Annotated in this window: 211 protein-coding genes and 7 tRNA genes (2 of these 218 only partly in view); 85 read left to right on the top strand and 133 right to left on the bottom strand. The window is 59.3% G+C overall.

Translation table 11 applies throughout. From position 1 onward, the window contains the following. The 8 genes in view from ISF27_RS03920 to ISF27_RS03885 are tightly spaced (at most 13 nt apart) and all read left to right on the top strand, a layout consistent with a single transcriptional unit that may run on beyond the window. Nucleotides 1–949, top strand: the 3' portion of a protein-coding gene (locus ISF27_RS03920) for a cobyrinate a,c-diamide synthase (protein ID WP_194609270.1). 470 nt of this gene lie to the left of the window's left edge; 949 of the gene's 1419 nt are visible here — the last part of the coding sequence; the start codon falls outside the window, past its left edge; it ends in the stop codon at nucleotides 947–949. A gap of 13 nt (nucleotides 950–962) precedes the next feature. After that, nucleotides 963–1577, top strand: a complete 615-nt coding sequence (gene cbiT / locus ISF27_RS03915; RefSeq protein ID WP_194609268.1) for a precorrin-6Y C5,15-methyltransferase (decarboxylating) subunit CbiT — start codon at nucleotides 963–965, stop codon at nucleotides 1575–1577. Next, on the top strand, nucleotides 1567–2796 hold the full coding sequence (gene cobT / locus ISF27_RS03910) for a nicotinate-nucleotide--dimethylbenzimidazole phosphoribosyltransferase (protein WP_235986005.1): 1230 nt from the start codon (nucleotides 1567–1569) through the stop codon (nucleotides 2794–2796). Before cbiT ends, cobT begins: the two co-directional genes overlap by 11 nt. A 13-nt stretch (nucleotides 2797–2809) precedes the next feature. Beyond that, entirely contained in the window at nucleotides 2810–3370 is a 561-nt protein-coding gene (locus tag ISF27_RS03905; protein WP_194609265.1) for a bifunctional adenosylcobinamide kinase/adenosylcobinamide-phosphate guanylyltransferase, read from the top strand. Beyond that, on the top strand, nucleotides 3367–4167 hold the full coding sequence (locus ISF27_RS03900) for an adenosylcobinamide-GDP ribazoletransferase (RefSeq protein WP_407926043.1): 801 nt from the start codon (nucleotides 3367–3369) through the stop codon (nucleotides 4165–4167). The genes ISF27_RS03905 and ISF27_RS03900 overlap by 4 nt, the downstream gene beginning before the upstream one ends. A gap of 11 nt (nucleotides 4168–4178) precedes the next feature. Then, nucleotides 4179–4973 (top strand): pseudouridine synthase, encoded by a 795-nt coding sequence (locus tag ISF27_RS03895; RefSeq protein WP_407926042.1) that lies wholly within the window; start codon nucleotides 4179–4181, stop codon nucleotides 4971–4973. A 4-nt stretch (nucleotides 4974–4977) separates the two neighbouring features. Next, entirely contained in the window at nucleotides 4978–6021 is a 1044-nt protein-coding gene (locus ISF27_RS03890) for an MBL fold metallo-hydrolase (protein ID WP_194609261.1), read from the top strand. Continuing rightward, nucleotides 6008–6271 carry a hypothetical protein gene (locus tag ISF27_RS03885; protein ID WP_194609259.1) on the top strand — a complete coding sequence of 88 codons (264 nt, stop codon included), beginning with the start codon at nucleotides 6008–6010 and terminating at the stop codon, nucleotides 6269–6271. The genes ISF27_RS03890 and ISF27_RS03885 overlap by 14 nt, the downstream gene beginning before the upstream one ends. On the opposite strand, the gene ISF27_RS03880 is transcribed toward ISF27_RS03885, so the two are convergent. Next, a complete protein-coding gene (locus ISF27_RS03880) occupies nucleotides 6241–6870 on the bottom strand; it encodes a hypothetical protein (RefSeq protein WP_194609257.1) in 630 nt (209 codons plus the stop codon). The two genes, ISF27_RS03885 and ISF27_RS03880, sit on opposite strands and share 31 nt — an antisense overlap. Nucleotides 6871–7054: 184 nt before the next feature. On the opposite strand from ISF27_RS03880, the gene ISF27_RS03875 reads away from it, so the two are divergent. The 57 genes from ISF27_RS03875 (at nucleotide 7055) to ISF27_RS03595 (ending at nucleotide 62859) form a co-directional block, all read left to right on the top strand. Further along, a complete protein-coding gene (locus ISF27_RS03875; protein WP_194609255.1) occupies nucleotides 7055–7696 on the top strand; it encodes a GTP pyrophosphokinase in 642 nt (213 codons plus the stop codon). Nucleotides 7697–7705: 9 nt separating this feature from the next. Then, complete coding sequence (locus ISF27_RS03870; RefSeq protein WP_194609253.1) at nucleotides 7706–8377, top strand: response regulator transcription factor; 672 nt, start codon at nucleotides 7706–7708, stop codon at nucleotides 8375–8377. Between the two features lie 121 nt (nucleotides 8378–8498). Next, on the top strand, nucleotides 8499–9860 hold the full coding sequence (locus ISF27_RS03865) for a sensor histidine kinase (RefSeq protein WP_194609251.1): 1362 nt from the start codon (nucleotides 8499–8501) through the stop codon (nucleotides 9858–9860). After that, nucleotides 9853–10926, top strand: coding sequence for a 16S rRNA (cytosine(1402)-N(4))-methyltransferase RsmH (gene rsmH / locus ISF27_RS03860; protein WP_194609248.1), 1074 nt, complete (start codon nucleotides 9853–9855; stop codon nucleotides 10924–10926). Before ISF27_RS03865 ends, rsmH begins: the two co-directional genes overlap by 8 nt. Before the next feature lie 172 nt (nucleotides 10927–11098). Further along, nucleotides 11099–12166, top strand: coding sequence for an ROK family transcriptional regulator (locus tag ISF27_RS03855; protein ID WP_194609246.1), 1068 nt, complete (start codon nucleotides 11099–11101; stop codon nucleotides 12164–12166). 135 nt (nucleotides 12167–12301) lie between these two features. Continuing rightward, on the top strand, nucleotides 12302–14149 hold the full coding sequence (locus ISF27_RS03850; protein ID WP_194609244.1) for a tetratricopeptide repeat protein: 1848 nt from the start codon (nucleotides 12302–12304) through the stop codon (nucleotides 14147–14149). Between the two features lie 3 nt (nucleotides 14150–14152). After that, nucleotides 14153–14380 (top strand): hypothetical protein, encoded by a 228-nt coding sequence (locus ISF27_RS03845; RefSeq protein ID WP_194609242.1) that lies wholly within the window; start codon nucleotides 14153–14155, stop codon nucleotides 14378–14380. A 77-nt stretch (nucleotides 14381–14457) separates the two neighbouring features. Next, nucleotides 14458–16326 (top strand): ABC-F family ATP-binding cassette domain-containing protein, encoded by a 1869-nt coding sequence (locus ISF27_RS03840; RefSeq protein WP_194609240.1) that lies wholly within the window; start codon nucleotides 14458–14460, stop codon nucleotides 16324–16326. Beyond that, entirely contained in the window at nucleotides 16323–17561 is a 1239-nt protein-coding gene (locus ISF27_RS03835) for a bifunctional adenosylcobinamide kinase/adenosylcobinamide-phosphate guanylyltransferase (protein WP_194609238.1), read from the top strand. Before ISF27_RS03840 ends, ISF27_RS03835 begins: the two co-directional genes overlap by 4 nt. Then, nucleotides 17558–18562: an adenosylcobinamide-phosphate synthase CbiB gene (gene cbiB, locus ISF27_RS03830; RefSeq protein WP_194609236.1), complete on the top strand. Its 1005-nt coding sequence runs from the start codon at nucleotides 17558–17560 to the stop codon at nucleotides 18560–18562. The genes ISF27_RS03835 and cbiB overlap by 4 nt, the downstream gene beginning before the upstream one ends. Before the next feature lie 70 nt (nucleotides 18563–18632). Further along, entirely contained in the window at nucleotides 18633–19781 is a 1149-nt protein-coding gene (locus ISF27_RS03825; RefSeq protein WP_194609234.1) for a pyridoxal phosphate-dependent aminotransferase, read from the top strand. An 80-nt stretch (nucleotides 19782–19861) separates the two neighbouring features. After that, a complete protein-coding gene (locus ISF27_RS03820; protein WP_194609232.1) occupies nucleotides 19862–21394 on the top strand; it encodes a cobyric acid synthase in 1533 nt (510 codons plus the stop codon). Continuing rightward, entirely contained in the window at nucleotides 21391–22047 is a 657-nt protein-coding gene (locus ISF27_RS03815; RefSeq protein ID WP_194609230.1) for a precorrin-8X methylmutase, read from the top strand. Before ISF27_RS03820 ends, ISF27_RS03815 begins: the two co-directional genes overlap by 4 nt. A gap of 23 nt (nucleotides 22048–22070) precedes the next feature. Then, the gene (locus tag ISF27_RS03810) at nucleotides 22071–23261 is read left to right on the top strand and encodes an alanyl-tRNA editing protein (RefSeq protein ID WP_194609228.1); all 1191 of its coding nucleotides are present in this window, start codon (nucleotides 22071–22073) and stop codon (nucleotides 23259–23261) included. Nucleotides 23262–23458: 197 nt separating this feature from the next. Next, nucleotides 23459–26998, top strand: a complete 3540-nt coding sequence (nifJ, locus tag ISF27_RS03805; RefSeq protein ID WP_194609226.1) for a pyruvate:ferredoxin (flavodoxin) oxidoreductase — start codon at nucleotides 23459–23461, stop codon at nucleotides 26996–26998. Between the two features lie 332 nt (nucleotides 26999–27330). Beyond that, complete coding sequence (locus tag ISF27_RS03800) at nucleotides 27331–28866, top strand: YifB family Mg chelatase-like AAA ATPase (protein ID WP_194609224.1); 1536 nt, start codon at nucleotides 27331–27333, stop codon at nucleotides 28864–28866. An 8-nt stretch (nucleotides 28867–28874) separates the two neighbouring features. After that, complete coding sequence (gene dprA / locus ISF27_RS03795) at nucleotides 28875–30047, top strand: DNA-processing protein DprA (RefSeq protein WP_194609222.1); 1173 nt, start codon at nucleotides 28875–28877, stop codon at nucleotides 30045–30047. 3 nt (nucleotides 30048–30050) lie between these two features. Beyond that, nucleotides 30051–32150 (top strand): type I DNA topoisomerase, encoded by a 2100-nt coding sequence (gene topA / locus ISF27_RS03790; protein ID WP_194609220.1) that lies wholly within the window; start codon nucleotides 30051–30053, stop codon nucleotides 32148–32150. 211 nt (nucleotides 32151–32361) lie between these two features. Further along, on the top strand, nucleotides 32362–33141 hold the full coding sequence (gene codY, locus ISF27_RS03785; protein WP_194609218.1) for a GTP-sensing pleiotropic transcriptional regulator CodY: 780 nt from the start codon (nucleotides 32362–32364) through the stop codon (nucleotides 33139–33141). 312 nt (nucleotides 33142–33453) lie between these two features. Continuing rightward, nucleotides 33454–33804, top strand: a complete 351-nt coding sequence (gene ylxM, locus ISF27_RS03780) for a YlxM family DNA-binding protein (protein WP_407926051.1) — start codon at nucleotides 33454–33456, stop codon at nucleotides 33802–33804. A 12-nt stretch (nucleotides 33805–33816) separates the two neighbouring features. Next, a complete protein-coding gene (ffh, locus tag ISF27_RS03775; RefSeq protein ID WP_194609216.1) occupies nucleotides 33817–35205 on the top strand; it encodes a signal recognition particle protein in 1389 nt (462 codons plus the stop codon). A gap of 137 nt (nucleotides 35206–35342) precedes the next feature. Further along, complete coding sequence (gene rpsP / locus ISF27_RS03770; protein WP_194609214.1) at nucleotides 35343–35582, top strand: 30S ribosomal protein S16; 240 nt, start codon at nucleotides 35343–35345, stop codon at nucleotides 35580–35582. A gap of 26 nt (nucleotides 35583–35608) precedes the next feature. Then, nucleotides 35609–35839, top strand: coding sequence for a KH domain-containing protein (locus ISF27_RS03765; RefSeq protein ID WP_194609212.1), 231 nt, complete (start codon nucleotides 35609–35611; stop codon nucleotides 35837–35839). Between the two features lie 52 nt (nucleotides 35840–35891). After that, the gene (rimM, locus tag ISF27_RS03760) at nucleotides 35892–36422 is read left to right on the top strand and encodes a ribosome maturation factor RimM (RefSeq protein ID WP_328701495.1); all 531 of its coding nucleotides are present in this window, start codon (nucleotides 35892–35894) and stop codon (nucleotides 36420–36422) included. Between the two features lie 11 nt (nucleotides 36423–36433). Continuing rightward, nucleotides 36434–37204, top strand: a complete 771-nt coding sequence (trmD, locus tag ISF27_RS03755) for a tRNA (guanosine(37)-N1)-methyltransferase TrmD (RefSeq protein ID WP_194609211.1) — start codon at nucleotides 36434–36436, stop codon at nucleotides 37202–37204. A 203-nt stretch (nucleotides 37205–37407) separates the two neighbouring features. Next, nucleotides 37408–37755, top strand: a complete 348-nt coding sequence (gene rplS / locus ISF27_RS03750) for a 50S ribosomal protein L19 (protein WP_194609210.1) — start codon at nucleotides 37408–37410, stop codon at nucleotides 37753–37755. Nucleotides 37756–37959: 204 nt separating this feature from the next. Beyond that, nucleotides 37960–38859, top strand: coding sequence for a ribosome biogenesis GTPase YlqF (gene ylqF, locus ISF27_RS03745; protein ID WP_194609209.1), 900 nt, complete (start codon nucleotides 37960–37962; stop codon nucleotides 38857–38859). Between the two features lie 57 nt (nucleotides 38860–38916). After that, nucleotides 38917–39591, top strand: coding sequence for a ribonuclease HII (locus ISF27_RS03740; RefSeq protein WP_194609208.1), 675 nt, complete (start codon nucleotides 38917–38919; stop codon nucleotides 39589–39591). Next, nucleotides 39581–39949, top strand: a complete 369-nt coding sequence (locus ISF27_RS03735; protein WP_194609701.1) for a YraN family protein — start codon at nucleotides 39581–39583, stop codon at nucleotides 39947–39949. The genes ISF27_RS03740 and ISF27_RS03735 overlap by 11 nt, the downstream gene beginning before the upstream one ends. 186 nt (nucleotides 39950–40135) lie before the next feature. Beyond that, complete coding sequence (rsmD, locus tag ISF27_RS03730; RefSeq protein ID WP_194609207.1) at nucleotides 40136–40699, top strand: 16S rRNA (guanine(966)-N(2))-methyltransferase RsmD; 564 nt, start codon at nucleotides 40136–40138, stop codon at nucleotides 40697–40699. A 2-nt stretch (nucleotides 40700–40701) separates the two neighbouring features. After that, the gene (coaD, locus tag ISF27_RS03725; protein WP_194609206.1) at nucleotides 40702–41187 is read left to right on the top strand and encodes a pantetheine-phosphate adenylyltransferase; all 486 of its coding nucleotides are present in this window, start codon (nucleotides 40702–40704) and stop codon (nucleotides 41185–41187) included. A 58-nt stretch (nucleotides 41188–41245) separates the two neighbouring features. Next, nucleotides 41246–41878 carry a vacuolar family H+-ATPase subunit H gene (locus tag ISF27_RS03720; protein ID WP_194609204.1) on the top strand — a complete coding sequence of 211 codons (633 nt, stop codon included), beginning with the start codon at nucleotides 41246–41248 and terminating at the stop codon, nucleotides 41876–41878. A gap of 108 nt (nucleotides 41879–41986) precedes the next feature. After that, nucleotides 41987–42682 (top strand): HAD family hydrolase, encoded by a 696-nt coding sequence (locus tag ISF27_RS03715; RefSeq protein ID WP_235986004.1) that lies wholly within the window; start codon nucleotides 41987–41989, stop codon nucleotides 42680–42682. Then, nucleotides 42679–43479 carry an SDR family NAD(P)-dependent oxidoreductase gene (locus tag ISF27_RS03710; protein ID WP_194609202.1) on the top strand — a complete coding sequence of 267 codons (801 nt, stop codon included), beginning with the start codon at nucleotides 42679–42681 and terminating at the stop codon, nucleotides 43477–43479. Before ISF27_RS03715 ends, ISF27_RS03710 begins: the two co-directional genes overlap by 4 nt. Further along, entirely contained in the window at nucleotides 43466–44032 is a 567-nt protein-coding gene (locus ISF27_RS03705; RefSeq protein WP_194609200.1) for an O-linked GlcNAc transferase-like protein, read from the top strand. The genes ISF27_RS03710 and ISF27_RS03705 overlap by 14 nt, the downstream gene beginning before the upstream one ends. Before the next feature lie 9 nt (nucleotides 44033–44041). Next, nucleotides 44042–45121 carry an RluA family pseudouridine synthase gene (locus ISF27_RS03700; RefSeq protein WP_194609199.1) on the top strand — a complete coding sequence of 360 codons (1080 nt, stop codon included), beginning with the start codon at nucleotides 44042–44044 and terminating at the stop codon, nucleotides 45119–45121. A gap of 28 nt (nucleotides 45122–45149) precedes the next feature. Further along, complete coding sequence (locus ISF27_RS03695; RefSeq protein ID WP_194609198.1) at nucleotides 45150–45686, top strand: Holliday junction resolvase RecU; 537 nt, start codon at nucleotides 45150–45152, stop codon at nucleotides 45684–45686. A 4-nt stretch (nucleotides 45687–45690) separates the two neighbouring features. Further along, nucleotides 45691–47562 (top strand): TIGR03960 family B12-binding radical SAM protein, encoded by a 1872-nt coding sequence (locus ISF27_RS03690; protein WP_194609197.1) that lies wholly within the window; start codon nucleotides 45691–45693, stop codon nucleotides 47560–47562. Continuing rightward, nucleotides 47546–48403 carry a TIGR03936 family radical SAM-associated protein gene (locus tag ISF27_RS03685; RefSeq protein ID WP_194609196.1) on the top strand — a complete coding sequence of 286 codons (858 nt, stop codon included), beginning with the start codon at nucleotides 47546–47548 and terminating at the stop codon, nucleotides 48401–48403. The genes ISF27_RS03690 and ISF27_RS03685 overlap by 17 nt, the downstream gene beginning before the upstream one ends. Further along, nucleotides 48396–49643 carry a ribonuclease E/G gene (locus ISF27_RS03680; RefSeq protein ID WP_194609195.1) on the top strand — a complete coding sequence of 416 codons (1248 nt, stop codon included), beginning with the start codon at nucleotides 48396–48398 and terminating at the stop codon, nucleotides 49641–49643. Before ISF27_RS03685 ends, ISF27_RS03680 begins: the two co-directional genes overlap by 8 nt. A 212-nt stretch (nucleotides 49644–49855) precedes the next feature. Beyond that, nucleotides 49856–50167, top strand: a complete 312-nt coding sequence (rplU, locus tag ISF27_RS03675) for a 50S ribosomal protein L21 (protein WP_194609194.1) — start codon at nucleotides 49856–49858, stop codon at nucleotides 50165–50167. A gap of 22 nt (nucleotides 50168–50189) precedes the next feature. Continuing rightward, a complete protein-coding gene (locus ISF27_RS03670) occupies nucleotides 50190–50510 on the top strand; it encodes a ribosomal-processing cysteine protease Prp (RefSeq protein WP_194609193.1) in 321 nt (106 codons plus the stop codon). A 3-nt stretch (nucleotides 50511–50513) separates the two neighbouring features. Next, complete coding sequence (rpmA, locus tag ISF27_RS03665; RefSeq protein WP_194609192.1) at nucleotides 50514–50804, top strand: 50S ribosomal protein L27; 291 nt, start codon at nucleotides 50514–50516, stop codon at nucleotides 50802–50804. Nucleotides 50805–50908: 104 nt separating this feature from the next. Continuing rightward, nucleotides 50909–52198 carry a GTPase ObgE gene (obgE, locus tag ISF27_RS03660; RefSeq protein ID WP_194609189.1) on the top strand — a complete coding sequence of 430 codons (1290 nt, stop codon included), beginning with the start codon at nucleotides 50909–50911 and terminating at the stop codon, nucleotides 52196–52198. A gap of 6 nt (nucleotides 52199–52204) precedes the next feature. After that, nucleotides 52205–52507, top strand: a complete 303-nt coding sequence (gene yhbY, locus ISF27_RS03655; RefSeq protein WP_194609696.1) for a ribosome assembly RNA-binding protein YhbY — start codon at nucleotides 52205–52207, stop codon at nucleotides 52505–52507. 4 nt (nucleotides 52508–52511) lie between these two features. Then, entirely contained in the window at nucleotides 52512–53192 is a 681-nt protein-coding gene (gene nadD, locus ISF27_RS03650; RefSeq protein WP_194609187.1) for a nicotinate-nucleotide adenylyltransferase, read from the top strand. After that, on the top strand, nucleotides 53189–53782 hold the full coding sequence (gene yqeK / locus ISF27_RS03645) for a bis(5'-nucleosyl)-tetraphosphatase (symmetrical) YqeK (protein WP_194609185.1): 594 nt from the start codon (nucleotides 53189–53191) through the stop codon (nucleotides 53780–53782). Before nadD ends, yqeK begins: the two co-directional genes overlap by 4 nt. After that, on the top strand, nucleotides 53775–54134 hold the full coding sequence (rsfS, locus tag ISF27_RS03640; RefSeq protein WP_194609183.1) for a ribosome silencing factor: 360 nt from the start codon (nucleotides 53775–53777) through the stop codon (nucleotides 54132–54134). Before yqeK ends, rsfS begins: the two co-directional genes overlap by 8 nt. A 191-nt stretch (nucleotides 54135–54325) precedes the next feature. Continuing rightward, nucleotides 54326–54646: a hypothetical protein gene (locus ISF27_RS03635; protein ID WP_194609181.1), complete on the top strand. Its 321-nt coding sequence runs from the start codon at nucleotides 54326–54328 to the stop codon at nucleotides 54644–54646. A gap of 21 nt (nucleotides 54647–54667) precedes the next feature. Beyond that, complete coding sequence (locus ISF27_RS03630) at nucleotides 54668–55684, top strand: V0D/AC39 family V-type ATPase subunit (RefSeq protein ID WP_194609179.1); 1017 nt, start codon at nucleotides 54668–54670, stop codon at nucleotides 55682–55684. Continuing rightward, a complete protein-coding gene (locus tag ISF27_RS03625) occupies nucleotides 55681–57630 on the top strand; it encodes a V-type ATP synthase subunit I (RefSeq protein WP_194609177.1) in 1950 nt (649 codons plus the stop codon). Before ISF27_RS03630 ends, ISF27_RS03625 begins: the two co-directional genes overlap by 4 nt. A 39-nt stretch (nucleotides 57631–57669) precedes the next feature. Then, nucleotides 57670–58107 (top strand): ATP synthase subunit C, encoded by a 438-nt coding sequence (locus tag ISF27_RS03620; RefSeq protein ID WP_194609175.1) that lies wholly within the window; start codon nucleotides 57670–57672, stop codon nucleotides 58105–58107. A 1-nt stretch (nucleotide 58108) separates the two neighbouring features. After that, nucleotides 58109–58414: a V-type ATP synthase subunit F gene (locus ISF27_RS03615; RefSeq protein ID WP_194609173.1), complete on the top strand. Its 306-nt coding sequence runs from the start codon at nucleotides 58109–58111 to the stop codon at nucleotides 58412–58414. 21 nt (nucleotides 58415–58435) lie between these two features. After that, entirely contained in the window at nucleotides 58436–59017 is a 582-nt protein-coding gene (locus ISF27_RS03610) for a V-type ATP synthase subunit E (RefSeq protein ID WP_194609171.1), read from the top strand. Beyond that, the gene (locus ISF27_RS03605) at nucleotides 59017–60798 is read left to right on the top strand and encodes a V-type ATP synthase subunit A (protein ID WP_194609169.1); all 1782 of its coding nucleotides are present in this window, start codon (nucleotides 59017–59019) and stop codon (nucleotides 60796–60798) included. Before ISF27_RS03610 ends, ISF27_RS03605 begins: the two co-directional genes overlap by 1 nt. Nucleotides 60799–60810: 12 nt before the next feature. Then, entirely contained in the window at nucleotides 60811–62241 is a 1431-nt protein-coding gene (locus ISF27_RS03600; RefSeq protein WP_194609167.1) for a V-type ATP synthase subunit B, read from the top strand. A 3-nt stretch (nucleotides 62242–62244) separates the two neighbouring features. After that, on the top strand, nucleotides 62245–62859 hold the full coding sequence (locus ISF27_RS03595; protein WP_194609165.1) for a V-type ATP synthase subunit D: 615 nt from the start codon (nucleotides 62245–62247) through the stop codon (nucleotides 62857–62859). 200 nt (nucleotides 62860–63059) lie between these two features. On the opposite strand, the gene purF is transcribed toward ISF27_RS03595, so the two are convergent. Together purF and lexA are read right to left on the bottom strand one after the other, a co-directional pair. Beyond that, complete coding sequence (gene purF, locus ISF27_RS03590; RefSeq protein WP_194609163.1) at nucleotides 63060–64493, bottom strand: amidophosphoribosyltransferase; 1434 nt, start codon at nucleotides 64491–64493, stop codon at nucleotides 63060–63062. Between the two features lie 274 nt (nucleotides 64494–64767). Continuing rightward, on the bottom strand, nucleotides 64768–65388 hold the full coding sequence (lexA, locus tag ISF27_RS03585) for a transcriptional repressor LexA (RefSeq protein WP_194609161.1): 621 nt from the start codon (nucleotides 65386–65388) through the stop codon (nucleotides 64768–64770). Between the two features lie 254 nt (nucleotides 65389–65642). On the opposite strand from lexA, the gene ISF27_RS13250 reads away from it, so the two are divergent. From ISF27_RS13250 to ISF27_RS03565, 4 genes are all read left to right on the top strand, one after another. Continuing rightward, on the top strand, nucleotides 65643–66164 hold the full coding sequence (locus tag ISF27_RS13250; protein ID WP_235986003.1) for a LysM peptidoglycan-binding domain-containing protein: 522 nt from the start codon (nucleotides 65643–65645) through the stop codon (nucleotides 66162–66164). A gap of 127 nt (nucleotides 66165–66291) precedes the next feature. Further along, a complete protein-coding gene (locus ISF27_RS03575) occupies nucleotides 66292–67125 on the top strand; it encodes a tetratricopeptide repeat protein (RefSeq protein WP_194609159.1) in 834 nt (277 codons plus the stop codon). A gap of 29 nt (nucleotides 67126–67154) precedes the next feature. After that, on the top strand, nucleotides 67155–68168 hold the full coding sequence (locus tag ISF27_RS03570) for a DUF4037 domain-containing protein (RefSeq protein ID WP_194609157.1): 1014 nt from the start codon (nucleotides 67155–67157) through the stop codon (nucleotides 68166–68168). Nucleotides 68169–68224: 56 nt separating this feature from the next. After that, on the top strand, nucleotides 68225–68866 hold the full coding sequence (locus tag ISF27_RS03565) for a DUF4125 family protein (RefSeq protein WP_194609155.1): 642 nt from the start codon (nucleotides 68225–68227) through the stop codon (nucleotides 68864–68866). 12 nt (nucleotides 68867–68878) lie between these two features. Here the strand turns inward: ISF27_RS03565 and ISF27_RS03560 are convergent, their stop codons facing one another. Then, complete coding sequence (locus tag ISF27_RS03560) at nucleotides 68879–69934, bottom strand: tyrosine-type recombinase/integrase (protein ID WP_194609152.1); 1056 nt, start codon at nucleotides 69932–69934, stop codon at nucleotides 68879–68881. Between the two features lie 192 nt (nucleotides 69935–70126). On the opposite strand from ISF27_RS03560, the gene ISF27_RS03555 reads away from it, so the two are divergent. The 8 genes from ISF27_RS03555 to ISF27_RS03520 all read left to right on the top strand — a co-directional run bounded on the left by ISF27_RS03555 (nucleotide 70127) and on the right by ISF27_RS03520 (nucleotide 78644). Then, nucleotides 70127–70942 (top strand): Cof-type HAD-IIB family hydrolase, encoded by an 816-nt coding sequence (locus ISF27_RS03555; RefSeq protein ID WP_194609150.1) that lies wholly within the window; start codon nucleotides 70127–70129, stop codon nucleotides 70940–70942. A gap of 319 nt (nucleotides 70943–71261) precedes the next feature. Continuing rightward, nucleotides 71262–72854 (top strand): ABC transporter substrate-binding protein, encoded by a 1593-nt coding sequence (locus ISF27_RS03550; protein ID WP_194609147.1) that lies wholly within the window; start codon nucleotides 71262–71264, stop codon nucleotides 72852–72854. A gap of 43 nt (nucleotides 72855–72897) precedes the next feature. Beyond that, on the top strand, nucleotides 72898–73911 hold the full coding sequence (locus tag ISF27_RS03545; protein ID WP_207727371.1) for an ABC transporter permease: 1014 nt from the start codon (nucleotides 72898–72900) through the stop codon (nucleotides 73909–73911). A 30-nt stretch (nucleotides 73912–73941) separates the two neighbouring features. Next, nucleotides 73942–74796 (top strand): ABC transporter permease, encoded by an 855-nt coding sequence (locus tag ISF27_RS13245; RefSeq protein ID WP_207727370.1) that lies wholly within the window; start codon nucleotides 73942–73944, stop codon nucleotides 74794–74796. A gap of 38 nt (nucleotides 74797–74834) precedes the next feature. Continuing rightward, entirely contained in the window at nucleotides 74835–75677 is an 843-nt protein-coding gene (locus tag ISF27_RS03535; protein WP_207727369.1) for an ATP-binding cassette domain-containing protein, read from the top strand. Next, the gene (locus ISF27_RS03530; RefSeq protein ID WP_194609145.1) at nucleotides 75655–76506 is read left to right on the top strand and encodes an ABC transporter ATP-binding protein; all 852 of its coding nucleotides are present in this window, start codon (nucleotides 75655–75657) and stop codon (nucleotides 76504–76506) included. Before ISF27_RS03535 ends, ISF27_RS03530 begins: the two co-directional genes overlap by 23 nt. Before the next feature lie 39 nt (nucleotides 76507–76545). Next, the gene (locus tag ISF27_RS03525) at nucleotides 76546–77439 is read left to right on the top strand and encodes an amidohydrolase family protein (protein ID WP_194609143.1); all 894 of its coding nucleotides are present in this window, start codon (nucleotides 76546–76548) and stop codon (nucleotides 77437–77439) included. A gap of 131 nt (nucleotides 77440–77570) precedes the next feature. Then, nucleotides 77571–78644, top strand: a complete 1074-nt coding sequence (locus ISF27_RS03520) for a hypothetical protein (RefSeq protein WP_194609141.1) — start codon at nucleotides 77571–77573, stop codon at nucleotides 78642–78644. A 141-nt stretch (nucleotides 78645–78785) separates the two neighbouring features. Here ISF27_RS03520 and ISF27_RS03515 read toward each other — a convergent pair whose 3' ends face one another. From ISF27_RS03515 to ISF27_RS03305, 43 genes are all read right to left on the bottom strand, one after another. After that, the gene (locus tag ISF27_RS03515; protein ID WP_194609140.1) at nucleotides 78786–79388 is read right to left on the bottom strand and encodes a CpXC domain-containing protein; all 603 of its coding nucleotides are present in this window, start codon (nucleotides 79386–79388) and stop codon (nucleotides 78786–78788) included. Nucleotides 79389–79507: 119 nt separating this feature from the next. Continuing rightward, complete coding sequence (locus ISF27_RS03510; RefSeq protein ID WP_194609139.1) at nucleotides 79508–79834, bottom strand: GNAT family N-acetyltransferase; 327 nt, start codon at nucleotides 79832–79834, stop codon at nucleotides 79508–79510. Next, a complete protein-coding gene (locus ISF27_RS03505; RefSeq protein WP_194609137.1) occupies nucleotides 79831–80523 on the bottom strand; it encodes a cytidylate kinase-like family protein in 693 nt (230 codons plus the stop codon). The genes ISF27_RS03510 and ISF27_RS03505 overlap by 4 nt, the downstream gene beginning before the upstream one ends. A 164-nt stretch (nucleotides 80524–80687) precedes the next feature. Further along, entirely contained in the window at nucleotides 80688–81560 is an 873-nt protein-coding gene (locus ISF27_RS03500; RefSeq protein WP_194609686.1) for an RluA family pseudouridine synthase, read from the bottom strand. A gap of 35 nt (nucleotides 81561–81595) precedes the next feature. Next, nucleotides 81596–82120, bottom strand: a complete 525-nt coding sequence (lspA, locus tag ISF27_RS03495) for a signal peptidase II (RefSeq protein ID WP_194609135.1) — start codon at nucleotides 82118–82120, stop codon at nucleotides 81596–81598. 12 nt (nucleotides 82121–82132) lie between these two features. Continuing rightward, on the bottom strand, nucleotides 82133–82894 hold the full coding sequence (locus tag ISF27_RS03490; RefSeq protein ID WP_194609133.1) for a YlmH/Sll1252 family protein: 762 nt from the start codon (nucleotides 82892–82894) through the stop codon (nucleotides 82133–82135). A gap of 5 nt (nucleotides 82895–82899) precedes the next feature. Beyond that, a complete protein-coding gene (locus ISF27_RS03485; protein WP_407926041.1) occupies nucleotides 82900–83385 on the bottom strand; it encodes a cell division protein SepF in 486 nt (161 codons plus the stop codon). Nucleotides 83386–83583: 198 nt separating this feature from the next. Continuing rightward, nucleotides 83584–84987 carry an HlyD family efflux transporter periplasmic adaptor subunit gene (locus ISF27_RS03480; protein ID WP_194609129.1) on the bottom strand — a complete coding sequence of 468 codons (1404 nt, stop codon included), beginning with the start codon at nucleotides 84985–84987 and terminating at the stop codon, nucleotides 83584–83586. A 157-nt stretch (nucleotides 84988–85144) separates the two neighbouring features. Beyond that, the gene (locus ISF27_RS03475) at nucleotides 85145–85564 is read right to left on the bottom strand and encodes a twitching motility protein PilT (protein WP_194609127.1); all 420 of its coding nucleotides are present in this window, start codon (nucleotides 85562–85564) and stop codon (nucleotides 85145–85147) included. Nucleotides 85565–85679: 115 nt separating this feature from the next. Next, nucleotides 85680–86777: a D-alanyl-D-alanine carboxypeptidase family protein gene (locus ISF27_RS03470; RefSeq protein ID WP_235986002.1), complete on the bottom strand. Its 1098-nt coding sequence runs from the start codon at nucleotides 86775–86777 to the stop codon at nucleotides 85680–85682. Then, nucleotides 86774–87169 (bottom strand): methylglyoxal synthase, encoded by a 396-nt coding sequence (locus tag ISF27_RS03465; RefSeq protein WP_194609125.1) that lies wholly within the window; start codon nucleotides 87167–87169, stop codon nucleotides 86774–86776. The genes ISF27_RS03470 and ISF27_RS03465 overlap by 4 nt, the downstream gene beginning before the upstream one ends. 13 nt (nucleotides 87170–87182) lie before the next feature. Then, nucleotides 87183–88307, bottom strand: coding sequence for an FtsW/RodA/SpoVE family cell cycle protein (locus ISF27_RS03460; protein WP_194609123.1), 1125 nt, complete (start codon nucleotides 88305–88307; stop codon nucleotides 87183–87185). Nucleotides 88308–88481: 174 nt separating this feature from the next. Continuing rightward, complete coding sequence (locus ISF27_RS03455) at nucleotides 88482–91355, bottom strand: penicillin-binding transpeptidase domain-containing protein (RefSeq protein ID WP_328701491.1); 2874 nt, start codon at nucleotides 91353–91355, stop codon at nucleotides 88482–88484. Between the two features lie 18 nt (nucleotides 91356–91373). Continuing rightward, a complete protein-coding gene (mreD, locus tag ISF27_RS03450) occupies nucleotides 91374–91877 on the bottom strand; it encodes a rod shape-determining protein MreD (protein WP_194609121.1) in 504 nt (167 codons plus the stop codon). Next, on the bottom strand, nucleotides 91874–92845 hold the full coding sequence (mreC, locus tag ISF27_RS03445; protein WP_194609119.1) for a rod shape-determining protein MreC: 972 nt from the start codon (nucleotides 92843–92845) through the stop codon (nucleotides 91874–91876). The genes mreD and mreC overlap by 4 nt, the downstream gene beginning before the upstream one ends. Beyond that, complete coding sequence (gene radC / locus ISF27_RS03440) at nucleotides 92842–93561, bottom strand: RadC family protein (RefSeq protein ID WP_194609117.1); 720 nt, start codon at nucleotides 93559–93561, stop codon at nucleotides 92842–92844. The genes mreC and radC overlap by 4 nt, the downstream gene beginning before the upstream one ends. Before the next feature lie 52 nt (nucleotides 93562–93613). Further along, nucleotides 93614–93868, bottom strand: coding sequence for a DUF4321 domain-containing protein (locus tag ISF27_RS03435; protein WP_194609114.1), 255 nt, complete (start codon nucleotides 93866–93868; stop codon nucleotides 93614–93616). A 211-nt stretch (nucleotides 93869–94079) separates the two neighbouring features. Next, complete coding sequence (locus ISF27_RS03430) at nucleotides 94080–95363, bottom strand: methionine gamma-lyase family protein (RefSeq protein WP_194609112.1); 1284 nt, start codon at nucleotides 95361–95363, stop codon at nucleotides 94080–94082. 7 nt (nucleotides 95364–95370) lie between these two features. Further along, the gene (miaA, locus tag ISF27_RS03425; RefSeq protein WP_194609110.1) at nucleotides 95371–96351 is read right to left on the bottom strand and encodes a tRNA (adenosine(37)-N6)-dimethylallyltransferase MiaA; all 981 of its coding nucleotides are present in this window, start codon (nucleotides 96349–96351) and stop codon (nucleotides 95371–95373) included. Between the two features lie 28 nt (nucleotides 96352–96379). Beyond that, nucleotides 96380–98518 carry a DNA mismatch repair endonuclease MutL gene (gene mutL / locus ISF27_RS03420; protein ID WP_194609108.1) on the bottom strand — a complete coding sequence of 713 codons (2139 nt, stop codon included), beginning with the start codon at nucleotides 98516–98518 and terminating at the stop codon, nucleotides 96380–96382. Nucleotides 98519–98654: 136 nt separating this feature from the next. Further along, nucleotides 98655–101294, bottom strand: coding sequence for a DNA mismatch repair protein MutS (mutS, locus tag ISF27_RS03415; RefSeq protein ID WP_194609106.1), 2640 nt, complete (start codon nucleotides 101292–101294; stop codon nucleotides 98655–98657). A gap of 22 nt (nucleotides 101295–101316) precedes the next feature. Beyond that, on the bottom strand, nucleotides 101317–102777 hold the full coding sequence (gene miaB / locus ISF27_RS03410; RefSeq protein WP_194609104.1) for a tRNA (N6-isopentenyl adenosine(37)-C2)-methylthiotransferase MiaB: 1461 nt from the start codon (nucleotides 102775–102777) through the stop codon (nucleotides 101317–101319). A 229-nt stretch (nucleotides 102778–103006) separates the two neighbouring features. Beyond that, a complete protein-coding gene (locus ISF27_RS03405; RefSeq protein ID WP_194609102.1) occupies nucleotides 103007–103591 on the bottom strand; it encodes a 5-formyltetrahydrofolate cyclo-ligase in 585 nt (194 codons plus the stop codon). Between the two features lie 41 nt (nucleotides 103592–103632). After that, a complete protein-coding gene (locus tag ISF27_RS03400; protein WP_194609100.1) occupies nucleotides 103633–105318 on the bottom strand; it encodes an NAD(P)/FAD-dependent oxidoreductase in 1686 nt (561 codons plus the stop codon). A gap of 18 nt (nucleotides 105319–105336) precedes the next feature. Beyond that, complete coding sequence (locus tag ISF27_RS03395) at nucleotides 105337–106098, bottom strand: TIGR01906 family membrane protein (RefSeq protein ID WP_194609098.1); 762 nt, start codon at nucleotides 106096–106098, stop codon at nucleotides 105337–105339. Nucleotides 106099–106319: 221 nt separating this feature from the next. Next, nucleotides 106320–107780 carry a S1C family serine protease gene (locus tag ISF27_RS03390; protein ID WP_235986001.1) on the bottom strand — a complete coding sequence of 487 codons (1461 nt, stop codon included), beginning with the start codon at nucleotides 107778–107780 and terminating at the stop codon, nucleotides 106320–106322. 191 nt (nucleotides 107781–107971) lie between these two features. After that, on the bottom strand, nucleotides 107972–109372 hold the full coding sequence (locus tag ISF27_RS03385; RefSeq protein WP_194609097.1) for an aminoacetone oxidase family FAD-binding enzyme: 1401 nt from the start codon (nucleotides 109370–109372) through the stop codon (nucleotides 107972–107974). 95 nt (nucleotides 109373–109467) lie between these two features. Next, complete coding sequence (locus ISF27_RS03380) at nucleotides 109468–111114, bottom strand: putative polysaccharide biosynthesis protein (protein WP_235986000.1); 1647 nt, start codon at nucleotides 111112–111114, stop codon at nucleotides 109468–109470. A 51-nt stretch (nucleotides 111115–111165) separates the two neighbouring features. Then, the gene (gene ybeY / locus ISF27_RS03375) at nucleotides 111166–111663 is read right to left on the bottom strand and encodes an rRNA maturation RNase YbeY (RefSeq protein ID WP_194609093.1); all 498 of its coding nucleotides are present in this window, start codon (nucleotides 111661–111663) and stop codon (nucleotides 111166–111168) included. Then, complete coding sequence (locus ISF27_RS03370) at nucleotides 111660–112733, bottom strand: PhoH family protein (RefSeq protein WP_194609091.1); 1074 nt, start codon at nucleotides 112731–112733, stop codon at nucleotides 111660–111662. Before ISF27_RS03370 ends, ybeY begins: the two co-directional genes overlap by 4 nt. A 131-nt stretch (nucleotides 112734–112864) precedes the next feature. Beyond that, a complete protein-coding gene (gene rpsU / locus ISF27_RS03365) occupies nucleotides 112865–113041 on the bottom strand; it encodes a 30S ribosomal protein S21 (protein WP_026835878.1) in 177 nt (58 codons plus the stop codon). A 285-nt stretch (nucleotides 113042–113326) separates the two neighbouring features. After that, nucleotides 113327–115996, bottom strand: coding sequence for an alanine--tRNA ligase (gene alaS, locus ISF27_RS03360; RefSeq protein WP_194609089.1), 2670 nt, complete (start codon nucleotides 115994–115996; stop codon nucleotides 113327–113329). A gap of 81 nt (nucleotides 115997–116077) precedes the next feature. Beyond that, entirely contained in the window at nucleotides 116078–116563 is a 486-nt protein-coding gene (rnhA, locus tag ISF27_RS03355) for a ribonuclease HI (RefSeq protein WP_194609087.1), read from the bottom strand. A gap of 173 nt (nucleotides 116564–116736) precedes the next feature. Further along, nucleotides 116737–118341 (bottom strand): MBL fold metallo-hydrolase RNA specificity domain-containing protein, encoded by a 1605-nt coding sequence (locus ISF27_RS03350; RefSeq protein WP_194609085.1) that lies wholly within the window; start codon nucleotides 118339–118341, stop codon nucleotides 116737–116739. Nucleotides 118342–118561: 220 nt separating this feature from the next. Continuing rightward, nucleotides 118562–119272, bottom strand: a complete 711-nt coding sequence (locus ISF27_RS03345) for an ABC transporter ATP-binding protein (RefSeq protein ID WP_194609083.1) — start codon at nucleotides 119270–119272, stop codon at nucleotides 118562–118564. Nucleotides 119273–119286: 14 nt separating this feature from the next. After that, on the bottom strand, nucleotides 119287–120045 hold the full coding sequence (locus tag ISF27_RS03340; protein ID WP_194609081.1) for an ABC transporter ATP-binding protein: 759 nt from the start codon (nucleotides 120043–120045) through the stop codon (nucleotides 119287–119289). A gap of 1 nt (nucleotide 120046) precedes the next feature. Next, nucleotides 120047–121129 carry a branched-chain amino acid ABC transporter permease gene (locus ISF27_RS03335; protein WP_194609079.1) on the bottom strand — a complete coding sequence of 361 codons (1083 nt, stop codon included), beginning with the start codon at nucleotides 121127–121129 and terminating at the stop codon, nucleotides 120047–120049. A gap of 9 nt (nucleotides 121130–121138) precedes the next feature. Continuing rightward, on the bottom strand, nucleotides 121139–122020 hold the full coding sequence (locus ISF27_RS03330; protein ID WP_194609678.1) for a branched-chain amino acid ABC transporter permease: 882 nt from the start codon (nucleotides 122018–122020) through the stop codon (nucleotides 121139–121141). A gap of 87 nt (nucleotides 122021–122107) precedes the next feature. Then, entirely contained in the window at nucleotides 122108–123310 is a 1203-nt protein-coding gene (locus tag ISF27_RS03325; protein ID WP_194609077.1) for an ABC transporter substrate-binding protein, read from the bottom strand. 134 nt (nucleotides 123311–123444) lie between these two features. Further along, nucleotides 123445–124452, bottom strand: a complete 1008-nt coding sequence (locus ISF27_RS03320) for an NAD(P)H-dependent glycerol-3-phosphate dehydrogenase (RefSeq protein ID WP_194609075.1) — start codon at nucleotides 124450–124452, stop codon at nucleotides 123445–123447. Nucleotides 124453–124470: 18 nt separating this feature from the next. Further along, nucleotides 124471–125106: a glycerol-3-phosphate 1-O-acyltransferase PlsY gene (gene plsY / locus ISF27_RS03315; RefSeq protein ID WP_194609073.1), complete on the bottom strand. Its 636-nt coding sequence runs from the start codon at nucleotides 125104–125106 to the stop codon at nucleotides 124471–124473. 31 nt (nucleotides 125107–125137) lie between these two features. Next, nucleotides 125138–126475 (bottom strand): ribosome biogenesis GTPase Der, encoded by a 1338-nt coding sequence (gene der, locus ISF27_RS03310; protein ID WP_194609070.1) that lies wholly within the window; start codon nucleotides 126473–126475, stop codon nucleotides 125138–125140. Between the two features lie 27 nt (nucleotides 126476–126502). Then, nucleotides 126503–127912, bottom strand: a complete 1410-nt coding sequence (locus tag ISF27_RS03305; protein WP_194609068.1) for a DUF512 domain-containing protein — start codon at nucleotides 127910–127912, stop codon at nucleotides 126503–126505. A gap of 132 nt (nucleotides 127913–128044) precedes the next feature. Between ISF27_RS03305 and ISF27_RS03300 the strand changes: the two genes are divergently transcribed. After that, entirely contained in the window at nucleotides 128045–129259 is a 1215-nt protein-coding gene (locus ISF27_RS03300) for a ribose-phosphate pyrophosphokinase (RefSeq protein ID WP_194609066.1), read from the top strand. 233 nt (nucleotides 129260–129492) lie between these two features. On the opposite strand, the gene recG is transcribed toward ISF27_RS03300, so the two are convergent. From recG to ISF27_RS03285, 3 genes are read right to left on the bottom strand one after another with little or no spacing between them, the layout of a single operon-like run. Further along, a complete protein-coding gene (gene recG, locus ISF27_RS03295; protein WP_194609064.1) occupies nucleotides 129493–131550 on the bottom strand; it encodes an ATP-dependent DNA helicase RecG in 2058 nt (685 codons plus the stop codon). 13 nt (nucleotides 131551–131563) lie between these two features. After that, a complete protein-coding gene (locus ISF27_RS03290) occupies nucleotides 131564–133318 on the bottom strand; it encodes a DAK2 domain-containing protein (protein WP_194609062.1) in 1755 nt (584 codons plus the stop codon). A 13-nt stretch (nucleotides 133319–133331) separates the two neighbouring features. Continuing rightward, nucleotides 133332–133688 carry an Asp23/Gls24 family envelope stress response protein gene (locus ISF27_RS03285; RefSeq protein WP_194609060.1) on the bottom strand — a complete coding sequence of 119 codons (357 nt, stop codon included), beginning with the start codon at nucleotides 133686–133688 and terminating at the stop codon, nucleotides 133332–133334. A 194-nt stretch (nucleotides 133689–133882) separates the two neighbouring features. Here ISF27_RS03285 and rpmB point away from each other — a divergent pair, with 194 nt between their 5' ends. After that, nucleotides 133883–134068, top strand: coding sequence for a 50S ribosomal protein L28 (gene rpmB / locus ISF27_RS03280; protein ID WP_194609059.1), 186 nt, complete (start codon nucleotides 133883–133885; stop codon nucleotides 134066–134068). A gap of 131 nt (nucleotides 134069–134199) precedes the next feature. On the opposite strand, the gene ISF27_RS03275 is transcribed toward rpmB, so the two are convergent. The 9 genes from ISF27_RS03275 to ISF27_RS03235 form a co-directional block, all read right to left on the bottom strand. Continuing rightward, nucleotides 134200–134634: a GerW family sporulation protein gene (locus ISF27_RS03275; protein WP_194609057.1), complete on the bottom strand. Its 435-nt coding sequence runs from the start codon at nucleotides 134632–134634 to the stop codon at nucleotides 134200–134202. Between the two features lie 3 nt (nucleotides 134635–134637). Continuing rightward, the gene (locus ISF27_RS03270; RefSeq protein ID WP_194609055.1) at nucleotides 134638–135549 is read right to left on the bottom strand and encodes a hypothetical protein; all 912 of its coding nucleotides are present in this window, start codon (nucleotides 135547–135549) and stop codon (nucleotides 134638–134640) included. After that, on the bottom strand, nucleotides 135546–135872 hold the full coding sequence (locus ISF27_RS03265) for a hypothetical protein (RefSeq protein WP_194609053.1): 327 nt from the start codon (nucleotides 135870–135872) through the stop codon (nucleotides 135546–135548). Before ISF27_RS03265 ends, ISF27_RS03270 begins: the two co-directional genes overlap by 4 nt. A gap of 39 nt (nucleotides 135873–135911) precedes the next feature. Beyond that, on the bottom strand, nucleotides 135912–136475 hold the full coding sequence (locus tag ISF27_RS03260) for a CinA family protein (RefSeq protein WP_194609051.1): 564 nt from the start codon (nucleotides 136473–136475) through the stop codon (nucleotides 135912–135914). A gap of 1 nt (nucleotide 136476) precedes the next feature. Then, nucleotides 136477–137019 (bottom strand): CDP-diacylglycerol--glycerol-3-phosphate 3-phosphatidyltransferase, encoded by a 543-nt coding sequence (gene pgsA, locus ISF27_RS03255; protein ID WP_194609049.1) that lies wholly within the window; start codon nucleotides 137017–137019, stop codon nucleotides 136477–136479. Beyond that, a complete protein-coding gene (gene rimO, locus ISF27_RS03250; protein WP_194609047.1) occupies nucleotides 137003–138367 on the bottom strand; it encodes a 30S ribosomal protein S12 methylthiotransferase RimO in 1365 nt (454 codons plus the stop codon). The genes pgsA and rimO overlap by 17 nt, the downstream gene beginning before the upstream one ends. 117 nt (nucleotides 138368–138484) lie before the next feature. Next, entirely contained in the window at nucleotides 138485–138742 is a 258-nt protein-coding gene (gene rpoZ / locus ISF27_RS03245; RefSeq protein WP_407926040.1) for a DNA-directed RNA polymerase subunit omega, read from the bottom strand. A gap of 36 nt (nucleotides 138743–138778) precedes the next feature. Continuing rightward, nucleotides 138779–139408: a guanylate kinase gene (gene gmk, locus ISF27_RS03240; protein WP_194609045.1), complete on the bottom strand. Its 630-nt coding sequence runs from the start codon at nucleotides 139406–139408 to the stop codon at nucleotides 138779–138781. 20 nt (nucleotides 139409–139428) lie between these two features. Beyond that, a complete protein-coding gene (locus ISF27_RS03235) occupies nucleotides 139429–140307 on the bottom strand; it encodes a YicC/YloC family endoribonuclease (protein ID WP_194609043.1) in 879 nt (292 codons plus the stop codon). A 224-nt stretch (nucleotides 140308–140531) separates the two neighbouring features. Here ISF27_RS03235 and ISF27_RS03230 point away from each other — a divergent pair, with 224 nt between their 5' ends. Further along, the gene (locus ISF27_RS03230) at nucleotides 140532–142277 is read left to right on the top strand and encodes an Rqc2 family fibronectin-binding protein (RefSeq protein WP_194609041.1); all 1746 of its coding nucleotides are present in this window, start codon (nucleotides 140532–140534) and stop codon (nucleotides 142275–142277) included. Between the two features lie 56 nt (nucleotides 142278–142333). Here ISF27_RS03230 and serS read toward each other — a convergent pair whose 3' ends face one another. The 30 genes from serS to ISF27_RS03080 form a co-directional block, all read right to left on the bottom strand. After that, nucleotides 142334–143656: a serine--tRNA ligase gene (gene serS / locus ISF27_RS03225; protein WP_194609038.1), complete on the bottom strand. Its 1323-nt coding sequence runs from the start codon at nucleotides 143654–143656 to the stop codon at nucleotides 142334–142336. Nucleotides 143657–144059: 403 nt separating this feature from the next. Next, a complete protein-coding gene (locus ISF27_RS03220) occupies nucleotides 144060–144707 on the bottom strand; it encodes a thiamine diphosphokinase (RefSeq protein WP_235985999.1) in 648 nt (215 codons plus the stop codon). After that, on the bottom strand, nucleotides 144707–145369 hold the full coding sequence (rpe, locus tag ISF27_RS03215) for a ribulose-phosphate 3-epimerase (protein WP_194609036.1): 663 nt from the start codon (nucleotides 145367–145369) through the stop codon (nucleotides 144707–144709). The genes ISF27_RS03220 and rpe overlap by 1 nt, the downstream gene beginning before the upstream one ends. A gap of 80 nt (nucleotides 145370–145449) precedes the next feature. Continuing rightward, entirely contained in the window at nucleotides 145450–146334 is an 885-nt protein-coding gene (gene rsgA, locus ISF27_RS03210) for a ribosome small subunit-dependent GTPase A (protein ID WP_194609034.1), read from the bottom strand. A gap of 19 nt (nucleotides 146335–146353) precedes the next feature. After that, entirely contained in the window at nucleotides 146354–148315 is a 1962-nt protein-coding gene (locus ISF27_RS03205) for a protein kinase domain-containing protein (protein WP_194609032.1), read from the bottom strand. Then, entirely contained in the window at nucleotides 148305–149057 is a 753-nt protein-coding gene (locus tag ISF27_RS03200; protein WP_194609030.1) for a Stp1/IreP family PP2C-type Ser/Thr phosphatase, read from the bottom strand. Before ISF27_RS03200 ends, ISF27_RS03205 begins: the two co-directional genes overlap by 11 nt. Beyond that, on the bottom strand, nucleotides 149054–150154 hold the full coding sequence (rlmN, locus tag ISF27_RS03195; protein ID WP_235985998.1) for a 23S rRNA (adenine(2503)-C(2))-methyltransferase RlmN: 1101 nt from the start codon (nucleotides 150152–150154) through the stop codon (nucleotides 149054–149056). Before rlmN ends, ISF27_RS03200 begins: the two co-directional genes overlap by 4 nt. Then, nucleotides 150147–151475 (bottom strand): 16S rRNA (cytosine(967)-C(5))-methyltransferase RsmB, encoded by a 1329-nt coding sequence (gene rsmB / locus ISF27_RS03190; RefSeq protein ID WP_194609028.1) that lies wholly within the window; start codon nucleotides 151473–151475, stop codon nucleotides 150147–150149. The genes rlmN and rsmB overlap by 8 nt, the downstream gene beginning before the upstream one ends. Before the next feature lie 61 nt (nucleotides 151476–151536). Further along, nucleotides 151537–152247 (bottom strand): zinc metallopeptidase, encoded by a 711-nt coding sequence (locus ISF27_RS03185; RefSeq protein WP_194609026.1) that lies wholly within the window; start codon nucleotides 152245–152247, stop codon nucleotides 151537–151539. A 6-nt stretch (nucleotides 152248–152253) separates the two neighbouring features. Further along, nucleotides 152254–153252, bottom strand: a complete 999-nt coding sequence (gene fmt / locus ISF27_RS03180) for a methionyl-tRNA formyltransferase (RefSeq protein WP_194609024.1) — start codon at nucleotides 153250–153252, stop codon at nucleotides 152254–152256. Continuing rightward, nucleotides 153249–153746: a peptide deformylase gene (gene def / locus ISF27_RS03175; RefSeq protein ID WP_194609022.1), complete on the bottom strand. Its 498-nt coding sequence runs from the start codon at nucleotides 153744–153746 to the stop codon at nucleotides 153249–153251. The genes fmt and def overlap by 4 nt, the downstream gene beginning before the upstream one ends. Before the next feature lie 22 nt (nucleotides 153747–153768). Further along, nucleotides 153769–156003 (bottom strand): replication restart helicase PriA, encoded by a 2235-nt coding sequence (priA, locus tag ISF27_RS03170; RefSeq protein WP_328701486.1) that lies wholly within the window; start codon nucleotides 156001–156003, stop codon nucleotides 153769–153771. A 163-nt stretch (nucleotides 156004–156166) separates the two neighbouring features. Then, nucleotides 156167–157582 (bottom strand): UDP-N-acetylmuramoyl-tripeptide--D-alanyl-D-alanine ligase, encoded by a 1416-nt coding sequence (locus tag ISF27_RS03165; RefSeq protein WP_194609020.1) that lies wholly within the window; start codon nucleotides 157580–157582, stop codon nucleotides 156167–156169. A gap of 12 nt (nucleotides 157583–157594) precedes the next feature. Further along, nucleotides 157595–159088: a UDP-N-acetylmuramoyl-L-alanyl-D-glutamate--2,6-diaminopimelate ligase gene (locus tag ISF27_RS03160; protein ID WP_194609018.1), complete on the bottom strand. Its 1494-nt coding sequence runs from the start codon at nucleotides 159086–159088 to the stop codon at nucleotides 157595–157597. A 3-nt stretch (nucleotides 159089–159091) separates the two neighbouring features. Then, complete coding sequence (locus tag ISF27_RS03155; protein WP_194609016.1) at nucleotides 159092–162463, bottom strand: DNA translocase FtsK; 3372 nt, start codon at nucleotides 162461–162463, stop codon at nucleotides 159092–159094. An 84-nt stretch (nucleotides 162464–162547) separates the two neighbouring features. Next, complete coding sequence (gene truA / locus ISF27_RS03150; RefSeq protein WP_194609014.1) at nucleotides 162548–163300, bottom strand: tRNA pseudouridine(38-40) synthase TruA; 753 nt, start codon at nucleotides 163298–163300, stop codon at nucleotides 162548–162550. A 22-nt stretch (nucleotides 163301–163322) separates the two neighbouring features. After that, the gene (gene pap / locus ISF27_RS03145; protein WP_194609012.1) at nucleotides 163323–164825 is read right to left on the bottom strand and encodes a polyphosphate:AMP phosphotransferase; all 1503 of its coding nucleotides are present in this window, start codon (nucleotides 164823–164825) and stop codon (nucleotides 163323–163325) included. Between the two features lie 12 nt (nucleotides 164826–164837). Then, the gene (locus ISF27_RS03140; RefSeq protein WP_194609010.1) at nucleotides 164838–165557 is read right to left on the bottom strand and encodes a hypothetical protein; all 720 of its coding nucleotides are present in this window, start codon (nucleotides 165555–165557) and stop codon (nucleotides 164838–164840) included. Nucleotides 165558–165982: 425 nt separating this feature from the next. Further along, a tRNA-Thr gene (locus ISF27_RS03135) sits at nucleotides 165983–166055 on the bottom strand. 37 nt (nucleotides 166056–166092) lie between these two features. After that, nucleotides 166093–166164 (bottom strand) — tRNA-Glu (locus ISF27_RS03130). A 95-nt stretch (nucleotides 166165–166259) separates the two neighbouring features. Then, nucleotides 166260–166333, bottom strand: a tRNA-Pro gene (locus tag ISF27_RS03125). A gap of 32 nt (nucleotides 166334–166365) precedes the next feature. Then, nucleotides 166366–166437, bottom strand: a tRNA-Glu gene (locus tag ISF27_RS03120). A 34-nt stretch (nucleotides 166438–166471) separates the two neighbouring features. Beyond that, nucleotides 166472–166545: transfer RNA gene (locus ISF27_RS03115), tRNA-Pro, on the bottom strand. Nucleotides 166546–166763: 218 nt separating this feature from the next. Next, nucleotides 166764–167117: a hypothetical protein gene (locus ISF27_RS03110; RefSeq protein ID WP_194609008.1), complete on the bottom strand. Its 354-nt coding sequence runs from the start codon at nucleotides 167115–167117 to the stop codon at nucleotides 166764–166766. Between the two features lie 109 nt (nucleotides 167118–167226). Then, a tRNA-Glu gene (locus tag ISF27_RS03105) sits at nucleotides 167227–167298 on the bottom strand. 32 nt (nucleotides 167299–167330) lie between these two features. Next, nucleotides 167331–167404 (bottom strand) — tRNA-Pro (locus tag ISF27_RS03100). 170 nt (nucleotides 167405–167574) lie between these two features. Then, nucleotides 167575–168081, bottom strand: a complete 507-nt coding sequence (locus ISF27_RS03095) for a COG2426 family protein (RefSeq protein WP_194609006.1) — start codon at nucleotides 168079–168081, stop codon at nucleotides 167575–167577. Continuing rightward, on the bottom strand, nucleotides 168078–168701 hold the full coding sequence (locus ISF27_RS03090; RefSeq protein WP_194609004.1) for a zinc ribbon domain-containing protein: 624 nt from the start codon (nucleotides 168699–168701) through the stop codon (nucleotides 168078–168080). The genes ISF27_RS03095 and ISF27_RS03090 overlap by 4 nt, the downstream gene beginning before the upstream one ends. Before the next feature lie 144 nt (nucleotides 168702–168845). After that, nucleotides 168846–169877 carry a UDP-glucose 4-epimerase GalE gene (gene galE, locus ISF27_RS03085; protein ID WP_194609002.1) on the bottom strand — a complete coding sequence of 344 codons (1032 nt, stop codon included), beginning with the start codon at nucleotides 169875–169877 and terminating at the stop codon, nucleotides 168846–168848. A gap of 132 nt (nucleotides 169878–170009) precedes the next feature. Beyond that, nucleotides 170010–171386, bottom strand: a complete 1377-nt coding sequence (locus tag ISF27_RS03080; RefSeq protein WP_194609000.1) for an MATE family efflux transporter — start codon at nucleotides 171384–171386, stop codon at nucleotides 170010–170012. A 265-nt stretch (nucleotides 171387–171651) separates the two neighbouring features. Between ISF27_RS03080 and abc-f the strand changes: the two genes are divergently transcribed. Further along, nucleotides 171652–173706, top strand: coding sequence for a ribosomal protection-like ABC-F family protein (abc-f, locus tag ISF27_RS03075; protein WP_194608998.1), 2055 nt, complete (start codon nucleotides 171652–171654; stop codon nucleotides 173704–173706). 210 nt (nucleotides 173707–173916) lie between these two features. Here the strand turns inward: abc-f and ISF27_RS03070 are convergent, their stop codons facing one another. From ISF27_RS03070 to ISF27_RS02985, 18 genes are all read right to left on the bottom strand, one after another. After that, the gene (locus ISF27_RS03070) at nucleotides 173917–174960 is read right to left on the bottom strand and encodes an ABC transporter permease (RefSeq protein WP_194608996.1); all 1044 of its coding nucleotides are present in this window, start codon (nucleotides 174958–174960) and stop codon (nucleotides 173917–173919) included. Then, nucleotides 174911–175969, bottom strand: coding sequence for an ABC transporter ATP-binding protein (locus tag ISF27_RS03065; RefSeq protein WP_194608994.1), 1059 nt, complete (start codon nucleotides 175967–175969; stop codon nucleotides 174911–174913). Before ISF27_RS03065 ends, ISF27_RS03070 begins: the two co-directional genes overlap by 50 nt. A gap of 2 nt (nucleotides 175970–175971) precedes the next feature. After that, nucleotides 175972–177171 (bottom strand): NEW3 domain-containing protein, encoded by a 1200-nt coding sequence (locus ISF27_RS03060; RefSeq protein WP_194608992.1) that lies wholly within the window; start codon nucleotides 177169–177171, stop codon nucleotides 175972–175974. A 213-nt stretch (nucleotides 177172–177384) separates the two neighbouring features. After that, nucleotides 177385–179805 carry a TRAP transporter large permease subunit gene (locus ISF27_RS03055; RefSeq protein WP_194608990.1) on the bottom strand — a complete coding sequence of 807 codons (2421 nt, stop codon included), beginning with the start codon at nucleotides 179803–179805 and terminating at the stop codon, nucleotides 177385–177387. Beyond that, nucleotides 179802–180317, bottom strand: coding sequence for a TRAP transporter small permease (locus tag ISF27_RS03050; RefSeq protein WP_194608988.1), 516 nt, complete (start codon nucleotides 180315–180317; stop codon nucleotides 179802–179804). Before ISF27_RS03050 ends, ISF27_RS03055 begins: the two co-directional genes overlap by 4 nt. 403 nt (nucleotides 180318–180720) lie before the next feature. Then, on the bottom strand, nucleotides 180721–181146 hold the full coding sequence (fabZ, locus tag ISF27_RS03045; protein WP_194608986.1) for a 3-hydroxyacyl-ACP dehydratase FabZ: 426 nt from the start codon (nucleotides 181144–181146) through the stop codon (nucleotides 180721–180723). A 10-nt stretch (nucleotides 181147–181156) separates the two neighbouring features. Continuing rightward, nucleotides 181157–182440, bottom strand: a complete 1284-nt coding sequence (fabF, locus tag ISF27_RS03040) for a beta-ketoacyl-ACP synthase II (RefSeq protein ID WP_194608984.1) — start codon at nucleotides 182438–182440, stop codon at nucleotides 181157–181159. Nucleotides 182441–182457: 17 nt separating this feature from the next. Continuing rightward, nucleotides 182458–183210, bottom strand: coding sequence for a 3-oxoacyl-[acyl-carrier-protein] reductase (gene fabG, locus ISF27_RS03035; RefSeq protein WP_194608982.1), 753 nt, complete (start codon nucleotides 183208–183210; stop codon nucleotides 182458–182460). A gap of 11 nt (nucleotides 183211–183221) precedes the next feature. Beyond that, nucleotides 183222–184187 (bottom strand): ACP S-malonyltransferase, encoded by a 966-nt coding sequence (locus ISF27_RS03030; protein WP_194608980.1) that lies wholly within the window; start codon nucleotides 184185–184187, stop codon nucleotides 183222–183224. 4 nt (nucleotides 184188–184191) lie between these two features. Then, nucleotides 184192–185139 carry a nitronate monooxygenase gene (locus ISF27_RS03025; RefSeq protein ID WP_194608978.1) on the bottom strand — a complete coding sequence of 316 codons (948 nt, stop codon included), beginning with the start codon at nucleotides 185137–185139 and terminating at the stop codon, nucleotides 184192–184194. Nucleotides 185140–185166: 27 nt separating this feature from the next. Next, on the bottom strand, nucleotides 185167–186108 hold the full coding sequence (locus tag ISF27_RS03020) for a beta-ketoacyl-ACP synthase III (RefSeq protein ID WP_194608976.1): 942 nt from the start codon (nucleotides 186106–186108) through the stop codon (nucleotides 185167–185169). Next, nucleotides 186105–187043 (bottom strand): acetyl-CoA carboxylase carboxyltransferase subunit alpha, encoded by a 939-nt coding sequence (locus ISF27_RS03015; protein ID WP_194608974.1) that lies wholly within the window; start codon nucleotides 187041–187043, stop codon nucleotides 186105–186107. Before ISF27_RS03015 ends, ISF27_RS03020 begins: the two co-directional genes overlap by 4 nt. After that, complete coding sequence (locus tag ISF27_RS03010) at nucleotides 187040–187795, bottom strand: acetyl-CoA carboxylase carboxyltransferase subunit beta (RefSeq protein ID WP_407926039.1); 756 nt, start codon at nucleotides 187793–187795, stop codon at nucleotides 187040–187042. Before ISF27_RS03010 ends, ISF27_RS03015 begins: the two co-directional genes overlap by 4 nt. Nucleotides 187796–187811: 16 nt before the next feature. After that, a complete protein-coding gene (accC, locus tag ISF27_RS03005) occupies nucleotides 187812–189188 on the bottom strand; it encodes an acetyl-CoA carboxylase biotin carboxylase subunit (RefSeq protein WP_194608972.1) in 1377 nt (458 codons plus the stop codon). A gap of 3 nt (nucleotides 189189–189191) precedes the next feature. Beyond that, nucleotides 189192–189737 (bottom strand): acetyl-CoA carboxylase biotin carboxyl carrier protein, encoded by a 546-nt coding sequence (locus tag ISF27_RS03000; protein WP_194608970.1) that lies wholly within the window; start codon nucleotides 189735–189737, stop codon nucleotides 189192–189194. Further along, nucleotides 189737–189979 carry an acyl carrier protein gene (acpP, locus tag ISF27_RS02995; RefSeq protein ID WP_194608968.1) on the bottom strand — a complete coding sequence of 81 codons (243 nt, stop codon included), beginning with the start codon at nucleotides 189977–189979 and terminating at the stop codon, nucleotides 189737–189739. Before acpP ends, ISF27_RS03000 begins: the two co-directional genes overlap by 1 nt. 135 nt (nucleotides 189980–190114) lie before the next feature. Then, entirely contained in the window at nucleotides 190115–191002 is an 888-nt protein-coding gene (locus tag ISF27_RS02990) for a radical SAM protein (protein WP_194608966.1), read from the bottom strand. Between the two features lies 1 nt (nucleotide 191003). Further along, nucleotides 191004–191516: a MarR family winged helix-turn-helix transcriptional regulator gene (locus ISF27_RS02985; RefSeq protein ID WP_194608964.1), complete on the bottom strand. Its 513-nt coding sequence runs from the start codon at nucleotides 191514–191516 to the stop codon at nucleotides 191004–191006. A 256-nt stretch (nucleotides 191517–191772) separates the two neighbouring features. On the opposite strand from ISF27_RS02985, the gene ISF27_RS02980 reads away from it, so the two are divergent. After that, nucleotides 191773–192921, top strand: coding sequence for a DNA/RNA non-specific endonuclease (locus ISF27_RS02980; protein WP_235985996.1), 1149 nt, complete (start codon nucleotides 191773–191775; stop codon nucleotides 192919–192921). Between the two features lie 131 nt (nucleotides 192922–193052). On the opposite strand, the gene ISF27_RS02975 is transcribed toward ISF27_RS02980, so the two are convergent. The 7 genes from ISF27_RS02975 to ISF27_RS02945 all read right to left on the bottom strand — a co-directional run bounded on the left by ISF27_RS02975 (nucleotide 193053) and on the right by ISF27_RS02945 (nucleotide 200820). Then, complete coding sequence (locus ISF27_RS02975; RefSeq protein ID WP_194608962.1) at nucleotides 193053–193613, bottom strand: NUDIX hydrolase; 561 nt, start codon at nucleotides 193611–193613, stop codon at nucleotides 193053–193055. A gap of 11 nt (nucleotides 193614–193624) precedes the next feature. Further along, the gene (gene thrS / locus ISF27_RS02970) at nucleotides 193625–195403 is read right to left on the bottom strand and encodes a threonine--tRNA ligase (RefSeq protein WP_194608960.1); all 1779 of its coding nucleotides are present in this window, start codon (nucleotides 195401–195403) and stop codon (nucleotides 193625–193627) included. Nucleotides 195404–195875: 472 nt separating this feature from the next. Then, nucleotides 195876–196610, bottom strand: coding sequence for a YebC/PmpR family DNA-binding transcriptional regulator (locus ISF27_RS02965; protein WP_194608958.1), 735 nt, complete (start codon nucleotides 196608–196610; stop codon nucleotides 195876–195878). 220 nt (nucleotides 196611–196830) lie between these two features. Beyond that, the gene (locus ISF27_RS02960) at nucleotides 196831–198213 is read right to left on the bottom strand and encodes a hemolysin family protein (protein WP_194608955.1); all 1383 of its coding nucleotides are present in this window, start codon (nucleotides 198211–198213) and stop codon (nucleotides 196831–196833) included. 17 nt (nucleotides 198214–198230) lie between these two features. After that, nucleotides 198231–199766, bottom strand: coding sequence for an NAD(P)H-hydrate dehydratase (locus ISF27_RS02955; protein WP_194608953.1), 1536 nt, complete (start codon nucleotides 199764–199766; stop codon nucleotides 198231–198233). Further along, nucleotides 199763–200149, bottom strand: coding sequence for a holo-ACP synthase (acpS, locus tag ISF27_RS02950; protein ID WP_194608950.1), 387 nt, complete (start codon nucleotides 200147–200149; stop codon nucleotides 199763–199765). The genes ISF27_RS02955 and acpS overlap by 4 nt, the downstream gene beginning before the upstream one ends. Nucleotides 200150–200154: 5 nt before the next feature. Beyond that, a complete protein-coding gene (locus ISF27_RS02945) occupies nucleotides 200155–200820 on the bottom strand; it encodes a redox-sensing transcriptional repressor Rex (RefSeq protein ID WP_194608948.1) in 666 nt (221 codons plus the stop codon). Between the two features lie 220 nt (nucleotides 200821–201040). Between ISF27_RS02945 and ISF27_RS02940 the strand changes: the two genes are divergently transcribed. After that, nucleotides 201041–202141, top strand: coding sequence for a carboxylesterase family protein (locus ISF27_RS02940; protein WP_194608945.1), 1101 nt, complete (start codon nucleotides 201041–201043; stop codon nucleotides 202139–202141). Nucleotides 202142–202400: 259 nt separating this feature from the next. Here ISF27_RS02940 and ISF27_RS02935 read toward each other — a convergent pair whose 3' ends face one another. The 6 genes from ISF27_RS02935 to ISF27_RS02910 form a co-directional block, all read right to left on the bottom strand. Continuing rightward, complete coding sequence (locus ISF27_RS02935; protein ID WP_194608943.1) at nucleotides 202401–203603, bottom strand: fibronectin type III domain-containing protein; 1203 nt, start codon at nucleotides 203601–203603, stop codon at nucleotides 202401–202403. Between the two features lie 126 nt (nucleotides 203604–203729). After that, on the bottom strand, nucleotides 203730–207494 hold the full coding sequence (locus ISF27_RS02930; RefSeq protein ID WP_194608941.1) for a phosphoribosylformylglycinamidine synthase: 3765 nt from the start codon (nucleotides 207492–207494) through the stop codon (nucleotides 203730–203732). Nucleotides 207495–207721: 227 nt separating this feature from the next. Continuing rightward, nucleotides 207722–208369 carry a histidine phosphatase family protein gene (locus ISF27_RS02925; RefSeq protein WP_194608939.1) on the bottom strand — a complete coding sequence of 216 codons (648 nt, stop codon included), beginning with the start codon at nucleotides 208367–208369 and terminating at the stop codon, nucleotides 207722–207724. 1 nt (nucleotide 208370) lies between these two features. Beyond that, nucleotides 208371–209075 carry a sigma-70 domain-containing protein gene (locus ISF27_RS02920; protein ID WP_194608937.1) on the bottom strand — a complete coding sequence of 235 codons (705 nt, stop codon included), beginning with the start codon at nucleotides 209073–209075 and terminating at the stop codon, nucleotides 208371–208373. A 44-nt stretch (nucleotides 209076–209119) separates the two neighbouring features. Then, nucleotides 209120–211606: an ATP-dependent DNA helicase gene (locus ISF27_RS02915; protein WP_194608935.1), complete on the bottom strand. Its 2487-nt coding sequence runs from the start codon at nucleotides 211604–211606 to the stop codon at nucleotides 209120–209122. Between the two features lie 60 nt (nucleotides 211607–211666). Next, the gene (locus ISF27_RS02910; protein WP_194608933.1) at nucleotides 211667–213061 is read right to left on the bottom strand and encodes an N-acetylmuramoyl-L-alanine amidase family protein; all 1395 of its coding nucleotides are present in this window, start codon (nucleotides 213059–213061) and stop codon (nucleotides 211667–211669) included. A gap of 114 nt (nucleotides 213062–213175) precedes the next feature. On the opposite strand from ISF27_RS02910, the gene ISF27_RS02905 reads away from it, so the two are divergent. Beyond that, nucleotides 213176–213427, top strand: a complete 252-nt coding sequence (locus tag ISF27_RS02905; protein WP_194608931.1) for a hypothetical protein — start codon at nucleotides 213176–213178, stop codon at nucleotides 213425–213427. A 56-nt stretch (nucleotides 213428–213483) separates the two neighbouring features. Here the strand turns inward: ISF27_RS02905 and ISF27_RS02900 are convergent, their stop codons facing one another. The 8 genes from ISF27_RS02900 to ISF27_RS02865 form a co-directional block, all read right to left on the bottom strand. Further along, a complete protein-coding gene (locus ISF27_RS02900) occupies nucleotides 213484–214764 on the bottom strand; it encodes an adenylosuccinate synthase (protein ID WP_194608929.1) in 1281 nt (426 codons plus the stop codon). A gap of 134 nt (nucleotides 214765–214898) precedes the next feature. Continuing rightward, nucleotides 214899–216341, bottom strand: coding sequence for an adenylosuccinate lyase (purB, locus tag ISF27_RS02895; protein ID WP_328701485.1), 1443 nt, complete (start codon nucleotides 216339–216341; stop codon nucleotides 214899–214901). A 21-nt stretch (nucleotides 216342–216362) separates the two neighbouring features. Next, entirely contained in the window at nucleotides 216363–216680 is a 318-nt protein-coding gene (locus tag ISF27_RS02890; RefSeq protein ID WP_194608927.1) for a hypothetical protein, read from the bottom strand. Further along, nucleotides 216673–217428 (bottom strand): 4-hydroxy-tetrahydrodipicolinate reductase, encoded by a 756-nt coding sequence (gene dapB / locus ISF27_RS02885; RefSeq protein ID WP_194608924.1) that lies wholly within the window; start codon nucleotides 217426–217428, stop codon nucleotides 216673–216675. The genes ISF27_RS02890 and dapB overlap by 8 nt, the downstream gene beginning before the upstream one ends. A gap of 38 nt (nucleotides 217429–217466) precedes the next feature. Beyond that, on the bottom strand, nucleotides 217467–218354 hold the full coding sequence (dapA, locus tag ISF27_RS02880; protein ID WP_194608922.1) for a 4-hydroxy-tetrahydrodipicolinate synthase: 888 nt from the start codon (nucleotides 218352–218354) through the stop codon (nucleotides 217467–217469). A gap of 43 nt (nucleotides 218355–218397) precedes the next feature. Continuing rightward, on the bottom strand, nucleotides 218398–218886 hold the full coding sequence (locus ISF27_RS02875) for a cob(I)yrinic acid a,c-diamide adenosyltransferase (protein WP_194608920.1): 489 nt from the start codon (nucleotides 218884–218886) through the stop codon (nucleotides 218398–218400). 52 nt (nucleotides 218887–218938) lie between these two features. Beyond that, nucleotides 218939–220792, bottom strand: a complete 1854-nt coding sequence (gene typA, locus ISF27_RS02870) for a translational GTPase TypA (RefSeq protein WP_194608917.1) — start codon at nucleotides 220790–220792, stop codon at nucleotides 218939–218941. A 152-nt stretch (nucleotides 220793–220944) separates the two neighbouring features. Beyond that, nucleotides 220945–221601 carry a YigZ family protein gene (locus tag ISF27_RS02865; RefSeq protein ID WP_194608915.1) on the bottom strand — a complete coding sequence of 219 codons (657 nt, stop codon included), beginning with the start codon at nucleotides 221599–221601 and terminating at the stop codon, nucleotides 220945–220947. A gap of 168 nt (nucleotides 221602–221769) precedes the next feature. On the opposite strand from ISF27_RS02865, the gene ISF27_RS02860 reads away from it, so the two are divergent. Then, a complete protein-coding gene (locus ISF27_RS02860) occupies nucleotides 221770–224541 on the top strand; it encodes a transglycosylase domain-containing protein (RefSeq protein WP_194608913.1) in 2772 nt (923 codons plus the stop codon). 62 nt (nucleotides 224542–224603) lie between these two features. On the opposite strand, the gene ISF27_RS02855 is transcribed toward ISF27_RS02860, so the two are convergent. The 5 genes from ISF27_RS02855 to ISF27_RS02835 form a co-directional block, all read right to left on the bottom strand. After that, nucleotides 224604–226007 carry a tetratricopeptide repeat protein gene (locus ISF27_RS02855; RefSeq protein WP_194608911.1) on the bottom strand — a complete coding sequence of 468 codons (1404 nt, stop codon included), beginning with the start codon at nucleotides 226005–226007 and terminating at the stop codon, nucleotides 224604–224606. 19 nt (nucleotides 226008–226026) lie between these two features. Then, nucleotides 226027–226185: a hypothetical protein gene (locus ISF27_RS02850; protein WP_194608909.1), complete on the bottom strand. Its 159-nt coding sequence runs from the start codon at nucleotides 226183–226185 to the stop codon at nucleotides 226027–226029. Then, nucleotides 226160–227533, bottom strand: coding sequence for a bifunctional folylpolyglutamate synthase/dihydrofolate synthase (locus ISF27_RS02845; protein WP_194608907.1), 1374 nt, complete (start codon nucleotides 227531–227533; stop codon nucleotides 226160–226162). Before ISF27_RS02845 ends, ISF27_RS02850 begins: the two co-directional genes overlap by 26 nt. Nucleotides 227534–227663: 130 nt before the next feature. Beyond that, nucleotides 227664–229928: an efflux RND transporter permease subunit gene (locus tag ISF27_RS02840; protein WP_194608905.1), complete on the bottom strand. Its 2265-nt coding sequence runs from the start codon at nucleotides 229926–229928 to the stop codon at nucleotides 227664–227666. Between the two features lie 19 nt (nucleotides 229929–229947). Beyond that, on the bottom strand, nucleotides 229948–230148 hold the 3' portion of the coding sequence (locus ISF27_RS02835; RefSeq protein WP_235985995.1) for a coiled-coil domain-containing protein. Its footprint extends 1989 nt past the window's final position; only the last 201 of its 2190 coding nucleotides appear in the window; its start codon lies off the right edge, out of view — the gene reads right to left on this strand; its stop codon occupies nucleotides 229948–229950.

Below are 230148 nucleotides of genomic sequence, written 5' to 3'. Positions count from 1 at the left end.
AAAGCCTGCGGCCGGGAAGGCGGCAGGCACGGAGATCGAGAGGCTGTGCGGGATTCCTGTCGTCGGCTGTGTCCCGGAGGATCCGGCGTTTGTGCTTGAGAGCCGGCATCTCGGGCTGGTGCTCCCCGGGGAAGTTCCGGGGCTTCTGCGGCAGGTAGATCTTTTGGCGGACCGGCTGGAAACCTGCATAGATTTCCCAAAGCTCCTCGCGGTTGCCGGGGAGGAGGATATTGAAAAAGCCGGAATCGGCAGCCGGACACCGGGCATGCAGGATCAGGAACCCGTCGGCCGGAAGGCCGGGCGGGGAAAAGCTGCCGTCCGCATTGCCGTCGCCATGGATGAGGCATTTTCCTTCTATTATCCGGAAAATCTCGGGCTGCTTCGGGAGATGGGGGCGGAGATTTTCCCATTCAGCCCGCTGCGGGATCAGGCGCTCCCTGACGGCTGCTCGGGGATCCTCTTGGGCGGCGGCTACCCGGAGCTTTACACGGAGGAAATCGCGGGGAACCTTCCGATGCGGCGGGCACTTCGCCGGGCGGCGGACAGGGGAATGCCCTGGATTGCGGAGTGCGGCGGCTTCCTCGCGCTGCACCGCGAGCTTGAGGGTGCGGACGGTGTTCTGCGGGAGGGCTTCGGCATTTACCCGGAGAACGCACGCCGGACGGACCATCTCAGCCGCTTCGGCTATGCGGAATACACGGCAAGGGGCGGGCTTCGCATCCGGGGGCACGAGTTCCATTACTGGGAGAGCAGCAATCCGGGCAGCTGCTGGACTGCGGAAAAACCGTCCGGACGGACATGGCCGTGCATGCACGACAGCGGACGCGGGCAGATCGCCGGATTTCCGCATCTTTACTGGCTGTCCTGCCCGGAATTTCTGGAGAATTGGCTGTCTTTCTGTGAAAGCTGTCAGAGGGCTTGGACAAACGGGGAAACTGGCTTAAAATGAAAGGACAGGACAGATGAGAGACGACTGGTTTATCCGGGGAAATGTCCCCATGACGAAGGAGGAGGTTCGCGCGGTGTCGATCGCGAAGCTTTGCCTGACCTCCGGCTCTGTTCTCTGGGATCTCGGGGCGGGAACCGGTTCTGTGTCCGTGGAGGCGGCGCTGACGTATCCGGGCCTTCGCACAGCGGCATTTGAGCGGAATCCCGAGGCGCTCGGGCTCGTCCGCAGGAATGCGGAGAAGGCCGGGCTCTCCCCCGCAAGGCTCAGGATCATCGGCGGTGACCTTCCGGGTTCGCTCGTCGGTGAGCTAAAGAGAACCAGGGACGGTTTGTCGCCGCTTCCGGATGCCGTGTTTGTGGGCGGCGGCGGAGCACACCTCGGGGAAATGCTGGATCTGCTGCTTCCCGCCTGCCCGGAGCTCCGCGTGGTGGTGAACCTGATCGCCGTGGAGTCGTTCGCCGCGGTCATGGAGGCACTCACCAGGAGAAAAATCGAGCCGGAGATCGTAAATCTCATGGTTTCCCGGGCAAAAAAGGCCGGAAGATTCCACCTGATGGAAGGGATGAATCCGGTGACGGTCCTGTCCTTTGGCGGGAAGCGGGAGATGGGAGATCGCAATGAGAGATAGAGAAACATTCCCGGGCAGTCCCGCCGGGGAGGCTATAGCTTCCGGCAGTCCTGCCGGGGAAATCGGAGATTTCGGCAGGCCGGCGGAGGAGGCCATGGATTTCGGCCGCGAACTCGCGGATTTCCGCGGCATGGGCGGCGTGCAGCTGCGGGATGAGCTGGAGAGGCGGCTTGGGCAGGCAGAGCCTGCGGACGAGGATTTCCGTCGGAAGGCAGAACTTCGCTGGGCGGACATTGCCAAGCCGCTCGGCAGCCTTGGCATCCTGGAAGCCCAGATTTCCGCGGTCGCGGCTATGCGGAGAGCTCTCCTGCCCTCACTTGGGCGGCGCGCCCTGGTGATCTTCTGCGCGGACAACGGCGTTGTCGAGGAGGGCGTGTCCCAGACCGGGCAGGGCGTGACATCCGTGGTCGCGGGCAATATTTCCCGGGGAACCAGCTGTTCCTCGCTGATGGCAGCGAGGTGCGACGCTCGGGTATATCCGGTGGATCTCGGGATCGCGGAGGACATCAAGGATCCCGGAATGGTTCATCCGCTGGTGGACCGGGCGGTCCGCCGGGGAACCCGGAATTTTCTCCGGGAGGACGCGATGACGGAGGAGGAATGCCTCCGCGCTGTCCTCACCGGCATTGACGCGGCCCGCGTCCTCGCGGAAAGCGGCGTGGAGATCATCGCCGGCGGGGAGATGGGGATCGGCAATACCACCACGGCGAGTGCCATGACGAGCGTCCTTCTCGGCGCGGCGCCGGAGGATGTGACGGGCCGGGGGGCAGGGCTCTCCGACCGGGGGCTTTCGGCAAAAATCCGGGCTGTCCGGGAGGGGATTGCCGCGAGAAAGCCGGACCCCTCGAGGCCGATGGAGGTTCTCCAAAAGCTCGGCGGCTATGACATTGCCGGGATGGCCGGGCTTTTTCTCGGCGGCGCGATTTCCCGGATCCCGGTCGTCATGGACGGGTTTATCTCCCAGTGCGCGGCACTTTGCGCGGTTCGGATCCTGCCCGCGGCGGGCGGATATCTTTTGGCTTCCCATGCCAGCGGCGAGCCGGGGAGCCGGAGCATCCTCAGGGAGCTCCGCAAGGAGGCTCCGATCCATGCCGGGCTTCACCTTGGTGAGGGTACCGGGGCGCTTCTCCTCCTTCCGGCGCTCGACATGGCGCTTGCGGTTTACCGGGATATGCTGTCTTTTGAGGAGATAGGTGTTACGGCTTATCAGCCGTACTGATGCGGAGGCGGAAATGTTTTATCTGGTCACCGGCGGCGCCGGGAGCGGAAAGTCCGAATGGGCGGAACGGTTAGCCGGAACCCTGGGAAACGGGCCGAGGCTCTATGTCGCCACCATGCGTGTTTTTGATGATGAGGGGAGAAAACGGGTAGAGAGGCACCGCGCCATGCGCGCCGGGCGCGGCTTCCGGACGCTGGAGATGGGAAGCCGCCTGAAAGTCCGGGAAGATTACGAGACGATCCTTCTCGAGGATGTGACCAACCTGGTCATGAATGAGTATTATGATCTGTATTTTGCCCGGCGCGGGGAGGCGATTCCGGAAAATGCCCTCCTAAACCTGTCCGGCCAGTCTTTTCAGGAGATTCACGCGCTCCGGGGCAGGTGCCGCAACCTCATCGCGGTGATGAATGAGATCCGGTCGGACGGCAGGAGCTATCCCGGGGAGACGGAACAGATTCTCCGCGTGCTCTCCCGCGTGGAAATGCGGCTGGCCGCGGAGGCGGACCGGCTGATTGAGGTGGTTTACGGCATACCGGTGGCTGTCGGGGACGGCGCCGGCAGGCGGAGAGGATGAATATGGATTTCCTGGGAAGCCTCCTTCTGGCTTTTTCGATGTACTCGGCACTGCCTGTCCCGAATGTGAGCTGGAATGACCGCAGGATGCGCTATGCGATGTGCTTTTTCCCCCTGGTCGGCGTGGCTGAGGGGGCACTTCTCGTGCTGTTTCTCCGGCTTTTTGCCGGGGCAGGGGCAGGGCGGCTGTTCCTCACGCTGGGCGGCACAGCGCTGCCATTTCTCGTGACCGGTGGGATCCACATGGATGGGTATCTCGATGTGGCGGATGCCCGCCATTCCTTCGGAAGCCGTGAGGAGAAGCTCCGGATTATGAAGGATCCCCATCTCGGCGCTTTCGCGGTGATCGGGGCGGCGGTTTACCTCCTTCTCTATGCCGCGGGATTATCCGAGATCGCGGATCCGGAGCGGCTTCTCGCGGAGGGCGGCTTTCGCGGGGCATACGCCATGGCGGGTTTATTCGCCGCCGAGCGTGCCCTGAGCGGGCTTTCGCTCATGATTTTCCCGATGGCGAAGAAGGACGGGCTGGCGGCAGCCTTCTCCTCCGGCGCCGACCGGGGGAAGACCGGGCTTGTGCTCGTCCTCTGGCTGGCCCTCTCGGGGATGTGGATGGCCGGGATGGGCGGCATGTCCGGCGTCCTCAGCTTTCTCGCGGCTGCGGGTTCTTTTCTTCTCTACCGGCGGACCGCGGTCAGGGATTTCGGGGGAATCACCGGCGACCTGGCCGGCTGGTTTCTGGAGCGGACCGAGCTCAGCGGAGTGCTCCTCTGCGCTGTCTGTGCGATTTTCGGATTGTGAGGTGGATGGGTATGAGGCTTGACAAATATCTTGCCGACATGAGTGTCGGGACAAGGCTGGTGATTCGGAGCGGGATCCGGAAGGGGTGCGTGACCGTCGAGGGAAAAACTGTCCGCGACCCGGGGACAAAGGTTGTGCCGGAGAGCCGGGTGACCTGGGAGGGGGAGCCGGTGCTCTACCACGAGGTCGAATATTTCATGCTGAACAAGCCTGCCGGCGTGGTGACGGCGACCGAGGACAGGTATCAGCCGACAGTTCTCGACCTGATTTCCGGGAGAACCCGCCGGGACCTCTTCCCGGTCGGGCGTCTCGACAAGGACACCGAGGGGCTCCTGCTCATCACGAACGACGGGCTTCTCGCCCACCGGCTGCTCTCCCCGAAATCCCATGTGGATAAGACCTATTTCGCCCGCATCCGGGGGAAGGTCACTGAGGAGGATGTGGCGCGCTTCGCGGAGGGGCTCACGGTCGACGAGGAGTTTACGGCGATGCCCGCGAAGCTCGTCATTCTTCGGAGTGACGGGGAGACCTCCGAGGTGCGGGTGACGATCCAGGAAGGGAAATTCCACGAGATCAAGCGGATGTTCCATGCCGTCGGCAAGGAAGTTCTCAGCCTGAAACGGCTTACGATGGGGCCGCTGTCCCTGGATCCGGCCCTCCCGGCGGGCGGATACCGGCCGCTCACCGCGGGCGAGATTGCGCTTCTTACGGCGGAGGGAAATCAGGACGCCGGAGATTATGACGAACCGGGGGCAGGCTCTTCCGCCGGAGAGGGAAGTGTACCGGGGACATGGGGCGAGGAGTAGGAGAATGAGCATAACCGAACAGATCAATAGCCGGATCACGAGGATCGGCGTCCCCCTCGCGGGAAACCCGCTCAGGGAGCTGAATGCCTATTTTGTCCGGGGGCGGGACAGGGACTTTCTGGTTGACACCGGCTTCCGGACGGAAGACTGCCTGGAGGCGCTGATGGAAGGGCTTCGGGACATCGGGTGGAACCAGGCCCGGACAGATATCCTTCTCACCCACCTCCACTCAGACCACAGCGGGCTCGCCGCCGATGCTGCCGGAAAACACAGCCGGGTGTATCTGAGCCGCCGGGATCTGGACTATATGCGGATGGTCAATGCCGGGAAAACCACGCGGACGGTGGCGGAGCGGTTTCTCGAGGAAGGCTTTCCGGAAAACCTGGTGGAGGAAAATCTCCGGAACAATCCGGTGATGAAGGCAAGGTGCCGGGTGATCGACGACCGCTTTATCCCGATTGACGACGGCGCGGTTCTTGACGCCGGGGATGTGAAGCTCCGGATGGTCCTCACGCCGGGCCATACGCCGGGCAACAGCATGTTCTGGCTCGAGGAGGACGGCATCATGTTCACCGGCGACCATGTGCTCTTCACCATCACACCGAACATCACGTCCTGGACGGTGATGAAGGATGCCCTGGGAGACTATCTGGACAGCCTCGTCCGGGTGCGGAATTATCCGGTCCGGCTGGCGCTTCCGGGCCACCGGGAGCGCGGCGATTACGGCGGGCGGATCGACAGCCTCATCCACCATCACCTGCGCCGCCTCGAGGAGACCGAGGGGATCGTGCGCAAAAATCCCGGATTCAGCGGTTATGATATCGCGGGCCATATGACCTGGCGGATCCGGGCGAAAAACTGGGATGAGTTCCCGGTCGTCCAGAAATGGTTCGCGATGGGGGAGGCTCTCGCGCACCTCGATTACCTTGTCCTCCGGGGGAAAATTCTCCGCGATGAAAACTTTGGCCTGCACCGCTATTATCTGGTGGAGGAAAATGAGAAAGGAGCGGCAGACACCGATGCGTTTTCACACGATGTTTTGGATTGAGGGCGGATGGAAGCCCGGGGATCCCGAGGAGATCCTGAAAAAAATTTACACGGATGTCAATCAGGCAAAAATCACAACCGTGTATGTCCAGCCCTGCGGGGAGAACGGGCTCGACGCGGAGCGGATGCCAGATCCCTATGCGCTCTTCGAGAGCGGCCGGGATTACAAGAAGGTCCTCCGCATGGTTCGGGAGCGGCTTGCGGAGGACGGCTATACGATTCAGAATGAGGAAGACGATTCAATGGAGTGATCGCCCAGGCAGCCGTCCATGCGGCTCTCCACACGGTCGATCACATCGTAGATCTCACCGCCGCGGTCCTTTGCCGTCGGCAGATAGAGCAGGGTGATGGAGCCGTCAGCCTCGATTGCCGGCGAAGGCAGCATCGGCGAGGGCATGTTCCGGATGACATCCTGGACAGCCTGCGGCCTCTCGTAACGGATGCGCAGAATAGCCATATCGTCGCGGGCAGGCTCATAAAAGCAGTCCGATTCGAGGACATTTCCCAGGTTTTCCGTGAAAATCCGGAGAAGCGACCGGCAGACTGCCCCGGCGTCCTCCGGGACGGATGTCCTGCCCTGCGGGAGACCGGCGCCTTCCGCCTTCTCCTCCCGGATTGCCCCCGAAGCGCCGGCGAGCGCATCCAGCGGATCGGCGGCGCTCTCCGCGAGCAGCATGGCCGGGTGGTCCACAATGATCTCATAGCTGCCGCTCCTGTCGAGATGGAAGGCTGCGTAGCGGATCAGGTTCGCCATGGTTGTGGCATAGCCCTCGGGCATGGTATTCTGTACATAATCGTCGAGCTCCCCGATGACGTCCTCGGAGAGATTAAAACGGATGTTGGTCATCATAACCTCCAGCTGTTCAGATTTGCCGGCATCATACGGATCGCCGGCATTTCCCTTTTGCGTGATCTTTCGTCCTTTCCGGGGTAGGGAATCCGGTCGGACATGGTAATGATAACATATTTTTCACATCTTTGTGTTAGGATGATGACAACATCAAACGATCAGGGACATTTGCCGGAGATTATTCATGGAAAACAGCATTTATGGGAAATACCGGGACGCGCTGCCAAGGGTCATGCGGGCCTTTACCGGGCAGGTGGCGGCATACAGCGAAAAAGCAAGGGAGGAGGCCGGGGAAGGCCTCTACGAGCACCTGCTCTCCCGGGTCAAGTCGGAGGACAGCATGCGGGAAAAATGCCGCCGCAGGGGGCTCCCGGAGACACCGGAATCCGCGCTCGGAGAACTTCACGATGCGATCGGGGTGCGGATTGTCTGCGGGTTCATCGAGGATATCTATGAGAATATCCGCAGAATCCGGGAGCTTCCCGGAGTCAGGGTCCTGGAGGAGAAGGATTATATCGCAAAGGCGAAGCCCAACGGCTACCGCAGCTATCACATGATCCTTCTGGCGGAGGCGCCGTTTGAGGATATCCGGGGAGACAATCCCGGACATTTTTTCATCGAGGTACAGCTTCGGACGATCGCCATGGATTCCTGGGCGAGCCTTGAGCATCAGATGAAGTACAAGAAAGAGCTTGGCGGAAATCAGGCCCTCATCACGTCAGAACTCAAGCGGTGCGCGGATGAGCTGGCTTCCTGCGATTTGTCCATGCAGACGATCCGGAACCTGATCCGGGAAGAAAACCAGGGGTTAAACCGGAAGGAGTGACAGGCAGTCATGAGAATCTTGATTGCGGAAGACGAGAAGGATATGGCGAGGGCGCTGACCGCGGTCCTCGGACATTCCGGCTATGAAACCGACACGGTGGAGGACGGGGAGGCCGCTGTCCGGAAGGCAGCCTCGGGAACCTACGGCTGCATGGTCTTTGACATCATGATGCCGAAGAAGGACGGGATCGCGGCACTAAAGGAAATCCGGGCCTCCGGGGACCGAACGCCGGTAATCATGCTCACGGCGAAGGCGGAAATCGACGACCGCATCACCGGGCTCGACGCCGGCGCGGACGACTACCTGACGAAGCCATTTGCCATGCAGGAGCTCCTCGCGAGAATCCGCTCGATGACCCGGAGGGCGGGCGAGTTCACCCCGACGAAGCTTACCTTCGGCAGCGTGACCCTGGACACCGGGGAGCAGGAGCTCTGCCAGGAGAATTCCATCCGCCTCGGCGGCAAGGAGACAAGGCTCATGGAATTCCTGATGCTGAATACGAACAAGGAGGTCAGCACGGAGGACATTTTCCAGCGCGTCTGGAGCGATGAGCCGGACCAGGACCGGAGGATTGTCTGGATCTATGTGTCCTATCTCCGGCAGAAGCTGGGCGCCATCGCCGCGGATATCGAGATCGACGGCGAGGAGGGCGGAAGCTATATCCTGCGGAAGCGCGGCTGAGGCGGAGAGTTCTCCGGCAGGGAGCGGGAACCGTTTTCTTCGGGGCCTGACGCAGGCAAATCGGGTCCTCCGGGCAGGGAGCGGGAACCTGCAGGGGCGGCGCATGCGGGAGGAAAGAGACATGATCAAAAAACTGCAGAGAAAATTCATTCTGCTTGCCACCGCGGCAGTGGTCCTGCTCCTTGTGGCAGCGCTCGGAACTGTCAACCTGGTCAATTTCTGGAAAGCCAGGGATGAGGCGATGGAGGTTCTTGATTCGATCGCGGACAACGGCGGGGTGCTTCCCGACATCGCCGGGAACCATGAGCTCCGGCGGTTTTATGACGCGGAGCCGGAGATCGCCTTTCAGACCAGATATTTCAGTGTGACGCTGGACAGCGATCTTGACGTGGTGTCGGTGGACACAGACCACATCGCGGCGATCTCGGAGAGCGAGGCCAGGGAGTATGCTTTGAACATCCTTGCGGGGAAAAAGACATCAGGGTATCTGAACGGCCCCGACAATGCCGCCTACTGCTATACGTCCGCAAAGACCGAAGACGGCGGGTATCTCGTGGTGACGCTGGACTGCACCAGGTATCTGCGCCCCGCCCGGCTTTTCGCGCGGTATTCGCTGGTTCTCGGGATTGCCTGTATCCTGCTCTATATGGGCATTCTGACGCTGCTCTCCCGGAGGCTTTTACAGCCGATCATCCGGAATATGCAGAACCAGAAACAGTTTATCACGAACGCCGGCCATGAGCTCAAGACCCCGATCGCGGTGATCTCCGCGAACACCGAGGTTCTCGAGATGATCAACGGGAAAAATGAGTGGACCGAGAGCATCATGAACCAGGTGAAGCGTCTGACGGGGCTTGTGAACGAGCTGATCTCCCTGGCGAAGGTGGGCGAGCGGGTGGACATCCCGCTCGGGCCGGCCAGCATCTCCGCCGAAGCTGAGGCAGCCGCGTCGGAGTTCCGGGTGGTGGCGGAACAGCAGCAGAAAAAGCTCACGGCGCAGATTGCGCCCGGCCTTGTGGTCAGAGCGGAGAGCGGCGGCCTGCGGGAGCTGGTCAGCATCCTGATGGATAACGCAGTCAAGTACTGCGACGACGGCGGGACGATCAGCATCCTGCTGGAGAAGGCCGGCAGGAACCGGAATATCCGGCTTATGATCGCCAATGATTTCGCGGAAGGCCAGGGGGTGGACTGCAGCCGCTTTTTTGAGCGGTTTTACCGGCAGGACGAATCGCACAGCGCAAGCCGGAAGGCCGGCTACGGCATCGGGCTCTCCATGGCGGAGGGGCTGGTGAAAATGTTTAACGGGAAGATCAGTGCCGCCTGGAAAGATGGGATGATCCGGTTTACGGTGGTTCTGCCGCTTCTCCGGGAGGAGGCGGAAGAGCCGGAGGGATCTGTACCGGCGGTTTCCGGAAAAGCGGGTGCTGTTCAAGTACCGGAGAGCTCAGCAGGGAACAGGAAAGAGGAGAAGAGCAATGGATGAAAAGAAGACGAACCCGGAAGCTCCGGCCCATCACCGGCGTGCCCACTACAGCGGGAAGTATCCGCGCCATTTTGCGGAAAAGTATAAGGAGCTGAATCCGGAAAAGTACGCGGATGAGCAGGGGAAGGTGGCGGAGAAGGGGCGTACCCCGGCCGGCACGCATATTCCCATCATGGTGGACGAGATCCTGGATGTGCTCAGGATCAGGCCGGGGGAGACCGGCCTTGACGCGACGCTCGGGTATGGCGGGCACACGCAGAAAATGCTGGAAAGGCTCGCGGGCAGGGGGCATCTCTACGCCACAGACCTGGATCCCATTGAGTCTGCGAAAACCAGGGCGCGCCTCGCCTCCCTCGGCTACGGGCCGGAGATCCTGACGGTGCTCCACCAGAACTACGCCGACCTTGACCGGATCACACCGGGACACCCGTTCGATTTTATTCTCGCGGATCTCGGGGTCTCGTCGATGCAGATCGATAATCCCGCCCGCGGTTTCACCTGGAAGGCGGAAGGGCCGCTTGACCTCCGCCTCGACCCGACCGCCGGGGAGACAGCGGCGGAGCGGCTCCGCGCGCTCGACCGGGAGGAGCTTCAGGGGCTCCTCCGGGAAAATGCGGATGAGCCCTTTGCGGCGGAAATCGCGGAGGAGGTACACAGCATTTTCCGGAAGGGCGGGGAGATCCGGACGACGACGGATCTCAGGAAGGCGATTGAGACAGCCCTTCCGCCCATGCCGGCGGAGGAGCGCAAGGAGGCGGTGAAGAAATCCTGCCAGCGGGTATTCCAGGCGCTCCGCATCGATGTCAACAGCGAATTTGAGTCGCTCTACGCGTTTCTGGAGAAACTTCCCCTGGTGCTGGCACCGGGCGGCCGGGTGGCGGTCCTGACCTTCCATTCGGGGGAAGACCGGCTGGTGAAAAAGGCTTTCCGCCAGGGTGAGCGGGACGGCATCTACTGTGCGGCCGCGAAGGAGCCGGTCCGCCCGGGGCGGGAGGAGTGCTGGCGGAATCCGCGGGCACACTCCACAAAGCTCCGCTGGGCTGTCCGTTCGGAGAAAACCTTGTGATCAGAGCCCCGCGGGACGTGGGGGGGCCGTCAGGAACCGGAAACGAAGTGCCACATCAACGATTTGTGATTAAACTTGACAGGCTATCAGCTCTGATTTAAGATTATCCCGATAATGAACGGTGCCGGCCACTAGCCGAAGGCATTCCGGCAGGGCAAGGCAGGGGGAGAATATGAAATATCAAGGGCTGAATCTGACCAATTTGAAGAATATCAACCGGGCGAAGATCGTGCGTCTTCTGAACGACCGCGGGAACCTCTCGCGGAAGGACATCGCCGCGGCGCTGAACCTGACACCGGCGGCGGTCACCCAGATCTGTTCGGAGCTGCTCAGCGAGGGGGTCCTCGTCGAGAAAGGGGAGGTCCGCGAGGAGAGGCGCGCCGGGCGGAGGAAGATCAACATCGGGATCAATGAGAACTATGGCATGATCCTTGCTGTGGATTTTCTTCCCGGTACGGTCACGCTGACTCTCTGCTCAGTGAGCGGGGAAGTGGTTCGGTCGGAAGCCTTAAGCGGCGCCGTACCTTTTGACGATCCGGATAAGGCCGTGCAGGGGGCAGCATCCCATGCCCGGAAGCTCTTTGAAAACTATGCGGGAAAAAGCCGGCTGATCGGCGTCGGAGTCACGGTGCCAGGTACGGTCGACAGGGAGACCGGCGTGTGTGAACCGCTGGACGGCCTCTGGAACCGGGAAGTCGATCTCGGCCGCATTTTCTCCAGGGAATTTTCCGTCCCCCTGATTTTCCGGGAGCGGAATGTCGCGCTCACTGATGCCGAGGTTCTCTTCGGCGCCGGGAAGAACAGTGAGATCCTGTTGATCCTCTATGTGGGCACCTACGTTTCGTCGGCCCTCGTTGTGCAGCAGAAGGTTTCGTCGAACGGGCTTTTCCAGTTCGGGGATATCGGGCGCCTTTCGGTCGACACCGGGGCGGGGACAAGGGAGCTTTTGACGGATTATGCCGCCAGGGTGTTCGGGCAGGAGGATCTCTGCCGCGGGGAGTTCAGGGACATTCTCGTGGAGAAAGTCGGCAATTATCTCTGTGTGTGCCGTCCTGATCGGATTGTCCTTACCGGGCCGGCGTTCGCCGCCGCGGAACATGTTGCGGCCTTCGAGCAGGCGCTCAAGGAGAAGAACCCCTCCCTGTGCGAGGTTGAGGTTGCGCATTCAGAGATTGAGGACAAGGAGAAGTATATCGGCGCGTTCGCCGCGGCTTTCCGGCGCACGCTTCTTGCGGAATGAAAAACCGGGTGCTGAGGCACCCGGTTTTTCCATACCGCCCGCCGGTTGTGGCTGCCGCCCGCCTGTGGTATAATCGGTTATCGGCTGGGCAGATTGGGGAGCCTGGAAATCAAGTCCGATAACGGGAGAATACTTATGATGAACACAATCCTTTTGTATGTCGTGGATCCGGTGAAAAACAAGCCGAAGGATGTCGAGCAGGTTCACCGGTTTGCCGAACAGATGAACGGCATTTACCATATGTTCCACTTTGATTTTGCCGTGGAGGAGTATCCCGGGACGCTGAGCACCGGGAAGGACGGGCGGTACAGCGTGAAAAAGATGCAGAACGCGATCCTCCAGTCCATGCCTAAGGGCTGGCTCTTTTTTCTCATTTTCACCTGCCCGGTGGGCCAGATCAATTCCGAGGAGTTCAGCGAGATCCTCGGCAATTTGCGCAGGCTGAAGAAGGCAGGCGTCCGCGTCTGGTTTGAGAACCAGGGCGGGATCCAGCCGCTGCTCACGGATGTCGCGCGGATGTTTGCCCGGATTAACGACAGCATCCCGGCGCCGGAGGTTGACCTGGAGAAGCTTTCTGCCGCGGCCCAGGGCATTTTCCAGCAGGGAAATGAGGCCGCGGCGAAGGGAAATCTCCCGCTTGCGGAAGCGCTCTACAACCGCGCGCTGACCATCCAGCGGAAGCTTGTGCTCGCAAGGCATGACCAGTACGTAGAAGGGCTCGCGCCGATCTGCCAGGAGCTCGGCACGGTCCTTCTGAGAACCCGCCGCTTTAAGCCCGCCGAGAACCTCTACCAGCAGGCGCTCAAGGTCAACGAGGAGGTGACGGCCAGGAAGGGAGGAAAGCCGACCGCCGATATGGCGGGAACCCACAATAATCTCGGTATTCTCTACCTCTCCACCGACCGGTTTGATGAAGCCCTCGCCCAATTCAGGGCTGCTGTCGGCATCTATGAGCCGGTTCTCGCGGATCCTGCCTTCACCGGCGATCCGGAGAGGCTGGCTGCCCTCCGCTGTGCTTATGTGGACACCAGGGGCAATGAGGCAAACCTCCTGAACAGGCAGAAGAAGGCTGACGAGGCGAAGCAGGTGTATGAGAGCGCTCTCAAGGCTCTCAAGGGGTATATGGAAGAGTCCCCGGACCGGGTGCCCTACAAAACCCGCTTCACCGCCCTCTCGACATCCCTCGCCGCGGTTTATATGCAGAACCGCGAGGTGAAGCCGGCACTCGGGCTGTTCACGGAGAACGAAAAAATCTTCGAGGAGCTTGTCAGCGCGGACAAGGCGGCAGCCGAACCGCTGCAGGCGCAGAATTTTTATAACGAATTCCAGGCATGCCGCATGGACAAGCAGCCGGAGAAGGCGAAGGAATACTGGAAGCGGACGAAGGAAATCTGCGACCGCTATCCGGACAATGCCGTGTGCCGGCATCTGATCGAGGTGATGAATGTCGAGCGGGACGCCGCGGCGAAGCGGCAGACCGCGGCTGCAGAGGACGCCGCGAAGAAGGCGGAGGAGATGCTGTCTTCCGGCAACCTGCAGGGAGCCGCCAACGCGCTCCGGGCGGCGGCCACGCTCTACCACGGCCTGCCCGGCAGCGAGAGCCAGCTGAAATCTGCGGACTACTATGACCAGCTGGGCAATCTTCTCTGGGATGCGGGCAATATCACCCAGGCCGAGGTCTGCTTCGCGAACGAGGCGGCGATCAGCCGCATAGTCGCGGAGAACGATCCGGAGCACAGGCCTGAGCTTGCGCGTGCCCTGTTCCGCCTCGGCCGTTTCCAGGACGAGGCGAAGGACCAGCCGGACAATGACGCGCTGAAGGAAGCCCTCACGGTTGCGGAAGGCTGCCGGGAGAAGAGCGAGATTGCGCAGGAGGTCTGGGAGAACTTGAGCGACGGTGCCTTCGAGCTCGGCGGAGGAGCCGGCGGGAAAGCAGAGCCCGCACCCGGGGAGAAGGATCCGGGGAGCTCTACGGAGGCATAAATCATGATCAATCCGATCAAGGCGGCAAAGGCCGTCTCCCTTATCCAGAAGTTTCAGAAAAATCATCCGAAGGTCAGCGCGTTTCTCTCTTATGAGTTTCAGGGAGGCCTTCCGGAGGGGACGGTGCTGGAACTTACGGTGACGAAGCCTGGGGAGAAATCCCAGGTCACCAATATGCGCGTGACTGCCGATGACCTGGAACTCATCCGGGAGATCCGGGAGATGAAGTAAGACGCGGGAAAAACCAGACAGGGAATTCGTTGAGGAAACCACCGGGCAAGTCCCAGTGGTTTTCCATTCTTAAAGGCATGAATATTCTTACATTTGAAAACATTTCAAAATCTTTTGAAAACCGTGTGCTGCTCGACGCGGTGTCCTTCGGCCTTGACGATACGGACAAGGTGGGCGTCATCGGCGTGAACGGCACCGGAAAATCCACGCTGCTCCGGATTGCCGCCGGGGCGCTTGAGCCGGATGACGGGCGGGTGACGTCGATGAGCGGCCTGAGAACCGCGTACCTCCCGCAGAATCCGGAATTCGATCCCTCCCTCACCGTCCTTGACAATGTGATGGCGATGATCTACGGTCCCGGCCACACCGGAGGTGGGGACGGGGAGGCGCTCGCCATGCTCGCGAGGTTCGGCATCACCGATCCGGAGGCGATGCCGGGAATCCTCTCCGGCGGCCAGAGAAAACGCGCGGCGCTCGTCGCGGCGCTGCTCTGTCCGGCAGATCTCCTGATCCTGGATGAGCCGACGAACCATCTCGACAGCGAAATGATCGAATATCTCGAGGAGAGGCTCACCCGCTTCCGCGGCGCCCTGCTCATGGTCACGCACGACCGGTATTTCCTCGACGCGGTGACCAGCCGCATCTTCGAGATCGACCAGGGGAAGCTCTACCGGTATGACGCGAACTACGCCGGCTACCTTGAGCTCCGGGAGGAGAGGCTGGACGCGAGGCTCGCGGCCGAGCGGAAGATGGCGGCGCTCTATAAAAAGGATCTCGCCTGGATCATGCGCGGCGCGAGAGCCCGCTCAACGAAGCAGAAGGCGCATATCCAGCGCTTTGAGGAGCTCCGGGACAGGGATAAGATTGTGGAGGAGCGGCAGGTGGAGATCCAGTCGGCGAAAAGCCGGCTGGGGAACAAGACCATCGAGCTCTCCCATGTCACCAAGAGCTATGGCGGGAGGACGCTTTTCCGGGATTTCAGCTATATTTTCCTAAAAAATGACCGCGTCGGGATCATCGGCCCGAACGGCTGCGGGAAATCCACATTGCTCCGTGTCCTGACGGGGCAGGTGCCGCCCGACGAGGGGGAGGTGGAGATCGGGCAGACCGTGAAGATCGGCTATTTCGGTCAGGAAAATGAGCAGCCGGAGGGTGGCCAGAGGGTCATCGACTATGTCCGGGATATCGCGGAATATCTCCCGACAGCGGACGGGATGGTCACCGCCTCCGCGATGTGCGAGCGCTTTCTTTTTGACAGCCGTATGCAGTACGCCCCGGTGGCGAAGCTCTCCGGCGGGGAGAAGCGGCGCCTCTATCTTCTCCGCGTCCTCATGTCCGCACCCAATGTGCTGATTCTCGACGAGCCGACCAACGACCTCGATATCCGGACGCTGCAGATCCTGGAAGACTATCTGGATCATTTCCCCGGCATCGTGATCACGGTTTCCCACGACCGGTATTTCCTGGACCGGGTCGTGACGAGAATCTTTGCGTTCTCCGGGAATGGGACGCTGGTGCAGAGCGAGGGGGGATACACGGAATTTCACAGCCGCCATCCCGAGGGCTACGCGGCTTTTGCGGCCGCCGGACAGGCGGAGGCGGAATCCGGGCCGAAGGAGAGCCGGCGGGGCATCTCCGGCACGGCCGGGGAGGAAGCCGGGGAGAATTCCGGGAAGCCTTCCTGGAAAAAGCACCAGCCGAAGAAAAAGCTGAGCTACAAGGAGCAGCAGGAGTACGACGGGATCGAGGAGGAGATCAGTGCGCTGGAGGAGAAATCCCGGGCGCTTGAGGCGGAAATCCCGTCGGTGTCCAGCGACTATGTGAAGCTGGATGCGCTGATGAAGGAGAAGGCGGAGACCGACCGGAAGCTTGAGGAGCGGATGGAGCGGTATCTCGAACTGCAGGATCTTGTCGACCGGCTGAAAGCGGAGGAATCACCCCAATGATCTGGATCGGGAATCACGTGTCCGTGGCGAAGGGCTACGCGGCCATGGCAGATAAGGAACAGGAGCTCGGCGGAACGACCTTTGCCTTTTTTACCCGGAATCCGCGGAGCGGCAGGGAGAAGCTTCCGGAACCCGGGGAGATGGCGCTTCTCCGGGATAAGCTCCGCGCGGGGAATTTCGGCCCCCTGGTTGCCCACGGCTCCTACACGATGAACGTCTGCTCGGCGAAGCCGGAGGTCCGGGAATTCTCCCGCCGGATGCTGGCGGATGACCTGGCGTTCATGGAGGAGCTTCCCGGTTCCTTCTATAATTTTCATCCGGGCAGCCACACGGGACAGGGAGCGGAAACCGGCATCCGCCTGGTTGCCGACGCCCTGAACGCGTCCCTGAAGGTGGGGATGAAGACCACGGTTCTCCTGGAAACCATGGCCGGAAAAGGGTCCGAGGTGGGGAAAACATTTGAAGAGCTCCGGAAAATCATCGACCAGGTGGAAATGAAGGAGAAAATCGGCGTCTGCCTGGACACCTGCCATGTCTGGGACGGCGGGTATGACCTCGTGAATGACCTCGACGGGGTTCTCGGCGAGTTTGACCGCGTGATCGGACTGGAGAAGCTCTGTGCGGTGCATTTTAACGACAGCAAAAATGACCTCGGCGCGGCGAAGGATCGGCACGAGAAACTCGGGCAGGGGAAGATCGGCCTTGCCGCCATGCACAGGATCGCGGTTCATCCGCTCCTCCAGGGAAAGCCGTTTATCCTCGAGACGCCGAATGAGGATGAGGGCTATGCCCGGGAGATCGCACTCGTCCGGAGCTGGTTTTCGACGCGGTTCATTGTGGGCGGGCAGGGGCAGGGAAAGACGGCATTTGCCCGCAGCCTTCTCACAAAGGAGCTGGGAAATGCGGACTTCCCGGTGGCGGACGGCCGGGACGACCCGCCGGAAAGGGCACTTTCCGCGCCCCTGGTCCTTCATCTGGAAGCCTATGTGGCGCGTATCCTCCGGGAAGGCGGCGACCCCATGGCCTTCGCCGCGTCGCTTCTGGAGAAAAATCCCGGCGCCGTGGTGACTGCCGATGAGATCGGCTGCGGCGTCGTGCCGGCGGACGCCTGGGAGCGCAGGTACCGGGATGTCTCCGGCACGGTGTGCCAGAAGATCGCCGCCGCTTCCCCGGAGGTCTGGCGCGTCCTCTGCGGGGTCCCCATGAAGATCAAGGGCGGGGAGGAACAGCCATGACCCCTGCCCTTCATGCCGCCGCCTTCCTTCTTGGCGGCCTGCTCGACCTTCTCATCGGTGACCCGCACGGCTTTTACCACCCGGTCCGGGCAATCGGCGCCCTGATCTCCTGGCTGGAGGGGCTGCTGCGGAGGCATTTTCCCGCGACACCGCGGGGGGAGCTGGCGGCGGGGATCCTGCTCGATCTTCTGACCGTCGGCGTGACGGGCGCCCTGGCGGAGGCTTTTCTCCGGGTTCCCGCCGCCCTCCTCGGTGCGGCTATCGGCACCGCGGCAGGCATCGTATGGCGGTTCTTTTCGGAAACCTTTCTCATCACCTGCCTTCTCGCCGCCAGGTCGCTCCGGGATGAGAGCATGAAGGTGTACGATGCGCTCGAGGCCGGGGATCTGCCGGGCGCGCGGCACGCGGTTTCCATGATTGTCGGGCGGGATACCGAAAGCCTCGATGAGCAGGGGGTCATCCGCGCCTGCGTGGAGACCGTCGCCGAGGGCACGTCGGACGGCGTCATCGCCCCGCTCTTTTTTCTCGCCCTCGGCGGACCCGTCGCCGGGTGGATGTACAAGGCGGTCAACACGATGGATTCCATGGTCGGCTACCGGAATGAGCGGTATCTCTGGTTCGGAAAGGCGGCGGCGCGAACGGACGATGTGGTGAATTTTCTCCCGTCCCGAATTGCCGGCCTTCTCCTGATCGCCTCCGCGGGGCTGTGCCGGCTTGACGCGGGGAATGCGTGGAAGGTCTGGCGCCGTGACCGGAGGAAGCACCTGAGCCCCAATTCCGCACAGACGGAGGCGGCGTGCGCCGGGGCGCTCGGCCTTGCCCTCGGCGGGGACAGCCGCTATTCCGGGAAAATCGTGCACAAGCCTGTCCTGGGCGACCCGCTCCGGGAACCGGAGAATACCGATATCCGCCGGGCAGACCGGCTGATGCTTACGGCGTCGGTGCTCGGATTTTTCTCTGCGGTTGTCATCCGGGCAGTGATCCTTTTTCATCTTTCCTGAGAAAACATGAAAATATCGGTTTCTTCCCGGGAGGGGAGAAGAAGCCTGGTTCATCTGAGGAGGCGTGGTGATGGCTTATGAGCATGGCGGGGATATCTATACGAACCCGGTGCAGATGGATTTTTCCGTCAACCTGAGCCCTCTCGGGATCCCGGATGAGGTCAGGAGCGCGTATCTTACGGCGATCGATGATCTTGGCCGCTATCCCGACGAGGAGGGGAGGAGCCTCCGGAAGGCGGCTTCCGCATTTTTTGCGCGGGCGGGGATTCCTGTGCCGCCGGAGTGCTTCCTTTTCGGCAGCGGGGCGGCGGAGCTGATCTATGACATTTTCCGGGCGGTCAGGCCGGAGCGCGTGATTCTTCCCGCCCCCACCTTCTCTGAGTACGGGAAGGCGGCCAGGGCGGCCGGAGCCGAGGTTTTGGAAATCTCTATGGCGGAGCCGGGCACTTCGGAAAACGGATCGGGGGAAGCCCCGGGAGGATCAGGAAAGGCCGCGGCGGAAACCGGGCCTTCGGGCTTCTCCCACCGGGCATTCCTGAACCGGCTGAGAGGGCAGCGGATTCCCGGAGGGAGGACCGTTCTTGTCTTCTGCCATCCGTCGAACCCCACCGGCCTCGCGATGACCCGGGAGGAGATCCGGGAGGCGGCAGCCCTCGCCCGGGAGAGAAACTGGCTCCTCCTCGCGGATGAGTGCTTCCTCTGGTTTGTGGAGAGAGAACGTCGGGCGGGTTTCCTCGGCGCCGCCGGTGAATTTCCCGGGCTCATTGCGGTGAACGCGGTGACCAAGGCCTGTGCTGTGCCGGGGCTTCGCGCGGGCTTTGCCGTGGCGGCGGATCCCGGGATCCGGGAAAGCATCCGGAGCTGCCGGCAGCCATGGAGCCTTTCCATCCCGGCGGAGAGGGCAATGGCGGCGGCATTTGCCCTGGAAGGATTATCCGACCGGATTGCGGACGCCTGTGCGGGGGAACGGGAAGTCCTCCGGGCCGGCCTCACCGCCTGCGGTTTCACGGTATTCCCGTCGGATGCGAATTTCCTGCTTTTCCGCAAGGCGGCCGGGGATCCGCGGGATTATCGGGAGCTGCTTCTTGGGCGCGGGATCCTCATCCGGTCCTGCGCGAATTTTTCCGGCCTTGGGGAGCGCTACTACCGGATTGCGGTGAAGACCGGGGAGGAAAACCTCCGGCTTCTTGCGGCTTTCCGTGAGGCCGTGGAGAGCTGAGGGCGCGGGGAAGGAAGAAAATCAGCGGCCGGACGCGGGCGGCGGATGATGGAAGCCGGGCGCCCCGGGAAAGGAAGGTTATGGCCAGATCGATCATGATACAGGGGACAATGTCGAATGCGGGGAAAAGCTTCCTCGTGACCGGGCTCTGCCGCATTTTCCGTCAGGACGGCCTGAGGACTGCCCCCTTCAAGTCCCAGAACATGGCGCTCAATTCCTACATCACGGCGGATGGCAGGGAGATCGGGCGCGCCCAGGCGGTGCAGGCGGAGGCGGCGGGCATTCCATGCAGCTCCGACATGAACCCGATCCTGCTGAAGCCGGCCAGTGAGACCGGATCGCAGGTGATCGTCAATGGAATCCCGCGCGGCGATATGTCCGCCAGGGACTACTTTGCGTACAAGAGGAAGCTGGTTCCCGACATTCTCGCAGCATGGAACCGCCTGTCCCGGGAATATGACGTGATCGTGATCGAGGGGGCAGGGAGCCCCGCGGAGATCAATCTCCGGAAAAATGACATTGTGAATATGGGTCTCGCGGAGATGACGGATTCCCCCGTCCTCCTCGCCGGCGATATCGACCGGGGCGGCGTCTTCGCCCAGCTCTACGGCACGGTGATGCTCCTTGAGGAGAGGGAGAAGGCCAGGATCCGGGGGCTTATCATCAATAAGTTCCGCGGGGATTCCCGCCTTCTCGATTCCGGCATCCGGATGATCGAGGAAAAGTGCGGCATCCCGGTTGTGGGGACGATCCCCTGGACCTCTGCCGATATTGACGATGAGGACAGCCTGAGCCGCCGGCTCGGGAAGCGGGGCGGAAACGGGGGCGGCGCCGCGGTCATCCGCTTCCCGCACATCTCCAATTTTACGGATTTTCACGCGCTGGAGGTTTCCGGCATCCCCGTGCGCTATGTCTCGCGGGCGGAGGAGCTCGCGGATCCGGATGAGTGGAAAACCCCGGATCTCCTGATCCTGCCGGGAACCAAAAATACGGTCGGGGATCTCCTGTGGCTTCGCGAAACAGGGCTTGCGGCGGAGGTTCTCCGCTTTGCGTCCTCCGGACGGCCGGTGATCGGCATCTGCGGAGGCTACCAGATGATGGGGGAAATCCTCGACGACCGCGGCGGCACTGAGGGCGGGGAGCCCGGGAGGATGCTCGGCGGCCTTGGCCTTCTCCCGGTCAGGACGCGCTTCACGGCTGAAAAGTGCCGGAAAGAGAGCCGTGGAAGATTTGCCGCGCTTCACGGGACCTTTGCCCCGCTCTCCGGCCTTCCGGCAGAGGGATACCAGGTTCACATGGGGATGACGGAGAGGTGCGGGAGGGAAGATTCCCCGCTGGTTCTCCTCGAGGAAGGCGGGCGGGAGGTTCCGGACGGCTGTGTCCGGGGAAACTGCGCCGGCACCTACCTCCACGGGGTCTTCGACGCGCCGGGGATCGCCGCGGCGCTTCGGGGAATGATCGGGACGCCGGGACAACTGCTCCCGGAGGAGGAAGACTATCGCGCCTACCGGGAGCGGCAGTATGACCTGCTCGCCGACACGGTGCGGGCAAATCTCAACATGGATGCGGTTTACCGGATGATGGGCCTTGAACGGCCGGGAGGCAGAAAATGAACAAGCCGTATGCTTTTGAGGCTGTTAAGCCCGGGGAGATCGAGGCGAGGAGCTTCGAGATCATCACCCGGGAGCTTGGCGGGCGGACATTTCCGCCGGAGGAGGATCCGATTGTCAAGCGGGTGATCCACGCGACCGCGGACTTTACTTTTGCCGACAGCCTGGTCTTTTCCCCGGGAGCGGTGGCGCAGGGCCTTTGGGCGCTCAAAGACGGCTGCCTCATCATTACGGATACGAATATGGCGCGGGCGGGCATCAGCGCCCGCGCGGCGGGAAAGCTCGGTGATGAGGTCCGCTGCTTCATGGCGGAGCCGGAGACCGCCCGCATGGCGGAGGAGGCGGGCACGACCAGGGCGGCAGCCTCGATGGAGCGGGCGGCGGAGCTGGAAAAAATGACCGGGCGGCGGGCAATTTTCGCTATCGGCAACGCCCCGACGGCGCTGATCCGCCTCTGCGAGCTTGCTGATGCGGGCAGGCTTCACCCGCTGCTTGTCGTCGGCGTCCCTGTCGGCTTTGTGAATGTCGTTCCCGCGAAGGAGATGCTCCTGGAACGGGCGGAAATCCCCTCGATCACCGCGAGGGGGCGGAAGGGCGGGAGCACGGTCGCCGCGGCGGTCATGAACGCCCTGCTCTACATGGCGGGGGGACGGTGACGCCCCTTGAAGGAAAGGACATCATGGAAAAACAGCTTTACTATGATTACCCCTATGTGAAGGAATTTGACGCGAGGGTGCTCTCTTCTGAGAAGCGGGGGAAATTCTATGAGACGGTGCTTGACCGCACAGCCTTCTACCCCGAGGGCGGCGGGCAGCCGGCGGACGGCGGGATCCTGGACGGGAAGACGGTTCTCGACGTGCAGGAGAGGGACGGGCGCATTTTCCACAGGACGGCGGAACCCCTCACGGCAGGAAGTCTTGTCCATGGCGCCATTGACTGGGAAAAGCGGTTCTCGCTCACGCAGGAGCACAGCGGCGAGCACATCGTCTCCGGCCTCATCCACCGGGCCTACGGGTACAATAACGTCGGTTATCACATGGGGGAGGAGATCCAGCTCGACCTGGACGGCGTCCTCACCTGGGAGCAGCTTCTAGAGATCGAGCATCAGGCCAATGAGATCATCTGGAAAAATGTCCCCCTGCATATCTGGTATCCCTCGCCGGAGGAGCTTCGTTCGATCGACTACCGGAGCAAGAAGGAGCTTACCGGGACGGTGCGCCTGGTCGAGATTCCCGGGGCGGATGTCTGCGCCTGCTGCGGGACCCATGTGGAGCGGACTGGTGAGATCGGCCTTGTGAAATTCATGTCCATGATCCACTACAAGGGCGGCGTCCGCATCATGATGCTCTGCGGGCGAAAGGCGGTCCGCGCCTTTGACGAAAAGCTGGATTCCACGAGGGAGATCTGCACCCTGCTCTCGGCAAAGCCGGGGGAGAGCGCGGAGGCTGTCCGCAGGCTCTGGGAGGAGGGTAAGGAGAAGGATCTCGCGATCGGGGAGTTAACCCGCGAGCTTTTCCGCCTGAAGGCCATGGCGATCCCCGGCGGGCAGAAGGTGCTGGTGGATACCGAGAGCGGATTTTCCGCAGTGGAGATCCGGAAGTTCTGCGATTATCTGATGCAGGAGAAAAAGGCGGAGGTTGTCTGTATCCTCCGGAAGAACGGTGAGGGGAAAAATGCCTCCCTCGGCTACTGTATCGGCAGCCTCTCCCGGAATCTTCGCAACGCCGCGGGGGAGCTCAACAGGGAGCTTCATGGCCGCGGCGGCGGAAGCCCGCAGATGATCCAGGGAAGCTTCTCGGCGGATGAGGATAAGGTGAGGGAGGTCCTCAGCGCGCGATTTGCCGGCGGGGAGGCGGATCAGGGAGATTGACCACCGGACAATGCGGCGGTTCGGGAGAAGGAAATGAAGTGCACGAATTCCCCCATTGCACCGAAAAAAATACCTCATATCCGGGGTGATATATTTGCAATATCGATCAATTTATTATAATATGGGATAGGTGCTGGGCATGTCCTGTGGCGTGCCCCGCAAAATATCAATTTCTCAGTTGATAGGAGGATTTATTCATGGCAAGGAAATGGAAGACAATGGACGGCAACGAAGCCGCTGCATACGCTTCTTATGCGTATACAGATGTTGCCGCGATGTATCCGATCACTCCTTCATCTGTCATGCCTGAGCATGTCGATGAGTGGGCGACCGAGGGCCGTAAGAACATCTTCGGCAACGTGGTTCAGATTACAGAGATGCAGTCTGAGGCCGGTGCCGCCGGTGCGGTTCACGGCTCACTGGCTGCCGGTGCGCTGACCGCGACTTACACTGCATCCCAGGGACTTCTTCTGATGATCCCGAATCTGTATAAGATCGCCGGCGAGCTGCTTCCGGGCGTGATCAATGTATCCGCCCGTGCCGTAGCTACACACGCACTGAACATCTTCGGCGACCACTCCGACGTTTACGCATGCCGCCAGACCGGCTGCGCGATGCTCTGCGAGTCCAGCGTCCAGGAAGTTATGGACCTGACACCGGTTGCCCATCTGGCTGCAATCAAGGGCAGAGTTCCTTTTATCAATTTCTTTGATGGTTTCCGTACATCCCACGAGATCCAGAAGATCCAGACCTGGGATTACGAGGAGCTGAAGGAGATGGCTGATTTCGACGCCATCGAGGCCTTCCGCAAGAGAGCCCTCAATCCGGAGCACCCGGAGCAGAGAGGTTCCGCGCAGAACCCGGATGTCTTCTTCCAGTACACCGAGGCTGCGAATAAGTACTACGAGGCTCTTCCGGCTATCGTTCAGGGCTACATGGACGAGGTCAACAAGAGAATCGGTACCGACTATAAGCTGTTCAACTACTACGGCGCTCCGGATGCCGAGCAGGTGATCGTGGCGATGGGTTCTGTCAACGAGACCATCGAGGAGACCATCGACTACCTGGCTAAGCAGGGAATGAAGGTCGGCCTTGTCAAGGTTCGTCTCTACAGGCCGTTCGACGCTGCCGCATTTGCTGCCGCTATCCCGGATACCGTAAAGAAGATTTCCGTTCTTGACAGAACGAAGGAGCCGGGTTCCCTCGGCGAGCCGCTGTATCTCGACGTTGTTGCTGCTCTCAAGGGCACAAAGTTCGAGAAGTGCGAGATCTTCACCGGCCGTTACGGCCTTGGTTCCAAGGATACAACCCCGGCACAGATCGTTGCTGTTTACAACAACGAAAAGAAACCGAGATTCACGATCGGTATCAAGGATGATGTGACCAACCTCTCCCTTGATCTCGGACCGGCTCTGGTTACAACTCCGGAGGGAACCGTTTCCTGCAAGTTCTGGGGCCTTGGCGCAGACGGCACCGTAGGCGCGAACAAGAACTCCATCAAGATCATCGGCGACAACACCGATATGTATGCCCAGGCATATTTCGACTACGACTCCAAGAAGTCCGGCGGTACAACCATGTCCCACCTGCGCTTCGGCAAGAAGCCGATCAAGTCGACCTACCTGATCCACAAGGCAAACTTCGTTGCCTGCCACAAGCCGGAATATGTCACCAAGTTCAACATGGTGCAGGAGCTTGTTGACGGCGGCACCTTCCTGCTGAACTGTCCGTGGGAGGGCGAGGAGCTGGAAAAGAGGCTTCCTGGCCAGGTAAAGAAGTTCATCTATGACCACAAGATCAAGTTCTACACGATCGATGCGGTTAAGCTCGGCATCATGACCGGCATGGGCCCGACCCGTGTCAACACCATCCTTCAGTCCGCGTTCTTCAAGCTGACCAAGATCATTCCGGAAGAGGATGCTATCCAGCTGATGAAGGACGCTGCCCAGAAGACCTACGGCCGCAAGGGCGAGGATGTGGTTAAGAAGAACTGGGCTGCCATCGATGCCGGTGCGCAGAACGTCGTTGAGGTAAAGGTTCCGGAGAGCTGGGGCCAGTGTCAGGATGAGGGCCTTGACTCTGTTCACGCCGAGGGCGGAAGAGCAGATGCCGATGCTTTCGTCAATAACGTCCAGGGCGCGGTCAATGCCCAGGAGGGTTACGGGCTTCCGGTTTCCACCTTCATGCCGTATGTTGACGGTACGACACCGTCCGGTACAGCGGCTTACGAGAAGCGCGGCATCGCGGTAAATGTTCCGACCTGGAATCCGGACAACTGCATCCAGTGCGAGTTCTGCTCCCTGGTTTGCCCGCACGCGGCTATCCGTCCGATCGCCCTGACCGATGAGGAAGCTGCCCAGATGCCGGAAGGCACGAAGACCCTGCCGCTTACCGGCATGCAGGATAAGTATAAGTTCACGATCGTTGTCTCCGCTATGGACTGCACCGGCTGCGGATCCTGCGCGAATGTTTGCCCGGGCAAGAAGGGTGAGAAGGCGCTCACCATGGTTCCGCTCGATGATGGCAAGTATCAGCAGGCTGCCTTCGACCAGAGCCAGAAGTATCCGGAGAAGAAGGATGTCATCGAGAAGTTCAAGATCGACTCCGTAAAGGGCAGCCAGTTCAAGAAGCCGCTCCTCGAGTTCTCCGGCGCATGCGCAGGCTGCGGCGAGACGCCGTACGCAAAGCTGATCACGCAGCTCTTCGGCGACAGGATGTATGTGGCAAATGCAACCGGATGCTCCTCCATCTGGGGCAACTCCTCACCGTCCACCCCGTACACCGTCAACCTTGACGGCAAGGGCCCGGTTTGGGACAACTCCCTGTTCGAGGATGCCGCTGAGTTCGGTTTCGGTATGCTGCTCGCGCAGAATGCCCTTCGTGACAATCTGAGAAAGAAGGTTGACGAGCTCGCTGCTTCTGACAAGGCAACCGCTGAGTATAAGGCTGCTGTCCAGGAGTGGGAGGACACCTTCACGGTTGGCGCTACCAACGGCGTTGCAACCGAGGCTCTGGTTGATGCTCTGGAGAAGATCGATGATCCGCTGGCCAAGGAGATCCTTCAGGATAAGGAATTCCTTTCCAAGAAGTCTCAGTGGGCATTCGGCGGCGACGGCTGGGCTTATGATATCGGCTTCGGCGGCGTAGACCACGTTCTTGCTTCCGGCAAGGATATCAATATCATGGTATTTGATACCGAGGTATATTCCAATACCGGCGGCCAGTCCTCCAAGTCCACCCCGGTCGGCGCTGTTGCCCAGTTTGCTGCCGGCGGCAAGGAGACCAAGAAGAAGGATCTCGCGGGCATTGCCATGAGCTATGGCTATGTCTATGTCGCGCAGATCGATATGGGCGCAAATTACGCTCAGGCAGTCAAGGCAATCGCCGAGGCTGAGGCTTATCCGGGGCCGTCCCTGATCCTGGCTTATGCACCGTGCATCAACCACGGAATCAAGAAGGGCATGGCGAAGGCTCAGACCGAGGAGAAGCTTGCTGAGGCCTGCGGTTACTGGAACAACTTCCGTTACAACCCGGCTGGCGGCGACAAGAAGTTCACTCTGGACTCCAAGGAGCCGACCGGTGATTATCAGGAGTTCCTGAAGGGCGAAGTTCGTTACGCATCCCTTGCTCTGAAGAACAAAGAGAGAGCGGCTAAGCTTGACGCGCAGAACGAGCAGGATGCCCGTGATCGTTACGCTCACCTGCTTAAGCTGGTTGAGATGTACAACAAGCAGTAAGCCATGAAATAAATCCATACGTTAAGAAGCAGGCAGCCCCGCGGACTCAGGTCCGCGGGGCTGTCCGCCATTTTGCGCCCTGTTCAACGGAAAAAACGCAAGCCGTGATTCCTGTGCAGATCCCGCAAAGTCCTCTTGCAGGGCGGCGCGGGATGTTCTAAAATAAAAACAAAGCCGGATGTACGGCATTCTTATCTGATCCCGCTTCGCGGGATCTTTTTTCTTCGGCTCGATCCGGGCCGGTGTCAGCAGTATTCTCTGCGAATTCTCACTTTCTGCCGCAAAGGCTGTGCTGCCGCGCCCTGCGTCTGCAGGACGGGAAAGGAGGCTATTTGGTTACACACATGGAGAGCTATGGCATCCGCGGGGCGGATGCCTACCGGGTGACGGTGGAGACAGATATCTCCGGCGGCCTTCCGGGGTTTATCCTCGTCGGCTATCTTGCGGAGTCCGTGCGCGAGGCGCAGGAGCGCGTCAGGACAGCACTGCGCAACTCCGGCATTTCCCTGCCGCCGAAGAAGATCACGGTCAACCTGTCTCCGGCGGGCATCCGGAAGTCCGGAACCGCCTTTGACCTCGCGATCACCGCGGGAATTCTGGCCTGTCTCGCGCTCGTTCCCGAGCGGGAAGCGGGGCGCTATACCTATATCGGGGAACTCGGACTGGACGGGCAGGTGAAACCGGTGCCGGGTGTGCTCCCCCGTGTCGCGGCAGCGGTTGAGCAGGGGAGGCCCCGCGTCTTTGTCCCGCGGGAAATGCTCCCGGAAGCGTCGCTCGTCCGCGGCGCCGAGGCGGTCGGCGTCGGCAGCATCCTCGAGCTTATGGAATTCCTCCGCCATCCGGAGAAGGCCGTCCCGGCCGAATTTGACCCTGCGGCCTTTCTCCCGCCCGAGGATGAGGGCGGCCCGGACTTCGCGGATCTCTTTGGCCTCCCGATGGTCAGGCTGGCTTCCGAGGCAGCCGCCGCCGGGAAGCACCACATCCTCTATATCGGGCCGGCGGGAACGGGAAAGACCATGGCAGCAAGCCGGCTGCCCTCTATCCTCCCGCCGCTGGACCCGGAGGAGAGCCTGGCGGTCACCAGGATTTACAGCATCTGCGGCCTCCTGGATCCGGGAAATCCGCTGATCCGGCGAAGGCCTTTCCGGTCACCGCACCATTCGGTCACTGCGCCCGCCCTGATCGGCGGCGGCATGCGCGCGCTGCCCGGGGAACTGTCCCTGGCGTCCGGCGGCGTTCTCTTTCTCGACGAACTCCCGGAATTCCGCCCGGGCATCCTGGATATGCTCCGGCAGGCGCTGGAGAGCCGGAAACTCACCATTTCCCGGCTTTCCTACCAGGAAGATTATCCGGCGGATGTCCTCCTTGCCTGCGCGATGAACCCGTGCCGGTGCGGGTATTATCCGGATCTCGTCCGGTGTCGCTGCACGCCTGTCCAGCGGAGAAGCTATCTTGGGCGGATTTCCGGCCCGTTTCTTGACCGGATCGACATCGGCGTGGAGGTCCCCCGCCAGGAGATCCCGGCGCCGGGAAGGCGGACGCCCGGGGAGAGCTCGAGGGCGATGCGGGAGCGGGTCCTCGCGGCCTGCCAGATCGAGCGGGAGCGGTTCCGCGGGGAGAATATTCATTTTAATGGGGAAATGCGCGCGCGGGATCTTGACCGCTTCTGCCGGCTGGATCCCGCGTCGGAAGCGCTCTACCGGGAGATGATCCGGAAGGATGAGCTGAGCGGCCGCGGGGCGGAGAAGCTCCTGAAAGTCGCTCGGACGCTCGCGGATCTCCGGGAGAAGAAGGACATTGGGGCGGAGGAGCTGCTGACGGCAAGGGCTTTCCGCAGTTTTCTCAAGACGTACTGGGGAAAGGGGTGAGCACGGTTATGAGAACATGGACGGACGAGGAGAGGGCAGCGGTGTGGCTTTCCATGATGCCGCTTGTCGGCCCGGCAGCCGCGTGGAAGCTCCGGGAGTATGCCGGAAGCCTTGCCGGGGTGAAAAAGCTCGGGGAGGGGGATCTTGAGGCATCGGGTGCCTTCCGGAACGCGCCGGTGACCCTCGCCAGATGGCGGGAGAGGCGCGTCACGGACGAAGAGGAGGCCGGGGTTCTCCGGCGGATGGAGAACCAGGACATCCGGGTGATCCTGCCCGGAAGCGCGGAGTACCCGGATAAGCTCGCTCGCCTCCCGGATCCCCCGGCGTGGCTGTTCGTCCGCGGAAGCCTCCCGGATCCGGCGCGTCCCTGTGCCGCGGTCATCGGGGCGAGGGCGGCGAGCGCTTACGGGCGCCAGGAGGCCGGTGCGGTAGGCAGCTTTCTCGCGGAGAACGGGATCCAGGTCGTCAGCGGCATGGCTTTCGGGATTGACGGCTGCTGCCAGGAGGCGGTGCTCAGGAGCGGGGGGAGGACCTTCGCGGTGCTCGGGTGCGGGCTCAATATCTGTTACCCGCGGGAGAACCGGGAGCTCTACAGCCGGATCCCTGCCCGCGGAGGGCTGATTTCCGAGTATCCGCTGGACGAGGAGCCTCTCCGTTGGCATTTTCCTGTGAGAAACCGGCTGATCAGCGGCCTTGCCGACCTCGTCCTTGTCGTTGAGGCGAGAAAGCGCTCCGGCTCGCTGATCACCGCCGACCTTGCGCTGGATCAGGGAAAGGAGGTCATGGCGTTTCCTGGCTACCGGACGAGCCCGCTCAGCGAGGGGACGAACCGGCTGATTCGGGTCGGTGCGGGTATCGTCACGTCATTTCAGGATATTCTGGATGTTTTCGGCATTGCCCGCGCAAAAGGCCCGGATTCCGTAAGTCTTAAGGAAAAGGCGGCATCCGGTCTTGCCAAGCCTGAAAAAATGGTGTATAGTGCAATCGATTTGCGCCCGAAAAGTGTGGATGAGCTTATCCATACAACCGGGCTATCCCAGGGCGAGTGCCTGAAAGCCGTCTTCCGGCTGGAACAGCTCGGCCTGGTCTGCCAGTCCTCGAACCAGTACTATGTCCGGGCGATTGCGCTTACGGGAGACAATTCTGTCCTCCCGCTTCATTATCATCAAAAAGGAAGTTGACGAATGGCAAATAATCTGGTTATCGTCGAGTCTCCGGCAAAAGTCAAAACTATCAAAAAATTTCTCGGATCCAGCTATACGGTGGACGCTTCCGGCGGCCACGTCCGCGACCTGCCCAAAAGCCAGCTCGGTGTTGATCTCGAGAATGACTACGAGCCGAAGTACATCACCATCCGGGGGAAGGGAGAGACCCTGGCAAGGCTTCGCAAGGAAGTCAGGAAGGCCAGCAACATTTACCTGGCAACCGACCCCGACCGCGAGGGGGAGGCGATCTCCTGGCATCTGTCCAAAGCGCTCCGCCTGGACGAGCTGTCAGACAAGAAGGTGATGCGGATCACCTTCAATGAGATCACGAAGAACGCGGTCAAGGCTTCTCTCAAGAATCCGCGGCAGATCGATATGAACCTGGTGGACGCCCAGCAGGCAAGGCGCGTGCTGGACCGCCTGGTAGGCTACCTGATCAGCCCGCTTCTCTGGGCTAAGGTGAAGCGCGGCCTTTCGGCCGGGCGCGTGCAGTCGGTTGCCCTGCGGATGATCTGCGACAGGGAGAACGAGATCAATTCCTTCATTCCGGAGGAATACTGGAGCCTTGATGCCCTGCTTATGCCGCCGGGGTCCCGGAGGACCTGCGCCGCGCATTATTACGGGGCGGATGGGAAGAAGGCGGTTCTTCAGAGCGCCGGTGAAGTGGAGGCGGTGAAGGCGGAGCTTCGCGGCGCTTCCTTCACCGTCACCGAGGTCAAGAACGGCGAGCGGATCAAAAAACAGCCGCTCCCGTTCACGACGAGCACGCTGCAGCAGGTGGCCGCCTCAAGCCTCAATTTCTCCACCTCAAAGACGATGCGTCTTGCCCAGCAGCTCTACGAGGGCGTCGAGGTTGCCGGACACGGTACCATCGCCCTCATCACCTACCTCCGGACGGATTCCACGAGAATCTCTGCCGAGGCGGATGCCGCGGCGCACAGCTATATCACGGAGAATTTCGGTGAAGGCTATATCGGCGATCATGTGGCGGCAAAGAAAAATGATGTAAAAATCCAGGATGCCCACGAGGCAATCCGGCCTGTGGATATCACGCTGACCCCCGCGATGGTGAAGGCCTCGCTCCAGCGCGACCAGTACCGTCTCTACCAGCTGATCTGGAACCGGTTCACGGCGAGCCGGATGAAGCCCGCGAAATATGAGACGACCCAGGTTAAGATCAGCGCGGGGCGGCATATCTTTTCCCTGTCCGCCTCCCGGCTGGCTTTTGACGGCTTTCTCTCGGTCTACACCATCGACAGCGAGAAGGAAGAGAAAAATGAGCTCACCCAGAAGCTGGAAAAAGGGATGAGCCTCACCGTGAAATCTCTCGAGGGGGAACAGCATTTTACCCAGCCGCCGGCACACTTTACCGAGGCCAGCCTGGTCCGGGCTCTTGAGGAGGAGGGCATCGGCCGTCCGAGCACATACGCGCCGACCATCACGACGATCCTCAACCGGCGCTACGTGGTGAAGGAAAAGAAAAATCTCTTTGTCACCGAGCTCGGCGATGTGGTCAATAAGATCATGGTCAGGGAATTTCCGACCATTGTCGATACAAAATTCACGGCAAACGTCGAATACCTGCTCGACCGGATCGGCGAGGGGGAAGTCCGCTGGAAGACGGTCATCGAGAATTTCTATCCTGACCTGAACGCCGCGGTCCAGCGGGCGGAGAAGGAACTGGAATCGGTGAAGATCGCCGACGAGGAGACCGATGTGGTCTGCGAACTCTGCGGCAGGAAAATGGTGATCAAATACGGGCCGCATGGGAAGTTCCTCGCGTGCCCGGGCTTCCCGGAGTGCAGAAACACCAAGCCATATCTCGAGAAGATCGGCGTCCCGTGCCCGAAGTGCGGGAAGGATCTTGTGATCCGGAAATCCAAGAAGGGCAGGATATATTACGGCTGCTCCGGCTATCCGGACTGTGATTTCATGAGCTGGGCAAAGCCGTCCGTGGAGAAATGCCCGAAATGCGGAAGCTATATGGTCGAAAAGGGCAATAAGCTCCTCTGCTCCAACAAAGAATGCGGTTTTGTCAAAATGAACACAATTCGCTCCGACGTCAATGAAAGTGATTAAGTTTATACATTCACAAAACTTTAACTGTTTGTCATCATAGTGTTGATTTGTCGAAGATTATGGCAAACAGTTTAATTATTTTGTGCTTTCAAAGAAGACAGAAATCTGTTGAACTTAATGATAAAGTGTGATACAATTCAAATGAAGAAGGACAAACTCTAGTTATGCCTTTCGGGACTAATCATTTGGCAATTTCAAGGAGGTAAAGGCAGTGGGCGTAGAACTTCTGGACAAGACACGTCAGATTAACAAGTTGCTGCACAATAATCATTCTCATAAGGTTGTGTTTAACGACATCTGCGAGGTGCTCAGCGGCATCCTGGAATCGAATATCCTGGTGATCAGCCGCAAGGGCAAGGTGCTGGGTGTCGCTGGCCATCCCGGAATTGAGGAGATCCATGAACTCATTGATGACCAGGTGGGCGGATTCATCGACCATAAGCTGAACGAGAGGCTTTTAAGCGTTCTGTCCACGAAGGAGAATGTCAACCTGGAGACACTCGGCTTCGATGAGGAGGATGTTGAGCGCTATCAGGCGATCATCACGCCCATCGATATCTCCAGTGAGCGGCTTGGTACCCTGTTTATCTATAAGTCGGGCGCCCAGTATGACATCGACGATATTATCCTGAGTGAGTATGGGACAACGGTTGTCGGCCTGGAGATGATGAGGTCCGTCAATGAGGAGAATGCGGAGGAGACCAGGAAGATCCAGATTGTCAAATCCGCGATCAGCACGCTCTCCTTCTCCGAGCTGGAGGCGATCCAGCACATCTTTGAGGAGCTCAACGGCTCCGAGGGCATCCTCGTGGCGAGCAAAATTGCCGACCGCGTCGGCATCACCCGCTCCGTGATCGTGAACGCGCTCAGAAAGTTTGAGAGCGCCGGGGTCATTGAGTCGCGGTCTTCCGGCATGAAGGGCACATACATCAAGGTTCTGAATGATGCGGTGTTCGACGAGCTGAAGGCCATGAACACGGAGAAGAAGTGAGCAGAGAGAAAGCGATCAGGGCCGGAGGGGAAACCTCCGCCAGATCCCTGCGGTGAAGAGCCGCGGGGATTTTTTTGTTACTGGTCAGTGCATGCTGGGGGATAACCCGCAAAACGACTGCTTGCAGGCAGTTTTGCGGGTTATCCCCCAGCATGCAGCCAAGCGCCGCAGGCGCTCGGCCCCCCCACATCGAGCGAAGCAAAGCTTCGCGAGATGCGGGGGCTGAACAGTGATATTTTTTTGAGCGCCGGGTGAGGTGTAAAGAAAAAATGCTTGACAGCTTCCTCCGGCTGTTGTACCATAGCCAGGGTGATGAACTTGGAGAAGATTGTGAAGCAGGGAATCCTCTATGATTTCTACGGACAGCTCCTGACCGCGCATCAGCGGGCGGTCTACGAGGATGTCGTCTTGAATGATATGTCCCTCGCGGAGATTGCGGAGGAACAGGGGGTGACCCGGCAGGCAGTGCATGATCTCATCCGGCGCTGCGACCGCATCCTTCAGGACTATGAGGATAAGCTCGGGCTTGTCGCGAAATTCCGGCGGACCCGGGAACTCACGGAAGAGATCGGAAATCTCGCCCGGCAGATCAGCGAGACCGGCGATGCCTCTCTCGCGGAGGAGATCGGCCGCCTGGCCGGCCGAATTCTTGACGAAGGATAACGGAGGATTTGCATGGCATTTGAGAGTCTTGCGGAAAAGCTGCAGAATGTTTTCCGGAATCTGACCGGGAAGGGACGCCTCAGCGAGGCGGACGTCAAGGCGGCACTCCGGGAAGTGAAGATGGCGCTCCTTGAGGCAGACGTCAACTTCAAGGTTGTCCGCGATTTTAATAAGAAGGTACAGGAGCGCGCGATCGGGCAGGATGTGCTGAACGGCCTGAATCCCGGACAGATGGTCATCAAGATCGTCAACGAGGAGCTGGTCTCGATGATGGGCTCCGAGACGACGGAGATTGCGCTGAAGCCCGCGAATGAGATCACGGTCATCATGATGATCGGCCTCCAGGGCGCCGGCAAGACCACAACCGCGGCGAAGCTCGCTGGAAAGTTCAAGGCGAAGGGAAGGCGGCCGCTCCTGGTTGCCGGAGACATTTACCGGCCGGCGGCCATCGAGCAGCTGCAGCGGAACGGGGAAAAGGTCGGCGTTCCCGTCTTTTCGGTCGGAACGTCGATGAGCCCTGTGGATATCGCGAAGGCAGCCATGGAGCACGCGGAGAAGAACGCGAACAACCTGGTGATCCTGGATACCGCGGGCCGTCTCCAGATCGATGAGGCGATGATGGCGGAACTCCAGGAGATCAAGAAGGCCGTCCACGTCGACCAGACGATCCTGGTCGTCGATTCCATGACCGGCCAGGAGGCGGTCAATGTCGCCAGCACCTTCGATGAGAAGATCGGTGTGGACGGCGTGATCCTGACCAAGCTGGACAGTGATACGAGAGGCGGCGCGGCGCTTTCCATCCGGGCTGTCACCGGAAAGCCGATCCTCTATGTCGGCATGGGCGAGAAGCTTGATGACCTCCAGCAGTTCTATCCGGACCGCATGGCGTCGCGGATTCTCGGCATGGGCGATGTGCTCACCCTGATCGACAAAGCCACCGCGGTGGTCGATGAGGAGAAGGCCAGGGAGATGGCGGGCAAGCTCCGCAAGGCGGAGTTCGACTATAACGACTTCCTCGACCAGATGCACCAGATCAAGAAGATGGGCGGGATGTCCAGCCTCCTGGGGATGCTGCCCGGCATGGGCCAGCTGAAAAATCTGGATCTGGAGGAAAATGAGAAGAATCTCGCGAAAGTTGAGGCGATCATCCTCTCGATGACAAAGGAGGAGAGAAGCCGCCCGGACCTGATCAACCTGTCCCGGAAGCAGCGCATCGCGAAGGGGGCAGGTGTTGACATGGCCGAAGTGAACCGCCTGGTCAAGCAGTTCGGCGAGATGCGGAAGATGATGAAGCAGTTCCCCGCGATGATGGGGAAAGGCGGACGCCGCGGCGGCATGCCCGGATTTGGCGGCATGGGCGGCCTCGGCGGGCTTTTCGGAAAGAAAGGCATGAAATTCTGACAGATGGTGTCACCATTTCCCAGGAAATCGGTGTTCTATCATAGATAACTGTCCGGTGCGGCACAAGATGACCGGCAAAACCCGGTATAGTTACCAAAACATTCATAATTTTCAATTGTTCAGGAGGAAATTGAACCATGGTTAAGATGAGACTGAAGAGAATCGGTATGAAGAAGGCTCCGTATTACCGCATCGTTGTTGCGGATTCCCGTTATCCGAGAAACGGAAGATTTATCGAGGAAGTCGGCAGCTACGATCCGAACACCGATCCGGGAACAGTGAAGTTCAACGAGGAGGCCGCGAAGAAGTGGCTTGCGAACGGCGCACAGCCGACCGAGACCGTTGCCAAGCTCTTAAAACAGGCGGGAATCCAGTAACAGGACGTCAGTTTAAGGAGGGCTATATGAAGGAGCTTGTCGAGGTTATTGCCAAAGCTCTTGTTGACAGCCCGGATGATGTCGTGGTTACGGAGACGGAGAAAGAGCAGGAGATTGTTGTTTCTCTCCGTGTGGCGCCTTCCGATATGGGCAAGGTCATCGGCAGGCAGGGAAGGATTGCCAGGGCGATTCGCACGGTGGTCAAGGCTGCGTCATCGGGCAGTGACAAAAAAGTCACGGTCGATATTGAGGACTGAGAAATGGTAAGCCGGCGGATTCTTCCGTCGGTTTTTTGTACAGGCGACAGCTGTGAAGGGAGAGATTATGCTGGATTATCTGCGCGTCGGCGTTGTGGCCTCCGCCCACGGCCTGAAGGGGGAACTCAACGTTTATCCCACCACGGACGAGCCGGCTCGATTTGAGGATCTCGATGAGGTGATCCTCGTCCACAAGGGCAGCCGCCGGACACTTCCGGTGGAGAATGTCCGGTACTTTAAAAACATGGTGATTCTGAAGCTCGGCGGCATCGATTCCCGCAATGATTCCGAGGTCCTTCACGGGGCGGAGCTCATGATCCCGAGGGAGAAAGCCATTCCCCTTGCGGACGGCGAGTACTTTATCGGCGACCTGGCCGGCCTGGAGGTCTGGACCGATGAGGGGGAGAAGTTCGGCGTGCTCTCGGATGTCCTGCAGACCGGGGCCAACGACGTCTACGTCGTGAAATCGGACACTGACCATCGGGACCATCTCTTTCCGGTGACGGAGGAGTGCGTGAAGGAGGTTGATCCGGAAGCCGGGAGGATCACGGTGCACATCCTCCCCGGGCTGTTGGATCTGTAAAAGGGGACGCGATGAGATTTCATGTACTTACCCTGTTTCCGGAGATGGTGCTCGGCGGCTTAAACAGCAGCATCACCGGCAGGGCGATCAGCCGGGGCACGATCAGCGTGGAGGCCGTGAACATCCGCGATTATTCCAATGATCTGCGGCACCACCACGTGGACGATTACCCCTACGGCGGGGGGGCCGGCATGGTCATGGAGGCAGGGCCGGTGGTCCGCTGTGTGCGGGACGTTTCCTCCCGCGTGGCGGCCCTCTCTGGAAAATGCCCCCGCGTGATTTACACCACCCCGCAGGGCCGTGTGTTCAGCCAGAAAATTGCGGAGGAGCTCGCGAAGGAGGAGGATCTGGTCTTCCTCTGCGGCCATTACGAGGGGATCGACGAGCGCGCGCTTGAGATGACGGTGACTGATTCTCTATCCATCGGCGACTATGTCCTGACCGGTGGGGAAATGCCCGCCATGGTCATGATTGACTGTATTGCAAGGCTGGTTCCGGGCGTCCTGAATAATGATGTCTCCGCGGAGTTTGAGACATTTCACGACAGCCTCCTGGAATATCCCCAGTACACCCGCCCCGAGGTTTTTGAGGGGCACCGGGTGCCCGAGGTGCTGCTTTCCGGAGATCACAAAAAGGTTGATGAGTGGCGGCGGGACCGTTCGATTGAGCGCACGCTGGAGCACCGACCTGATCTGCTGGAGCATGCGGTTCTTGACCGGCGGGAGAAACAATATCTCGAGCAGCTACTCCGGGAGAAAAACGCGGAAGGCCATCCGGACTGAACGGATATTGCTGCAACTGTTCGGTATACGCGGGCAGTCCTCGATTGTTCAGTCTGCCCGGGCCTGTGCTGAGCAGCTGCGAAAATTCCACTTGCGGGGCAGAAAAACTTGTGATATGATTAAACATCGTAAAATAAAGAGATGGTCCGCTGATACACAGCGTTGTATTAAGAACATCAAATGTTTTTAGGAGGTTTACCCCAATGAACGAGATTATCAAGAAGATTGAAGACGCACAGCTCAAGAAGGACGTTGCGGAGTTCCGTGTCGGCGACACCGTGAGAGTTCACGCGAAGATCAGAGAGGGCAACCGCGAAAGAATCCAGATTTTCGAGGGTACTGTTCTCAAGAGACAGGGCGGCGGTGCCAGAGAGACCTTCACCGTGAGAAAGACTTCCAACGGCGTCGGCGTCGAGAGAACATGGCCGGTTCACTCTCCGTCCGTGGATTCTATCGAGGTTGTCAGAAGCGGTAAGGTTCGCCGTGCGAAGCTGAACTACCTCAGACAGAGAGTTGGTAAGGCTGCGAAGATTAAGGAGACCATCCGCTGATCTTGCGTCTTTGACAGGGAGAGGGACAATGAAGATTGTCCCTCTTTTCTTATGCAGAGCACGGAACGAGCACGAGCCCGTCAGGCGAAGTGCGAGTTTGGCGGGCGAAGCGCGAGTTTAGCGCGATTGATGCAGATTTGCTGAACACTGCCCGGCAAAGGCAGGAAGAGCACAAAAAATGCCGCTTGCGGATGGAGGTGCACCGTGAATATTCAGTGGTATCCCGGACACATGACAAAGGCGAGGCGCCAGATGGAGGCGGATCTCAAGCAGGTCAGCCTGGTGATCGAGCTCGCTGATGCGAGAATTCCCCTGGGGAGCCGGAATCCGGATATTGACCGGATGGCGGCAGGGAAGGATCGGCTGATTCTCCTCAACAAGGCGGATATGGCGGATCCCGCGGAGAACGATGCCTGGGTGAAATGGTACGCGGCCAGGAACATCCGGGCCGTGCTCTGCGATGCGAGAAATCCCCGGGATGTCAAGGCGATCCGCAGGGCGGTCACCGAAGTCTCGGCGGAGCGGATGGAGAGAAACCGCCGGAAGGGCATACTGAACCGTCCGGTCCGCGCGATGGTCTGCGGCATCCCCAATGTCGGGAAATCGACCCTGATCAATTCCGTCGCCGGGAGGAGCGCGGCAAAGACGGGAAATAAGCCCGGGGTCACCCGCTCGAACCAGTGGATCCGCCTTGACCGCACGCTGGAGCTTCTTGACACCCCCGGCATCCTCTGGCCGAAATTTGAGGATCCGGAGGTCTCCGTGCGCCTTGCACTTCTCGGATCGATCAGCGACCAGGTGGTGGATTCCGGCGAGCTCGCCCTTGAACTTCTGAAATTCATGACCAGGGAATATCCTGCGCTTCTCGCCGGATGGCGGAAAAGCACGGATGAGGAGGACGGAGGGGATGAGATGCCGGAACTGATGGCCGGCGACTACGCGGAGAATGCGCCGTATCTCCGGATCATGGAGCGAGAGGCTCGCGCCCGGGGCTGTCTTCGGGGCGGCGGAAATGTGGATTATGACCGGATTGCCGCGGTCATGCTGAATGATTTTCGAGCAGCAAAGATGGGGCGGATCACCCTGGAGAAGGCGACCGTCTGAGCAGAAAGACATCGGGAACGGGTTGCGGCATGATCCCTGCCGCGGGAAGGAGAAGCCATGCGGAAAATGACAGGGGAGAGGCTCGAGAAGGAGCTCGCGCGCCTTGCCGCCATGCGGGAATTCGAGAACCGGTATCCGGATTCCTTTCTCATCTGCGGGATTGACGAGGCGGGGCGCGGCCCGCTCGCCGGGCCGGTGTGCGCGGGCGCGGTGATCCTCCCGCGGGATCTCACGATCCTCCGGCTGAATGATTCCAAGAAGCTTTCGCCGAAATGCCGGGATGCGCTTTATGAGGAAATCCGGGAAAAAGCCAGCGCCTGGGCGGTTGGCCTTGCGGACAGCCGGGAGATCGATGAGATCAATATCCTGCAGGCCGATTACGCGGCCATGCGCCGGGCTGTGGAAAAGCTCGGGCTTACGCCGGACATTTTCCTCAATGACGCGGTCATCATTCCCGGACTTCCGGAGGAAAAGCAGGTAAAGATCATTCACGGCGACGCGCTGAGTGTCTCGATCGCCGCCGCGAGCATCATGGCGAAGGTGACGAGAGACCGGCTGATGGAGGAGTACGATAAGCTGTGGCCGCAGTACGGCTTCGCGAAGCATAAGGGCTATGGGACGAGGGAACACCGGGAGGCCATTGAGTCGTACGGCCCCTGCCCGATCCACCGGCTGACCTTCCTGAAAAATCTCCATTGGCCGGGGAAGGATCCTGATTTTGATGGCGAATGAGCACAGGGGCGGAAGGCGCGGCGTGGGGACGCTCTGGGAGGAGCGGGCAGCGCTGTGGCTTACGGAAAAGGGTTTCCGTATCCTTGACCGGAATTACTATACCAGGCGGGGAGAGATCGACATCGTTGCCACCGAAGGGAGGGTGCTCTGTTTTGTTGAAGTCAAGTACCGGAGATCCTCAGGGAGCGGTGATCCCGCAGAGGCAGTGACCTTGAAGAAGCAGAGGCGGATTCTCGAAACGGCAAAAATCTGGATGCTCGTGCACGGCTTCCCGGAGGAGACCCCGCTCAGGTTCGATGTCGTTGCCATCCTCGGAGGGAATTACCGGCTGATCCGGGATGCCTTCCGGGCAGAGTAAGGCGGGCCTCAGGATACCTTCCGCGCGGAGTAAGGCCAGCCGGGCGGGCCGCAGGGGTGCCTTTCCGGCAAGTAAACCGTGCTGGCGGAGGGATCGTTTGGTTCTTCCGGAAGAAATCTTGTGCGCGGGCAGAGAACAGGGTATAATCGCTATGAATTATCATGCGAAGAATAAAAGGAGAGCTTTATGAGAGTGATTGCCGGAAGCGCGAGACGCCTTCAGCTGGTTGCCCCGGAGGGCCTGGAGACCAGGCCGACCGGGGATAAAATCCGGGAGACCCTGTTCAACATGCTGCAGTGGGACATCCCCGGGAGTACCTTTCTCGACCTGTTTTCCGGCAGCGGGGCGATTGCGATCGAGGCCCTGAGCCGTGGCGCGGAGAGCGCCGTTCTCGTGGATGCCAGCCGGAAGGCCTGTGCCTGCATCCGGAAAAATCTGGAGACGACAAAGTTTACGGAGAGCGGCAGGCTGATTTTCGGGGATGTGATGTCCGCCATCCGGAAGCTGGAGAGCGAGGGGCGCACCTTTGACTTCATCTACATGGATCCGCCATTCCGGCACGAGACGGAAAAGGATGTGCTGGAGAGGCTGCGGGGCAGTTCCCTGGTCAAAGAAAACACCATGATCATCGTCGAGGCCGCCAGGGAGACCGATTTCAGCTATCTTGAGGAGATGGGCTACCACCTGGTCCGGGAGAAGATCTATAAAACCAGCCGCCACGAGTTCCTGAAGCGCGGCGGGGAGGAGTAAACATGTCGACAGCAATCTATCCGGGAAGCTTTGACCCGGTCACGCTCGGGCACTACGATATCATTGAGCGGTCGTCACGGATTTTTGACCGCGTGATCGTCGGCGTTCTGCGCAACAGCGCAAAATCTCCGTTGTTTTCCGAGGAAGAACGTGTTAATATGATTAGGCATGTAGCCAGGAATCTGCCCAATGTCGAGGTGAAGGCTTTTGACGGCCTTCTGGTGGAATTTGCCCGGGAGGAGAAGGCGAGCGTCATTGTCCGCGGCCTTCGCGCGGTGACCGACTTTGAGTACGAGCTGCAGATGGCCCAGATGAACCGGGTCATCGCCCCGGAAATTGACACCCTGTTCCTGACCACAAATCTCAAATATGCCTACCTGAGCTCCAGCATGGCGAAGGAAGTTGCCATGTACGGGGGAAAGCTTTCGGCGTTTCTTGACCCGGAGATTGCGAGCCTGGTGAGAGCCAAGTTTGCACCGGAGAAATGACCCCAGGGTCACAAGGCCGGGAGAAGATTTTGAGGGAGATAGTGAGGAGACGAACGTCATGAGCAAGATTGAGCAGGTGATCAACGAAATCGAAGATTATGTCGAGAGCTGCAAGCCCCAGGCATTTTCCAATACGAAGATCGTTGTCAATAAGGAAGAAATTGAGGAACTTCTCGCTGAGCTTCGCGCGAGGCTTCCGGAGGAGATCAAGCAGTATCAGAAGATCATCAGCAACCAGGACAATATCCTGAACCAGGCCAAGGATGAGGCGGAGCGCACGGTGAATGAGGCCAAGTCCAAGGCGGACGATGTGATCGCGAAGGCGACGGACCAGGCGAACCAGATGGTCAGCGAACATGAGATCATGCGGAAGGCCTACGACCAGGCGAACCAGCTGCTCGCGGACGCGCAGGGCCAGGCTCAGCAGATCGTGGACAATGCGGTGAAGGATGCCAACAATGTCCGCCAGAGCTCCATAAAGTATGCCGACGATATGCTGGCGAGCCTCCAGACCATCATCGGAAATACCATGGACAACGCCAGAGACCGCTTTGACGCATTTTCCAATTCGCTGGAGTCGAGCATGCAGATTGTGAATTCCAACCGCAACGAGCTTGCCGGCAGCATCGTCACTGACCAGACGGCAGGGGCAGAGCCCGCCGCGGATGGCGCGAACGGACAGGCGCAGTGAGCAGGAAGTATGGGTTTTGCCCGGAGTCCTGCTGAGTTGAACTGAAGTTTTAGAAAAAGCCGGATAGCCATCTATCCGGCTTTCTTCGGGTAGTGCGGGGAGAAAGTGATGAAGAAGGGAAATGCGCCGGCAGCCATGCTCTCCGGCATCCGCGGGGTGCTCTTCGACCTCGACGGCACGCTGATTGATTCCATGTGGATGTGGGAAGCCATCGACGTGGAGTATCTGGGAAAGAAGGGATACACCGTGCCGGGGGATCTCCGGCGGGCCATTGAGGGGATGAGCTTCGACGAGACCGCCGCTTATTTTAAGGACCGTTTTCATCTCCCGGATTCCCTCGAGGAGATCGGGCGGGACTGGATTGCGATGTCTGAGGAAAAGTACGCGCATGAGGTGCCGCTGAAACCGGGAGCAGGCGAGTTTCTCGCGTATCTCCGGGCAAATCATATCCGCACGGCCATCGCGACCAGCAACGGTCGACGCCTGGTCAGGGCGGTGATGCGCTCGCTCTCCCTGGACACCCGGATCGACACGGTGATTACCGGGGATGATGTCGCGAACGGGAAGCCGGCGCCGGACATTTACCTCGCCGCTGCCGGAGACCTCGGCATCTCCCCCGGGAAATGCCTTGTTTTCGAGGATGTCGCTTCCGGGATTCTCGCCGGGAAGTCGGCCGGTGCCCGGGTCTGCAGCGTGGATGATCCGGCGAGCCAGGCGGACCGGGAGGAAATCCGGCGTCTGGCGGATTACAGCATTACGGGATTTCCGGAGCTGTTGGATTCCCTGGAAAAGGAGGGCTTATGAAGAAGAGAATTGCCGTGGTGACCGGCGCGTCCTCCGGGATGGGTCGCGAGACCGCGCTGGAACTTTCTGACCGGTTTTCCGGACTGGATGAGATCTGGCTGATTGCTCGACGGGAGGACCGCCTCTGGCAGCTGGCGGGGAAGCTCACCTGCCGGGCAAAGGTCCTCCCGATGGATCTCGCGAAGGACAGGGAGCTTTCCCTGCTCGCGGGGAAGCTCCGGGAGGAGAAGCCGGAGGTGAAAATCCTGGTCAACGCGGCGGGCTTCGGCAAGATCGGGAAGATCGGAGACCTTCCGGCGGAGGATGAGCGGGGGATGATTGATCTCAATATCGGCGCCCTCACGGCGGTGACGCGGATTGTCCTTCCCTACATGGATGACGGGGGAAGAATCCTCAATTATGCCTCCTCCGCGGCCTTTCTTCCACAGCCGGGATTCGGGATCTATGCGGCGACCAAGGCATTTGTCCTCTCCTACAGCCGTGCCCTCGGGGTGGAGCTCAGGAGCCGCCGCATCGGCGTGACTGCGGTCTGCCCCGGGCCGGTGAAGACGGAATTCTTTGATATCGCCGAGACGTACGGGAAAGTGCCGATCTACAAGAAACTCATCATGGCGAAGCCGGAGAGGGTGGTCCGCCTTGCGATCCGCGATATGACCGCCGGGCAGGCGGTGTCCACCTACGGCCTTCCGATGAAGGCTTTCCGGGTGTTCTGCAAGCTTGTCCCGCACAGTGTGATTCTTCGCCTATGGAACCGGGTATCCCCGGAGACTGTGGAGGTGTCTCGTGAAGAAGGTTGAAAAGGGAGAAATGGGCTACCGGAAATATTTCCGGACAAAACGACTGGCCGGCGTCGGGGCTATGCTTGCCGTGATCGCCGTGCTGGTGATCATCCGGGCCAGGACCGAGGGAACCGCCGCCATGCTGTCCACCCTGTCGGCGGTGTTCATGGCGATCCCGATGGCCAATTACGCGACGCCGCTCATCGCGTCATGGAAATGGCGCGGCACGCCGGAATCCACACACGCGATGTACCAGAAATATGAAAAGCGGTTTCCCGTCCTCTATGACCTGATCCTTACGACCAGGGAAGCGGTGATGCCGGTTGACGTTGCGGTCGTCCATCCAACCGGCGTTTACTGCTACTGCACGAACCCGAAGGCGAAGACCGCGCAGGCGGAGAAATCCCTGAATGCCTATTTCCAGTCGGTGAAGCTTGACCCGAATCTTCATATCTTTGTGGAGAAGAAGCTGTTTGACCGGAGGATCAATACCCTCAAGCCGGCTTCCGCCTATGAGGACGACGGCAGCCTGGATTATGCGGCAAAGACGCTGAAAAGCCTCTGCATGTGAGGAGAGGGTATGAGACGATTCACGGTGAGGGAGCAGGAGGCGGGGCAGCGGTCCGCGCGCTATCTTGAGAAGGTCCTTCCTGCTGCCGGGAGAGGATTCCTCTACCGGATGTTCCGCAAGAAGAATATCACGCTGAACGGCAGGAAGATGACCGGGACGGAGATCCTGGAGCCTGGCGATGAGATCCGCGTCTTTTTCGCGGAGGATACGCTGGAAAAATTCATGGGAGGCTCGAAGGATGTGGCTTCCGCGCCCGCGCCGTCCGGAAAGGCGGCCGCCTGCGTCCGGGTACCGGCGGGCGGCGGAGGAGCGCGCCGGCAGCCCTGGCCTGCCCGCGGGGAAGGAAAGCCCGGCTTACCCGTGCCGGACATTCTCTATGAGGACGCCCATGTCCTCATCGTGAATAAGCCCCAGGGCATGCTGACGCAGAAGGCGAGCGAGGGGGATATCTCCCTGAATGAGGTGATCCTGAACTATCTCAAGGAGACCGGGAGCTATGACCCCGCGGGCTCCGCGGCGTTCCGCCCGGCGGCGGTGAACCGTCTCGACCGGAATACCAGCGGCATCGTCCTGGCGGGAAAAAGTATCCGCGGCCTGCAGGTTCTCTCGGAGCTCCTCCGAGGGCGTGAGCTGGAGAAATATTATCTCGCTGTCGTCAGGGGCACGCTCATGAGGCCGTTCCGCCTGGACGGGTGGCTCAAAAAAGATGATGCCGAAAACCGGGTGCACATCCGGCGGGAATATTTTGCCGGAGCAGGACGAATTCTCACCGGGGTAAAGCCCCTTGGGGCGGGACGGGGGATGACGCTCGCGGAGATCGAGCTCATCACGGGGAAGACGCACCAGATCCGGGCGCATCTCGCCTCCATCGGCCATCCGGTGGGCGGGGACGCGAAGTACGGGGATCCGGCGTTTAACCGGAAACTCCGTGACGAATTCGGCGTCCGCTTCCAGCTGCTCCACGCGGCAAGGCTCGTGATGCCGGAGAATCTGCCGGAGCCGCTTCAGGCGCTCTCCGGCAGGGAGTTCGGGGCACCGGCTCCGGAACCGCTCGCGCGCGTCATCCGGGCGCTGGAGCGGGTGCAGTGAGCGAAAACCGGGAAACGGGGGATGAGGAATGGGAACATGGAACGGGCGTGGGCTCCGCGGGTCGACGCTGGAGGATCTGATCAACCATACGAACACCTGTTACCGGGAGAAGAAGCTGGCGCTCATCCAGAAGATTCCGACACCGATCACCCCCGTCAGTATCGACAAGGCGAGCCGCCATATCACGCTCGCCTACTTTGACCAGAAGAGCACGGTGGATTACATCGGCGTCGTCCAGGGCGTCCCGGTCTGCTTTGACGCCAAGGAATGCGCGGCGGACACCTTTCCCCTCCAGAACGTGCACGAGCACCAGGTGGCCTTCATGCGGGAGTTCGAGGAACAGGGCGGCATCGCCTTCATCATCCTCTACTACACCGCCCGGGAGGAAATGTACTATCTGCCCTTTGCCGGCCTCCTCCGCTTCTGGGAACGGATGAAGGAGGGCGGGCGCAAGAGCTTCACCTATGCGGAGATCGACCGCAGCTGGCGGATCCGCAGTGTCCGCGAGATTCTGGTCCACTATCTGGAACCGCTTTCGCGGGACCTGGAAAATAGAAAGGAATGACTTTATGAGTGGTAAGCTTGCGCTTTCCGACGAGATCCTGCTCTCGGTTTCCGAGCCGGCGCGCTATATCGGCGGGGAGATCAACAGCGTGGTGAAGGACAAATCCAAGGTGGATATCCGCTTTGCCATGTGTTTCCCGGACGTCTATGAGATCGGCATGTCCCATCTGGGCATCCAGATCCTCTACGATATGTTCAACCGCCAGGAGGGGATCTGGTGCGAGAGGGTCTATTCGCCGTGGCCGGATCTCGACAAAATCATGCGTGAGCGGCATATCCCCCTTTTTGCCCTGGAGAGCCAGGATCCTGTGCGGGACTTCGATTTTCTCGGCATCACGCTCCAGTATGAGATGTGCTACCCCAATATCCTCCAGATTCTCGATCTGTCCGGGATCCCGCTCCACGCCGGGGAGCGCACCTGGCAGGATCCCATTGTGATCGGCGGCGGCCCGTGCAGCTATAACCCGGAGCCCATCGCCCCGTTCTTCGACCTGTTTTACATCGGCGAGGGCGAGGTGGTCTACGGGCAGCTGATGGAGCTCTACCGGAAGTGCCGGCGGGAAAATTCCTCCCGCGAAGATTTTCTCCGCCAGGCAGCGAAGATCCCGGGGATCTATGTGCCCTCGCTCTACCGCGTGAGCTACGCGGCGGACGGAACGATCGCGGAGATGACCCCGGCCAGCGCGGATGTCCCGGCCTCGGTCTCCCGCCAGCTGGTCATGGACATGGATCACGCGGTCTATCCGGAAAAGCCGCTGGTTCCCTTCATCCGGGCGACCCAGGACAAGGCGACGCTCGAGGTTATGCGCGGCTGCATCCGCGGCTGCCGCTTCTGCCAGGCGGGGATGATCTACCGCCCGGTCCGGGAGAAATCCCCGGAACGTCTGGAGGAGCTGGCGGACCGGATTCTCCGCTCGACAGGCTACGAGGAGATCACGCTGAGTTCGCTGAGTACCAGCGATTGCCGGTGTCTTCCGGAGATCCTGGATTATCTGATCGAAAATGATGAGAAGAAGGGGGTCAATGTCTCCCTTCCGTCCCTCCGGATCGACGCCTTCTCCCTCGATGTGATGAAGAAGGTCCAGGATGTGCGGAAGAGCAGCCTGACCTTCGCACCGGAGGCGGGAACCCAGCGGATGCGGGACGTCATCAATAAGGGGCTCACCGAGGAGGACATCCTCCACGGTTCCGCGATGGCCTTCCGGCTGGGGTGGACGAAGGTTAAGCTCTACTTCATGCTGGGGCTCCCGGGGGAGACCCGGGAAGATCTCCAGGGGATCGCGGAGCTCGCGGAGAAGGTCGCGGAGACCTACTATGACACCATTCCCAAGGAGGAACGGAAGGGGAAGGTGCAGGTAGGCTTCAGCACCTCCTTCTTCGTGCCGAAGCCATTTACCCCCTTCCAGTGGGCGAGAATGGACACGGCGGACGAGTTCCTGGAGAAGGCCGCGGTGGTCAACGCGAGGAAGAAGGAGATGCTGAATAACCGGGCGCTGCGCTACAGCTGGCATGACGCGGCGACCTCTGAGCTCGAGGGCGTCTTTGCGCGCGGCGACCGTCGGATTGCCCCGGTGATCGAGAGGGCTTACCGGGACGGCGCCCTGTTCGATGCCTGGACGGAGTATTTCGACGCGGACCGCTGGAAGCGGGCATTTGCTGAAGAGGGTGTGGATCCCGGCTTTTATATCAACCGGGAGCGGCCTGTCGGGGAGAAGCTCCCCTGGGATTTTATCAACTGCGGGGTGACCAAAGATTTCCTCGCGAGGGAATGGCAGCGGGCGAAGGAAGGCGTGGTCACGCCAAACTGCAGGCAGCAGTGCATGGGCTGCGGGGCGAGAAGGTTCGGAGGAGGTGTCTGCTTTGAAAATCAGGGTTAAATTCGTGAAGCAGGGGAACCTCCGCTTTATCGGCCATCTGGATATCCTCCGGTATTTCCAGAAGGTGATGCGCAGGGCGGACATCCCGGTCCGCTACAGCGAGGGCTTTAATCCCCACCAGATCATGTCCTTTGCCTCCCCGCTCTCGGTGGGGATGATGAGCCGGAGCGAATACATGGATATTGACGCGGACTTCACGGGAAGCGGTGAGGAGCTTGTGCGGGCAATCAACCGGGCGGGCGTTCCGGAGCTTCGGGCGCTTACCGCGGGAAAACTCCGGGACGGCGCGAAGAACGCGATGTCGGCCACCGCGGCGGCCGCCTTCACCGTCTGGCTCAAGGAGGGGAGCGCGGCGGCGCTCGGCATCTCTGATGAGGCGGCGTTCTGGGATAAGGTCCGGGAATTCGGCTCCGCGCCTTCGATTCCCTTCACGAAAGAGACAAGGAAGGGAAAGAAGGAGACGGATCTCGCCCCCCTGGTTCATGAGATCCGTATCGTTACGGGGGGATTCGGGGAGGAGAATCCTTACCCGCGCCTGTACCTGCTCTGTTCCTCCGGGAATCAGGAAAATGTCAAGCCGGACCAGCTTCTCACGGCGTATTTCCGGGCGCGGGGAGAAGAATACCCGAGGTTTCTGTTCCAGACCGAGCGGGAGGAGCTCTACGCGGATGAGGGAGACGGGGAAATGCATGATTTCCGGCCGCTGTATTCCTACACGGAGCCGCTTTTCGGAAACCGTGCCGGAGCTCCGGCAATAGAAGGAACAGCCGAAGCAGAGGCGCCGGAACCGGCTGATGATCCGGCGGTGGTCCATTCCGGCGGGGAGAAAGTTTATGAGTAAGTGCGGCGCGCCCTCCCCGGCGGAAAATGAACCGGGAGAGGCTTCCCGGGCGGTGGGCGTGCGCACCGGGAAGCCGATCCGGACCTTTGTGATCACAGAATATGGCGGCCAGCTGCTGACCGCCCTCTTTGAGGACAGGCATATCCGCCTGCTCATCCCCGAGGAGCCGGAGGAGAGCCGCGTCGGCAATATCTACATCGGCAAGGTGCTGAATGTCGTGAAGAACCTCGGCGCCGCCTTCATCGAGTTTGAGCCCGGAAAAAACGGATATTTTGCCCTCGAAAAGAACGGGATGACGAAACTCGCTACGGGAACCATGCTCCCGGTCCAGGTCGAGAAGGATGCCGTGAAGACCAAATTTCCGGTGCTGACCCGGTATCTGGCATTTCCGGGCCGGTATGCCGTGCTCACACCGGGAAAGCCGGGGATCGGCATTTCCCACCGGGTAAAAGACGAAAAAACACGGGAACGGCTGAAAAACGCGCTGACCGGTTTCCTCAGGGAGGATGAGGGCGTCATACTCCGGACGTCGGCAAAAGACGCGGCGCCGGAGCTTCTTCTGGACGAGATCCTGAGGCTTCGCGGGACGGCAGACCGGGTAGCCCAGGCGGCGAAGACGCGGACGTGCTACTCCCTTCTCTATGGTGCGGATCCGGGCTATCTTCGGGCGGTCAGGGACGCTGGCGGCAATTTTGACCGGGTGGTCACCGATCTTCCGGAGTGCCGGGAGAAGCTTCTGCAGTATTTCCGCGGGGAGGAGCCGGAGCACGAGGCCAGTCTTTCCTTCTATGACGATCCGCTCCAGCCGCTCGCGAAAGCCTGGCCGCTGGACAAAGCGGTCCGGGAGGCGCTTGCAAAGAAGGTCTGGCTGAAGTCCGGGGGGAATCTCATCATCGAGGCGACCGAGGCGCTGACGGTCATCGATGTCAATTCCGCGAAGGCAGCCGGGCCGGGAAAATCGAGGCAGGCTGTGCTCAGGCTGAATCTCGAGGCCGCGGACATGGCAGCCAGGCAGATGATCCTGAGGAACCTCTCGGGGATGATCCTGATCGATTTCGTCAATATGGAGGACGAGGCGGATGTGGACATCCTGCTCCGGCACCTCCGGGATGTCCTTTCCATGGATCCGGTCCGGACGGTTCTCGTGGACATGACCGGGCTCGGTCTTGTCGAGATCACGAGGCAGAAGGTCCGGCGGCCGGTCGCGGAGGTTCTCCGGCCCGCCGGGGCGGAACCGTAGGAACTGTTCAGCCCCCGCATCTCGCGAAGCTTTGCTTCGTTCGATGTGGGAGCCCAGGCGCTTGCGGCGGATACTTTTTGCAAATTAGGATTGACAGCCCGTTTTATCCCTGATAGAATATTTCAGTGTGCCGCACAGCGAGGCTTGAAGTGTGCCCAACAGCTGGGCAACGCCGAAACTGGCGAGTTTATTTTAGAGGAGGTGCCATCAGGATGTATGCGATTATTGCTACCGGTGGTAAACAGTACAAGGTTTCCGAAGGCGATGTGATCCGTGTGGAGAAGCTCGGACTTGAGGCTGAGTCGCCCGTCACCTTTGATCAGGTTCTTGCGGTCAACAACGACAGCGAGCTCAAGATCGGTACGCCGACCGTTGAGGGTGCTACGGTTACCGGTTCTGTTGTCCGCGAGGCGAAGGCAAAGAAAGTCATCGTCTACAAGTTTAAGCCGAAGACAGGCTATCACAAGAAGAACGGTCACAGACAGCTCTTCACCGAAGTGAAGATCGAGAAGATCAACGCCTGATCCGGGCGGAGTTAATCAGATCATGATTCAGGCTGATATCTATACCGATCAGGGAGAGAAGCGGAAGATCGTCATCGACGGCCACGCAGGCTTTGATGACGACGGCAGGGATATTGTCTGTGCCGCGGTTTCCGTCCTTGCCCTGAATACGGCAAATTCCGTGGAAAAGTTCACGGAAGACCGTTTCCGTGCCTCGGAGGATGACGGCTATTTTGTCCTCGAGTTCACGGATAAGATCAGCGAAAAATCGAAGCTTCTTCTGGATTCCCTTGTGCTCGGGCTGACCAGCATCAGGGATAGTTATGGGGAAGAGTACATCAAAGTGAATTTCAGGGAGGTGTAAGTTATGTTCAGTATGAACCTTCAGCTGTTCGCTCACAAGAAAGGTGTCGGCTCCACAAAGAACGGCCGTGATTCCGAGTCCAAGAGACTTGGTGCCAAGCGTGCGGACGGCCAGACTGTTCTTGCCGGCAACATTCTTTACAGACAGCGCGGAACCAAGATTCACCCCGGAACCAACGTAGGCCGCGGCAGTGATGATACGCTTTTCGCACTGACAGATGGTGTCGTGAGATTCGAGAGACTTGGCAGAGATAAGACCCAGGTTTCCGTTTATCCGAAGACAGTGAACGCGTAAGAAACCGAGGCTCCGCACGGAAGTGCGGAGCTTTTTTGCTATGACCAGGCCTTGAAAAGCCGGAGGCGCCTGGCGACGGGTTTACACAGAGAAGGAGTATTGTAATGTTTGCCGACAGTGCCAGAATATTTATTAAGTCAGGGAAGGGCGGCGACGGCCATGTGAGCTTCCGCCGGGAAAAATTCGTCGCGGCCGGAGGCCCGGACGGCGGTGACGGGGGAAAGGGCGGCGACGTCATCTTCGAGGTGGATCAGGGCCAGAACACCTTAAATGATTTCCGGCATAACCGGAAATACATTGCCGGCAACGGCGGAGACGGAGAGAAGCGCCGCTGCCACGGCGCTGACGGCGCCGACGTCGTCCTCAAGGTTCCGGAGGGAACGGTGGTGAAGGACGCACAGAGCGGGAAGATCATCGTCGACATGTCCGGGGAGAACCGGCGGGTGGTCGTCCTCCGGGGCGGCAAGGGTGGCTTGGGCAATATGCATTTTGCCACGTCCACGATGCAGGTGCCGCAGTATGCGCAGCCGGGCAAGCCCGCGCAGGAGCTTGAGGTCATCCTGGAACTCAAGGTCATCGCGGATGTCGGCCTGGTAGGCTTCCCCAATGTCGGGAAATCGACTCTGCTCTCCCGGGTATCCAACGCCCGCCCGGAGATCGCGAACTATCACTTCACAACCCTTTCCCCCCATCTCGGCGTGGTCGATCTCGGGGAGAGCCAGGGCTTTGTCATGGCGGATATCCCCGGCATTATCGAGGGCGCCGCGGAGGGCGCAGGCCTCGGGCTGGATTTTCTCCGCCATATCGAGCGGACCCGCGTCCTGATCCATGTGGTTGACGCGGCGGGAACCGAGGGCAGGGATCCGGTGGAGGATGTGGAAGCGATCCTCCATGAGCTGGAGAAGTACAGCGCGAACCTCCTCGAGAAGCCGCAGCTGATTGCCGCTAACAAGATCGATGCCATTTCCCCTGAGGAAGGGGCGGAGGATCCCATCGAGCGCCTTCGGAATACCTTCGGCCCGCGCGGCATGGAAGTCTATCCGATCTCCGCGGTTACCGGCAAGGGCGTCCGGGAGCTGCTCTGGCGGGCAAATGCCATCCTGAAGACGATGCCCCGGGAGCCGGTGGTCTACGAATCCGATTATGAGTTTATGCCGCAGGTGGAGGATCTTCCCTACACGGTCGTCCGGGACGACAAGGGCGTCTATGTGGTGGAGGGGCCGAAGATTGAGAAGATGCTCGGCTATACTAACCTGGATTCCGAGAAAGGGTTCCGCTTCTTCCAGAAGTTCCTGAAGACCGCGGGGATCCTCGACAAGCTGGAGGAGATGGGCGTCCGCGAGGGCGATACCGTCCGGATGTACGGCCATGAATTTGACTATTACAAGGAGTAAATCATGATGAACCTTACAAGCAGGCAGCGCGCCTATCTCAAGGGGCTGGCCATGAACATCGATCCCATTTTCCAGATCGGGAAATCCAGCCTCACGCCGGAACTCACCCAGGCGGTGTCCGAAGCCCTGGAGGCACGGGAAATCATCAAAATCTCGATCCTGAAGAACTGTGCCGATGAGGGGAATACGCTCGCGCAGATGCTCGCGGAGCGGACGCATTCGACGGTTGTCCAGGTCATCGGGCGCAAGATCGTCCTCTATAAGCCGGCCAAGGAGGAGAGGAAGAGAAAGATCGTCCTTCCGAACTAGAGCGATGAAAAAAATCGGTCTGATGGGCGGAACGTTTGACCCGATCCATCTGGGACACCTGAATCTCGCGCGGCAGGCGTACACGGAGTACGGGATGGAGGAAATCTGGTTTCTCCTCTCCAAGATCCCGCCGCACAAGCGTGGACAGCGCGTCACCCCGGAGAAAGACCGCGAGGCCATGGTCAGGCTGGCGATCCGGGACTGCCCGGGATTTGTCTTTTCCGACTATGAACTCCGCCGGGAAGGCAGCTGCACCTACACGTCCGACACGCTCCGGGGCCTGGCCAGGGATTTTCCCGGCAGCGAGTTCTGGTTTATCGCCGGGGAGGACTCGATCCGCCACATTGAGAGCTGGCATGAGCCGGAGTATATCCTGACCCACATCCCTTTTCTTGCGGCCAGGCGTGAGGATGAGGAGACCCTGGGGCCGGAGGTTGATGAGCTGTCGCCGGAGATGGAATATCTCCGGAAAAAGTATGGGGCACGGATCCGGATGCTGCACTGCCGGGAGATGGAGATTTCCTCCTCGGAGATCCGGCGGCGGGCGGCAGCCGGCCTTTCCATCCGGGAATTTGTTCCGGGCCGCGTCGCGGATTATATAGAGGAAAATGGCCTCTACCGGGGCGGGGATTCCGGCATCGGCAAAGATGCGCGGGCAGGACGGGATAAAGGAGATTTTTCATGAACGCGGAGAATATTGCCATTCGGGAAAAACTGAAAAAGAAGCTTCCGCCGGCGCGGTTTGAGCACACGCTGGGGGTCTGCTACATGTCCGTTGCCCTCGCGATGCGCTGGGGGGCGGATATCCATAAGGCGGAGCTGGCCGGGCTCCTCCATGACTGCGCAAAGCAGTGGAAGAGCTCTGAGATCGTCGCGGTCTGCGATGAGAAGGGCGTCCGCCTCCGCGAGGAGGAACGGAGGACCCCCTCCGTCGTGCACCAGACGCTGGGTGCGTGGATGGCGGAGCACACCTATGGGGTGAAGGATCAGGAGGTTCTCTCCGCCATCGCCTGCCACACGACCGGAAGGCCGGGCATGTCCACATTGGATAAGATTGTCTATCTGGCGGACTTTATCGAGCCGGACCGGAAGATGCTGGACTGCATGGATGCCATCCGCAGGGAGGCGTTCGTTGACCTCGACGGGGCGGTGCTGATGGAACTGGAAAATGTGCTGGGGTATCTCCGGTCCACCGGAGCCCCGGTCGACTCGAAAACCCGGGAGACCTACGAGGATTTCCTGCGTCTCCGGGAGGAAAGGAGAAACCATGGATGAAGCGCAGAAGCTCAGGGATTATGTCAAGACGGCTGTCCATGCCCTCGGGGAGAAGAAGGGGGAGGATATCCGGGTCATTGACATCAGCGGCGTGTCTGTTGTCGCCGATTATTTCGTTATCGCGAGCGGGGACAGTGTGAACCAGGTCCACGCGCTCTCCGACAGCGTCGAGGAGGAGCTGGCGAAGGCCGGGCTCACCGAACACCGCACAGAAGGATATCAGGCGGCCGGCTGGATCCTCCTCGATTACGGCAGCATCGTCATTCATATCTTCTCCCGGGAAGACCGGCTGTTCTACGATCTGGAGCGGATCTGGCGGGACGGAAAGCAGATTGCCCCGGACAGCCTGTGACGGCTGCCTGAGAAAAATATCTGTGAAAAGCAAAAATTTGGAAAAAACGGCGAAAAAGGCGGCAGCGGATGCCGCCTTTTTTGTCAATATTCATCTGGCACAGGACTGACATTTTTCTGCATAGAGGAGTACAATAAGAGATTAGATAAAATAATAACAAAGCACTTTACACATGGAAAGGACTGCGTTTCATGCTGAGCAACAACAGTATTGTGGACCGCCTCTCAGAGATCGAGGGAAAAGCTGCTTCCGTTCTCGGAGAAATCGACGGGGACAAGGCGGCGGTCGACCAGGAGATGAAGGACAGGCGAGCCGCATTTGATGAGCAGATCGAAAAAGAGACAGAGGAACGTATCGCCGGAATCCGGAAGGAGCGCGAGGCTCAGGCGAAGGCCGTGATCGAGCAGGAAAACCGGGATACGGCGGCGCGCATTGACAAGATGAAACGGTTTTACCAGGATCATCACCAGGAGGCTGTTGACCGGCTTTTTGAACAGGTCCTGAAGAGCTGATAGAGGCGGAATATGGGAAAAATGCAGGAATTTGGTGCCGTCTCCGCCAAAATCCGGGCGATGCAGAGTCATCTGCTTGGTGAGGACGACTACCGGAAAATTGCGGGGGAGAAGACCTTCGCGGAGGCGCTGGCTGTCCTTGCGGAATATCCCGCCTACCGGAACCTGATCAGCGAGATTCCGCCGGACAGGGCAGACCGGATGAGCATTGAGGAGGCGGTCAGGAAGAGCGAGTACGCGGATTTCCTGAAGCTGTACCGCTTCTCCGGAATCCGGGAGAAGGCCTTTCTCCGTCTCTATGCTTCCCGGTATGAGGCGCAGGTCCTCAAACACTGTCTCCGCCATGCGGCGAGCGGCGAGGAGATCCTCGCCAGGGTCTCCTGCCCGGAGAGTATATTCTCGATCGCCTCGAAGGCGGACCTCGGCCGGCTGATCGCGGCGGGAACCCCGGAAGAGTTCTTTGCGGCGGCGGAGAAGAGCCAGTATGGCGCGGCGTTCCGGAAGCTTCACGCGGAGGGAAATGCGAAGCTCGCTGATTACGAGGCCGCGGTTGACCTCACCCGCTACCGCCTTCTCTGGGACGCGGAAAAAAATGGCCTGAAAAAGGAAGACGGGGCTATCCTCAGGGAGATCATCGGATCGGAGATCGATATTCAGAACATCATCTGGATCGTCAGGATGCGGGAATATTACAGCATGAGCCCCGAAGAGATCAGGAAGCGGCTGATCCCGATCCACTGGAAGCTCCGCCCCGTTCTCCGGGACCGGCTGATCGCGGCGCCGGATAGGGGAGCTTTCTGCGAGGTGCTTTCCCATTCGCCGTACGCACGGCTTCTTCCGGCGGGCGGGAAGCGGGAGATCTCGCTGGAGGAAATGAAAACCCGCGCGTTTGAGGCCGTCTACGGCGGCAGCGTCCGGAAGAATTATTATTCGATCGCCTGCATCGCCGCGTATCTCTTCCGCAAGGAGAGAGAATTGGAAAAAATAATCACCGCGCTGGAGAAAATCCGGTACGGAAAAGGAGGAACCGGTTCATGATCGAAAAAATGCGATTTATCAGCCTGACCGGTCCGCGGGACGATATTGACCGGGTTGTGGAGAAATATCTCCTCCGGTATGACATTCAGCTGGAAAATGCCATCACCGAGCTCGGGTCCACAACAGGGCTGACCCCGTTCCGCGCCGCGAACCCTTACGACAGCGAGAGGAAAACCGTCCACCACATCATCGAGACGTACAGCGATATCTTTACCGAGGTTTCCGACCGCTCCTATGAGCGGGAAAACACCGCGGAGAATGTCGGCCGCTGCGCGCGGAGCGTCGATGATCTTGCGAAGAAGCTGGCGGAACTTGAGGCCGTCGGGGACAAATTTGAAAAGGAAGCGGAGGCTGTAAGGAGCTCGCTGGATACGATCCGGCCGTTCACCGGCCTGGATTATGATATCCGCCGGATTCTCCAGTTTAAGTCCGTCCTGTTCAGGTTCGGGCGGATGCCGAAGGAATATTTTGACCGCTTTACGAGCCTCGCCTACGACCAGGTCTCCAGCATCCAGATCAAGTGCCGCGAGAACGGGGATTATGTGTGGCTGGTCTATTTCACACCGAGCGGGCAGAAAGACCGCACAGACGCGATCTATTCCTCCATGCACTTTGAGCGTCTCTTTATCCCGGACGAATTTATCGGCACGCCGAAGGCGATGTCGGAAAAGCTGGAAAGCCAGCTCGCGGCCGTGGAAAAGCAGGTGGAGGTGCATAAGGCAAGGGTCAGGGAATTTCTCTCGGCCAACGCCGGAGAGCTGATCGAGGACAGGGATTGCCTCGACTCCTACGAAAAAATCTTTGAGGTGCGGCGGTACGCCGCCTACACCAAGCATGATGAGCACATGTTCTACATCATCTGCGGCTGGATGACCGAGAAGGAGGCCAGGCGGCTGGATCCGGAAATCGAAAGCGACAAGAAGATCTTCGCGCTCGTCGATGACAAGAGCCATACCGCGAAATCCAAGCCGCCGACGCTCCTGAAGAACCCGAAGATCCTGAAGCCCTTTGAGATGTACACGAAGATGTACGGGGTTCCGGATTACAACGAGATGGATCCCACATGGCTGATCGCGGTCACCTACTCGTTCATGTTCGGTTTCATGTTCGGGGATCTCGGCCAGGGCCTCTGCCTGCTGGTTGGCGGCCTTCTCCTCTACCTGCGGACCGGGAACAGCCTGACGGGGATTATCTCCTGCTGCGGTATTTTCTCCTCCCTGTTCGGCGTCATGTTCGGCTCGGTCTTCGGCTTTGAGAATATCGTTCCCGCCCGCTGGCTCCGTCCGACGGAGGCCATGATGCAGCTGCCCGGCGTGGGAAAACTCAACGTCGTTTTTGTGGTGGCGATCGCCATCGGCATGGGGCTCATCCTGTTCTGCATGCTGCTCAACATCATCAACAGCTTCCGCGCGGGGACCCTCGGGGAAATGCTTTTTTCGGCAAACGGCGTCGCGGGGATGATTTTCTATGGGGCGATTGTCCTCATGATCGCGCTGTTCCTTGCCGGAAAAACGCTTCCGGCAGGAGGGCTGCTGGCAGTGCTTGTGATCATCCCGCTGCTCCTGCAGTTTTTCAAGGAACCGCTGACCGCGCTGATCGAGAAGAGGAAGGCGGAGCAGGACAGCGAAAAAGCCGGCCCGGTGATGTTCTTTGTCCAGGGCTTTTTCGAGCTGTTTGAGGTTCTCTTGAGCTATTTTTCCAATACGCTGTCGTTCGTCCGTGTGGGCGCCTTCGCGATCAGCCACGCGGCGATGATGAACGTGGTTCTCATGCTTGCCGGTGCCGAGTCGGGAAATCCGAATCCGGCGGTGATCATTCTCGGCAATCTCTTTGTCTGCGGCATGGAAGGTCTTGTCGTCGGCATCCAGGTGCTGAGGCTGGAATATTATGAGCTTTTCTCCCGCTTCTACCGGGGAACCGGCAGGGAGTTCAAGGCGAATATCTGACAAAGAAAACCAATCTGTTATCCTGGAAGGAGATTTATCATGAGCACACTTGTGAAAATAACTGTCGCTGCCGCACTGATTCTTTCGATTGCCGTTCCCTTCGGCGCTTTTCTTGCCGGGGAGAGGAGCCGCGGGCGCTATAAGAGGGCGCTGGCAGGCAATATCCTGATGTTCTTCGGAACGCTTGCTGTCACCGCCATCGGTTTCATGACCGCGCCGGCATATGCGGCAGGAACCGGGAGCGCCGCAGCCGCATCCGGCCTTTCTACCGGACTCGGCTACATTGCGGCGGCGCTCGCTGTCGGCCTCAGCTGTGTCGGCGGCGGTGTCGCCGTATCGGCTGCTGCATCCGCAGCGCTCGGCGCAATCTCCGAGGATTCGTCGCTTCTCGGTAAGTCTCTGATTTTCGTCGGCCTGGCCGAAGGTGTCTGCCTGTACGGACTGATTATTTCCTTCATGATCCTGGGAAATCTGTGAGATGAAAATGTTCCTGATCAGCGACAACATGGATACCCTGACTGGCATGCGCCTGGCCGGCGTAGAAGGCACAATCGCCAAGGATCCGAAGACACTGGCAGCGGCTCTTGAGAAGGTCACTGCGGATCCGGAGGTCGGCCTTGTCCTTCTCACGGAGCGCTACCAGCGGGAGTACCCTGAGGTCGTCACCAGATATAAGCAGAAAAAGACGCCGCTGTTCATCGATATCCCGGACCGGCACGGTACAGGCCGCAGGCCGGATTTTATCACCGCCTACATTGCTGAGGCGATCGGGGTAAAGCTCTGAGCGGAAAGGAAATTCGGATTCATGACAACAGAGGAAAAACTTCAAAAATTTGAGGAGACCTGCCTGGATGAGGCGAAGGACAAGGCGGGCCGCGTCCTCGCGGATTACCGGAGGGGCCTGGAGACGACATTGGCCAAACACCAGGAAGATGCCGCAAGGCGCGCCGATCTTCGGGTGGCAAAAGAGAGCGAACAGATCGACCGGGAGGTCCGGAAGGAGACTGCCGAGCATGAGATTGAAGCCAGAAGGAAGATTTCCCATGTCCAGGAGGAGTTAAAGGATATGCTCTTCACGGAGCTCAGGAACCGCCTCGCGGACTTTATGTCGACGAAGGATTATATTGACTATCTGGACGACTGTGTACGCAAGTGCATGGCATTTGCCGGCGGAGAGCCTGTCCGGATCTATTTCGATCCCTCGGACACCGATAAAATCCAGCGGATTTCCCTGCAAAATTCGGCGGATATCATCGTCAGCCGCTATTCCTTCGGCGGCGGCATGCGGGCGGTCATTCCGTCCAAAAATATCCTGATTGACCATTCCTTCGACACGATGGTCGAGGAAATCCGGGGCAAATACCATATCGAGGGAGGCGTCAGCTGATGGAAACTGCGGAAAAGCCGAAGTCCGGCGTCATCTACGGGATCAACGGGCCGGTCATCACCGTGCCGGGGGATGTCGGCTTCAAGATGAATGAGATGGTCCATGTCGGCAGGGACAACCTGGTCGGCGAGGTGATCGCCCTGGACAGCGAGAAGACGACCATCCAGTGCTACGAGGAGACTTCCGGCATTGAGCCCGGGGAAATGGTGACCGGAACCGGGGAGGCTGTCTCGGTGACGCTTGCGCCGGGCATCCTGAACATGATTTTCGACGGTATTGAACGACCTCTCGGCAAGATCGCGCTCCGGGACGGGATCTACATCAGCCGCGGTGTCTCTGTGGAGAGTCTGGATACCGCAAAAAAATGGAAGACGCACATGATTGCCAGGAAAGGGGATTATCTCCGGGCAGGAAGCATCATCGCCGAGGTCCCGGAGACCTCCTCGATCATGCACAAGGTCATGCTTCCGCCCAACATGGAAGGCTATGTGCTGGACATCGTTCCGGACGGCATGTATGCGATTACGGAACCTCTGCTCACCCTGCAGAGGAAGAGCGGGGATGAGGTCAAGATCTCGATGATGCAGCGATGGCCGATCCGTGAGGCCAGGCCCAGCGCGATGCGCTATACGCCGTCCCGTCCGCTGGTCACCGGCCAGAGGATTATCGATACCCTGTTTCCGATTGCCCGCGGCGGCGCCGCCTGCATCCCCGGGGGATTCGGAACCGGCAAGACCATGATGCAGCATCAGATTGCCAAATGGTCTGATGCGGACATCATTATCTACATCGGCTGCGGTGAGCGCGGCAACGAGATGACGCAGGTTCTCGAGGAATTCAGCCAGCTGACCGATCCGAGGACCGGCCACTCGCTGATGGACCGGACCGTGCTGATTGCCAACACGTCGAACATGCCGGTGGCTGCCCGGGAGGCAAGCCTCTATTCCGGCCTCACCCTGGCAGAGTATTACCGCGATATGGGTTACAGTGTGGCCATCATGGCGGATTCCACCAGCCGCTGGGCGGAGGCTCTGCGCGAGCTCTCCGGGCGCCTCGAGGAGATGCCCGCCGAGGAGGGCTATCCGTCCTATCTTGCGTCCCGTCTGGCCGGCTTCTATGAGCGGGCAGGGGATGTCCGCACCCTCTGCGGGGAGGAGGGCTCTGTCACGATCATCGGCGCCGTGTCCCCGCAGGGCGGTGATTTCTCCGAGCCGGTCACCCAGAATACCAAGCGGTTTGTCCGCTGTTTCTGGGGGCTGGACAAGGCGCTCGCCTACGCCAGGCATTTCCCGGCGATCAACTGGAACACATCCTATTCCGAGTACATCGGGGACATGGAGCCCTGGTACGCGAAGAATGTCAATCCGCGCTTCTACGATGATCGGAACAGGCTTATGGTGATCCTGAACCGTGAGGCGGCCCTCCAGGATATCGTGAAGCTTCTGGGGTCGGACGTGCTGCCGGACGACCAGCGGCTGACGCTGCAGATCGCGAAGGTTATCCGGACAGGATTTCTCCAGCAGAACGCCTTCCACAAGGTGGACACCTATGTCCCGCTCAAGAAGCAGTATGAGATGATGGAAATCATCCTCTACCTGGACGAGAAGGCGGAAGCCCTCGTGAAAATGGGCATGCCGCTCAGCGTGATGCTGGATGAGCCGGTATGGGATCATGTGATCAACATCAAGTACACGATCGGCAACGACGAACCGGAAAAGTTTGACGGGCTCCGCGCTGAGATCGACCAGTTCTACAACCATGTTATCGAGAAAAACGCATAAGGAGGCCGGACTATGTCAGTGGAATATTTGGGATTAAGTCAGATCAACGGGCCTCTGGCCGTGCTCGAGGGCCTTCAGGGCGCAAAGTACGATGAGGTCGTGGAAATGAACGTCGGCGGCAGTGACCGGCGGCTCGGGCGCATCATCCGCATCGACGGTGACCGGGCGGTCATCCAGGTCTTCCAGGGGACTTCCGGGATGGCTCTCCGCAATACACACACGAGGCTGACCGGGAGGCCGATGATGCTCCCGGTTTCCCAGGATATGCTGGGGAGGACATTCGACGGGATCGGCAATCCCATCGACGGCCTCGGGGAGATCACCGCGGAGGAGGAGAGGGACATCAACGGCATGCCGCTCAACCCGGTGGAGCGTGTCTATCCGCGCAACTACATCAGGACCGGAATCTCCGCGATTGACGGCCTGACAACCCTGATCCGGGGACAGAAGTTGCCGATCTTCTCCGGCAACGGCCTTCCCCACGACCGCCTTGCGGCGCAGATTGTCACGCAGTCCTCGCTGGGCGATGACGCGTCCGACGAGTCCTTTGCCGTTGTCTTTGCGGCGATGGGGGTAAAATACGATGTCGCCCAGTATTTCCGGAAGACCTTCGAGGAAGCCGGTGTCCTGGATCATGTCGCGATGTTTATCAACCTGGCGGACGACCCTGTGGTCGAGCGGCTGATCACGCCGCGCGCGGCGCTCACCCTTGCCGAGTACCTGGCCTTTGAGAAACAGATGAATATCCTGGTTGTCCTGACCGATATGACCAGCTTCTGCGAGGCGCTGCGTGAGGTTTCCTCCTCAAAGGGGGAGATCCCGTCCAGAAAGGGCTATCCCGGCTATCTGTACTCGGAGCTTGCGACGATCTATGAGCGCGCCGGCATTGTCAAGGGCGGGAAGGGGTCGGTAACCCAGATCCCGATCCTGACGATGCCGAACGATGACATCACCCACCCGATCCCCGACCTGACCGGATATATCACCGAGGGGCAGATCGTTCTCGACCGCGAGCTGAACGGCCAGGCCATCTACCCGCCGATCAGCGTTCTCCCGTCCCTGTCCCGCCTGATGAAGGACGGTATCGGCGACGGCTATACGAGGAAGGATCACCAGGATGTGGCGAACCAGCTGTTCGCCTGTTATGCCCACGTGGGAGATGTGCGGGCGCTGGCGTCCGTCATCGGAGAGGATGAGCTGACCGACCTTGACCGGAGCTATCTGGAGTTTGGCCGCGACTTCGAGCACAGGTTCATCAATCAGGATCCCCACGACAACAGGACGATCGGCCGTACGCTCGATATCGGCTGGGAGCTTCTCCGAAAGCTGCCGAGGACCGAACTGGATCGGATCGATACCAAGATTCTGGATGAGTTCTATGAGAAAAAAGGCAGCGGAGACCCGGACGCCTCCGAGAAAAATTCCGAGAACGGGAAGGGATAACGTATGGATCTCAATTCATTTCCGACGAAGGGAAATCTGATTCTGGCTAAAAATTCCCTGGCACTCGCCAGGCAGGGCTATTCCCTGATGGACCGGAAGCGGAATATCCTGATCCGGGAGCTGACGACGCTGATCGACCAGGCCAAGGATATCCAGAAGGAGATTGACGTCACGTTCCGCGAGGCTTATGAGGCTCTTGAGCAGGCCAATATCGACCTTGGCATCAATTCTGTCCGTGAGGCCGCATCCACGGTTCCCGAGGAGACCAGCCTGTCGGTGAAATACCGGTCGATCATGGGGACGGATATCCCCTTGGTCCGCTATGAGAAAAAGCCGGTTACGTTGACGTACTCCCTCGCCGGAACCAGCGAGGCACTGGACAATGCGAGAATCAAGTTTGCGCGGGTGAAAGACCTGACGATCCGCCTCTCCTCCGTGGAGAATTCCTGCTACCGTCTTGCGACGAACATCCGGAAGACGCAGAAGAGGGCAAATGCCCTGAAGAACATCACGATACCGTCCTATGAGCACCTGTCCAAGACGATCTCGGATGCCTTGGAGGAGAAGGACCGGGAGGAGTTTACGAGGCTCAAGGTCATTAAGAGGCAGCATGCGTGAAATGTGATGTCCCGGGCGCCTGCGGCGTTTGGAACACCACACGCAGGGAAAAAAAGGCCGCGAAGCCGTCCGTAAGCAATCATTTTGCGGGTTTTCCCCCGCATGTTCGGAAACAGCACACAGGCCGGGAAGAAACGTGAAAGCGTTTCTTCCCGGCCTGTGTGCTGTTCATCTGCCGGAGAATTCAGGCGGCTGCTGTCTCAGCAATGCCGGCATCCTGATTCCAGGGCATCGCGGATCTCGTGATCCGGAACCTCCATCGGATACTTTCCGGTGAAGCAGGCATTGCAGATCGGAAGGCCTCCGGCAATCTCGCGCAAACCGTCAACCGTCATGTAGCCCAGGCTGTCTGCGCCGATCTCCTTCTGGATCTCCTCGACAGAATGCTGGTGCGCGATCAGTGAGTTCGTTCCCGGGACATCGGTCCCGAAGTAGCAGGGATAGAGGAATGGCGGGGAGGAGATGCGGACATGCACTTCCAGTGCCCCGGCTTTTTTCAGATCCCGGATCAGGTTCTTCATCGTGGTTCCCCGGACGATGGAATCGTCAACGAGGACGAGGCGTTTTCCCCTGACCGCCGGTTCGATTACGTTCAGCTTAATCTTGACGCTGTCCTCACGTTCCTCCTGTGTCGGCTTGATAAACGTCCGACCGACATAACTGTTCTTGTGAAATACCATGCCGAAGGGGATGCCGGAAGCCTCGGCGAAGCCGTAGGCTGCCGTCAGGCCGGAATCCGGAACCCCGGCAACGAGATCCGCTTCGGCCGGAAATTCTCTCGCGAGGATTTTCCCGCCGAGACGGCGCGCCTCATAGACACTGATCTGATCAATTTTTGAGTCGAGACGGGCAAAATAGATATACTCAAAGACACAGTGGGCGCGGGCCGGCTTGGCCTCAAGATGGTAGGACTGGATTCCTTCCGGTGTGATGGAGACAATCTCTCCGGGCTCAACGTCCCGGATGAAGGTCCCGCCCACGGAACTGATGGCACAGCTCTCGGAGGCGATGATCCAGGCGTCATCCCGGCGGCCGATGCAGAGCGGCCGCAGTCCGTAAGGATCGCGGATTCCCATCAGCTTTCTCGGGCTGGAGACGACGAGGGCATACGCGCCGCGCAGCCTCCCGCACGCCTTCACCACAGCCTCCTCGGCGGTCGGGGCATTGATGCGCTCCTTCGCGATCAGATAGGCGATGACCTCGGAATCGATCGTGGTCGTAAAGAGGGCACCGGTCTGTTCCAGCTCCTGCCTGAGCTCCGCGGCATTGACGAGGTTGCCGTTATGGGCGAGGCAGAGCGTCCCCTTGATGTAATTGAGCACGAGCGGCTGTGTATTTTCGATGGTCGTCGCGCCGGTTGTCGAATAGCGTACATGGCCGACACCGAGATTGCCGTGAAGCTTTTCGATGTCATGGCTGTGAAATACCTCGTTGACCAGGCCGAGACCCCGATGGCAGTCTACCTTCCCGAACGGGCCGTTTGTGTCGGTCACCGCAATGCCGCAGGATTCCTGCCCGCGGTGCTGAAGCGCGCTCAGTCCGTAATAAACGCTGTGGGCGACATCGCCGCCATGGATGTCATAGATGCCGAAGACACCGCATTCCTCGTGTACACCAGTTACAGATGGATTCATGTTTGTCCCTCCGTTTACCCGATACACCGCGATCCCAATGAAAAGGCCGGGATCGTATTCTGTATAAGAGAAGCTAAGAACAGGCAAGTGGCCATGCAGGGAGACGCCGTGACGGACGGCGGAAGACTGCACGATCGATGCAAAAAGCAGAGGCAACCTGACTGTGAACAGAAGTGTCCCTGCTTCTCCTAGACAGTATATCTGCCGATTCTCCGCGGGTCAAGTCAAAAATATGCGGCAAAAAGCCCTGTCAGCTGACGGAAAAGTGCAGGAATCAGTGCATCATCCGGATCAGCCCGATCACTTTTCCGAGAATCTTGACATGATCCACAATGATGGGAGGCATCGTGGTATTCTCCGGTTGAAGCCGGTAGAAATTCTTCTCCTTATAAAAACGCTTGACGGTGGCGGAGTCGTCGACCAGGGCGACGACAATCTCGCCGTTTGTGGCGGTGTCCTCCTGCTCCACGATGACGCTGTCCCCGCTGTAGATACCTACATCGACCATGCTGTCCCCCTTGACTTTCAGCATGAAAACCTGCTTGTTGGGGAGCATCTCTGCGGGCATGGGAAAATATCCCTCGATATTCTGCTCGGCAAGAATCGGGAGGCCTGCGGCAACAGTGCCGATCAGGGGAATGCTGACGATATCCCGGTGGGGAAGAGAGAAGTCCTCATCCACGATCTCAATTGCCCTCGGCTTTGACGGATCCCGCCGGATGTATCCCTTCTTTTCCAGGGCGCCGAGATGGGCGTGTACCGAGGAAGTCGATTTCAGGTGGACTTTTTCACAGATTTCGCGCACGGTAGGCGGATAGCCGCGGTTCAGCAATGCTTCCTTGATATATTCGAGAATTTCCTTCTGCTTGTCGGACAGTTCGGTTGATTTTGCCATATTCGATTCCTCCGGGGCAGCCGGAACACTGCCGGAACTTAATCATTTACCTGATGTCATGATACCACAGCGGGGGAGAAAAAGCAAACTATTGTTCGAATTTATGATTTGTTCGATTGACAAACGGATGTTCGCATTTTATAATCAGCTCAGGAATTAAAGAACGAATGTTCTTACGAATACATGTTTGCCGAACATCCGGTTGCCGAGCAGGGCTTGACGGACGGTTTCAGAAAAAAGGGGGCATCAGCTTTATGGCATCAGTGCATTCTTCATCAGCCGCAGCGAAGACATCGTTTTTTCCCGGTCCGGAGATCATCACGCTCTATCCGCAGTCCGGTGAGGCCGCAGCGGGATCCGGGAAGAGAAACTTCCGTGAGAGATGCAGCCTGCCCTTTGGCAGGCTGCGCCCGGAACCCGTCGTCAGGGCATGCCGGATGCTGCTCACCTTCTTTCTTGCCAGCACAGCTATTCTTCTCATATCCGGCCTGCTTTCCCTCTCTGAGGGTATAGGCCCGGCTGCCGCGGATGTCGGGAAAAATGATGCTCATGACGAATATTTATCTATGATCCGTGCAGATCGGGACGGATACCGGAAGTATTATACCAGCGTCCCTGTCCGCAGCGGCGACACGCTCTGGTCGATTGCCAGGGAATATAACCGGCATTCCGGGATGACTGATGAGGAGTATGTCGACGAGCTCCGCCACATGAACAGTATTTCCGGGCTGGATATTCATGCCGGGCATTATCTCACCGTGTGCTATTTCCGTTGAACAATTCTGATCAGTCCCGGCAATCCGGATGATTTTCTGATATACTATACTGTGCTTGGATATCATTCTGCTTTTGCCGCAGCCTGCCGATGAGGAAACTGAGAACAGGCGGAAAGGAATAGTGACTATGGAATTGAAAGATCAACTGGAAAAACTGGACAGCCTCTACGCGGACGGGAATCTTCCGGAAGCGGAAAAGATGCTGAATAACTGGCTTGAGGACGCCAGGCTTATGGCGGATGACGCCTCGCGCCTTACCCTTCTGAACGAACTTATGGGTCTCTACCGGACGACCGGCCGCGCAGGTCAGGCGGCGGAGTGCGCCGGGGAGGCTCTCGGGCTTGTTGACCGGTTAAACCTCACCGGAACCGCTCAGCATGGGACAACCCTGCTCAATGCCGCAACGGCATACAGCAGGGCAGGAGATTATGACCGGGCTCTCGAGCTTTATGCGGCAGCCGGAAACCTGTTCCGGCAGAACGGCCTGGACGGCAGCTACCAGATGGCCAGCCTCTTCAACAATATCAGCAGCGTCTATGAGGCGAAGGGGGATGCCGGGAAGGCGCTGGAATACCTCGAGAGCGCGCTGGAGATCGTCTCCGGGCTCGATGACTGTGCCGGCGAGGCGGCGGTAACAAGGATCAGCATCGCCTACGCCCTTATGCGGCTTGAGCGCCTCAAGGAGGCAGCGGATACCCTGCAGGAGGTGTATCTCTATTTTGCCTCCGAGGAGGGATCACGGGATCCGCATTTTGCAGCACTCCTGGCCGCGTCCGGCGAGCTTGCCGTCCGCAATCACGACTATGCTGAAGCCATCGACGATTATCAGAAGGCGCTCAAGGAGACAAAAGACCGGTACGGGGAGAATGACTACTGCCGGATGCTGGAGAAGAATATCGCGTTTGTCCGGGAACTTATGGCAAAATCGCAGGAATCCCCTTCCCGGAAAGAAAACTCCTGAGGTCATGGGAGGAAAGCTAAGGCTGCGTGATGAAAGGACTTGAACTTTGCAGGCGCTATTTTGAGGAATGCGCAGGCACGATTCTTCGCCGGGAGTTTCCGGAGATGATGGAGCGGGCGGCCGTCGGCCTTGTCGGCGAGGGCTCGGAGTGCCTCGGATTTGATGATGAATTTTCACAGGATCACGATTTCGGACCCGGCTTCTGCATCTGGCTTTCCCCGGAAGACGCAGAGCGTTATGGGCGCAGGCTGCAGGCAGCATACGAGCAGCTGCCTGGGGAATTTCTGGGTGTCCGCCGGCTGGAAACCAGGCGCGGGGCCGGGCGCGTCGGCGTCATGGAACTTCACAGCTTTTTTGCCCGCTTTATGGGCGCCGAACAGCCGCCGCGGAACCTGCGCCGCTGGCTGAACCTTCCTGAGCATTTTCTCTGCCTGCTTTCCGGCGGCGAGGTGTATCAGGATCCGGCAGGAGAGTTTTCCCGGATCCGGGATGCCGTGCGGGCGTATTACCCGGAGGATGTGCGGGTCAAGAAGATCGCTGCCAGAGCCGCGGAGATGTCGCGCTCCGGCCAGTACAATTACGCGCGGGCGATGCGGCGCGGGGATGTGGTTTCGGCCTGCCTTGCACTCGCGGACTTTATGCGGAGCGCCATGCGGATGATCTATCTCTGCAATTCCGTCTATGCCCCGTATGACAAATGGCTATATCGGGGGCTGACCGACCTTCGGGATGGAAAGCATCTCATCTTTGGGCCGCGTTTTTCGGGACCGATGCGGCTTGCCGGGGCAGTGCCCCTGATTGGCGAAATTTCCCGGCTTCGGCCGGATGTATCCCTCTGGGAACATCCGGAAACGCTGCCGGAAGTCAACCAGAATGACCCATGTGTACAGAAAATCGAGGAGATCTGCCGGCTTACGCTATCCGAGCTCCGCAGGGAAGGACTGACTGAGGGCACGGACAATTTTCTGGAGCGCCATACGTGGGATATCATGGCTAAGATTCAGGATCCTGAGCTTGCCCGATGCCATGTCCTGGAAGGTTAACGAGAGGACACCGACTTACGAGTGTAGCTCCCGGGTTCGCGGGAGGTAATGATCCAATGAAAAAAAATGAGGCGCGGACGAGTGCGCCGGAATCGGTTAAAGAAAAAATCATCGCGATAGAGTGGGAGATGTTTCAGCGCGTCCACAATGAAGGCGGCCGGGCAGACTGCCAGGACAGACCGGACACATTTGCTATCATGAGACGGGCTCAATTTTCTGCCTGGCCGCAGGAACTGGCGGAGAGCTATCTTAAGGATCTCAGGGACGCCCTTCGGACGGGGCGGAACCTTCCCATGGAAAAATATGCGCGGATGATGGCGTCCACGGCACCGGAAGAATACCGGAGATTCAGCTCTGCCCTGCCCGAGATTCCGGAACAATCCCGGGAAATCATTGAGGAATGTGTAGCCCAGGAGATCTCCTGGATGGAGGAATATTGCCGGGAGTATCCGCGCCTATCGTCTGGGAATCGTGTCCTGTATACCCGGGAGGATACGTCGTATGAGACTTCCTTTGAGACGTATGAACGTGGGGAGCTGTCGACCTATTCCGCGCATACACTCGAGTTATACCGGAAGTTTCTTCTCGAACTCAAGGCGCGCGGTGAGAATCTGGCACTGCTGATCATGACCTCAATGGTCCGGCAATATGGATACCGGAGCCTCACGGATGCGGAGAACCGGCAGCCGGAAGGCTGATCACGCCCCCTCTCAGGGTTCCCTGAGCTTGACCTTATCCCGCGCGCTTCTCCGGCGCTGATCCTCGATCGCGGCGTAGTGCTTTTTGGTTGTATTGACATCCGCGTGGCCGAGGACATCCGCCACCAGGTAGATGTCCCCGGTTTCCCGGTAGAGATTTGTGCCATAAGTACTGCGCAGTTTGTGCGGCGTGATTTTTTTCAGCGGAGTCACAATCTGCGCATATTTTTTGACCATTTTCTCGACAGAGCGGACATTGATCCGTTTATTTTGAAGGGACAGGAAGAGGGCATCCTCGCTTCCGGGTTCCGCGGTGATCTTTTCCCGTTCGTTCATATAGTCGCGGAGGGCAGCCTCCACCTCATCACCGAAGTAGATGATCACTTCCTTTCCGCCTTTCCTGTGAATCCGTATGCCATCCACATGAAAGTCTACATCGCTGATATTGATGCCGACGCACTCGGAAACACGGATTCCCGTGCCGAGCATAAGAGTCATCATCGCCAGGTCGCGGACGCGGGTTCTCTCGTGAAATTTTTTCTGGCGGTCGGTCAGATCCTTGCCGTCATCAACCTCGTCGAGAAACTGGGCAACCTCGTCAACCTCAAAGCGGATGATCTCCTTATCATGAATCTTGGGGAGCTCGACGAGCGCAGCAGGATTGTTCTTAATCATTTCCCTGCGGAAGTAATAGTTGTAAAAGCTTTTGAGTGAGGAAATTTTCCGCATGATTCCGCGCTCCGCGTTGGTCACATCGCTCCGCGAATCGGTGTCATAGCATTTGAGGTAGTCCATATATTCCTCAATGTCCTGCAGGGTGATTTCCTCGAGCACATCGATCGTGAGACTGCGGATCGGCGTCTTTGACAGAACCGGATTTTCCCGATGAAGGTATTCGAAAAATGTCTTCAGGTCGTAGGCGTAGGCAAGCCGCGTGCGTGCGGAAGTCCTGGTTTCAATACCGGTAAAAAAATCCCGGCAGAACAGCGGGAGTTCCCGGAGTATGGCGCGCATGCGCTTGGTATTCTCGATATTTTCCTGATCATGATAGGTAAGTTCCCCTGCCATGGATTAACCTTCCTTTCCGCGCTGTACAGATGCTGTCTGACTTGCTGATTGGTTCGTAAAAACACAGGATTATCCGAATAATTTTATCCTAATTCTAGCATAAGGGGGAAAAATGGTAAAGCCTTCGCATTTTTCTTGAGCTATTCCGCCCGATATCTTAAAATAAAGATATCTGTTCAGGAGGATAGGGTGATGATTTATATTTTTGCGGATATTGACGGGACAATCCGCCAGTTTGACGGGAGTATCGCGGAATCTACCGTGACGGCGATCCATAAGCTTCGGGAAAATGGCTGCAAGGTTCTGATCTGCAGCGGAAGGCCGGAAGCGGAGATCGAGCAGAATGTCCTGGATATTGGTTTTGACGGGATCGTGTCATCCGCGGGTGCGCGGGTTACCTATGAGGGAAAATGTGTTGTCCAGCGGACGGTGGAGGACAGCGTCATGCAGAGGTTTGTGCGCTACGCCTCGGGACATGAATACCTCGTGGTGTGCCAGAACCACAGGGGAAGCTATATTCTTCGGAGGCAGCTGGCAACATATACGATGATCTCCAATGAGACACAGAAGCGGCTGGGTGAGACGAATAAACGGCTGCTCCTGCTTCCCGCACCGGTCGATACGGTCGAAGACCTGAAGGATACGGAAAAGTTCATGTTTTTCGGCAGTGTTGTCCCGACCGACGCGCTGACCTGGATGTGGACGGATCAATTTGATTTTCTCCCGTTCAGCTTTCCGTGCCCCGTTCCCTATGGCGGCGAGGGGAGCATCGCCGGTGTTGACAAGGGTTATGGGATTCGTGAGCTCTGCCGGGCGGTTGGCGCTGACCTCCGGGATACCATCGCCATCGGTGACAGCGGCAATGACATCCCCATGCTGAAAACGGCGGGTCGCGCGATCGCGATGGGAAACGGAACACCGGATGCGCTGAACGCGGCAGATATGGTTACCGACAACATCGGAGATGACGGATTTGCCAATGCGTTCCGAAAACTGGGATTTATCTGATGAGCCATTGGGAAGGGCTGCCGGAGACGGCAGCTCCTTTTTTACACAGGGGACTTAACGCGCGGGAGCCCGGCGGGCGAAGCGTGAGTTTAGTGCAGGCTATGCAAATTTGCTTCTGCCCTTCAACTGGATATGAAAAGATCAGAAAAACTGTACTTGTAAATTGCAAAAATAATTCAATAAAATACAGGACAGTTATTGACAGAAGTCTTCCTCGCAATATAATGGGAGTAAATGCAGCGGTTCTGTACATGCCGATCTTAAGCTGCCCCGGCATGTGCTGAACGGTTACGAACGATCTTGAGAGGGAGGGTTAACCATGAAAAAGATTTTCACGCTTCTGCTCATTTCGGGGCTTGCCGCGGGGATTTTCGCCGGCTGCAGTTCCGGAAAGGCTCAGGAGGCAGCGGGAAGTACAGACAGCATTGGAAGCGCCGGGGTTTCCGGAGAGACATCTTCCGGTGCCTCCTCAGGCGGGAAGGTATTTACCTATGCGAGGGATTCCTCGACCACTTCCTTCGATCTCCACCGCGAGATCACCATGAACAATGCCTTCGCCATCGACAAGGTTTTTGAGCCGCTGGTTATCTTTGACCAGGATGGCAATATTACAGACTGGCTGGCAAAGGACCACTCGATCAGCAGCGATGGCCTGACCTACACCTTTACCCTGAGGGACGGCGTCCAGTTTTCTGACGGGACACCGATGACCGCGAAGGATGTCGTGTATTCGATCAACCGTCATCTGAGCACAGACGGCCCGCTTCCGCTGCAGGGGGAGATCTCCAATGTTTCTGCCCCGGATGACCATACGGTGGTGATCACGCTGGGCTCCGCGTACACACCATTCCTCGCTGAGCTCGCGAATTTCTCCAACGGGATCCTTCCGGAGAATCTGGAGGGGAAGAGCGAGGAAGACTTTTTCAAGAATCCGGTCGGCACAGGCCCGTTTGCCGTCTCCTCCTGGGATCCCAGCGGAGATCTCACGTTCGTGAAAAACGAACACTATTGGAGAGAAGGGGAACCGAAGATCGACAAGCTGGTCTATAAGACAGTAAGCGACGGCAATCAGGCGCTCAATCAGCTGAAGGCCGGCGAGGTAGATGCCGTGGAATCACTCAGCTACGCGAATGCGGAGGCGGTCAATTCCGCCGCGGATACCCGTGTCCTGACCAGCGGGAGCTGGAATGTCGAGGAGCTGTTTTTCAACACGCTGGATGAACATTTTTCTGACGTTCATGTCCGCCAAGCGCTGGCGCAAGCGATCGACCGTGAGAATCTGACGAAGGCACTCACATTCGGCTATGGGGAAACGGCAAATACCATCCTCCCGAATGCGATCCGCTACAATACCTCGGATACGGTGAATGCCCTCGCCTTTCATACGGATGCGGCAAAGCAGGAGCTCTCAGAGAGCGCATACCCGGACGGGTTCAGTACATCGATCCTGATTCCCTCCGGCAATAACACGAGGCTCCAGGAGGCGCAGATTATCCAGGCGGCAGGCCAGTCGATCGGGATTACGATCCAGATTGACCAGCAGGAGACGGCGGCATTCCGGGACAGCTTCATGAACCTCAATTATTCGATGATGATCAACAGCGCGACTGCGGATTATCCGGATGCGGATTCCATTTTCTCCTTCCAGGTAGATCCGGACGGGTTCAGCAAGTGCTACTGGACGAGCTATCATTCGGATGACGCGGCTGCGCTGTGGAAAGAAGGGCAGACGGAGCCCGACGGGGACAGCCGTGCCAAGACCTATGCGGATCTTCAGCAGCTCCTCGCGGAGGATGTCCCCTATCTTCCGCTGTACTACCCGAATGTCTGCATCGGCGTGCGGAGCAATGTCAGCGGGTTGGAAGTGCTTCCCAACGGCTCGGCACGATTTAACGATGTCACCCTGAATTGATGGGGAAAATGAAAATGGCAGAGAACAACAGCAGGGGACAGCGATGAACAATTCCTTATTTCCGGCCGGGCGGGGCGCCCGGCCATCTGCCGCCTCGGGGAGAAATCTTCCCGGGCGGTGGTTTTTCTTTCTCCTTCTCCGGTCACTTGCCGTGATCCTGATGGTCATGGCCGCGGTTTTTTTTCTGATGCGTCTTGTTCCGGGTGACCCGGCAGTCATGGTGCTCGGTGAGCATGCCTCACCGGACGCCGTGCAGGCCCTCCGAGAGAAAATGGGACTTGATCTTCCGGTAAGCAGCCAGTTTTTCCGGTTCCTCCGGAATATGGTTTTTCACCTGGACACCGGGACATCCCTGAAATTCGGGGTTTCCTGCCGGCAGCTTGTGTATGAGTACGCTCCGGTGACGCTGCTGCTCACGTTTTTTGCCATGGCTGTCACAGCGGTCATTTCCATTCTTCTCGCCTTTCTTGCGGCGACGCATCAAAATGGCTTTCTGGACCATCTGGTCCGGATTTTCCCGGCGTTCACCCAGGGCATGCCGGTCTTCTGGACCGGGCTTCTTCTGATCCTGCTGTTTGCCGTGCACTGGAAAATTTTCCCGGTCGGCGGCCTTGGTACCGGGAGTGCGGCCGCGGCTTTCCGGGGGATGGTGCTTCCTGCCGTGACGATCGCCTTCGGCCAGATTCCGCCGCTCGTCCGGTCACTCAGGGAGAGCATCCTCGAGGTGCTGCATGCGGACTTTGTGACTACACTCCGCGCCGCACGGCTTCCGCGGCGCCGGATTCTCTACGGCCACGTTCTGCGCAATGCGTTTGTGCCGGCGCTCATGCTGTTTTCGGTGAATTTTTCCTATCTGATCGGCGGTACACTCATTGTGGAACAGGTTTTCGCGATCCGCGGTGTTGGGACACTGCTGTTTCAGGCGATCAGCAGCCGGGATTTCCCGCTCGTCCAGGCGATCGCTTTTTACTGCGCCCTTCTGGTCGTCCTGATCAGCGCCCTTGCCGACCTGACGGCGTATCTGGCGGATCCGAGGATCGGCCGGTGGCAGCGGTGACCGGGAGAATCGCAGCGGAGGAGAGCAGTTGTGAAAACAGATTGGAAAAATAATGCAGAGAGAAGAAAAAAAATGCGCCACCGGAGGGGGAAAACCCTGGCTGCCGGCTGCCTGATGATGGGAATCCTGATCCTGCTGGCGGTGTTTGCCCCGCTGATCTGTCGCATTGATCCGATGCAGCAGGATCTTTCCGCATACCTACTGCCTCCGGGAAGCGGGCATCCCTTCGGTACAGACCAGCTCGGGCGCGACATCCTCAGCCGGGTATTCTATGCCGGCCGCACAGACCTTACCCTCATGGTGCTGGCGGAGATCGTCCCGTTCTGCCTGGGCACGGTTCTCGGCATGCTGGCCGGCTATTACGGAGGCGTGGTGAACGGCCTCATTTCCCTGGTGACAGACACCCTGATCGCATTTCCCTATTACCTGCTGGTGATCCTGGTTGCATTTTTCAACGGTTCCGGGATCGGCGGCATATTCCTCACTTTTAGTATCGTCGGCTGGATCGTTTACGCCAGGGTGGCGAAGGGGGTGACCGGCTCCCTTGCCGGCAGTGAATGGGTTGAAGCCGCAAAACTAACCGGCTACAGTGATTTCCGGATCCTTTTCCGGGAAATCTTCCCGAATGTCTTCCCGCAGGTTCTGGTCGTCCTCATGACCGATATGGCAAGCCTCCTGGTCATGATTGTGACCCTGGGCTATCTCGGCATCGGCATCACGGCGCCGACTCCGGACTGGGGAAGCATGATCGCCGAAGGGCAGAGCTTTATCACTTCGGCCTGGTGGCTGTCGGTGATCCCCGGCCTTTTTGTCGTCTATACCGGGATCGGGCTCTCCCTGATCGGCGACGGGCTGGCAGATCGGATGAGAGGAGGCATGGGGTGAGGAAACTGGATGAAAAAAAGACCGCGAGGACGGCTGGGATGAGTGGATCGGATGAGAGAATGGCTGCGGGGGCAGCCGGGGTGAGGAGCGATGAATCGCTGGAGCAAGATCTTCGGGAACATGGCGCTGTCCTTGAGGTCAGCCATTCCCGGATATCCGATTCTGCGGGAAATGTGCTGGTTCATGATTTCTCTCTCGCTGTCCATGCCGGCGAGACGGTCGGCCTGGTCGGGGAATCCGGGTCCGGGAAGACCCTGACGCTCAGGAATCTGATCGGCCTTCTTCCGGAAGGGCTCACGGAGACACACGAAGTACTTCGGCGGAATGCCGATACCGCGATGATATTCCAGGATCCCGTGCGCGCGCTTGACCCGCTCTGTCCGGTTGTCCGGCAGATCTGTGAGGTGATCCGGGTCAGGCAGAAGAAGGACAGGGCAGAGGCAAGAAAGCTGGCCGCGGTTATGCTCCGCCGGCTGGATCTCCCGGCGGAGTGGCTGCGAAGGGATCCGCTTCCGGGAGAAATTTCCGGCGGCCAGTGCCAGAGGGTAGATATCGCGATCGCACTGGCGTGCCGCCCCCGGGTTCTCCTCTGTGACGAGCCGACGACAGCACTTGATGTCACCGTGCAGAAACAGACGCTGGCGCTCATCCGGGATCTGCAGCAGAGCCTGTCCTTCGCGATGGTCTTTGTGACGCATAACCTCGCGGTGGCAGCCCAGGTGTGTGAAAAACTGGTCGTCCTCAGGGAGGGGAGAATCGTGGAGCAAGGAACGGCAGCGGAGATTTTTTCCGCCCCGAAAGAGGACTATACCCGGCAGCTCATCGCGGCGATTCTTCCGGTTCCAGAAAGGGAAAAAGATGGACAGCATTCTCCGTTGTGAACAGATCACCGCTTCTTATGGGGCAAAAACGGTTCTCCGGGATGTCACCCTGCGCGTACCCAGGGGCCGTATCCTCGGGCTTGTCGGCAGCTCCGGCTCTGGCAAATCCACGCTTGCCCGCGTCATCACAGGTCTTCTTGCACCTGCCGCCGGAAAGTTATATTATGACGGGAGGGAACTTTCCCCGCGGCGCACGCCGGACGAACGCCGAAATATCCAGATGGTCTTTCAGAATCCGGACGGCTCGTTTAACCCGCGGAAGAAGGTCGGGACGATTCTCGGCGACGTTTTGCTGTTTCATCACCGGACAGACCGTGCCCACCTCCGGCAGGAATGCGGAAGACTGCTGGAGCGGGTGGGACTTGCCGAGGGCGACCTGGAAAGGTATCCGTTGTCATTTTCCGGCGGCCAGCGGCAGCGGATTGCCCTGGCACGGGCGATGGCAGCCGGCCCGAAGCTGCTGATCCTTGACGAGCCGACGTCTGCCCTGGATGTCTCGGTACAGAGGAAAATTCTGGATTTGATCCGCAGCCTGCAGCAGGAACAGAAGTTGACGCTGCTGTTTATCACCCATGATCTCGGCATTGTCTATGATATTTGCGATGATGTCGCCGTCCTGGACGAAGGCCGGATCTGCGAGGTGACACCGTCGGAAGAGTTTTTCCGTTCCCCGCGGAGTGCACGCGGCGCCCTTCTCCTGGACAGCGTTCCGAGAATCCCGGAAATTGCGGGGGACGGGGCTTTGTCCATACGCCCGGAACAGATGGGGCAGGAGGAACGGCATGAGGACCAAATGCCTGAGCAGAAATGGGCAGGAGGAACGGCATGAGGACCAAATGCCTGAGCAGAAATGGGCGGGAGGAAAATGATGAATAACGAAAACGGGGAAGCTGTTTTCGAAGATTCACAGGCGATGATTGACCTTCACCTGCATCCGGGCTGGACAGATTTCCTGCCGGAGGACCAGGCGCGGAGGACAGCGGAAGAGCAGAAGACGCGGATCCGCGAATTTCTCCGCAGGTACCGGAAACATGGATTTGTCCTTGCCCGCGATGCCGGCGGCTTTGCGGATTTTTCGGAGGATGCCCGGAAAGAGATTTCCGGGCATCCGGACTGCACCGCAATTCTCCCGAACGGCGGGATGCTGGGAAATGCGGATCCGGACGGCAGACTTGCGGCCGCCGCGGCAGCAGGGCCATTTTCCTGGGTCAAAATTTTCGCGACCGGAGGTGTCGGCGCCGAACCTGAGCACGCAGTCGATCCGTCAGTTACCCGGGAATATTTTTTCCGGTCGGTGCAAAAGCTCCATGCCGCGGGGAAAAAAGTGATGGTGCACACCTGGGGCGGTGTCACGCTGGACTGGTGTATTGAGGCCGGAGTGGATTCTGTGGAGCATGGCGTCTACATGACCCATGACCAGGCGCAGAAGCTCGCTGAACGGCAGATTCCGCTGATCCCGACCTGCGGCATTTACCGCCTGCTCGCTGAAAGGCCGGAGCTCTTTGCACTCGGCGCTGCGTTCAGGGAGCACGCAAAGCGCGCTGCTGAGGCACAGCGGTTCTCCGTTCCCGAGGCAATTCGCGCCGGAGTGCTTCTCGGCTTTGGGACAGATTTTTATGCCGATCCGGCGCTGGCTGATGAGGCCAATGCAGAGCTGGCCACCCTTGTGGATCTCGGGCTGTCCCGCGAGGCGGCAATGCAGACAGCGGTGGAGAATGCGCGGAAGATTCTCGGGCTTAGCTCGGAGGAAAAGGCCAGGTAATTCTTGGGCTTAGCCCGGAGGAAAAGGCCAGGTAATTCTCGGGCTTAGCCCGGAGGAAAAGGCAGGTAATTCTCGGGCTTTACCCGGAGGAGAAAATCAGGTAATTCGCGGCCTAGACCCGGAGGAGAAGATTGGACAGACGAAAATTGATCAATACGGCTGTCCCGGTGGCGTTTGCGGCACTTGGGGCAGCGTTGGCGCTGGGATTTCATCCCGGGAGAACAGGTACCGCGGAGGCGGGGGAAGTCCCCAGGGAGGCGACAGCGGCAGAGCTTTCCGGGACGCTTCCGGAGGAAAGCCTGTCGGAGGAGAACTCCTCAGAACCGGAAACGGCACTGGAAGCGTCCGCCGAGGAAGCGTCCGCCGAGGAATCGACGGCCGCCGCGGAAATCCATCCGATCCCGGTAACCAGCATCCTGCACGGTGTACATCTCTGGACCGGATTTGCGGCCTGTGAATCAGACGGTGAGAACGGCAGGAGTGCCGGGAGCGACGGAGGCCATGCCTACGGCATTTTCCAGTTCGACGACCGCTGTGACCTCGACTGGTTTCTCCGCCAGTGTTTGGCGGCGAATCCGGTAAAGTATGCCGCTTTCCGCCCGTTCACGGAAAAGATGCCCGAGGCGGGTGGGGATGATGCCGCCGTTGCTTTGGCGCAGTCGGAAAATGCAGCTGTCTCGGCTCCGGCCGCCGGAACGGATACGGACAGTGCGGCGGATGCCCCGGAAGAATCCCTCGAGGTAAAAATCGCGGAAAAGGCCGCGACGGAGGCGGAATTATCCCGCCGGGATGAGGCCTCGCTGATCGATGCCTGGCATAAGGTCTATGACGCGGATCCGGAGGGATTTACGGACATGCAGCTCAGATGTTTTGCCAAGCTGTATTATCCGGCCTGTGTCCGGCAGTGCGCCGCGAGAGGCATCGATCTCAACAGCAGCGCTTATTCCCCGGTGCTTCGCGGAACTTTATGGAGCATCAGCATCTGGGCCGGAACCGGCGGACTGCAGAATGTTGTGGACAAGCTTTCCCCGGCAATGACCGAATCCGAAATGCTTGATGTATGTTACAGTGAAGAGACCGCGTCCCTCAAGACCGGAACGCCGAAGTACCGCACCCGGTGGACCAGCAGGCAGCCGGCGCTCGCGGGAAAAGCCCTGGAGAGATGGTCAGCGGGAAAATCCATTCCGGAATACGTCGGGTCATGATTTGTTCGGAATTTTGGCATATTTATTCGATAAAGCAGACTTTAACGAACCAATTTAAGTATCCGCGGAACCCCCCTCTTTCGGGCGGTCCGGCGGATATTTCTTATGCTGCCTGATGCATGACGGCTGGTGGCTGGCAAATTACTGGTGTGCCTGATCCAGCATCCGGTCAACCCAGCCGCTGTCGACAACCCAGCCGGTGACCGGCGTGCTGTCCGCCATCGCACCGAAATCCTTCTCGACAGACCGGTAGAGTTCACGGTCAAAGGGAACCGTTCCCTGGATGGTGCCGGCTAGGTAGAAATCCAGCTGGAATTCGTCATCTGACTTTGGCGAAAACAGCGGGACCGCCTTGGCGATCCCCGGATTTTTTTTTGCCGACTGGGAAATCGCCAGAATTTTGATGATCTCGATAAAACGGTCGTCCAGTCCCGCTTCCCGGATCAGGATTTTCTCCACCAGGCGGTTGAAGGTATCCGTGATCCGGAAAACGCCGCCCTGCGCAGTAAGTTCCTTGAGAAAATTGTCAGATAATTTCTCCGCCGCCTCATCAACAGGGGCGTATGGACAATAATAGACGGCCAGCTGTATTTTCTGATCGCGGTAGACAAAGGGAAAATCTTTCATGACCATCAGCCCATTCTCATCCTTCGTTTTGGGGAAAATTGCCCCGGTCAGGACATTTTCCCGCTCCTTCGGATTGCCCGTGACGTCAATCACGCGGATTTCTTCCTCACTGTTCAAATCGAAGCTCCTTTCCTCTTCTGCCTGAAAACAGATAAGCCGGGATGTTTCATCCCGGCTCGGTGATGTCCTGCAAAACCGCGCAGGTTATCGATGATGGCCTGCCGGCTTACGGATGGTCAGATGCTGTGTCTTGCCTCCTCGGCTTCCTCAGGGGAAACCAGGAGGAACAGGTATTCCGTATGGCTGGAGAACCAGCTCTGGGCGTAGGAACAGGTAACGAGCGCCCTGCGGTCGGATTTCCGGATGGTCTCAACGGTCTCCCGCATGAGGCGGGAGGCGATGCCCTGGCCGCGCAGGGAGTCGTCGACGAAGGTGTGGGTGATGTTGACCAGCCGCCCGCCCTCGGACGGGAAATCACAGCTGGCGATCACGCGCCCGCTCTCATCCTCAAGCCAGATCCGGTTGTCTTCGTGTTGAAACGGCAGTTCACGGTCAAAATTCATGATTTCTTGTCCTCCGGCTGAAATCCGCTTCCTGCACCATATTTTACCGCCTGGTCCCTGGCAAATTTCTGCTTCATCTCGGCGAATTTCAGAATGATCTCCACGGCGCCGTCGTAGCCCACCACACTGCTGTTGATGCAGAGGTCGTAGCTCTTGGAGCTTCCCCAGCGCTTGTTGGAATAATAGTTGTAATAGCTGGAACGGCGCTTGTCCGTCTTGGACATGACGTCCCTCGCCTTGTCCTCGGAAATGTTGTACTTGGCGGCCAGATGGCGTACCTTGTCCGCGGTATCGCCCCGGATAAATACCGAGACAACGTTCGGATAGTCAGCCAGCGCGTAATCCGCGCAGCGGCCGACGATCACGCAGGATTCCTCGTCGGCCAGCTTTTTGATCGTGTCGAACTGGGCGAGGAAGATCTTGTGATTTAACGGCATGTCCATGTAGGCGCTGGCCGTGTATCCGCCCATCGAGTAGGTATCCATGACAAGGGAATAGAGAAAACTGTTGGTCGGCTTCTCATCGTGGTTCTTGAATAGTTCCTCGCAGAGCCCGCTGTTTTTCGCCGCCAGCGTGAGCAGTTCCTTGTCGTAGCACTTGACGCCGAGCTTTGCGGCGGTCTTCTGCCCGATCAGCCGCCCCGCGCTTCCGCATTCACGCCCGATGGTGATAATCAGATGATTATTCATAAAATCCCTCCTTCTCTGTCCGAGTACGGGAAATTTTCAACCTCTAAGAAAAATATACCATAATTTTTCAAAAAAGTCATCAGGCATTCGGCATATTGAACAAATGATGTCAGCTGTCTGCGAGCTGCCGGGTTCCAGCATCCCCCTCAGGGGATGCCGAACGGTTACTGCTTCCTGAGCTTTTCCAGCAGGTCTGAGAAGTATTCCGGGAGTGGCGCCCGGAATTCGACATACTTGCCGGTGCCCGGATGGATAAAGCCGAGAACGCCGGCATGCAGGGTCTGTCCCTCCAGAGAAAATGGCTGCTTTGCCGGTCCGTAGACCATGTCCCCGACGAGCGGATGACCGATCGAGGCCATGTGCACACGGATCTGGTGCGTGCGCCCGGTTTCCAGGCGGCACTCGATCAGCGTATATTTCCCGAAGCGCTCAAGCACATGGTAGTGGGTGACCGCATTCCGCCCGTGCCTCGTGTTCACGCTCATCTTCTTCCGGTCGGTGGGATGGCGGCCGACCGGCTTGTCTACCGTTCCGTCATCCTCGCGGATATTGCCGAAAACCAAGGCGTAATAGATCCGGGTGATGGAATGAACCTTCAGCTGCGCGGCGAGGCTCCGGTGCGCCTCATCGTTCTTGCAGGCAACAAGGACGCCGGTGGTGTCCCGGTCGATGCGGTGCACGATGCCCGGCCTGAGGACGCCGTTGATTCCCGACAGGCTGTCCCCGCAATGATAGAGCAGCGCGTTGACCAGGGTGCCGGTGCTGTGGCCGGGCGCCGGGTGGACGACCATGCCCTTCGGCTTATTGACGACGATCAAGTCGCTGTCCTCATAGAGAATATCCAGGGGGATATTTTCCGGAAGGACATCCGCCGGTTCCGGATCCGGCACCTCAAACTCGATCCGGTCTTCCGGGCTGACGCGATAGCTGCTCTTCACGGCGGCGTCATTCACCAGCACCATCCCGGTCTTGAGGAGCTTTTGAAGAAATGAGCGTGTGTAGGCGGTATTCTCCGCGAGATACCGGTCGATCCGCATTCCGGCAAGTTCCTCAGGAACCGTATATTCCTCGGTCAATGCCCCTCTCCTTTCCTTTTTCCCCAGTGGAAAATGTAATCGTATTCGCTCTCGTCATAATAAAAGAAGGCGAGCAGGACGAGCAAAACCGCAGAGACCGTGACATAGCAGTCCGCGACGTTGAAAACCGGGAAATCGATCAGCTGAAAATAAAAGAAATCCACCACGTAGCCGCGGAAAACCCGGTCGATCAGGTTGCCGAGGGCTCCGCAGAACAGGAGGAACAGGCCGAAGCGGAGCGGCAGGTACCTGCGCGCTGCCGGGGTCCTCCGCAGGATCAGGAGAATGCCGGTGAGGACGACTGTGGTCAGGAGGTAGAAAAAGAGGAAGCCGCCCTGCATCATTCCGAATGCCGCGCCCCTGTTCTCGATATAGCGGAGGACAAAGACATTTTTCCAGAGGACAAGGTCGGTGTGACGCTCCAGATGAGCCTTTGCCAGGAATTTCGTGTACTGGTCCAGGGAGACCAGAAGGATAACGCCGAGGATAAATGCGGCGGTGTGCGTTCGATGTTTCGCCATGATGGTCATCTCCTAACAAAATCGGTCAATGTCGGCGAAAATCCGCCCTTTTTTGGACTCGCCGCCGGTGCCTGCAAAGCGGAATTTCCCGAGACCCCGGACTGCGATGACGGCGCCCGGTTTCGGGGAAAACGACGCGGAGGTGACACAGGTTCCGTCCACGAAGGCCTTTCCGCCGTCGATCCAGAGGGCAGCCTTTGTCCTGGAAAGCCGGAAAGCCAGGGCGACCAGGGCGTCCAGGCGGACGGAGGCAAGGCTCCCGCTGACCCGCTCGGTCTTCGGCCGGAACGTGCGGCCCTCAGGACTGCGGGCACAGACAATCTCGGTATGCCGCACCCGGGTAAATTCCCGTGTGATGTAATCGGCGATCCGCTCGAGGCAGAACAGGTGGCAGACCTTGTCCTCGAGAACGAGGTCGCCCACACAGCTCCGCTCAATGCCCAGGTTCATCAGCGCGCCCAGATAATCCCGGTGGGTCAGCTCCTCGGTGAAGCGGCTGTCGGCGGGACGGGCATCCAGGGAAACGATGGGAACCCAGGATGGGTCATTTTCCTCCGCATAGGAAGGAAGAAAACAGGCGATCTTCCGCTCTGCTTCCGGGTAACCGCCGGCCAGCAGAAATTTTACCGGAGGAAGCTTGCCCTGCTCCGCGCGGAAGACCGCCTGTTCGTCTAATGCAAGAAAATCCGTATACGTGGGAATATCCCTCTGCCAGCAGGCAGAGGAAAGCTCCCGTATACGGTTCTTCAGAAAAGTATTCTCTTTATCGTCCATGTCGATCAGTAATGAACATTCATTCTTGTGATGTCAAGTGATCCATCAGCCAGGATTTCCGGGAAATCTCCGGACAGCTCAACATTCGCCGGGGTGGCGATGAAGATGTAGTTGGAAATCTTCTGGAGATTGCCGTTGATGGAATAGGTGGAACCGCAGGTGAAATCGATGATGCGCTGTGCCATCTCCATCCGCATGCCTTCCATATTCAGGACAACAGCCTTGCCGCCGAGGAGCATGTCCGCGATCTCCCGCGTGTCCTCCATGCTGTTCGGCTTCACCAGGGAAACCTCCATGCTGCCGCTGCGCTTCATCGGAACAACCTTGGTATTGGAGCGGGAGATGTTCCGGGCCTGCTTGTCGTCGGATTCCTCCTCATCTGCCGCCTTGCGGGAGGCAAAAAGCCTCTTTTTCGGAGCGGCTTCCTCTTCCTCCTCGGGCTCGTAGTCATCGTAGTCGTCATCCACATCATCGTCCGTAAGACGTGTCAACTCCAAGAATTTGCTGATAATACTCATTGTGCTCTGCTCTCCAATCCCAGTTCAATCCGCCGATCGATGAACCGCTGTTTTGTAATTATACCTTTCCTATTATCCCGATTTCCCGATTTACTGTCAACTGATATCCGGCAACGCAAATCTGACAATTTCCTTTCGGCTAAAATTTAAAAAAATGTAAGAAATCGCCGGTCACTGATAGATCAGCTGGTTGTCGGTTACCTGGGAGGCGTCGAGGACGATATGGTCATAGACCGCAAGGCCGTTCTGGGTGTCCTTCCGGACAATCATATACTCACCGTTGTCGGTGAGCTTCTCAATCGGCCGGAAGACGGCGTAGCCCTTGTTGATGTTGAAGGCACCCTCCATCGGCTCGGTCTTGCCGACGGTGTATTTCTCATCGGAATTCGGCTTGACCAGGACATCGCCCTCCTGGATTTTCCCGTCCGCGGTCTTCTCCACATAGACATAATCGTTCGTCTGCCGGTAGATATCCACGGGGGTAAATTCCACGGAGGTTGACCCATCCTCGCCGTAGACCTGCTTGTTGAAGCCCTTGTCATCGTCCCCGCCGTTTCCCCCGTTCGTCAGATAATCCGGGGGGATCGTGTAAAATTCGCGCTGCACGACGGCGGTATCCGGGATCTTGAGGCCGCTGGACTGGTCGGAGATCACCTCAAAATCCACGAAGCGGTCAGAACAGAACTGGATCATGTACTTGTCGAAATCCAGTTTTCCGTATTTCGCGCCGTCCTGCCCGTCAATCACGCTGTAATTGCCGGTGAGTGCGATGTCCGACTGTGAGGTCTTGATGGTCAGTGTGTTCTTGCCGTCGAAGGCGTTCTCTGCATCGTCATCGAGGGGAAAGACGATGGACCAGTCCTCCGAGGTGATCAGCTTGTAAATCGGCGTGCCCGCCTCTGTCAGCTCCCCGGATTTCACTGTCGACCGCTTATACTTCGACCGGTCAAAAGAATCCTTGGTGAGGGAAGCTGCGTCAGTTCCCTCGAAACCGTCAATAATGTACGAGACAACGCCTGCCTCCGAGGTTGACGCCTGCTTGTAGTTGATTCCCTGATCCTGAAGCGCCTGCTGGAGGCTCGACAGCTCATTCTGGTTCATGTATTCCGAGACGGCGCCCTGGAGAGAATACTGCTCCGAGTAGGCGGTGCTGAAGCTGCTGTCCGTGTAGGAAGACGCGAAACCGCTCAGCTGGTTTTTTACGCTCCGCATCCCCTCATCGGAAATCGAGGTTTTGGACGCATTCTCGGAGAGGAAGCGCCCGAGATCGCCGGTTTCGTCGAGGGAGTAGACCGAAGCGCCCTTAGCCGCCCTTTTGCCCTCCCGGACAAGGAAATTAACATAACCGGTTGTATCGTCGGAGACGACATTTTCCTGCCGCAGGATGATGCCGCTGTAATTCTTATCGTTGACGATACTGCCCTCGACGACCTCATAAAATTGGATGTTGTCCCGGGAAAAATAAGAATAAATGCTGTACGCCAGATAGATAAAGACAACCGCGAAGATCAGGAAGCCGATATCGAGTTTTCTCCGGCGCCTTCTCATACGGATGACTTTGGAATTCTTTGCCATAATTTAGCACCTTCCGCCAGGCTTCCCTTCTTGTGCAGAAGCCATCGCTGTAATATCCGGTACAATTATAGAGTCCGTCCGGACAAAAGTAAAGAACCGGCGGTTCCTCCCTTTCGGGGAGAACCCGCCGGTCCGCAAGGTTCAGGCTGATTTTCGCTCACAGAGAAACGATAATATCTTTCTTCGCGCTCTCCGGGAGCTCGCTTCCGTCGCGGGAAACGCTGAGGACAAAATCTACTTTATATTTCTCACTGATCTGCTTCAGGACGTTCAGGCACTCTTCGATGTCCTTCCCCTCAAGGCAGGAAAGCTTGAGGAAGCTGTCCAGGTACATCTGGTCAAGATCATGATCCTGGCAGATAATTCCGCAGACAAAGCCGATGAATCCGTCACAGGTATCGACCGGGTATTCGGAGACGTTGATCAGACGGATCTTGTTGTTCAGTTCATACATATGCTTGGAACTCTTATCGAGGTATACAACCGTACCCTTCGAAGTCTTGACGGCATTGTTCGCCATATCGAGAAGATACTTTGTCTTACCCTTTCCCTTTGTGCCTGAAATGATCTGAACCATAAGCTTGTCCTCCTTGGTCTATATTGCAGCGGTCAGCACCGATGCGACTTTATTTTTAGGCAATATGCCTCAAAATCTGAACTAATTATAATATAAATTCAAACACAGTGCAACATTAACGTCCGATTTTACTGATGATATTTGTCATGTTGTCATAAAGATTCTGGCGGTTCTGCGCTTTCAACACGACGGAAATATATTTTCTTCCTTCCTCGTCCTCCGTATCCATGACGAGGCAGGCGCCGGCGGCGATGGTGGTTCCGGTCTTTCCGCCGATGACCTTGAGGCCCTCCGGCGTCTTGATTTTCCCGGTGAGATACCAGTTGCTGTTGGACCAGGTTTTCTTCACCGGATTCCCGTCCGCGCCGGTCCAGCTGGCCTCGTACGAAGCCGTATTGATGATCTCCTGGAATTCCGGGATCTTGAGCGCCTCGTTGAACATCAGGTAAATGTCGAAGGCGGTCGTGTAATGGTTTTCGTCCTGCAGGCCGCTCGGGTTGGTGAAATGCGTCCCGGTGCAGCCGAGTTCCCGCGCCTTCTCGTTCATGGCCTTGACGAAGTCGTCCACGCTGCCGCTGACCTGGACGGCGATGGCGTTCGCCGCGTCATTGCCCGAGGGAAGAAGCAGGCCGCGGAGGAGATCCTTCATCGGGATCTTGTCGCCGGGCTTGATGCCGCAGAGCGAGGCACCGGGTTCCGTGATTACCGCGTCGTCCGTCACCGTGACCACATCCTCCAACTTGTCGTCCTCGAGGGCGAGGATCGCGGTCATAATCTTTGTGATGCTCGCCGGATAGAGCTTCTCGTAAGGTTCCTTCGCATAGAGAACCTGAGGGGCGTCCGCGCGGAACAAAATCCCCGCCTCCGCTGTGATCCCGGTATCATCGTACTTTTCCGCGGGATCAGGGACACTGAGATCCTGAGCGAACATCTTCATGGTCCCCCCGTGCGCCATCGGGTAATTGGACAGGCGCTCCTCATACCGGTAGGGATTGACCACCCGGTTCCGGTAGGCGGTAATGCCGAACAAAACCGCGGCAAGAAGCAGGATGAACAGAATGAGCCTTAACGGGGAATTTCGCCTCCGCCTGCCCCGGGACCGGCTGACATAAGAACCCTGCCAGCCGTAACCGGCGTGCCCTCTCCCGCTCCCCAGGCCGCCGCGGCGGGAATTTTCCAGGATATGCCCATGACGGGTTGTGTAATTGATCATTTATACATCTCTCTCCATTCAAGATCGCCGCGGTCCAGCGCCTTGATCAGGAGCTCAGCTGTTGCCAGGTTTGTGGCCATCGGGATGTTGTGGATATCGCACATCCGTACCACATCGTTGACATTCGGCTCATGCGGCTTCGGCGCCAGCGGATCGCGGAGGAATATGAGAAGGTCGATCTGGTTGTTCTCGATCGCCGCGCCAAGCTGCTGGCTTCCGCCGAGATGCCCGGGCAGAAACTTGTGAATCTGCAGGTTGGTGACTTCCTCGATCAGTCTTCCGGTTGTGCCCGTCGCATAGAGTTCATGCTTGCTCAGGATTGCCCTGTAAGCGATGCAGAAATTCTGCATCAGCTTTTTCTTCGCATCATGCGCGATCAAACCGATATTCATAACCTTCTCCTCCTTAATTACTCTCGCTTGTCCTCTGAAGTCCGATATTTAGCACGATTCCCATGCCGATAAACATGCTCAGCATGGAACTGATGCCGGAGCTGATAAACGGCAGCGGCAGTCCCGTGTTGGGAAAGATTCCCGTCGCCACGGCGATGTTGGCAAAACTCTGGAATGCCAGCAGGGAAGCCATACCCGTGCAGATCAGTTTTCCCGTCCGGTCCTCGGCATGCGCCCCGATCCACAGGCATTCGAATACGGCGGCCGCGTACAGCGCGATGACCAGCATACAGCCGACGAAGCCCATCTCCTCACCGATGATCGCAAAGATAAAGTCCGTGCTCTCCTCGGAGAGAAAGTTTCCGTTTTTGACCGAAGCCAGGGTGTTATTGAACAGCCCCTTGCCCCGGAGCTGGCCGGATCCGATGGCCATGATGGAATTGTTCTGCTGGCGGTTGATGTCCGCATACTGCCCGCCGCTGTCGAAGAATCTTGCCAGGATCCGCTGCACCTGATACTGATGAAGAAACGGCAGCTTATCCTGCAGCGCCAGATAAAGGACGGCGGATACCGTCGGGATCCCCACAATGAGCGCCCCGCCGATCCAGCGGTAGCTGATTCCGGCACTGTAGATCATGCAGAGCAGCATCACCGTGATGACGATCGTTGTGGAGAGATTCGGCTGCTTGAAAACCATGGCCAGCGGAATCCCGCAGAGAACCATCATCTTCAGGATCGTCACCGGCCGGTTGATCGTGTCCTGGCAGCGTTCCAGGAACCAGGCAAAGAACAAAACCATGCCGATCTTGACGAATTCTGAGGGCTGGATCTGCACCGGGCCGAGTTTCAACCACCGCACGGCCCCCTTGTGGTTGATGCCGAGGATGAGGACCAGGCCGAGAAGCCCGATGCAGATCCCGTAGATTGGAACCGCGTACCGGACCAGGCGGTGATAGTCCACCAGGGATACGGCCAGGCAGACGGCGAGGGAAAGGCCGACGCCGACGGCCTGTTTCATAAACAGGCTGCTGTCCTGCTCCGCGGCACTCCGGACGGCGAGAAGCCCGATTCCGCTGAGTGCCAGGATATAGACCAGCAGGCGCAGGCGGTAATTTTGAAAATGATAGCCAAAAAACATGGAGTACGACCTCTCTTTGTATTCTACCTTAACGGAGACCCCCTTGCAAGAAAAATCCGCAGGCAGCCAAGCGCCGCAGGCGCTCGGAACCTCGCATCCCGCGAAGCAGGGCTTTGCGGGATGCGGGTTCTGAACAGTTCCGGAAAAATTTCCGCGGCTGCAACGCTCCCGTATTCAGTCCCCGTTGATTCTTTCGTTGGAGGCGGTCAGCGCCTGGGAGCTCAGGACATCCTGGATCGAGGTCTGGCCGTAGTAGAGGCTGTAGACATTTCTTGCCGCCAGGGCCGCGTTGGAGCTGGAGTAGCCGTTCGGGATATTGACCGTCACGGCGATTTCCGGGTTCTCGTAGGGCGCGAACGAGATGAAGAAGGCGTGGTTGCCCCGGGTCTTTGACTCCTGCGCGGTTCCGGTCTTGCCGGCAATGTTCACCGGGAACCCGTTAAACACCTTGTTGACCGAGCTGTTGGTCACCACGCGCCGCATGCCCTCCTGCACCGCATTCCAGGTGCTGTCCTTGATGGCCAGCTGATTGGAAACCTCCGGAGAGTAGTCCTTAACGAGATTTCCCCGGGAGTCCGTTTCCTTGTCAATGAGGCTCAGGTTATAGACCGTGCCCCGGTTTGCCAGGGCAGTCACGTAGCGGTTCAGCTGGATGTTGGCGTACTGGTGGGTGCCCTGACCCATCGCGGACCGCTCCGGGTCGGTGTCCGAGATCTTGGGCGATGCCTCGGAGATCTCGATGCCGCTTGTGCGGTCAAGGCCAAACATGGAGGCATATTTCTGGATCCGCTGGATGCCGAGCGCTGTCTCATAATTGCCGCTGCCATCCAGGCAGAGCCGGTGGCCGACCTCCGAGAAGAAGTAGTTGCAGGAGTTCTGGATTCCGGTGATGACATTTTCCGGGCCGTGGTTCCCCGGGTAGATCCAGCATCGGATCGGGACATCGACACCCTCATAGATCCCGGTGCAGGTGATGATGTCGTTCACTGAGAGGACGCCCTCCTCCAGCGCGGCGATTGCCGCGATCGGCTTGAAGGTCGATCCGGGCGCCTTCAGGGTCTGGGTCGCGTTGTTCCGGAGCGGGAGCGACTGGTCCTGGTTGAGCTTATTGAAATAGGAAATGTCGTTGATCCGGTTGTTGTCATAGCTCGGGTAAGTGACCAGCGCCAGGACCTCCCCGGTTTTCACGTTGGTCACCACGCAGCTGGCGGTGCATGGATCCAGGGCGAGCTGGGCCGGCGTGATCTCGATATTCTGGATCTTCGACATCAGGATCGCGTAGGCGGTGTTGGCGCTGCCCGACCGGAGCTGGTTTACCGCGGTGTCGTCCCAGGCGAGAACCTTCTGGTCATAGAGCGCCAGCATGAGCTGGTTTCCCGTGACGACATTGTCGTTAATCAGGTAGCGGTAGATTTTTTTCTTGAAATCCGTGTTATCCTTCAGGGCATTTTCCACATAGTCGGCTAGAGCGGAGAAGACAGCGTCCGCGTCGGAATAGCGGCTGCCGATGTTCAGCTTCGTCGTGTCGATCCAGTTGGCGGAAATGCCGTAGTACAGGTAATCCCGGAGGCTCATGGTGCCGTTTTTCCAGGCATTATATTCGTCCGAGGAGGTGTCGATCTTGTCCTTCTGGATGATGCCGACGCTGTCCCCGGAGAGATAGGTGTAGATGAAGTTCATGTAGGCCTTCATCGACTCCGGCAGGCTGTTCATCGGCAGGGGGGACGCACCGGTCAGCTGCTCGCGGATCTGGGCGTCGATACCGCCCCGGGCGTTCTCGTAGGCGCTCTCAATCTGCTTCTCCGTGGCGGAGGCATCCTCCGCGGTGAAATGCGACATATCGAGCACATTATTGTTGATCAGCTGGTAGTAGGCATCCTTCACCGGGATCTTGATGTGCGAGGAGTCAATGTACTGGATGGTACTGGCCTCCTGGTTCACGATCGTGTTCAAAAGGACACCGGCCAGCTGGCGCTCCAGGATATAGTAGATGCCCTTCTGCAGGTTCAGGTCCAGGGTCAGGTAAATGTCATCGCCGGCAACCGGGTCCGTCTTGTCCGTGATCGAGAGGACGCGGCCGACATTGTCGACGTAAGCGGTCTCCGATCCCTTCTTCCCCTTGAGCTGGAGCTCCATGGAGGCCTCGATGCCGGTTCTGCCGACAACATCGTTCAGCTCATAGTCCTGATCCTGCTGCTTGAGTTCATCCAGTTTTTCCGCGGTCACCTTGCCGGTGTAGCCGATAATCGGGGCAAAATACTCCGCCTCGTGGTAAACGCGGGTGGTGGATTCCTCCACATTTACCCCTGCGAGGTCCGCGGAGTGTTCGAGGATATCGGCCACGGTTTCGTCGTTCACATTTTCCGCGATCGTGGTGCTCTCATACTTCTGGAATGCGGTAAAGCGCATGGTATACCGGATATCCAGCATCTGGACGGCGGTCTTCCCGTCGGGGGTCACCGGATTGCCGTCACGGTCGTTGGTCTTGTCCAGCTTATAGTCGGACCAGAGGCGGTCGTAGAGCTCCTTCGCGGTGATCGCCGAGGGATATTTTCCCTCACTGTCATCGAGGTCATCGACGCTCTTTACGCCGTAGTAATCCCGGAGGAAACGGAGCCTGGCGCTCTCACTTTCCGAGGTGTAGGAAAGGTTTCCGCTGTCATCGACGGCAAGCTCCAGGGCGCCGTTCACCGAAGCCCCGTGCTTTTCCAGGATGGTAACCAGCTCGTAGAGCATGGTGTTGACCTCCAGGTCCGTGGTGTATTTCCCCACATCCTGGATGCTGATGTTGTAGGCGAGCTCGTTGCTTGCGAGGATATTGCCGTTCCGGTCATAGATATTTCCCCTCGTTCCCGGGGTCCGGATGACCTTTTCCGCCATGGCCACGTATTCCTTCTGGTAATTCTCCCCGTTGATGATCTGGAGATGGAACAGGCGCACCGCCAGCACCGAAAACATGGCGAAGAAGAATACGCCGAGGAAGAAAAGCCGGCTGGAAAGGATCCTCCTTACCAGGTCGGCGATGAAATCTTTGAAATCCTGAAACACGGTCTTCCTTTCCTTTCGTCACTGCCGGCCCTCAAAGCGGGACAGCTTATGGTTCAGAAACAGCAGGAGGCGGTAGATAAAGAGCGTTGTCACTGCCGTGAAAATAACCTCGGGCAGGATGATTTTCATAGTATAGTAGCCGATATCCAGCTTTCCCCGGATGAGGAAGCGGAAAATGTAGATATACAGGTTGTAGGCGAGGTCGTTCACAATCGCCAGGGTGAGCGGGAGCGTAATGTAGTCCTCGTAATAATACCGGGTAAGGCAGCCGTTCAGAAATGCCATGTTCACGTAGAACAGGGTGTAAAAGCCGAAGGGACCGCTGTAGAACAGGTCCATCAGCAGCCCCGCGGCGATGCCGTAGATGATGCCCGCATCCCTCCCGTCGATAAAGGAGCAGATCGAGACAACAATCAGCAGCAGGTTTGGCCATGCCGCCAGCACCGCGATCTGCGGGAAAATGCAGACCTGCAGGGTGAACGCGATGATGAGCAGCAGGATATTGATCAGAAATTTTCTCATGGTGTTTCCTGTCCGGCGGCGGAGGTCTCCTCACCGGCGCTCTCTCCCGCCGTATCGGCGGAGGAAGATTCCTCCTGCGGGGTGTCGTTATGGTCAGATGCCTGGGTTGAAGCCTCTCCCGCAGCGCCCTGCTGGGAGGAACCGTCCGGCTCGTTCTTCAGCTTCGTGATGATCAGGACCTCCTGGAGGTTGTCAAACTGGGCGACCGGGACGATCGTGCCGGATTTGGTGACATTGTTGGCATCGGTCTGGAGCCCGGCGGCATACCCGATCAGGATGCCGGGAAGGTAGACATCACTGATGTTGGAGGTGACGATCTTGTCGCCGTCGGTGATATCGGCCTCCTTGCGGATATGGTCGAGGCCGAGGCGGCCGTTCTCATAGAGCTCCATGCTGCCGGAAACGTTGCAGGTCTCCCCGGTCCGCTGGGACATGCCGGAGACATTGCTGTCGTCGTCGATGATGGAGCGCACCGTGGCATAATTGGTGCCGACATCCGTGATAATGCCGATCAATCCGCCGCCGGCCATGACGTTCATGTCCGGCTGGATGCCGTCCGCCGATCCCTTGTTGATGCGGAAAACCTGGAACCAGCTGCCGGAATCCTTGGCGATGACTCTCGCCGCAACCTTCGGATAGTCCTGGTAGTCCTGGTCGAGCTGATAGAGCTCCCGGAGGCGGGCAAGCTCCTGCACCTGGGAAGCCAGGCGGTTATTCTCCTCCGTCAGTGCACTGACCCGCTCCGTGAGCTGCTCATTGTCCTTCTGGGCCTCCCGCAGCGTGGAATAATCCTTATAGCTGACATAGATGCCGGAGCCGACGGCGTTGACCCCGCGCTCCAGCGGGACGAGGAGGTAGCCGGCGCCATCCCTGAGCGGCTTCAGGAAGCTGCTGTTGACGGATGTCACGGCAATGAGTACCAGACAGGCCGCGGAGAGGACCGCGACGACAGATCTGCTGTGTTTCATTGCAAAATTCCCCATTCTGAAAAACTGAAATAATTCTGGTCGCCGATGATCAGGTGGTCGATCAGCCGGATGCCGATCATCTCCCCGGCTTCCCGGATCCGGTGTGTGAATTCCTTGTCCGCACCGCTCGGCATGGGATCGCCGCTCGGGTGGTTGTGGATCAGGGCAATGTCGACGGCCCGGTTCCGCAGGGCTTCCAGGAAGACTTCCCGCGGGGAAGCCACCGAGAGGTTCACCGTGCCGCGGAACAGGCAGACATCGCGGATCAGGGCATGTTTATTGTTGAGCATCAGCACATGCAGCTCCTCCTGCTCGAGGTGCCGCATTTCTTCCATGTAAAAACCGGCAATCTGTTCCGGGGAGGTAAATTCCCGGACCTGTGAGGCGGCGAGGGTATGCCAGATTCTCTTGGACAGCTCGCAGGCACAGAGCAGCTCGATCGCCTTCACCCGCCCGACACCGCGGATCTCCATAAGCTCCGGCATGGTCAGGTGCAGAAGCCCAAGGATTCCCTGCGGGGACGTGCTTCTCAGGATGCGTCCGGCAAGGTCCGTGGAGGATTCGCCGCGTGCTCCGGTCCTGAGGAGAACGGCGAGCAGTTCGGCGTTTGTCAGGGCGCCGGGCCCATGGCGCTCGCATTTCTCATACGGCCGTTCCTCGGCGGGAAGGTCGCGGATTACCGTGCCCTGCGGATTCGTTTCTACGTGTTCTCTCATATAACCTCCCTCCGTGCCTCTCCAAGTACCTCAGGAAGTTTCTGCCCTGCCGTCAGAACAGGCGGTAGAGCAGTGCGGCCAGAACAAGGCCGATGATGCCCGCGATGGTGATGCGGATCGTCAGCGCGAACGTGAGGACCAGGATCCCCAGGTCGAGAACAAGCGGCTGCGTCAGTCCGAACTGCTGCCCGTAATTGAGCCAGGTGAGGACACCGGAATTCTCCGCCATGGTTCCGATGAAGCCGCCAAGCACGATCCCTGCCAGCATAAAAATCAGCAGGACCCACAGATTCTTTTCCTTATGCATAGATCAATCCCCCGTCCGGTTTTGCCAGAACCCCAAATCGCATCGTCCCTGTTCAGAACCCAGGGGTTCCGGGTGCCTTCGGCGCCTGGCCGCATGCGGAGGGAGAGCCTGCAAAGCCATCCGCGAGCGGCCGGTTTGCGGGCTCTCCCTCCGCATGTGCTGAACAGTAACATCTTATCATAAAAACTGTAAGGCTGAAATAAAGTTTTCCTTAAATGATCGGCGCGAGTCCCTGGTCCGCCAGCTTCTGGAGAGCAAGGAGGATGCCGAATTTTGCGTGATCATAGGTCAGCCCGCCCTGGAAATAGGCGGTGTAGGGCTCTCTCAGCGGGCCGTCCGCCGAGAGCTCGATGGAGGCGCCGGAGACAAAGGTGCCCGCCGCCATGATGACATCGGAATCATAACCCGGCATCGGCCACGGTTCGGGGCGGACGTAGCTGTCCACCGGGGAGGCCGCCTGGATGCCCTCGCAGAACGCAACCAGCCCCTCGGGCTTATGGAAGGTGATCGCCTGGATGATGTCGTGGCGCTTTTCCGCCGCCTTCGGGTGAACCTCGAAGCCGAGCTTCTCGTAGACGGAGGCAGCGAAAATGGCTCCCTTCAGCGCGCCGGCTGTCACCGTCGGGGCAAAGAACAGCCCCTGGAAGAAAGAGCGGTTGACGTTCAGTGTCGCGCCGACCTCCCGGCCGAGGCCGGGGGAGGCAAGGCGGAAGGCCGCATTTTCCACACAGTCCGCCCGCCCGGCGATGTAGCCGCCGATCGGGGCAAGGCCGCCGCCCGGATTCTTGATGAGGGAACCGACCACCATGTCGGCCCCGGCGTCGGAGGGCTCATTCAGCTCGACAAATTCCCCGTAGCAGTTGTCGACCATGCAGATGACATCCGGCTTCACCCCCTTGATAAACCGGATGAGCTCGCCGATCTGCCCAACACTTAAGGTGTGGCGCGAGGAATAGCCCTTGGACCGCTGGATGGTCACCAGCTTGGTTTTCGCGTTGATCGCTTTCCGGATCCCCGCATAGTCGAAGCTCTCGTCCGGCAGCAGGTCGACCTGCCGGTAGGTGATGCCGTACTCGGCGAGGGAGCCGTTTGACGGACGGATGCCGATAACCTCCTGCAGGGTATCGTAGGGGGCGCCGACCGGCGAGAGCAGCTCGTCTCCCGGCCTCAGGTTGCCGGCGAGGGCTGTGTAGAGGGCATGGGTGCCGCAGGTGATCTGCGGGCGGACCAGGGCGTCCTCGGTGTGGAAAATGTCCGCGTAAACCTTTTCCAGGGTCTCCCGGCCGGTGTCGTTGTAGCCGTACCCGGTGGTTCCGGAGAGGTGGCTCTCGCTGAGCTTTTCCTTCCGGAATGCCGAGAGCACCTTGAGCTGGTTAGCCTCCGCGGTCCGGTCAATCGCCGAAAAGCGCTCCTTAAGGCTCTCCTCAACCGCCTGCCCGAAGCGGAACACCTTGCTGCTGATTCCCATCGACGCGTACATCTGTTCAAGTTCCATGAAATTTTTATCCTTTCTGTATTTCCGGGAAAGTTCCTCGGAGGATCCCCTCGCTGCGGAGTTCATTTTCCAGTTCATCGGCCAGCCTTCCTGAGTCATAGGCATAATCCGGGAGCCACATCCAGCGGACATTTCTCTCCCGCCTGAACCAGGTGAGCTGCCGCTTGGAAAAATGCCGGGTGTTCTGCTTGACCGCGCTGACGGCTGCCGCAAGATCCGGATAGCCGCCGCCGAGGTACGAGAGAAGCTCACGGTATCCGAGACCCTGCATGCTGGTCATTTTCTCCGTGCACCCGCGCGCCTTGAGAATCCGCACCTCATCCAGAAAGCCGGCTTCCATCATCTGGTCCACCCGGCGGTCGATCCGCGCATAGAGAGCGGGACGGTCCGTGTCGAGAACCGCGTAGTGGAAGGCATAGGGAGATTCCTTGCCCCGCTCCTTCCTGTTGTGCTCGGAAATCTTCTCGCCGGCCGCCCGGAAGTACTCGAGGGCGCGGATGACCCGCTTGACATTATTTTCGTGGATTTCTGCGGCTGCCTCCGGGTCAACGGCTTCGAGCATCCGGTGCAGGGCGGCATTCCCCCGGGCTTTCGCGATGGCGGAAAGCTCCTCACGGTACGCCGGATCCTCCGCGGTTCCGGTAAAATCGATGTCATAGAGGAGCGCCTGGATGTAGAATCCCGTTCCGCCGCAGACGATCGGGATGTGCCCGTTCCCGTAGATTTCCCGGAGCGCCCTCTTCGCCATCTGCTGGAAAATATACACGTTAAACTCTTCTGTCGGCTCCAGCACATCGATCAGGTGATGGGGGACGCCGCGCGTCTCCTCCTTCGTGATTTTCGCTGAGCCGATATCCATGCCGCGGTAGACCTGCATGGAATCGGCGCTGATGATTTCGCCGCCGATCCGCAGGGCGAGCTCGACCGCCAGGGCGGATTTTCCCGCGGCGGTCGGCCCGGCGATGACGATGAGTGGCTGCTTTTCCATGGGCAGATTTCCTCCGAAGGCTTTTCCGTCAGACAATTCTCTTGAATTTCTTCTCCAGCTCGCTCCGGGTCATGCGGATGATCGTCGGCCTCCCGTGCGGGCAGTTGTAGGGATTTTCCAGGGTCAGGAGCTCGTCGATCAGGGCGTCCGCCTCCTCCCGGGAAATCCGGTCGTTGCCCTTGACCGCCGCCTTGCACGACATCGTCGCGATATGGTGCCGCAGGCTCTCCGCGGGGCGCATGCCGCTCTCCCGGGTTACGCTGTCCAGCATCTCGAGAAGAAGGTCTTTTTTCGCGATGGAGAACAGATTGTCCGGGACACCGCGGACAGCGTATTCCCTGCCGCCGAAGGGATCGATCTCAAAGCCCAGGTCCTGAAAGTCCTTCTCATAGCGGGTGAGCATCTCCTGCTCCTCCGGGGTCAGCGAGAGGACGATCGGCGGGTTGACCTGCTGGGTGGTCACCGTGCGGTTCTTGAGCGTCGCCATTGTCCGCTCGTAGAGAACCTTCTCATGGGCGGCGTGCTGGTCGATGATGTACATCGCATTGTCAAATTCGACGATCCAGTAGGTGTCAAAGACCTGGCCGACCAGGCGGTGCCGCTTCCGGGATGCCGGCGTGAGGAGTTTATCCTCGAAGAGATCCATCTGGCGGGGCGCCCCTGCCTGCGGCGGAATCTGCGCTGCCGCTGGCTGCTGCCTAAGCGGCTCCTGTTCCGCCGAAAGGCTCTTCTGTTCCGGCTCAGGCTGCGCCTTCTCCGGCTCCTGCGGCCTCAGGCTTGCCTCAGTCGGTTTCCGCTCCGGCGCCTGCGGCCTCAGGTTTGCCTCAGTCGGTTTCTGCTCCGGCTCCTGCGGCTTCCATCCTGCCTCAGGCGGCTCAAGCCCCGGTGTATGGGGCGCCGGAGAAAATTCTCCCCGGGGCTCCTCGAGACGGCCGGAGGTACTGGCTTCCGGCCGGAAATGCACCTTCCGGAGGAGGGCTCCCTCAAACGCGGGACGGGATGCCGGCGCGCTGTTTTCCGCCGGAATCTTCTCCTCCGCCGGCTGGGGATTTACCGCCGCGGGAATTCCCCCGGGCGCGGAAGAAGCCCGCCCTGCTGCCGGAACCTCCCCTCCGGATGGTGCCGGCTGCGCTTCCAGCGTCTCGGTCTCCTGTTCCTCCCCGGCATCCGGGATCAGCTCCCGCCCGGAGAGCTCCATCGAGAGCAGGTGGTAGATGGAGCGGTAGGTGAGCTCCTCGTCGCGGAAACGGAGCTCCATCTTGGACGGATGGACGTTCACGTCGATGAACGCCGGATCGATCTCGATGGAGAGCATGGTGAACGGGTATTTGTGCACCATCATGTAGGGCTTGTAGGCTTCCTCGATGGCCCGGCAGAGGATCGGGTTCCGGATGTAGCGCCCGTTGATGAAATAGACCTCAAACTGGCGGCTTCCCCGCGCGATCACCGGTTTCCCGATAAAACCGCTGATCCGCAGGGCATCGGTGCCGCCGTCGACCGGGATCAGGTTCTTCGCGATCTCCCCGCCGTACACGGTGTAGATGATATCGCGGAGATTGTGGTTCCCCGAGGTGTGCAGCCTGCTCTGGCCGTTCTGGATGAAGCGGAACGAGATCTCCGGGTGGGACAGGGCGATTTTTTCCACAAGGGAAGCCACACGGGAGCCCTCGGCGGAGACGGTGTGGAGGAATTTCCTCCGCGCCGGGGTGTTGAAGAAGAGATCGCGGACGATGAAGGTCGTCCCCTCCGGGGCGCCGATCTCCTCAAAAGCGGCCTCCTTTCCTCCCTCGATGACATACCTGGTGCCGACGATGGAATCCGGGGTGCGGGTAATCAGCTCCACCCTCGCCACGGCGGCAATGCTCGCAAGCGCCTCCCCGCGGAAGCCCAGGGAGGACACGCCGATCAGGTCGGCGGCGGAGCGGATCTTGCTTGTCGCGTGGCTGAGAAAGGCTTTCCGCACCTCCCCCCGGTCAATCCCGCAGCCGTTGTCCGTGATGCGGATCATGCCGATGCCGCCCTCGCGGATCTCCACGGTGACCGCCGTCGCCTTCGCGTCGATGGCATTTTCCAGAAGCTCCTTGGCCACCGAGGCGGGGCGTTCAATGACCTCGCCGGCGGCGATCTGGTTTACGGTTGATTCATCGAGAACATGGATTTCGGCCATAAATTCCTCCTCCCTCCGGGGATCCGGGGCAGCTCGTCCGCGGCGCCGGGAATCCTTCCCCGCGGCGCCTGCGGCCTTGGCAAAGGGAGCCCCGCCCGCGGCCTTCCGGCAGCCTGTGGGCGAAGCCTCCCTTCACTCACATTTTCTCCTGCCAGCGGTTTTTGAGCCTCATCTGCAGGCGGTCGAGCTCATTGAGCGCCTCGAGCGGCGACATCTGGTTGACATTGAGCGCCATGATCTCCTTGAGGATCGCCTCCGTGTCCACGGTGTCGGAGAAGGAAAGCTGGCCGCGGTCCACATCGTCCGGCTTCTCGATCTTCCTGCGGTTCTGTGAAGCCCCGTCGGCAAGCTCCTTCGCCCGCTCGGTGATGTCCGCGTCCGAGAGCCCCTCCAGGATCTCCTTTGCCCGGCGGATGACCGCCTCCGGGACGCCGGCGAGCTTCGCCACCTGGATGCCGTAGCTCTTGTCCGCGCTCCCCCGGACAATCTTCCTGAGGAAAATGATCTCGTCCCCCTGTTCCCGGACGGCGATACTGTAATTCATGACGCCGGGGATCGACCCCTCAAGCTCCGTGAGCTCGTGGTAGTGCGTGGCGAACAGCGTCTTGGCGCCGAGGGTCCTGGCTGATGAGACATACTCGACAACCGCCCAGGCAATCGCCATCCCGTCCAGCGTGCTCGTCCCGCGCCCGATCTCGTCGAGAATGATGAGGCTGTTTTTCGTCGCGTTCCGGAGGATGTTGGCGACCTCCGTCATCTCCACCATGAAGGTTGACTGGCCGGAGGCCAGGTCATCGGAGGCGCCGACCCGGGTGAATATCCGGTCACAGATGCCGATATCGGCCTCGTCCGCCGGGACAAAGGAGCCGATCTGCGCCATCAGGGTGATCAGCGCGGTCTGCCGCATGTAGGTGGATTTTCCGGCCATGTTGGGGCCGGTGATGATCGCGAAGCGGTTTTTCCCGTTGTCGAGGAGCGTATCGTTCGCGACGAACATATGATCCTTCATCATCCGCTCGACCACCGGATGTCTCCCGTTTTTGATGCGGATGACGCCCTTGTCGTTGATCGACGGCTTGACGTAGCCGTACCTGGCGGCCACGCTGGAGAAGGAAATCAGGACATCGAGAACAGCGATGGCCCGGGCGCTCTTCTGGATCCGCGCGGCCTCCGCGGCAGTCTTGTCCCGGACCTCCCCGAACAGCGCAAATTCCAGGGAATTGAGCTTGTCCGCGGAGCCGAGGATCTTCTCCTCGGTTGCCTGGAGCTCCGCCGTGGTGTACCGCTCGGCGTTGACCAGCGTCTGCTTCCGGATGAAGTAGTCAGGAACCTGTTCCCGGAAGCTGTTGGTCACCTCAAAATAGTAGCCGAATACCTTGTTGTACTTGATTTTGAGGTTCCGTATCCCGGTCTTCTCCCGCTCGCTGTTCTCCAGCTCCGCGAGCCAGGTTTTCCCGTCGGTTTTCGCGTGGCGGAGCTCATCCGCCTCTTTGCTGTAGCCTTCCCGGATGATGCCGCCCTCCCGGAGCATGACCGGCGGGTCATCCGCGATGGCGTCGGCGATGAGCTTCCGGATGTCCTCCAGCGGGTCAATCTCCCCGGCGGTTTTCTTAAGTAACGGGGAGGTGAAGGCTTTCAGCTGTTCCCGGATCGGCTCCAGCATGTCGAGGGACTTCCCGAGGGCGACCAGGTCCCGGGGATTTGCCGTGCGGCAGCTGATCCTGCCGACCAGCCGCTCCAGGTCATAGATCGCCGAGAGGTATTCGGTGAGCTCCTCCCGGGAAATATAATTCATGTTCAGCTCGTCCACGGCGTCCTGCCGGGCTATGATCTGTTCCCGGCTGATCAGCGGCTGCTCGACCAGGGTGCGGAGCAGCCGCCCGCCCATAGCCGTCTTTGTCCGGTCGAGAACCCACAGCAGGGTGCCTTTCTTCTGCTTTTCCCGGAGCGTCTCCGTGAGCTCGAGATTCCGCCGGGATGAGGTGTCCAGCATCATGTACTCGCCGGCGGTGTACACCCGGAGCGTGGTGATGTGCTCCGCGTGGTTTTTCTGTGTCTCATAGATATAGCGGAGCGCCGCGCCGGCGGCGATGGTCCCGTTCGGAAAATCCGAGAGCCCGAGCCCCGCGAGGTCAGCGACCTTAAAGTGCTCTTTCAGGATATCCCGGCAGGCATCCTCGGCGAAATCGTCATTTTCCCGCTGGGAAATGCTTACGCCGATCTTCTCCCTCAGCGCGTCCAGGTCGATGCCGCTCATAAAGAGCGCATTGTTCCCGATGATCTCGGCGGGCTCGAAACGGCTGATCTCGTCGAGAAGTGCCCGCCTTGTCCCGACATCGGTGACGAGGAAATCGCCGGTGCTGACGTCGGAGACCGCGATGCCGAAGGAGGAATCGATCGCGAAGATGCTCATGAGATAATTGTTCCGCGACGCCTCGATATCATTTTCCCCCATCAGGGTTCCCGGGGTGACCACGCGGATAACCGCCCGCTTGACTAACCCCTTGGCGAGCTTCGGATCCTCCATCTGTTCGGCGATCGCGCACTTATAGCCGCGCTTCACGAGTTTCGCGATATACGGCTCGACGGCGTGGAACGGCACTCCGCACATGGGCGCCCGCTCGGGCAGGCCGCAGTCCTTGCCCGTCAGCGTGAGCTCAAGCTCCCGGGAAGCCGTCTTCGCGTCTTCGAAAAACATTTCGTAGAAATCACCGATCCGGTAGAGAAGAAGACAGTCGGGATACTGCTTCTTCATCTCCAGATAATGCTGCATCATCGGGGAAAGCGCCAAAATTTACCTACCTTTCGTCGGCCATACCGGAAAAGGTGCCGAGATAATAAAATCCCTTGGACTGATCGAGACGGACATTCACGAACCTGCCGGAAAGCTCCGCGCTTCCCGGAAAATGAACCAGCGTATTGTTGCTTAACCGGCCGCTGACCCAGCCTGCCCGGTGGTCGTCTGCCCCGTCCACCAGGACCTCCTGGACTTCGCCGACATGCTTTTCGCACATCGCCGAGCCGACCTCCTGCATCAGGGCGAGGAGCCTGTCAAAGCGGTATTTCATGACGTCCCCCGGCACCTGGTCCTCCATCCGGGCAGCAGGCGTCCCGCTCCGCTTGGAGTAGAGGAAGGTGAACGCGCCGTCAAAGGCTGCCTTTCTCACGACATCGAGGGTTTCCCGAAAATCCTCCTCGGTCTCCCCGGGGAAGCCCACGATGATGTCTGCCGTGACGGAGACGCCGGGAATCCGCTCCCGGATTTTCCGCACCAGGGCGAGATACTGCTCTTTGGTGTAGTGCCGGTTCATCTTTTCGAGAATCCTGCTGCTCCCGGACTGGAGCGGCAGGTGCACGTGGCGGCAGATCTTCGTGCTCCCCGCCATGGTGTCGATCAGCTCGTCGGAGAGATCCTTCGGGTGCGGGGTCATGAAACGGATGCGGCGGATTCCCGGAACCTTCTCGACCTCCCGGAGGAGCTGCGCAAAGGTCACCGGGGTTTCCAGCGTCTTTCCGTACGAATTGACATTCTGCCCGAGCAGCATGACCTCCACCACGCCGTGGGCGGCGAGGTCGCGCACCTCGCCCAGGATATCCTCAGGGCGGCGGCTCTGCTCCCTCCCGGTCACATACGGGACGATGCAGTAGCTGCAGAAGTTGTTGCAGCCGTACATAATATTCACGCCGGATTTGAAGGAATACTTGTGCTCTGCCGGCAGGTCCTCGACAATTTTCCGGTTGCCGTCGAGGATGTCGATCACCTGTTTTCCGCTGTCGATGTGCTCCGCGATCAGCTCCGCAAGCTTATAGTTGTTTTTGTTGCCGAAAATGATATCCACGAACGGGTAGCTCTTTTTCAGCTTCTCGATCACCGGCTTTTCCTGCATCATGCAGCCGGTCAGGGCGATCATCATGCCGGGGCGCCGCCTCCGGATGCTGCCTGCCCTGCCCAGGCGTCCGTAGACGCGCTGGTCCGCATTTTCCCGCACCGTGCAGGTGTTGTAGATGACAAAATCGGCGTCCTCGCTGTCCGCGGGATGAAATCCCGATGCCAGCAGCACGCCGGAAAGCTTTTCCGAGTCATGGGCATTCATCTGGCAGCCGAAGGAGGTGACGCAGGCGGTTACCGGCCTTCCCAGCTCCTGCTCCCTTTTCTTCGTCCACCGGCGGAGCCTCGCGATGAAATACCGCTGCCTTGCCGGCTCTGTCTCCGGCGGAAGCGCGGAGAGGTCGATGCTGTCATAATCAAAATTGGTCATTTGCTGCTCCAGAAGAAAAAATCGCGGCTTTACGCCGCGTAGTTAACGCGCAATAAATTATCATACCGCATTGGCCGAAATTTCGCAAGATAGCGCGGATGCAGTTTCCGGGATGGAAGCTGGACGCGGATGCTGCGCCAACCGGGAAAAGCCAGCCGGCCGCGGATGCCGCGCCAACCGGGAAAAGCCAGCCGGCCGCGGATGCTGCGCCAACCCGGAATGATGCGGCTCAGAACGTATAAAGCCGCGAGGGGGTCACCAGCTTCTGCATGCGGACATCCCGCGGGTCGGCGGAGAACACCGGATGGACAGCCTCGGGGAAAACCTGGAAGTCATACGCGCAGGCGATGGTCATATGCCCAGGCTCACGCGCAAAAAAGCAGTCGTAATAGCCTGCGCCATAGCCGATTCGGGCGCCCCGGTCGGAGAAGGCAACTCCGGGAACAATCACCGGGCAGGTCGGGTCTCCCAGTTCCTCCTCGCTCATCCTCGGCTCGGGAATGCCGAACCGGCTGATTTCGAGATCAGACTCCCGTCTGGGGATAAAGAAGCGCATCCGCCGCTCCGGGCCGGGGATGACCCGAGGCAAGGCGACGCGGATCCGGGAAGCCCTGAGCTTACGGATGAGCTCCTCCGTGCCGGTCTCGCCGCGCACGCTGACATAGGCGCAGACCACCCGCGTGCCCTCCGGGAGGAGGGAAAGGATCCGGTTCGCCACGGCGGCGTCCCAGACGGCCTTCTCGGTCGGGTCGATGTCAAGGCGCCCGGCGAATACTTGTCTTCGGATGGCGTCTTTTTCTGCTTGGATATCCATGATCTTCTCCTCTGCGATCTTCTTACTGCCTATTTCACGGATTACAGGAAGTCCGGGCGGTATTTTTCCGCGACCGCCTCCGCGGCCTTGATCCCGTCCATGGCGGCGGAGGTGATGCCGCCGGCATAACCCGCTCCCTCCCCGCAGGGATAGAGGCCGCCGATCTCCGCCTCGAATGCCCCATTCCGCGGGATTCGGACGGGCGATGAGGTCCGGCTCTCGACGCCGGCGAGGACCGCGTCCGCCCGGTCGAAGCCGCGGATTTTTCCGCCGAAGGCAGCCATCCCCTCGAGGAGCGCCTGCTGGATCTCCTCCGGGAAGATGCCCCGGACATCGCCGAACGCGTACTGCCCGCTGAAGACCGGGGTGACACCGCCAAAATCCCGGGAAATCCGATTTTCCCGGAAATCCCCGTAGAGCTGGACAGGAATCTTCCCCTGCCCGGCCTCGTAGGCGCGCCGCTCCAGCTGCCGCTGAAATTCCATGCCGGCGAGCGGGAGCAGGCCGGAAAGGTTCTCCGCATTTTCCGGATCTTCCCCTGCCTTCTCCGCGGAAAACTTCGCCTCCCCTGCCGCGTAAGTCCCGCGGAAATCTTTCTCGGTGACAGTGACGACGATCGCACTGTTCGCGGTTCCGCTGTCTCTCGCGTGGCTGCTCATCCCGTTCACCGCGAGAAGACCCCGCTCGGAGGAGGCATTGACGACAGAGCCGCCGGGGCACATGCAGAAGGAATAGACGCCGCGCCCGTCCCCGGCCTGATGGGTCAGCTTGTAGGAAGCCGGCCCCAGCGCTCCCGCATCCTCCCTGCCATACTGGCAGAGATTGATCATCGCCTGCGGGTGCTGGACGCGGACACCGACCGCGAAGGGCTTCGCGGCCATCCGCAGATGTTTTCCGGCAAGCATGGTGAAAGTATCCCTGGCGGAATGTCCCGGCGCGAGAATCACAACCTCAGCGGGGATCACCCTGCCGCCGGCGGTCACCGAGACGATCTTTCCGTCCTCGACGCCGATGTCTGTGACCTTGGCCCCGAAGCGGACCTCGCCGCCCATGCGGATGATGTCCTCCCGGATGGCGCGGACGACGGAGGCGAGCACATCGGTGCCGATATGGGGATTATGGACAGTCAGGATCTCCGGGTCGGCGCCTGCCTCGGCGAAAATCTCCAGAACCTTGCGGTTTCTCCCGTCCGGATCCCTGACCATGGTGTTGAGCTTCCCGTCGGAAAATGTCCCCGCGCCGCCCTCTCCGAACTGGACATTGGATTCCGGGTCGAGCTTCCCGCCAGACCAGAAGGAGCGCACCTTCCGGGTCCGCGTCTCCACATCATCCCCCCGCTCGAGAACGAGCGGGGCGTATCCCGCCTCCGCGAGCATCCTCGCGGCAAACATCCCGGCAGGGCCGAAGCCGATGACGACAGGTCGGTGCCGGAGCGGCGTCCGCCCCGCTCCGCGGTTTCCGCCGGGAAAATGGTAGGGCTTCATCTGCACAATCGCGATGTTCCGGTTCCCGGCCTTCCTGACCGCCGCGGCTTCATTTCCCCGGACGCGGACATCAACAGTGTAACTGTAAAAGATCAGCGGCTTCTTTCTCGCGTCGATCGACCTGCGGACAATGCGCACCTCGAGAATACGGTCTTCCGGGATGCGGAGAAGCCTTGCCGCCCGGCTCCGGAGAATTTCCTCCGGCTCGTCCAGCCCGAGGCGGATCTGGTTGATTCGAATCATTCTATTCCTCCTTCATCCTTAAGGCAGCTGCCGCGGGTGATCCCCGGCCGAAGAATCTTCCACCGGCATCTTCTTCATGTCTGCGCTCCTGCCGAGAAACCTGGCCAGAAGGAGAAGCGCCGCCGAGGCGGCGAGGAAGGTGACCGCGATGCGGAGCGCGAGATCCATGAAGAATTCCTCCGGCATGATATCGATCATCCGGCTTGTCCTCGGGTCAAACATCCAGTTGCCCTGGCTAAAGAAAATTTCGTGAAAAATTGTAAAATACCGGTCAAAATCTGTGGAGATGAGAAGGCTTGTCCCGGCAGCAAGGGCAAAGACCGCGAGGGAGGTCCAGAAGAAGCCTCTTCCCAGAATCCCCGCCGTGCCGCGGCCGAAGCCTTTCCAGAAGGCCAGGGCAATCGCGAGGGCGAGGAGGAAAGCCGCGCGGCGGAGCCTGATACAGAGGAGAAAGAGATTCCGGACGTCCGTCATGTGGGAAATTTCCTCGTCGTTATAAAATTCCTGTTCCCGCCCGTCGATCGGGACAATGACGGTAAGGTCATCCCGGTTTCCCCTGAGGAAGGCCATCGTCTGGTCCATCACTTGGTCCAGGCCGTCAAGATCCATGACCTCCCCGCAGTAGTGCCGGAGAAGGCGGGGACAGTCATATTTCGCGAATTCCTTCCGGTAGATGCCCGGCGTCCAGTAGCAGACCGCCTCCACCGAGGTGATCAGAAGGACAAATAAGATCAGCAGCGAAAAGACGGCCGCGCCGGCACCGGTAAACAGCTTTTTCATCACGCACTCCATTTTGGGCTCAAAATTCCTGAATCGCGGGTTCTATTTTAGCATCCCGGGAAACTTGTTGCAAGGAAGTCCATGCACGCCAAAAAGCGGCAGCCGCCGCGGAGTAAAGGCCGCGGCGGCTGCCGCTTCGGGAAAAAAGGTGTCAGGAAATTCTGTGTGCAATTTGACTTTATACGCCGAGGAGTTTTTCACAGGACTCCCCGCCCGTACAATCAGTAGAGCCCGTAGTAGGGGAACAGGCCGCCGAGGATGCCATTGCCGTTCTGCTGAATCTCCCCCTGGCCGCTCTCCCCTGAGGTGCTGTCCTGGCTCTCCGCGGGCTTATTTCCCAGGGTTACGGAGACGTCCTTGGAGGTATAGCTGCCGCTGCCATCCTGGCGCTCGACGGTCACCGTCACGGTCTCTCCGGCCTTATACCGGGAGATCAGGTCGGTCAGGTTATCCGCGCTGGTCACGCTCTGCCCGTCGAAGGAGGTGATGATGTCCTTTTCCATTATGCCCGCTTTCTCGGCGGCACCGCCGGAAATGAGGCCGGTCACATAGACGCCCTGCGGAATCTTGTAGGTCTCCGATGTTGACGAATCGATGGTTCTCACCTGCACGCCGAGGTATCCCTGTTCGGAGGCGCTGAGTGTCGTGCTTCTTGTCGTCTTTGACGCGAGGCTGTTCACAATCTCCTTCACCTTATTGGCCGGGATCGAATAGCCCATACCCTCAACCTCGGTGGACGAGTATTTGGCGACATTGATGCCGATCACCTGTCCCTGCATATTCAAGAGCGCGCCGCCGGAGTTTCCGGGGTTGATCGCCGCGTCTGTCTGCAGGAGCCCGCTCTCCGTCCCGGTCGATGTCGAGATATCCTTGTCCTTTGCGGAAATAATCCCCGTCGTCACGGACTGCCCGATGCCCAGGGCATTGCCGATCGCGACGACCTGGTCGCCGACCTCAAGGCTGTCAGAATCGCCGAATTCCGCGACACTGATCTTGCCGAGCGTGTCGGAGGAAATGTCGGAGAGCTTGACCGCGATGACCGCGAGGTCAGCGTCGGCGTCCTCCCCCTTGATCGAGGCATCGACGGACGTACCGTCCACAAACTGCACCGAGAGGGAGCTGGTGTCCTCGACCACGTGGTGGTTCGTGACGATCAGAAGCTCACTGTCTGTCTTGGCGAAGATCACGCCGGATCCGGACGCGGATTCCTCGGCGTCCTGCGCGTTGTCAGAGCTTCCGAATGCGGAATAACCGTTCTGCTGGTATTTGATCTTGTTGGTGATGGAGACGACAGACGGCATGGCCTTTTTGGTCACCTCACTGACCGACATTGCCGTGCTGTCCGAGGTTTCCGTGTCGGAGTACGCCGCATTGACGATCCCGCTGTTCCCCGAGGAACCATTGTCCGCGGCCGCCGTCCCCGCACTCCCCGCGGATGCGGAGGAGGTGATGCCCGCCGTCCTTGCCGCCACATTGACGCCGACCATGGCGCCGCCGGCGATGGTGCCGAAGGCCAGGGCACCGGTCATGAAGAGCGCCGCCTTCTTCACCCTCTGAGCCATCCGGCTGTCCCGCCTGCTTCTCCCCCTGCGGGAAGAACCTGCGGATTCCACCGGAACCGGAAGATTCATTCTGCTGTTGTCGTCGGTTTCTTTATTTTTTCTATCCAGATCATTCATCATAAGTAACACCTCCGAGAAATAGGATTTCCTTGCTGTTACATGATTCATGATACGCGGAAAATTTGATGGAATTCTGTTTAATCTGTGAGCAAAGTGTGATTTCTGTCCGGATCTCTTCGCTGACGGCTGCCATAGCCTCCCGTCAGCCGGGGGTAAGGGCCGCGAGGCGGGAGGCTATGGCGGCCGGAGGTTCAGAACCGCGCGGCGGCTTCCCCGGCGATTTCCCCTGTCCTCCAGGCAAAGTGCAGGTTGTATCCCCCGCAGATCCCGTCAACGTCGAGAATCTCTCCCGCAAAATATAAGCCGGGGACAAGGCCGGATGCCATGGTTTCCGGATCTACCTCTGCCGTGTCCACCCCGCCGGAGCAGGTCTGCGCCTGCGCGAAGGAATTGGTTCCCGTCACCGTGAGCGGGAAGCTTGTGATCTCAGGGACAAGGGTATCGAGCATCCGGTCGGTGACTTCGGAGATCCGGATATTGCGCGGGATGCCGGCGAGGGAAAGCAGGGTATCCCCGATCTTCCGGTGGAACCAGCCGATCAGAAGCTCCGAGGAGTAGCAGTCTCCGAGATCCCTGCGGCGCGCAAGAAGGCGCGCGCGGATGTCTTCCACCCCCTCATCGGGCCAGAAATTCAGGCGCGCGCGGACGGATCTTCCCGCATCCAGCGCGCGTGCAGCGAAGCGGCTCACCTGAAAGACGGGAATCCCGGAAATCCCGTACCCCGTCAGCTGGATCTCCCCCTCGTCCGAGGGGGAAAGGTTCCCGGAAGCGCCGTCCGTTCCTGATCCCGGATGATCTCCGGAGAGGTTGTCCCTTTCTGATATCTCGAGCGTGACCCGCCCGTGAAAGCGGATCCCCGCCCATCCCGAGAGGATCGCCTCCTCCCGGCAGCGGAGCTGGACCAGGGCAGGCAGCGGCTTCACAATAGGATGGCCGAGGGAGGCAGCGAGCGCGTAGCCGGAGCCGTCCGAGCCGGTATCCGGCGCCGCCTGGGAGCCGGCGGCAAGAATCACGGCATCCGCCAGGATCTCCCCGAGGTTTGTGTGGACGGCAAATCTCGGCTGATCTTCCCCCGGCTCTGCCTTTCCGTTTGCGGCTTCGGGCGTTCCCATCCCGAAGGGCGCGGGGCTTTCCTCCCTGCCGGCAGCTCCCGATAGAACGCGGATGCCCTCCACCCCGCAGCCGGTCAGGAGCTTCGCCCCGGAAGCCTGGAGTTCCCGAAGGAGCACATCCCGGACGGTCGATGCCTGCCCGGACGCGGGATAGCACCAGGTGCCGTCGCGCCGGATCACGATGCCGAGACGCTCAAAGAACCCGGTGGTGTTCCGGGCGTCGAATATGCCGGGGATCCCGCGGAGAAACTCCGGGTGGCTTCCCCGCCAGCAGTCTTCCGTGAGAAAGGTATTTCCCAGGTTGCAGCGGCCGTTCCCGGTGATGAGGATCTTTTTCCCCGCCTGGTTCTGGTGGTCGGCAGCGCAGACTGAAGCTCCTGCGCGGGCAGCTGCAATCGCCGCCGCAAGGCCCGAGGCGCCGGCGCCGATGGCGAGCACTCGGGTGCGAAGAATGCCGAAACAGGATGATTTTTTGCCCATAGAATGCCTCCCCGATATGCTGGACAGTGACAAGAAAGCGGGCAGGCGGCATCCTCCCGGGGAATACCGCTGCCCGCAGGCAGATGCATCAGGCTTTAGAGCAGGTGAAATGTTCTCGCGATCCCGATGATCTTCCTCCCTCCCGGCATGTGGGCAAGCTCGCTCTCTTCCACCGCGTGCAGGCGGAGCAGCATGGCGCCGTAGACAAGGACCGCCGCGAAGACCGCGGGCAGGCAGCTGGCCGCGCTGCTGTGGATGAGAAGCCGGAAGATCCGGTAGATGAGAAACGTGACGACGCCCATGATCGCGGACGAGACGATCGGGATAACGAAGGTCTTTCGCATCTCCTGACGGTACGGGATGTAGCGGCGGATCGAGCGGTGGTTCAGCATGCACATGCAGACCGAGAAGAAAATATTGCCGAAGACCATCGCGTAGATGCCCATCCGGAACACCAGAAGGAGGATCACGAGGACCACGATATGAGAAATCAGCGAAATCAGCGCGTTTTTCACCGGCTCATTCATGTGCCCGAGCCCCTGGAGGATGGCGTTCGTGACCGTGGACAGGGAGAGAAATACAATCGCGGACGCGCCGACGATCATCATCTGGATAGCCTCTGCGTTCTTCCCGCCGTGGAACAGCAGGTTCATCACCGGTGCGGCGAGAACCATGAGGCCGACGGCAGCCGGGATCGCGATCATCATCGCGAAGCGGATGACCAGGTCGGTCTTCGCGAGCTGGTCCGCCTGATCTTCCCGCGCGGTCGCCGCCGTCAGCGACGGGATCAGCGAGGACGAGAGGGAGTTCGCCATGGCGAGCGGGACGTGGACGAGAAGCATGTATTTATTGTTGTAAATGCCCCAGAGCCGGAGAAAACTTCCGCCCTGGCCGATCATGTTCATCCCGTGGGCCATGATGCCGTTGTCGATGACCGAGTTGACATTATAGACCGTGGAGCTCAGAATGACCGGAATGACCGTGAGAAACAGGACTTTGGTGGTGTAGCCGTAGCTGTCCGGCTCCCCGTGCCGGTCCTTCGCGATATGCTTCCTGATCGTCGGGCGGTAGAAGAAAAAGAGACAGAGGCAGAACAGGAAGGCGGCAAATGCGCCGGATCCGGTGCCGATGGTGCCTCCCGCGGCGCCGAAAGCTTCCGCGTAGCTTGTCCCTCCCGCCGCGGCCGCGGCCTTGAGGCCGGTATTATACAGGATGCCGGCGGCAACCACGCTGATGACGGCGTTCACGATCTGTTCGAGGATCTGGGAAACCGCCGTCGGGATCATCGTGGAATGGCCCTGGAAATATCCGCGCAGGACGCCGAGATAGGCCATGATCCAGATGGTCGGCGCAAGAGTCTTTAACGCGTATACCGCGAGCGGTGTCGCGAAGAGCTTTGTGGCCAGGGCATCGGCAAAATGCCAGGTGATGAAGCAGGCGATGCCGCCCACGATCGTCGCGTAGAGGAACGCGGAGAGAAGGATGCGGTACGCATTTGTGTACTCCCGCTTGGCGAGTTTCGCGGAGATCATCTTGGATACCGCCACCGGCAGGCTGTACGAGGACAGAATCAGCATGATATTATAGACATTGAACGCTGTCGAATAATATCCCATGCCCTCGTCGCCGATGATGTTGGTCATCGGCACGCGGTAAAGGATACCGATCAGCCGGACGATAATCCCGGCGACAGCCAGAATGCTTCCCTGGACAACAAAATTGGAACCTGCTCTGCGGCTCATTCCCTGCACCTCTCTATGGCAATTTTTCATTCCCGGCGGGCGGATATGCCCTCACCTCGTGTATCCCTTAAGCTTCAGGATCTCCTCCTGTTTCTTCTCCATCACGAGGCGTTCATCGTCCTCCATGTGGTCATAACCGAACAGGTGCAGCATGCTGTGCGCGGTCAGGAAGGCGAGTTCCCGTGCTTCCGAGTGGCCGTAAGCCGCCGCCTGCTCCTTCACCTTCTCGACTGAGATCACAATATCGCCGAGAAGAAGCTCACCCGTCTCCGGGTTGAAGCAATCCTCCGCATCCTCCTCCAGCCGGTCAAAATCCGCAGGGCGGTCATACTCGCACATCGGGAAGGAAAGCACATCGGTCGGCCGGTCGATGTTCCGGAACTGCCGGTTCAGCTGGTGGATGCCCTCATTATCCGTGAGGACGACCGAGACCTCGGCCTCGTAAGGGCATTTCTCATAATCCAGCGCCGCGAGGACTACCTCATGGATAATCTTTTCGTAAGGGAGATCCAGGGGAATCCCCGTCTCGTATTCAATATTGATGGTCATACTTCATTCCTCCGGCGGCCGCCCTGCGCCCGCTCCCTAAGATCCCTGGGCACTTTCTTCGATTCCCCGCCTTCCCGGTGCTTTTCCGTGCCCTTCCGGCGTTCCGTGGAAAGTGCCTTTTTCTCATACTGGTCGTAGGCCTCCACGATCTTCTGCACCAGCGGATGGCGGACCACATCCTCGCTGGTCAGGTAGCAGAAGCCGATATCGCTGATATTCTTGAGAACCTTGACCGCGACATCGAGCCCGGAGGTTTCGCCCGCGGGCAGATCCTTCTGCGTCCGGTCGCCGGTGACAATCACCTTAGAGCCGAAACCGATCCGAGTCAGGAACATTTTCATCTGGGCAGGCGTGGTATTCTGCGCCTCGTCCAGGATGATGTACGCGTTGTCGAGTGTGCGCCCGCGCATGTACGCGAGCGGGGCCACCTCGATCAGCCCCTTCTCCTGGTTGTGGGCAAAGGACTCCGCGCCCATGATCTGGTAGAGGGCGTCATAGAGGGGCCTCAGGTAAGGGTCAATCTTGCTCTGCAGGTCGCCGGGCAGGAAGCCGAGCTTCTCCCCGGCCTCGATCGCCGGCCTGGTCAGAATGATCCTGCCGACCTCCCCGCTCCGGAAAGCCTCGATCGCCATAGCCATGGCGAGATATGTCTTGCCGGTGCCCGCGGGTCCGATGCCGAAGACGATCATCTTTTTCCGGATATTTTCCACGTACTCCTTCTGCCCCACGGTCTTCGGCTTCACCTGCCGCCCGTCCACGGTCCTGCAGATCACATCCTTGTCGATCTCGAGAATCTGCGATTCCTGGGAGCGGAAGGAGAGCGCGAGGGCGTAATCCACGTTCTGCTCAGTGATCTTCGTCCCTCTCTGGGAGAGCGCGAGCAGGCTGTCGATGACGCTCTTGGCCTGCCGGATCGTCTGCTCCGGGCCGATCACCTTGAGCGCGCCGTCCCGCAGAATGATCGTGGTGTGCAGGGCACGCTCGATCTTCTTGATGTAGGCGTCAAATTCACCGCAGATATTCTGCACATGCTCCATGGGAATGTCAATCGTCGTCTCAATGATACTCATCCGATCTTTCTCTCCTGTCTACCGGCGGATTCCGGCATCCGTTCTCCGCTGCCCTTCCTGGAAAATGCGGAACGATGGTATTCTAACACAAAAGACCCCGGCTGGAAATAGCCGGGGCCTCTCTTTGGTCTTTACTTGTATTTGCGTTTTCTAGCTGCTTCAGACTTTTTCTTGCGTCTGACGCTCGGTTTCTCGTAATGCTCTCTCTTACGAATCTCCTGCTGAATACCAGCCTTAGCGCAGTTTCTCTTGAATCTGCGTAAAGCGCTGTCAAGACTTTCGTTTTCCTTGACGATTACGTTCGACATAAGCTTAAACCCAACCTCCCTTCAGTTGTCCGGTTTTGTGCATGATAAATACAACTGATGGGTATTCCAGCACTACAACGATTATATCATAAACGGCCGCGGCGTCAACCGGAATTTCAATTTTTGCAAAAATTCCTGCAACTGTTCAGCTTATGCGTGGGCTGAACAGTTTCCAGCATCGGCGGATTCCGACACTGCCTTCCCGGTTTCGCCCCGGACGCTATGGTATCCTTCTTCTGGCGCCGCCCTCCCGTTCGGGCAGCGGCGCGCGGGAAATGCGGAAAGTTACCGGATCTGGCCGGCAAGCACCTCCGCGGCCTTGGCGAGTGCGTCCGGAATGCCCGCCGGATTTTTTCCTCCGGCCTGAGCCATGTTCGGACGGCCGCCACCGCCGCCGCCGACAAGGCCGGCCACCGCCTTGACGAGATTGCCGGCGTGGGCACCCTTCTTCACTGCCTCATCGGAGGCCATGGCCATGAGGCTCACTTTCCCGCCATTGTCCGCGATGAGGAGGACAACGCCCCCGGTGAGCTTGGACTTCAGCTCATCGCCGAGGTTCCGGAGCTCATTCATATCGACATCCTTGAGGCCGGCCGCGGCGAACGGTACGCCCTTAATGTCCTGGACGCTGTCGAGCACGCCGCCGAGGGCGCTCTGTGCTTCCTTCGCCTTCAGGGATTCATTCTCCCCGCGGAGCGCGCGGTTCTCCTCCTGGAGCTTCCGGATATGTCCGGCGAGCTCGGACGGGGTGGTCTTGAGGAGGGCAGCCGCCTCGCGGAAGCTTCTTTCCATCTCCTCATAGTAACGGCGCACGTTGTCTCCGGTCAACGCCTCAATCCTTCTGACACCGGATGCGACACCGGCCTCAGAGAGAATCTTGAACTGGCCGATCTGGCTGGTATTCGCGACATGGGTGCCGCCGCAGAGCTCTGTGGAGAAATCGCCCATGCGGACGACGCGGACCTCATCGCCATACTTCTCGCCGAACAGGGCCATCGCCCCGGTCTTCTTCGCCTCCTCGAGGCTCATGACTGCCGTGTTTACCGGAAGGCAGGCGGCAATCTCCCGGTTCACCAGGTCTTCCACCTTCTGAATCTCCTCCGGGGTCATCGCCTGGAAATGAGAGAAATCAAAGCGCGTTCTCTGGCCGTCCTGGTAAGAGCCCTTCTGCTCAACATGGGTGCCCAGCACCTCGCGGAGCGCCTTCTGCAGGAGGTGGGTCGCCGAGTGATTCCGGCAGGTTGCCATCCGGTTCTCCGGATCCACCTTGAGGGTTACCGTATCGCCAAGCTTGAACATGCCATGGGTTACACGGCCGATGTGCGCGATCTTGGAGCCCGCCACATGCTCTGTCCTCTCGACGGTAAATGTGCCGTCCTTCGTCTCGATGATTCCCTGATCGCCGACCTGGCCGCCCATCGTGCCGTAGAACGGGGTTTCCGCGGTGATCACCGCGCCGGTCTGCCCGTCAGAGAGAGCCTCGACAACGGCATTGTCCTCATCGGCGTCTGCCGGATAGAGCGCCGCCAGGGCGACGATCCTGGAATCCGCCGTGAGCTTGTCATAGCCGATAAAGGCTGAATTGACCGCCGGATCCATGTCCTCATAGACCGTGGCGTCAGCACCCATGTAGTTGGTCGTCTTTCTCGCCTTGCGGGCGGTCTCCTTCTGCACCTTCATCGCGGCATTGAAGCCGTCCTCGTCGACGGTGAATCCCTTCTCCTCAAGGATCTCCTTCGTGTTGTCCAGCGGGAACCCGAAGGTGTCATAGAGCTTGAAGGCGTCCTCGCCGGAGAGCTGCTTTTGGCCGTTCTCCGAGAGCTTCTCCTCCATCTCGGCGAGAATGCTCATGCCCTGCTCAAAGGTTTTCTCAAACTGGTTCTCCTCCTGGCGGATAACGTTCAGGATGAAGTCCCGCTTCTCCTCGAGCTCCGGATAGCCGTCCTTTGACCCCGCGATCACGCGCTCGGCGAGATACGGAAGGAACGAGCCCTCAATGCCGAGCTTTCTCCCGTGGCGGACGGCGCGGCGGATGATCCGGCGGAGGACGTAGCCTCTGCCCTCGTTGGACGGCATGATGCCGTCAGAGATCATGAAGGTCGTCGAACGGATGTGGTCGGTGACAATGCGGACGGAGACATCGCTCTCCTCCGTGCCCGGCTCCTCATAGTGGATATTGCCCGCGAGCCGGCAGACCTCGTCGCGGAGCGCCTTGATGGTATCGACATCGAAGATCGAGCCGACATCCTGGACAGCGACGGCGAGACGCTCAAGCCCCATGCCGGTATCGATATTCTTCTGGACAAGGTCGGTATAGTGGCCGTGCCCGTCATTGTTGAACTGGGAAAATACGACGTTCCAGACTTCCATGTAGCGGTCGCCCTCGCCGCCCATGACGTCCTCCGGCCCGTTCCCGTATTTCTCCCCGCGGTCATAGTAGATCTCGGTGCAGGGGCCGCAGGGGCCGCTGCCGTGCTCCCAGAAGTTGTCCTCCTTGCCGAACTTGTAAATGTGGTCGGCGGGAACGTGCATATCGTTCAGCCAGATCTGGTAGGCCTCATCGTCATCGACGTAGACGGACGGATAGAGGCGCTCAGGATCCAGCCCGACCCACTCGGTCAGGAACTCCCATGCCCACGGAATCGCCTCGTGCTTGAAGTAATCGCCGAAGGAGAAGTTGCCGAGCATCTCGAAAAAGGTGCCGTGGCGTGCCGTCTTGCCAACATTTTCCAGGTCGCCGGTGCGGATGCACTTCTGGCAGGTGGTCACTCTCCTTCTCGGCGGAATCTCCTGGCCGGTGAAATACGGCTTGAGGGGTGCCATTCCGGAGTTGATGATCAGCAGACTGTTATCATTGTGCGGTACCAGCGAAAAGCTGTTCATCCGGAGATGCCCCTTGCTCTCGAAGAAGGTGAGAAACAGCTCACGCAGTTCATTTACGCCACGCCTTTTCACGACGAAGTCCTCCTTAAAACCCTTAGGTGGTTGGTCAGAATCTGTTATCTGCAAAACATATCAATAATAGCACAAGGAAAATCATTGTGCAAGGCGCGCGCCGGGATCCGTCAGCAGGGCTGTGCCGTCCGCCGCCCCCGTCGCCAGTTTGTCGCAGCGCTCATTTTCCGGATGCCCGTTATGGCCGCGCACCCAGTGAAAGGTCACGCTGTGGGGCTTCATGGCGGCGATGAGGCGCTTCCAGAGATCCACATTCTTGACCGGCTCATTTTTCCCCCGCGTCCAGTTTTTCCGGATCCAGTTATCGATCCAGTGCTCGGTAAACGGCCGGACCAGATACTGGGAATCGGACCAGAGATCAACCTCGCAGGGACGGTTGAGCGCTTCCAGCCCGGCAATCGCGCCCATGAGCTCCATCCGGTTGTTGGTCGTCCGGACATAGCCGGCAGAGAGCTCCTTCTCGTGAACCTCCCCCTTCGGGTCGACATAGCGGATGATCGCCCCGTAGCCGCCGGGACCTGAGGGATTTCCCCTGGCCGCGCCGTCGGTAAAGATTGTAACCTTCATAGATTTTCTCCTTTTTTTCATGATCGGCACCTGCGGGGGTGATCATGAACCCATTTTCCGTATATTGTTCAGTGCTCTGCGAAAGAATGCCGCCCGGAGAGCTTCTGTCATCCGGGCGGTGTCCTGTCCCGCGGGCTTCTGCCGGCGGTCAAGCCGCCAAGCAGGAAATATGCTCAGCGCTCCCAGCGGTCGCAGAGCTTGTTGATTTCGTTGGTGAATTTTTGGAGATCACGGTTTGCCCCGCCCTCGTTGTGAAGAACAACCTGGCGCAGGCGTTCCGCGGCGGCAAGGAGGTTCGCGAAGATCCCGGAAACCTTCCGCTGCGCGGCTGTGGCCTTCCGTACCGGGATGCCCTCCGTGATCTTGACAAATTCTCCCGTAAGCAGGTCAAAGGTGGTGCCGCTCCACGGTGCATAGGCGTCGAAGCCGAATTGTTCATGCACCTTTGCCGCGAACCGGTCGCAGACATCATCGTCGCCGTGGACGATGAAGACCTTCTTCGGCGGCTGCATGAAGGCGCCGATCCATTCGAGCAGCCCATCCCGGTCGGCATGGCCGCTGATGCCCTCGATCTTGTCGATCTCCGCCTTGACCTCGATCGTCTCACCGAAGAGCTTGACCTCGTCCCGCCCTTCAATAAGGCTTCTGCCGAGCGTTCCGACTGCCTGGTAGCCGGCAAAGAGGATCGTGCATTCCGGGCGCCAGAGGTTGTGCTTGAGGTGATGGCGCACACGGCCGGCATCACACATGCCCGAGGCCGAAATGATGACCTTCGGTTCCGGGTCGGTGTTGATGGCGATCGACTCCTCGCTGGTGATGGAGAGATGGAGCCCCGGGAAAGAGCAGGGATTGATCCCCTTTTTCAGCAATTTCTTTGTCTCGTCGTTAAAGCAGTCCATGCGGTTCTCGCGGAAGACCTGCGTCGCTTCCACCGCCATCGGGCTGTCCAGATAGACCGGGAACCCGCTGTGGTTCTTCACTAGTCCGTTGGCCTTAATGATCCGGATATAATTGAGAACCTCCTGTGTCCTGCCGACGGCAAAGGCGGGAATGACCACATTTCCGCCACGGTCGAGCGTCCGCTGGATCACCGCGGCAAATTCCTCCACATGGTCTCCGTCCTTGTCCGGGTGGAGGCGGTCGCCGTAAGTGCTCTCCATCACCACGTAGTCCGCGCTGTGAATGTACTGCGGGCTCCGGATGAGCGGCTTATTCTTATTCCCGATGTCGCCGGAAAAGACAATCTTCCGCTCCTCGCCGTTCTCGGTGAGCCAGATTTCGACCGAAGCCGAGCCGAGCAGGTGCCCGACATCGACAAAGCGGATCTCGATGCCGTCACAGACCTTGATCCGCTGGTCATAATCGCAGGGGACAAAGAGGTCGAGGACAGCCACCGCGTCCGCCATCGTGTATACCGGTTCCGTTTCCGGCTTTCCGGCCCTCTTCGCCTTCCGGTTCTTCCACTCGGTGTCCTGCTCCTGGATGTGTGCACAGTCCTTCAGCATGATCTCGCAGAGATCCGCCGTCGCGCGGGTCGAGAAAATCTGCCCGCGAAAGCCCTCCTTATAGAGATAAGGGAGCATACCGACGTGGTCGATATGCGCGTGGGTGATGAAGACATAGTCCACCTTGCTGTAGGGGACAGGCAGGGGGGCATTTTCATAGAGATTCACGCCCTGTTCCATACCGCAGTCCACCATGAACACCCTGCCGCCGGACTCCACCAGATGGAGACTGCCGGTGACCTCATGATCAGCCCCGATGAAAGTCATTTTCATAAGTCCATCCTCCGCTATGATTTATGCAATTTGCACGAAAAACTTTGCTGTTAACCTAATTATAACGAAAATATGGACAATATACAATCAACAGGTGGGGGGACTTTGTCCGATAACCGGGGTTTATGGTTCTATTCAGACCAGGCCTGGGCGCTCTTTAACCCCACATCGGGCGAAGCAAAGCTTCGCCCGATGTGGGGTTAGAGAGAAACGCTCTTATTTATTCACTCAGGTATGCTTTCTTGATCCGCTCGTCATTCAGCAGGTCTTTCGCCTGCCCCTTGACCGTGATCCTTCCGGTCTCGAGCACATACGCCTTATTGGCGATCGCGAGGGCTTTTTTCGCGTTCTGCTCCACGAGAAGGACGGTTGTGCCGTCCTGGTGGATCTTCTCGATGATATCGAAAATCTCATTCACATAGATCGGGGAGAGCCCCATCGAGGGCTCGTCCATGAGGATCAGCTTCGGGTGGCTCATGAGCGCGCGGCCCATCGCCAGCATCTGCTGCTCGCCGCCGGAGAGCGTCCCGGCTGTCTGGTTCCGCCTCTCCTTGAGGCGCGGGAACCGCTCATAGATCATCTCCAGGGTGTCCTCCATTTCCTTTTTGTCCGGCCTCGTGTAGGCGCCGAGGCGGAGGTTCTGGAGCACCGTCAGGTTGGCAAATACGCGCCGCCCCTCCGGGACGTGGGCCATACCCATGGAGACAAGCTTATAGCCGGGCATGTGGGTGATGTCCTTCCCGTCGAAGGTGATACTCCCGCTCTTTGCGGGAATCAGGCCGGAGATGGTGTGCAGGGTTGTCGTCTTGCCGGCGCCGTTTGCCCCGATGAGGGCGATGATATCGCCGCTGTCCACCTCGAAGGAGATGCCCTTCAGGGCCTGGATGACGCCGTAATATACATTCAGATCTCTTACTTCCAGTAATGCCATATCCCGTTTCCCCCTTACTCGCCGAGATACGCGACGATAACGTCGTGATTGTGCAGGACCTCCGCCGTCGGCCCCTCGGCCAGGACTTTTCCGAAGTTCAGCACGGTAAGCCGCTCACAAATACCGGAGACCAGCTTCATGTCGTGTTCGATCAGGAGAACCGTAGTGTGGAAATGCTCCCGCACAAATTTGATCGTCTCCATCAGCTCCTCGGTCTCATTCGGGTTCATGCCGGCCGCCGGCTCATCGAGAAGAAGAAGCTTCGGCTCCGTGGCGATGGCGCGGGCGATCTCCAGCTTTCTCTGCTTGCCGTAGGGAAGGTTGGACGCCTGGTAATTAAACTCGCCGTCGAGGTCGAAGACCTTGAGGATTTCCATGGCCTTCTCATCCATCTCCCGCTCCTTTGCCCGGAAGGGAGGAAGACGGAGTATGCCGGAGAGCGTCGAATACGGGTAATGGTTGTGGAGCCCGGCCTTGACATTGTCCAGGACCGAGAGCTCCGAGAACAGGCGGATGTTCTGGAAGGTGCGGGCAATGCCGGCCCGGCTGATTTCCGCCGTGGTCTTTCCGGTAATGTCCTGGCCGTCCAGAAGGATTTTTCCGGTGTCCGGCTTGTAGACGCCGGTCAGGAGATTGAATACGGTTGTCTTGCCGGCGCCGTTCGGGCCGATCAGGCCATAGAGCTGGCCCTTCTCGATGGTGACGCTGAAATTGTCCACTGCCTTCAGGCCGCCGTAGGAAATACTTAAGTTTTTGACTTCCAGCACTGCCATGTCACACGGCCTCCTTTTTCTTTTTCCTGTTTCCGCGCAGCTTTTCCATGAACCTCTCCCTGCGGGCGACCATTTTCGGCCCAGAGGTCAGGATCATCATCACGATCAGGACGATCGAGTAGATCAGCATACGGTAATCGCTGAGGCCGCGGAGAAGCTCCGGCAGCATCGTCAGCACAACCGCCGCGATCATGGAACCGCGCATATTGCCGATCCCGCCGAGGACAACGAAGACCAGGATCGTGATCGACATATTGTAGCCGAAACGGTTTGTGGTTGCCGCCAGGGAGGCGATGTTGTGCGCGTAAAGCACGCCTGCCATGCCGCAGAGGGCTGCGGAGACGGTGAACGCCAGGAGCTTATAGTGGGTGATCTTGATGCCGATCGACTCCGCCGCGATCCGGTTGTCCCGGATCGCCATGACCGCGCGTCCGGTTCTCGAGCGGATCAGGTTCTGGACAATGAAAAGTGTCAGGAGGAGCAGCAGGATGCCGATGGTGAAGGTGGACTGCTTCGGCGTCCCCGAGATGCCCTGGGCACCGTTGATGATGATATTTCCGTCTGCCGACATGTTGAGCTTGCCGGCATTCTGGAGGGAGGCGTGGATCCCATTCCCGTCAACACCCACGTAGAGTGCGTTGATAATATTTTTGATGATCTCGCCGAACGCAAGGGTCACGATGGCGAGGTAGTCGCCGTTCAGGCGGAGCACCGGGATGCCGATGAGGAAGCCGAAGACAGCCGCCACGGCGGTTCCGATCAGGAAGGCCAGGAAAAACCTGAGGCCCGAGTTCGGGATAGCACTTTTCGCCACATTGGTGAAGAAGGCGCTGGAAAATGCGCCGACGCACATGAATCCGGCATGGCCAAGGCTCAGCTCGCCGAGGATGCCGACGCAGAGATTCAGGGCTACCGCGAGGATCGCGTAGGTGCAGAGGGGAACCAGGATCCCCTTCATCAGGCTGCTGAGATTCCCGGTGGTGAGCAGGATCTGCATCACGGCGTAGAAGGCGAGAACGATCAGGTAATTGATGAGGTCGCCCCGGAAAAGCTTTCGTTTATACGATTTGAGTTTTGCTTCCATATCGCCACCTCAGACTTTCTCGATCGTCTTTTTGCCCAGAAGCCCGGTCGGGCGGACGAGAAGGACGATAATCAGGACAGAAAATACCACCGCGTCAGAGAGCTGGGAGGAAATATATGCCTTCGTCAGGTTCTCGATGATCCCCAGCAGGACGCCGCCGAGGAACGCGCCGGGGATGGATCCGATCCCGCCGAACACGGCAGCGACGAACGCCTTGATGCCGGGCATGGCGCCGGTGTAGGGGGTAAGGGCCGGATAAGCCGAACAGAGCAGGACGCCGGCGATGGCCGCCAGGCCGGAGCCGATGGCGAAGGTCAGGGCAATCGTCTTGTTCACGTCAACGCCCATGAGGATGGCGGCTCCCTGGTCCTCGGAGACAGCCAGCATCGCCTGGCCCATCCGGGTCTTATTGATGAAGGCAGTCAGGGCGGCCATGATGACAATGCAGACAGCGATCGTCACAATCGTCACACTGGAGATGGAGAGCTGCCCGCCGGCGAGTTTCAGCGGCGGCAGGGTAACCACCGAGGTGAACTGTCTCGCGTTGGATCCGAAAACCAGCAGGGCAAGATTTTCCAGAAGGTAGCTGACACCGATCGCGGTGATCAGGACAGAAAGCGGGGAAGCACCGCGCAGCGGGCGGTAGGCCACCGCCTCGATGATCACGCCGAGGACGATGCAGGCCAGGATGGAGAGCAGGACGCCGACAACGGCGGACCCGCTCATGGAGGTCACGATGGTAAAGCAGACAAAGGCGCCGACCATGATGATGTCGCCGTGCGCGAAGTTCAGCATTTTGGCGATGCCGTAAACCATGGTATAGCCGAGGGCGATGATCGCGTACACGCTCCCGAGGCTGACACCGTTAATCAGATAGGTGAGAAAGCTGATCATATCCTACTCTCCTTCTCTCATCAGAAAGGGAGTTGTCCGGAGACAACTCCCTCTCGGTAAATCAAAGCTTGACAAAGCCGGGAATCAATCCTGCATGACGTACTTGCCATCCTTGATCATGACTGCCTTCGGCTCCTTGTTCGGCTCGCCGTCGGAGGTCCAGGTCATGTTCTTGCCGGTAAGGCCGTCAAAGGAGATTTCGGTCATGGCACCCTTTAAGGCATCGCAGATATCCGAAGCACTCGCATCCGGCTTGACATCCGCCTTCTCGAGGGCGAGTTTCAGGGCGGTCATGCCGTCATAGGCGTCAGCGCCGAACTGGAGCGGCTCAACCTTGTAAGTATCCTCATAGGCTTTCACGTAATCCTGGCTGCTTTCCTCGTCGACAGAGAACGGGGTGAGGAGCATCAGGCCTTCGGCGAGGGATTTGTCGAAGCCGTCGACGCTCAGGATGCCGTCCATGCCGTCGCAGCCGAAGAATACCGGCTTAAAGTTCTTCTCGGAAGCCTGCTTCAAGATGACGGAAGCTTCCTGATAATAGATCGGAAGAAAGACGAGATCTACGCCGTTTTCCTGCATCTTGCTCAGCTGGGTATTAAAATCCGTGTTCGTATCCGCGGTGAAGGACTGGACCGCATCCTCGACAACTTCAAGGTTCTGGTTCTTCGCCTCATCGACAAAGGCCTGCTCGATTCCCGCGGAGTACTCGCTGGAGCTGTCGTAGATGATGCCGATCTTTGTCGCCAGCTGATGCTGCGCGATGTACTGGGCGGATTTTGTTCCCTGGTCCGGGTCGGCGAAGCATACACGGAAGGCGTTGTCGCCGGTGATGCACTGCTTGGCGGAGCCGGACGGGGTGAACAGGAACAGGTTGTCGTTCTGGGCCTCGGCTTCAACTGCGATACACGGCTTGGAGGTCACGGTGCCGAGAAGGATCTGCATGCCCCAGTCCTTCAGGGTGTTGTAGGCGTTGACGGACTTCTCCGGGTCATTCTCATCATCCTGGAAGTTTACCTCAACCTGGGCGCCGTTAATGCCGCCCTTCTCGTTGAGTTCCTTCGCCGCGAGCTCCATGGAATTCTTGACGGACTGGCCGTATGCCGCCGCGCCGCCGGTGATCGGACCGATGCCGCCGATCTTCCAGGTCGCTCCGGAAGAGGCTGCCGCGTTTTCCCCGGACGCCGCCGCTGCTGTCGAGGGCGTAGAGGATGAGGAACCGCCGCAGGCCGCAAGGCTCATGGCCATCGCGCCCGCGAGAACTACACATGCTGTCTTCTTCATTTTCATCTTACTCTCCTCCTTATAACTTGTCGGAAAATTTTCTGTCGTTATCATTCGCTGGTGTTATCGAATGATGGTACTCATTATAAGGAGTGAAAACAGTACTGTCAATATTTATTTGTGTTTATCATGAAAAACATTCACGCCCATTCAGCGTCCTCCGCCTCTGGCTTCCGATCCCTGAGCATCAGTGTCTTGACAGCCTCTCCCACCGGCTTCCCCTCAAAGAGGATCCTGTTCGCCATCTCGATAATCGGAACCTCGCAGCCGTATTTTTCCGCAAGCTTCTTTCCGGATTTCGCCGAGTAGACGCCCTCAACCACCATCTGTACCTCGTCCATCGCCTCCCGCGGCGTCTTCCCGCGGCCGATCAGGATGCCGGCCCGCCGGTTCCTGCTGTGGACGCTCGCGCAGGTGACGATCAGGTCGCCGATGCCGGAAAGGCCGTAGAAGGTCTCCTGTCTCCCGCCCATCAGCGTGCCAAGCCGGGTGATCTCGGCGATCCCCCGGGTGATCAGGGCCGCCTTCGCGTTGTCCCCGTAGCCTAAACCATCCGAAGCGCCCGCCGCCAGGGCGATGACGTTCTTCAGCGCGCCGCCGGTCTCGACACCGATAAGGTCGGGGGTAGTATAGACGCGGAAAACCGGGCTCATGAAGACCTGCTGGATATATTCGGCGGTCTTCCGGCGTCCGGCAGCGACCAAGCAGGTCGTGGGGAGGCCCCGGGAAACCTCCTCCGCGTGGCTTGGCCCGGACAGGGCACAGGGCTCGCTCTCCGGGAGAACCTCGCCGATGATATCCGTCATCGTCATCAGGGTCTTCTCCTCGATGCCCTTCGCGGCGGAGAGGACGATCTGCCCGTAGCGGAGCATCGGAGCCATCCTCTCCGCGGTTTCCCGGACATGGATCGAGGGGACGGCAAGGACGAGGATATCCTTCCCGCCCATCGCCCGCTCAAGATCCGCGGTGATCTCTATCGCCCCGGGGATGAGCGCGTCCGCGAGATTTTTCTGGCGGCGGGTTCTCGCCATCTCGTCCACGTTCCTGCCCGTCCCAGAGCAGAGGGTTACGGTATGGCCGTTGTTGGCCAGAAGGATCGCGATGGCGGTTCCCCAGGTTCCGGTCCCGATCACGCCGATATTCGCCATGAATTCTCTCCTTCCTGATTATTTTTTCGGAATGCTGATCCGGTTCTCCGTGCCGGTGAGAAGACGGCGGATGTTCGCGTGGTGCCGCCCGATCGCGAGAAGCACGATCACCAGTGTGATGATCACGAACTCCGTCCTGCCCGCCGGGGCAACCGTATAATATCCGGCAAGGCAGAATGCCGCGTTCATCAGGAAGAACGTGAGGGAAATCAGGATTGAACCCAGGGAGACGTATCTCGTGAGGAAGACCGTTCCGGAAAAGATCACCAGGCAGACGAGGGAAATCCGGATATCCATGGCGGTCATGACGCCTGCCATCGCCGCGATCCCCTTGCCGCCGCGAAATTTTAAATAGAAGGGATAGTCATGCCCGAGGGCGACGCCGAGCGCCGCGTACATCGCCCAGAGATCGGCGTCCGCACTCTCCCGGAAGACCACCCGGACAAGGGTCATCGCGAAGATCGCCTTGAAGGCGTCCCCGAGAAAAACGATGAGCGCCGCTCCGGGTCCCCAGGTCCGGAGAATATTTGTCGAGCCGGCGTTGTGGCTCCCGTAGTCGCGGATATCGCTGTGCCGTGTCACCCTGCCATAGATGTATCCGGTCTGAAACATCCCGAAACAGTATCCGATCAGAAGGCTGATCAATCGCTCCATAGGTCTCTCCTTAGTATCAGGGCAGGCCGGTTCAGGCCATGTCCTTTTCCTTTTTCTCCCGGATCATGAACTTTAACGACGTTCCCGAGAAACCGAAGGCGTCGCGGAGCTGATTTTCCAGATAGCGCACATAGGAAAAATGCATCAGCTTTTTGTCATTGACGAAAACGACAAACGACGGCGGTTTCACCGCGACCTGCGTCATGTAATAGATCTTGAGCCTCTTGCCCTTGTCCGACGGCGGCTGGTTCATCGCCACGGCGTCCGCCAGGATCTCGTTCAGCACGCCGGTCTTCACCCGGAGCGTCTGGCTCTGGTGCACCAGGTCGATCTCGGAGAAGAGCTTTTCCAGGCGGAGGCCGGTTTTTGCCGAGATAAACAGGTATTCCGCGTAGGGCATGAAGGAGAGCGTCTGGCGGATCTTGTCGCGGAACTGGTAAATGGTCTTGTCATTCTTGACGATGGCATCCCACTTGTTGACGGCCACGATGATGCCCTTGCCCCGCTCGTGCGCGATGCCGGCGATCTTCGCGTCCTGCTCGGTGACGCCCTCCGTGGCATCGATGACGAGAACCGCGATATCCGCCCGCTCGACAGCGGTCACGCTGCGGATGACCGAGTAGCGCTCGATCTCCTCCTTCACCTGGGCTTTCCGGCGGAGGCCGGCGGTATCGATAAAGATATACTCCTGGCCGTTATGCCGGACCAGGGTGTCGACCGCGTCTCTTGTGGTTCCGGCGATGTCGGAGACGATCAGCCGGTCCTCGCCGAGAAGCTTGTTGATGAGGGAGGATTTGCCGACATTCGGCTTCCCGACGATGGCGATGCGGAGGCGGTCATCATCCTCCTCCTCACCGGTGCTCTCCGGGAAATGTCGGACAACCTCATCCAGGAGGTCGCCGAGCCCGAGACGGGACGCCGCGGAGATGCCGACCGGGTCACCGATGCCGAGGTTGTAAAATTCATAGATGTCATTGCCGAACTTCTGGAAATTGTCGACCTTATTGACCGCAAGCACAACCGGCTTGCGCGATTTCCGGAGCATGTCCGCAACCTTGGCGTCCGCGTCGGAAAGCCCCTGGCGCACATCGGTCAGGAAGATAATCACGTCGGCGGTGTCGATCGCGATCTGTGCCTGCTCCCTCATCTGGGACAGGATGATATCCTTGGAATCCGGCTCGATGCCGCCGGTGTCGATCAGGGTAAATGCGCGGTTAAGCCATGTGCAGTCCGCGTAAATGCGATCCCGGGTAACTCCGGGGGTATCCTGGACAATGGAGATCCGGTCCCCCGCCAGGACGTTGAACAGAGTGGATTTTCCAACATTCGGCCTGCCGACGATGGCGACCACGGGTTTTCTTCCGCTCATAAAGGATTGCCTCACTTTCTCAATTGGTTATTCCGCCGGATTCCGGCGGCCTGTGTTCTCCCCGGGTTCCGGCACCCCGCCGTCCTCCGGCTCGTAGGGATTCTCCCCCGGAAGGTTTTTCCTGACCGGGGAAAGCATCGCCTCGACAAGGCTGTCTCCGCCCTCAGGGACAATGTCCACACGGACGCCGAGGGCATCTGAGAGCTCCGTTCTCGTCATGTCGTCGAGAAAGACCTCCTCTCCGCTGCGGAACATCGAGCACGGGAGAAGCAGCCGGTTTCCGAGGTCCAGGGAAAGCAGCGCGTCCCGGATGTCCTGCCCGGTAAGGAGCCCGGACACGGTAATCTGGCTGCCGAAATAGCGGTTTTTCACCGGGATGACCCGGATCTCCCTTCCGGGGAAGCGCGCCATGACGGCCTTCGCGATCTTCTCGATATAGGGAGCAGCGAGGAGGCCGGTGGCGATGGTCACCTTCTCCTTCTTCCCGTCATCCCGGAGCGGTTCCAGGGCGGAGGCCGCCTCCTCATGCTGGAGCCGGAGCATGCCGACACCATTTTCCAGCTGGATATAGCCGTCGTAGCGCTCTGCCTCGGGAAGCGGGCGTCCGGCCAGGAGGTAGAACTCATCGCTCGCCTGGACAAAATGGATCCCATGCTCCGCGTAGATCTTCTTCTGCCACCGCTCAATCTGGTCGATCGTCCTCCCTGCCTCCTCCGGCGTAAGGCACCGGAGCGGGTAAAGACCGTTCCGGAACTTTGTGACACCGACCGGCACAACGGAGAGGCTCTGCATCACAGGGACGTATTTGGTGAGATCCCGGATTGTCCGCTCCAGCTCCTCGCCGTCATTGATTCCCGGGCAGAGCACGATCTGCCCGTTCATCGGGGTATCGGCCTCGTACAGGGTGTCGATCTTTTTTAACGCCTCCCCGGCAAAACGGTTATGGAGCATACGGCACCGGAGCTCCGGATTCGTGGTGTGCACGGAGATATTGATCGGGGCCAGATGGAAGGTGATGATGCGCTGGAGGTCGTGATCGCTCATGTTGGTCAGCGTCACATAATTTCCCTGAAGAAAGGACAGGCGCGAGTCGTCGTCCTTGAAATACAGGGTATCCCGCATTCCCGGCGGCATCTGGTCGATAAAACAGAAGACGCAGTCATTGGAGCACGACCGGTAGTCGCTCATCAGCCCGTTCTCAAAATTGAGGCCGAGGTCGCTGTAGTCATTCTCAATGTCGAGCTCCCAGTCCTCGCCGTTCTTTTTGAGAACCTCCACGGTCACCCGGTCGTTGTTGAGTTTGTACTGATAGTCAAAAATATCCTCGACCTCCTGCCCGTTGATGGTGAGGAGCACATCCCCGGGCTCAAGTTCCAGCTGGTCGGCGATGGAACCGGGATCGACGGATTTGATTTTATGTCCGCTATATTTCTTCATAATAAAATTATTCTATCAACCCCCGCATATTTTGTAAAGTAAAGTTGTCTCACGGGGATTCCGGCGCTATAATGGATCTGCTTAAGAAAAACCAACCGCATCATGTGTTTATCATCCAGGAGGATCACCAGCATGTCTGAAGATTATGTGTTCAATGACACACTCCCTGTCGCACCGCTCAAAATTGCCGCTCTGGAGAGCTGCCGGGAATTAGCCCAAAAAGTCGACCAGCACATCATCCGTTTCCGCCAGAACGATATCGAGGTTCTGAAAAAGCGCGAGCAGGATCTGAATTTCCGCGGTTATGACCGGGAGTCCTACCTTCTGGACTGCGCCTGCCCGAGATTCGGCAGCGGCGAGGGCAAGGGCGTCATCAACGAGTCGATCCGCGGCGATGACATCTACGTCATGGTCGATGTGACCAACTACAGCCTGACCTACCGCATGAACGGCTTCATCAACCACATGTCTCCGGACGACCATTTCCAGGATCTCAAGAGGATCATCGGCGCCACGGTCTCCACAGCACACCGCGTGAATGTGATCATGCCCTTCCTCTATGAGGGCCGCCAGCACAAGAGGGCCGGGCGTGAGTCGCTGGACTGCTCGCTGATGCTCCGGGAGCTGGTCAACATGGGCGTTTCCAACATTATCACCTTCGACGCGCACGACCCGCGCGTGCAGAACGCGATTCCGCTGACCGGCCTCGACAATTTCATGCCGACCTACCAGTTCATCCAGTCGATTTTCCGCAAGGATAAGACGCTCAAAATCGACAAGGATCACCTGATGGTGATCAGCCCGGATGAAGGCGCGATGTCCAGGGCTGTCTACCTGGCCAATAACCTCGGCGTCGATGTCGGCATGTTCTATAAGCGCCGCGACTATTCCCGCGTGGTCGGCGGGAGAAATCCGATTGTCGCCCATGAGTTCCTCGGAAGCTCCGTTGAGGACAAGACCGTGATCATCATCGACGACATGATCTCCTCCGGCGAGAGTATGCTGGACACCGCGAGGGAGCTCAAGGAGAAGAAAGCAAAGCGGGTGATCGTAGCCACCACCTTCGGCCTCTTCACTGACGGTCTGGAGAAATTTGACGATTTCTACAACAAGGGCTATTTTGACTTTGTGGTCACCACGAACCTGAATTACCGGACGCCGGATCTCTTAAAGCGCGACTGGTACGTGGAGGCGGATATGAGCAAATTCATCGCTGCCATCATCAACTCACTCAACCACAACGTATCCCTCGAGCGCGCTCTCGTGCCGACCTCCCGGATCCAGAATATCATCCGCGAGTACAACAGGGAATCTGACGGATACCAGTATGTGAATTCCCTCGTCTGACCGGAAAAACGGATTGCTCCGGCATCTTCACGTAAGAAAACCGATTTTTTCATCAACCACCGGGCTGAAGCCTTACCCGCCTTCGAGCGGACAGCTGCTCCCCGGTGGTTTTTTACACAGAGCACTTAGGAATAACCAGCCGCTTAACGAGGACAAGCGAAAGCGCAGTCCGAGTTTAGCGGAGTGGCTATCCGCGGAGCGGGGCGCGAGCCCGGCGGGCAGCCCTCCCGGGTTCAGAGTGTGAGCCCGCTATATTTTTTCCGGAGGTACCGGTCGAGGAGTTTTTTGAGCTCCGCATTCTCCTTCCGCCGGAGTTCCGGATCCTTCCGGAGGAGCTTCTCCGCCTCCCGGACGGCATCCTTGAGGACAGCGGCGTCCGTGTAAATGTCCGCGAGCTGAAATTCCAGATCCCCGCTCTGCCGCACGCCGAAAATATCGCCCGGCCCGCGGAGGCGCAGGTCCTCATTCGCGATAAAAAAGCCATCGTCGGAATTTTTCAGGATATCCAGGCGCTTTTCCGCTTCTTTTCCCCCGGTATTGACCAGGATGCAGTAAGACTGGGCATCCCCCCGTCCGACCCGCCCGCGCAGCTGGTGGAGCTGGGCAAGGCCGAACCGCTCGGCGTTCTCGATCATCATGACGGTCGCGTTGGGCACGTTGATCCCGACCTCGACCACCGTCGTCGACACGAGCACATCCGCCTCCCCGGCCGCGAATTTTTCCATGACGGCATTTTTCTCTCCGGGCTTCATCCTGCCATGGAGAAGGGCGACCCTGGGGCCGCCGTCCTTCCAGCGCTTCCGGAGGAGGGCGCAGGTATCGGTGACATTTTCCAGATCCTGCATCTCTCCCGGCTCCACCATCGGGCAGATGAGGTAAGCCTGGCGTCCGGCGGCCACCTCGCGGGCAATAAAGCGGTAAGCATTCTCGCGGTAATCGGGGCCGACCACAGCGTTTTTGATATGCCGGCGCCCCGCGGGGAGCTCGTCGATCACGGAGATATCCAGGTCGCCGTAGAGGATCACCGCAAGTGTCCGCGGGATGGGCGTCGCGCTCATGACAAGGACATGCGGTTCCCCGCCTTTCTCCTCGAGGGCTGTCCGCTGCTCCACGCCGAACCGGTGCTGCTCGTCAGTGATGACGAGGGCAAGCCGGTCAAATTCGACCTTGTCCTGGATCAGGGCATGGGTACCGATGACGATGTCCGCCTCGTGCTCCCGGATCTTCCGCTGGGCTTCCCGCTTATCCTTCGCCTTCAGGGCGCCGGTGAGAAGCACCGGGCGGACGGGCAGGCCGTAGGTTTTTGCGAGTTCCATGAGCGCCGCGTAGTGCTGCTCGGCGAGAACCTCGGTCGGCGCCATAAGTGCCCCCTGGAAACCGTTCAGGGACGCCTGGAGGAGAGCCAGGAAAGCGACCACCGTCTTGCCGGAGCCGACATCCCCCTGGACAAGGCGCTTCATCACATGGCCACCGGAGAGATCGGCATAGATCTCCCCGAGGACCTTTTTCTGCGCGCCGGTGAGCCTGTAGGGCAGGCGCTCCGCCAGGGCCGCCCCTTCCGGGTCGATCCGGAAGGGGTAGGCGCTAGGCACATCCTCCTTCTTTCCCCGCAGGTATTTTGCCGCCACCGCGAAGAGGAAAAATTCATCGAAAACCAGTCGTTTTCTGGCGTAGAGCAGCTGTTCGCGGCTGTCCGGAAAATGGATATGCTCCACGGCAAAATTGATTTCGGCGAGTTCGTAGGCCTCCCGGAGGTTTTCCGGGAGATATTCCCGCGTAAGCTCCTTGTCCGCAAGCACCGCCCGGACAGCCTTCTGGATCGTCTTGTTGCCCAGCCCCTTCGTCTGGGGGTAAATCGGGAGAAATGTGCCCGAGAGCGCCTCATACTGCTCCGGGGTGAAGATCTCCGGCTGCTCCATGGTAAGGCGGTTCCGCTTCCGGACAACTCTCCCCCGGAAGACAAGGAGCCGCCCTGCCTGGAGCATTTTCCTCAGCCAGGGCATGTTGTACCAGACGACGGCCAGGCTTCCGGCTTCATCCCTGAGGGTCAGCGTCGTCACCGGATACCTGCCGTAATTCACGATATCCGCGGATTTGATAAGCCTTGCAAAATAAGCGTTCACGGTGTCCGGCACCAGGCTTCCGATTTCCCGGGCAGCCGGCCGGTACTCCTCATAATCCCTCGGGTAGAAGCGGAGCAGGTCCTCCGCCGTGTCCACGCCGAGCTTATGAAAAAGGCCGGCGGTTTTCCCGCCGACCCCCTTGATCTCTGTGATGGGATAATCTCTCATAGCAAAATTCCGCTCATTCAACGGAAAGAATGTAGTAATACACCGGCTGCCCGCCGCGGTTCAGCTCAACCTCGCAGTCCGGGAATTCGTCATGAACCAGCTTTTTGAGCGCCTCGGCGCGGCTCTCCTCAACATCGGCGCCGGAATAGATGGAAATCAGCTCGCTGTCGGCATCCGCCATCGCGCGGACAGCCATCAGCGCCGTGTCCTCGACCTCATGCCCGACAGCGAGAAGGCCGCTGTCGCCGATCGCCATGATGTCTCCCTTCGTGATCGACTTTCCGTCGATGGTGGCGTCGTGGACGGCATAGGTGATTTCCCCGCTCTTCACCTGGGTGATCTCCCGCTTCATCGCTTCCAGATTTTCCTCCTCGCCGAGATCCGGGGAGAAGTTGATGATCGCGGTGATGCCCTGCGGGATGGTCTTCGTCGGGACAACAACGATCTTGCAGAAATCGGCGATCATCTGCGCCTGGTTGGCGGCGAGGATGATGTTCTTGTTGTTCGGGAAAATGTAGACGGTGTCCGCATTTGCCCGCTGGGCGGCGTTCAGGATGTCCTCCGTGCTCGGGTTCATCGTCTGCCCGCCCTGGATGACGTCGGTCGCTCCGATTCCCTTGAAGATCTCCGTGAGGCCGTCGCCGGCGGAGACCGCGATCAGGGCGTAGGGCACTCTCTCCCTCGGGGCTTCCCCAGCTTCATCCTGATCCCGGCCGTCTGCCCTTTCCTGATCTTCCGCGGCCTGCGCCGCCGCCATCTCCTGGGCGCCGTGGATCACGCGCTCGTTGTGCTCGACGCGCATGTTGTCGATCTTCATGTTCGTGAGATAGCCGTAGGTCAGGGCTCGCTGGATCGCATTGCCCGGCTCGTTGGTGTGGACGTGAACCTTCACAATGTCATCGTCGGCGACCACGACGATCGAATCCCCGATTGATTTCAGATAATCCTTGAAAGACTTCTCCGTCTTCCCGTCGAAGGAACCTTCCCGGTTCAGGTTGATGATAAATTCGGTGCAGTAGCCGAAACGGATGTCCGCTGTGGAGATATGCTCGGCAGCGGCGTCATGACCGGACGGGCCTGCGGGTGCCGGCTCCGCCTGTCCCATATGGTCGGTAATCGGGGAGACATCGGGGATCGGCTCACCGCTGTCCTCGCCCCGGAGGCCCTTAAGCGCCCCCTTGAGGACGGTCATGAGGCCCATGCCGCCGGAATCCACGACGCCGGCTTCCTTCAGGACAGGAAGAAGCTCCGGGGTGTTCGCGAGAGATTCCTCGCCCGCCGCAATGACCTGCTCGAGAAAGCTCTCGACATCATCCGTCGAGAGGGCGATCTCCGCCGCCTTGTCCGCCATGCTCCGGGCAACCGTGAGGATCGTGCCCTCCTTCGGCTTCATGACCGCCTTATAAGCGGTCTCGGTCGCCCTGCTGAAAGCGTTCGCGAGTGTCGGGACATCCACCGTGTCCAGGTGCTGGATCTCCCGGGAAAACCCCCGCAGCAGCTGGGAGAGGATGACGCCGGAATTGCCGCGCGCCCCCCGGAGGGAACCGGAGGACATGGCCTTGGTCAGGGAAGCCATCGTCACCTCCGGCGCGTTATTGACCTCCTTCACTGCTGAGAGGATCGTCATCGTCATGTTGGTGCCGGTATCTCCGTCGGGAACCGGGAAGACATTCAGCTCATTGATCTTTTCCTTATTTGCCTCTAGATTTCTCGCCCCGGCCAGAAATGCGATTCTGAGCTGTGAAGCGTCCATGGTGTTCATTCCCACAGGATTTTCCTCCTTAATCAATCACTCTGACGCCCTCGACATAGGTAGTGATGCGGACGACCTTCATGCCGGTCAGCTCCTCTACCTTGTAGCGGACGTTCTCCACGAGATTGTTCGTCACGGCTTCAATGCTGACGCCGTAAGACACAATCACATGGAAATCGATGCTGATTTCGTTATCCTGAATGGAAACGTTGATGCCCTGGGTCAGGCTGTCCCGTTTCAGCAGCCTGACAAGGCCCTGCTTAACACTGACCGCGGCCATTCCGACGATGCCGAAGCATTCTACTGCGGTGGTGCCGGCGTACATGGCAATCACTTCCGGGTCGATCTGGATCATGCCCAACTTATTGTCAATGCGTCCTTTCATGCTCAAGCCTCCATTCTGTACATTCCTATTCCATCCGCGGGATGTTCCCCCGGATACACCGCCAGTATACCTTATTTTTCCGGAAAAGGAAACAATATTTTCATTTTCCCCTTGCATCTGGGAAATCTTTCTGCTATATTATCGTTGTTATGGATTTTTTTGAAAGTCCTATCTTCAGTAAGGGAGGTGCGATGATGGCTAAGTGTGCAATCTGTGAAAAAGCCGCTCACTTCGGCAACAAGGTGAGCCATTCTCATAGAAGATCCAACCGGATGTGGAAATCGAACGTCAAGTCCGTTAAGGTAGTTACGCCCGAGGGACCGAGAAAAATGTACGTTTGTACTTCCTGCCTGAGATCAGGACGTGTTGAGCGTGCCTAAGAGAATTCTCCGGATGCGGAGTTAAAAAAACGGAGCAGCTTCGGCTGCCCCGTTTTTTTTTAACCCGACCCGCTTTCGCCCCTTGCACCGGTGTTCCTTCTTCCCGCTGCCGCCAAGGTACCGCGGCGGCGTCAATTCTCTTTGCCGCCGTTATTCTCCGGGCGTTCCTTCTCCCGGATTTCCCCGGCCATCTCCTCCGCCTTATGGACGGCGTCCTCGGACACCTGGTGATTCCCGGTAAAACGGTTGACCATATCCGGGACAAGATCGATGATCTTGGAGACCGCGTCCTGATGCTTGATGCTGATCAGCTTGGTGATGCCATTCTGCACAATCAGGAGGGCTGAGGGGGACATTTTTGCGCTGAGCCCGCCGGCGTCATTGTCCTTCGCGTCCTTCCGGAATGCTCCCGCGGCCATTCCGCAGGATACGTCGATCAGCGGGATGATCACGGTATTCTCATCCACGCGGACCGGTTCACCGACAACGGTCTTGCTGGTCACAAAGGCATCCATCCCCTTGAACAGGGAATCTATCGTGGACGAAAACTCCTTCTCTGCTGCCATACTTTATCCTCCTATGATTTTTCTGAACCAGTGCCGGAAATTCCGGTCGAGGAACATCCGCCCGGCCAGGATGAGCAATGTCCCGAGGCGGACACGCCCGGCAAAGCGGGCGTTAGCCTGAAAGGTTTTCCGGGTAAATTCCGGGACGATCTCGAGGCCGCCGCCGAAGGCCGGCCACACGAACGCGAGAGCCGCGAGCACCCTGCCCGTCGCTGCCGGATCGTCAAAGCCGAAATCGACGCGTCCATCTGCCTTCCCCGGAAGAATATGGCGGAGAATCCTGACCGCCTGCCGGAGCAGGAGGCGGGCGGTCCGCCGGTTTTCTTCCCCTTCGATCTCCTCCAGGATGCGGGAGATCTTCTCAGAAGCTTCGGAAGCTCCATCCCGGATGTCCCGGATAAAGCCCATGACTCTTTCCGCGATCTCCCGCAGGCGGTGTGCAATGCTTTTTCCGGGTGCTGCCGGAGATCTTTGCTCTTCCCCCCGGCCATCCCGTGCCAGCCCCCGCTCTCTTCCCTCGCGGATCTCTCTGCCAAGCTCCTCCTCGAGCTCCCGCTCCTCCTCCGGGGACAAGATGTCTCCCGTGAGAGCCGACTCTGCTTCTGGCGGGGCCTCCGGGGATGCCGGTGCCGGACTTTGCTTTATCTCCTGCGCTGCCCGCCGGCTTCCGGCAATCCTGCGGCCGAAAAGCCGGAGCCGCCATTTGAGCCTTTTCCTATACCGGACTTCCAGGGAAACCAGGGAGAAGAGCCAAGCGACCCGGACATCTGCCCTGGGCGCCCCGGCATAGGACGCCGCGCCGCTGTACCTGACGGGAACCAGCAGGATGAGGAGCAGCAGAAGAAGCAGAATCCCGAGAACTGCCAGGAGAATCAGGCCGATGATTTTCAGAATCAGGATGGCGATGTGAATCATTCTTCGATCTTCTCCCGTAAGTGTTTCAGGTTTTCCGGCTCGAATCCACGCTCTCCAGCGGCAAAATCCGTGAGAATTCGGGCTGCTAGCCGGATGGCATCCTCTTTTCCGGAGGCGATGCCCAGAATCAGCGGATCAAAAACCTGGTAGTGGGCCGCCAGAAGCTCCCGGCAGGGAATGATGTCCAGGAGGTTTTTCGGGTTCTCCGCCGGGATAATGACATAGCTGTCCGGTGCCGGCTTTCCGCTCCGGATTCCCTGGAGAATCGCGAAGCGGCGCCCCTTCGCCTTTTTTCCTGTATAGATCTTCTTATACCACCGCATAGGATTCCTCCGCTCACGCTGCCAGAACCCGGGAATTCTTCATTCTCCCCGGAGAATGGTCTTCCGGACAAGGTCGAGCGCCAATTCCGCGGCCTGCGCCCGGATCTCCGCCCTGCTTCCGTTCAGATGGAGCTCCTCTACCTCCGTTTTCCCGGATATGGAGCAGCCGAGAAAAACCAAGCCTACCGGAAATTTCTCCGTCCCGCCGTCCGGCCCGGCAATTCCGGTCACCGAGACGGCAATATCCGCCTTCGCCCGCTTTGCCGCGCCCTCAGCCATTTCTGCCGCTGTGGCGGCGCTGACCGCGGTATACTTTTTCAGCGTCTTTTTGGAGACGCCGAGCATTTTCCGCTTCGCCTTGTCACAGTAGGTGATAAAGCCCGCATGGAAGACGTCGGAAGCCCCCGGGACATTGACAATCCGCGAGGCGACCATGCCTCCGGTGCAGGATTCCGCTGTCGTGAGGAGAAGTCCCCGCTCCTTGAGGATCCGGACCACCGCCTCCTCCGGCGTCTCCGCACGCACGGCGTTATCCTCTTTACCGGACTGCCCGAGGAAATCCCCGGGAGCTTCAGCCCTCTCAAAATTGACTTGATCTTTCATCTCAGATGTCTCCCTTCAGGAGAATCTTGTAATTCTGTGCGATGTAGGTGCACAGGGAAATGACGGTGAGCGCGAGTGCGATCCAGGTGGTGAGAACGGTCAGCAGGCGGAGGGCGGAAACATTCAGGATCATCAGGATCACCGCGATCATCTGGAAGGTGGTCTTGAACTTGCCCCAGTAATTGGCCGGAATGACGATACCGTTGTCGGAGGCCACCAGGCGGAACCCGCTGATGACAAATTCACGGCCGATAATGATGACGACCATCCACGCGGGAATCTCCCTGAGTTCAATCAGGCAGATCAGCGCCGAGCAGACCAGGAGCTTGTCAGCCAGGGGATCCATAAATTTCCCGAAGTCGGTGACCAGGTGATATTTTCTCGCGATCTTGCCGTCCAGGGTGTCTGTGAGGCTGGCCGCGATGAAGAGCACCAGGGCCGTCATCCGGAAGGCATAATTCTGCCCACCGTCACAGAGCAGGAAAAAAACAAAGAACGGGACAATAATCATTCGGAGTACAGTGAGTTTATTCGGCAGATTCATCGGTTACCTCCTCCCCGATCAGGTCATATGCATTGGAACCGGTCACGCGGGCACGGATAAAGGAACCGGACAGAATTTCCCGGTCCGTGCGGACAAAAATCTGGCTGTCCACATCCGGCGCATCCATGTAGGTTCTTCCGGTATAGACGATGTCGTCCGTGTCCGTGAGCCGCCCCTCGACCAGGACATCATAGACATTGCCGACCTTCTCCGCTGCCTTCTCGAAAGCGATCTGCTGCTGCAGGGCCATAATCTCCCCGCGACGCCGCTCCGCCACCTCCTCGGGAACCTGGGCGTCCATCTCCGCTGCCGGCGTTCCCTCCTCACGGGAATACGTGAAAACCCCAAGACGGTCAAAGCGTGTCTCGCGGACAAAGTCGAGGAGAATCTGATGATCCTCCTCGGTCTCTCCGGGGAACCCGGAGATCAGTGAGGTTCGGAGGCAGATATCCGGGATCCGCTCCCGGATTTTCCGGATCCGCTCCGTGATCTCCGCCAGCGTGGTGCGCCGCCCCATTTTTCGGAGGATCCGGTCACTGGCGTGCTGGATCGGCAGATCCAGGTAATGGCACACATGCGGGGTCTTTGCAACCGCGTCGATGATGCTGTCGGTCAGCTCCTCCGGGTAGCAGTACTGCAGGCGGATCCAGCGGATGCCGTCCACGCCGGAGAGGAGCCTTAGGAGCTCGGGAAGGAGCTTCCTCCCACAGAGATCCGTGCCGTAAAGCGTGGTCTCCTGCGCCACCAGGATCAGTTCCCGCACATCACGGGAAGCGAGATTTTTCGCCTCCGCGAGAAGCCGGGGCATCGGGACGCTGCGATAGGGTCCGCGCAGATACGGGATAATGCAGTAAGTGCAGCGCTTGTCGCAGCCCTCGGCAATTTTGAGGAAGGAGTAGCCGCCGAGCGTGGTAAGCACCCGGCCAGCATCCTCCTCTTCCTCCATGGCTTCCGGGGTTTCGGCGAGCGGCTCGAAGTCGGTGATGTGGCTCTCTCCGCCAAGCACCCGCCGGATCACGGAGCTCACGGTCCGCCCGGAGGCGGTGCCGACCACCGCGTCGACCTCTGGGATCTCCCGGAGCACCTCCTCCTGGTAGCGCTCGGCCATGCAGCCGGAGACAATGAGCGCCCGGCACCGGCCATTTTCCTTAAGCTTCGCCGCGTCCAGGATAGCCCCGATGCTCTCCTCCTTGGCGGAATCGATGAAGGCACAGGTATTGACAAGGACAGCATCCGCCTCCCGCTCGTCGTCGGTAATTTCCCAGCCGTCGCTGGTGAGCCGCCCGAGCATGCGCTCGGAATCGACAAGGTTCTTGTCACAGCCCAGGGAAACGCAAAGTAATTTCATACAAATTCTCCAATGTCAGGCGCCCGCCGGCGCAGGATGCAAAAAGGTCTTTTTAGCCGGCAAAAGCCATCTCCGTGCGGAAACACGGGACGGCTTCAGGGCTTCATCCGCTATCAATCAGTATTCATTGTCCTCGACTTTGTCGTCCTCAGACAAAATTTTTACTTTACCCTGGTAAATCTCCTCGACCGCAATGGAGAGCGGCTTCTTCCCCTCGCAGTCATCGATCAGGGGCTCTGCGCCGGCAATCAGCTGCCTGGCTCTCTTGGCGGCAGCGATGACGATGGAATAGCGGCTTGTAATCTCCGGCGATCCCTCATCTGCGTACTTGTTGACCGCATCGATCATTTCTGTGAAAGACGGACGTAACATCATGGTAAATCAGACTCCCTTCAAACCTTGCGCAGCACGTCATGCCTTTTTGTACTGCATCATCTGTTCCTGTATATTCTTGACAAACGCGAGGTGATTGTTCATTCTCGCGTGTGCTGCCTGGATAATGCCGTGCATTTCCTCCGCACAGCGCTCCACCTGGTCATTCACGACCAGATAATCATACTGGTCCATGCCGGCGGCCTCCTCGGATGCCCGCGAAAGCCGTGCCTCGATGGTCCCGATATCCTCCGTTCCCCGCCCGATGAGCCGGTTTCTGAGCTCCTCAGCGCTCGGCGGCGTGACAAAGATCAGCAAGGCCTCGGGAAATGCCTTCCGGATGTTCATGGCGCCCTGGATCTCGATCTCGAGAAGGACGTCCTTCCCGGCCTCGAGGTTCTTCATCACATAGGATCTCGGCGTCCCGTAATAGTGGTCCACATATTTCGCATATTCCAGGAGCTCGCCGTCCCGGATCATCTGCTCGAATTCTTCATTCGTCTTGAAAAAATATTCCCGTCCGTCGGCCTCGCCCTCCCTCGGCTGCCTTGTCGTCGCCGACACCGAGAGGGCATAGCTGTCATATTCGGAGAGAAGCCTGCGCATGAGCGTTCCTTTTCCGGCGCCGGAAAAGCCGCTGACGACGCAGAGAACACCACGGTTATCCATCGGATCTTCCTCCCTTTCCGTTATTCCAGATTCTGTATCTGTTCGCGGACCTTTTCAATCTCCGTCTTCAGGGTGATGGCCGCGTCGCTGACTTCCTTGTCATTGGCCTTGGACAGGATGGTATTGGCCTCCCGGTTCATCTCCTGGGCAATGAAATCCAGTTTCCGGCCAACGCTTCCGCCCTTCGTGAGCTCGCCGCGGGTGGCATCGATGTGGCTTTTCAGGCGGACAACCTCCTCGTCCGTGCAGATGCGGTCGGAGTATGCGGTCACCTCTGTGGCGATCAGGCTCTCATCGACCTGCGTGCTTCCGAGAAGCTCGTGAACCTTGTCGAGAAGACGGGTCCGGTATTCCTCGACGATCTTCGGGGAGCGCTCGATGATCAGCCCCACTTCCTTCTCCATCCCGTCAAGCTTGTCGAGAAGGTCTTTCCGCAGATTCTCCCCCTCGCGGGTTCTGGCGTCGACCAGCTTTCCTGCCGCCTCCCGGACGACCGGGGCGATCAGGTCGAACAGGCGGTCCTCATCCCCGCTCTCCTCCTCCATCGTGAAGATCTCCGGAAGGGCAGAGAGTTTCGATACGGTAATGTCGTTCTTGATGCCGAACTCCCGGCTCATCCGGTCAAAATACCCGATGTAGGCCTTTGCCAGGCTCTCGTTAAACCGGAGGTTGACCGGGGCATCCGCCGACGGTTCGCAGGTGATGAAAACATCGACCTTGCCCCGCTGGATGTATTCCTTGAGAAGGCTCCGAACGGAGGCTTCCATAAAATTCAGTTTTCTGGGCACCTTGACCGAGAGATCCAGGTACCGGTGGTTCACCGCCTTGATCTCGACGGCGATACGGTATTCGCCCGTGATCATTTCCGCGCGGCCGAAACCGGTCATACTTCTGACCATGTTTGCACCTCATATCTGTCATTCCATAGTTATTAAGATTATAGAGCAAATCAATTTTCGCGTCAACTCTGAAAACTTGCGGCAGATTTGCCGGTATGTTACAATGGTTCTATTCTGCATACACCGGAAGGATCCGCGAAACGGCTGCCGGCAGGCGGTTTTGCGGGTTCACCCCGGAACGCGGGGTTCCAATCGTAATAAACATTGTATTTGAGGTGATCTCTATGGCCTTTGACGGCATTACGACAGCTGCCCTGGTGCGCGAGTTCGACAGCGCGCTCCGCGGCGGGCATATTTCCCGAATTTCCCAGACTGAGAAGGACGAGCTCTACATTACCGTGAAGAACAACCGGAAAAATCTCCGCCTCGTCCTCTCCGTGAACGCTTCCCTCCCGCTCGCATATCTGAGCGATGACAGCAAGGCAGCGCCGATCAGCGCGCCGAGCTTCTGTATGCTTCTCCGGAAGCACATGAATGGCGGAAAAATCCTTTCCGTCACCCAGCCCGGCCTTGAACGGGCGATCCACGTCCGGGTTGAACATCGGAACGAGATGGGCGACCTCGGCGAGGCGGAGCTGATCTGCGAGCTGATGGGCAAATACAGCAATATTATTTTCACCGGCGCGGACGGCGTCATCATCGACAGCATCAAGCGGATCTCCGCCCAGGTGAGCTCCGTCCGGGAGGTCCTTCCGGGGCGGAAATATTTTCTTCCGCAGACCGTGAAAAAGACCGATATCCTGAACGCCTCCACGGAGGAGATCGCCGCCCTGCTCATGACTTCCCAGGTTCCTGCGGGGAAGGTCTGCGCGGCGGTCTTTACCGGCATCAGCAATGCGGCCGCCCAGAATTTCTGCGCGGCCGCGGGGATCGATGCCGACACACCGGCTTCGGCGCTCACCGATGCCGAGCGCCTGCACCTTGCCGGCACGGTCAGCCTCGCGATGGAGGATGTCCGCGAGGGGCGCTTCACGCCGGTGATCCTGTACCGCGGCGGCGATCCGGTGGAATTCTCCGCCCTCATGCCCGTAAGCCTTCCCGCCGATGAGACGGTCCGGCATTTTGCTTCCATGAGCCAGGTTGTCGAAAGCTACTACGGCGCGCGGGACCTGATCTCCCGCATCCGCCAGAAATCCCAGGATCTTCGCCATGTGGTCTCCACCATCCTTGAACGCGATTATAAAAAGCTCGACATCCAGGAAAAGCAGCTCCGGGACACTGAGAAAAAAGACAGATACCGGCTCTACGGCGAACTCCTCAACACCTACGGCTACGAATTGAAGGGCGGCGAGAAGCAGCTCGTCTGCGAAAATTATTACACAAACCAGGAGGTCACGATCCCCCTCGATCCTACCCTGACCGCCAGGGAGAACGCGCAGAAATTCTTTGCGCGGTATGACAAGCTCAAGCGCACCGAGGAGGCCACCAGCCATCTGCTCAAGGAGACCCGCGCAGAGATCGATCATCTGGAGTCCATCTCCGCCTCCCTCGATATCGCCCTTCGCGAGGAGGATCTCGCGGAGATCCGCCAGGAGATGATCGAGTACGGGTTCCTTCACAGGAAGGGTCCCCAGGCCAGGAAGGCAAAGATCACGAGCCGGCCCTTCCACTATCGCTCAACCGACGGATTTGACCTCTATGTGGGCAAAAACAATTATCAGAATGAAGAGCTCACCTTCCGTTTTGCCTCCGGCAATGACTGGTGGTTTCACGCAAAGAAGATGCCCGGCTCCCATGTGATCCTGAAAAATGACGGCAGGCCGATCCCCGACCGGGCTTTCGAGGAGGCCGGCGCACTCGCCGCCTATTACTCGAAAGGGAGAAATGCGGACAAGGTGGAGATTGATTATATCCAGAGGAAGCAGCTCCGGAAGGTCAACGGCGGGGCGCCCGGATTTGTCATTTATCATACGAATTACTCCCTCATGGCGAAGCCCGAACTTACGCTCGAGGAAGTGAAGGACCGCTGAGAAACCGGAAAGCTGCCAGGAAGGTTCCCCCTCCTGGCAGCTTTCCGCATTTTCTATTAGGATTTCTTCTTTGCCGCAGCCTTCTCAATGCTGTTGTACTTCGGAACCAGCACTTTCGTGCCGCCCATGTACGGCCAGAGTACCTCGGGAATCTTCACGGAGCCGTCCGCCTGGAGGTTATTTTCCAGGAAGGCGATCAGCATTCTCGGCGGGGCAACAACCGTGTTGTTGAGCGTGTGCGGCAGATATTTACCGTTTTCCCCGTTGATGCGGATCTTCAGCCTTCTCGCCTGCGCATCGCCCAGGTTCGAGCAGCTTCCCACCTCAAAATATTTCTTCTGTCTCGGGGACCAGGCTTCCACATCCAGGGATTTTACCTTGAGGTCAGCCAGGTCGCCGGAGCAGCAGTTCAGCGTCCGTACCGGAATATCCATGGAGCGGAACAGGTCTACCGTATTCTGCCAGAGCTTGTCGTACCAGAGATTGGATTCCTCCGGCTTGCAGACCACGATCATCTCCTGCTTCTCGAACTGATGGATGCGGTAGACACCTCTCTCCTCAATGCCATGCGCACCCTTCTCCTTGCGGAAGCACGGGGAATAGGAAGTCAGCGTCAGCGGCAGCTGTTCCTCAGGGATAATCTCGTCAATGAATCGGCCGATCATGGAGTGCTCGCTCGTACCGATCAGGTAGAGATCCTCCCCCTCGATCTTGTACATCATGGCATCCATCTCGTCAAAGCTCATGACGCCGTTGACCACATTGCCATGAATCATGAACGGCGGGATGACATAGGTGAAACCGCGCCCGATCATGAAATCCCGGGCATAGGCGAGAACCGCGGAGTGCAGTCTCGCGATGTCGCCGATCAGGTAATAGAAGCCGTTTCCGGCTACCCGTCTCGCCGCGTCCAGGTCGATACCGCCGAAGCTCTCCATAATGTCGGTGTGGTAGGGAACCTCAAAGTCAGGAACCGCCGGCTCGCCGAACTTCTCAATCTCGACATTGTGCGTATCATCCGGGCCGATCGGCACGCTGGGATCGATGATGTTCGGGATGACCATCATGATCTTATTGATCTTCTCTCCGAGCTCCTTCTCCTGCTCCTCCAGCTCAGCAAGGCGCGCCGCGTTGGCGGTCACCTGCTTTTTGACCTCCTCGGCCTCCTCCTTCTTTCCGGCCTTCATCAAGGCGCCGATCTGCTTCGCGGTCTTGTTCCGGTTCGCGCGGAGCTCCTCCGCCTCCTTCATGACCTCACGGTTCTTTTTGTCCAGCCCGATCACTTCGTCCACGAGCGGGAGCTTGCGGTCCTGAAACTTATTCCGGATGTTCTGCTTGACGATCTCCGGATTTTCTCTGACAAACTTAAGATCCAACATTGGTTCTTTCCTCCCATAGGAGAGAACGGGTGTGCCGTTCTCCGCGTTTACGGTATTTCATTATACAACATTCCGGGACTTCCGAAAAGGCGGACAGGTGGAATTTTATTCCCGTTCAGCACCAGTGTGGGGAAAAGGCCCGCAAAACGGCCGCTTGCGGACGGCTTTGCGGGCCTTTTCCCCACACTGGTGGCCAAGTGCCGAAGGCACTCGGCCACCCCACATCGAGCGAAGCGAAGCTTCGCGAGATTCGGGGGCTGAACGGGAACGTCTCTGCAGCTTTTTTGCCACGCAGGTGGCCAAGTGCCGAAGGCACTCGGCCACCCCACATCAAGCGAAGCGAAGCTTCGCGAGATGCGGGGGGCTGAACGGGAACGTCTCTGCGGAGCACCTCCGCGCGGCTCTAGTCGTGTGCCTCCACGCAGAGGAGGTCTCCCCCGGAAAATGTCACCTCCGCCCTCTCCGCGGAAATCTCATTGCTGACACAAAGGGAACTCCCCATCGTTACCAGGCGCTTATCCAGCGGATACTTAAAGCCCGACAGGGTGACATCGCGGACTTCCGGGGAGAGGGGGATGAAAGAAATATACTTTCCCCAGGCATTTTCCCGGGAAAAGGTCTCCCCGCTCTCCGCAATATGGATGCGGTTCTGCCGGTCATAGAGAAAGACGCGCATCCCCCGGTTCCGGTAGAGAAGGAGCAGCTGGATATTCGCCAGCTCGTGGTCAATCCGGCCGCCCAGCGCCCCGAGGATATCGGCTTCCGTGCAGCCGGCCCGCTCCGCGTCCCGGAGGGCAAGCTCGGTATCTGTCTCGTCCTTCTCCGGCCGGTGAATATCGAAGGCGATCCCCCTGTCTTTCCGGAAATACTCAACATGAGACGGATCCACCGTGTCGAAATCCCCGACGAGCTCATCCGGGCGGAGGCCAAGCGCCCGCATCGCCTGTAATCCGGCGTCGGCGCCGATGACAAAATCGTAAGTCCGGTTTTTCAGGAATTCTGCGGTAAAATCGATGTCAATCCTTCCCCCGGTGATGATCAGGCAGCGCATCAGCCCTGCGCCTCCCGGAATTTCTCGAGAAACGCGGTGACGTTGTCCGCGGGATCCCCGCGGAAGACGGCGGAACCGGCGACAATCGTGTCCGCCCCGGCGCGGATGACATCCCCGACATTGCCGAGATTGACGCCGCCGTCCACCTCGACGCGGGTGCTGAGCCCGCGGTCCGCAATCATCTTCCGGACGGCGCGGATTTTATCCAGCGCGTAGGGGATGAACTTCTGGCCGCCGAAGCCCGGGTTCACGGACATGATGAGCACCATGTCCGCTTCCTGGAGGATGCAGGACAGCGCCTCCACCGGTGTCGCCGGATTCAGGGCAACCGCCGCCTGCATGCCCGCCTCGTGGATCCGATGCAGCGTGCGGTCAAGATGAAGGCAGGCCTCCTGATGGACGCAGAGGATATCCGCTCCCGCGTCCTTCATGGCGTCGATATAGCGGTCCGGGTTCATCACCATCATGTGCACGTCAAAAACCCGGTTCGTCAGCGTCCGCAGTGCCTTGATCACCGGCATGCCGAACGAGATGCTGGGGACAAATTCCCCGTCCATCACATCCAGGTGGATGTACTGGGCACCTGCCCGGTCAATCGCCTCAACCTGTTCCCCGAGTTTCGTGAAATCCGCCCCCAGGACGGAGGGTGCGAGAATCGTCATTGGTTAGCCTCCTGATCATCGTTGATCCTGTCAATCTGTCTTATGCGCGTCTGTCCTGCGCGGTTCCCTGGAAATCCTCCTCAGTACTTCCGCCGTTCTTTCAGCTCCTGGTAGATCTGGCGGTAGTTCTCGTATCGGCTCACCGGGATTATCCCCTGCGATACCGCGTTTTGAACCGCGCAGTCCCGCTCGCCGATATGGACGCACTCGCGGAAACGGCAGGACGGCGCATACGGGGCGAATTCCGGAAAATACGCTTTGAGTTCCCGCTCATCTGTCCCGGTGATCTCGATGGAGCTGAACCCCGGCGTGTCGCAGATAAAGGTATCCGCGCAGACGAAGAAGATCTCCGAATGGCGGGTGGTATTCTTTCCCCGCCCGAGCTTGCGGCTGATCTCCCCGACCTCCATACCGGCATCCGGCTGCAGCCAGTTGGTCAGCGTGGATTTGCCGACACCGGACGGCCCGGCGAGAACCGTGGTTTTCCCCCGGAGAACCGTCATCAGCTCGGGGAGTCCTTCCTCCCGCACCCGGCTGAGGAAATGCACCGGGCAGCCGGATGACCGGTAAATGGCGGCGATCCTCTCCCGCTCCTCCGGGCCGATGAGATCCGCCTTGCTGATGCCGATAACCACCGGGACATCCTGGATCGCCATCATGACCAGAAAACGGTCAAGGAGGTTCAGGTTGGGCTCCGGATTTTTCGCGGCGAAGATGACGAGCGCCTGGTCGATATTGGCTGCCGCCGGCCTGAGGAGGCGGCTCTTCCGCGGAAGAATCCGGTCGATATTCCCCGCCTTCTCCACATCCGTGTCCGTCACCTCGGTGAATTCCACATCATCGCCGACAAGCGGCTTTACGCTGTTCTTCCGGAAAAGCCCCCTGGCGCGGCACTGGTAAATGCTTCCGACACCGTCGTGCACATAATAGAAGCCGGCGATGCCCTTGATAATTTTTCCCTTCATTCGTCTCCGTTTTGCCTGCTTACCTGTCTACTTCGATAAACCGCAGGGTATAGCTCTTTAACACCTTGTCATTGGTCAGATCCAGCACATCAAGCTCGCCGCTGGACACCCCGTCCGCCCCCTCGATGCTGTAGTGCACCGGAAGGGAGGTGTTGCCGGTCATATCTGTCGGCTCCATGATGACGCGGGTGACATTTTCCCCGTTGACTACCTGCTTCATGACCACGGAGATGGTGAGGGAGGTATTCCCGGCGCTCGGGCCGAGATAGGCCTGCAGGGAGATCGTGTCGTCCACCGCGGCCACGTAGTGCGTGTTCTTTCCCGTGCTGACCACATAGTTCACGCTGCTCCCCTTGTCGGCCTCGGTTCCGGACGGGACAGACTGGGTGATGATCAGCCCCTCAGCGACATCCCGGCTGCTCTGCTTCGTCCCCTCCCCGAGGGTGAGCCCGACAGATTCGAGAACCTGCTTAGCCTCATCCGGGCTCATGCCGGTGATGCTGGGCACGGTGACCTTGGCTACGGCGGGACCGAGGCTCGAGGTCAGCGTCACACTGCCGCCCTCCTCTGCCTGCGCGGGAGAATAGCGGATCACCTTTCCCTGGGGAACGGTGTCGCTGTTCTCCTCCTCGACGGTAACCGTGAACCCCTTGTCCGTCAGCAGCTTCTTCGCCGCATCGGTGTCCATGCCGGCAAGGCCAAGGCCGGAAAGATCGGTGAGCGCACCGGTCCCGCTCTCGGAGGATTCGTCCGCGTCAGAGGATTCATCGGACGAGTCGGAGATCGACACCGTGAAAGCCGCGGAATCTCCGCCGGCACCGTCCGATGCGGCAGAAACGCCTGCTGTAACGCCGCTTCCCTGTCCGCCGGAGAAACCGCCGAAAATGCCGGTCAGGCGGAAGCCGATCACAACGATCACAATGACGATCAAAACCGCAGCGAAGATGCCGACCCCGGTCAGGATATGGTCGAAGGCGGCATCGGAATCCTTCGGCTTCCCGTGCCGGGAATCCCGAAGCCGGGAGATTTCCTCCTGCTTCTTCCGCCGTACCTTCGCCCTCTCCTCCTCGACCGCGTTTTTCAGCTGTCCGGCACGCGGCGTTTTTTTCGGTTTCGTTTCCCAATCCGCGGCATCCGCGTGCAGATGGCTGTCCTCGGGGTCAACCAGCGCATAGCGGAGGTCGGCGATCAGCGCATTGGCGTCCTGGTAGCGGTCCTCCGGCTTCTTTTCGGTACATTTCATGATAATCCGGTCCAGGCTCGGTGTTACCTCAGGATTGATCCTGCGCGGCGGCGTGACCGGCTTTTCCAGGTGCGCGAGGGCGACCGCGACCGGCGTGTCCGCGTTGAACGGCGTCTGGCCGGTTACCATCTCGTACATCGTGATCCCCAGAGAATAGATGTCGCTCCTCGCGTCCGCGAGCTGCCCCCTCGCCTGCTCCGGGGAAATGTAGTGGACAGAGCCGACGGCATTTGTCCCTGTCGTCTGGCTCGTGACCTCCCTGGCGATGCCGAAATCGGCGACCTTCACCTTGCCGTCCCGGGAGATCATGATGTTCTGCGGCTTGATGTCCCGGTGCACGATGTGCTGGTCATGGGCGGCGGCGATGCCCTGGGCGGCCTGGATCGCGATGCCGATCGCTTCCTTGACACCGAGCCGGCCCTTATTTTTGATATAATTTTTCAGTGTAACGCCGTCCACGAGCTCCATGACGATATAGTGGAGATGATTCTCGTCGATGACATCGAAAATGCTGACAATATTCGGATGGTAGGACAGGGCGGATGCCGTCCTCGCCTCCTGCTTGAACCTTTTGACGAAGTCCTCGTCCTCGCTGTACTCCTCTTTGAGGACCTTGATCGCGACAAACCGGTTCAGCACGTGGCATCTGGCCTTGTACACCTCCGACATGCCCCCGGTACCGATGAGGGACAGGATTTCATAGCGGTTCTGGAGGTAATCGCCGGGTTTAAGCCTCATCGCCTTTCACCTCGCTTGCCGTATTCCGCACGAGAACCGCGGAGATATTGTCCCTGCCGCCGCGGCTGTTGGCGAGGGAAATCATCTGTTCCACCATGCTCCGGACCGTCCCGCCTACGCGGATGATCCGGAGCATGTCGCGGTTGCTGATCATATTGCTCAGGCCGTCGGAGCAGAGAAGGAAATAGTCCCCGCTGCCGAGCGGAACCTCGAAAAAGTCGGCGGCGACATTCCTGTCCACACCGACCGCCCGGGTGATGATATTTTTCCGCCGCTCATACTCGGCGCTCCCCCTCGTCATCTGCCCTCGGTCCACGAGCGCCTCGACATAGGAGTGATCCTTTGTGATCTGGGAAATGCCCCTGCGGTCGATCAGGTAAAGACGGCTGTCCCCCACATTGGCCGCGCAGAGCGTCGAATTGACGACGGTTGCCGCCACCAGGGTGGTTCCCATCCCCTGCAGGTTCTCCTCATTCTGGGAAAGCATGAACAGCTCGCGGTTGCACTCGCGGATCGCCCGGCTTAAGACCGCGATCGGCCGGGTATCAGAGCTCGCGCTGATCTTCTCGACAAAATGTTCTTTGAGATACCGGGAGGCATAATCTCCGGCCTTGTGGCCGCCCATGCCGTCCGCGACGAGAAACAGGTTGGAGAGCCCGCCGATCGGTTTCTCGGACACGAAGAACGTGTCCTGGTTGATCGGCCTGACCCTGCCGATATCTGTGCATCCGTATGCAATCATCGCTGTCCTCCTCCCCCCGCCGCGTGGGTGTCAATGTAGCTCTTTCGAAGCTGTCCGCAGGCGCCGTTGATGTCCCTTCCCATTTCCCGCCGGACGGTGGCTGTGATGCCGTGTTTTTCCAGAATCTCCCGGAAACGGTTGATCTCCGGGCGCGCGGACTGCACAAAGCTCCGCTCACGGATCGGGTTCACCGGGATGAGATTCACGTGCCCGTGAAGTTTTCCGATCCGGCGTGCCAGCTCCTCCGCATTCTCCGGGCTGTCGTTGACGCCTCCGGCCAGGGAATACTCGAAGGTCACCCGCCGACCTGTCCGGGCGAAGTAGTCCGCGCAGGCATCAAGCACCTCCTCCATCGGGTAAGTGCCCGCGATGGGCATCAGGGATTTCCGGATCTCATCGTTAGGCGCGTGGAGGGACAGCGCGAGGGTGATGGAGAGGCCTTCCCCGGCCAGCCTCCGGATCCCCGGCACAAGGCCGCAGGTCGAGAGCGTCACATTGCGCTGGCTGATGTTCTGCCCGTCCTCCCCGGTAAGAAGGCGGATGAACCGGACAACCGCGTCATAATTGTCGAGGGGTTCACCGGATCCCATGATCACGACATTGGAGACCCGCTCCCCGGTATCCCGGCGGATCTGGTACACCTGCTCCAGGATCTCCGAAGCCCGGAGATTCCGGGCAAGGCCGTTCAGGGTGGACGCACAGAAGCGGCAGCCCATCCGGCAGCCGGCCTGGGAGGAGACGCAGACGGAATTACCGTGCTGGTAGCGCATGAATACGCTCTCGATCACATTGCCGTCCGGCAGCTCAAAAAGGTATTTTCTCGTGCCGTCGATGCCCGAGACCAGAACATCCAGCTTTTTGACCGTGACAAGCTCCGCTTCCGCCGCGAGCTTCGCGCGGAGGTCACGGGAGAGGTTGGTCATCTCCTCCAGCGAGTCCGCCATCTGGACATGCATCCAGCGGTAGAGCTGGGCAGCCCTGAACGGTTTTTCGCCGAGGCCGGACAGGAAATCCCTGAGCTCCGCGAGCGTCATCGAGCGGATGTCCGGCTTCCCGTCAGGAACAGTTGTCTGAAGTTCGTTCATTTGCTCACTCATCGTTTCTTCTCATTACACAGATAAAAAAGCCGTCACAGGGGTGCTCGCCGGGAAGGAGCTTCAGCATGCCTTCTGCCATGGAAGGCTCCTGAAACTCCGTGCCCAGCCGTCCGCGGATGTCCACCGGGCTGAAAGGGCAGGCAGCGAGAAATGCCCTGACATTGTCCTCATTCTCCGCGCCCGTCAGCGTACAGGTGCTGTAGACCAGCGTGCCGCCGGGCTTCACATAGCGCCAGACGGTGCCGAGAATCTCCCTCTGGAGGGCGGAAAGGTCGCGGATTTTTTCCGGGGTCGAGCGGATGCGGATATCCGGCTTCCGTCCGATCACGCCGAGTCCAGAGCAGGGAAGGTCGGCAATGACGACATCCGCCTTTTCCTCGAGCGAGGGGTCGAAGGCTGCGGCATCCCAAACCTCGGCCCGGATATTGGAAAATCCGGACGCCGCGATGTTCTCCCGGATAAGCTCAACCTTCTGCCCGCTGATATCCCGGACAATAACCTGGCCGGTACCCCGGAGAATATCCGCCGCGTGGATCGCCTTTCCGCCCGGAGCGCCGCAGACATCAACGACCGTATCTCCCGGCCGGATGCCGGCGGCGTCCCCGGCGAGGGAGGAACTCAGGTCCTGCACGGAAGCCCGGCCATCCCGGAGGACATCGATCCGGTCCGGGGAATCCACCCCGCAGAGCGCGAGAACCTGCCCGTCCCCATAGATCGGGACTGCCCGGATCCCCTGCGCAAGGAGGGAGTCCCTGACCTCATCGGGTAAGGCCCGGTCGAGATTCACCCGTACGGTCATAGGTTCGGGACGGAAAAAAGCCTCCATCATGCGGCTGGCGCGGTCATTTCCCAGTTCGCGGGAAAAGAGGCCGATCATCCAGGGCGGGAGGCAGTATTTTTCCGGACCCTCAAAAACCAGGGCGTCCTTGTTCCGGGAAATGTTCCTGAGGACGCCGTTCACGAAGCCGGAGAGGCCGGAAAGCCCCCTCGCCTTCGCCATCCGAACAGCCTCATTGCAGGCGGCGGAATCGGGCACCCTGTCCAGCTGGAGAATCTGGTAGACCCCCATGCGGAGGATCGTCCGCACGGGCGGTTTCATCTTTGCGCACCTGATCTTGGAGAAGCGGTCCAGAACCGCGTCCTCGCGGATGACATACTCCACCGTCCCCAGGACCAGCCGGCTGAGAAATGCCCGGTCCTGTTTCGGCAGGTAGGCGTACTTCCGAAGAACGGCGGCGAGCACCAGATGGCTCATCTTCCCCTTCTCGAGGATCTCTATGAGCGCGTCAAACGCGATATCTCTCGGCGTAATCGAAGCCACAGCAGTATTTCCCTCCGGTTATGGTATCATTCGTCTGTCCGGCGCCCCTGTGGCGCCGTCCTCAGTTGTCTCTCCTGTTCCCGCCGAAAAGGATAAGCAGTCTCAGAAGCTGCAGGAGCGAGCCTGCGGCAGCCGCCACATAGGTCATGGCAGCCGCGCCGAGCATGGATCTCGCGCCGGAGATCTCGTCCCGCTGCAGGATGCCGTTATTCTCCAGGAGAGCCAGTGCGCGGCGGGAGGCGTTGAACTCTACCGGAAGGGTCACCAGCTGGAAAATGACAGACAGCGAGAACAGCAGAATGCCCAGGGAGACCAGGGTCTGCCCCCGGAGCAGGATGCCGATGAGGATGAGGGGCCAGGAAATCTGGGCGCCGAAATTCACGACCGGGACCATCGCCCCGCGGAGGCGGAGCGGCACATAGCCGTTGGCGTCCTGCACCGCGTGGCCGCACTCATGGGCAGCCACCGCGACCGCCGCCAGGGAGGTTCTCCCGTAGATCGACTGCGACAGGTGGACCGTCTTGTCCCGAGGGTCATAGTGATCCGTCAGCTCCCCGCTGACCGGGACCACCTGCACATCGTAGATCCCCTGGCTCCGGAGGATCGTCTGCGCGGCTTCCGCGCCGGTCATGCCGGAGAGGCTGCCGATGCGCTCATATTTCGCGTAGGTCGACCGGAGTTTTGCCTGGGCGGCGAGGCAGATCACGACGCCGATCAGGACAAAAACGTAGGTGGGATCCCAGAAAAGCCCGTAATATCCGTATCCGTACATAGAGAATCATCCTTTCACTCTGGTAAACTTCTCCCCCTCGCGGATCTTGTGCCCGCGCAGAAATTCATCCGCCGTCATCCGGCGCTTTCCCACCGGCTGGAGCTCGCGGATCAGGAGGTCATCCTTCCCGGTGCGGACGAGGATGCCCTCCCTGCCTGCCCGGAGGATTTCCCCGGGGGCAGCGTCCGGAATATCCCTCCCGGCGCTGTCTGTTTTTTCCCCTGAGGCACTGTCCGGGCTGCTCCCGGAGGGAATCACGTCGGCATCCCAGATCTTGACCGTCTTGCCATCCAGGGAGCTGAATGCCGTCGGCCAGGGATTGAGACCCCGGATAAGGCACTCGATCCGGCGCGCATCCGCTGTCCAGTCAATGTCCCCCAGTTCCTTTTTCAGCAAGCCGACATGCGTGGCCAGGCTCTCCTCCTGGGGAACGGGCGTAATCAGCCCCTTCTCCCGCTTGTCCAGGGTGGACACGATCAGCTCTGCGCCCGCTCCCGCCAGGCGGTCAAACAGGCTCCCGCCGGTTTCCTTCGGATCCAGAAGGACTTTCTTCTGCTCGAGGATATCGCCGGTATCCATGCCGGCATCCATCAGCATCGTCGTCACCCCGGTCTCCCGGTCGCCGTTGATGACCGCCCACTGGATCGGCGCCGCGCCGCGGTATTTCGGGAGCAGCGAGGCATGGACATTGATGCAGCCGAGGCGCGGGATGTCCAGAACTTCCTGCGGGAGGATCTGGCCGAATGCCGCGACGACGACAGCATCCGGGGCGATGTCTCGGAGCGTGCCGAGAAATCCCGGATCCTTCCTCACCCGCGCGGGCTGGAGGACCGGAAGGCCGAGCTCAAGCGCGCGGGTTTTCACCGCCGACATGGCGACCATGTGGCCGCGCCCCTTCGGACGGTCCGGCTGGGTGACAACCGCCGCGATGTCATGGCCGGCACCTGCCACCGCATCCAGGATGGAGACTGCAAAGTCCGGCGTTCCCATAAAAACAATTTTCATTCTTTCCCTTCCCCGTCTTCCTCATCCTCAGGCTGCTCAAGGTCGATCAGTTTTCCCTCGACCTTATCTACATAGAGGATGCCGTCCAGGTGGTCTGTCTCATGGCAGATCGCCCGTGCGAGGAGATCCTCGCCGGTCAGGGTGAATTCCTTCATGTCCGCGTCCAGCGCGCGCACCGTCACCTTCTGCGGGCGGGTCACCACGCCAGCCTTATTCGGCACGGAGAGGCAGCCCTCCTCGCCGGTCTGGGAGCCCTCCTGGCTCACAATGACCGGGTTGATCAGCGTGTACTGGTGGCCGTCCCCGACATCGATGACGACGATTCTCTTGCGGATGCCCACCTGCGGCGCGGCGAGGCCGACGCCGTCCGCGTCATACAGGGTATCATACATATCTCCGATCAGTTCCTTGAGCGACGGGGTCATCTTCTCCACTGGCTTGCACACCTTGCGGAGCACCTCATCCCCCTCGGTCCTTATCTCTCTGATTGCCATTTCTTGCTCATCCTTTCTGCCGTTACTGCAGGTCATAGAGCAGCAGTACCCGGGAAAATGCCGGATCCGCCGCGGTCTTTGCGATAATTTTCCTTATTTTTATGAGTATAGCACAATCTCCCGCCTTTACGTAGAAAATTTTCCGGAAGGCATCCTTCACCCGGTACACCGGGGCGTCCGCCGGCCCGACGGCCCGGGCGCCATAATTTTCCGGATGGACAGCACGCACAGCATCCGCGCAGGCGTCCGCACAGGCAATCACATCCTTCTCCCGGCCGGCGGAAAAAAATACGGACAGCATCGCCCCCGCCGGAGGATAGCCCGCAGCCTCACGGTAAGCCATCTCCTGGCGGTAGAAGCCCTCGTAGTCCTGGGCGGCGGCCGCCCGCACCGCGTAATGGCCAGGCTCGTAGGTCTGGATGAGGACCTGGCCGGGCCTGCTGCCCCGGCCTGCCCGCCCCGCCGCCTGGGTAATCAGCTGGAATGTCCGCTCCGCCGCGCGGAAATCCGGGGTGTTCAGTGAAAGATCCGCGGCCATGATGCCGACCAGTGTGACATTGCCGAAGTCATGCCCTTTGACGATCATCTGGGTGCCGACCAGGATATCCGCTTCGCCGGCGCCGAAGGCCTCGAGAATCTTCTGTCCGCCCTCTTTCCCCTTCGCGGTATCGGCGTCCATCCGGAGAACCCTTGCCCTGGGAAATGCCGTTCTCGTCATCTCCTCAAGTTTCTGTGTCCCGGTGCCGAAGCCGGCAAGATACGGGGAACCGCAAGCGGGGCAGCGGTCCGGCAGGCGCATCTCGTAGCCGCAGTAATGGCATACCAGCCGGTTTCTCCCATGGAGGGTCAGGGAGACGTCGCAGTGTGGGCAGCGGATGGGTTTCCCGCAGGACCTGCAGGAGACAAAATTGGAAAATCCTCTCCGGTTGATGAAAAGCATGACCTGCTCTCCCCTCCGGAGCCGGTCCTCCACCGCCTCACGGAGCACCCCGCTGAAAATCGTCCGGTTGCCGAGGGCAAGTTCCCGGCGCATGTCCACAATCCCGGCTTTCGGGAGGACGCTCCCCGCGGCCGCCCGGCGCGTCAGCCTGAGCAGCCGGTATTCGCCGGTGAGCGCCCGGCGGTAAGACTCGAGGGATGGGGTCGCCGAGCCGAGCACCAGGGCGGCGCCCGCAAGGCGTGCCCTCTCCATGGCGGCCTCCCGCGCGTGGTAGCGCGGCGCCTGCTCGCTCTTATAGGAGGTTTCATGCTCCTCGTCGATGATGATAAGGCCGAGGTTCCGGAACGGGGCAAACAGGGCAGATCTCGGGCCGATCATGATCTGGACGTCCCCACGCTCGGCCATTTCCCACTGGTCATAGCGCTCGCCGGCGGAGAGGCGGGAGTTGAGGATCGCGATCCGGCTGCCGAACCGGCGGTAGAAGCGGAAGACCGTCTGGTAGGTCAGGGAAATCTCCGGGATCAGGAGGATCACCTCCTTCCCCTGCCGGAGGACATGCGCCATCATCTCCATGTAGACTTCGGTCTTGCCGCTCCCGGTGATGCCGAAGAGAAGGATCGGCTTCCGGTCGCCGCGGTCATAGTTCTCGATGAAGCTGTCCACCGCGGACTGCTGCTCGGGGTTAAGCTCAACGGTCTTTCCGGCTTCTTTCGCCCCGGTGAGCGGTGTGCGGAGCACCCGCTGTGTCTCGATGGCGATGATACCCTGTTCTTCCAGGGGCCGGAGCTGCGGCTCCGCGATCCGCAGCTGGTTTCTCGCGATCTCCATCGGGATCTCGGGGGTTTCCCGGAGAGCGGCCAGGAGCCTCATCCGCCCCCGGTATCCGCGCCGGGCAGCGAGCGCGGAGGCCTGGGCCAGTGCCTCCGGGGAAGCCAGGAGGCGGATAGCCTTCTTTTCCTTCGGCCGGATCCTCTGTTTCACCGGAAGCACGGTGCGGAGCGCCTGGTTCATGGTCGCCCCGCAGGTCTCCTTCATCCAGGCGGCGAGCGCGATCAGCTGGGACTGGACGCCAAGCCGGGAATCGCCGATCTCCCCGATATCCCGGATCCGCGCGGGGTCAATCTCCGGCGTGTCCCGGAAGCCGATAACAAAGCCGTTCCGCAGGGATTTTCCATTGCCGAAGGGCACCCTGACCGCGCTCCCCACATGAAGGCCGGGAACCATCTCCGGCGGAACCCGGTACTGGAACGGCCGGTCTGCGCTCGCCTGGGAGATATCGACGATCACGTCGGCGTACCACGTTTTTTCGGTTTTCACGCTCTTCGCCCTCCCGCAAAAACAACTGTTCAGAACACCATATTCCGGAGATACCTGCAAAATCGTCCGCGGACGGATCCTTCCGCATCCCTCTCCCGGAGTTATGCCCGATACCCAAAAAGTTCCTTCCCGAAAAGGAAGGAACCGATCACAAGGACTGGATTCAGGGTTCAAATTCTTCCGCCGCGATCCGGAGGTTCATGCTGTTGGAGCCCTTGAAGAGCACCGCGTCCCCCTCAGCCAGCGTATTTTTCAGATACTCAATCATCTCGTCCATATCGCCCGGAGCGGCAAAGCTCTCGATCTTGAGCGCTTCCCCCGCCTTCTCGAGGCCGTGCATGGAGAGCTCCTGCGCGAATGCGCCCTTCGCGATCCCCTGCGCGAGGCTCCCGTAGACAACCAGCAGGTTCAGGTTGTGAAGGCTCGCCGCAAAGGCACCGACATCGCGGTGAAATCTCGCGGAGTCCTCCCCGAGCTCCAGCATGTCAGAGAGCACGGCAATGCGGCGCTTCGCGCTGTGCATCGAGGACAGCACCCGCAAGGCTGCCTTCATCGAGTCGGGGCTCGCATTGTAGGTGTCGTCGATCACCGTGATCCCGTGATTCTTCATGACCATCTGGCGCCCCTTGAACCCGGTGAACCCGGCGAGCGCCTCTGCCGCTTTCTCCGGCGATACGCCGTAATGGCAGGCAACAGCCATCGCGGCGAGGGCGTCGGCCATCATATGCTCGCCGAGAACCGAAAGCTTGACCGGGACGCGGATCTCTCCCTGGACATAAGTAAACTGCGCGCAGCCATCCTCGAGGCGGAAATCCTCGGCCCGGCAGTCATTGTAGGAATTTCTCCCGAACCGGACAAGGCGGATGCCATCCTTCGGGAGGACGGTCTTCAGGAGGTCATTGTCCCCGTTCACAAAAAGGGTGCCGCCCTCCGCCATGCCGTCCTGGATGTGCAGCTTCTCGCGGAGGATATTCTCCCGGGAGCCCAGGTTCTCGATGTGCGCGACGCCGATATTGGTCATGACCGCGCAGTTCACCCTCGCGATCTGCGAGATCACGCTCATCTCTCCGGGTTCGCTCATGCCGAGCTCAAGGACGCCGATTTCATCGCGCTCGGAAATCTCCGAGATCGTGATCGGGACGCCGATCTGGCTGTTGTGGTTGGCCGGGGTTTTGAAGGTCCTGTACTCGGCGCTGAGCGCGCAGGCAATCATCTCCCTCGTTGTCGTCTTCCCGACGCTCCCGGTCACGCCGATGAGCGGGAGCTTGAGCCTCCCCCGGAGAAAGCGGCCGAGTGCCTGGAGCGCTTTTACGGTGTCGTCCACACGGATGAGCGCGCCCCGGCAGTCCTCAGGCGCTTCATCGTGCTCGGAAGTGAAGGAGGCACACGCCCCCTCGGAAAATGCCCTCTCGATAAATTTATGCCCGTCGTTCTTCTCCCCGATAATCGGGATAAACAGGTCATTCCCGCGCATCACGCGCGAATCCGTGCTGATGTTGTCCACTTCCGCCGACGGATCTCCGCAGAGAATCCTGCCGCCGACCGCATCAGCAATATCCTTCACACAGATATTTTCCATGATGTCCTACCCTCAGTCCAATCTTCCCTTTTCCCGAAGCTCCTCGACAGCCTTGTCCACTTCCTCGCGATCGAGGAAATGATGGCGCTCGCCGCGCACTTCCTGGTAATCCTCGTGGCCCTTGCCGATGATCGCGATGATGTCGCCCTGCTCCGCATTGCCGATCGCCCAGCGGATCGCCTTTCTCCGGTCGGGGATCTCCACATAGACGCCATGCCCCTTCCTCAGGCCAACCTTGATATCGCCGAGAATGTCCTCAGGATTCTCATAGCGGGAATTGTCCTCGGTGATGACACAGAGATCCGCGAGCCGCCCGCCGATCTCGCCCATGGAAAACCTGCGATCCCGCGCGCGGTTTCCGCCGCACCCGAAGACGACGACAAGGCGGCGCGGCTTATAGTCACGGAGCGTCCGAAGGAGTGTCTCCATGCTCACCGCGTTGTGGGCATAATCGACGATCACGGTAAATTTCGGGGATTTGTAGGCAATCTCCATGCGTCCGTCAACCTTCAGGTGTTCCAGGGCATGGGCTGCCTTCTCCTTCGGCAGGCCGAAAAAGCTGCATACCGCGGCAGCGGCCAGCGCATTGCTCACATTGAACAGACCGGGAACCGATACCCGGTACTCCTCCGAGCAAGGCTCCTCCCCCTTCTGGTAATCCATCGTGAAATCGATGCCGACAAAATCCGGTTTGTTGAGATATCCGATATTGACCGCGTTAAAATCTGAGAGCCGTTCGATGCCGAAAGTCATGACCTTCGCCTTCGCGCCGTCGATGATCTCGCTGTAGTGCGGGTCGTCGCGGTTCACGAGGCAGAGATCCGCGTTCTGGAGAAGCATTTTCTTGAATCCGATATACTCGGCAAAATCCTTGTGCTCGTTCGGACCGATGTGATCGTTCGAGATATTGAGGAAAATGCCGTAGTTGTAGTGGATCCCCGTAACCCGGCGCATTTTGTAGCTCTGGGAGGAGACCTCCATGACCAGGTAGCGGCAGCCGGCAGCAGCCATCTTCGCCGCGTACTCCTGGAGAATATAGGATTCCGGCGTCGTATTCGCTGTGGGGAAATGCTCATCCCCGATACTGATCCCGTTCGTTCCGATGAGCCCTGTCTTCTGCCCGCAGGCCTCAAGAATCGTGCGGATCATATAGGTTGTCGTCGTCTTGCCCTTGGTTCCGGTGACGCCGATCGTCGTCATCTTCCGCATCGGGTAGCCAAAACGGGCAGCCGAGAGCAGGGAGAGGGCGGCGCGGCCATCCGGAACCTTGAGAACCGTCACCCCGTCCGGAACCTCAAGTGCATGCTCCGCGACAATCACCCTCGCGCCCAGACGGACAACGTCCGGGACAAACTTGTGCGAATCGACATTGGCGCCGCGCATGCACACAAAGACCGCCCCGGGGCGCGCCTTGCGGGAATCGTAGACAACCTCGTCGACCTCCTCATCCAGGGTTCCCTGGAGAAGCTCAACCTCCATCTCGCTGACCCAATCGCCCAGCCTCATAGATTATTCCCCCTGCTCAATCATTTCATCAAATTGTTCCATGCTCATCAGCACCTGCCTTGCCTTAGTGCCCTCGTCCCCGCTGACCACGCCGGCCTCAGCCAGCTGGTCCATGATGCGGGCAGCCCGGTTGAACCCGATCTTGAATGCCCGCTGGAGCATTCCGATCGTCGCCTTATCCTTCTCGATGATAAACCGGCCTGCCTGCTCGAAATAGGCATCCCGGTCGCCTGCGCCGCTGCCCGCCGCCTGCGCGGAGCTGTTCACCGCGTTTTCGATCTCGGTATTGACCTTCCTGACCAGCCCCTGCCCGGTGACAAAGCGGACAACCTGACTGACCTCCTCGTCGGAGACAAATGCGCCCTGCACGCGCTTCGGCTTGGCGTAGCCGGACGGGTAAAACAGCATGTCCCCCTTGCCGATCAGCTTCTCGGCGCCGTTCATGTCGATGATCGTCCTCGAATCCACGCCCGAGGCGACGGAGAAGGTGATCCTCGACGGAATATTCGCCTTGATCACGCCGGTGATGACATTGACCGACGGGCGCTGTGTCGCGATCACCAGGTGGATGCCGGCGGCACGGGCAAGCTGTGCCAGGCGGCAGATCGCATCCTCGACATCGTTCGGGGCGACCATCATCAGGTCGGCGAGCTCGTCGATGATAATGACGATCTGCGGCATTTTCTGCGGCTTGTCCTTCATCTCCAGGCCGGCGATAGAATCCACCTTCGCGTTGTAGCCCCGGATATCCCTGACGTTGTATTTCGCAAATTTGCGGTACCGCTGATCCATCTCGCTGACTGCCCAGTTCAGCGCGCCCGCCGCCTTCTTCGGATCCGTCACCACCGGATAGAGGAGGTGGGGGATACCGTTATAGACGGAGAGCTCCACAACCTTCGGGTCGATCATCATGAGCTGGACTTCCTCCGGCTTCGCCTTATAGATAATGCTCATGATCATCGTATTGATGCAGACGGACTTTCCCGAGCCGGTTGCGCCGGCGATCAAAAGGTGCGGCATTTTCGCGATATCCGCGACGACCGTCTGGCCGCCGATATCCTTGCCGACCGCGAAGGCCAGCTTGGACGGATGGTTGCGGAATTCCGGGGATTCCAGCAGTTCCCGCAAGTAGACCGTCGACGGCGAATCGTTCGGCACCTCGATGCCGATGGCCGCTTTCCCCGGGATGGGCGCCTCGATCCGGATGTCCTGCGCGGCAAGGTTCAGCTTGATGTCGTCCTGGAGGGCGAGAATCCTGCTGACCTTGACCCCCATGTCCGGCTGGAGCTCATACCTGGTCACGGTCGGGCCGCAGCTGATGTTCGTCACGGTCACACCGACGCCGAAATTTTTGAGTGTCTGCTGGAGCTTGATGGCGGTGCTGCGGTAGATATTCTCGTCAAAATCCGAATTTTTCCCTTCTCCCGACGTCAGCAGGCCGCACGGCGGGAACGCATACTCCCGCTTCGTCTCCTCCTGCTTCTCCCGGATCTCGTCGTCGATGGAGGGTTCGTCATCTTCTGTCCGCTCCGCCTGGTATCTGGCTTCCGCTGCCTTCCGTCGGAGGATATCCTGCCCGGATCCCGGATCGTTCGTGAGAATCTTCCCCGTCGCGGTCACCACGGCTTCACTTGGCCGCGATGGCGCTTCGACCCGGCCGCCCGGCGCAGCCTGAGGCGGCTCATCAGCCTGCTGGTACATTGCCTTCTCCTCCGGCGTTTCCTCCGCAGGGCCGAACGTTCCGCGGAAGGTATCCGCCGGATTCCCGGAGACAATCGTCATCGGGGTATGGTCACTTCCCGGCGCTGTGGAGGTCACGCGGATGTCCGCGCTGGAAAAATCATCTTCCTGGTCACCGGAACCCGGGGTTCTGCCGGCCTCCCCGGTCAATTCCTCCAGAGTCATGGTGTCGTCATTCTTGACATAGATCTCGCTGAGGTCGATATCCCGGCGGCGGCTGTCTGAACGGTAAATCTCCGGGGACATGCCCTCCTTCGCCGGTTCCGCTGCCGCGTGTTCTGCTTCCGCCGGTTTCGGCGCTTCCTTTTCCGCAGCTTCCGCCGCCCGAGGCGCGGACGTATTCTCCTCGGGCAGCTTCACCTCATGGAGAGCGCTTCTTCCGGCTGTCTCCCCGGCATGGTGAATGACGCCGCGGAACTCGTCCGCCCGGCTTTCTTCCAAGCTCTCCGCTGCCGTGCGATCCTCCGCCCCGGAACGATTTTCCTGTCCGGCCTGTATCCCCGGTTCTTTCCGGTTCCCGCGTCCAGCGGTTTCCGCCGGCCCGGACAGATTCCCCGATTCAGCGGTTTCCGCCGGTCCGGACAGATTCCCCGATTCAGCGGTTTCCACCGGTCCGGACAGGTTTTCCGGTTTTTTCGGCACGGCGGCGAAACCGGCAGCCGTGCCGTCCCCGACCTGGACATCGATCGGTACACCGACGGCGATCGGCCGCGAGCCCTTGCCGTGCATCCGGTCCGCGGGCGATCCCGCGCCGATGTCCGGAACCTCCAGGCCGTCATCCGCAGTCACGGGGATCTTGCCGTACTCCCGGATGCTGGCCAGTTTCCCGTTCTTCTTCCCGGTATCGCGATCCTCCCCCGGATCCATCGCGTGGCTGAGGGCGGCCTCCCGGAGCTCCGTGGAGGCGAGATCAATGCCGCGGACGCGGGTTTCCTCCCGCTGCCTTTTGCGGTCAGCCTTCATGGCCTGCCGACGGTTCATGTCCTCACGGGCCTGCTCCACGGCATGCCCGCTGCTCTCACGGACAAAATTCACAAAGGACTTCTCGGTGATGCAGACCCCGCAGACAATCAGCACTGCTGCCTGGATGAGCATGGCGCCCACCGTTCCGGCCGCGCTGCGGAGAATGCCGCCGATGACGCCGCCGATGAAACCGCCCCCGCTCTTTGCCTTGTAAAAATCCGCCGGGGAGGACGCCGAGGCAAACCCCGCAACCAGCTGGATCAGGACACAGACCGCCACGATGCCCATCACGCAGGCTCCCAGCTTGATCATCGCTTTCGGGTTATTCCGGTTGGACACCCAGAAGACGATCCCGATAAAGATGATCACCGGTGCGGGGTAACCCATCACGCCGAAAATGCCGAGCATAACGCTCCGGAGAGCCGCGCCCAGCATCCCGCACAGGCCGAAATTGCTCAGGAAAAACAGGAGGCAGACGGCAAATGCCGCGATGATCCCGATCTCTGTCTTAAGCCCCTGCCCGGAGAACTCCTCGTCCTCCGCCCCGGCAGGCTCCGGCAGGCTTTTTGCCTTCCCGGTGTTCTTCACCGGGCCGGGTCTTTCCGCGGCGGACACGGGCACTGCCCTGTTTTCCCTGTGAACCGCTTTTTTTGCTGTATCCTTTTTAGCCATTCCTAACCCCCGTCAATATAACCATAGCGAAACAAGTATACAAAACTCGGGGGTGAATTGCAACCGATTCGAACAGGTGATCGTTCAGTAATCCACCTGCATCATGCAGAGCCCCTGGGCTGGCGCTGTCGGGCCGGCAAGGCGCCGCTCTCCCCTCTCCAGAATTTCGTCGATGCTCTCCGGCGCCCGATCCCCGGTCCCGATCTCCAGAAGCGTCCCCACCATGATCCGGACCTGGTTCTGCAGAAAGCCGTTCCCGTGAAAATACAGGCGGAGATAATCGCCCTCTGCCTCCACCCTGGCGTCGTAGATCACCCGGACGGTGGATTTTTTCATGCGCGGATTGCCGCAGAAGCCCTTGAAATCATGCATCCCGACGAGCTTTTTTATGCCGGCCGAAAGAAGCTCCGGATCAGGAACCCGCTCCGGGATGGTCACATATTTCCGGTCAAAGACCGGCTTTGCCTTTCCCCGCCAGAGCGTATAGCGATAGGTTTTTCCCTTCGCCTTGAAACGGCTGTGGAAGCGGTCCGCGCAGATTTTCAGCTCATTCACACTGATGTCCTCCGGAAGGTAGCGGTTCAGGTAATCCCGGATCCCGTCCTCGGAGAGCGGCGTATCCAGGAGCACATTGGCCGTCATCGCGAGCGCGTGGACGCCGGCATCCGTCCGGCCGGCGCCGATCACCGTCACCGGCTGATCCTCGGGAAGGCCGCACATGCGGGTGAGCACCGTTTCCAGTTTTCCCTGGATCGTCATATCCGTCGTGGGCTGGTGCTCCCAGCCGGAATACCGGGTGCCGTCATAGCTGATGGTCATTTTATAATTTCTTTTCATCGTTTCCTGTCATGCTTTCTTTTTATGCTTTCTTTCCGCTGCCATCCTTTGCCCGGCAGGCCTTTTCAACCGCGCCGACAACAATCCGGAGCGCCTTGATCCTTGCGTATTTCTTGTCTACCGACTCCAGGATGTGCCAGGGGGCAAATTCCGTGCTCGTCTTCTCCAGCATCTCATTGACCGCCCCCTCGTAGAGATCCCACTTGTCCCGGTTCCGCCAGTCCTCATCGGTGATCTTCCAGCGTTTCTCCGGCGTATTCTGCCGGTCGTTGAACCGCTCAAGCTGGGTGTCCTTGTCGATCTGGACCCAGAACTTGATCAGCACGCAGCCCCAGCCGCAGAGTTCCTTCTCGAACTCATTCATCTCGTTATAGGCGCGCTGCCAGTCATTTTCCGAACAGAAGCCCTCAAGACGCTCGACCATGACCCTGCCGTACCAGGTCCGGTCAAAAATCGCGATATGCCCGGTTTTCGGCAGGCGGTTCCAGAAGCGCCAGAGATAAAATCTCGCCTTCTCGTGAGGCTCCGGGCTCGCGATCGGGTGGACAATATAGCCCCTCGGGTCGAGCGCGGAGGTGATCCTCTTGATGTTCCCGCCCTTTCCGGCGGCATCCCAGCCCTCGTAGGCGATGATCACCGGGATCTTCTTCCGGTAGAGCTCATAGTGCAGCTCCCTGAGCCGCGACTGCAGTTTCCTGAGCTCACGGTGATATTCCTCATCTGGCATCACGCAGTCCTTCAGCGGGACATCCCGGAGAAGCGGCATGGGCTCCAGCTTGAAAATGTTCTGGCGGATCGGTGCCGCCAGCATCCGGTTCTTCATCGCCGTCTCGATCCCCTGGTTGAGGAACTGGAGAACCTGGAGCTCAGCCCATTTCTGGTCCGAGGCGTCGATAATATACCAGGGCGCTACCGACCGGTTTGTGTCATTCAGATATTTGTCATAAACCTCCAGGCAGCGGTTATAGTTTTCATTTTCCCAGATATCGTCGTTGTCCACACGCCAGGAGGTGTTCTTGTCTTCCATCAGGGCTTTCAGGCGCTTTTTCTGTTCCTTCCGGCTGATCTGGAAGAAGAATTTCATGATCAGGTAACGATTATCGCAGAGCTGCCGCTCAACCGTGTTGATGCTGTTGATCCGGGATTCATACTCCTTCGGCGTGAGCTCGCCGTTAAAGAGGCCGCCGGTGACTTCCTCCATCCAGCAGGTGTCGAAAAATTTAATTTTCCCTTCCTCCGGAATTTCCACAAGGTAGCGGTGGAGAAATGGATACCGCCGGTCCTCCGCGCTCGGCTCCTGGTCCATCGTCGCCACCGAGCAGAACCGCGGGTCCAGATCCTTGATCACCCGGCCGAGAATACTTCCCTTTCCGGCTGCGCCCCAGCCTTCAAACATGACGATGACCGGAAGCTTCGCCTCCTTGATCTTCATCTGGTAGCCGCTAAGCTTCTCCCGCTCGGCGCGGATTCCGGCTGCCATCTCTTCCTTCGCCGGCACAGGTGCCATCGCGATTTCCCTCAGCATAGCCCTTCCTCCTTACTGATGATTCTGATCCCTGTTGGACGCGCTAAGCTCCGTCACGCTGCGGGCCGCGTCCTGCACGGGATACCTGATGCGGAAGTGCTCCCGCATCTGGCCGCGGTCATACAGCTCATAGGTCAGATTCCCTGCCTCGTCCACCTTCCACCGCCGGATTCTCGCGAAATCCAGAAAATGCAGGGCGGTATTGATCGTCTTTCCATCCTCGTAGAACGAAAAATGAACAAGGGCATCCTTCCGGATCCGGACCGGGAAACTGTCCGCGGCGCCCGAAAATGCAGGGTTTGCGCCATTTCCCTCTGTTCCGTCGCTTGAACCGTCCGCCTCCCATGCCGCCCGGAAGGTCCAGGCATCCCCGTCATCGGCCGGATCATAGAGATATAGGTTCCATCCCTTTTGTTCAGGATACCTCTCCGCAAGATCAGCCAGGGCGCCCTGTGCCTCGGGCAGCCCTTCTGCCTGGGACAGCGCCCCTCCCCGCGCATCCAGATTCCCTGCGGGCACATAGGTACCATTCCCCGCGGCAAAGCGGCGCACTGCCGCATTTTGCTCGTACACACCGCTGGAAATCCGTGTATAGCGCCCCCTCGTGTCCCGGGTATAGTGGGTGGAAAGGCTTTTCGCGTAGGCCGGCGCGGCAGGAAAGAACGAGAGCACGGAGGCGGCAAGAAGGACCGCCGCGGCGGTGCGCACAGATTTTCCGGACATAGATTTCATAAAACTCCTCCTCAGCATAACGATGTTCAGGCCCTGCAGACCGAGATCTGCTTGCTCAGCAACTGTTCAGTCCCGCATGTGTTGAACAGTTATCATTATACCAGACATTTTCCAAAATATCCGGGTTCTCCCACCGGATTGCGCCAAAACCCGTTCCTGTCCGGCACCGGCGGCGGAAAAGCATAAGCAAATCCGCTAAGTTCGAACTGCGCTTACGCTTGTTCTCACTAAGCAAATTCGCATAGCTCGCACTAAACTCGCACTGCGCCCGCTGGGCTCGCGCCCCGCTCCGCGGATAGCCACTCCACTAAACTCGGACTGCGCTTTCGCTTGTCCTCGTTAAGTGGCTGGTTATTGCTAAGTGCTCTGCATAACAAAAGAGGCCTGAAACACCGGAAACAGTGTCTCAAACCTCTTCTTCATGAAGCTCCCGGCCGGACTCGGACCGGCGACCTACGCATTACGAATGCGTCGCTCTACCAACTGAGCCACGGAAGCATCGCAGAAGTCTCCTGAACATTCAGGGATCTTCTTCTGACCTGGCCGAGAATCGAACTCGGGTTTGCGCCGTGAGAGGGCGCCGTCTTAGCCGCTTGACCACCAGGCCGCATATTTTCCGCATCAATCTCTATGAGCAATGTACAGCGGAATCATCATATCACATTGTCCGGAGAAAAGCCACACTTTTTTGCGATTCTCCCATCGAGGCGACAAGATTCGAACTTGCGGCCTCTGCGTCCCGAACGCAGCGCTCTACCAAACTGAGCCACGCCTCGATAGTCCGCTCCCGTGAAGGGAAACTGACGAGTGACCTGGCCGAGAATCGAACTCGGGTTTGCGCCGTGAGAGGGCGCCGTCTTAGCCGCTTGACCACCAGGCCTTATCCAAAAATCTTCTTCCGGATCACCGGAAAATCGAGGCGACAAGATTCGAACTTGCGGCCTCTGCGTCCCGAACGCAGCGCTCTACCAAACTGAGCCACGCCTCGATGGTGACTGCCGGAATGCTCCGGCGCGTCAACGAATGATACTATAGCACAAAGCCGGACTGATTTCCAGTACTTTTTTATATTTTTGCAAAAATTCCGTAATGCTCGTTCCTGTTCAGTGCAGGCTGTGAGATAACCCGCAAACCGGACGCTTGCGGACGGCTTTGCGGACTATTCCACAGCCTGCAGCCAGGCGCCGCAGGCGCCCGGCTCCGCCATCACTCGATCCATGCCCCATCCGCGCCCAGCGTATAGCCGTCGACGGATGTGTTCAGCCGCATGGCGCCGTCCCCGCCGAGGTAATACCATTTCCCCTCGACCTTTTTCCAGCCGGTGGCCATATATTTGTCCGGGTTAAAGTAGTACCAGCTTCCCTCAATCTTCTTCCAGGTTCCGGCAGGATACCTTCCATCCGTCTCCCGGTACCACCAGCCCCTGCTGTTGTGGCGCCACTCCCCTAGCCTCCCGGCATAAGCGGCCCCCGCGGGAATCACGGTGAGCACAAGCGCCGCGGCCAGGGTGAGGGCAGCCGCCCGCAGTCCAGATTTTCGGTGATTTTTCTGTATCTTCATCTTCATTTCCTCCGTCATCAACAGTCTACGCCTGACCACGTTAAGTGGCTGTTTATTGCTGGCGCTCTGCCAAAAAAAGCCATCTCCTTTCGGAAATGGCTTCACCTTCTGACCTGGCCGAGAATCGAACTCGGGTTTGCGCCGTGAGAGGGCGCCGTCTTAGCCGCTTGACCACCAGGCCTTATGAAAAATCTCTTCCGGACTCCCGGAAAATCGAGGCGACAAGATTCGAACTTGCGGCCTCTGCGTCCCGAACGCAGCGCTCTACCAAACTGAGCCACGCCTCGATTGCCTAATAAGCATAGTATAAAATTCGCCAGCCGTCAAGAAGTTTTGGAAAAACTCGCGGCGAGTGCGCCGGCGAAACCACGGAAATAGAATTTTCCCCTCATCGGGTCCTGCCGCGGAGACGGCCGGTCATCCCGAGAACCGCCCGGTCATCCCGAGAACCGCCCGGTTATCCTGCCAGCGCCCCGAGAAGCCCGTAAGAAATCGCCGACATGATCACTGTCGCGATGACGACACCGACCAGGATCGCGAGGAACGCCTTCTTCGGCTCCATGTGGAGCAGGGAAGCGATCATCGAGCCGGTCCAGGCGCCGGTGCCCGGCAGCGGGATACCGACAAAGAGGGCGAGCCCCCAGAACTCATACTTCTCAATCTGTCCGCGGCGGTTCAGCGCGTGCCGCTCAAGCCACAGGGCAAATTCCCGTGTCGGTTTCCACCCTTTCATCAGCCGCAGGATTCTCTCGAACAGCAGCAGGACAAAAGGGATCGGAAGCAGGTTCCCCGCGATACAGAGCGGGACAGCCTTCAGGATCGGCACGTTCAGAAAAGCCGGGGAGGAGGCCAGGAGGCCTCCTCGAAGTTCCAGGATCGGAAACAGGGAAATGATAAAGACAATCGTCTCCCCGGAGAGCGCACCGGCGAGGTGCGCGGTGAACCAGGTGACAATCGCATTCATCCCTCAGTTACCCCGCTGCCGTGTCCGGATGCTGTGTTCTCCTCCGCAGGTGCCTCCTGGGATGCCGCGGCATCTTCCGGGCTCCCGGCCGCCGGGGCGGCCCCGGCGGCTGCGGGATCTTCCTCAGCGGGGGAAGGTTCTGCAGCGTCGTGTTCTTCCGCCGAAAACGTCTGCCCAACATGCGCGTCCGCGGTCTCCGCCGCAGTATTTTCCGCGCCTGCTTCTTCCGCGCGGGGCTCCTTCGCGGCACTCTCCCCCTTCGGGAAATCCTCCATCGGCGCGCCGCAGGAGCTGCAGAACTTCGCCCCCCTGGCCACTCTCGCACCGCACTCCGGGCAGACGCGGGTGCCCTCGAGCTCCGAGATCCGCGCCTCAAGATCACGGATCCGCTGGGAGGCCTCGCTGATCGTGCGGAACTCGGCCGCAAACTCGTCCTCGAATACCGCGGCGTGCTGCTCGAAAATCTTCTTTCCGATCGCCATAAACGCCTTGTCGCGGCTGTCCTGCTCCGCGCTCACCTTCGCCCTCAGCTGGATCGCCGAGGACATATCCTTTACCCGGCCGGCGGCAGTCTTGCCGGTCTCGCCGAGCATTTTTCCAAGATCATTCAGAAAAGCCATAGGACACCTCCATAAATTAGAATGTGGAAATTTCCCTCCCCCGTCATTTATGATACGGCAGGGCCGTCCCGATGTCAAATCCGGCAGCTTTCCGGCGGGACATCCGGGCAGCTGCCGCTCCCGGCTGCCGGCAGGGAGCTGTCATCAGTTCCCGAAGCCCTTCGGGTTCTTCCGACGCCAGTTGTAGGCGTCCCGGCACATCTCCGCGATCGTGTGCTCTGCCCGCCAGCCGAGTTCCCGCTCTGCCTTGGAGGGATCGCAATAATCGACGGGAATGTCCCCGGGACGGCGCTGTCGGATCTCATAGGGAATCGGATGACCCACGACCTTCTCAAACTCATGAACCAGTTCCAGGACGCTGTGCCCCTGCCCGGTGCCGAGATTGTAGGCGTCCACCAGTCCCGTCGTGTCATCGGGCAGGGCGAGGATATGCTGGAGGGCCATCCGCAGCCCCTTCGCCACATCGCAGACGTGGATGTAATCGCGGATGCAGGTGCCGTCCGGGGTCGGGTAATCGTCGCCGAAGATGCCGACGCACTTCTCCTCCCCGACAGCCACCTCGGTGATATAGGGCATCAAGTTGTTCGGCGTCCCGCTGGGGCTTTCCCCGATGAGGCCGCTCGGATGGGCGCCGACCGGATTGAAGAACCGCATGAACATGATTTTCCAGCGGGGATCCGCCGTGTGCAGGTCGCGGAGAATCTCCTCCACCATGACCATGACGCGCCCGTAGGGGGTCACATTGTTGCCGACCGGGCAGGCCTCATCCACCGGGATATGCTCCGGCATGCCGTAGACGCGCCCGGACGAACAGAGCACAAGATTCCGGACGCCGTACGCCTGCATCGTATTGCAGAGAATGAGCGTGCTCGCCAAGTGATTATAATAATATTCGAGCGGAAGGATCACGGATTCCGCGACCGACTTTAGCCCCGCGCAGTGCACGACAGCGCCGATCTGCTCCTCCTCGAAGATTTCCCGCATGTTGGTTTTGTGACAGAGATCCACCTGGTAAAAGAGCACCCGCTTCCCGGTGATTTTTTCAATCCGCCTGAGGGCAAGCTCACTGGAATTCGAGAGATCGTCCGCAACGACAACCTCAAAGCCCGCATTCAGCAGTTCCACGCAGGTGTGGCTGCCCACATACCCGGCACCGCCGGTGACCAGAATCTTCATTTTTCTCCTCCTCCGCCCGGAAAAAGCCAATGCCATCACTATACCATTTTCCCGGGAAAAAGCCAATGCCGCGAGCCGCCGCGGCAGGGATGGAGCGGCACCGCTCCGATGGGGACACATAGCCGGGGCTGCCTAGTCGACATTTTCCAGGGGATCCCCACGCCCGCGGTTCAGGGTGCGGACGCAGTAGTCCAGGGCAGGCAGGAGGAAGCAGTCGGCAAGAATCCAGGCAAATGGGGACGCGAAGCAGGCCGCGTAGTACCCGAAGACCGGCACGCCGATAAAACCGACCAGCGCCCTCGCCACCATCTCAAAGACGCCGGAAAAAATCGCCAGCCCGGAGAATCCCATTCCCTGGATCGCGAAGCGGTAGACATTGACCGCGGTCAGTGGGATATAGAATGCCGCGTTCGCCGCCATAAAGAAATGCGCCCGGCGGATGACCTCCGTCTCCCCGGCGTCGACGAAAAGCAGCGGGATGTAGCCGCCGAACAGGAGCAGGATGAGGAAGGCGGCGATGGACCACGCGCTCCCCATCTTCATCGCGGCAAAAACGCCCTCCTTCACGCGGTCATATTTGCCGGCTCCGGTGTTCTGGCCGGCCCAGGTCGCCATCGTCCCGCCGAGCGCGTCAAAGACGCAGGAGAAGAACATGATGACCTTCTGCCCCGCGGTCACCGAGGCCACCGCGACTGCGCCAAGGGTGTTCACGGCGGTCTGGAGAATCACCGAACCGATCGCGGTGATCGAATACTGGAGCCCCATGGGAACGCCATTCCAGAGAAGATTTTTGCAGAGACGGCCGCTCGGGGAGAGTTCCTCACGGGAGAGCCTGAGCTCCGGAAATTTCCTTATCATATAGAAGACACAGAGAATGCCGGAAATCCCCTGGGAGAACACGGTGGCGTACGCCGGGCCGTTGACGTCAAAATGGAGAAAGACGATGGTGACAATATCCAGGACAATGTTCACGACAGACGCCAGGACCAGGAAAATGAGCGGCGTCCGGGAATCGCCGAGCGCCCGGATGATGCCCGCGGTCGCGTTATAGAGAAAGGTCACCGGGATCCCGAGGAAAATGATAAAAATATACAGGTACGCCTCGCCCAGGATCTCGTCCGGCGTCCTCATCCAGACCAGGATGCGGTGGGTGAGAAGCGCCACGGCGGCGGTCATCGCCACAGCGATGATGGCCGTCAGCCAGATGATATTCGCGACATAGCAGCGCATCTCATGCATTTTCCCCGCGCCGAACTGCTGCGCCACCGGGATCGCGAAGCCCGTAGCCACGCCGATGACAAAGCCGTTGACCATGAAATTGATGGCACTGGTCGAGCCGACGGCAGCCAGGGCATTCACGCCGAGAAAGCGGCCGACGACGACCGTATCCACCATTGAATAGAACTGCTGGAACAGGGTGCCGAACAGCATGGGCACCGCGAAGGCGAGGATCAGGCGGAACGGATCCCCCTCGCTCATATTTTTTGTTGAACCGTGCTCTCTTCCCATGATATCCCCCGATTTACAAAAGCTCGTGGCTGGGCTATAATCAAGTTCAGTGCGCCCGCCGAGAATGGCGGACGCGCTTTGCCATGTCACTGTTCAGCCCATGCGGGTCCTGAACAGTTCCTTGAAAATGAAAACAGCCCGTAGTGTAGCAGAAACCCGCGCAAATGTACATACCCGCTATTGAAAAATATCAATATTCCGTGCCTGTCATGAATATCCGCAAAAGGCTTTACCCGTTACGGATCTTGCCCTATAGGAGGATGCGATGATTTTATCCTGCAGCAGCATCTCAAAAACCTTTGTCACCGGCCAGGTGTTAAATAAAGTCTCCTTCCACGTGGAGGAACACGAGAAAGCCGCCATCGTCGGCATCAACGGCGCCGGCAAATCCACCCTTCTCCGGATCATCGTCGGGGAGCTTGCCCCCGACGAAGGCCAGGTGACCATCTCGAAGGGGAAGACGCTGGGCTATCTCGCCCAGCACCAGGACGTCCACAGCGAATCCACGATCTATGACGCCCTGATGGAGGTCAAGCGCCCGATCCTCGAGATGGAGCGCCGGATCCGCACCCTCGAGCAGCAGATGAAGGGCGCAGAAGGAAGCAGCCTCGAGAAGATCATGGACGAGTACACCCGGGTCACACACGAGTATGAGCTGGAAAATGGATACGCCTGGCAGTCCGAGATCACCGGCGTCCTCAAAGGCCTGGGCTTCTCGGAGGAGGAATTCGGCAAGAAGGTCTCCGAGCTCTCCGGCGGCCAGAAGACGCGCGTTTCCCTTGGGCGTCTTCTCCTCACCCACCCGGACATCATCCTTCTCGATGAGCCGACGAACCACCTCGACATGAATTCCATCGCCTGGCTGGAGACCTACCTCACCAATTACAGCGGCACAGTGATCGTCGTCGCCCATGACCGGTATTTCCTTGACCGCGTGGTGACAAAGGTCATCGAGCTGGACGGCGGGAAGGCCACTACCTATCTCGGCAATTACACGGATTACAGCGAGAAGAAGGCGATCATCCGGGCAGGCGTCATCAAGGCCTACCTGAACCAGCAGCAGGAAATCCAGCACCAGCAGCAGGTCATCGAGAAGCTGAAATCCTTCAACAGGGAAAAATCAATCAAGCGGGCGGAATCCCGGGAAAAAATGCTGGACAAGATCGACGTCCTGGAGAAGCCCACGGAGATCAGCGACGAGATGCGCATTGAGCTCACCCCTTCGGTGGTCTCCGGCAATGACGTCCTGACCGTAACCGGACTCGCAAAGGGATTTGACGGGGAGACGCTCTTTTCCGGGATCAATTTCCAGGTGAAGCGCGGCGAGCGCGTCTGCATCATCGGCAACAACGGCACCGGGAAGACCACGATGCTCAAGATCATCAACGGCCTTCTCGCCCCGGATGCCGGCGAGGTCCGCCTGGGCTCCCGGGTCAATATCGGATATTACGACCAGGAGCACCAGGTTCTCCACATGGAGAAAACGATCTTTGAGGAGATCTCCGACGAGTACCCGACCATGAACAACACGCAGATCCGGAATGTCCTGGCTGCCTTTCTCTTCACGAACGACGACGTATTCAAGCGGATTTCCGACCTCTCCGGCGGCGAGCGGGGCCGGGTCTCCCTGGCGAAGCTGATGCTGTCCGAGGCGAACTTCCTGATCCTCGATGAGCCCACGAACCATCTGGACATCACTTCCCGCGAGATCCTGGAAAATGCCCTCGTGAACTACACCGGCACTGTGCTCTGCGTCTCCCACGACCGGTATTTCATCAACCGGACGGCTACCCGGATCCTGGACCTGACGATGGGAACCGTGCTCAACTACCTCGGCAATTACGACTATTATCTGGAGAAGAAGGACGATACGGAGAAGGCCTACCTGGACACCCTCGTAAGGGCAGCGCAGGGCGGCAGGCAGAAAGCCTCTCCGGCGGAGTCTCCCGCTTCCATCAATCAGACCGGTCACGTCGCCGGCACAGGCAAAACTGCCTTTCCGCCGGCTTCCGGCACCGTGCTTCCCGCAGCAGGCGTCCCGGATACCGGGGCGGAATCCAGCGGCCGCTCCAGCTGGCAGCAGCAGAAGGAGGAACAAGCGCGGCAGCGCAAGCTCAAAAACGAGCTGAAAAAGTGTGAAGACCGAATCCACCAGCTGGAGGCGCGGAATGAGGAAATAGACGCCATGCTCGCCGACGCCAACATTGGTTCTGACGTGACGAAGCTCATGACGATCTCCCGAGAGAAGGAACAGAACGACAGGGAGCTCGAGCCGCTGTACGAGCAGTGGGAAAAGCTCGCGGAGGAGGCGGAAGCCTGACGGCCCCTCTTCTTCTCTTCCCGGCTCCCGCTGCCCCCGGGAAGCTGCCGGCCTGCCGTGCATGCGCCAAAAGCTGCCGTTCTTCCCTATATGCACCAAAAGCGGGCTCCTTATGGGCGCACGAAAAAGACCCCTTACCCGGCATCCGGGTAAGGGGTTATTTTTATCTCTGTTTGGCAAAGGCCGCTCCGGGTCCTGCACGTCTTGGATTCAGGCGCGGATCTCCCTGCGCATGAACGAGATATACGCCGCGGCGAAAATCACAACGACCAGGGCAATCATGCCCACAAGGTGCGGCCAGATCTGCAGGAGGCTCTGTCCAAGCGTCAGGTAGCTCGCGATGGCGCCCTTCTGCGATTCCATGAGGAGGCTCATCAGATCGAGTGAGCGGACGTTCGGATTCATAATCACGCTCGACGCCTCACTGAAGAGATAATACGGCGAAATCCGGCTCATCGCGACCTGCGCCTGATAATTCCTCAGCGCGTTCAGCTGGGCCATCGGCCCGGAGAGCGGATAGATCGCGCCGGCAATGCCAGTGACGATAAGGCTCAGGAACAGCGAAAGCACAAGCCAGATGGCGATACACGCGAGTGCCGCTGTCGCCGCGTGGCGGCAGAGCACAGAGAACAGCATCGCCACCGCCAGCCAGACGCAGATGTAGACCGACGCGAGAAGCAGGTAAATGACGATTCTCGCAACTTCCTCCCCGGACAGGGTGAGGCCGGTGTAGATCAGCCCGAGCCCGGTGAACAGGCCGCCGAGAGCGAAGACCGTCAGGAAAATGCACGCCGAGCCGGCGGCAAATTTCGCGTTGATGATCGTATCCCTGTAGATCGACTGGGACGCCAGGCGGTTCAGCGTGCCCTGCACCTGCTCCTCGTTGATGGCGTCAAATCCCAGCATAATTCCGAACACCGGCCCGAGGAAGGCCAGGAACGTCGTGAACGAATAGATCGAGCTTCCCGCCGTCGTGAACAGCTGCAGAAACAGGAATTCTGTGGGCGTGGATGCCTGCTGCTGGTTCTGGCTGGCGGACTGTGCCGCGTTCTGCGCAAGTGTCCCCGCCGCGCCGTAAAGGCTGGCCAGCATGACGGCAAAGAGCAGGAGGAACAGGATGATGAACCGCCAGCTCTCCAGATGGTCGGTCAGTTCCTTCTGGAAAAGCACCCGGAATCCGTTCCGGTTGGCCTTCGCCTTATCACTATTTCTTTCGATGAAGAAGTTTTGCAAGGCGGCCTTGAACTTTCCCATTTTCGGTGCCTTCTGGGCTGCCGGACTTTCCGGAGACTGTGCTTCCATGTGTTTCACCTGCCTTTTCAAAATATCTGCGGTAGATCTCGTCCAGATCCCCGCCTCTCTGGTGGATCTCATCGATGACATAGCCATTGTCCACCAGTTCCCGCACGAGACTCGTGCGGATATCGACGCCTGCCTCAATATGAAGGCTGCCGTCCTCACGCTTCCCGACCGTGCGCACGCCGGCGGACTTCCGGATGAGATCCCGGAGCTGTTCTCCCTCCGGATCGTCCGGCTTCTCCGCGCGGAGGTCGATCAGGTAAAGCCCTTCATTCTGCAGCTGCCGGCCGAGCTCATCGATACGGCCGCAGGCGATCATCTGCCCGCCGACGAAGATGCCAACCCGGTCGGATATTTTCTGGATCTGGTACAGGTCATGCGAGGAAATCAAGAGTGTCCTGCCGTCCTTCACCGCGAGCTCCCGGATCAGCCGGGTCAGCTCCCGCATACCCTGTGGGTCAATGCCCAGCGTCGGCTCATCCATGATGACGATCTTCGGATCCTTCATGAGGACGTCCGCGATACCGAGCCTCTGCCGCATGCCGCGGGAATAGGTGCCGGCCTTCCGGTCTGCCGCGTAGGTCATGCCAACGCGCTCAAGAAGTGCCTTTGCGCGCTCACCGGCCTCCTTCTGCGCAAGGCCGTTCATCATGCCGGTGAAGACCAGGTTGTCCCTGCCGGTCATGTCCGGGTAAAAGCCGACATTGTCCGGGAGATAGCCGACAAGTTTCTTCACCTCGATGGAATCCCTGGTGCAGTCACAGCCGTCGATGACGGCACGGCCGGAGGTCGGATCCGTGAGCCCGAGAAGCATCAGCGTCGTCGTGGTCTTGCCGGCGCCGTTCGGCCCGAGAAGGCCGAACACCTCCCCCTGCCGGATCTCCAGGTTCAGATGGCTGACCGCGTGGACATCATCGTAATCCTTGCAGAGATCCTCTGTCCTGATGATGACACGTTCCGACATAATCAGTGCCTCCCGTATTTCTTAAAGATTCCCGCCAGGCAGGCAAAGATAGCCACGATGATGACGACGCCGGCAATGCCCCATGCCGTGCCGGTCTTGACCGTGACACGGAACTGGACATCCTGCGCGGAGGTGTTGTTATTCGCCGCGCTGACACTCATGACATAATCGCCGCTGATCGCGGATTTGGACGGGGTGACATACATCGTCACTTCCTTGGTCTCCCCGGGGGCGATGGAATCTACCGTGCTCTCGGAGAATTCCACGGTCCAGTCGGTCGGCGCCGTGGAGGTCAAATTGATGCCGTCGAGCTCAAGGTTTCCGTTGTTCACAAGGTCAACCGTCACCGGCGTGCGTTTCCCGGATTTTACATTAAAGGAAAGCGTGCCGTTCTGGGTCTGTACGGCAAGGTTGTAGGTTCCGGTAACATGAACGTTCAGGTTCGCGGTCAGGTTCTCGGAGCCGGAAGCAGCGGTAACCGGGATCGTATAGTCATTGGAAGCGACATCCTTCGGCGGAGTCACCGTGATGGTGAGATCCTGGCTCTTGCCCGCCTCGACATCGACGGAGGAGACATTGCCGGAACCGCCGGACGGCTGGAAGGATACGGTCCACCCGCTGTCCTGCTGGGAGGAAAGATTGTAGGTCTGCGTCTCGGCGGTATTGTTCTGAATCGTCGCCGTGTAGGTGTAGGTGCCGTTGCTGGTCGAACCCTCCTTCGTCTGGAGGGTGCTGCTTCCCAGGTCCTCCTTCGTGACGTCCAGATTCAGGGTCAGGCGGTCACTGTTCGCCTCGCCGTTCGCGACCAGGGTGATCGGGTAATTGCCCTCCTTCGCGTCCTGGGGAACGGTGACGGTGTAGGTGACGAGGCTGTCATTGTCGCCATTCTTCGCGTACACGCTGCTGATCGTGTTGCCGCTTCCCTTGAAGAAACCCGTGAACCCGTCCGGCAGGTTCTCGGCGGAAAGGCCGACCGTCTCCCCGGAACCGCTGTTCTGGAAATCCAGCGCAAAATTCACGGTATCGCCCGGTTTCGCCGCGACGCCCGGATAGTTGGTGCTCATGTCGAGCCCGCCGTCCGCATAAGCGGTCATCGGTGCTGCCGACGTGGCCAGCATGAACGCCGCAAGGACTGCTCCTGCCCGGCCCGCGAGCTTCCGCGGCTTTCCGGCACGATTGTTGTTTCTGCACATCGTTTTCATAATAAGCCCCCAAATGATGAATTTTTGCACCTGTCCGGCGCTTGCCGGACAGATACGAATCTTTCGGATTCCTCTGTCTTTTATACGACATTTTTGTGAAGAAATTGTGAAATGTGCACAGAACCCCGCATTCCACAAAGGATATCTTCGCAGAATGCGGGGGCTCTATACCATCACGCTGATTTTTCCGGCGTTCTTTTCCGGGAAAATGGTTTATCCCTGCGTGAACGCCTCAACAAATTTCTGTGCTTCGGCCTGCGTCATCCCGCACTTGTCCACGAGCTGCTGTTCGTACCAGGTGAAGACGCTCTTCGAGGCATCCTTCAGGCTCTGGATATCCATGTCCTTCGCCTCGGTGACTTCCATGACGCCGGACTGCTTCCACTCGGCAACCAGGTTCTCGACATCGGAGCGGTTGATCGATTTCTGATATTCGACCGCCTTCTTCGCGTTCTCGTCGATCACCTTCTTCTGCTCGTCGGTGAACTGGTCATAGGCCTTCTGGTTGATGGAGAAGAATACACAGTCATAATAGGCGTTCCAGAGGGAAATGTATTTCTGGACATCCTGCACCGATGCGGAATCGATGGAGGTCTCCGGATTCTCCTGCCCGTCGATCGTCCCCTGCTGGAGTGCCGTGTAGGTCTCCGACCAGTTCATCGCGGAGGCATCGCAGCCCCAGGACTTATAGATCTGGGAGCAGAGATCGTTGGAGCTGATTCTCATCTTGATGTTTTTCAGGTCTTCGGCGGACTTGATCGCGTGGCGCGAATTGGTGATCTGGCGGAAACCGTTTTCCCCGATGCCCTCGCAGACCAGGCCGTACTCAGCGAGCGCGCTCTTCATCTCATCCCCGGCAGCACCGCCAAGTGTCCGGTCTACATCCTCATAGTCGTCATAGATGAACGGCAGGGAGACCGCGTTGAACCGCTCGTCAAAATTCGCGTAAATCAGGTTGGAATGGAGGGAAACCTGGATCGTGTCCCCGTCCATGAGGGCCTGGATTCCGGCGACCTGGTCGCCGTTCGTCAGCTGCTCGCCGGGGTAGACGTCAACCTTCACCTGGCCGCCCGTCGACTGCTGCATGAGGGCATTAAAGTAATATCCCGCCTGCGCCCAGGTCGATGCCTCGCCCGGGGAGCAGTCAAAATTCCAGGTCACCTGCGGCCAGGGATCCGTCCCGGTATATACCGCCGCGTTCTTCGAGGCGTCGTAATCGTCGGAATCCTCATAGTCATGGTAGGTGTAGCCATTCTGGGTGATCGTGTGCGAAGAGCCGCTGTTATCATTTTCCCCGCGGATAAAGGCGAGGCTGACCTGTGGGAACGCCGTCACCACAACGAGGACGGCAAGGCAGGCGCAGACCATCGGCGTAACCGCCCGGGAAATCTGCGGCAGGGTGACGCTGACGAACTCCGATGTCTTCTCCCGGACACCGGAAGCCGCCTCCTTTACCTTGAGGCCCATCGCGACGAACAGGTTCACGCCGACGGGCGGTGTCACCTGGCCGATCGCGAGGTTGACCGTGGCGAGAACGCCGAAGGCGATCAGGCTGTAGCCGAGCTGCTGGGCAACCGGCGCCATGATCGGGATAAAGATATACATGGCGGAGTTCGCGTCGATAAAGCAGCCGGCGATCAGGAAGATCACATTGACAATCAGCAGGAAGACCCATTTATTCGAGCCGACCGCCGCGAGGAGTGCCTGCGACGCCTGGGAAATGCCGAACAGCGTGCAGCAGTAGGAAAATAGGGATGCCGACGCGACGATCAGGAGAATGCCGCCGGATGTCTTCGCAGAGTCAACAAAGATTCCCGGCAGATCCCGGAGCGTGATCCCGCGATAGATGAACAGGCCGACGATGAGGCCGTAGATCACGGAAACTGCCGCTGCCTCGGTCGGGGTGAAAATTCCGCCGTAGATGCCGCCGAGAATGATGACCGGCATCAGGAGGCCCCAAAAGGCGCTGCGGAAGGATCTCCACACTTCCCTCACGGATCTTCTGCTGTGCGCCGGCTTGACACCGCGGCGCTTCCCCTCGAAATAGACCACAACACAGAGCGCCGCGCCCATCAGGATTCCCGGAAGGATGCCGGCCATGAACATGTCACCGACGTTGCAGCCGACGATCGACGCATAGACGACGAAGGCGATAGACGGCGGGATGACAATCGCGATAGAGCTGGATGCCGCGAGAAGCGCCTCGGAAAATGACGCGGAAAACCCGGAGGCGATCATCGCCGGCACAAGGACAGCACCGAGGGCGGCAACGGTCGCCGGCCCGGAACCGGAGATCGCGCCGAAGAAGCAGGCGACGATGACGCAGGTCATGGCCATGCCGCCCCGGACATGGCCGACCAGGGAATCAATGAAATCGACCAGGCGCCCGGAAATCCCGGCCTTCGCCATGATATTGCCCGAGAGGACGAAGAACAGGATGGCGAGAAGCAGGAATTTCGCGATGCCGGTATACGTGTTCGTCGCGATGACGGAGAGCGTCAGGCTCCGGTACTGCGGGACGAAATTCATCGCGTAGAAGATCGCGAACATGGAGCTCAGCCCGAGGCACATGGCAATCGGGGCTCCGATGAGAAGCATGGCAAAGAAGGAAACAAAGAGGATTGCTGTGATCATCGCTTTTCACCTCCCTCAGCGGGGGCACTCCCGCCCGCCGGATGGCTTCCGGACAGGTCATTCAGAAGCGCAAGAATCAGGTGCAGGGTAAGGGAAATGCCGCCGATCACGACAAATCCCCAGAACAGGAATTTCGGAATATGCAGAATCGGCGTGAGCGTATGGTCGTCAATCATCCGCCCGATCCCCTCATAGGTCAGGACGATGGAATAGGCCAGGCAGAGAATCGCGGAGATGATCCGGAGTACCCTCTGCTTCGCCGGGCTCACCCGGTCCGGAACGAGGTTCAGGTTGACGAGGCCGCCCTCCCCCGACGCCACACCGGCACCGAGAAGGGAAATCAGGACAAAGGCCGCGACGGTAATCTCCTCCGTGAATCCCCAGGAATGGCTGAACAGCTTCCTCGCGACAACATTGCCGAAGGTCAGGGCAAGCACGAGCAGCATGGAGGCCGCGAGGACGAAATTTTCCACCCAGGTCACCACCTGCATCAGTTTTCTGTAAAACTTCATAGGACTTTTCCTCCCTCAGATGAATCTTCGCCGATTGCCGAAGCCTGCCGCGGCACGGCGCGGGGGCCATCACCGCGCCCCCCGGCCGGAAAAAAACGGCGCCGCACGGAAGACGGAAAGTCCCCCGGTCCAAAGACCGGGGGACGAACACACGATTCCAAACTTTCCGCGTAACTTCGTGCAGCTTGCTGCGCACCATCCCCTCTTGGGGGATCAGTTCGATTTCCGGCGAACACGGCTTATTTTAGTTCGTGTGTAATTTTTGTCAAGATTAAATTGAATTATATTGCATATAGGTTTATTCTTATGATACTGTGCAGAATATGCGGGGGAAACCCGCTGCCGCCCGCCTGCGGATGGCTTTGCAGGTATCCCCCGTATGCTGGCGGGCGTCTGCCGGGGCTTACCGGATCACAAACATCAGCTCGGCGCTGCACACCACCTTCCCGTCGACCTTAGCCACCGCCTTCCCGATGCCGACCTGGCCTTTCCGCTTCGTCAGCTCGCAGTGGAGCTCCATCCGGTCTCCCGGCCGCACCTGGCCGCGGAAGCGGGCATTTTTCACGCCGCCGAACAGGGGGATTTTCCCCTTGAATTCGTCCAGGGTCAGGATGGCCACCGCGCCGGTCTGGGCGAGAGCCTCGAGAATGAGAACGCCGGGCATGACCGGATACTCCGGAAAATGCCCGCAGAAGGTCATCTCATTCATGCTGACACATTTCATGCCGTCCGCGCAGATGCCGGGCTCGCAGGCCGTGATCCGGTCCACGAGAAGCATTGGATAGCGGTGCGGCAGGATTTTCATGATTTCCTCAGCGCTAAATTCCATCGAAACCTCCTCAGTCCTCCCACCGGCGGAAGGCCAGTGTCACATCATGCCCGCCAAAGCCGAAGGAATTGGAGAGGGCATTGCGGATCTCCATCTCCCGCCCCACATTCGGCACGTAGTCAAGGCCGCAGTCCGGATCCGGAACCTGATACCCCACCGTCGGCGGCACAAACGAATTCCGCATCGCGAGAAGCGTGATCACCGCCTCGATGGCGCCGCTTGCGCCCAGTGCGTGTCCGGTCATGGATTTTGTTGAGCTCACCGCGGTATGTTCCGCCGCATCGCCGAGGGCGCGGCGGATGGCCGCCGTCTCGCAGCGGTCATTCATCTTCGTCGACGTGCCGTGGGCGTTGATATAGTCCACATCCTCCGGGCGGATTCCCGCCTCCCGCATCGCCATTTCCATGCTCAGCGCGGCGCCGAGCCCTTCCGGATCCGGCTGGGTGATGTGGAAGGCATCGCAGGCTGTCCCGTAGCCGGTGATCTCGCCGTAGATCTTCGCGCCGCGGGCCTTCGCGTGCTCAAGGGCCTCCAGCACGAGGACAGCGCCGCCCTCTCCCATGACAAAGCCGTTTCTCTCCCGGTCAAAGGGGATGGAAGCGCGGCGCGGGTCATCGGAGGTAGAGAGGGCGCGCATGCTCGTAAATCCGCCCATGCAGAGCGGGGTGATCGCCGCCTCGGCACCGCCGGCCACCATGAGGTCGGCATAACCGTCGGCGATCTGGCGGAAGCTGTCCCCGATCGCATTCGCGGAGCTTGAGCAGGCGCTCACCGTGGAATCGCAAAGGCCGTGCAGGCCGTAGCGGATCGCGATATTGCCCGCGGTCATGTTGATGATGCAGCCGGGGATCATGTACGGGGAAATGCGGTCGTACCCCTTTTCCATTCCCCGGCGCGCATTTTCCTCAATCGTGGAAATCCCGCCGATGCCGCTCCCGATGAGGACGCCCCACCGGCTTCTCTCCCGGTATTCCCGCGCGGCATCCTCCGGGCTTTTCTTCTCCGGAACCGGATCTATGCCCGCGGATGTCATCGCCTGGACAGCCGCCGATAGCGCAAACTTCATACAGCGGTCCATTCTCCGCAGGTCGTGCGCGGGAATGTACTGTTCAAATCCCGGGTTCTTCACCTCGCCGGCGAGTTTTACTTTCATCTCCGCGGCGTCGTACGCGGTGATCGGGGCGATCCCGGCCTTTCCCGCGCGGACAGCGTCCATCACCTCGGCCGGATGATTGCCGATCGCACAGAGAATCCCCATGCCGGTCACAACAACTCTATGCCTGTCTTCCCTCATATTCTTTTCCTCTCAAGTCAAACGGCCATGCCGCCGTCCACGGCAAGCACCTGTCCCGTGATGTAGCCGCTGTCCGGAAGTGCAAAGAACAGCACCGCCGCCGCCACATCCTCCGGCTTTCCGGCGTGCCCCATCGGGATTGCCCGGATCGCGGCTTCCTCCGCCGCCTCCGGCATGGCCTTCGTCATATCCGTGTCGATAAAGCCCGGCGCGACGGCATTGACCGTGATCCCCCGGGAGGCGAGCTCCTTCGCCAGGGATTTTGCCATGCCGATCACCCCGGCCTTCGCCGCCGCGTAGTTCACCTGCCCCGCATTGCCGCGCAGGCCGACGATGCTGGACATCGCGATGATCCGTCCGCTTCGCTGCCTGAGCATCCGCTTGGCCGCGCGCTTCATACAGTTGAAGGTGCCGTCCAGGCAGACCCCGGTAACCTCGCGGTATTTCTCGTCGCTCATGCGGAGAATCAGGTCGTCGCGCGTGATCCCCGCGTTGCAGACGAGGATATCGAGGGTATCGGAAAATGCCTTTGTCGCCGCAAAGAGCTCGTCGCACTCCGCCGCACTTTCCACATGGGCCTTAACCGTGACGGCGCGGACACCCATCTGCTCGCAGAGCGCCCTCGTATTTTCCGCCTCAGCGGCATTCCCGGCATAGTTGATCACAAGATCCGCGCCGGCTTCCGCCAGGGCCAGGCAGCATGCCCGGCCAATTCCGCGGCTTCCGCCGGTAACCAGGGCGGTTTTCCCAAAAAGCTTTCGCTCGCTCATCGCGCACCTCCTCAGATCAGGTCATCCAGCTTTTCCAGGTCGCTTACCGTATCGATCGTGATGGTCCGGAGTCCCGGCGCCGTCTTCTTCACAAAGCCGGAGACCGCCTTTCCCGGGCCGACCTCGATGAAGGTATCTGTGCCGTGGTCCGCGAGAAAACGGATGGTCTGCGCCATCCGGACGCCCGTCACCACCTGCTCTGCCATCATCCTCCGGATGCCGTCCGCCTCACCGGCGGTTCCCGCTTCCCGAAGGGTCTCCCCGGTCACATTAAAGACCACCGGCACCTGCATCGGATGAAGTGTCATCGAGGATGCGTAATTCCGAAGCTCCGCCGCCGCCGGCGCCATGACCGGTGTGTGGAACGCCGAGCTTACCCTGAGCGGGAGGCATCGCCGGATCCCCGCGCGCTTTGCGCCCTCCACCGCGCGGAGGACCGCCGCCCGGTCGCCGGAAATTACATTCTGCTCCGGAGAATTATAGTTGGAGACAAATACCCGGCAGGGCTCTCCGGCTTTTCCCGCCTCCTCGCGGGCTTCGGCGCAGACTTTCTCCGCGAGCTCCGCGCCCGCGCCCATGAGGGCGACCATCATCGTATCACAGTGCTCCCCGGCGCGGCGCATCGCATCGCCGCGGAAAGCGGTGGCCTTCATCAGGGTTTCCAGGTCGAGGACGCCCGAAGCATAGAGCGCGCTGTATTCCCCAAGCGAAAGCCCTGCCGTGTATGACGGGAAAATCGCCCGCCGCCGGAGAATCTCCGTGATACCCGCGGCAAAGGCCGCGAGCGCCGGCTGTGTACGGCTGGTCTCGCCAAGGACATCCTCGGGTCCCACAAACATCGTTTCGAGAAGGTCAAAATCCACGAAAGCCGCCGCCCGGTCGAGAACCCAGCGGAAATCCGGCACCTGCGCGTAAAAATCCTTTCCCATTCCGACCCTCTGGCTTCCCTGGCCGGCATAAAGAACTGCTGTTTTCATCGCCTCACCCCCAGGCGGACGCTTGATCCGCGAGATTCCGGGCAGCCGACTCGGCGCCCTCCGCCATGTCCCGGAAAATCTCCGCGAGCGGCCGGATTGACTTAAGCTCCCCGCAGTCCTGTCCGGCCATCAGCGACCCGGTCTCGACATCGCCGTCGAAGACAGCCCGCCGGAGGGATCCCAGCGTATACTTTTCCAGTTCCATCCGCTCAGCCCCGCCCTTTTCCAGGGCAAGGTATTTTCTCGCCATCCGGTTCCGGATGATGCGGGTATCCGCATTCACCGACCGCCCGGTCACGCAGGTGGCATTGTCTCCGGCCTTTAAGAGTGCCTTCTTATAATTCTCATGAACCGGGCATTCCTCGCTGACCAGCAGGCAGGTTCCCATCTGGATCCCGCAGGCGCCGAGGGCAAATGCCGCCGCCACGCCTCTCCCGTCGGCGATCCCGCCTGCCGCGATGACCGGGACGTCGACGCCGTCAACCATCTGCGGAACAAGCGCCATGGTCGTCATTTCTCCGATGTGGCCGCCGCTCTCCATCCCCTCGGCGATGATGAAGTCCGCGCCGTCCCGGACCATCCGCTTCGCCATCAGCACGCTGGAAATCACCGGGGCGACAAGGATCCCGTTCTCCTTCCACCGGCCGATATACTTTCCCGGCATCCCCGCCCCCGTGGTCACAAACGGGATGTGCTCGCGGACGACGATATCCGCCATCTGGTCGGTCTCCGGATTGAGCAGCATGAGGTTGACGCCGAACGGCTTATCCGTGAGCTCACGGCAGCGCCGGATATTTTTCAGCAGTTCCTCGGCGTTCATGCCGCCGGTGCCGATGAGGCCCATCGCGCCGGCGTTGGATACCGCCGCCGCGAACTCGCCGGTGGCGATATTGGCCATCCCGCCCTGGATAAAGGGATACCGGATCCCGAGAATTTCATTGAGGTACTTCATCACTCTCTCCTTGCCCCGCTTCCGCGGTCAGAACTCAAGATAACAGCTTCCCCAGGTCAGTCCCGCGCCGAAGCCGACAGCAAAGGCGCGCTTTCCCGGCGCCAGCATCCTCCGCTCCGCCATCTCGGCGAGCGCGATCGGGATGGACGCCGCGCTGGTATTGCCATACCGGTCGAGATTGACATAGAGCTTCTCCTCCGGCAGGCCGAATTTCCGGCGGACATGATCCAGAATCCGGGCATTGGCCTGGTGGCAGATGACATAATCAATGCCGGAGACCGGAATCCCGGTCTCCTCCTCCAGGGCGCGGATCTCTCCCTCCAGCCGGGATACGGCAAAGCGGAAGACCTTCCTCCCGTCCATCCTCAGATGCCGGTCCTCTCCCCCGTATCCGCCGCAGGAGAGCGCTTCCTCGTCCCCGTCCGCGAAAATCCTGACGCGGGTTCCGGGTTTTCCGGTCACCCCGGCAACCGCCGCGCCGGCGCCGTCGCCGAAGAGCACACAGGTTCCCCGGTCAGCCATGTCGAGAATCTTCGAGACCTCCTCCGCGCCGATAAGAAGCGCGTATTTTCCTCTGATGGCCGGGAGCATGGCCTGGGCAGCCGCCATCGCGTAGATAAAGCCGGTGCAGGCGGCGTTGATGTCGAATGCCGGTGTCCCTGCCGGGATACGCAGCTTCTTCTGAAGCATGCAGGCGGTGGCTGGGACAGCCCTCTCCGGGGTTGCCGTCGCGCAGATGACGAGCCCGATCTCCTCCGGAGCGATCCCGGCGCGCGCGATTGCCTTCCGCGAGGCCTCCGCGGCGAGTTCCGTGAGGCTCCCCTCCCCGATGAAGCGCCGCTCCCGGATTCCCGTCCGCTCCCGGATCCAGGCGTCCGAGGTGTCCACGATTTTTTCAAAATCTTCGTTGGCCATGACCTTGTCCGGCACGGCCATCCCCATCCCGAGAAGTCTCAGCTGCTCTGTCATCCTGTCTTCTCCTCTTTCTCTCCCCCGCCTTCCGGAGCGTCCTCCCGGCGGGAAATTATCCTGTCTTTTCGGCCTGCGGAAGCGCCGATACCGCCTGGTCTTCCCACAGAGCGGAACTTTTCATACCGGCGTCCAAGCAGCTCCTCCTCCGGAAGCGCCATGAGGCGGGGGAGTTCCTCCCCGAGAATCTCCCGGATCCGTGCAAATCCGGCATCCGGGTCATTCTGGATGCCGCCCGCCGGCTCGGGGATAATCCGGTCGACCAGGCCGTCCGTAAGGAGAGCTTCGGCCGTCATGCCCATGACCTCGCAGGCCTCCCGGACCATGGTGCCGTCCTTCCAGAGAATACTGGAAAATCCCTCCGGCGAGAGGATCGAGTAGACGGCATTTTCCAGCATCAGCACACGGTCCGCGACCGCGATGCCGAGTGCGCCCCCGCTGTTCCCCTCGCCGGTAATGAGGGTAACCACCGGTGTATGGAGATGGCTCATCTGGGCAAGATTCTCCGCGATCGCGGCGCTGATCCCGTTTTCCTCCGCCTCTTTCCCGGGATAGGCTCCCGGCGTATCGACCAGGGTGATCACCGGCCGGTGGAACTTCTCCGCCTCCTTCATCAGGCGCAGCGCCTTCCGGTAGCCCTCGGGACCCGCCATGCCGAAATTCGCCGCGACATTTTCCTCCGCGTCCCTCTCCTTGTGATGGCCGATCACCGTAACAGGAAGAGAACCGAAGAAACCGATCCCCCCGAGGATAGCCTTGTCGTCGCCGCCCAGGCGGTCACCGGAAAGCTCCAGGAAATCGTCAAAGAGCGCACCGATAAATTCCCGGATCCGCGGGCGGTTCACCGCCCGCGCGATCAGAAGCCGGTCGTAGGCGGAGATTTCTCCCCGTTTCTCTCCGTGAAATCTGGCTGTGATGTAGTGCTGAAGACTCATTTTCCCGCCTTTCTCCCGTGGATCCGGAGAATCTGGATCAGCGTTTTCCGCATTTCCGCCGGGGCGACTATCCTGTCCACAAAGCCATGCTCCAGCTGGAATTCCGACCGCTGGAAGCCGGCGGGGAGCTTTTCGTGGATGGTCTGCTCGATGACCCTGGGGCCGGCAAATCCGATCAGGGCGCCGGGCTCAGCGAGGACAATATCACCGAGGCTCGCGAAGCTCGCGCTCACGCCGCCGGTGGTCGGATGCGTCAGGATCGAGATATAGAGGCCTCCGCGCTGCTTGTAATGTTCCACAGCCGCGCTTGTTTTTGCCATCTGCAGGAGGCTGAACATGCCTTCCTGCATCCGTGCGCCGCCGCTTGCCGAGAAAATGATGAGCGGAAGCCCCTGCCTTTCCGCCTCCTCTGCGGCAAGGGCAACCTTCTCCCCGACCGCGGTGCCCATGCTGCCCATGAAAAATTCGCGGCTGAGCTCGCAGGCGATCACCGGAAATCCCCCGATCGTGCCCTTCGCCGCGATCAGGGCGTCCCGGTGCCCGGTGCGGCGGGCGACCTCGGAGAGCTTCTCCCGGTAGCCCGGGAAATTCAGCGGATCCTCCGACGCGACCTCCGCAAAGAGTTCCTCATAGCCCCCGCCGTCCATCACGGCGCGGAGGCGCTTCCCCATCGCGGGTCGCCTGGCCTCCCGCTCCCTCACCCGGCGGAGCGAATCCATGCGTTTTCTCTTATTGGCGAATACATTCAGCAAGACTTTTCACCCCCGCCTACTTTCTCCTGCTGTCCTTATCCCACTTGAGGAGCTGCTCCATATCACGCTCAAGAAACGCGGTGTCGACATTTCCCAGGAGATAATCCGGATGGTGCAGGATGAGATACAGAAAATCGATGTTGGTCTCCACGCCCTCGACCGTCAGTTCCTCCAGGCAGACCCGCATCTTGCGGATCGCCTCGAGGCGCCCCGGCGCGTGTACGATAATTTTCGCGATCATGGAATCATAGAACGGGCTGACCTTTGTCCCGGAGAACATCGCGCTCTCCACGCGGACTCCCATCCCTGCTGGAAAATGCAGGAACCGGATGGTTCCCGGCGACGGCGCAAACCCCTTCTCCGGCGCCTCCGCATTGACCCGGACCTCGATCGTGTGCCCGGACGGACGGATGTCCCCCTGCTTAGCGGTTAGTTCCAGGCCAGCGGCGATCCGGAGCTGTTCCCGGAGGATATCGATGCCCACGGTCATCTCGGTCACAGGGTGTTCCACCTGGATCCTGGTGTTCATCTCGATAAAATAGAACTGGCCATCCCGGTCCAGGATAAATTCGACGGTGCCGGCACTGGTATAGCCGACCGTCTTCGCGGCCTTTACCGCGGCCTTCGCCATCGCGGCTCTCTGGCGCTCGGTAAGGCACCTCGCCGGCGCCTCCTCAATCATCTTCTGGTTGCGCCGCTGCAGCGAGCAGTCGCGCTCACCGAGCTGGATCATGTGGCCCTTGGTGTCCCCGAGGATCTGGAATTCGATGTGCCGCGGGGCGGTGATCAGCTTTTCCAGATAGAGGGAATCATCACCGAACGCCGCGGCCGCCTCCGCCCGTGCTTCCTCAAAGGCGCTCTCGACCTCATCCGGGGCAAAGGCTCTCCGCATCCCCCGGCCGCCTCCGCCCGCGGAGGCCTTGATGAGCACCGGATAACCGATCCGCGCCGCAATCTTCGCTGCCTCCGCCGCGTCCCGGATCAGGCCGTCGGATCCCGGAACCACCGGAACCCCGCTGCGCTTCATCAGCGCCCGGGCACTCTGCTTGTCCCCCATCTGGCGGATCACCTCCGGGGCTGGCCCGATGAACGGAATCCCGGCATCCCGGCACATCTCGGCGAAATCCGCATTTTCCGAGAGTAGGCCGTAGCCGGGATGAATGGCGTCGCAGTGCCTCGCCTTGGCCGCCTCGAGGATCGACGGGCCGTTCAGGTAGCTGAGGTCGGCCCTCGCCGGGCCGATGACGACACATTCGTCGGAAAATGTTGCCGGCAGAGAATCCTTGTCCTCCTCCGAGCAGGCGAGGACGGTCTCGATGCCCATCTCATGGCAGCAGCGGATAATCCGCATCGCGATCTCGCCGCGGTTGGCAATCATAATACGCTTAAACATGCCTTATTCTCCAAACCGCATCAGCGGTTCCCGGTATTCGCAGAACTTCCCGTCCTCTGCCAGAACCTCCAGGATCGTGCCATCGCAGGGGGCTTTCACCTCGCTGACCATCTTCATGGCTTCCATGAGGGCGACCGTCTGTCCTTTTTTCACCTTCTGCCCCGGCTCCACGATCGGAGCATCCCCCTCCTTCGCCGCGCGGTGGAACACCCCGGCAAGAGGGGCCGTAAGCACCGTGCCGGAGATTTCCCCGCGGGAGGGCGCTTTCTCCCCCGCGGGATCCGGATTCCCGGCAGGAAGATTTCCCGCCGCGGCGCCCGGATGACTGGCCGGAAGACTTCCTGCCAAGGCGCCCTCGCCGGCGGTCATCGTCTCGGCGCGCCCGGACTTGGCCGGGGAGATCCGGGATCCTGCCGGAATATCTTCCGCGCTGCTTCCCATCGCGGTAAAGGAGAGCTCCTGCTCCCCATCCCTGACCTTCATCCTGGCCAGGCCGGACTTTGCAAATGCGTCCATCAGCTCCTCGATGGCCTTTTCCGTGAGCTCCATCACCGGTCTCCGTTTTTCACGATATAGCGGACGATATCGCCGACGGTCTTGATATTCGGCAGCTCCTCATCCGGGATCGTGATGCCGTACTTCTCCTCAAGCGCCATGGTCAGCTCAACCACGTCCAGGGAGTCGGCCTGCAGGTCGTCCGCGAAGCTGGAATCCATCGTGACATCACCGTCAAACTGCAGGGTGTCGACAACCATCGCCTTGACATCTTCAAAAATCTTCTTCTCGTCCATTGTTGGCCTCCGAATATAGTTCAATATATTTAGTTAAATGTTCTAGCAGATTTTACGTTACGAATCCGGGTTTGTCAAGAAAAAAATGTCAGTCTCCTGCTGGCTGCAAGAGACTGACGTGAGAAAATTGTTTGATTATTCGCCGAGAATGGCTCCCTCCTGCCCTCGGACAGGCTTTTTGTCCAATTCTGCGGAATGTCGGTTCCGGCATGCACCGAGCTCTGCGAGAAGCCTTTCTTTATCTCTCTGCAGATATCCCTGCATCCGGACAACGTTAGACGGATGCAGCCCAAAGAAAAAGCTGTAATCCAGTGTGAGATGATGAAGGAGACATTCCTCCTCATCAAGATAGCCGCCGATCGTGTTCTCCACGAAAGCGCCACTCTCTATCTCGTCATAGAGCCGACAGCCGGGTTCCGTGTGGACTGTCCCGGTAAAAATCAGGGATGGGTTTGTCTTATTCATGAGCTCTGCCGTGGCTTCCGCATTTTCCCGCCAGAGCCCCGCCCCTGCCAAGCCGAGGATAAGATTCGCACTGTAATCTATGCCCGCATTTCTCAGGCGGTAAAGCTCGTATTCCGCTTCCTCTGCCGTATATCCCTTGTTCATCCGCCGGAGAGCCTCATCAAGCCCGCTCTCGACGCCGATATTCAACTCGTTGATACCGAAGCTTCGAAGTTCACGGAGTTCTTCGTCACTTTTCGTCCGGATGTTCAGCACCGAGGCATACATGGCAATAGTGCTGACCCTCGGGAGGATCCGGTGGATGGCTTCCGCGATCTGTGAAAGACGGTCTGCGCCAAGAACGAAAGCATCGCCATTTTCCAGAAAGACCCGATCTGCCTCGGGTCGGATTTCCGCTGCCAGCCGGAGCTGATCTTCCACCTGGCTTTCCGGCAGAACGCGGAAGGGGACATCCTTATACATCGTACAGAAGGAGCAGCAGTTGTGGGAGCATCCGCAGGTTGCCTCAACAAGCAGAGAATCCGCCTCAAAGGGCGGACGGTAGATAAGGTTTCCCATTTTACTCCTCTTTCGTTTTGCCCACCTGGTCTGCATTTTGGAGACCACGGCTTTTCTTTGCGGGATCCAGATCGTCCTTCTTCAGTTCTTCCAGAATGATCTCGAGAGAACGGTGGAAATATCCCCTCTCCTCCGGCGTCATTGCCTGGCGGACGCGGTCCAGAACCTCCGAGACATAACTGGTACTGATATTATAATAGTCGAGATATTTCTGGGTGACCTGAAGGTAATACTCTCTCTTGTCTTCCCTGGACTGGACCTTCGTCAGATAGCCCTTCTGGATCAGGTTGTTGATCTTATAAGCGGCATTGGGCGACGAAATCTGGATAAAATTCGCGAACTCGTTGACCGTCGGATTCTTCATCGCGTAAATCACTTCCATGCAGAAGGTTTCCACTGTGGTGAGCGACGCCTCCCGGTTGCTGAATTTGTGGAAAACTGCCCGGTAAAAATGCATTTTGAAATCGGTATACACCTTCTCAAATAGTTCTTCCGTGTCGTCTGTCGTCTTCATGCTGCCCTCCGAAAGTCTTTTGATTTTCCTGGCACAATCCGGCTCCTTGTGCCGATATGTGCTGAACAGTTTCATTTTAACCTGTTTTTTGTAGTAATTCCACAATTAAGCAAAATTTAACATCTCGGAGGAATGATTCGCGCTACTGTTCAGTGCATGCTGGGGAAAGAGCATCTATGCGCGCCAGGATGGCGGCGGACCGCCTCCTGTGGTATAATTTCCACAAACCCACAACACGCAAAAAAGGAATACTGTCATGATGAAGAGAAAATGGAAATTGTTCGGCCTTGCGCTGGCGGCTGCCTGTCAGCTTCTCTCCTGCTCACCGGCTTCCCGCACAGCCGCGTCGCTGCCGCCGTCCCTGGAGAGCACCGCCGAAGTCATGCAAGGCTCCGCGGAGCTTTCTTCCGACGCCTCCGCTTTGGCCTCCACGGAAACCGCGCCGGAGACAGCTGCCGAAACTTACGCAGAAACTGCCCAATCAGCCGCCACCTCACCGAAGTCCCTCAGCTCAGCGGATTTTCCAGCCTACAGCGGTGCCGCGCAGACCGTCTACAACGGCAATAAGCCGCTGTTCTCGGAAGCGGACTTCACCTTCGGGTCTGGGACAAGCCTCTCCCCGCTGGATTCCCTCGGGCGCTGCGGGACCGCGATGGGGATTCTCTCCCCGACCACGCTGCCCACGGAGAAGCGGGGAAGCATCGGCATGGTGAAACCTGCCGGCTGGCACACCGTCAAGTATGCCGGGATCGACGGGAACTACCTGTATAACCGCTGTCACCTGATCGCCTACGAGCTCTGCGGGCTGAACGCGGAGCCGAAGAACCTGATCACCGGCACCCGCTATCTCAATGTCCAGGGCATGCTCCCCCTGGAAAATGAGACCACCGATTATATCCGCCGGACCGGGAATACCGTCCTCTACCGGGTGACCCCAATCTTCGACGGCGATAACCTCGTCGCCTCCGGCGTTCTCATGGAAGGGGCATCCGCCGGCGACGGCGGTGCGGATTATTCCTTCTGTGCCTACTGCTACAACGTCCAGCCCGGAATCACGATCAACTACGCGGACGGGTCGAGCAGCGGTCCGGAATTTACCGGAAGTGACAGCGGAAGCTCCAAAAACTCCGGCGGGAATACCGGGAGTGGAAATTCCGGATCCGCGTCGGGTGCCGCCGCGGGCGCTGTGTCCGCCGGAGGCGCCGCTGCCGCAGGGGCCGCCGCTTCGGGAAATGCGGCGGACAGCGCCCAGGATTATGTGCTGAACACCAATACCAAAAAATTCCACTATCCGTCCTGCAGCTCCGTGGAGGACATGAAACCGAAAAACCGGAAAGATGTCCATGAGAGCCGCGACAAGATCATCGCGGACGGATACAAGCCCTGCAAGAGATGCAACCCCTGACCGCAGCACGAAAAAAAGAAAGCCTCCAGACCACATGGTTCACCGGTATCTGCCGAAAAGAAAAACCCGCCCGGGATCTTCCCCGGACGGGTTTTTCTCTCGAAAGCTCCATTTTCGAAGCTCTCGCCTGATCACGATTTTGTTTTATCTCCCAGGATCTCCAGCGACCGGTAGATTGCCGCGGCATTGAACCCGTTGCCGAACCCGCCGCTGTGCAGGTTCTCCATCACCTCGCCGATCGGCATCCAGCGGTAATCCAGATTTTCCGTCTCATCCAGCTGCTGGCCGGTGACCTTGCGAAGGCCTTCCGCCAGGAAGCAGTGCGCCTTATTGTCCGAGTAGGCGGCATTGATCGTGAGATCAAAGAGATGGCGAAAGGCTTCCGCCTCGTAGCCGGTCTCTTCCCGGAGCTCGCGGCGGGCGGCCGCAAGGGGATCCTCCCCCGCCTCGATCATCCCGGCGGGCATCTCGGGCAGGACCCTTCCGATGCCCATCCGGTACTGGCTGACCGTGAGCAGGTTCATTTCCCGGTCAAACGCGCAGACTACGGCGAAATCCGGCCGGTACTCGCTGTAGAACGGTTCAATCAGCGCGCCGTTCTGCTGGCGGTAGATCCCCTCATCGACGCGGAGCCACTTGCAGTCGATCACTGTCTTCCGGGAGACGACTTCCCAGGGCTTTAATTCCTTCATCGTGCCCCCGATCAGGCATTGAACTCCTCAGCGAGTTCCAGCGTATACTCCTCATTCAGCTTCCGGCAGACAGCGACAAAGGTATCCAGCGGGATGTCGTGCAGCTGGCGGTTATTGCCGCGGATGTTGACGGAAACCGTATTTTCCTGCGCTTCCTTATCGCCGACAACCAGGATGTAGGGATCCTTGTAGTTCTTGTAGGCCTTGATCTTCTCCTTCATGTTGTGGTCGGTATAGTCCACCTCGGTGCGGATGTGGGCCTTGCGGAGCGCGTCAACGACCTTCTTCGCATACTCGTTGTGCTCGGTGCGGATCGGGACAACGCCGACCTGGTACGGGGACAGCCAGAACGGGAAAGCGCCCTTGAAGTTCTCGATCAGGATGCCGATAAATCTCTCCATCGAGCCGAAGATCGCGCGGTGAATCATGACCGGCATCTTCTGCGAACCGTCCTGCGCCACATACTTGCAGTCAAAGTTCAGCGGAAGCTGGAAATCCAGCTGGATGGTGCCCATCTGCCACTCGCGGCCGAGAGCATCCCTCATCTTGAGGTCGATCTTCGGGCCGTAGAAGGCGCCGTCGCCCTCGTTGATCTCATAATTGCCCTCGCCGTACTTATCGTCCAGGATCTTCTTGAGGTCAGCCTCAGCCTTATCCCACACCGCGATATCGCCCATGTAGTCATCAGGCCTTGTGGAGAGCTCCGCCTTGTAGGTCAGCCCGAAGGTCCCATAGATCTGGCCGGCGATATCCATGATGTCGCCGATCTCGGAAGCGATCTGCTCCTCCGTGCAGAGGATGTGCGCATCATCCTGGCGGAACATCTGGACGCGGAAGAGGCCGTTCAGCTCACCGGACTTCTCCTTCCGGTGAATGACATCCACCTGGTTGATGCGGACCGGGAGCTCCTTGTAGGAGCGCAGCGATCTCTTGTACACCAGGATCGCGTTCGGACAGTTCATCGGCTTCGCAGCGTAGTAATCGCTCTCGTCCTCCTTCTCGCCCGGGATGATGAACATATTTTCCTTATAGTGCCCCCAGTGGCCGGAGGTCGCCCAGAGCTTCTGGTTGTTGATCACCGGCGCGGCAATCTCGGTATAGCCGTGCTCCTCGTGGATCCCTCTCCAGAACTCAAGCAGGGCGTTGAAGGTCTTCCAGCCTCTCGGCAGCCAGTACGGCATGCCCGGAGCGCTCTCGTCAAACATGAAGAGATCGAGCTGCGGCCCCAGCTTCTTGTGGTCGCGTTCCATGGCCTCCTGGAGAAGCTTCATGTGCTCCTTCAGCTCCTCCTTGCTCGGGAAGGCGTACACATAGATTCTCTGCATCATGTCCCGATGCTCGTCACCTCTCCAGTAAGCGCCGGAGACAGACTTGATCTTGAAGGCAGCACCCAGAAGATCCTCAGAGTTCTCCACGTGCGGCCCGCGGCAGAGGTCAACATAGTCATCGCCGGTATAGTAGACCGTGATCTTCTCATCCTCAGGAAGCTCCTCGATGAGCTCGGTCTTATATTTCTGATCCTTGAAAATGTCCAGCGCCTCCGCCTTGGAGACTTCCTTGCAGGTCCATTTTTCCTTCCGCTTCAGGATCTCATGCATCTTGTTCTCGATGGCCGGGAAATCATCCTTATTCAGCGTTCTCGGCAGGATAAAATCATAATAGAAGCCGTCCTCGATCTGCGGGCCGATCGCGTACTGCACGTTCTCCTTGCCGAAAATCTCGATGACTGCCTTCGCCAGGATATGGGCGAGGCTGTGACGGTAAATGTCCTTGTACTCTTCTTTGACCATAATGGATTCTTCCTTTCCTGGATCTCGGATTCCGGAGACTTCCCTGCGCTCTCCCTGGAAAATGTCCCGGCCGCCGTGGGAAATGCCAAGGCAGCTCCCGGAAATTTCCCGGATACGCAAAAAGTCCCCGGGATCACAACTGTAGGATCCCAGGGACGCAAATCTTCGCGCGGTTCCACCCTGATTGCCGCCGGAGGCGGCCACTTCGTTCGACGATAACGGAGTCACCGGATTTTCGAAAGCCTCTCGGAGGTGGTTGCGGATGATCCGGTGCGGGCGCTCTCAGCACGGCCAAGGCCGGCGTCCTTCTCTTTCATGTTCACATTCCGCTCTTCTCGTCACAGAGTTCACTTTATCAAATCATGCGGATTATAACGCGGGTCTTTCCAAATGTAAAGGCTTTCCGGAAAAATTTATTGTAACCGCCCATATACCTGCATCCCGCGAGGCCTTACTTTGCCCGATGGGCCAATTATTCCTGCTCGTCCCAATTGGTGTAGGTCGCCTGGACATCGTCATCCTCGTCCAGGATATCCAGGATCCGCTGGATCTTCTTCTTCGCCTCATCGTCCGGAAGCGTCACGTAATTCTGCGGGATCATCGTGATATCGGCATCCGCCATCGGGATGCCTTCCTTCTCGAGCGCCTCGCGCACGGAGGAGAAATCATCGGGGGAGGTGATGATCTCATAGTCATCCTCATTCTCGGAGAAATCCTCAGCGCCGGCGTCCAGGGCCTTCATCATCAGGTCATCCGGATCGAGGTCGCACTCCTCCTTGTCGATGATGATCTGCCCTTTCCTGTCGAACATGAAGGACACGCTGCCCGGGGTGCCGACGTTGCCGCCGCCCTTGGAAAATGCCGCGCGCACGTTGGCAGCCGTGCGGTTCTTGTTGTCCGTCAGGGCATCGACGATGATCGCCACGCCGTTCGGGCCGTAGCCTTCGTAGGTCAGATTCTCATAGTTCACCGAATTGGCATCGCCTGCCGCCTTCTTGATTCCGCGGTCAATGGTGTCGTTCGGCATATTTGCCGCCTTTGCCTTGGCAATGACATCACGGAGCTTGCTGTTGCTTGCAGGATCCGCGCCGCCCTCCTTAACCGCGACGGCAATCTCACGGCCGATGACCGTAAAGACCTTGCCCTTAGCGGCGTCATTTTTCTCCTTCTTGTGCTTGATATTCGCGAATTTAGAATGTCCAGACATAACAGAAGCTCCTTTAACTAGAATAACTTTTCCATCACAATGGATAACTGTCCGGCACATACGGCGGGTCAGAACAGTTACCACAATACTTAATTGTATCACCAGGCGGCAGTAATGACAAGAACCCTTGCAAAATTTTCGCAGCTGTCCGCTAACCGCCGGTTACTGTTCAGCACACGCCTGGTGAGCTGTGGGGTTTGAACAGCAGCAAATCCCCGCTTCAGGCGCCCTTCTCCGCGCCCTCGCCGTCCGCGTCCGCCTTCGGCAGGTGCTGGCGGCGCTCCGCCGGAAGTGCCGTCATATTCCGGATCACCCGGTTCTTCACCAGGTGGACACGGAAGACCCAGCCCAGCGCGGCGATCACCGGCTGCTCCCCATCCTCGGGGATCCTGTCGAGCCGGGAGATCAGAAATCCGCTGATCGTCTCGAAATTGTCGAGATCCTCCTCGTCGAATTCGACATCGAGCGCCTGGGCGACATCCTCGAGGGAGGCCATCCCGTCGATCACAAAGCTCCCGTCCGGCCGCCTCGTGATCAGGCTCTCCTCTTCATCATACTCGTCCTCGATATTGCCGACAATCTCCTCAAGGACGTCCTCCATCGAGATCAGTCCGGACGTCTGCCCGTACTCGTCGATCACGATGACCATGTGGATCTTATCCTTCTGCATCTGATGGAACAGCTTGTCGATCTTCCTGGTCTCGGGGATGAAGTGGGACTGCCGAAGCAGCCCCGGGATATCCCTGAGCCGCTTTGTCCGGTTTCTCTGCACCTCGCTGAATTGGAGCACATCCCGGATATGCAGGACGCCGACGATATTGTCGATATTCTGCCGGTAGACCGGCAGGCGGGATTTATTCGACTGGTTCAGGATAAAATCCACCGCCTCGTTGAGCGTAAGCTCCTGGTCGAGCGCGACAATATTCTTCCTGTGGGTCATGATATCGCCGGCTTCCTTCTCGTCAAGCTCGAAGACGTTGTTCACCATCTCCGCCTCGCTGTCCTTGAGAAGGCCCTGCTCATGTCCCTCGCTGACCATCAGGCGGATGTCGTCCTCGGTGACCTTCTCCTCATCGGCGTCCGGGTCAATGGAAAACATGCTGAGAATCCCCCGGGAAAAGAAGGAAATGCACCGGTGAAGCGGGGTCGTGACCGCGATGAGCGCCAGCACCGGGCCATAGAGCCTACGGCACCAGCTCTCCGGCGAATTCGCAGCGCATTTCCGCGGGATGACAACGGAGAGGCTGACGAGCAGCACCAGGAATACAAAAAGGCCGAGGACGAGAAGCACGAGCCTGACCGCGATCTCACCGGAAGCGCCGTCCAGGATCCTATGAAAAATGATGTGCGCCACGCGGAAAATAGCCGCGCCGGCCACCAGGGTGACCGCGCCGGATGCCGCGTGGAGTGTCCCGATAAACCTGCCCGGATTTTCCAGCATCCCGAGCATTTTCCCGGCAAACTCATCCCCCTCGTCCGCCTTCCCGGCAATCTCCTTCTGGTTTAAATTCTGCATCGCGGAGCCGAAGCCATAAAGAATCCCATTCACCAGAAGGAAAATGAGGACGATGGCGGTCTCCAGCGGCAGCAGCCTGTCTGTCATAACAGTTCTCCTTATCTTCAGCGCATCAGGTAATCCGTGATCTCCCGGGCGAGGATCGAGTGCTCGCCCCGGGCTTCCCCGGCCATTCTTCCTGCCCTCCCGTGAATGTAGACGCCAAGGCAGGCGGCATCATCTTCGCTCAGGCCCAGCGCGGTCAGCGCGGCGATGACACCGGTCAGGACGTCCCCGGAGCCGCCCTTGGCCATCGCGCTGCTCCCGCTGTCAGAGAGGACGGTCTTCCCATCATGTCGCGCGATCACGGTCACCGCGTCCTTGAGCACGCAGATGATCCCCTTCTCGTCGCTGAGGTTCCGGGCGGCAGCGACGGGATCCGCCTTGATCTCCTCCGGGTCGAGGCCGGTGAGCCGGGACATTTCCCCGATATGCGGCGTGACAATCACATTCTCGGTGAAAAACTCCATGAGGTGCGGATACTCGGCGATCGCGTTCAGCCCGTCGGCATCCACGATGATCGGCACGTAGGCGGCCAGGAAAATGCTCTCCGCGAGCTTTTCGACGTGCCGCCCCTTTCCCAGGCCCGGCCCGAGCACGATCGCATCCGCCCAGGCACATTCCTTCTCGATCCGGTCCCGGAAATCCTCCGGCTCGTCGACACAGAGCTCCGGATCATAGGCGGAGATCAGGGCTTCCGGGAGGAGCTGCTGGAGAATCGGGAGATTTTCCCTCTCTGTCAATATTTTGACAAGGCCGGCGCCGGTGCGGTACGCGGCGAGGGCGGAGAAATAGGCCGCCCCGCACATCCCCGCGGAACCCGCGGCAATCAGGATCCTGCCGTAGCTTCCCTTGTGGGAATCCGGTTTCCGCTTCGGAACCCGAAGAAGATCCTCCGGCCCCATGGCAAAACACGGCGTGCCGGCGAAAGTATCGTCATCCGGGAAGCCGATATCCCGGACCACCGTTTTTCCCGCGGCACTCCGCCCCGGAAAGAGGAAGGTGCCGAGTTTTTCCAAACCGAAGGTGACCGTGATCTCCGCCCGGACAGCCGTCCCCAGAATGGCGCCGGTCGCGGAATCCACCCCGGAAGGAATATCCACCGCGATGACAAACGCCCGCTCCCGCCGGTTCAGCCAGTCTACCGCCGCCGCGTAATCTCCGCCGACTTCGCGGGAGAGCCCGACACCGAACAGGGCATCGACGGCAAGGGCAAAGTCATCCGCACATTTTCCCGAGGCGGCAAAATCTTCCCAGGGCACCGGGAACACGCCGAGCTTCCCAAGAATCCTCAGCTGGGCATTCATCTCCTCTGTCCGGTGATCCGGGTTTCCGACAGCGACCAGGGTGACGGACATTCCGCGGAGATGCCACATTCTCGCCATCGCCGCGCCGTCCGCCCCGTTGTTCCCGCTCCCGGCGATCACCGCGACGCGGCTGCCGCGGGTAAGCTCCTGCCCGCGGGCCTTGAGCTCCCGCTCTGTCTCAGAGACAGCCGCGAGCGCTGCCCGCTCCATCAGCACAAGCGACGGGATTCCGATCTCCCGGATGGCGTGAGCGTCGATCTCTTTCATCTGCTTCCCGGTCACCAGTTTTCTCATGGCTCATCCTCCTCCACCAGCTGTTCCGCCACCGCGATCGCGGCGGCAATCTCCGCAGTGTCCGTGATGGAGACGTGGATCCTCGCGGCACCAATCTTATCCGCCCTCTCCTTCGCGCCCCCCTTAAGTACAGTGTAAGGCTTTCCCAGGGGATCGCGCAAGACCTCAATGTCGCCCGGCCCGAAACCGCGGAACCCGGTGCCGAGCGCCTTCGCCACGGCCTCCTTGACGGCAAAACTGCCGGCGAGCACGGAAATCCTGTCCCCGGCCTGCCGGCATTCGTTCTCCGTGAAGACACGCCTGCGGAAATGTTCGCTTCCGCAGGCTTTCTTCACCCGTTCAATTTCTACTTCATCCAACCCGATTCCAACAATCCTGCTCATTCCGGTCACCGGTCCGCTGTCTTCTCTTTCTGCATGCGCTCCTGCAGGTTGGTCGCCCGGTAGGAAAGGCGCATCAGGCTCTCGGACAGGTGCACATTCTCCACCACCACGTCATCCGGAACCTGCAGGTCGATATGGGCAAAGTTCCAGATCGCCTTGATCCCGCAGCTGACCAGCCGGTCGGCGACCGCCGGCGCCTTCGACTTCGGCAGGGTGAGCGCGGCAATCTGAACCTCATTATGCCGGAGAAAATCCTCAAGCTCATCCACCGGCATGATCTTCACGCCGCGGATCTCCAGGCCAACCAGGCGCGGATTGACATCGAACATTCCCTTGAGCAGGAAGCCCCTCTTCTCAAAATTCGTGTAATTCGCGATCGCCTGGCCAAGATTGCCCGCGCCGATGATAATCAGGTTATGCTGGCGGTCAATGCCCAGAATCTTGGCAATCTCCCGGTACAAAAATTTGACATTGTATCCATAGCCCTGCTGCCCGAAGCCGCCAAAATTGTTAAGATCCTGACGAATCTGGGAAGCGGTCACATTCATGAGGAGGCTCAGCTCCTTCGATGAAATCCTCTCCACGCCCTCCTCCATGAGCTCCCCGAGATAGCGATAATACCGGGGAAGGCGGGAAATCACTGCTTTTGAGATTTCTTTTTTCTGCTGCACGATGATGCATCCCTCTCTGTCGCCGAAGAAATCCTTCGGATGTTAAAAATTCTACATACAATTATACCCGCCTGTCAAATTTGTGTCAATATGCCTGCCAGCAGCCGCGCGGAGAAAATTCACCGAAAATTCACTTATGCAGATATGGTTTCCATGATATAAAAAGAGCCATGAAACTGTTCACCAGAAATCCATGGTAAGTTTAATGGAGGTACCTCACATGAGAACATTTTCCTGCAAATTATCCTCCCTTGTCCTCGCCGGTACACTTGCTGCCGCCTCGCTCGCCGGCTGCTCCTCCGGAAGTGGCGCCGAGACATCCCCGTCATCAGAGGCAGGCATCGTGGCAGAAAGCACGCAGAGTACGGATTCTAGTACCGCTTCCGGCAAAAATGAGCCCGGTGGCAGGCAGGGCGCCATTGGCGAAAATTTTGGCGGAGGCGGAGGCGGCGCCGCTCTTGACAAGTCCTCAGACCTGGAGCTCCAGGATATGATCTCGGCAGTCAGCGGCAGCTTCACCCAGGACACCTACACGGACGGGAACTCCGGTCTCTCCGTCCCCTACAACATCTATGTTCCGGACGGTTATGCCGGGGACAGCACAGCGCCGATCATATTCTTCATCGGCGACGCAACCACGGCGGGCAACAGCATGGAATATTCCCTGACCCAGGGCTGGGGTGGCATCGTCTGGGCCTCTGATGCCGTGCAGTCGAAGGAAAAGTGCATCGTCGTCACCCTCGTCTTCCCCGAGGTCATCCTGGATGACCATGACGGCTACCAACTGACCGATTACGTCGGCCTGGTTCCGGACATCGTGACCTCCGTCACCGAGAAGTACGGGGCTGACCCCGACCGCATCTACGGGACAGGGCAGTCGATGGGCGCAATGACCACGCTCTACACTGCCGCGCAGAATCCTGACCTTTATGCCGGTGTCCTCATCGTCGACGGGCAGTGGGACATCAGCACCCAGAAAGGTATTGAGAATGTCAATTTCCTCTATGTTACGGCAGGCGGTGATCAAAGTGCCACCGACGGGCAGAAGGAAGTCAAGGATATGCTGAAGGCGGATGGCGTCGCCTACTCGGAAGTGGCTGGCCTTGACGCCTCGCTCGCCGATTCTGCTGACACGAAGTCCCAGCTTGAGGATGCCGTCAGCGCAATGCTCGCCGAGGGAAATTCCCACAACTTCATCACCTGGGAAGCTGGCTCAGTGCTCAAGAGGTATGGCGGCACCGGCATGGAACACATGGCTTCCTTCGACTATGGTTACAAGCTGGCATCTGTGCGTGACTGGCTTCTCGCCCAGTCCAAGTAAGGCGCCCGGTCAAAGTATCGTTCCAAGTCCAAGCAAGACCGGAAGAATACAAGAAATCCCCGCGGAGGCCATAACTGCCCCGGTGGGGATTTTTCATTCATATGCAGAGCACTTGGCAATAACCAGCCACTTAACGAGGACAAGCGAAAGCGCAGTCCGAGTTTAGTGGAGTGGCTATCCGCGGAGCGGGGCGCGGGTCCAGCGGGCGAAGCGCGAGTTTAGTGCGAGCTATGCGAATTTGCCTGCGATCTAAAACTATTCAGACGTTCCCATCTGTCCCGGCGTATCTGCCGTCCGGCGTCCTTCTCGAAACCCACATGGCGCCGCTCGACGGGTCAAAATAATAAACCCGCCCGTTCACCCGCTGGTAGCCGGTCATCATGGCACCCCTCGTGCCGTCGGAAACCGGATTCAGGTAGTACCAGACATTCTTCTGGGTGTCGTGGAGCCATCCGGTCTGCATGGCGCCCTTGGTGCCGTCGGAAACCGGATTCAGGTAATACCAGCGTCCGCCGTCGCTGATCCAGCCGGTCAGCATATAGCCGCGGTCGCCGAGGTAATACCAGGCACCGTTTACCTGCCGCCAGGAATTCATCACGGCACTGCCATTTTCCAGATAGCGCCAGCCTGCGCTATCCTGGCTCCACCCGTTGGTGTGGCTCTCCTTAGCCGGCCCGCTGCCGGATGCCTGCGATGTGTTATTCGCGGTCACATCCTCGCCGGTGAGGGTCTCTGTCCCCCGGTATACCTTATTTGACGCGATCGTAATCGAATCGGAAGATTCGCTCCACCCGCTCTTCACGTTATTTGCGGCATTGACCGCCTGCACGCGGAACTTGTAGCTGCCTGTCTGCGTCATGCCCGGATAGAGGTCGCAGGAGGTCTTCTTTGTGGAAATCGTCGCCACCTGGGTGCTCCCGCGGTACAAGCGCACATTGTAATAGGTGGCGCCGGTCACCTTGTCCCACTTCGCGGTTTTTCCGTCCCAGTCGATGCCGTCCGGATCCTCCAGGTCGCTGATATAGGCCTTCAGGCGGAGACGGATCACGACCTTGCTGTCGCTCCGGCTGGATACCGACTTGCTCTCCACATATTTCGTCCCGTCGATCTTGATATCGTCCGCGGAAATCTTGCCGAACTTGTACTTATCCTTGTCCGAGATCTCACAGGTGACACGGATCGTGGCATTTTTGCCGTATTCCCATCTCTTGCCGCTCGCGAACTCCACATCGAAGCTGTAGAGGTCACGGCTGTCATCGCTCGTGATCAGCCGGTCGAGGCCGTCCTCCTCGATAGAATCGTCCTCCTCGTCAAAATCCGAGGAATCCATGTTGATCTTGATCTTGATCGACGTAATCTTTTTCTTGCTGCTGGAGCTGGCTGCGAAGGAGACCATGCACATGGAAAATGCCGCGATGATCACCAGAGCCGTCAGCGCAATTCTCCTGAACCACTTCTTCATCTCTTCCTCCCTGCTGTGGCCGGAAAAGGCCGGCCGTTTTCTTTTCCAGATACTACAATTTTATCATGGGAAAAGGATAGCCGGCCGGCCGCACCATTACATTTTGTTTACATTTCGCTGTCTGTTTTATCGGAAGTAGGCAACTCCGGCTTTAAAAATGTTCATGTCGCTGCTGTACTTGATATTCCGGAAGGTACCGTCAACCGATCTCTCCGGATGTCCCATCTTGCCGAAGATCCGTCCGTCCTCGCTCGTGATGCCCTCAATCGCCATGACGGAGCCGTTCGGGTTCCAGTCCTCATCCATCGTCGCGTTGCCAGACGGGTCAACATACTGTGTCGCTACCTGGCCGTTCCTGAACATCCGGTCAATCCACTCGGGGCTTGCGACGAAGCGGCCCTCGCCGTGGGACAGGGCGTTCGCGTACACCCGGTCGAAGGAAGCGCCCTGGAGCCACGGGGACTTGTTGGACACCACCTTAAGATAAGCCATCCGGGAAATATGGCGGCCGATGACATTTCTCGCCAGCGTCGGGGAATCGCCCGCCTGCGGACGGATCTCGCCCTCCGGGAGAAGGCCGAGCTTCACCAGCGCCTGGAATCCGTTGCAGATGCCGAGGATCAGGCCATCCCTGTTCTTGTAGAGGTCTTCCACGGCCTCCTTGAGTTCCGGATTGCGGAACACTGTGGCGAAGAATTTCGCGGAGCCGTCCGGCTCATCACCGCCTGAAAAACCGCCCGGGAACATCAGGATCTGGGACTTCGCGATCGCTTCCCGGTATGCCGCAACCGATTCCCGGATATCCTCCGCGTTCCGGTTGCGGAAGATCCCCACGATGGTATTCGCACCTGCCCGCTCAAACGCGCGCGCGGAATCCACCTCGCAGTTCGTTCCGGGCATCGCCGGGATGAAGACAGTCGGCTTCGCCACCTTATGCCGGCAGAGATAAATGTTCTCCGTCCGGAAGGTCTCGCTGCGGACTGCCGTCTCCGGGGCGTTCGTGTGGGTCGGGTATACCTTTTCGAGCGTGCCGGTCCAGGCGCTCAATGCCTCCGCCATCGTGATCTCCGCCCCGGCAAAGGTGAACTTCTTCTCAGCCGTCACCTCGCCGATGACCTCGCCGCCGGCCTTGAGATCCTGCGCATTCTCCGGGGAAACCTCAACCACGATATTGCCCCAGGACGGCGCGAAGAATTCTTCCTTGGACAGGGTATCCGCAATCGTTACGCCGAGCTGGTTGCCGAACGCCATCTTCGCCAGGGACTCGGCAAGGCCGTGGGCACCGACCGCATAGGCAGCTGCGATCTTTCCGTCACCCACATCCTCATAGATTTTTCCGTAGAGATCCATGATCTGCGCAAAATCCGGAAGGTCGTTCTCATCCCTGCGGACGCGGAAATAGACCAGCTTATCCCCGGCTTTCTTGAATTCCGGCGTCACCACGTGGCGTTCGTCGGACATATCCACAGCGAAGGAAACCAGCGTGTTCGGGACATTCCTCTCGCCGTCCTCATCCTCAAAGGAACCGGACATACTGTCCTTTCCGCCGATGGAAGCGAGGCCGAGATCCATCTGTGCCTGGTACGCTCCGAGCAGGGCGGAGAGCGGTGCGCCCCAGCGCGCCGGATCCTCCGTCATCTTCTTGAAATACTCCTGGAAGGTGAAATGGATCTTCCGGTAATCGCCGCCGTTCGCGACAATCTTCGCCATGGAATCCAGGACCGCATACTGGGCGCCGTGGTACGGACTCCAGTTGGAAAGATACGGGTCATACCCGTAGGCCATCATGGACACCGCGTCGCACTTGTGATTTCCGGTCGGAAGCTTCGCCAGCATCGCCTGGGACTCGGTCATCTGGAAGAGCCCGCCGTAGGGCATCTCCACTGTCGCCGCGCCGATCGTGGAGTCGAACATTTCCACAAGGCCCTTCTGCGAGCAGACATTGAGATTTTTCAGCGTATCCAGCCACTTTTCGCGGACATTGTCCACCTTCTCCGTGCGGCGGAACGGGCTGTCCGCCTTCGCGGGCGCCTCCACCGTAACGCCGGTCTCCTGGTGGGCACCGTTCGTGTTCAGGAAGGCGCGGCTGATGTCAACGATTTTCTTTCCTCTCCAGGTAAGGACAAGGCGCGGATCCTCCGTAACCACAGCGACCGGAACCGCCTCGAGGTTCTCCTCGGCGGCGTAAGCCAGCATCTTGTCCACATTCTCCGGGGCGACCACAAGGGCCATTCTCTCCTGGGATTCGGAGATCGCAAGCTCCGTGCCGTCAAGGCCGGCATACTTCTTCGGCACCTTGTCCAGGTCAACCTTAAGCCCGTCCGCGAGCTCGCCGATCGCGACGGAGACACCGCCGGCACCGAAATCGTTGCACTTCTTGATCAGGAGGCTGACCTCCGGGCGGAAGAACAGGCGCTGCAGCTTCCTCTCGGTCGGCGCGTTCCCCTTCTGGACCTCAGCACCGCACACATCGATCGACTCCTCGGTGTGCGCCTTGGAGGAGCCGGTCGCGCCGCCGATCCCGTCACGGCCGGTGCGGCCCCCGAGCAGGATGATGACATCCCCCGGGTCGGAATTTGCGCGAATCACATTCTTTCTCGGGGCGGCGGCGATCACCGCGCCGAGCTCAAGGCGCTTGGCGACAAAATCCGGATGATAGATTTCCTTCACATAACCCGTGGCAAGGCCGATCTGGTTACCGTAGGAGCTGTATCCTCTCGCGGCATCGCGGCAGAGCTTTCTCTGCGGGAGCTTGCCATGGAGCGTCTCGCTCATCGGCTTCGTCGGGTCAGCCGCGCCGGTGATGCGCATCGCCTGGTAGACATAGGTACGGCCGGAGAGCGGGTCACGGATCGCGCCGCCAAGGCAGGTCGCGGCGCCGCCGAAGGGCTCGATCTCGGTCGGGTGGTTATGGGTCTCGTTCTTGAAGTTTAAGAGCCACTCCTCGACCTTGCCGTCGATCTCCACCGGGATCACGATGGAGCAGGCATTGATCTCGTCAGACTCCTCCTGGTCGGTGAGCTTTCCCTCTTTTTTGAGTTTCTTCGCCGCCAGGCAGGCGATATCCATCAGGCAGATATATTTGCCGGTACGGTTTTTATAGATTTCGCGGTGATCCCGGACATAGGTCTCCCAGGATTTCTCGATTGGCTCGCTGAGGTCTCCGCCGGTGAAGCTGACATCCTTGAGCTCCGTCGCGAATGTCGTGTGACGGCAGTGGTCAGACCAGTAGGTATCCAGGACACGGATCTCGGTGATCGTGGGGTTACGCTTCTCGTCATCCCGGAAGTAATCCTGGATAAACCGGAAATCCTTGAAGGTCATGGCAAGATTCAGCGAATCATAAAGCTTCCGGAGCGCATCCTCCGCCATCGAGGTAAAGCCGTCCATGACGGCGACGTCCGCAGGCGCACTGAACTTCTGGATCAGCGTCTCAGGCTTCTCCCCCTTATCCTCGCGGGAATCTACGGGGTTGATGCAGAGCAGCTTCACCGCCTCCAGCTGGGCGTCGGTGAGCTCCCCGGACAGGACATAGGTCGTCGCGGAGCGGATGACCGGTTCCTCATCATCCTTGAGAAGCTTCACGCACTGTTCCGCGGAATCCGCGCGCTGGTCAAACTGTCCCGGCAGGAATTCTACCGTGAAGATGTGGTCTCCCGGTGCAGACGGGAAATTTTCCTCGTAAACCTGGTCTACGGGCGGTTCCGAGAAGATGGTGGAAAGTGCCTGCCGATAGACCTCGTCCGAGACATTTTCGATGTCGTAACGGATGAGCCTTCTTGTCTTCGTCACCGTGCTGATGCCGAGATAGCTGCGAATCTGCTCATCCAGGTCTTTCGCGAGAACGGCAAACCCCGGTTTTTTCTCGACATATACCCGCCTTACGCTCATAACAACTTCCTGCCTTTCTTCCGGTATGCCCGGACATTCAAGTCTTCTGATCTCTGTCCGAAAAACGCCGATGGGAACAAGCGCCCCGAACCAAGATGGATTCCCTGGGATGATGGGAAAACAATTGAGTTTTCGTCAACATAGTAGCATAAAACAAAGGTCAAAAAAAGAAAAAAATGAAACAGTTCAGCACAAGCGAAGCTTCGCGAGATGTGGGGCTGAACTGTTCAGACGAGCTTCTTCCCCCGAAGCTCCCCCAGGTGATCCACCCGGTTGAGCTCCAGGATCCTCCCCTCCTCGGTCGCGTAATCGTAGGAAATCCGGGAAATGCTGGCATTTTCCACAATAATCTCCCGGTGTTCTGACGCATTCCGGAGCAGCCAGTCAAAGATGTATTCCAGAACCGCGCCGTGCGCCGTGATGACTGCCGAGGAAAACGGCGTTTTCTCCCAGTCCGCGCCGATTTTCTGAAATCCCCGGGATACCCGCTCCCTCACCTCATCGGGAGTCTCGCCGCCGGGCGGCGTGACCGCGGTCGCATTCTGTTTCCAGCGCGCGAAGAGTTCCGGCCATTTTTCCCTGACCTCGTCGAGGGACATGCCCTCCCACTCGCCGAAACTGACCTCCTCAAATTCCCGGAGCGGCGTGACCGGGAGCGGGCCGCCGTCATGAAGGCGGCTGACCGCCCTCGCGGTCTCGAGGGCGCGGGAGAGGTCACTGGAATAGATGGCATCGACCGGAACCTCCCGCATCGCCCTCCCGGCGGCTTCCGCCTGGAGCCTTCCGCGCGCGTTCAGGGGGACATCCGTCTCCCCCTGGATCCTGCGCCCGATGTTCCAGTCTGTCTGCCCGTGACGGATCAGATAAAACTGCATCTCAGCTCCCCTCCCCGTCTTCGTCTTCTTCCGGGTAATCCTTCGCGAGCGGATTGCTGTCGGTGAAGGCGCTGGCATCGATGCCGCTGTCCGCCATATCCTCGGATTTTACGTTCATCGCGTCCAGCATCACCTTCATAATCTCCCGGATTTCCATTTCGGTCATTTTCATCTTATCCGCAAGCTCCGGCACGGTGGGTGCCCGGCCGAGATCCTTCGCCATCGCCTGGGCGACGTCCCGGAGGACGTTAACTCTCGCCCGCACATTCTCGGCAGTCTCCTTCTCCCGCTTCTGGTCAGCGACCGCAGCGAGGATGCCGTCCCGGATCGTTTTCTCCGCGAGCGCGTCAAAATCCCCGCCGGCATATTCGCTGGCCGCCGTCATGAGCCCGATGCTTGCCTCCTGGATGAGGTCGTTCAGCGGAACGCCCTGATGCTCGTATTCTCTTGCAATCTCCAGCGCGCGCGTGAGCTTCCCTTCCACCAGGCGGTCTGCCGCCGCCTTCTTCGCCGCGCCGCCCGCAAGAAGCCTTCGGAGAAGGTCCTTCTCCTCGTCCCCGGTGAGCGGGGCGACAGCCTTAAGCTCCTCGCTGTAGAGGGCAAAGAGATCCTCATCCTTGAGCGCCCTGGCCTCAACAATCTCCTCGTTCTCGGAAAATTCCTGGAGAAATTCCTCCAGCGACTGCTCCCTGTTCTGTTCTGCCATCTGTCTTCCTCCATCTGCTCTATTCCTGTGTCAGGACGATCTTATCATGTTTCGCCCGCGCCGTCCCAAAATTCACGGATTTTTCCAGGAAAATCCGTGAGGGACACGCTTTCGGCGTCGCTCCACTCCTCTGGAAACAGGCTTTTCTCGCTATCTCTCAGGAACCGGCGGTCCAGCAGGAGAATGACGCCGAGATCCCGCGGCGTCCGGATGACCCGCCCCGCGGCCTGCATCACCCTGGTCATCCCGGGGATCTGGAAGGCACAGCGGAAGCCGTCCTTCCCCTGCCCGTCAAAATACTCCCGGAGAAGCCGCTGTTCGGCGTCCGGCGCCATGAGTCCCGTGCCGACCACGCAGGCGCCGATCAGCCGGTTCTCGGCGAGATCGATGCCCTCGGAGAAAATTCCGCCGAGAACGCCCATGCCGACCAGCGTCCTCTCCCGGTTTCCGGCAAATTCCGCCAGAAAGCGCTCCCGCGCCTGCATGTCCATCGTATTTTCCTGAATCTGCAGATCGAAATCCGCCCCCTCTTCCCGGAAAATGCCCGCCACCTTGTCCATAAAGGCATACGAGGGGAAGAACACCAGATAGTTTCCCCTGCGCGCCCCCGCCATCACCCGGATATACGCGGCGATCTTCCGGTATTCCTGGTCCCCGCGGCTCCGGTAGCTGCTCGTCACATCGCCGGCGATGAAGATTTTCCGGTTTTCCCGGGGAAATGGTGACGGGATCCGGATCCCGTAATTCTCCCCGTCACCGCTGAGGAGCTCCCGGTAATAGCCGAGCGGGAGCAGTGTCGCCGAGAAAAAGACCGCGCCGGCCGCCAGGGAGAGGCTCTCGGCAAGCCGCGTAGACGGATTGACGCAGAACAGGCGGAGCCGGATGTCCGCGTGTTCCGAACATACCGCGAGGATCCGGTAGCTCTCATCCAGAAGCTCCGCGGTATCGGCGAATTTGCGGAGCCGGAAGGAAAACTCCAGCACCTCGTCCCGCCCGGGAAATTCCCGGTGGTCGTCGAGAAACTCCCCCAGGCTCAGGGAGAGAAGGCCCGCCGCCCCGGTGACCCGGCCGACGGCCTCCCGGGAGATGGCTGTCCCGCCGGGCGCGGGATCATTGGCCTTGCCAGGGCCGGGTACGCCTCCCTCCCCCGGGAAAAGCGGATGCTCTTCCACGGAAGCCGTCTCTTCCCGCAAAAGCACTGTCTTCCTGAGCTCCAGCAGGGCATCGCGGAGCGCCTCGATCCTCTTTTCCGTCCCGCTCTTCCGATGCCCTTTTCTCCGGAGCGCGGCGATGGTTCTCTCCACCGGCCCCAGCTCATTTTTTCTGATCTCCGCGCTGTACATCTCCCTCGCCCGGCCTGCGAGGTTGTGCGCCTCATCGATCAGGAGCACCGGCTTCCCGCCCGGTTTCCCCGTCGCAAAGAACCGGGACAGCTTTGCCTCGGGATCGAAGGCATAATTATAATCCCCTATGATCCCGTCAGCGAATCCGGCGAGATCCAGAGCCAGTTCATACGGGCAGACCTGGAATCGCTCCCCGAACCGGAGAAGCGCCTCCCGGCCGTACGCGCCCTCCTCCGAGAGGATCGAAAAGATTGCCCGGTTCACCCGGTCGAAATGGCCTTTTGCCCTGGCGCACGCCTCCGGATTGCACTCCGCGTCCGGGAACGGGCAGAGCTTCTCCCGCGCGGCCAGGGTCACCGTCCGGAAATAGAGCCCCCGATCCCGGAGAATGCGGAATGCCTCCTCCGCGGCGAGATTGGTCGTGCTCTTGGCGGTGAGATAAAACACCCGGTCCGCAAGCCCTTCCCCGACGGCCTTGACCGCGGGAAATACGGTGGAAAGGGTTTTCCCGATGCCGGTCGGCGCCTGGACAAAGATCCTTCTCCCGTCGCGGATCGTCCGATAGACCGCGGAAGCCATTTCCCTCTGGCCCTTCCGCCAGGGGAACGGGAACGCGAGCGCACGGAGGGAACGATCCCGCTCACGGATTTCCCTCTCCGCGAGCGCAATCCACGGCGCAAGCTCCTCCATAAGACCCCCGTACCAGCCCGCAAGCTCCGTGCGGGTTCTCACCAGGTCAAAAGAACGCATTTCCCCGCTCTCCAGGTGGCAGTAGGTCATGCGGATCCCCACGGAATCCAGGCTGCGTTCCTCGGCGAGAAAGCAGGCATAGCAGAGCGCCTGGGCGAGATGCACCGGCACCGGCTCCTCCATCCGGGCGATATCCCGGTAGACGCCCTTGATCTCCTCGACCGTGATGACCCCGTCCCGGGTGAAGATCCCGTCAGCCCTCCCCTCACAGACGACCGTGTACTCTCCGGCCTTCGCCGTAAACGACAGGGGAACCTCCGCCGCATAATCCGCCCCGCGGCTGTTCTGGATCTTCCGGTGGATGCGGGAGCCGGCGAGCATGGCGTCATTTCTCGCCTCAACGCTGATCCGCCTGTCGATATCGCCCGACCGGAGAAGGAACTCGACCAGATCCCGCACCGACAGGGCCAGCGTATCTCCCTCCAGTTTTTTCACCATATCTCCCATCTCCGTATCTTGCCGGAAAAGCGGAGCCCCGCACGAGAGCTCCGCATCAAATTATCCTGTATCTGTTGATTCCAGGGCCGGTCCGGACGCCTTCGGCCTTTTCAGCGACTGATCCCCGGCAGGCCCCGTCACCGCCCGGCTGCCGTTCCCGCTCCGCGGCTCGTAGGTGCCCTCCTCATCCATCTCCTCCGCCTCCGGCTTGCTGTTCTCAGAATATACCCGCAGCAGGCAGTCAAAATCGCAGGCAAGCCCCGGATCCTCGGTCCGGATATCCGCACGGACGGATGGCGTCACATAGTTGGCGAACATCTTCGCGAAGATCATCTCCGGAGTATCGCTGAAATAGGACGGCAGATCCTCGAGCCCGCCGTTGTCCTCGACATAGCGGTTGTACCCGGCCGCCACATCGCTGATGGTCACCGGAAGGCCGCCCGAGGGCGACACAGCGGTATTTTTCCCGCTGTTCTCGTCATTTTCCTGCGCATCGGCGATAAACTCGCCGAACGCCATAACCAGCGCGTCCGGGTCGGTGAATTTGATCTTCTTATAGACGGTGTCCGTCTTATACCGCACATAATAGATGCCGCGGTCCGTCATCGGCGCGGAGAAGTACTTCCGGTCCGAATAGCAGATCAGTTCCCAGCCCTCGTCGATAAACCGCTGCACCCAGTAGGGGGGAATCCTGGAAAATGCCTCCGTGATCCCGTTTTTCTCTTCTGTGCTGATGCTCCGCTTTCCCTGTACACGGATGTCATGGGAAGCGTCCCGGATCCCGTCCGCGTTGTAATAATTGATGCCCTGCCAGCCGGACGCGACAAGCTTACCGCTGGCAAAGAAGCTGTACATGGTGCCGTCCACCATCTGCCGCCCGCCGGAGATCATGCGCCCGGAGCTGTTGAAGTAATACCAGCTTCCGCCGGCCTTAAGCCAGCCGGTATGAAAGCATCCGCTCCGGTCCGCGTAGTACCACCGGTCCTTTGCCGAATCGTAGAGCCACCCGGTGGCCATCGTGCCGTCCTCGCGGAAATAGTAGGTGATGCCGTTCACCCTGCGTTTCTCGGTGACCATGTAGCCGTAGGAATCCATATAGTACCACTCACCGTGATAGCGGATCCAGGAATTTCTCGCGAGGCTCCCGTCCGCGAAGAAAAACCGCCATTCCCGGCCGACAAGCTCCCAGGCTCCCGAGGTCTCCGGGATCTCCGATGTCTGTGCACCTTCCGCAGCAGCATCCGCTGCCGTCTGCGCATTTCCCGAACCAGCATCCGCTGCCGTCTGCGCATTTCCCGAACCAGCGTCCGCTGCCGTCTGCGCATTTCCAGCCACCGCGGCTGTTCGTCCGGCGGGTATCTCCGCGGCATAGGCCGGAGCCGGACGGGCTGACGCCGGTGCTGCCAGACAGACAGCACAGAGAATACTCAGCACCGCTTTCTCCCTTCGGTTCATGGATCACACCCCCTTCCGCCGGCTGTGGCAATTTCTTCTGCTTTCCATTATAATCGAGATAGCGCCGCATTTGTCTTAAAAATCCTTTACAGCGGCAGAAAGGAACCCTTCCCCATGAAAATCGGCCGAAAAACCGCGACCGCCTGTGTCGCTGCCATCCTTCTCCTCTATGTGTCCGCCATCATCTTTGCGTTCATGGACAGCCCTATCGCCCGGGGGCTTCTCCTGACCGCCCTTTTCCTCACAGTCGTCATCCCCGCATTTCTCTACGGCCTTGTGATCCTGCTCCGTATGCGGAAGCGCCATCTGGAAAATGACCTCGAACACTTAAGCGGAACGGAAACCCGGGAGAAAGACGCAGAATGAGCAGGTCAGAAAACCTGCTCATCCCCCGAATCTAACTTTCGCAGCCGGCAAACCGGTTATTTCCGGTAGATAATCTCGTCACGGCCCGGACCGTTGGAAACCATCGTGATCGGGCACTCGATCAGCCGCTCAATCTCCTCGACATAAGCCCGGCACTCCTGCGGCAGATCCTCGTAATTCCGGATTCCGCGGATATCACATTTCCAGCCGGGAAGCGTCATATAGACCGGCTTTGCCTTCTCAAGCTTCCAGGTCACAGGGAAGTCCTTCGTGATCTCGCCGTCGATATCGTAGCCGATGCAGATGTGAAGCTCGTCAAGATAACCGAGAGCGTCGAGGATCGTCAGCGCCACTTCCGTCGCTCCCTGCCGCTGTACGCCATAGCGGGTAGCGACCGCGTCAAACCAGCCCACTCTTCTCGGGCGCCCTGTCTTCGCGCCGTACTCTCCCTTGTCGCCGCCGCGCTTTCTGAGCTCCTCAGCCTCATCCCCGAAAAGCTCGGTCACAAATGCCCCCGCGCCGACCGCGCTGGAGTAAGCCTTGACCACGCAGATGATGTCCTTGATCTCATAGGGCGGGATTCCCGCGCCGACCGCGCCGTAAGCCGCGAGCGTCGAGGAGGAGGTCACCATCGGGTAAATGCCGTGGTCCGGATCCTTCATCGTGCCAAGCTGGCCTTCCAGAAGGATCGTCTTATTGTCCTTGAGTGCCTGGTGGAGATAAGCCGCCGTGTCGCAGAGGTACGGCCGGATCATTTCCCGGTACTTGGCCAGCTCCGCCATCACCTCATCAACCGAAAGCTCCGGCTTGTGGTAGAGATACTTCAGCTCGATATTCTTCTTCAGGACGACGTTCGCAACGCGCTCCCGAAGCTCCTCCTCCGGCATGAACAGCTCGTTCACCTGGAAGCCGATTTTCGCATACTTGTCGGAGAAGAACGGAGCGATGCCGGACTTCGTCGAGCCGAAGGAATGGCCCGCGAGGCGCTCCTCCTCATACTTGTCGAAAAGCACATGATAGGGCATCAAAACCTGGGCACGGTCAGAAACCAGAATTCTCGGCTTCGGAACCCCCTGGGAAATGATGGTGTTCAGCTCGTCAAAAAATGCCTGGACATCCAGCGCCACGCCATTGCCGATGATGCAGGTTGTGTGGCCGTAAAAGATGCCGGACGGCAGCAGGTGAAGGGAAAATCTGCCGTAATTGTTGATGATGGTGTGACCGGCGTTGCTTCCGCCCTGGAAGCGGATGATAATATCCGACTTCTCGGCGAGCATATCGGTGATCTTGCCCTTGCCCTCATCGCCCCAGTTTGCGCCTACAATCGCTCTGACCATAATATTTTTTCCTCCTTGCCGCGGTAAGGCGGCCGTCACATGGTGTTCAGGGCCGGGTCCCGCGCTTCAAAGCCTCAGAGCCCGTCACCGTCCTGCGCTTTATCGGCGCAGAGCCGGGCCCCGCCCCGTGCCTCTCAGACCTCGATATCGACCTTGACGCCGAGATCCTCCCGGTTTCCGTCGAGGATCGGGCGGATGACTTCCGCAAGGAACTCCTCCACCTGCTGCGGCGCGCGGCCGGTGTATTTCCGCGGATCCATATTGGCCTTCAGCTGGTCCAGCGTCACATGGAAGGCAGGATCTGCGGCGATCAGCTCGAGGAGATTATTCTCCTTTCCGAATTCCTTCACGTTCCTCCCGGCGATCATGGAGAGCTCGCGGATCTTTTCGTGAAGCTCCTGGCGGTCGCCGCCGGCCTTCACGGAATCCATCATGATGTTCTCGGTCGCCATGAACGGAAGCTCAGCCATCAGGTGCTTCTCAATCACCTTCGGATAGACCACCAGGCCGTCCACGACGTTCAGGTAGAGGTCGAGGATGCCGTCGATGGCGAGAAAGCCCTCGGGGACGGAAAGCCGCTTGTTCGCGGAATCATCGAGCGTCCGCTCAAACCACTGGGTGGAAGCCACCAGCATCGGGTTCATCAGGTCGGACATCACATAATTGGAGAGGGACGCCATCCGCTCGCAGCGCATCGGGTTCCGCTTGTAGGCCATCGCCGAGGACCCGATCTGGGTCTTCTCAAAAGGTTCCTCAACCTCCTTCAGGTGCTGGAGAAGGCGGATATCGTTGGAGAACTTATGCGCGCTCTGCGCGATGCCGGCGAGAACCGCGATCACGCGGCTGTCATTTTTCCGGGAGTATGTCTGCCCGGAGACCGGATAGCAGCCCGGGAAGCCCATTTTGTCCGCGATCATCTGATCCAGCCGGCGGCACTTCTCGTGATCCCCGTTAAAGAGCTCAAGGAAGCTCGCCTGGGTTCCCGTGGTTCCCTTGGAGCCCAGGAGGCGCAGGGAGCCGAGCACGTAATCGAGATCGTCGAGATCGAGCTTAAGCTCCATCATCCAGAGGGTCGCCCGCTTGCCCACCGTGGTCGGCTGGGCCGGCTGGAAGTGCGTGAAGGCAAGTGTCGGAAGATCCTTGTATTTGTCCGCGAAGTTCGCGAGCTCGTTCAGGACGGAGATCAGCTTTTTGCGGACAAGCTTCAGGGCCTCCGTCATCAGGATGATGTCGGTATTGTCCCCGACATAGCAGCTGGTAGCCCCCAGGTGGATAATGCCCTTTGCCTTCGGGCACTGGAGGCCGTAGGCATAGACATGGGACATGACATCGTGGCGCACGATTTTCTCGCGGGCTTTCGCGTCGGCGAAATTGATGTCATCGGCATGCGCCTTCATCTCGTCGATCTGCTCCTCCGTGATGCCGAGGCCGAGCTCCTTCTCGGATTCCGCGAGGGCTATCCAGAGCTTCCTCCAGGTGCGGAATTTCTTCTCCGGGGAAAAGATGTACTGCATCTCCCGGCTCGCATAGCGCTCGGAGAGCGGGCTCACATATCTCGTGTAATCTTCTTCAGCCACTGCGGTTCCTCCTCTTTCTGCTTAACGCAATGTTTCCCGCGTGACGGTCAGCTCACCGCGGGACAGATTCACATGAATCCTCACGATATCCCTGCTGTTCTCCCCGGCAGGCTGCCAGAGAATCTCGTGATCCTCCGTGACTGCCGTGAGTTTTCCCCCGGCAGCAGCCAGCCCGGCCAGATAGACGGCAGAAAGCAGGGTGAGAAGAAGCAGGATCTTGCGCTCCCGCCCTGTCCGCGCGCGTCTCATGCGGCGCAGATATCTTCTGAGGCATTTTTCGTCCGCCCGGAGCAGGCCGCGCCGGGAGCGGAGATAGGATTCTTCCAGAGAATCAGCCAATCACATCCTCCATCGAATAGAGCCCAGGCTTCTTTCCTGCCAGGAATTTAGCCGCGGCGATAGCGCCCTTCCCGAAGATGGCACGGGAGTTTGCCGTGTGGGAAATCGTCACGATCTCATCCTCGCCGCAGAAGAACACGTCATGCTCACCGACGATGTTGCCTCCGCGGATCGCCTGGATCCCGATTTCCTTCGGATCCCGCTTCTCCCTGGTCTGGGAGCGGTCAAGCTTAACATGGTACTCGCCGCCCATGGCGTCATTGATCGAATCCGCGAGGGCGAGCGCTGTGCCGCTCGGCGCGTCGATCTTCCGGTGATGGTGCTTCTCCAGAATCTCGATGTCAAATCCTGCCGGGGCAAGTGTCCTTGCCGCGTCCTTCACCAGCTTGAGCAGAAGGTTTATCCCGAGGGACATATTTGCGGAGCGGAGAATCGCGATCTTCGCGGAGGCCTCCCTCATCTTCTGCAGCTGTTCCTCCGAGAGGCCGGTCGTGCAGAGCACAAGCGGAAGACCCTTCTCCGCACAGTCGGTGAGAAGCCCGTCAGCCGCCTTCGCGGTGGAAAAGTCGATGACCACATCCGCCTCCTCCGTGCAGGCTTTCACCGAGGAGAATACCGGATAAGGCAGCCGGTCATCCGCGCGCAGGTCAACGCCCGCGACGATCTTCATCCCGTCATCCTCCGCGGCGAGGCGGGCAATCACCTGTCCCATCGCGCCGCCGCAGCCATTCAGAATCACTCGAACCATTTCATTTTCCTCCTGTCACCGGAAACTACGGGGTGCTGTCAGCCGAGAAGCCCGTAATTTGTCATCTCCCTGCGGAGAAGTTCCCTGTGCTCCTCTGTCATCAGGACGAGCGGCTTGCGGTATCCGCCGACGTTCTTGCCCATCATGTTCAGGGCTTCCTTCACCGGAATCGGGTTTGTCTCGCAGAACAGGGCGTGAATCAGCGGGAGCGCGTCGAGCTGCATATCTCTCGCTTTTCTGACATCGCCGTCGAGGTACGCCTGGCACATATCGTGAACCTTCCGCGGCGCTACGTTCGAGAGCACGGAAATCACCCCGAGGCCGCCAAGGGACATGATCGGGATCACCTGGTCATCGTCGCCGGAATAAATGGCCACATCATCCCTGCCCAGAGCCGCCAGAGTAGCGATCGAGGAGATATTCCCGCTGGCCTCCTTCACGCCGACGATATTCTCGACATTTCTGCAAAGCCAGACGATGGTCTCGGGATTGATGGCCATCCCGGTGCGGCTGGGAATGTTATAGAGGATCGCCGGGATATGGATGGCATTCGCGATGTCGCTGAAATGCACCTTGAGCCCTTCCTGTGTCGTCTTGTTGTAGTACGGGGAAACCAGGAGAACGCCGTCGGCGCCGTCCTCCTCCGCCTGCCGGGACAGCTTGACCGCCGTCTCGGTGCAGTTGGAACCGGTGCCGGCAACCACCGGAATCCGGCCGTTCACCTTCTTCGCCGTATAGCGGATCACCGCGCTGTGCTCCTCCTCGGAGAGCGTCGCCGCCTCGCCGCTTGTCCCGGTGATGACAATACAGTCTGTGCCGCCGGCAATCTGCTCTTCCAGCAGCTCGCCGAGCTTATCAAAGTTGACCGATCCGTCCTCCCTGAACGGGGTGACAATCGCAACGCCTGCGCCCTTGAAAATAGCCATCTGAACTTAACCTCCTGTGATCAGCGGAATCCTCTCTCCGCCATTACTTGCGCTTTTCCGTGCTGACGACGGAATCCGCGATCATGAACAGTTTCTCCGGACATTTGATGCCGGTGAGAATGATATTGATGCCGGAATCCCGGCAGGAACTCAGATTATCCAGCGTTTCCGCGGGAACAAGGTCATGATCCAGAATCCCGAGAAATTCATCAAGGATCAGCAGGTCGCACTCGCCGGTACTGATGACCTTCTTCGCAAAAGCAACGCCGTTGCGGATATTGAGCTTTTCCTCCTCCTTCTCCTCTTCATCCAGCGCCTCATAGTAGGACGCGGATTTTTCAAAGCTGAAGACGCGGAGATCCGGCTCCATTTTCTTCAGCCAGGCCTTGGATTCCTCGGACTGGGAACCCTTGAGGAACTGGATGAAGACCACACGGCTCCCCGCCGAGGCTGCCCGGACGGCAGCGCCGAGGGCCATGTTGGTCTTTCCTGTCCCGTTGCCGCAGATTACCTGGATGGTGCCTTTTTCCATAGCTGCTTCCTCCATCGATCCCCGGGGGTATCCCTCGGGAACCCATCGGGTATTACGCGTTTGCGGCGCGCTCTTTATCCTTCTTGCTGATCATCGCCCTCTTCCGGAGAAGCGGGTCGAGAATCTTCTTTCGGATGCGGAGGCTCTTCGGCGTAACCTCAAGCAGCTCGTCGGTATCGATAAAGTCAAGGCACTGCTCAAGGCTCATGATCTTCGGCGGAGTGAGGCGGAGTGCCTCATCCGCGCTGGAGGAGCGGGTATTGGTCAGCTTCTTGGTCTTGCAGACATTGATTTCGATGTCCTCGGATTTGCCGCTCTGTCCGACAATCATGCCGGAATATACCTCGACGCCGGGGCCGATGAACAGCGTTCCCCTCTCCTGAGCGTTATAGAGGCCATAGGTGATCGATGTCCCCGCCTCATAGGCAATCAGGGATCCCTGCTTGCGGTACGCGATATCGCCCTTGTACGGCTGATAGCCGTCAAATGCGGTGTTCAGGATGCCATTTCCCTTGGTATCGGTCATAAATTCGCCGCGGTAGCCGATGAGGCCGCGGGAAGGAATCTCGAATTCAAGACGGGTAAAACCGCCGCCGATGGGGCTCATGCCCTGGAGCTCGCCCTTCCTGGTGGAAAGCTTCTGGATGACCGTCCCGCTGAACTCGTCCGGAACATCCACGTAAGCAATCTCCATCGGCTCAAGCTTCTGGTGGCGCTCATCATACTTGTACAGGACCTCCGCCTTGCTGACGGCGAATTCATAGCCCTCGCGGCGCATCTCCTCGATGAGGACGGACAGGTGCAGCTCGCCGCGGCCGGAAACCTTGAAGCAGTCCGGGGACAGCTCCTCGACCCTCAGGCTGACGTCCGTGTTCAGCTCACGGAACAGGCGCTCGCGCAGATGGCGGGAGGTGACGAACTGGCCCTCACGGCCGGCCATCGGGCTGTCGTTGACCATGAAATTCATGGCAATCGTCGGCTCGGAGATCTTCTGGAAGGGGATGGCAGCCGGATTCTCCGGAGAGCAGATCGTATCTCCGATGTGCAGGTCATCGATACCGGACAGGGCGACGATATCGCCGACGGTCGCCTCGTTGACCTCGACCCGCTTTAAGCCATTAAACGTATAGAGCTTGCCGATCCTCACCTTGCGCATCTTGTCCGGTTCATGGTGGTTCACAATGACGCAGTCCATGTTCACCTTAATGGAACCGTTCTCGATCTTGCCGATGCCGATCCGGCCGACGTATTCGTTATAGTCGATGGTGGAGATCAGCATCTGGGCGGCCGCGTCCGGATCGCCCTCCGGCGCCGGAATGTGCTCGAGGATCGCGTCAAACAGCGGCTTCATGTCTGTGCTCTCATCGTCAAGATCCTTTTTCGCGTATCCGCCCTTCGCGGAGGCAAAAACAAAAGGTGCCTCCAGCTGCTCATCCGAGGCATCAAGGTCCATGAACAGCTCGAGGACCTCGTCCACGACCTCCCGCGGCCTTGCGTCCGGACGGTCGATCTTATTGATGCAGACTACAGCGGGGAGGTCCAGGTCGAGAGCCTTGCGAAGGACGAATTTCGTCTGCGGCATCGGCCCCTCGTAGGCGTCAACCACCAGGACGACGCCGTCCACCATCTTCAGGACACGCTCAACCTCGCCGCCGAAATCCGCGTGTCCGGGGGTATCCACGATGTTGATCTTTACCCCGTTGTACATCACTGCTGTATTCTTGGAGAGAATGGTGATTCCGCGCTCACGCTCGATATCCCCGGAGTCCATGACACGGTCGACAACCTCCTGGTTCTCCCGGAATACGCCGCTCTGCCGCAGGAGCTGGTCAACCAGGCTGGTCTTGCCATGGTCGACGTGGGCAATAATCGCAACGTTTCTCACATCTTCGCGCTTCATCTTCATAACTTTACCAATCTCACTTTCCTTACGGGCGCCGTCTGGCGCCGGGTATCTATAAGCCTGAAATCAACAGCTACCTATTTTAGCATTATTGTGTCCATAGTTCAACAAAATTTCTCAGGCTGCCCTGCCGGGATTCCGAACCGTCCCCACAGTTATCCTGCCGGGAATACCACCGGTTTTCCGGCAGAAATGCCGAACCGGACAGTGGCCGGCTCTCCCGCCCGCACTCTCCCGCCGGTGAGATCCATGGCTTTCTTGAGAACCGATTCCGCCTGCTCTGCGGGAAGCAGGACCGTGAGGCTGACCTTCTCCCCGAAATCACTGCTCTCCGTCGCAATCTTCTCCTCCCTGAGAAGATACTGGATTTTCCCGAGATCGCCGTAATCCATGGTCAGGCTGATCCGCTCGCCGGAGATCAGGCTGACAGCCTCACAATTTTTGAGCCCCTCCTGGACAGCGGCGCTGTACGCCCTGACGAGCCCGCCGGTTCCCAGCAGGGTTCCGCCGAAATACCTGGTGACGACGGCGCAGACATTGTGAAGGCCGGCGCCGGTGAGCACATCCAGGATGGGCCGCCCGGCAGTTCCCGACGGCTCCCCGTCGTCAGAGCAGCGCGAAACCGCGTGGTCTTCCCCGACGAGATAGGCCGGACAGTGGTGGCGGGCATCCCAGTATTTCTTCCGGATTCCGGCGATAAACTGCTGCGCCTCCTCCTCCGAGGAGACGGGCGTGATATCGGCGATAAACCGGGACTTCTTTTCCGTTATCTCCCCCGTGCCGCCGCGGAGGAGGATCCTGTATTCTTCCATGTGATAACCTCTTTCATTTCCCCGCGCAGGCGGAGGACAGACCTCACTTAATTCTACCTGAAAGAACTGCGGCGCGCAACCTCGCGTTGTGCCGCCGATTCTTCTATGATATACTCGGATTACCGTTTCAAACCCACATCTCGGGAAAGAGAACGGCAGGAGGGGAAAATGAACCTAAGCGATCATTCCATCAAAGAACAGCTGGACCGGACTTCCCAGAACAGCCGGAGATTCCGCAGCCACGCCGCTATGCTGATCGTCACCTTCATCCTGTGCGCGGCTGTGATCGCCGGTGCCGCGGCCGCCGCGATGGGCTTCGGCATGTTCCGCGGGATCATCGCCAATACACCGCCTTTTCACGCCGAGGATGTGATCCCTACCGGATATTTTTCAACGGTGTACGACGCGGAAGGCAATATCACCGACCGCCTGGTCGGTTCTGACGCCAACCGCATCGAGGCGTCCTACGACGAGTTCCCGGCTGACCTGGTCAATGCCTTTGTGGCGATCGAGGATTCGCGGTTCTGGCAGCACAGCGGCATCGATTTCCGCGCGATCCTCCGGGCTGCTGCCGGCATCATCACGGACGATTACAGCGGCGGGGCAAGCACGATCACCCAGCAGCTCATCAAGAACACCGTATTCAACGGGGGGATGGAAAGTTCCACCGGTGCCCGCCTTGTCCGGAAAATCCAGGAGCAGTACCTTGCCCTCCAGCTGACCCACGATATGGACCGGAAGGACATCCTGGCCAACTACCTGAACACAATCAATCTGGGGAGTGACACGCTCGGCGTAAAAGCCGCGGCGCTCCGGTATTTCGGGAAAAATGTCTCCGACCTCACCCTCTCCGAGTGCGCGGTTCTCGCCGGCATCACCAAAAATCCTTCTTATTATAATCCGATAACCAATCCCGACAATAACCGCACCCGCCGGGAAACCATCCTCGCGGAGATGTACCGGCAGGGCTATATCACGGCCAGTGAGCGGGATGCGGCGCTCGAGGACAACGTCTACGACCGGATCCGGGACCAGAACACCGCCGTGGACACGGCAAAGCCTTATTCCTACTATACTGACGAGCTGATCGACCAGGTCGCCGCCGCGCTCAAGAAGAAATATGACTGCACCGACACACAGGCCTACAATATGATCTACAGCGGCGGGCTGAACATTTACACCCCGCAGGATCCGAAGATCCAGAAAATCGTCGATGAGGAGATCAGCAATCCCGAGAACTATGATGCGGCGCGGTACTCGGTCAGCTACCGCCTCTCTGTCCGCAGCGCCGCCGGGGAGACCTCGAACTATAACGAAAATCATCTCGCGGACTATCTCCGGTCTAACGGGCAGACTGGCTTTGACGGGCTTTTTGACAGCAAGGACGCCATCACCTCGGCCATCAGCGGATTTAAAGCATGGATTCTCAAGGATGGAGATTCCGTCATCTCCGAGACCCGGAATGACCTTCTGGAACCGCAGGCCTCCTTCGTCCTGATCGAGCAGTCCACCGGGTATGTCAAGGCGCTCTCCGGCGGCCGCGGCGAAAAGACCGCGAGCCGGACGCTGAACCGCGCCACCGATGTGCTCCGACAGCCGGGATCAACCTTCAAGATCCTCTCCGCCTTCGCCCCCGCCCTCGATACCTGCGGTGATACTCTCGCCTCTGTCTACTACGACTCTCCCTTCTCCGCCGACGGGAAAACGTTCAGCAACTGGTGGGGATCCGGCTACAAGGGCTGGCATACCATCCGGGAAGCCATCACGTACTCGATGAACATCATCGCGTTAAAATGCATGAACGACACGGTCACTCCCCAGCTCGGCGTCGAGTACTGCCGCCGGTTCGGCATCAGTACCATGACCGAGAATGATTACTACCTCTCCACCGCCCTCGGCGGCATTTACAAGGGCGTATCCAATCTCGAGCTGACCAATGCCTTCGCGGCGATTGCGAACGGGGGAAAATACACGGAGCCGGTCTTCTTCACGAAAATCACCGACCGCGACGGCAACGTGATCATCGACAGTCAGCCGGAAACCCACGAGGCGGTCAAATCCACTACCGCCTTCCTTCTGACCGACGCGATGCGCGATGCGATGAAGCCGAACACGCTGTTTGAGACAACGCCTTCCGTCCACTCGACCGGAACCGCGGCCGCATTCGACGGGATGTCCCTCGCCGGAAAGAGCGGCACAACCTCCGACAATAGAGACCTCTGGTTTGTCGGGTATTCTCCGTACTACACCGCGGGGATCTGGGGCGGATGCGACGGCAGCCAGAGCCTCCGGACGGACGCCGGGGACGCGGAAAACGGCGGAACCAGCTTTCATAAACGCATCTGGAAAAATATCATGCGGCGGGTTCATGAAGGCCTTCCTGACCCGGGGTTCGCCGTTCCGGAGGACATCGAGACCGCGCAGGTCTGCCGGAAATCGGGCAAGCTCCCGGTCGCCGGAGCCTGTGACTATGATCCGAGAGGATCGGCCATCTACACCGAATACTTTGCCAAGGGGACCGTTCCCGCCGAGGTCTGTGACACGCATGTCAATCTTACGGTATGCCGGGTTTCCGGACAGCAGCTCACGCCATCCTGCCCGCAGGACCTGGTTTATCTGGAAACCTTTCTGAAGCTTCCGGAGGGCGACACTTCGCCGACCGACGATTCCCTCTACGCGATCCCCGGCGACTGCACCGTTCACGGCGGCGGCTCGGCTCCCGAGGACGAAAGCGGAAGCTTTAGCTCAGGAAGCGGTTCCGGAGGAACCTCCGTCTACCGGGAAACCCATACCGGAAATCCGGCTCAGCCGGGAAACCAGGTTTTCCCCGGGAACAGCTCATCGAGCGCTGTCCGGCGCGCGGAAAATGAACAGAAATCCAAACCTTCCGGCCCGTCCCAGACCCACGGAAATACGGCGGTCGGTCCGGGAGCCCGGTAAGCCAAAGGCGGCAGGGGAATCCATTCTCATGAAAGGATTCTCCTGCCGCCTTCAAAGCACTTTTACCCCTGCGTTTCTGCCACCGCGGATGGATTTTCCGCCGCGGAGCTCTCCGCCGCCGCGGACGGATTTTCCGCCGCCTGCGCCGCCTCCGGGGAAATCGCCGACAGCTGTGTCCTTGCCGCCCCGGCCTGGCTGGAATCCGGATACTGGGTCACTACCTGGGTCAGCATCGCGACCGCCTGGTCCGTATTTCCCTGTGCCCGGTAAATCATGGCCATATAGTACATCACCTTCGGATTCTGCGGCTTCACGTTAAGACAGGTCTGATAGAGGGAAAGTGCCTGGTCATAATGGCCGGAGTTCCACTCCTCGTAAGCCTGGTTCTCGATCGTCTGATACCCCTTCGTCGCAATCTCCTGCCGCACCGAATTGGCAATATTCTTCACCGTCTCGTCGGTAAAGATCTCCGGGTTGAAATTCGCATAAATCATCGCCGCGCTGTTCATATCCCCGCTCCTGAGGTAATTCTCCAGCTGGACGAGGATCGTATACTGCGCCATAATGCTGCCGCTGTCGTTCTGCAGCGTGTTCAGCTGCTGCTCCGCGCTCTCCTTATCAGCCTTGTAAGAATCCATCTGGCTGTTCAGGCTGTCGATCTCCTCATTCTTCTGGTTCAGCTGCTCATTATAGCTGACCAGTTCCTGGTTGTGCGCTTCCGTATTCTGCTTGATCCGCGCGGGCATGATGAGGAAAAAGACCGCCGCCGCGCCGAGCAGGAGCCCTGCCGCGATATTGAGGATCGACTGCCAGCCGGTATTCTCCCGGTAGCTCGGCGGGATAATAACGTCGTCATCGGTCATCGTCCGGTGGGAAAATGCGTGGTGCATCCGCCGCCGTTCCGCCTCCTCAAGCCCGGTTTCCTGGCGGAGCGCGGCCAGATACCATTCTGCCTTCCGGCTTCCCCGGTCAATCTCGAGGACATTGTTCAGCACCTTTCCCGCCCGGTGCAGCTCGTGCCTCTCCAGAAGAAGCAGGCCGAGGAGCAGCTGCGCCTTGAGAAAATGCGGCTGCCGTTCGACCACCCCGTTCAGCTGTAGGACGGCGAGATCCGCGTTGCCGCTCTGCGCCTGGATCAAAGCCTCATTGAACTTCTGGATATCCTTGCCGACGGCATCAAGCCGCCGCTGGTTTTCCTGGATGAGGTCAATATAGCGGTGGGCGAGATTTGCCTCGGATTTGTCCAGGTTTGTGCTGATCACCCACTGGACGAGAGCCTCGGAGACCTCCCCCATCTCGTAGAAAATGAGCCCGAGGAGGTTCCGCGCCTGCGTGTGATATTTGTTCAGGTTCAGGCATTTCCGGAGGCTCTCCGCCGCGCCGGTGAGGTCGCGCTTCTTCGCCCGGAAAAGGCCGTCGTTATAAAAACTGTTGGAAATCGTTCGGATCTGCTTACTGTGTATCATCTTTCTTTTCCTGATAAGTTCATCCGTTCTTCATCTGCTTCATGATTTCCAGCATGATATCGGACATATCTGTCAAATCCTGCCGGACAATCGCCTCGCCGACACCGTTGATGTCGAGACTTGGCTGAAAATTCTCGAGTTCCGCCTCAAAATCAATGAGTTCTTCCTTCTTTGCCATCCTGGCCTCCAAGCTTTTCTAAAACCGCCTTCAGTTCACCGACAAGATAGAGCGAGCCCGCCGCAAAGAGCAGGTCTCTCTCCCCCTTTTCCTCCTTCATCCGCAGAAATGCGTCCTCCGCCTCCGGGATCACCAGGATCTGATCCTTCCCGAAAACGGCCTCAGCTGCCGCCCGGAGCTCTTCCAGGGGGAGAGCCCGCGCGGAATGCATCTTCGTGAGGCAGACCGCGTCCGGAGCGAGGATGTCATGGATCTCCTCGAGCATCTTCCCGAACACCTTGTCGGAGGCGGCGTCAAAAATCAGGAGCTTCCGGGCGGCGTGCCGTGTTCCCGCGACAAGCGCCGCCGCCCTGGCAAATGCCCTCACCCCGTCTTCGTTATGCCCGCCGTCAAGGAAGATGCCCGGGAGGACTTCCTCCATTCTCCCCGGCCAGCGTGTTTCCGCGATTCCCCGGAGAATCGCTGCCCTTCCGATGCCGAGCATTTCCGCGGCCCGGACCGCGAGCAGCGCGTTCACCGCCTGGTAAGGGGCGGGAAATGGCACGGCGATCTCCGTATCCTCCGCGCATACCCGGGCGCGGAAGGAAATCTTCTGTCCATCGGAGGAAAACGCCTGAATCTCCTCCGCGGTGACCGGCATAGCCGGGATGCCGAGCTCGGCGGCTTTCTTCCGGATCACCGGCACAGCCTCCGGATTTGCCGCGTCAAAAACCAGCGGAACCCCTTTTCTCAGGATCCCGGCCTTCTCTCCCGCAATTTCCGGGATCGTCGTCCCGAGATACTGCATGTGGTCGAGGCTGATCGAGGTGATCACCGTGAGCTTAAGGGCCGGCGGCTCGATCGCGCTGGTCGCGTCGAGACGGCCGCCAAGGCCGGTCTCAAGGACAATCCACTCGTGCGGGTGCTCCGCCTCCAGCACAAAAAAGATCAGCATCAGATACTCGAACCAGGTGGGGATGGAGCCGAATTTCCGCTGAAATTCAGGCTCCATCGCGCGAACCCTGGAAAAAGCCCGGAGGAAATCCCTGTCCAGGCACATCTTTCCGTCAAAGACAAAGCGCTCATTGATGCGGACGAGATGCGGGGAGGTAAAGAGGGCGCAACTCATCCCCGCGCCGCGGAGAATGGCATCCAGCATCGCCGACACCGAGCCCTTGCCGTTCGTCCCGGCAATATGAATGACCTTCTGTGTCTTAGGCAGCGCGCCGAGGAGGCCGAGCATCCCGCGCAGGTCCTGCAGCGTATGCTTTTTTGTTGAAAACCGGGGAATCCGGTCGAGGTGGGCTTCCGCCGCTCTCATGGCCGGCAGGATTTCGACAGCCCCCGTATCCGGCAGGTTCTCAGGCATAAAACCAGCCTCCCTTCTGTATAATATGTCATTATATCCCGGGAGGCTGGTGAAGACAACAATATCCTGTTTTATTCTGCCGGAAGATTTCCCTCCGGGTCACTGTTTGCCCATGCGGGGTTCCAAACCGCTACCCCTCCTGATCTCCGGCGGCACGGCCGTGAACGCTGGAAAGGGCGCCCTTGAGCTTATCCGCGGCTTTCCTCCTGCGGATGCGGTGCCGGGCAATCGCCGCCCGGACGAGTTCTTTTCTCTTCTTTCGCTTTTCCGCGCCGGAATTCACGATAAAGTGATCGACAATCTTGAGCAGGGTCGGCATAACCAGAACAACGAAGCTTGCGGAGAAGATCGCCCCGCGGCCGACCAGGTGGCCGACCTCGCCGATCGCCGGAATTGAGGAGAGGAAGCTGATCGCGTAGCCGCAGACAATCAGAATGGAGCCGGAAGTCAGGATCGAGGCAAAGCTCGTCTCGGTAGACTTGATCGCCGCGTGCTTCTTGTCTTCCCCCGCCCTCCTGGCGGCGAGATAATTCTCCGTGGAGAGGATGGCGTAATCGATCGTCGCGCCCAGCTGGATACAGCTGACGACGGCGTAGCCGATGAAGATCATCGTCTTGCTGACAATATACGGGAACGCCATGTTCAGGTAGATCGCGATCATGATCGGAACCATCGTCGCGATCGGCATAACCAGCGACCGGTACGTCAGGGCGACCACCAGGAAGACGCCGATCATCGCGAGGTTATTTGCCTTGGTATAATCGACCTTCAGCACCGCCTCCATATCCTGAGTCGTCGGGGTGTTGCCCGCCAGATAGCACTCCCCGGGATAATATTTGTTGAGAAGCGCGTGCACCTCATCCGTCGCCTTGAACGCCAGGTCACTCTCCGGCTTCGTCTTGATGTAAATCATCATCCGCGTATAGCCGTTTTTGTGGAACTTGGCGGTGATGCTCTTCGGGAGGATGGATTCCGGCATCCCGTCCGGAAGATATTCCGAGAGCCCCATGACCTTCTTCACGTACGGGAGGTCGTCGAGCTCATCGCTGAGCTCCTTCTCCTTCACAGAGGAGCTGTCCGGGAAAATCGCGACCAGAAGGTTCGAGCGCCCGAACTTTTCGTCGACCTCCTGCGCGTTCTCGTAGATCGATGTGCCTGCACCGGCGCCGATCGCGTCGGAGCCGTACATAAAGTGGTTCATGTTCTGCGCCACATAGCAGGGCGCCGCGATGAGAAGGACAAACGCGAGCACATACGGGCTGATCCGGTTAACCACAACCGCAAAGCCATGGAAATTCGGCAGAAATGGTTTGTGTTCCGTCCGGTCGATCTTATCTGACCAGAGCAGGAGCAGCGTCGGCATCAGGAAGATCACCATGAGCAGGCTGCAGATAATACTCTTTGAGAGCACGATACCAAGATCGAAGCCCATCTTGAACTTCATGGACACGAGGACAATAAATCCGCAGAAGGTGGTCATTGAGCTCGCGAGAACGGTGTTCAGCGTATCCCGGAGACCGGATTTCAGCGCCGGAATCTTATCAAGCCCATTGTCCCTCTCCCGCTCATAGGCGTGGAGCAGGAACACGGAGTAGTCCATCGAGGTCGCCAGCTGCATCACGTCGGCGATGTTGTTCGTGACAAAGGAGATTGTTCCCAGGAAAATATTTGTGCCCTTGTTGATGACGATCGCGCAGCCAATAACTGTGAGGAACAGGATCGGCTCGAAATAGGAGTTCGTCGTGAACAGCAGGATCAGGAAAATCAGGACCACCGCGGTGATCAGGATCATCTTCATCTGCTTCTGGACATTTTCCTCGATAAATTTGTTGGTCGGCGACATGCCGACGATATAGCCCTTGTCGCCGATGATCTTTTCAATATCGTTGATTGCCTGGTGGGTCAGCTTGCTGGTGTCTCCCTCATCGAAGGTGACATCCATGACCGCGCAGTTGTCCTTGTAGAATTCATCAATGTCCGTATAGTTGATAAAATCCGAACCCTGATACACCTGCTGACCCGTGGTGTCGCACCAGATGACCTGGTCGACCCCTTTCACGTCTTCAAAACGGGTTTTATACTGCTTCGCCTCGTAGAGCGACACATCCTTCAGCATAATGCGCCCGGTGCCGGGATAGCCGAAAGATTTCTTCATCTCGTTGATGGCGATCGTGGAATCACATTCATCCGGAAGATAGCTGGTCAGGTCATAATTTACGCCGACAAAGGGAATGCAGATCAGATTGAATACCACAAGGACAAGCACAATCTTCGAGATGATCCCGTTATGATCAACGATAAAATCCGCGAAATTGCCGTGCTTATGCTTCTTCTCCCCGCCGGCGGGATCCGCCCCCTCCGGTTTCTTTTTTCTGAACTTCCCGAAAAGTCCCATCGTTTAGCCCCTCTTTCTGTCAGGTGAAGAAGTTCTTGATCGCCTCAAAGATCATTTTGAAAATATTGGCAATCCTGGTAAATGGCGAATCCTTGGCATCCTCCGTCTCCTGATCCGAAATATCGGTTGCCTCACTTTCGTCGTCGATCTCCTCCGTCCTCATGATGATCTGCAGGCTCTTCGGCTCCGGGTTGGAATCGGAGGTGAAGGAAACCTTGAG

This window comes from Clostridium vitabionis (assembly GCF_015351765.1).
GTDB lineage: Bacteria > Bacillota > Clostridia > Lachnospirales > Lachnospiraceae > Clostridium_R > Clostridium_R vitabionis.
This window is presented reverse-complemented; position numbering and strand designations above follow the sequence as displayed.

What these genes read in the sequence shown, in the direction of transcription:
- cbiT (WP_194609268.1), top strand. Translation starts at nt 963, where the DNA reads ATGAGAGACGACTGGTTTATCCGGGGAAATGTCCCCATGACGAAGGAG.
- cobT (WP_235986005.1), top strand. Translation starts at nt 1,567, where the DNA reads ATGAGAGATAGAGAAACATTCCCGGGCAGTCCCGCCGGGGAGGCTATA.
- ISF27_RS03905 (WP_194609265.1), top strand. Translation starts at nt 2,810, where the DNA reads ATGTTTTATCTGGTCACCGGCGGCGCCGGGAGCGGAAAGTCCGAATGG.
- ISF27_RS03900 (WP_407926043.1), top strand. Translation starts at nt 3,367, where the DNA reads ATGAATATGGATTTCCTGGGAAGCCTCCTTCTGGCTTTTTCGATGTAC.
- ISF27_RS03895 (WP_407926042.1), top strand. Translation starts at nt 4,179, where the DNA reads ATGAGGCTTGACAAATATCTTGCCGACATGAGTGTCGGGACAAGGCTG.
- ISF27_RS03890 (WP_194609261.1), top strand. Translation starts at nt 4,978, where the DNA reads ATGAGCATAACCGAACAGATCAATAGCCGGATCACGAGGATCGGCGTC.
- ISF27_RS03885 (WP_194609259.1), top strand. Translation starts at nt 6,008, where the DNA reads ATGTTTTGGATTGAGGGCGGATGGAAGCCCGGGGATCCCGAGGAGATC.
- ISF27_RS03880 (WP_194609257.1), bottom strand. Translation starts at nt 6,870, where the DNA reads ATGATGACCAACATCCGTTTTAATCTCTCCGAGGACGTCATCGGGGAG.
- ISF27_RS03875 (WP_194609255.1), top strand. Translation starts at nt 7,055, where the DNA reads ATGGAAAACAGCATTTATGGGAAATACCGGGACGCGCTGCCAAGGGTC.
- ISF27_RS03870 (WP_194609253.1), top strand. Translation starts at nt 7,706, where the DNA reads ATGAGAATCTTGATTGCGGAAGACGAGAAGGATATGGCGAGGGCGCTG.
- ISF27_RS03865 (WP_194609251.1), top strand. Translation starts at nt 8,499, where the DNA reads ATGATCAAAAAACTGCAGAGAAAATTCATTCTGCTTGCCACCGCGGCA.
- rsmH (WP_194609248.1), top strand. Translation starts at nt 9,853, where the DNA reads ATGGATGAAAAGAAGACGAACCCGGAAGCTCCGGCCCATCACCGGCGT.
- ISF27_RS03855 (WP_194609246.1), top strand. Translation starts at nt 11,099, where the DNA reads ATGAAATATCAAGGGCTGAATCTGACCAATTTGAAGAATATCAACCGG.
- ISF27_RS03850 (WP_194609244.1), top strand. Translation starts at nt 12,302, where the DNA reads ATGATGAACACAATCCTTTTGTATGTCGTGGATCCGGTGAAAAACAAG.
- ISF27_RS03845 (WP_194609242.1), top strand. Translation starts at nt 14,153, where the DNA reads ATGATCAATCCGATCAAGGCGGCAAAGGCCGTCTCCCTTATCCAGAAG.
- ISF27_RS03840 (WP_194609240.1), top strand. Translation starts at nt 14,458, where the DNA reads ATGAATATTCTTACATTTGAAAACATTTCAAAATCTTTTGAAAACCGT.
- ISF27_RS03835 (WP_194609238.1), top strand. Translation starts at nt 16,323, where the DNA reads ATGATCTGGATCGGGAATCACGTGTCCGTGGCGAAGGGCTACGCGGCC.
- cbiB (WP_194609236.1), top strand. Translation starts at nt 17,558, where the DNA reads ATGACCCCTGCCCTTCATGCCGCCGCCTTCCTTCTTGGCGGCCTGCTC.
- ISF27_RS03825 (WP_194609234.1), top strand. Translation starts at nt 18,633, where the DNA reads ATGGCTTATGAGCATGGCGGGGATATCTATACGAACCCGGTGCAGATG.
- ISF27_RS03820 (WP_194609232.1), top strand. Translation starts at nt 19,862, where the DNA reads ATGGCCAGATCGATCATGATACAGGGGACAATGTCGAATGCGGGGAAA.
- ISF27_RS03815 (WP_194609230.1), top strand. Translation starts at nt 21,391, where the DNA reads ATGAACAAGCCGTATGCTTTTGAGGCTGTTAAGCCCGGGGAGATCGAG.
- ISF27_RS03810 (WP_194609228.1), top strand. Translation starts at nt 22,071, where the DNA reads ATGGAAAAACAGCTTTACTATGATTACCCCTATGTGAAGGAATTTGAC.
- nifJ (WP_194609226.1), top strand. Translation starts at nt 23,459, where the DNA reads ATGGCAAGGAAATGGAAGACAATGGACGGCAACGAAGCCGCTGCATAC.
- dprA (WP_194609222.1), top strand. Translation starts at nt 28,875, where the DNA reads ATGAGAACATGGACGGACGAGGAGAGGGCAGCGGTGTGGCTTTCCATG.
- topA (WP_194609220.1), top strand. Translation starts at nt 30,051, where the DNA reads ATGGCAAATAATCTGGTTATCGTCGAGTCTCCGGCAAAAGTCAAAACT.
- ylxM (WP_407926051.1), top strand. Translation starts at nt 33,454, where the DNA reads ATGAACTTGGAGAAGATTGTGAAGCAGGGAATCCTCTATGATTTCTAC.
- ffh (WP_194609216.1), top strand. Translation starts at nt 33,817, where the DNA reads ATGGCATTTGAGAGTCTTGCGGAAAAGCTGCAGAATGTTTTCCGGAAT.
- rpsP (WP_194609214.1), top strand. Translation starts at nt 35,343, where the DNA reads ATGGTTAAGATGAGACTGAAGAGAATCGGTATGAAGAAGGCTCCGTAT.
- ISF27_RS03765 (WP_194609212.1), top strand. Translation starts at nt 35,609, where the DNA reads ATGAAGGAGCTTGTCGAGGTTATTGCCAAAGCTCTTGTTGACAGCCCG.
- trmD (WP_194609211.1), top strand. Translation starts at nt 36,434, where the DNA reads ATGAGATTTCATGTACTTACCCTGTTTCCGGAGATGGTGCTCGGCGGC.
- rplS (WP_194609210.1), top strand. Translation starts at nt 37,408, where the DNA reads ATGAACGAGATTATCAAGAAGATTGAAGACGCACAGCTCAAGAAGGAC.
- ISF27_RS03740 (WP_194609208.1), top strand. Translation starts at nt 38,917, where the DNA reads ATGCGGAAAATGACAGGGGAGAGGCTCGAGAAGGAGCTCGCGCGCCTT.
- ISF27_RS03735 (WP_194609701.1), top strand. Translation starts at nt 39,581, where the DNA reads ATGGCGAATGAGCACAGGGGCGGAAGGCGCGGCGTGGGGACGCTCTGG.
- rsmD (WP_194609207.1), top strand. Translation starts at nt 40,136, where the DNA reads ATGAGAGTGATTGCCGGAAGCGCGAGACGCCTTCAGCTGGTTGCCCCG.
- coaD (WP_194609206.1), top strand. Translation starts at nt 40,702, where the DNA reads ATGTCGACAGCAATCTATCCGGGAAGCTTTGACCCGGTCACGCTCGGG.
- ISF27_RS03720 (WP_194609204.1), top strand. Translation starts at nt 41,246, where the DNA reads ATGAGCAAGATTGAGCAGGTGATCAACGAAATCGAAGATTATGTCGAG.
- ISF27_RS03715 (WP_235986004.1), top strand. Translation starts at nt 41,987, where the DNA reads ATGAAGAAGGGAAATGCGCCGGCAGCCATGCTCTCCGGCATCCGCGGG.
- ISF27_RS03710 (WP_194609202.1), top strand. Translation starts at nt 42,679, where the DNA reads ATGAAGAAGAGAATTGCCGTGGTGACCGGCGCGTCCTCCGGGATGGGT.
- ISF27_RS03700 (WP_194609199.1), top strand. Translation starts at nt 44,042, where the DNA reads ATGAGACGATTCACGGTGAGGGAGCAGGAGGCGGGGCAGCGGTCCGCG.
- ISF27_RS03695 (WP_194609198.1), top strand. Translation starts at nt 45,150, where the DNA reads ATGGGAACATGGAACGGGCGTGGGCTCCGCGGGTCGACGCTGGAGGAT.
- ISF27_RS03690 (WP_194609197.1), top strand. Translation starts at nt 45,691, where the DNA reads ATGAGTGGTAAGCTTGCGCTTTCCGACGAGATCCTGCTCTCGGTTTCC.
- ISF27_RS03680 (WP_194609195.1), top strand. Translation starts at nt 48,396, where the DNA reads ATGAGTAAGTGCGGCGCGCCCTCCCCGGCGGAAAATGAACCGGGAGAG.
- rplU (WP_194609194.1), top strand. Translation starts at nt 49,856, where the DNA reads ATGTATGCGATTATTGCTACCGGTGGTAAACAGTACAAGGTTTCCGAA.
- ISF27_RS03670 (WP_194609193.1), top strand. Translation starts at nt 50,190, where the DNA reads ATGATTCAGGCTGATATCTATACCGATCAGGGAGAGAAGCGGAAGATC.
- rpmA (WP_194609192.1), top strand. Translation starts at nt 50,514, where the DNA reads ATGTTCAGTATGAACCTTCAGCTGTTCGCTCACAAGAAAGGTGTCGGC.
- obgE (WP_194609189.1), top strand. Translation starts at nt 50,909, where the DNA reads ATGTTTGCCGACAGTGCCAGAATATTTATTAAGTCAGGGAAGGGCGGC.
- yhbY (WP_194609696.1), top strand. Translation starts at nt 52,205, where the DNA reads ATGAACCTTACAAGCAGGCAGCGCGCCTATCTCAAGGGGCTGGCCATG.
- nadD (WP_194609187.1), top strand. Translation starts at nt 52,512, where the DNA reads ATGAAAAAAATCGGTCTGATGGGCGGAACGTTTGACCCGATCCATCTG.
- yqeK (WP_194609185.1), top strand. Translation starts at nt 53,189, where the DNA reads ATGAACGCGGAGAATATTGCCATTCGGGAAAAACTGAAAAAGAAGCTT.
- rsfS (WP_194609183.1), top strand. Translation starts at nt 53,775, where the DNA reads ATGGATGAAGCGCAGAAGCTCAGGGATTATGTCAAGACGGCTGTCCAT.
- ISF27_RS03635 (WP_194609181.1), top strand. Translation starts at nt 54,326, where the DNA reads ATGCTGAGCAACAACAGTATTGTGGACCGCCTCTCAGAGATCGAGGGA.
- ISF27_RS03630 (WP_194609179.1), top strand. Translation starts at nt 54,668, where the DNA reads ATGCAGGAATTTGGTGCCGTCTCCGCCAAAATCCGGGCGATGCAGAGT.
- ISF27_RS03625 (WP_194609177.1), top strand. Translation starts at nt 55,681, where the DNA reads ATGATCGAAAAAATGCGATTTATCAGCCTGACCGGTCCGCGGGACGAT.
- ISF27_RS03620 (WP_194609175.1), top strand. Translation starts at nt 57,670, where the DNA reads ATGAGCACACTTGTGAAAATAACTGTCGCTGCCGCACTGATTCTTTCG.
- ISF27_RS03615 (WP_194609173.1), top strand. Translation starts at nt 58,109, where the DNA reads ATGAAAATGTTCCTGATCAGCGACAACATGGATACCCTGACTGGCATG.
- ISF27_RS03610 (WP_194609171.1), top strand. Translation starts at nt 58,436, where the DNA reads ATGACAACAGAGGAAAAACTTCAAAAATTTGAGGAGACCTGCCTGGAT.
- ISF27_RS03605 (WP_194609169.1), top strand. Translation starts at nt 59,017, where the DNA reads ATGGAAACTGCGGAAAAGCCGAAGTCCGGCGTCATCTACGGGATCAAC.
- ISF27_RS03600 (WP_194609167.1), top strand. Translation starts at nt 60,811, where the DNA reads ATGTCAGTGGAATATTTGGGATTAAGTCAGATCAACGGGCCTCTGGCC.
- ISF27_RS03595 (WP_194609165.1), top strand. Translation starts at nt 62,245, where the DNA reads ATGGATCTCAATTCATTTCCGACGAAGGGAAATCTGATTCTGGCTAAA.
- purF (WP_194609163.1), bottom strand. Translation starts at nt 64,493, where the DNA reads ATGAATCCATCTGTAACTGGTGTACACGAGGAATGCGGTGTCTTCGGC.
- lexA (WP_194609161.1), bottom strand. Translation starts at nt 65,388, where the DNA reads ATGGCAAAATCAACCGAACTGTCCGACAAGCAGAAGGAAATTCTCGAA.
- ISF27_RS13250 (WP_235986003.1), top strand. Translation starts at nt 65,643, where the DNA reads ATGGCATCAGTGCATTCTTCATCAGCCGCAGCGAAGACATCGTTTTTT.
- ISF27_RS03575 (WP_194609159.1), top strand. Translation starts at nt 66,292, where the DNA reads ATGGAATTGAAAGATCAACTGGAAAAACTGGACAGCCTCTACGCGGAC.
- ISF27_RS03570 (WP_194609157.1), top strand. Translation starts at nt 67,155, where the DNA reads ATGAAAGGACTTGAACTTTGCAGGCGCTATTTTGAGGAATGCGCAGGC.
- ISF27_RS03565 (WP_194609155.1), top strand. Translation starts at nt 68,225, where the DNA reads ATGAAAAAAAATGAGGCGCGGACGAGTGCGCCGGAATCGGTTAAAGAA.
- ISF27_RS03560 (WP_194609152.1), bottom strand. Translation starts at nt 69,934, where the DNA reads ATGGCAGGGGAACTTACCTATCATGATCAGGAAAATATCGAGAATACC.
- ISF27_RS03555 (WP_194609150.1), top strand. Translation starts at nt 70,127, where the DNA reads ATGATTTATATTTTTGCGGATATTGACGGGACAATCCGCCAGTTTGAC.
- ISF27_RS03550 (WP_194609147.1), top strand. Translation starts at nt 71,262, where the DNA reads ATGAAAAAGATTTTCACGCTTCTGCTCATTTCGGGGCTTGCCGCGGGG.
- ISF27_RS03545 (WP_207727371.1), top strand. Translation starts at nt 72,898, where the DNA reads ATGAACAATTCCTTATTTCCGGCCGGGCGGGGCGCCCGGCCATCTGCC.
- ISF27_RS03535 (WP_207727369.1), top strand. Translation starts at nt 74,835, where the DNA reads ATGAGTGGATCGGATGAGAGAATGGCTGCGGGGGCAGCCGGGGTGAGG.
- ISF27_RS03530 (WP_194609145.1), top strand. Translation starts at nt 75,655, where the DNA reads ATGGACAGCATTCTCCGTTGTGAACAGATCACCGCTTCTTATGGGGCA.
- ISF27_RS03525 (WP_194609143.1), top strand. Translation starts at nt 76,546, where the DNA reads ATGAATAACGAAAACGGGGAAGCTGTTTTCGAAGATTCACAGGCGATG.
- ISF27_RS03510 (WP_194609139.1), bottom strand. Translation starts at nt 79,834, where the DNA reads ATGAATTTTGACCGTGAACTGCCGTTTCAACACGAAGACAACCGGATC.
- ISF27_RS03505 (WP_194609137.1), bottom strand. Translation starts at nt 80,523, where the DNA reads ATGAATAATCATCTGATTATCACCATCGGGCGTGAATGCGGAAGCGCG.
- ISF27_RS03500 (WP_194609686.1), bottom strand. Translation starts at nt 81,560, where the DNA reads ATGCGGATCGACCGGTATCTCGCGGAGAATACCGCCTACACACGCTCA.
- lspA (WP_194609135.1), bottom strand. Translation starts at nt 82,120, where the DNA reads ATGGCGAAACATCGAACGCACACCGCCGCATTTATCCTCGGCGTTATC.
- ISF27_RS03490 (WP_194609133.1), bottom strand. Translation starts at nt 82,894, where the DNA reads ATGGACGATAAAGAGAATACTTTTCTGAAGAACCGTATACGGGAGCTT.
- ISF27_RS03480 (WP_194609129.1), bottom strand. Translation starts at nt 84,987, where the DNA reads ATGGCAAAGAATTCCAAAGTCATCCGTATGAGAAGGCGCCGGAGAAAA.
- ISF27_RS03475 (WP_194609127.1), bottom strand. Translation starts at nt 85,564, where the DNA reads ATGGTTCAGATCATTTCAGGCACAAAGGGAAAGGGTAAGACAAAGTAT.
- ISF27_RS03470 (WP_235986002.1), bottom strand. Translation starts at nt 86,777, where the DNA reads ATGATCAATTACACAACCCGTCATGGGCATATCCTGGAAAATTCCCGC.
- ISF27_RS03465 (WP_194609125.1), bottom strand. Translation starts at nt 87,169, where the DNA reads ATGAATATCGGTTTGATCGCGCATGATGCGAAGAAAAAGCTGATGCAG.
- ISF27_RS03460 (WP_194609123.1), bottom strand. Translation starts at nt 88,307, where the DNA reads ATGTTTTTTGGCTATCATTTTCAAAATTACCGCCTGCGCCTGCTGGTC.
- mreD (WP_194609121.1), bottom strand. Translation starts at nt 91,877, where the DNA reads ATGAGAAAATTTCTGATCAATATCCTGCTGCTCATCATCGCGTTCACC.
- mreC (WP_194609119.1), bottom strand. Translation starts at nt 92,845, where the DNA reads ATGAAACACAGCAGATCTGTCGTCGCGGTCCTCTCCGCGGCCTGTCTG.
- radC (WP_194609117.1), bottom strand. Translation starts at nt 93,561, where the DNA reads ATGAGAGAACACGTAGAAACGAATCCGCAGGGCACGGTAATCCGCGAC.
- ISF27_RS03435 (WP_194609114.1), bottom strand. Translation starts at nt 93,868, where the DNA reads ATGCATAAGGAAAAGAATCTGTGGGTCCTGCTGATTTTTATGCTGGCA.
- ISF27_RS03430 (WP_194609112.1), bottom strand. Translation starts at nt 95,363, where the DNA reads ATGGAACTTGAACAGATGTACGCGTCGATGGGAATCAGCAGCAAGGTG.
- miaA (WP_194609110.1), bottom strand. Translation starts at nt 96,351, where the DNA reads ATGGAAAAGCAGCCACTCATCGTCATCGCCGGGCCGACCGCCGCGGGA.
- mutL (WP_194609108.1), bottom strand. Translation starts at nt 98,518, where the DNA reads ATGGCCGAAATCCATGTTCTCGATGAATCAACCGTAAACCAGATCGCC.
- mutS (WP_194609106.1), bottom strand. Translation starts at nt 101,294, where the DNA reads ATGATGCAGCATTATCTGGAGATGAAGAAGCAGTATCCCGACTGTCTT.
- miaB (WP_194609104.1), bottom strand. Translation starts at nt 102,777, where the DNA reads ATGACCAATTTTGATTATGACAGCATCGACCTCTCCGCGCTTCCGCCG.
- ISF27_RS03405 (WP_194609102.1), bottom strand. Translation starts at nt 103,591, where the DNA reads ATGGATATCCAAGCAGAAAAAGACGCCATCCGAAGACAAGTATTCGCC.
- ISF27_RS03400 (WP_194609100.1), bottom strand. Translation starts at nt 105,318, where the DNA reads ATGATTCGAATCAACCAGATCCGCCTCGGGCTGGACGAGCCGGAGGAA.
- ISF27_RS03395 (WP_194609098.1), bottom strand. Translation starts at nt 106,098, where the DNA reads ATGAAAAAGCTGTTTACCGGTGCCGGCGCGGCCGTCTTTTCGCTGCTG.
- ISF27_RS03390 (WP_235986001.1), bottom strand. Translation starts at nt 107,780, where the DNA reads ATGATGAATGATCTGGATAGAAAAAATAAAGAAACCGACGACAACAGC.
- ISF27_RS03385 (WP_194609097.1), bottom strand. Translation starts at nt 109,372, where the DNA reads ATGGGCAAAAAATCATCCTGTTTCGGCATTCTTCGCACCCGAGTGCTC.
- ISF27_RS03380 (WP_235986000.1), bottom strand. Translation starts at nt 111,114, where the DNA reads ATGAGCCGCAGAGCAGGTTCCAATTTTGTTGTCCAGGGAAGCATTCTG.
- ybeY (WP_194609093.1), bottom strand. Translation starts at nt 111,663, where the DNA reads ATGACCATCAATATTGAATACGAGACGGGGATTCCCCTGGATCTCCCT.
- ISF27_RS03370 (WP_194609091.1), bottom strand. Translation starts at nt 112,733, where the DNA reads ATGAGTATCATTGAGACGACGATTGACATTCCCATGGAGCATGTGCAG.
- rpsU (WP_026835878.1), bottom strand. Translation starts at nt 113,041, where the DNA reads ATGTCGAACGTAATCGTCAAGGAAAACGAAAGTCTTGACAGCGCTTTA.
- rnhA (WP_194609087.1), bottom strand. Translation starts at nt 116,563, where the DNA reads ATGAAGGTTACAATCTTTACCGACGGCGCGGCCAGGGGAAATCCCTCA.
- ISF27_RS03350 (WP_194609085.1), bottom strand. Translation starts at nt 118,341, where the DNA reads ATGAAAATGACTTTCATCGGGGCTGATCATGAGGTCACCGGCAGTCTC.
- ISF27_RS03345 (WP_194609083.1), bottom strand. Translation starts at nt 119,272, where the DNA reads ATGGCATTACTGGAAGTAAGAGATCTGAATGTATATTACGGCGTCATC.
- ISF27_RS03340 (WP_194609081.1), bottom strand. Translation starts at nt 120,045, where the DNA reads ATGGCAGTGCTGGAAGTCAAAAACTTAAGTATTTCCTACGGCGGCCTG.
- ISF27_RS03335 (WP_194609079.1), bottom strand. Translation starts at nt 121,129, where the DNA reads ATGGAAGCAAAACTCAAATCGTATAAACGAAAGCTTTTCCGGGGCGAC.
- ISF27_RS03325 (WP_194609077.1), bottom strand. Translation starts at nt 123,310, where the DNA reads ATGAAAATGAAGAAGACAGCATGTGTAGTTCTCGCGGGCGCGATGGCC.
- ISF27_RS03320 (WP_194609075.1), bottom strand. Translation starts at nt 124,452, where the DNA reads ATGGCGAATATCGGCGTGATCGGGACCGGAACCTGGGGAACCGCCATC.
- plsY (WP_194609073.1), bottom strand. Translation starts at nt 125,106, where the DNA reads ATGGAGCGATTGATCAGCCTTCTGATCGGATACTGTTTCGGGATGTTT.
- der (WP_194609070.1), bottom strand. Translation starts at nt 126,475, where the DNA reads ATGAGCGGAAGAAAACCCGTGGTCGCCATCGTCGGCAGGCCGAATGTT.
- ISF27_RS03305 (WP_194609068.1), bottom strand. Translation starts at nt 127,912, where the DNA reads ATGAAGAAATATAGCGGACATAAAATCAAATCCGTCGATCCCGGTTCC.
- ISF27_RS03300 (WP_194609066.1), top strand. Translation starts at nt 128,045, where the DNA reads ATGTCTGAAGATTATGTGTTCAATGACACACTCCCTGTCGCACCGCTC.
- recG (WP_194609064.1), bottom strand. Translation starts at nt 131,550, where the DNA reads ATGAGAGATTATCCCATCACAGAGATCAAGGGGGTCGGCGGGAAAACC.
- ISF27_RS03285 (WP_194609060.1), bottom strand. Translation starts at nt 133,688, where the DNA reads ATGAAAGGACGCATTGACAATAAGTTGGGCATGATCCAGATCGACCCG.
- rpmB (WP_194609059.1), top strand. Translation starts at nt 133,883, where the DNA reads ATGGCTAAGTGTGCAATCTGTGAAAAAGCCGCTCACTTCGGCAACAAG.
- ISF27_RS03275 (WP_194609057.1), bottom strand. Translation starts at nt 134,634, where the DNA reads ATGGCAGCAGAGAAGGAGTTTTCGTCCACGATAGATTCCCTGTTCAAG.
- ISF27_RS03270 (WP_194609055.1), bottom strand. Translation starts at nt 135,549, where the DNA reads ATGATTCACATCGCCATCCTGATTCTGAAAATCATCGGCCTGATTCTC.
- ISF27_RS03265 (WP_194609053.1), bottom strand. Translation starts at nt 135,872, where the DNA reads ATGCGGTGGTATAAGAAGATCTATACAGGAAAAAAGGCGAAGGGGCGC.
- ISF27_RS03260 (WP_194609051.1), bottom strand. Translation starts at nt 136,475, where the DNA reads ATGAAAGATCAAGTCAATTTTGAGAGGGCTGAAGCTCCCGGGGATTTC.
- pgsA (WP_194609049.1), bottom strand. Translation starts at nt 137,019, where the DNA reads ATGAATCTGCCGAATAAACTCACTGTACTCCGAATGATTATTGTCCCG.
- rimO (WP_194609047.1), bottom strand. Translation starts at nt 138,367, where the DNA reads ATGAAATTACTTTGCGTTTCCCTGGGCTGTGACAAGAACCTTGTCGAT.
- rpoZ (WP_407926040.1), bottom strand. Translation starts at nt 138,742, where the DNA reads ATGATGTTACGTCCGTCTTTCACAGAAATGATCGATGCGGTCAACAAG.
- gmk (WP_194609045.1), bottom strand. Translation starts at nt 139,408, where the DNA reads ATGGATAACCGTGGTGTTCTCTGCGTCGTCAGCGGCTTTTCCGGCGCC.
- ISF27_RS03235 (WP_194609043.1), bottom strand. Translation starts at nt 140,307, where the DNA reads ATGGTCAGAAGTATGACCGGTTTCGGCCGCGCGGAAATGATCACGGGC.
- ISF27_RS03230 (WP_194609041.1), top strand. Translation starts at nt 140,532, where the DNA reads ATGGCCTTTGACGGCATTACGACAGCTGCCCTGGTGCGCGAGTTCGAC.
- serS (WP_194609038.1), bottom strand. Translation starts at nt 143,656, where the DNA reads ATGTTGGATCTTAAGTTTGTCAGAGAAAATCCGGAGATCGTCAAGCAG.
- ISF27_RS03220 (WP_235985999.1), bottom strand. Translation starts at nt 144,707, where the DNA reads ATGCGCTGCCTGATCATCACCGGGGGAAGGATTGACATCGATTTTACC.
- rpe (WP_194609036.1), bottom strand. Translation starts at nt 145,369, where the DNA reads ATGACGATTCTCGCACCCTCCGTCCTGGGGGCGGATTTCACGAAACTC.
- rsgA (WP_194609034.1), bottom strand. Translation starts at nt 146,334, where the DNA reads ATGAAGGGAAAAATTATCAAGGGCATCGCCGGCTTCTATTATGTGCAC.
- ISF27_RS03205 (WP_194609032.1), bottom strand. Translation starts at nt 148,315, where the DNA reads ATGAGGCTTAAACCCGGCGATTACCTCCAGAACCGCTATGAAATCCTG.
- ISF27_RS03200 (WP_194609030.1), bottom strand. Translation starts at nt 149,057, where the DNA reads ATGATTGCATACGGATGCACAGATATCGGCAGGGTCAGGCCGATCAAC.
- rlmN (WP_235985998.1), bottom strand. Translation starts at nt 150,154, where the DNA reads ATGAGTGAGCAAATGAACGAACTTCAGACAACTGTTCCTGACGGGAAG.
- ISF27_RS03185 (WP_194609026.1), bottom strand. Translation starts at nt 152,247, where the DNA reads ATGTACGGATACGGATATTACGGGCTTTTCTGGGATCCCACCTACGTT.
- fmt (WP_194609024.1), bottom strand. Translation starts at nt 153,252, where the DNA reads ATGAAAATTGTTTTTATGGGAACGCCGGACTTTGCAGTCTCCATCCTG.
- def (WP_194609022.1), bottom strand. Translation starts at nt 153,746, where the DNA reads ATGGCAATCAGAGAGATAAGGACCGAGGGGGATGAGGTGCTCCGCAAG.
- ISF27_RS03165 (WP_194609020.1), bottom strand. Translation starts at nt 157,582, where the DNA reads ATGGAAAATATCTGTGTGAAGGATATTGCTGATGCGGTCGGCGGCAGG.
- ISF27_RS03160 (WP_194609018.1), bottom strand. Translation starts at nt 159,088, where the DNA reads ATGAGGCTGGGCGATTGGGTCAGCGAGATGGAGGTTGAGCTTCTCCAG.
- ISF27_RS03155 (WP_194609016.1), bottom strand. Translation starts at nt 162,463, where the DNA reads ATGGCTAAAAAGGATACAGCAAAAAAAGCGGTTCACAGGGAAAACAGG.
- truA (WP_194609014.1), bottom strand. Translation starts at nt 163,300, where the DNA reads ATGAAAAGAAATTATAAAATGACCATCAGCTATGACGGCACCCGGTAT.
- pap (WP_194609012.1), bottom strand. Translation starts at nt 164,825, where the DNA reads ATGCTGAGGGAAATCGCGATGGCACCTGTGCCGGCGAAGGAAGAGATG.
- ISF27_RS03140 (WP_194609010.1), bottom strand. Translation starts at nt 165,557, where the DNA reads ATGAAATCTATGTCCGGAAAATCTGTGCGCACCGCCGCGGCGGTCCTT.
- ISF27_RS03110 (WP_194609008.1), bottom strand. Translation starts at nt 167,117, where the DNA reads ATGAAGATACAGAAAAATCACCGAAAATCTGGACTGCGGGCGGCTGCC.
- ISF27_RS03095 (WP_194609006.1), bottom strand. Translation starts at nt 168,081, where the DNA reads ATGAATGCGATTGTCACCTGGTTCACCGCGCACCTCGCCGGTGCGCTC.
- ISF27_RS03090 (WP_194609004.1), bottom strand. Translation starts at nt 168,701, where the DNA reads ATGGCTTTTCTGAATGATCTTGGAAAAATGCTCGGCGAGACCGGCAAG.
- galE (WP_194609002.1), bottom strand. Translation starts at nt 169,877, where the DNA reads ATGAAGATTCTGGTCACCGGCGGTGCCGGGTATGTGGGCAGCCACACC.
- ISF27_RS03080 (WP_194609000.1), bottom strand. Translation starts at nt 171,386, where the DNA reads ATGGGAAGAGAGCACGGTTCAACAAAAAATATGAGCGAGGGGGATCCG.
- abc-f (WP_194608998.1), top strand. Translation starts at nt 171,652, where the DNA reads ATGATTTTATCCTGCAGCAGCATCTCAAAAACCTTTGTCACCGGCCAG.
- ISF27_RS03070 (WP_194608996.1), bottom strand. Translation starts at nt 174,960, where the DNA reads ATGGGAAAGTTCAAGGCCGCCTTGCAAAACTTCTTCATCGAAAGAAAT.
- ISF27_RS03065 (WP_194608994.1), bottom strand. Translation starts at nt 175,969, where the DNA reads ATGTCGGAACGTGTCATCATCAGGACAGAGGATCTCTGCAAGGATTAC.
- ISF27_RS03060 (WP_194608992.1), bottom strand. Translation starts at nt 177,171, where the DNA reads ATGAAAACGATGTGCAGAAACAACAATCGTGCCGGAAAGCCGCGGAAG.
- ISF27_RS03055 (WP_194608990.1), bottom strand. Translation starts at nt 179,805, where the DNA reads ATGATCACAGCAATCCTCTTTGTTTCCTTCTTTGCCATGCTTCTCATC.
- ISF27_RS03050 (WP_194608988.1), bottom strand. Translation starts at nt 180,317, where the DNA reads ATGAAGTTTTACAGAAAACTGATGCAGGTGGTGACCTGGGTGGAAAAT.
- fabZ (WP_194608986.1), bottom strand. Translation starts at nt 181,146, where the DNA reads ATGGAATTTAGCGCTGAGGAAATCATGAAAATCCTGCCGCACCGCTAT.
- fabF (WP_194608984.1), bottom strand. Translation starts at nt 182,440, where the DNA reads ATGAGGGAAGACAGGCATAGAGTTGTTGTGACCGGCATGGGGATTCTC.
- fabG (WP_194608982.1), bottom strand. Translation starts at nt 183,210, where the DNA reads ATGAGCGAGCGAAAGCTTTTTGGGAAAACCGCCCTGGTTACCGGCGGA.
- ISF27_RS03030 (WP_194608980.1), bottom strand. Translation starts at nt 184,187, where the DNA reads ATGAAAACAGCAGTTCTTTATGCCGGCCAGGGAAGCCAGAGGGTCGGA.
- ISF27_RS03025 (WP_194608978.1), bottom strand. Translation starts at nt 185,139, where the DNA reads ATGAAGTACCTCAATGAAATTCTCGGGATCCGGTATCCCTTTATCCAG.
- ISF27_RS03020 (WP_194608976.1), bottom strand. Translation starts at nt 186,108, where the DNA reads ATGACAGAGCAGCTGAGACTTCTCGGGATGGGGATGGCCGTGCCGGAC.
- ISF27_RS03015 (WP_194608974.1), bottom strand. Translation starts at nt 187,043, where the DNA reads ATGAGTCTTCAGCACTACATCACAGCCAGATTTCACGGAGAGAAACGG.
- accC (WP_194608972.1), bottom strand. Translation starts at nt 189,188, where the DNA reads ATGTTTAAGCGTATTATGATTGCCAACCGCGGCGAGATCGCGATGCGG.
- ISF27_RS03000 (WP_194608970.1), bottom strand. Translation starts at nt 189,737, where the DNA reads ATGGAGCTCACGGAAAAGGCCATCGAGGAGCTGATGGACGCATTTGCA.
- acpP (WP_194608968.1), bottom strand. Translation starts at nt 189,979, where the DNA reads ATGGACGAGAAGAAGATTTTTGAAGATGTCAAGGCGATGGTTGTCGAC.
- ISF27_RS02990 (WP_194608966.1), bottom strand. Translation starts at nt 191,002, where the DNA reads ATGGGAAACCTTATCTACCGTCCGCCCTTTGAGGCGGATTCTCTGCTT.
- ISF27_RS02985 (WP_194608964.1), bottom strand. Translation starts at nt 191,516, where the DNA reads ATGAAGACGACAGACGACACGGAAGAACTATTTGAGAAGGTGTATACC.
- ISF27_RS02980 (WP_235985996.1), top strand. Translation starts at nt 191,773, where the DNA reads ATGATGAAGAGAAAATGGAAATTGTTCGGCCTTGCGCTGGCGGCTGCC.
- ISF27_RS02975 (WP_194608962.1), bottom strand. Translation starts at nt 193,613, where the DNA reads ATGAAGGAATTAAAGCCCTGGGAAGTCGTCTCCCGGAAGACAGTGATC.
- thrS (WP_194608960.1), bottom strand. Translation starts at nt 195,403, where the DNA reads ATGGTCAAAGAAGAGTACAAGGACATTTACCGTCACAGCCTCGCCCAT.
- ISF27_RS02965 (WP_194608958.1), bottom strand. Translation starts at nt 196,610, where the DNA reads ATGTCTGGACATTCTAAATTCGCGAATATCAAGCACAAGAAGGAGAAA.
- ISF27_RS02960 (WP_194608955.1), bottom strand. Translation starts at nt 198,213, where the DNA reads ATGACAGACAGGCTGCTGCCGCTGGAGACCGCCATCGTCCTCATTTTC.
- ISF27_RS02955 (WP_194608953.1), bottom strand. Translation starts at nt 199,766, where the DNA reads ATGAGAAAACTGGTGACCGGGAAGCAGATGAAAGAGATCGACGCTCAC.
- acpS (WP_194608950.1), bottom strand. Translation starts at nt 200,149, where the DNA reads ATGAGCAGGATTGTTGGAATCGGGTTGGATGAAGTAGAAATTGAACGG.
- ISF27_RS02940 (WP_194608945.1), top strand. Translation starts at nt 201,041, where the DNA reads ATGAGAACATTTTCCTGCAAATTATCCTCCCTTGTCCTCGCCGGTACA.
- ISF27_RS02935 (WP_194608943.1), bottom strand. Translation starts at nt 203,603, where the DNA reads ATGAAGAAGTGGTTCAGGAGAATTGCGCTGACGGCTCTGGTGATCATC.
- ISF27_RS02930 (WP_194608941.1), bottom strand. Translation starts at nt 207,494, where the DNA reads ATGAGCGTAAGGCGGGTATATGTCGAGAAAAAACCGGGGTTTGCCGTT.
- ISF27_RS02925 (WP_194608939.1), bottom strand. Translation starts at nt 208,369, where the DNA reads ATGCAGTTTTATCTGATCCGTCACGGGCAGACAGACTGGAACATCGGG.
- ISF27_RS02920 (WP_194608937.1), bottom strand. Translation starts at nt 209,075, where the DNA reads ATGGCAGAACAGAACAGGGAGCAGTCGCTGGAGGAATTTCTCCAGGAA.
- ISF27_RS02915 (WP_194608935.1), bottom strand. Translation starts at nt 211,606, where the DNA reads ATGGTGAAAAAACTGGAGGGAGATACGCTGGCCCTGTCGGTGCGGGAT.
- ISF27_RS02910 (WP_194608933.1), bottom strand. Translation starts at nt 213,061, where the DNA reads ATGAACCGAAGGGAGAAAGCGGTGCTGAGTATTCTCTGTGCTGTCTGT.
- ISF27_RS02905 (WP_194608931.1), top strand. Translation starts at nt 213,176, where the DNA reads ATGAAAATCGGCCGAAAAACCGCGACCGCCTGTGTCGCTGCCATCCTT.
- ISF27_RS02900 (WP_194608929.1), bottom strand. Translation starts at nt 214,764, where the DNA reads ATGGTCAGAGCGATTGTAGGCGCAAACTGGGGCGATGAGGGCAAGGGC.
- dapB (WP_194608924.1), bottom strand. Translation starts at nt 217,428, where the DNA reads ATGGTTCGAGTGATTCTGAATGGCTGCGGCGGCGCGATGGGACAGGTG.
- dapA (WP_194608922.1), bottom strand. Translation starts at nt 218,354, where the DNA reads ATGGCTATTTTCAAGGGCGCAGGCGTTGCGATTGTCACCCCGTTCAGG.
- ISF27_RS02875 (WP_194608920.1), bottom strand. Translation starts at nt 218,886, where the DNA reads ATGGAAAAAGGCACCATCCAGGTAATCTGCGGCAACGGGACAGGAAAG.
- typA (WP_194608917.1), bottom strand. Translation starts at nt 220,792, where the DNA reads ATGAAGATGAAGCGCGAAGATGTGAGAAACGTTGCGATTATTGCCCAC.
- ISF27_RS02865 (WP_194608915.1), bottom strand. Translation starts at nt 221,601, where the DNA reads ATGGAAGAATACAGGATCCTCCTCCGCGGCGGCACGGGGGAGATAACG.
- ISF27_RS02860 (WP_194608913.1), top strand. Translation starts at nt 221,770, where the DNA reads ATGAACCTAAGCGATCATTCCATCAAAGAACAGCTGGACCGGACTTCC.
- ISF27_RS02855 (WP_194608911.1), bottom strand. Translation starts at nt 226,007, where the DNA reads ATGATACACAGTAAGCAGATCCGAACGATTTCCAACAGTTTTTATAAC.
- ISF27_RS02850 (WP_194608909.1), bottom strand. Translation starts at nt 226,185, where the DNA reads ATGGCAAAGAAGGAAGAACTCATTGATTTTGAGGCGGAACTCGAGAAT.
- ISF27_RS02845 (WP_194608907.1), bottom strand. Translation starts at nt 227,533, where the DNA reads ATGCCTGAGAACCTGCCGGATACGGGGGCTGTCGAAATCCTGCCGGCC.
- ISF27_RS02840 (WP_194608905.1), bottom strand. Translation starts at nt 229,928, where the DNA reads ATGGGACTTTTCGGGAAGTTCAGAAAAAAGAAACCGGAGGGGGCGGAT.